The 230686-nt window shown below is 51.2% G+C and carries 188 protein-coding genes and 1 pseudogene (2 of these 189 cut by a window edge); 74 read left to right on the forward strand and 115 right to left on the reverse strand.

The genetic code is table 11. From position 1 onward, the window contains the following. Nucleotides 1–147 carry the start of a tetratricopeptide repeat protein gene (locus MKQ68_RS09345; RefSeq protein ID WP_264283060.1) on the reverse strand. Its footprint begins 1074 nt before the window's first position, so only the first 147 of its 1221 coding nucleotides appear in the window; the start codon lies at nt 145–147; its stop codon lies off the left edge, out of view. A 3-nt stretch (nt 148–150) separates the two neighbouring features. Next, a complete protein-coding gene (locus tag MKQ68_RS09350; RefSeq protein WP_264283061.1) occupies nt 151–1473 on the reverse strand; it encodes an ATP-binding protein in 1323 nt (440 codons plus the stop codon). A 311-nt stretch (nt 1474–1784) separates the two neighbouring features. On the opposite strand from MKQ68_RS09350, the gene MKQ68_RS09355 reads away from it, so the two are divergent. Together MKQ68_RS09355 and MKQ68_RS09360 are read left to right on the forward strand one after the other, a co-directional pair. Then, complete coding sequence (locus MKQ68_RS09355; protein WP_264283062.1) at nt 1785–5546, forward strand: AsmA family protein; 3762 nt, start codon at nt 1785–1787, stop codon at nt 5544–5546. 40 nt (nt 5547–5586) lie between these two features. After that, a complete protein-coding gene (locus MKQ68_RS09360) occupies nt 5587–6486 on the forward strand; it encodes an NAD(P)/FAD-dependent oxidoreductase (RefSeq protein WP_255861645.1) in 900 nt (299 codons plus the stop codon). Here the strand turns inward: MKQ68_RS09360 and MKQ68_RS09365 are convergent. Then, nucleotides 6483–6770, reverse strand: coding sequence for a hypothetical protein (locus MKQ68_RS09365; protein WP_264283063.1), 288 nt, complete (start codon nt 6768–6770; stop codon nt 6483–6485). The genes MKQ68_RS09360 and MKQ68_RS09365 overlap by 4 nt on opposite strands. A 143-nt stretch (nt 6771–6913) precedes the next feature. Continuing rightward, nucleotides 6914–7678, reverse strand: a complete 765-nt coding sequence (gene map, locus MKQ68_RS09370) for a type I methionyl aminopeptidase (RefSeq protein ID WP_264283064.1) — start codon at nt 7676–7678, stop codon at nt 6914–6916. A gap of 88 nt (nt 7679–7766) precedes the next feature. Between map and MKQ68_RS09375 the strand changes: the two genes are divergently transcribed. The 4 genes from MKQ68_RS09375 to MKQ68_RS09390 all read left to right on the forward strand — a co-directional run bounded on the left by MKQ68_RS09375 (nt 7767) and on the right by MKQ68_RS09390 (nt 12654). Then, entirely contained in the window at nt 7767–8996 is a 1230-nt protein-coding gene (locus MKQ68_RS09375) for a voltage-gated chloride channel family protein (RefSeq protein ID WP_264283065.1), read from the forward strand. 56 nt (nt 8997–9052) lie between these two features. Beyond that, nucleotides 9053–9739: an HAD family hydrolase gene (locus tag MKQ68_RS09380; protein WP_264283066.1), complete on the forward strand. Its 687-nt coding sequence runs from the start codon at nt 9053–9055 to the stop codon at nt 9737–9739. Between the two features lie 9 nt (nt 9740–9748). Continuing rightward, nucleotides 9749–10822: a DNA polymerase IV gene (dinB, locus tag MKQ68_RS09385; RefSeq protein ID WP_264283067.1), complete on the forward strand. Its 1074-nt coding sequence runs from the start codon at nt 9749–9751 to the stop codon at nt 10820–10822. Nucleotides 10823–11313: 491 nt separating this feature from the next. After that, nucleotides 11314–12654, forward strand: a complete 1341-nt coding sequence (locus MKQ68_RS09390; RefSeq protein WP_264283068.1) for an O-acetylhomoserine aminocarboxypropyltransferase/cysteine synthase family protein — start codon at nt 11314–11316, stop codon at nt 12652–12654. A 39-nt stretch (nt 12655–12693) separates the two neighbouring features. Here MKQ68_RS09390 and MKQ68_RS09395 read toward each other — a convergent pair whose 3' ends face one another. The 3 genes from MKQ68_RS09395 to MKQ68_RS09405 form a co-directional block, all read right to left on the reverse strand. Further along, nucleotides 12694–13530 (reverse strand): PAS domain-containing protein, encoded by an 837-nt coding sequence (locus tag MKQ68_RS09395; RefSeq protein ID WP_264283069.1) that lies wholly within the window; start codon nt 13528–13530, stop codon nt 12694–12696. Between the two features lie 12 nt (nt 13531–13542). Continuing rightward, nucleotides 13543–14349, reverse strand: a complete 807-nt coding sequence (locus tag MKQ68_RS09400; RefSeq protein ID WP_264283070.1) for an alpha/beta fold hydrolase — start codon at nt 14347–14349, stop codon at nt 13543–13545. A 163-nt stretch (nt 14350–14512) separates the two neighbouring features. Then, nucleotides 14513–14713: a hypothetical protein gene (locus MKQ68_RS09405; RefSeq protein WP_244843635.1), complete on the reverse strand. Its 201-nt coding sequence runs from the start codon at nt 14711–14713 to the stop codon at nt 14513–14515. A gap of 241 nt (nt 14714–14954) precedes the next feature. On the opposite strand from MKQ68_RS09405, the gene MKQ68_RS09410 reads away from it, so the two are divergent. Then, complete coding sequence (locus MKQ68_RS09410; protein ID WP_244843634.1) at nt 14955–15422, forward strand: SRPBCC family protein; 468 nt, start codon at nt 14955–14957, stop codon at nt 15420–15422. Here MKQ68_RS09410 and MKQ68_RS09415 read toward each other — a convergent pair. The 16 genes from MKQ68_RS09415 to rhaT form a co-directional block, all read right to left on the reverse strand. Beyond that, complete coding sequence (locus MKQ68_RS09415) at nt 15414–15887, reverse strand: hypothetical protein (protein WP_264283071.1); 474 nt, start codon at nt 15885–15887, stop codon at nt 15414–15416. The two genes, MKQ68_RS09410 and MKQ68_RS09415, sit on opposite strands and share 9 nt — an antisense overlap. Nucleotides 15888–15896: 9 nt before the next feature. Further along, the gene (locus MKQ68_RS09420) at nt 15897–16277 is read right to left on the reverse strand and encodes an SRPBCC domain-containing protein (RefSeq protein WP_264283072.1); all 381 of its coding nucleotides are present in this window, start codon (nt 16275–16277) and stop codon (nt 15897–15899) included. Nucleotides 16278–16294: 17 nt separating this feature from the next. Beyond that, nucleotides 16295–17473 carry an NRAMP family divalent metal transporter gene (locus MKQ68_RS09425; protein ID WP_264283073.1) on the reverse strand — a complete coding sequence of 393 codons (1179 nt, stop codon included), beginning with the start codon at nt 17471–17473 and terminating at the stop codon, nt 16295–16297. Then, on the reverse strand, nt 17470–18210 hold the full coding sequence (locus tag MKQ68_RS09430; protein WP_264283074.1) for a 5-oxoprolinase subunit PxpA: 741 nt from the start codon (nt 18208–18210) through the stop codon (nt 17470–17472). The genes MKQ68_RS09425 and MKQ68_RS09430 overlap by 4 nt, the downstream gene beginning before the upstream one ends. Further along, nucleotides 18197–19189 carry a 5-oxoprolinase subunit C family protein gene (locus tag MKQ68_RS09435; RefSeq protein WP_264283075.1) on the reverse strand — a complete coding sequence of 331 codons (993 nt, stop codon included), beginning with the start codon at nt 19187–19189 and terminating at the stop codon, nt 18197–18199. The genes MKQ68_RS09430 and MKQ68_RS09435 overlap by 14 nt, the downstream gene beginning before the upstream one ends. Then, nucleotides 19186–19899 (reverse strand): 5-oxoprolinase subunit PxpB, encoded by a 714-nt coding sequence (gene pxpB, locus MKQ68_RS09440; protein WP_264283076.1) that lies wholly within the window; start codon nt 19897–19899, stop codon nt 19186–19188. Before pxpB ends, MKQ68_RS09435 begins: the two co-directional genes overlap by 4 nt. Before the next feature lie 27 nt (nt 19900–19926). After that, nucleotides 19927–20745 carry an N-acetylmuramoyl-L-alanine amidase gene (locus MKQ68_RS09445; protein ID WP_264283077.1) on the reverse strand — a complete coding sequence of 273 codons (819 nt, stop codon included), beginning with the start codon at nt 20743–20745 and terminating at the stop codon, nt 19927–19929. Nucleotides 20746–20790: 45 nt separating this feature from the next. Further along, a complete protein-coding gene (locus MKQ68_RS09450) occupies nt 20791–21357 on the reverse strand; it encodes an HPP family protein (RefSeq protein ID WP_244843626.1) in 567 nt (188 codons plus the stop codon). A gap of 47 nt (nt 21358–21404) precedes the next feature. Beyond that, the gene (locus MKQ68_RS09455) at nt 21405–21860 is read right to left on the reverse strand and encodes a DUF4268 domain-containing protein (protein ID WP_264283078.1); all 456 of its coding nucleotides are present in this window, start codon (nt 21858–21860) and stop codon (nt 21405–21407) included. Between the two features lie 26 nt (nt 21861–21886). Further along, the gene (locus MKQ68_RS09460; protein ID WP_264283079.1) at nt 21887–23584 is read right to left on the reverse strand and encodes an alpha-L-rhamnosidase-related protein; all 1698 of its coding nucleotides are present in this window, start codon (nt 23582–23584) and stop codon (nt 21887–21889) included. A gap of 52 nt (nt 23585–23636) precedes the next feature. Further along, entirely contained in the window at nt 23637–26876 is a 3240-nt protein-coding gene (locus MKQ68_RS09465) for a glycosyl hydrolase (RefSeq protein WP_264283080.1), read from the reverse strand. Nucleotides 26877–27154: 278 nt separating this feature from the next. Next, entirely contained in the window at nt 27155–28528 is a 1374-nt protein-coding gene (locus MKQ68_RS09470) for an FGGY-family carbohydrate kinase (RefSeq protein ID WP_264283081.1), read from the reverse strand. A gap of 22 nt (nt 28529–28550) precedes the next feature. After that, nucleotides 28551–29825, reverse strand: a complete 1275-nt coding sequence (locus tag MKQ68_RS09475) for a sugar isomerase (RefSeq protein WP_264283082.1) — start codon at nt 29823–29825, stop codon at nt 28551–28553. Between the two features lie 10 nt (nt 29826–29835). Beyond that, entirely contained in the window at nt 29836–30150 is a 315-nt protein-coding gene (rhaM, locus tag MKQ68_RS09480; protein ID WP_244843617.1) for an L-rhamnose mutarotase, read from the reverse strand. 17 nt (nt 30151–30167) lie between these two features. Next, complete coding sequence (locus MKQ68_RS09485) at nt 30168–32285, reverse strand: bifunctional aldolase/short-chain dehydrogenase (RefSeq protein ID WP_264283083.1); 2118 nt, start codon at nt 32283–32285, stop codon at nt 30168–30170. 19 nt (nt 32286–32304) lie between these two features. Further along, nucleotides 32305–33393, reverse strand: coding sequence for an L-rhamnose/proton symporter RhaT (rhaT, locus tag MKQ68_RS09490; RefSeq protein WP_264283084.1), 1089 nt, complete (start codon nt 33391–33393; stop codon nt 32305–32307). 150 nt (nt 33394–33543) lie between these two features. On the opposite strand from rhaT, the gene MKQ68_RS09495 reads away from it, so the two are divergent. Next, a complete protein-coding gene (locus MKQ68_RS09495) occupies nt 33544–34578 on the forward strand; it encodes a GntR family transcriptional regulator (protein ID WP_264283085.1) in 1035 nt (344 codons plus the stop codon). 71 nt (nt 34579–34649) lie between these two features. Here the strand turns inward: MKQ68_RS09495 and MKQ68_RS09500 are convergent, their stop codons facing one another. Then, a complete protein-coding gene (locus tag MKQ68_RS09500) occupies nt 34650–36500 on the reverse strand; it encodes a glycoside hydrolase family 2 protein (RefSeq protein ID WP_264283086.1) in 1851 nt (616 codons plus the stop codon). Between the two features lie 240 nt (nt 36501–36740). On the opposite strand from MKQ68_RS09500, the gene MKQ68_RS09505 reads away from it, so the two are divergent. After that, nucleotides 36741–37121: a DoxX family protein gene (locus MKQ68_RS09505; protein WP_264283087.1), complete on the forward strand. Its 381-nt coding sequence runs from the start codon at nt 36741–36743 to the stop codon at nt 37119–37121. Between the two features lie 51 nt (nt 37122–37172). Here the strand turns inward: MKQ68_RS09505 and MKQ68_RS09510 are convergent, their stop codons facing one another. Together MKQ68_RS09510 and MKQ68_RS09515 are read right to left on the reverse strand one after the other, a co-directional pair. Then, nucleotides 37173–38009 (reverse strand): 3-keto-disaccharide hydrolase, encoded by an 837-nt coding sequence (locus MKQ68_RS09510; protein WP_264283088.1) that lies wholly within the window; start codon nt 38007–38009, stop codon nt 37173–37175. 38 nt (nt 38010–38047) lie between these two features. After that, nucleotides 38048–38791: a metallophosphoesterase gene (locus MKQ68_RS09515; RefSeq protein WP_264283089.1), complete on the reverse strand. Its 744-nt coding sequence runs from the start codon at nt 38789–38791 to the stop codon at nt 38048–38050. Between the two features lie 156 nt (nt 38792–38947). Here MKQ68_RS09515 and MKQ68_RS09520 point away from each other — a divergent pair, with 156 nt between their 5' ends. Then, the gene (locus MKQ68_RS09520) at nt 38948–39127 is read left to right on the forward strand and encodes a hypothetical protein (protein WP_264283090.1); all 180 of its coding nucleotides are present in this window, start codon (nt 38948–38950) and stop codon (nt 39125–39127) included. Nucleotides 39128–39228: 101 nt separating this feature from the next. On the opposite strand, the gene MKQ68_RS09525 is transcribed toward MKQ68_RS09520, so the two are convergent. Continuing rightward, a complete protein-coding gene (locus MKQ68_RS09525) occupies nt 39229–39420 on the reverse strand; it encodes a hypothetical protein (protein WP_264283091.1) in 192 nt (63 codons plus the stop codon). 147 nt (nt 39421–39567) lie between these two features. Between MKQ68_RS09525 and MKQ68_RS09530 the strand changes: the two genes are divergently transcribed. Next, nucleotides 39568–40335, forward strand: a complete 768-nt coding sequence (locus MKQ68_RS09530; RefSeq protein WP_244843599.1) for an MBL fold metallo-hydrolase — start codon at nt 39568–39570, stop codon at nt 40333–40335. On the opposite strand, the gene MKQ68_RS09535 is transcribed toward MKQ68_RS09530, so the two are convergent. Both MKQ68_RS09535 and MKQ68_RS09540 read right to left on the reverse strand, forming a co-directional pair. Continuing rightward, nucleotides 40332–40916: an MCP four helix bundle domain-containing protein gene (locus MKQ68_RS09535; RefSeq protein WP_264283092.1), complete on the reverse strand. Its 585-nt coding sequence runs from the start codon at nt 40914–40916 to the stop codon at nt 40332–40334. The genes MKQ68_RS09530 and MKQ68_RS09535 overlap by 4 nt on opposite strands. A 42-nt stretch (nt 40917–40958) precedes the next feature. Then, nucleotides 40959–41423 (reverse strand): DinB family protein, encoded by a 465-nt coding sequence (locus MKQ68_RS09540; RefSeq protein WP_244843597.1) that lies wholly within the window; start codon nt 41421–41423, stop codon nt 40959–40961. Nucleotides 41424–41531: 108 nt separating this feature from the next. Here MKQ68_RS09540 and MKQ68_RS09545 point away from each other — a divergent pair, with 108 nt between their 5' ends. After that, nucleotides 41532–43064, forward strand: coding sequence for a sulfatase family protein (locus MKQ68_RS09545; protein ID WP_264283093.1), 1533 nt, complete (start codon nt 41532–41534; stop codon nt 43062–43064). A 54-nt stretch (nt 43065–43118) separates the two neighbouring features. Here the strand turns inward: MKQ68_RS09545 and MKQ68_RS09550 are convergent, their stop codons facing one another. Next, nucleotides 43119–44063 carry a hypothetical protein gene (locus MKQ68_RS09550; RefSeq protein ID WP_264283094.1) on the reverse strand — a complete coding sequence of 315 codons (945 nt, stop codon included), beginning with the start codon at nt 44061–44063 and terminating at the stop codon, nt 43119–43121. 171 nt (nt 44064–44234) lie between these two features. On the opposite strand from MKQ68_RS09550, the gene MKQ68_RS09555 reads away from it, so the two are divergent. Both MKQ68_RS09555 and MKQ68_RS09560 read left to right on the forward strand, forming a co-directional pair. Next, nucleotides 44235–45122 carry a DnaJ C-terminal domain-containing protein gene (locus MKQ68_RS09555; RefSeq protein WP_264283095.1) on the forward strand — a complete coding sequence of 296 codons (888 nt, stop codon included), beginning with the start codon at nt 44235–44237 and terminating at the stop codon, nt 45120–45122. Nucleotides 45123–45131: 9 nt separating this feature from the next. Beyond that, on the forward strand, nt 45132–45431 hold the full coding sequence (locus tag MKQ68_RS09560; protein ID WP_244843590.1) for a chaperone modulator CbpM: 300 nt from the start codon (nt 45132–45134) through the stop codon (nt 45429–45431). Here the strand turns inward: MKQ68_RS09560 and MKQ68_RS09565 are convergent. Next, entirely contained in the window at nt 45422–46396 is a 975-nt protein-coding gene (locus tag MKQ68_RS09565; protein ID WP_264283096.1) for a 2-hydroxyacid dehydrogenase, read from the reverse strand. The two genes, MKQ68_RS09560 and MKQ68_RS09565, sit on opposite strands and share 10 nt — an antisense overlap. 108 nt (nt 46397–46504) lie before the next feature. Here MKQ68_RS09565 and MKQ68_RS09570 point away from each other — a divergent pair, with 108 nt between their 5' ends. Both MKQ68_RS09570 and MKQ68_RS09575 read left to right on the forward strand, forming a co-directional pair. Beyond that, nucleotides 46505–46888 carry a hypothetical protein gene (locus tag MKQ68_RS09570; RefSeq protein WP_244843589.1) on the forward strand — a complete coding sequence of 128 codons (384 nt, stop codon included), beginning with the start codon at nt 46505–46507 and terminating at the stop codon, nt 46886–46888. 56 nt (nt 46889–46944) lie between these two features. Continuing rightward, complete coding sequence (locus MKQ68_RS09575) at nt 46945–47175, forward strand: hypothetical protein (RefSeq protein WP_244843588.1); 231 nt, start codon at nt 46945–46947, stop codon at nt 47173–47175. Nucleotides 47176–47277: 102 nt separating this feature from the next. On the opposite strand, the gene MKQ68_RS09580 is transcribed toward MKQ68_RS09575, so the two are convergent. Further along, nucleotides 47278–48252: a YciE/YciF ferroxidase family protein gene (locus tag MKQ68_RS09580; protein ID WP_264283097.1), complete on the reverse strand. Its 975-nt coding sequence runs from the start codon at nt 48250–48252 to the stop codon at nt 47278–47280. A 287-nt stretch (nt 48253–48539) separates the two neighbouring features. Here MKQ68_RS09580 and MKQ68_RS09585 point away from each other — a divergent pair, with 287 nt between their 5' ends. From MKQ68_RS09585 to MKQ68_RS09620, 8 genes are all read left to right on the forward strand, one after another. Continuing rightward, complete coding sequence (locus MKQ68_RS09585; protein WP_264283098.1) at nt 48540–48881, forward strand: hypothetical protein; 342 nt, start codon at nt 48540–48542, stop codon at nt 48879–48881. A gap of 39 nt (nt 48882–48920) precedes the next feature. Beyond that, complete coding sequence (locus tag MKQ68_RS09590) at nt 48921–49388, forward strand: DUF3347 domain-containing protein (RefSeq protein ID WP_264283099.1); 468 nt, start codon at nt 48921–48923, stop codon at nt 49386–49388. Beyond that, nucleotides 49385–51511, forward strand: a complete 2127-nt coding sequence (locus tag MKQ68_RS09595; protein WP_264283100.1) for a multicopper oxidase domain-containing protein — start codon at nt 49385–49387, stop codon at nt 51509–51511. Before MKQ68_RS09590 ends, MKQ68_RS09595 begins: the two co-directional genes overlap by 4 nt. Before the next feature lie 119 nt (nt 51512–51630). Further along, the gene (locus MKQ68_RS09600; protein WP_264283101.1) at nt 51631–51843 is read left to right on the forward strand and encodes a hypothetical protein; all 213 of its coding nucleotides are present in this window, start codon (nt 51631–51633) and stop codon (nt 51841–51843) included. A 126-nt stretch (nt 51844–51969) separates the two neighbouring features. Next, nucleotides 51970–52347, forward strand: coding sequence for a hypothetical protein (locus MKQ68_RS09605; RefSeq protein ID WP_264283102.1), 378 nt, complete (start codon nt 51970–51972; stop codon nt 52345–52347). Nucleotides 52348–52430: 83 nt separating this feature from the next. After that, complete coding sequence (locus tag MKQ68_RS09610) at nt 52431–53462, forward strand: Atu2307/SP_0267 family LLM class monooxygenase (RefSeq protein WP_264283103.1); 1032 nt, start codon at nt 52431–52433, stop codon at nt 53460–53462. A gap of 3 nt (nt 53463–53465) precedes the next feature. Beyond that, nucleotides 53466–53864 carry an SRPBCC family protein gene (locus MKQ68_RS09615; RefSeq protein WP_264283104.1) on the forward strand — a complete coding sequence of 133 codons (399 nt, stop codon included), beginning with the start codon at nt 53466–53468 and terminating at the stop codon, nt 53862–53864. A gap of 42 nt (nt 53865–53906) precedes the next feature. Further along, nucleotides 53907–54794 carry a hypothetical protein gene (locus MKQ68_RS09620; RefSeq protein WP_264283105.1) on the forward strand — a complete coding sequence of 296 codons (888 nt, stop codon included), beginning with the start codon at nt 53907–53909 and terminating at the stop codon, nt 54792–54794. A gap of 158 nt (nt 54795–54952) precedes the next feature. Here MKQ68_RS09620 and MKQ68_RS09625 read toward each other — a convergent pair whose 3' ends face one another. After that, a complete protein-coding gene (locus MKQ68_RS09625) occupies nt 54953–55363 on the reverse strand; it encodes a hypothetical protein (protein WP_264283106.1) in 411 nt (136 codons plus the stop codon). Between the two features lie 93 nt (nt 55364–55456). Beyond that, nucleotides 55457–55846 (reverse strand): hypothetical protein, encoded by a 390-nt coding sequence (locus MKQ68_RS09630; protein WP_244839233.1) that lies wholly within the window; start codon nt 55844–55846, stop codon nt 55457–55459. A gap of 158 nt (nt 55847–56004) precedes the next feature. On the opposite strand from MKQ68_RS09630, the gene MKQ68_RS09635 reads away from it, so the two are divergent. From MKQ68_RS09635 to MKQ68_RS09645, 3 genes are all read left to right on the forward strand, one after another. After that, nucleotides 56005–57549 (forward strand): SulP family inorganic anion transporter, encoded by a 1545-nt coding sequence (locus MKQ68_RS09635; RefSeq protein ID WP_264283107.1) that lies wholly within the window; start codon nt 56005–56007, stop codon nt 57547–57549. 233 nt (nt 57550–57782) lie between these two features. Beyond that, on the forward strand, nt 57783–58079 hold the full coding sequence (trxA, locus tag MKQ68_RS09640; protein ID WP_264283108.1) for a thioredoxin: 297 nt from the start codon (nt 57783–57785) through the stop codon (nt 58077–58079). A gap of 507 nt (nt 58080–58586) precedes the next feature. Next, on the forward strand, nt 58587–59324 hold the full coding sequence (locus MKQ68_RS09645; protein WP_264283109.1) for a helix-turn-helix transcriptional regulator: 738 nt from the start codon (nt 58587–58589) through the stop codon (nt 59322–59324). 102 nt (nt 59325–59426) lie between these two features. Here the strand turns inward: MKQ68_RS09645 and MKQ68_RS09650 are convergent, their stop codons facing one another. The 7 genes from MKQ68_RS09650 to MKQ68_RS09680 all read right to left on the reverse strand — a co-directional run bounded on the left by MKQ68_RS09650 (nt 59427) and on the right by MKQ68_RS09680 (nt 66996). Continuing rightward, complete coding sequence (locus MKQ68_RS09650) at nt 59427–60494, reverse strand: P-loop NTPase family protein (RefSeq protein ID WP_264283110.1); 1068 nt, start codon at nt 60492–60494, stop codon at nt 59427–59429. Nucleotides 60495–60700: 206 nt separating this feature from the next. After that, complete coding sequence (scpC, locus tag MKQ68_RS09655; protein ID WP_244839228.1) at nt 60701–62188, reverse strand: succinyl-CoA:acetate CoA-transferase ScpC; 1488 nt, start codon at nt 62186–62188, stop codon at nt 60701–60703. A gap of 230 nt (nt 62189–62418) precedes the next feature. After that, a complete protein-coding gene (locus MKQ68_RS09660; RefSeq protein ID WP_264283111.1) occupies nt 62419–63849 on the reverse strand; it encodes a hypothetical protein in 1431 nt (476 codons plus the stop codon). Between the two features lie 97 nt (nt 63850–63946). Beyond that, nucleotides 63947–64660: a LytR/AlgR family response regulator transcription factor gene (locus tag MKQ68_RS09665; RefSeq protein WP_264283112.1), complete on the reverse strand. Its 714-nt coding sequence runs from the start codon at nt 64658–64660 to the stop codon at nt 63947–63949. Further along, nucleotides 64657–65694 (reverse strand): sensor histidine kinase, encoded by a 1038-nt coding sequence (locus MKQ68_RS09670; RefSeq protein WP_264283113.1) that lies wholly within the window; start codon nt 65692–65694, stop codon nt 64657–64659. The genes MKQ68_RS09665 and MKQ68_RS09670 overlap by 4 nt, the downstream gene beginning before the upstream one ends. A 2-nt stretch (nt 65695–65696) precedes the next feature. Then, nucleotides 65697–66371: a hypothetical protein gene (locus MKQ68_RS09675; RefSeq protein WP_244839221.1), complete on the reverse strand. Its 675-nt coding sequence runs from the start codon at nt 66369–66371 to the stop codon at nt 65697–65699. 7 nt (nt 66372–66378) lie between these two features. After that, nucleotides 66379–66996, reverse strand: a complete 618-nt coding sequence (locus tag MKQ68_RS09680; RefSeq protein ID WP_264283114.1) for a hypothetical protein — start codon at nt 66994–66996, stop codon at nt 66379–66381. Nucleotides 66997–67189: 193 nt separating this feature from the next. Between MKQ68_RS09680 and MKQ68_RS09685 the strand changes: the two genes are divergently transcribed. The 7 genes and pseudogenes from MKQ68_RS09685 to MKQ68_RS09715 all read left to right on the forward strand — a co-directional run bounded on the left by MKQ68_RS09685 (nt 67190) and on the right by MKQ68_RS09715 (nt 76813). Next, on the forward strand, nt 67190–69634 hold the full coding sequence (locus MKQ68_RS09685) for a TonB-dependent receptor (RefSeq protein ID WP_264283115.1): 2445 nt from the start codon (nt 67190–67192) through the stop codon (nt 69632–69634). Further along, nucleotides 69634–70745 (forward strand): annotated as a pseudogene (locus tag MKQ68_RS09690) (PepSY-associated TM helix domain-containing protein). Before MKQ68_RS09685 ends, MKQ68_RS09690 begins: the two are co-directional and overlap by 1 nt. A 382-nt stretch (nt 70746–71127) precedes the next feature. After that, a complete protein-coding gene (gene leuC / locus MKQ68_RS09695) occupies nt 71128–72540 on the forward strand; it encodes a 3-isopropylmalate dehydratase large subunit (protein WP_264283116.1) in 1413 nt (470 codons plus the stop codon). Nucleotides 72541–72575: 35 nt separating this feature from the next. Continuing rightward, entirely contained in the window at nt 72576–73172 is a 597-nt protein-coding gene (gene leuD, locus MKQ68_RS09700) for a 3-isopropylmalate dehydratase small subunit (protein ID WP_264283117.1), read from the forward strand. Between the two features lie 48 nt (nt 73173–73220). Then, nucleotides 73221–74714 (forward strand): hydroxymethylglutaryl-CoA lyase-like TIM-barrel protein, encoded by a 1494-nt coding sequence (locus MKQ68_RS09705; protein ID WP_264283118.1) that lies wholly within the window; start codon nt 73221–73223, stop codon nt 74712–74714. Between the two features lie 18 nt (nt 74715–74732). Continuing rightward, the gene (gene leuB, locus MKQ68_RS09710) at nt 74733–75806 is read left to right on the forward strand and encodes a 3-isopropylmalate dehydrogenase (RefSeq protein ID WP_244839213.1); all 1074 of its coding nucleotides are present in this window, start codon (nt 74733–74735) and stop codon (nt 75804–75806) included. 62 nt (nt 75807–75868) lie between these two features. Beyond that, on the forward strand, nt 75869–76813 hold the full coding sequence (locus tag MKQ68_RS09715) for a carboxylesterase family protein (RefSeq protein WP_264283119.1): 945 nt from the start codon (nt 75869–75871) through the stop codon (nt 76811–76813). A 45-nt stretch (nt 76814–76858) separates the two neighbouring features. Here the strand turns inward: MKQ68_RS09715 and MKQ68_RS09720 are convergent, their stop codons facing one another. The 4 genes from MKQ68_RS09720 to MKQ68_RS09735 all read right to left on the reverse strand — a co-directional run bounded on the left by MKQ68_RS09720 (nt 76859) and on the right by MKQ68_RS09735 (nt 82115). Continuing rightward, nucleotides 76859–78118, reverse strand: a complete 1260-nt coding sequence (locus tag MKQ68_RS09720; RefSeq protein WP_264283120.1) for a collagen binding domain-containing protein — start codon at nt 78116–78118, stop codon at nt 76859–76861. 6 nt (nt 78119–78124) lie between these two features. After that, a complete protein-coding gene (locus tag MKQ68_RS09725; RefSeq protein ID WP_264283121.1) occupies nt 78125–80326 on the reverse strand; it encodes a hypothetical protein in 2202 nt (733 codons plus the stop codon). A 25-nt stretch (nt 80327–80351) separates the two neighbouring features. Then, a complete protein-coding gene (locus MKQ68_RS09730; protein WP_264283122.1) occupies nt 80352–81704 on the reverse strand; it encodes a S1 family peptidase in 1353 nt (450 codons plus the stop codon). 186 nt (nt 81705–81890) lie between these two features. Then, the gene (locus tag MKQ68_RS09735; RefSeq protein WP_264283123.1) at nt 81891–82115 is read right to left on the reverse strand and encodes a hypothetical protein; all 225 of its coding nucleotides are present in this window, start codon (nt 82113–82115) and stop codon (nt 81891–81893) included. Between the two features lie 117 nt (nt 82116–82232). On the opposite strand from MKQ68_RS09735, the gene MKQ68_RS09740 reads away from it, so the two are divergent. Continuing rightward, a complete protein-coding gene (locus MKQ68_RS09740; protein ID WP_244839199.1) occupies nt 82233–82628 on the forward strand; it encodes a hypothetical protein in 396 nt (131 codons plus the stop codon). Here MKQ68_RS09740 and MKQ68_RS09745 read toward each other — a convergent pair. Then, nucleotides 82625–83683: a response regulator gene (locus MKQ68_RS09745; protein WP_264283124.1), complete on the reverse strand. Its 1059-nt coding sequence runs from the start codon at nt 83681–83683 to the stop codon at nt 82625–82627. The genes MKQ68_RS09740 and MKQ68_RS09745 overlap by 4 nt on opposite strands. 25 nt (nt 83684–83708) lie before the next feature. Beyond that, nucleotides 83709–84869: a sensor histidine kinase gene (locus MKQ68_RS09750; RefSeq protein ID WP_264283125.1), complete on the reverse strand. Its 1161-nt coding sequence runs from the start codon at nt 84867–84869 to the stop codon at nt 83709–83711. Nucleotides 84870–85360: 491 nt separating this feature from the next. Here MKQ68_RS09750 and MKQ68_RS09755 point away from each other — a divergent pair, with 491 nt between their 5' ends. Next, entirely contained in the window at nt 85361–85900 is a 540-nt protein-coding gene (locus MKQ68_RS09755) for a CAP domain-containing protein (protein ID WP_244839195.1), read from the forward strand. An 817-nt stretch (nt 85901–86717) separates the two neighbouring features. Here MKQ68_RS09755 and MKQ68_RS09760 read toward each other — a convergent pair. Then, nucleotides 86718–87215 (reverse strand): hypothetical protein, encoded by a 498-nt coding sequence (locus tag MKQ68_RS09760; protein WP_264283126.1) that lies wholly within the window; start codon nt 87213–87215, stop codon nt 86718–86720. 109 nt (nt 87216–87324) lie between these two features. Between MKQ68_RS09760 and MKQ68_RS09765 the strand changes: the two genes are divergently transcribed. After that, nucleotides 87325–88635 carry a hemolysin family protein gene (locus MKQ68_RS09765; RefSeq protein ID WP_264283127.1) on the forward strand — a complete coding sequence of 437 codons (1311 nt, stop codon included), beginning with the start codon at nt 87325–87327 and terminating at the stop codon, nt 88633–88635. A gap of 92 nt (nt 88636–88727) precedes the next feature. Here MKQ68_RS09765 and MKQ68_RS09770 read toward each other — a convergent pair whose 3' ends face one another. Then, nucleotides 88728–89663, reverse strand: coding sequence for an NAD(P)-dependent alcohol dehydrogenase (locus MKQ68_RS09770; RefSeq protein WP_264283128.1), 936 nt, complete (start codon nt 89661–89663; stop codon nt 88728–88730). Between the two features lie 282 nt (nt 89664–89945). Here MKQ68_RS09770 and MKQ68_RS09775 point away from each other — a divergent pair, with 282 nt between their 5' ends. Further along, complete coding sequence (locus MKQ68_RS09775; RefSeq protein WP_264283129.1) at nt 89946–92324, forward strand: ABC transporter permease; 2379 nt, start codon at nt 89946–89948, stop codon at nt 92322–92324. On the opposite strand, the gene MKQ68_RS09780 is transcribed toward MKQ68_RS09775, so the two are convergent. From MKQ68_RS09780 to MKQ68_RS09835, 12 genes are all read right to left on the reverse strand, one after another. Beyond that, nucleotides 92325–92798 (reverse strand): DUF983 domain-containing protein, encoded by a 474-nt coding sequence (locus MKQ68_RS09780; protein WP_264283130.1) that lies wholly within the window; start codon nt 92796–92798, stop codon nt 92325–92327. It abuts the gene before it with no gap. Nucleotides 92799–92810: 12 nt separating this feature from the next. Continuing rightward, a complete protein-coding gene (locus MKQ68_RS09785; RefSeq protein ID WP_264283131.1) occupies nt 92811–93695 on the reverse strand; it encodes an AraC family transcriptional regulator in 885 nt (294 codons plus the stop codon). 237 nt (nt 93696–93932) lie between these two features. Continuing rightward, on the reverse strand, nt 93933–95072 hold the full coding sequence (locus MKQ68_RS09790; RefSeq protein ID WP_244839183.1) for an AhpC/TSA family protein: 1140 nt from the start codon (nt 95070–95072) through the stop codon (nt 93933–93935). Between the two features lie 8 nt (nt 95073–95080). Beyond that, nucleotides 95081–96220 carry a TlpA disulfide reductase family protein gene (locus tag MKQ68_RS09795; RefSeq protein ID WP_264283132.1) on the reverse strand — a complete coding sequence of 380 codons (1140 nt, stop codon included), beginning with the start codon at nt 96218–96220 and terminating at the stop codon, nt 95081–95083. 11 nt (nt 96221–96231) lie between these two features. Next, on the reverse strand, nt 96232–97500 hold the full coding sequence (locus tag MKQ68_RS09800; protein WP_264283133.1) for a hypothetical protein: 1269 nt from the start codon (nt 97498–97500) through the stop codon (nt 96232–96234). Between the two features lie 18 nt (nt 97501–97518). Next, nucleotides 97519–99069 carry a RagB/SusD family nutrient uptake outer membrane protein gene (locus tag MKQ68_RS09805; RefSeq protein ID WP_264283134.1) on the reverse strand — a complete coding sequence of 517 codons (1551 nt, stop codon included), beginning with the start codon at nt 99067–99069 and terminating at the stop codon, nt 97519–97521. 11 nt (nt 99070–99080) lie between these two features. Next, nucleotides 99081–102608: a SusC/RagA family TonB-linked outer membrane protein gene (locus MKQ68_RS09810; protein ID WP_264283135.1), complete on the reverse strand. Its 3528-nt coding sequence runs from the start codon at nt 102606–102608 to the stop codon at nt 99081–99083. A 103-nt stretch (nt 102609–102711) separates the two neighbouring features. After that, entirely contained in the window at nt 102712–103854 is a 1143-nt protein-coding gene (locus MKQ68_RS09815; RefSeq protein WP_264283136.1) for a FecR family protein, read from the reverse strand. A gap of 105 nt (nt 103855–103959) precedes the next feature. Continuing rightward, complete coding sequence (locus MKQ68_RS09820; protein WP_244839170.1) at nt 103960–104538, reverse strand: RNA polymerase sigma factor; 579 nt, start codon at nt 104536–104538, stop codon at nt 103960–103962. A gap of 53 nt (nt 104539–104591) precedes the next feature. Next, complete coding sequence (locus MKQ68_RS09825; RefSeq protein ID WP_264283137.1) at nt 104592–105167, reverse strand: TonB-dependent siderophore receptor; 576 nt, start codon at nt 105165–105167, stop codon at nt 104592–104594. Next, entirely contained in the window at nt 105164–106009 is an 846-nt protein-coding gene (locus MKQ68_RS09830; protein WP_264283138.1) for a TonB-dependent receptor, read from the reverse strand. The genes MKQ68_RS09825 and MKQ68_RS09830 overlap by 4 nt, the downstream gene beginning before the upstream one ends. Before the next feature lie 5 nt (nt 106010–106014). After that, nucleotides 106015–107004 carry a TonB-dependent receptor gene (locus MKQ68_RS09835; RefSeq protein WP_264283139.1) on the reverse strand — a complete coding sequence of 330 codons (990 nt, stop codon included), beginning with the start codon at nt 107002–107004 and terminating at the stop codon, nt 106015–106017. A 209-nt stretch (nt 107005–107213) separates the two neighbouring features. Between MKQ68_RS09835 and MKQ68_RS09840 the strand changes: the two genes are divergently transcribed. Beyond that, on the forward strand, nt 107214–110627 hold the full coding sequence (locus MKQ68_RS09840; protein ID WP_264283140.1) for a HEAT repeat domain-containing protein: 3414 nt from the start codon (nt 107214–107216) through the stop codon (nt 110625–110627). A 539-nt stretch (nt 110628–111166) separates the two neighbouring features. Here MKQ68_RS09840 and MKQ68_RS09845 read toward each other — a convergent pair. The 6 genes from MKQ68_RS09845 to MKQ68_RS09870 all read right to left on the reverse strand — a co-directional run bounded on the left by MKQ68_RS09845 (nt 111167) and on the right by MKQ68_RS09870 (nt 120999). Continuing rightward, nucleotides 111167–112039: a hypothetical protein gene (locus MKQ68_RS09845; protein WP_264283141.1), complete on the reverse strand. Its 873-nt coding sequence runs from the start codon at nt 112037–112039 to the stop codon at nt 111167–111169. Nucleotides 112040–112356: 317 nt separating this feature from the next. Next, a complete protein-coding gene (locus MKQ68_RS09850; protein WP_264283142.1) occupies nt 112357–112725 on the reverse strand; it encodes a hypothetical protein in 369 nt (122 codons plus the stop codon). Between the two features lie 141 nt (nt 112726–112866). Then, nucleotides 112867–118017: an RHS repeat protein gene (locus MKQ68_RS09855; protein ID WP_264283143.1), complete on the reverse strand. Its 5151-nt coding sequence runs from the start codon at nt 118015–118017 to the stop codon at nt 112867–112869. A gap of 268 nt (nt 118018–118285) precedes the next feature. Then, nucleotides 118286–118543, reverse strand: coding sequence for a hypothetical protein (locus MKQ68_RS09860; RefSeq protein ID WP_264283144.1), 258 nt, complete (start codon nt 118541–118543; stop codon nt 118286–118288). Between the two features lie 101 nt (nt 118544–118644). Then, nucleotides 118645–120120 carry an alpha-amylase gene (locus MKQ68_RS09865; protein ID WP_264283145.1) on the reverse strand — a complete coding sequence of 492 codons (1476 nt, stop codon included), beginning with the start codon at nt 120118–120120 and terminating at the stop codon, nt 118645–118647. 102 nt (nt 120121–120222) lie between these two features. After that, nucleotides 120223–120999, reverse strand: coding sequence for a glycoside hydrolase family 16 protein (locus MKQ68_RS09870; protein WP_264283146.1), 777 nt, complete (start codon nt 120997–120999; stop codon nt 120223–120225). Nucleotides 121000–121074: 75 nt separating this feature from the next. Here MKQ68_RS09870 and MKQ68_RS09875 point away from each other — a divergent pair, with 75 nt between their 5' ends. Further along, complete coding sequence (locus MKQ68_RS09875) at nt 121075–121671, forward strand: 5'-methylthioadenosine/S-adenosylhomocysteine nucleosidase family protein (protein ID WP_244839150.1); 597 nt, start codon at nt 121075–121077, stop codon at nt 121669–121671. A gap of 56 nt (nt 121672–121727) precedes the next feature. Here MKQ68_RS09875 and MKQ68_RS09880 read toward each other — a convergent pair whose 3' ends face one another. Beyond that, nucleotides 121728–122249 (reverse strand): hypothetical protein, encoded by a 522-nt coding sequence (locus MKQ68_RS09880; RefSeq protein ID WP_264283147.1) that lies wholly within the window; start codon nt 122247–122249, stop codon nt 121728–121730. A 67-nt stretch (nt 122250–122316) separates the two neighbouring features. Here MKQ68_RS09880 and MKQ68_RS09885 point away from each other — a divergent pair, with 67 nt between their 5' ends. From MKQ68_RS09885 to MKQ68_RS09910, 6 genes are all read left to right on the forward strand, one after another. Then, nucleotides 122317–123087: an alpha/beta hydrolase gene (locus tag MKQ68_RS09885; RefSeq protein ID WP_264283148.1), complete on the forward strand. Its 771-nt coding sequence runs from the start codon at nt 122317–122319 to the stop codon at nt 123085–123087. Between the two features lie 45 nt (nt 123088–123132). Next, complete coding sequence (gene rluF, locus MKQ68_RS09890) at nt 123133–123873, forward strand: 23S rRNA pseudouridine(2604) synthase RluF (RefSeq protein ID WP_244839147.1); 741 nt, start codon at nt 123133–123135, stop codon at nt 123871–123873. 122 nt (nt 123874–123995) lie between these two features. Next, nucleotides 123996–124832, forward strand: a complete 837-nt coding sequence (locus MKQ68_RS09895) for a universal stress protein (protein WP_264283149.1) — start codon at nt 123996–123998, stop codon at nt 124830–124832. 9 nt (nt 124833–124841) lie between these two features. After that, entirely contained in the window at nt 124842–127415 is a 2574-nt protein-coding gene (locus tag MKQ68_RS09900; protein WP_264283150.1) for a cation-translocating P-type ATPase, read from the forward strand. Between the two features lie 40 nt (nt 127416–127455). Further along, a complete protein-coding gene (locus MKQ68_RS09905; protein WP_264283151.1) occupies nt 127456–128664 on the forward strand; it encodes a GNAT family N-acetyltransferase in 1209 nt (402 codons plus the stop codon). A gap of 66 nt (nt 128665–128730) precedes the next feature. Continuing rightward, nucleotides 128731–129711, forward strand: a complete 981-nt coding sequence (locus MKQ68_RS09910; RefSeq protein WP_264283152.1) for a family 43 glycosylhydrolase — start codon at nt 128731–128733, stop codon at nt 129709–129711. Here MKQ68_RS09910 and MKQ68_RS09915 read toward each other — a convergent pair. The 12 genes from MKQ68_RS09915 to MKQ68_RS09970 all read right to left on the reverse strand — a co-directional run bounded on the left by MKQ68_RS09915 (nt 129708) and on the right by MKQ68_RS09970 (nt 145082). Beyond that, nucleotides 129708–130079, reverse strand: a complete 372-nt coding sequence (locus MKQ68_RS09915) for a helix-turn-helix transcriptional regulator (RefSeq protein ID WP_244839136.1) — start codon at nt 130077–130079, stop codon at nt 129708–129710. The genes MKQ68_RS09910 and MKQ68_RS09915 overlap by 4 nt on opposite strands. Nucleotides 130080–130102: 23 nt before the next feature. Beyond that, complete coding sequence (locus tag MKQ68_RS09920; protein ID WP_264283153.1) at nt 130103–130852, reverse strand: peptidase associated/transthyretin-like domain-containing protein; 750 nt, start codon at nt 130850–130852, stop codon at nt 130103–130105. Nucleotides 130853–130915: 63 nt separating this feature from the next. After that, entirely contained in the window at nt 130916–132076 is a 1161-nt protein-coding gene (locus MKQ68_RS09925) for an iron-containing alcohol dehydrogenase (protein ID WP_264283154.1), read from the reverse strand. Between the two features lie 57 nt (nt 132077–132133). Then, complete coding sequence (locus tag MKQ68_RS09930; protein ID WP_264283155.1) at nt 132134–133354, reverse strand: MFS transporter; 1221 nt, start codon at nt 133352–133354, stop codon at nt 132134–132136. Nucleotides 133355–133367: 13 nt separating this feature from the next. Further along, a complete protein-coding gene (locus MKQ68_RS09935; protein WP_264283156.1) occupies nt 133368–134450 on the reverse strand; it encodes a galactose oxidase in 1083 nt (360 codons plus the stop codon). Nucleotides 134451–134452: 2 nt separating this feature from the next. Then, nucleotides 134453–135964, reverse strand: coding sequence for a LamG-like jellyroll fold domain-containing protein (locus tag MKQ68_RS09940; protein ID WP_264283157.1), 1512 nt, complete (start codon nt 135962–135964; stop codon nt 134453–134455). Nucleotides 135965–135974: 10 nt separating this feature from the next. Further along, the gene (locus tag MKQ68_RS09945; protein ID WP_264283158.1) at nt 135975–136922 is read right to left on the reverse strand and encodes a dihydrodipicolinate synthase family protein; all 948 of its coding nucleotides are present in this window, start codon (nt 136920–136922) and stop codon (nt 135975–135977) included. Nucleotides 136923–136928: 6 nt separating this feature from the next. Beyond that, entirely contained in the window at nt 136929–138056 is a 1128-nt protein-coding gene (locus MKQ68_RS09950; RefSeq protein WP_264283159.1) for a sialidase family protein, read from the reverse strand. Between the two features lie 6 nt (nt 138057–138062). Continuing rightward, on the reverse strand, nt 138063–139187 hold the full coding sequence (locus MKQ68_RS09955; RefSeq protein ID WP_264283160.1) for a sialidase family protein: 1125 nt from the start codon (nt 139185–139187) through the stop codon (nt 138063–138065). 16 nt (nt 139188–139203) lie between these two features. Beyond that, nucleotides 139204–140676, reverse strand: a complete 1473-nt coding sequence (locus tag MKQ68_RS09960) for a RagB/SusD family nutrient uptake outer membrane protein (protein WP_264283161.1) — start codon at nt 140674–140676, stop codon at nt 139204–139206. 5 nt (nt 140677–140681) lie between these two features. After that, the gene (locus tag MKQ68_RS09965) at nt 140682–144035 is read right to left on the reverse strand and encodes a SusC/RagA family TonB-linked outer membrane protein (protein WP_264283162.1); all 3354 of its coding nucleotides are present in this window, start codon (nt 144033–144035) and stop codon (nt 140682–140684) included. Nucleotides 144036–144392: 357 nt separating this feature from the next. Continuing rightward, nucleotides 144393–145082, reverse strand: a complete 690-nt coding sequence (locus MKQ68_RS09970; RefSeq protein ID WP_264283163.1) for a FadR/GntR family transcriptional regulator — start codon at nt 145080–145082, stop codon at nt 144393–144395. 85 nt (nt 145083–145167) lie between these two features. Between MKQ68_RS09970 and MKQ68_RS09975 the strand changes: the two genes are divergently transcribed. After that, nucleotides 145168–146331 (forward strand): multiheme c-type cytochrome, encoded by a 1164-nt coding sequence (locus MKQ68_RS09975; RefSeq protein ID WP_264283164.1) that lies wholly within the window; start codon nt 145168–145170, stop codon nt 146329–146331. Here the strand turns inward: MKQ68_RS09975 and MKQ68_RS09980 are convergent. Further along, a complete protein-coding gene (locus tag MKQ68_RS09980) occupies nt 146328–146945 on the reverse strand; it encodes a zinc ribbon domain-containing protein (protein ID WP_264283165.1) in 618 nt (205 codons plus the stop codon). The genes MKQ68_RS09975 and MKQ68_RS09980 overlap by 4 nt on opposite strands. Before the next feature lie 133 nt (nt 146946–147078). Between MKQ68_RS09980 and MKQ68_RS09985 the strand changes: the two genes are divergently transcribed. Beyond that, nucleotides 147079–147315, forward strand: a complete 237-nt coding sequence (locus MKQ68_RS09985; RefSeq protein ID WP_244839117.1) for a YgaP family membrane protein — start codon at nt 147079–147081, stop codon at nt 147313–147315. A 141-nt stretch (nt 147316–147456) separates the two neighbouring features. On the opposite strand, the gene MKQ68_RS09990 is transcribed toward MKQ68_RS09985, so the two are convergent. Further along, entirely contained in the window at nt 147457–148299 is an 843-nt protein-coding gene (locus MKQ68_RS09990) for a VOC family protein (RefSeq protein ID WP_264283166.1), read from the reverse strand. A gap of 136 nt (nt 148300–148435) precedes the next feature. On the opposite strand from MKQ68_RS09990, the gene MKQ68_RS09995 reads away from it, so the two are divergent. Beyond that, nucleotides 148436–150082 (forward strand): FAD-binding dehydrogenase, encoded by a 1647-nt coding sequence (locus tag MKQ68_RS09995; RefSeq protein ID WP_264283167.1) that lies wholly within the window; start codon nt 148436–148438, stop codon nt 150080–150082. Nucleotides 150083–150301: 219 nt separating this feature from the next. Here MKQ68_RS09995 and MKQ68_RS10000 read toward each other — a convergent pair whose 3' ends face one another. Then, nucleotides 150302–150985 carry an alpha/beta fold hydrolase gene (locus tag MKQ68_RS10000; RefSeq protein WP_264283168.1) on the reverse strand — a complete coding sequence of 228 codons (684 nt, stop codon included), beginning with the start codon at nt 150983–150985 and terminating at the stop codon, nt 150302–150304. A 102-nt stretch (nt 150986–151087) separates the two neighbouring features. Here MKQ68_RS10000 and MKQ68_RS10005 point away from each other — a divergent pair, with 102 nt between their 5' ends. The 3 genes from MKQ68_RS10005 to MKQ68_RS10015 all read left to right on the forward strand — a co-directional run bounded on the left by MKQ68_RS10005 (nt 151088) and on the right by MKQ68_RS10015 (nt 156954). Then, nucleotides 151088–151408 (forward strand): DUF6660 family protein, encoded by a 321-nt coding sequence (locus MKQ68_RS10005; RefSeq protein ID WP_244839112.1) that lies wholly within the window; start codon nt 151088–151090, stop codon nt 151406–151408. Nucleotides 151409–151499: 91 nt separating this feature from the next. Next, a complete protein-coding gene (locus MKQ68_RS10010) occupies nt 151500–155792 on the forward strand; it encodes a CusA/CzcA family heavy metal efflux RND transporter (RefSeq protein ID WP_264283169.1) in 4293 nt (1430 codons plus the stop codon). Between the two features lies 1 nt (nt 155793). Then, nucleotides 155794–156954, forward strand: a complete 1161-nt coding sequence (locus MKQ68_RS10015) for an efflux RND transporter periplasmic adaptor subunit (protein ID WP_264283170.1) — start codon at nt 155794–155796, stop codon at nt 156952–156954. A gap of 38 nt (nt 156955–156992) precedes the next feature. Here MKQ68_RS10015 and nudK read toward each other — a convergent pair whose 3' ends face one another. Continuing rightward, nucleotides 156993–157568 (reverse strand): GDP-mannose pyrophosphatase NudK, encoded by a 576-nt coding sequence (gene nudK, locus MKQ68_RS10020; protein ID WP_264283171.1) that lies wholly within the window; start codon nt 157566–157568, stop codon nt 156993–156995. 107 nt (nt 157569–157675) lie between these two features. Further along, the gene (locus MKQ68_RS10025) at nt 157676–158380 is read right to left on the reverse strand and encodes a hypothetical protein (protein WP_244839108.1); all 705 of its coding nucleotides are present in this window, start codon (nt 158378–158380) and stop codon (nt 157676–157678) included. A gap of 244 nt (nt 158381–158624) precedes the next feature. On the opposite strand from MKQ68_RS10025, the gene MKQ68_RS10030 reads away from it, so the two are divergent. The 6 genes from MKQ68_RS10030 (at nt 158625) to MKQ68_RS25885 (ending at nt 164789) form a co-directional block, all read left to right on the forward strand. Next, nucleotides 158625–159380 (forward strand): alpha/beta fold hydrolase, encoded by a 756-nt coding sequence (locus MKQ68_RS10030; protein WP_244839107.1) that lies wholly within the window; start codon nt 158625–158627, stop codon nt 159378–159380. Between the two features lie 68 nt (nt 159381–159448). Continuing rightward, nucleotides 159449–160810 (forward strand): sensor histidine kinase, encoded by a 1362-nt coding sequence (locus tag MKQ68_RS10035; protein WP_264283172.1) that lies wholly within the window; start codon nt 159449–159451, stop codon nt 160808–160810. After that, nucleotides 160807–161496: a response regulator transcription factor gene (locus MKQ68_RS10040; RefSeq protein ID WP_244839105.1), complete on the forward strand. Its 690-nt coding sequence runs from the start codon at nt 160807–160809 to the stop codon at nt 161494–161496. The genes MKQ68_RS10035 and MKQ68_RS10040 overlap by 4 nt, the downstream gene beginning before the upstream one ends. An 87-nt stretch (nt 161497–161583) precedes the next feature. Beyond that, the gene (locus MKQ68_RS10045) at nt 161584–164079 is read left to right on the forward strand and encodes an outer membrane beta-barrel protein (protein WP_264283173.1); all 2496 of its coding nucleotides are present in this window, start codon (nt 161584–161586) and stop codon (nt 164077–164079) included. Nucleotides 164080–164089: 10 nt separating this feature from the next. Then, a complete protein-coding gene (locus tag MKQ68_RS10050) occupies nt 164090–164455 on the forward strand; it encodes a hypothetical protein (RefSeq protein WP_264283174.1) in 366 nt (121 codons plus the stop codon). Then, complete coding sequence (locus MKQ68_RS25885; RefSeq protein ID WP_432803740.1) at nt 164430–164789, forward strand: hypothetical protein; 360 nt, start codon at nt 164430–164432, stop codon at nt 164787–164789. The genes MKQ68_RS10050 and MKQ68_RS25885 overlap by 26 nt, the downstream gene beginning before the upstream one ends. A 29-nt stretch (nt 164790–164818) precedes the next feature. Here MKQ68_RS25885 and MKQ68_RS10060 read toward each other — a convergent pair whose 3' ends face one another. Continuing rightward, nucleotides 164819–165601 (reverse strand): DUF72 domain-containing protein, encoded by a 783-nt coding sequence (locus MKQ68_RS10060; protein ID WP_244839100.1) that lies wholly within the window; start codon nt 165599–165601, stop codon nt 164819–164821. Nucleotides 165602–165777: 176 nt separating this feature from the next. Here MKQ68_RS10060 and MKQ68_RS10065 point away from each other — a divergent pair, with 176 nt between their 5' ends. Both MKQ68_RS10065 and MKQ68_RS10070 read left to right on the forward strand, forming a co-directional pair. Continuing rightward, complete coding sequence (locus tag MKQ68_RS10065) at nt 165778–168609, forward strand: M16 family metallopeptidase (RefSeq protein ID WP_264283176.1); 2832 nt, start codon at nt 165778–165780, stop codon at nt 168607–168609. 199 nt (nt 168610–168808) lie between these two features. Continuing rightward, the gene (locus MKQ68_RS10070; protein WP_264283177.1) at nt 168809–171184 is read left to right on the forward strand and encodes an ABC transporter permease; all 2376 of its coding nucleotides are present in this window, start codon (nt 168809–168811) and stop codon (nt 171182–171184) included. 38 nt (nt 171185–171222) lie between these two features. On the opposite strand, the gene MKQ68_RS10075 is transcribed toward MKQ68_RS10070, so the two are convergent. The 9 genes from MKQ68_RS10075 to MKQ68_RS10115 form a co-directional block, all read right to left on the reverse strand. Continuing rightward, nucleotides 171223–173361 (reverse strand): GH92 family glycosyl hydrolase, encoded by a 2139-nt coding sequence (locus tag MKQ68_RS10075; RefSeq protein WP_264283178.1) that lies wholly within the window; start codon nt 173359–173361, stop codon nt 171223–171225. Between the two features lie 90 nt (nt 173362–173451). After that, nucleotides 173452–174189, reverse strand: coding sequence for a DUF481 domain-containing protein (locus tag MKQ68_RS10080; RefSeq protein ID WP_264283179.1), 738 nt, complete (start codon nt 174187–174189; stop codon nt 173452–173454). A 40-nt stretch (nt 174190–174229) separates the two neighbouring features. Further along, nucleotides 174230–176662 (reverse strand): carboxylesterase family protein, encoded by a 2433-nt coding sequence (locus MKQ68_RS10085; protein WP_264283180.1) that lies wholly within the window; start codon nt 176660–176662, stop codon nt 174230–174232. A gap of 27 nt (nt 176663–176689) precedes the next feature. Next, nucleotides 176690–177790 (reverse strand): ROK family protein, encoded by a 1101-nt coding sequence (locus tag MKQ68_RS10090; RefSeq protein WP_264283181.1) that lies wholly within the window; start codon nt 177788–177790, stop codon nt 176690–176692. A gap of 143 nt (nt 177791–177933) precedes the next feature. Continuing rightward, on the reverse strand, nt 177934–179214 hold the full coding sequence (locus MKQ68_RS10095) for a c-type cytochrome (protein WP_264283182.1): 1281 nt from the start codon (nt 179212–179214) through the stop codon (nt 177934–177936). Between the two features lie 8 nt (nt 179215–179222). After that, nucleotides 179223–179792 carry a redoxin domain-containing protein gene (locus MKQ68_RS10100; RefSeq protein ID WP_264283183.1) on the reverse strand — a complete coding sequence of 190 codons (570 nt, stop codon included), beginning with the start codon at nt 179790–179792 and terminating at the stop codon, nt 179223–179225. Between the two features lie 87 nt (nt 179793–179879). Then, on the reverse strand, nt 179880–181571 hold the full coding sequence (locus MKQ68_RS10105; protein ID WP_264283184.1) for a SusD/RagB family nutrient-binding outer membrane lipoprotein: 1692 nt from the start codon (nt 181569–181571) through the stop codon (nt 179880–179882). A 46-nt stretch (nt 181572–181617) separates the two neighbouring features. Continuing rightward, nucleotides 181618–184977 carry a SusC/RagA family TonB-linked outer membrane protein gene (locus tag MKQ68_RS10110; RefSeq protein WP_264283185.1) on the reverse strand — a complete coding sequence of 1120 codons (3360 nt, stop codon included), beginning with the start codon at nt 184975–184977 and terminating at the stop codon, nt 181618–181620. A 729-nt stretch (nt 184978–185706) separates the two neighbouring features. Beyond that, nucleotides 185707–185907 carry a hypothetical protein gene (locus tag MKQ68_RS10115; protein ID WP_244839074.1) on the reverse strand — a complete coding sequence of 67 codons (201 nt, stop codon included), beginning with the start codon at nt 185905–185907 and terminating at the stop codon, nt 185707–185709. Nucleotides 185908–186038: 131 nt separating this feature from the next. On the opposite strand from MKQ68_RS10115, the gene MKQ68_RS10120 reads away from it, so the two are divergent. From MKQ68_RS10120 to MKQ68_RS10135, 4 genes are all read left to right on the forward strand, one after another. Continuing rightward, complete coding sequence (locus MKQ68_RS10120; protein WP_264283186.1) at nt 186039–187130, forward strand: acyltransferase family protein; 1092 nt, start codon at nt 186039–186041, stop codon at nt 187128–187130. Nucleotides 187131–187142: 12 nt separating this feature from the next. Beyond that, nucleotides 187143–187589 (forward strand): lipocalin-like domain-containing protein, encoded by a 447-nt coding sequence (locus tag MKQ68_RS10125; protein ID WP_244839071.1) that lies wholly within the window; start codon nt 187143–187145, stop codon nt 187587–187589. A 406-nt stretch (nt 187590–187995) separates the two neighbouring features. Next, on the forward strand, nt 187996–192543 hold the full coding sequence (locus MKQ68_RS10130; protein WP_264283187.1) for a T9SS type B sorting domain-containing protein: 4548 nt from the start codon (nt 187996–187998) through the stop codon (nt 192541–192543). A gap of 16 nt (nt 192544–192559) precedes the next feature. Then, nucleotides 192560–193540 carry a PorP/SprF family type IX secretion system membrane protein gene (locus MKQ68_RS10135; RefSeq protein WP_264283188.1) on the forward strand — a complete coding sequence of 327 codons (981 nt, stop codon included), beginning with the start codon at nt 192560–192562 and terminating at the stop codon, nt 193538–193540. 260 nt (nt 193541–193800) lie between these two features. Here the strand turns inward: MKQ68_RS10135 and MKQ68_RS10140 are convergent, their stop codons facing one another. Next, entirely contained in the window at nt 193801–195048 is a 1248-nt protein-coding gene (locus MKQ68_RS10140) for a TlpA family protein disulfide reductase (protein WP_264283189.1), read from the reverse strand. A gap of 230 nt (nt 195049–195278) precedes the next feature. Between MKQ68_RS10140 and MKQ68_RS10145 the strand changes: the two genes are divergently transcribed. From MKQ68_RS10145 to MKQ68_RS10165, 5 genes are all read left to right on the forward strand, one after another. Beyond that, complete coding sequence (locus MKQ68_RS10145; protein ID WP_264283190.1) at nt 195279–196205, forward strand: histidine kinase; 927 nt, start codon at nt 195279–195281, stop codon at nt 196203–196205. Further along, a complete protein-coding gene (locus MKQ68_RS10150) occupies nt 196189–197232 on the forward strand; it encodes a sensor histidine kinase (RefSeq protein WP_264283191.1) in 1044 nt (347 codons plus the stop codon). The genes MKQ68_RS10145 and MKQ68_RS10150 overlap by 17 nt, the downstream gene beginning before the upstream one ends. A gap of 1 nt (nt 197233) precedes the next feature. Further along, nucleotides 197234–197926, forward strand: a complete 693-nt coding sequence (locus MKQ68_RS10155; RefSeq protein WP_244839059.1) for a LytR/AlgR family response regulator transcription factor — start codon at nt 197234–197236, stop codon at nt 197924–197926. Nucleotides 197927–198040: 114 nt separating this feature from the next. Continuing rightward, nucleotides 198041–199648 carry a Na+/H+ antiporter gene (locus MKQ68_RS10160; RefSeq protein ID WP_264283192.1) on the forward strand — a complete coding sequence of 536 codons (1608 nt, stop codon included), beginning with the start codon at nt 198041–198043 and terminating at the stop codon, nt 199646–199648. Nucleotides 199649–199774: 126 nt separating this feature from the next. Further along, nucleotides 199775–201169 (forward strand): Gfo/Idh/MocA family protein, encoded by a 1395-nt coding sequence (locus MKQ68_RS10165; protein ID WP_264283193.1) that lies wholly within the window; start codon nt 199775–199777, stop codon nt 201167–201169. A 39-nt stretch (nt 201170–201208) separates the two neighbouring features. Here MKQ68_RS10165 and MKQ68_RS10170 read toward each other — a convergent pair whose 3' ends face one another. The 4 genes from MKQ68_RS10170 to MKQ68_RS10185 all read right to left on the reverse strand — a co-directional run bounded on the left by MKQ68_RS10170 (nt 201209) and on the right by MKQ68_RS10185 (nt 204842). Continuing rightward, a complete protein-coding gene (locus MKQ68_RS10170) occupies nt 201209–202183 on the reverse strand; it encodes an SPFH domain-containing protein (RefSeq protein WP_264283194.1) in 975 nt (324 codons plus the stop codon). Nucleotide 202184: 1 nt separating this feature from the next. Next, nucleotides 202185–202745, reverse strand: a complete 561-nt coding sequence (locus MKQ68_RS10175) for a DUF6620 family protein (protein ID WP_264283195.1) — start codon at nt 202743–202745, stop codon at nt 202185–202187. 4 nt (nt 202746–202749) lie between these two features. Continuing rightward, nucleotides 202750–203466 carry a hypothetical protein gene (locus MKQ68_RS10180; protein WP_264283196.1) on the reverse strand — a complete coding sequence of 239 codons (717 nt, stop codon included), beginning with the start codon at nt 203464–203466 and terminating at the stop codon, nt 202750–202752. Nucleotides 203467–203756: 290 nt separating this feature from the next. Next, nucleotides 203757–204842, reverse strand: a complete 1086-nt coding sequence (locus MKQ68_RS10185) for a D-TA family PLP-dependent enzyme (RefSeq protein ID WP_264283197.1) — start codon at nt 204840–204842, stop codon at nt 203757–203759. A 72-nt stretch (nt 204843–204914) separates the two neighbouring features. Here MKQ68_RS10185 and MKQ68_RS10190 point away from each other — a divergent pair, with 72 nt between their 5' ends. Beyond that, the gene (locus tag MKQ68_RS10190) at nt 204915–205952 is read left to right on the forward strand and encodes a hypothetical protein (protein ID WP_264283198.1); all 1038 of its coding nucleotides are present in this window, start codon (nt 204915–204917) and stop codon (nt 205950–205952) included. Between the two features lie 83 nt (nt 205953–206035). Here the strand turns inward: MKQ68_RS10190 and MKQ68_RS10195 are convergent, their stop codons facing one another. Next, on the reverse strand, nt 206036–208591 hold the full coding sequence (locus tag MKQ68_RS10195) for a hypothetical protein (protein ID WP_264283199.1): 2556 nt from the start codon (nt 208589–208591) through the stop codon (nt 206036–206038). 96 nt (nt 208592–208687) lie between these two features. Here MKQ68_RS10195 and MKQ68_RS10200 point away from each other — a divergent pair, with 96 nt between their 5' ends. Next, nucleotides 208688–209212 (forward strand): hypothetical protein, encoded by a 525-nt coding sequence (locus MKQ68_RS10200; protein WP_264283200.1) that lies wholly within the window; start codon nt 208688–208690, stop codon nt 209210–209212. A gap of 125 nt (nt 209213–209337) precedes the next feature. Beyond that, nucleotides 209338–209694: a cupin domain-containing protein gene (locus tag MKQ68_RS10205; protein WP_264283201.1), complete on the forward strand. Its 357-nt coding sequence runs from the start codon at nt 209338–209340 to the stop codon at nt 209692–209694. 284 nt (nt 209695–209978) lie between these two features. On the opposite strand, the gene MKQ68_RS10210 is transcribed toward MKQ68_RS10205, so the two are convergent. From MKQ68_RS10210 to MKQ68_RS10220, 3 genes are all read right to left on the reverse strand, one after another. Beyond that, complete coding sequence (locus MKQ68_RS10210; RefSeq protein ID WP_244839042.1) at nt 209979–210866, reverse strand: helix-turn-helix transcriptional regulator; 888 nt, start codon at nt 210864–210866, stop codon at nt 209979–209981. 159 nt (nt 210867–211025) lie between these two features. Continuing rightward, nucleotides 211026–213194 (reverse strand): response regulator, encoded by a 2169-nt coding sequence (locus MKQ68_RS10215; RefSeq protein WP_264283202.1) that lies wholly within the window; start codon nt 213192–213194, stop codon nt 211026–211028. A 173-nt stretch (nt 213195–213367) separates the two neighbouring features. Beyond that, nucleotides 213368–214063, reverse strand: coding sequence for a LytR/AlgR family response regulator transcription factor (locus tag MKQ68_RS10220; protein WP_264283203.1), 696 nt, complete (start codon nt 214061–214063; stop codon nt 213368–213370). A gap of 263 nt (nt 214064–214326) precedes the next feature. Here MKQ68_RS10220 and MKQ68_RS10225 point away from each other — a divergent pair, with 263 nt between their 5' ends. Then, complete coding sequence (locus MKQ68_RS10225) at nt 214327–214704, forward strand: hypothetical protein (protein WP_244839038.1); 378 nt, start codon at nt 214327–214329, stop codon at nt 214702–214704. A gap of 157 nt (nt 214705–214861) precedes the next feature. Here MKQ68_RS10225 and MKQ68_RS10230 read toward each other — a convergent pair whose 3' ends face one another. From MKQ68_RS10230 to MKQ68_RS10245, 4 genes are all read right to left on the reverse strand, one after another. Further along, nucleotides 214862–217453 carry a phosphoenolpyruvate carboxylase gene (locus MKQ68_RS10230; protein ID WP_264283204.1) on the reverse strand — a complete coding sequence of 864 codons (2592 nt, stop codon included), beginning with the start codon at nt 217451–217453 and terminating at the stop codon, nt 214862–214864. A 142-nt stretch (nt 217454–217595) separates the two neighbouring features. Then, nucleotides 217596–218618 carry a pectinesterase family protein gene (locus MKQ68_RS10235; protein ID WP_264283205.1) on the reverse strand — a complete coding sequence of 341 codons (1023 nt, stop codon included), beginning with the start codon at nt 218616–218618 and terminating at the stop codon, nt 217596–217598. A gap of 281 nt (nt 218619–218899) precedes the next feature. Next, the gene (locus MKQ68_RS10240) at nt 218900–220240 is read right to left on the reverse strand and encodes a DUF6055 domain-containing protein (RefSeq protein WP_264283206.1); all 1341 of its coding nucleotides are present in this window, start codon (nt 220238–220240) and stop codon (nt 218900–218902) included. A 76-nt stretch (nt 220241–220316) separates the two neighbouring features. Beyond that, nucleotides 220317–221321 (reverse strand): bestrophin family protein, encoded by a 1005-nt coding sequence (locus tag MKQ68_RS10245; protein WP_264283207.1) that lies wholly within the window; start codon nt 221319–221321, stop codon nt 220317–220319. A gap of 119 nt (nt 221322–221440) precedes the next feature. Here MKQ68_RS10245 and MKQ68_RS10250 point away from each other — a divergent pair, with 119 nt between their 5' ends. Next, complete coding sequence (locus MKQ68_RS10250) at nt 221441–221905, forward strand: hypothetical protein (protein ID WP_244839032.1); 465 nt, start codon at nt 221441–221443, stop codon at nt 221903–221905. Between the two features lie 18 nt (nt 221906–221923). Here the strand turns inward: MKQ68_RS10250 and MKQ68_RS10255 are convergent, their stop codons facing one another. The 7 genes from MKQ68_RS10255 to MKQ68_RS10285 all read right to left on the reverse strand — a co-directional run. Continuing rightward, nucleotides 221924–223951 carry a redoxin domain-containing protein gene (locus MKQ68_RS10255; RefSeq protein ID WP_264283208.1) on the reverse strand — a complete coding sequence of 676 codons (2028 nt, stop codon included), beginning with the start codon at nt 223949–223951 and terminating at the stop codon, nt 221924–221926. Between the two features lie 66 nt (nt 223952–224017). Next, on the reverse strand, nt 224018–225310 hold the full coding sequence (locus tag MKQ68_RS10260; RefSeq protein WP_264283209.1) for a TlpA family protein disulfide reductase: 1293 nt from the start codon (nt 225308–225310) through the stop codon (nt 224018–224020). 10 nt (nt 225311–225320) lie between these two features. Continuing rightward, nucleotides 225321–226151, reverse strand: coding sequence for a hypothetical protein (locus tag MKQ68_RS10265; RefSeq protein WP_244839025.1), 831 nt, complete (start codon nt 226149–226151; stop codon nt 225321–225323). Further along, nucleotides 226121–226831, reverse strand: a complete 711-nt coding sequence (locus tag MKQ68_RS10270; protein ID WP_264283210.1) for a PKD-like family lipoprotein — start codon at nt 226829–226831, stop codon at nt 226121–226123. The genes MKQ68_RS10265 and MKQ68_RS10270 overlap by 31 nt, the downstream gene beginning before the upstream one ends. Nucleotides 226832–226851: 20 nt before the next feature. Further along, on the reverse strand, nt 226852–227574 hold the full coding sequence (locus MKQ68_RS10275) for a DUF4843 domain-containing protein (RefSeq protein ID WP_264283211.1): 723 nt from the start codon (nt 227572–227574) through the stop codon (nt 226852–226854). 43 nt (nt 227575–227617) lie between these two features. After that, nucleotides 227618–229030, reverse strand: a complete 1413-nt coding sequence (locus MKQ68_RS10280; RefSeq protein ID WP_264283212.1) for a RagB/SusD family nutrient uptake outer membrane protein — start codon at nt 229028–229030, stop codon at nt 227618–227620. An 11-nt stretch (nt 229031–229041) separates the two neighbouring features. Beyond that, nucleotides 229042–230686, reverse strand: partial view of a SusC/RagA family TonB-linked outer membrane protein gene (locus MKQ68_RS10285; protein ID WP_264283213.1) — the 3' portion only. 1670 nt of this gene lie beyond the right edge of the window; 1645 of the gene's 3315 nt are visible here — the last part of the coding sequence; its start codon lies off the right edge, out of view; it ends in the stop codon at nt 229042–229044.

Consider the following 230686-nt stretch of genomic DNA (forward strand, 5'->3'; position numbering starts at 1 on the left):
ATCCATCTGCAAATGGCATAATGCCAGCAGATAAAGCGCCTCCGTGTCGGTGGAGTGTTCGTAGAGGTGTTGGTGTAAAGTTTTGATCGCGTCGCTGTACCGGCTTTGCTGCACGAGTATGCCAGCGCGCTCTAATAAAGCTGACATGTCCTATTTCTTGATGTTGAGATACTTTAATACGTCGTCGTATAACCCTGCTTCGTTTGAGTACAGGGCGTAGTTGCGGGCGGCGTTAAACCATTCGCGCGTAGTGGCCTTATGATTCTTTACGGCCTTGGCCAGTTCTTTCTGTGTTACGGGCAGCGGCGTGCCTGTATTCAATGCTTCCATCAGCTTTTCTTCCACGGCTACGTCGATCACACATTTCAGGTCGGCGCCGGAGAAGCCTGCGGAGGCTTTGGCCAGTGCGACAAAATCAATATCTTTTACTGGCTTATCGCGCAGGTGGATCTTTAAAATATCTTCCCTGCCCTGCTGCTCGGGCGGCTCTACGAAAATGATGCGATCAAAACGCCCGGGACGGCGAAACGCCGCATCCAGGTGCCAGGGTGCATTGGTAGCGCCGATGATCAGGACGTTCTCGTTATCGGCGGCTATACCATCCATTTCGGAAAGAAATTGGTTGATGAGGTGACTGGCCCCACTGTTGCGCATCGAGGTACGATTGGCGCCCAGCGCATCCACTTCATCGAAAAACAACACGCAGGGTTTATTCTGACGCGCCATCTCGAAAAGAGAATGCAGGTTCTTCTCGCTATTCCCCACCCACATGTCCAGCACGTCATGAATACCTACATTGATAAATTCGGCGTTGATTTGTCCGGCCGTGGCCTTTGCCAGGTAGGTTTTACCACAACCCGGCGGACCGTATAACAAAATGCCCCCACCGGCTTTTTTGCCGTAAGCTTTGAACAAGTCGGGGAATTGCAGTGGTTTTATGATTTTCAGTTCGATCTCTTTCTTTTCGCGTTCCATGCCACCTACGTCCGAAAAGTTGATTTCCGGTTTTTCGAGCATGAACAACCGTTCTCCCATTTCCTCATCGTCCTCGTCCATTTCCTGCGCGCCGCCTTGTGCAGCGCGAAACAGTCCGTCCAGCGGCTCATCACGAAAACCGGGATTGAGCTGAAGCAGGTGTTGGTATATGTCGCGGGCATCGTTCAGATGATTTTCCTTTACCAGCGTGCGGCAGTGTAGCAGCAACGCGTCGAAGTTGTTGGGGTCCTGGCCTTCAAGTTGTTCCAGCACGATGACAGCGGCTGAATATTTTTGCTGCTGGTAAAAAGTACGGGCCAGCCCCATTTGTGCGTCCCTGTTATCCGGCTGCAGTTCCAGCACTTTCCGGTATTGCTCCTCCGCCTGCGTGTAATCCGCTCCCTGGAACAGCACCTGCGCTACATGCATCCTTAATGGCACATTCTCCGGCGAAAACTGCAGGGCCTCCAATAGCTGTTTGATCATTTCTGTTGACATCACTTATGCTGTTCGGTTAAACTAAATGTAATAATAGGGATTTCGCCGGTAAATGTACGAAATAGCGCTTACCGTAAAAAGGAAGCCCCACCGTAGGGCGGGGCGCCTTGACAACAATGAATGAAGGGCCTGGCGGCTATTTCATAGGTATTGGGGGCTTTGGTGTGCCTTTTGTAGTTAACAATACAAAGGTAGCAGGCCGTCACGCATTGAACATGTGCAGGAAAAAATCCGCTGCTCTTAAACTATTACATGGCCGAAACGTTATTTACAGGTAAATTTATAGCGGCCTTAATACCAGTACTTTATACATGAAGCTCAGCGCGCGTCAGAAAAAATGGATCAAAGTTCTGCTTATCCTCGTGGGCATCCGCCTGGTTGTTGGTTTGCTACTTTATTATGTAATCGAATATCGCTTCAGGGAAGTGATACAGGTACTCGTAGAGCGGGAATCCGGCGGTAAATACCATTTCGATGCGGAAGATGTGGACTTTTCTATCTGGAAAAAGAACATCCGCCTGAAGAATGCCTCCGTGATGGCCACTGACACCGGCGACGCCGTTACCCGCCACCAGGTAAAAATCCCCGAAGTGTACCTGGCCATACAATCCTGGAAAGAACTGATCTTTCACCGGCAGGTGTATGTCGACAGTCTGAGCATACAACTCCCCGACGTCAGTACGATCGCGGCCGCCCGGGCAGCGCGGCGCTCTTCTGTTACGCTGCAGGCCTCGGAAATATTCCGCGTGATGCGTAATACCATGAAACAGCTGCACGTACGGCGGCTCAACCTGCACAATGGTGCATTCAGTTATACCAGCACACCGGGACCGCCCTTCCGCAGCAGCCAGATTAACCTCACGGCGAGCAATGTAGGCAGCGACGATAGTACCGACAACCGTTTCCTTTTTGCCGATGACATTGACCTGAGTATTACCGACCAACACTGGCTCATGGCGGGAGGTGTGAAGGAGATCAAATTCCGGCGCCTGCATTTTTCCAGCAGTAACCAGTTTTTTGAGGCCGATTCCTGTATGGTGACAACCGCTCCCCAAAACGGGCAACCAGGCGTTACGCTCAGCGCCGATAAACTATTTTTCAAAGGGCATGACCTGGCAGCGATCTATGAAAGAGACATGCTGTTGCTGGATACGATCATTTGTTACCACCCGGTGATCACCCTTTCGCCGCGCAATGGTAAAAGAGAGCGCCAGAAGGCAGATACAGGCTCCATCGTACGGCAAACGATAAGTAAGATGTTTAAAGGCATCAACCTGAAATATGTAGATGTGCGCGAAGGCCAGGTTCGGATGAACTATGACTCCACCCAGGAAGCCGGTTATGTGACAGAACGTACCAGCCTGAAGATCTATAACCTCAACGTGCAAAATGAAACAAAACCGCACATCACCACGGATAGTGTGGACTTACGGCTGAAAGGCATCAACTTTTATACGGCCGACAGCCTGTACAAACTTACTATCGATGAATTTTCGCTGAACCGGCAGGATATTGTGTTCCGGCATGCGGAGTTCACGCCTACGGAGAAAAACAACCAGCAAAAAGGATTGTCCTTCACAGCCCCCCATCTGCGTTTGAATAATTTCAGCCTCGAAGACCTGATCATGCGCCGCCTGCATGCAGAAGAAGCAATTCTCGAATCACCAAGGATAAAATTCTATTCCAATAAAAAATCGAAGAAACCCGGCGACAGCACCGTCAACATTTCCGGCGTGTATCAAACCCTGAATGGCGTAAGCGAACTGATTAAAGTAACAAGATTTCGGGTAACAGACGGCCGGGTAGAGTACCAGCCCGGCGTGCGACAGAAGGCCGTAATCGCCAGCATCAATGCCAACATTCTACTTAGCCAGCTATTACAAAGTGATTCGCTGATCAATATTAAACAATCCATTCTTCAATTTGACGTAGACCGCATCAGCGTGAACTTTCCCAAACTTGCGCTGCAGGCTAAAGACATGCGCATCAACGGTGTGGAAGGTACAACTTATATCGGCGCGCTCGATATGGAATTAGGGGCTAATATTCACCTGAATGCCCAGCAGGTGTACTGGCTCAACCTGAACTGGGATGCGTTTCAGCAGGATAATAATATCATCGCCGACTCCATTCACATCCGCAAGGTGGCGGTTGACGTAGGGCGCCGCCCTACCCGCAATGCAAAGAAGGCCATGCCTTTTGTACGTATTCATAAAACAGGTATTGAACAGGTGATTTTCGATGGGGCACTGGCAGAAAACAGCCAGTTAGTATTTAACGTTAACCGCCTATATGTAGACGAGCTATCCTCGGAAGAGCAATACCTGCTGTGGGAACGGGCGCGCGGACAAGTAACCGGCATCCGCTTTAACAGTGAAAATATGCAGGCGAAGGTAGACAGGCTTTCGCTGGATACCCGACGCGAGAGTGTGATGAGCCAGGCGCATGTAACGACACATACGGCCGACATCACATTACCGGAATTACGCTTCCATGGCGATTTACGTTCCACCGGTGCCAGACAGATACGCGTTGCCGACATGCAGGCAAGTGCGCCTGTGGTTAAGTTGAGCAGCGGCCCGGCGAACGCCAAAGCAAGTAGAGACCTGAAAATACCCGTGGATTTATCTGTAGAACGAATGCTCGTCCGCAACGGCCTCCTCTCCTTCCAGGGCAACGATAGCCTGTCGCTGCAAGCCGGCCTGAATGCACGGTTACAGCGACTTGTCACTACTCCCGGGCAACGAAAAGCATTATCCTATGGCTTGCTGGAAGTAGATCTTTCCACCATACAACTGAACGGACAATATATGCAGGGTGGCGCCGGCACGGCGAGTATTCAGCTGAGCAACGGTGTACTTAGTACAGATCACTCCCTGCTTACGACGCTGGGCGCCGACTGGAAGGATGTAGCCTTTCAGCTTGAAAAGCCTGACAGCACCGCGTTGAGCGTGGGGCCGATGACAGGTCAGTTACACTATCCCGGTTTCCGGTACGCTCCTGGTAAACCCATTAACTGGGCCGCCTTTCTCGATAAGGCCAGCTTCGAAACGGGGCCGGTGGACTGGCGTAATAAAGAACGGGCGGCACATGTAAACAACATTCACTGGACGAAGAACGGCGAAGTGCTGCAGATCGATAGTCTCGCAATGGCACCGCATACCAATGAAGAAACGTTCGTGGCCGCACAGGCTTACCAGGTGCCCTATCTTGCTTTACAGACCAGCAAAATTACCATGGCTGGTCTGCACGAACGCGACAGCGCCTGGCAGGTTCGCAAAGTGGCGGTGGACGGCGTACAGTTTACCACGGCGAAGGATAAACGCAAGCCACTGCCGCCTGGACCTGATAAGCCCATGCTCACCCAATTACTGGCACGTGTGGGCGTGCCCTTTCATGCAGATTCGCTGCTGATTAACGATGCGCTGGTCGTAACAAAGGAAACTTCCCCGAAAACAAAAATGACCAGCCACATACCCGTCGAACATATCACGCTGCTGGCGCGCAACGCCGGTAACAGGCAGCCTGCCGGGCAAGACAGCCTCATCCTGGAGGCACAGTTGCAACTGTTCAATAACCAGATACGCCGCCTGTACTACAGTGAATCCTACAGCGATTCGCTCGCCGGATTTACAATGGATGTATCCGTGTCACCCATGCACCTGCCGCACCTCTCGCACATCACCACCCCGCTGGCCGCTATTAGCGTGAGTAAGGGCGAGGCGGACACTTTACATTACCACCTGTATGGTAACAAGTATGCGGCCGAAGGTGTCATGCACTTCGTGTACAAGGATTTGCGGGTACGGTTACTCTCCTTACCTGATACAAGCCGTAACGGCTTATTTACGCGGCTGAAAAACTGGGCCGCCAACTCCATCGTGCTCAACCGCAGGAATAGTAAGGAAGCCTACATCTTCTTTGATCGCGATCCGCAGAAGCTGTTCCTGAACTACTGGATCAAAAGTACTTTGCGCGGACTCTTGGCCAGTGCCGGTATCAAAAAGAACAAAAAGTACTACCGACGTTACGCCAGGCAGCACGAATCGTATAAGCTACCAAAGAAGCAATAGATTTATTTGCAACAACATTGCATTTAACTATATTTGCATCATGCAGCAATATGAAGTAATTATTGCCGGCGGCAGCTACGCCGGTCTCTCAGCCGCCATGGCACTTGGCCGGGCGATCCGTAACGTGTTGGTCATCGACGGTGGCGATCCATGCAACCGGCAAACACCACATTCCCATAATTTCATCACGCAGGACGGTGAAACACCCGCTGCCATTGCACAAAAGGCGCGCGCCCAGGTGGCCGCCTATCCTACCGTGCAATTTCTTACGGACATTGTCACCGACGTGCAGCCTTCCGGTGAGGGTTTTGCAGTTACTACCGCTGCTGGTAAGCAGCTCGAAGCTAAAAAGATACTTTTCGCCACCGGTATGAAAGACGTAATGCCCGACATTGCCGGCTTTGCCGAGTGCTGGGGAATTACGGCGGTGCACTGCCCATACTGCCACGGCTACGAAATACGCGGCTTAAACACCGGCATACTCGCCAACGGCGATATGGCTTTCGAGTTCGGTAAGCTGATCCGCAACTGGACCGACAAACTCACCATCTTCACCAACGGCCCGTCCACATTGCAGCCCGGGCAGGCAACGAAGCTCGCCGCCAAAGGCATCAGCATCAACGAGCAGCCGATAGCCGCCGTGGAGCATGTTGCCGGCGTTATAAAACGCATCGTTTTCAAAGACACGACCACCTTGCCCCTGGAGGCACTCTACGCCAAAATCCCCATGCACCAGAAGTGCCCGATCCCCGAAGCATTGGGCTGCCAGCTGGATGAACATGGGTTTATCGTGGTAGATTTCTTTTCGAAGACGAATGTGCCTGGCGTGTATGCTGCCGGCGATAACACAACGATGATGCGCAGTGTAGCCGCTGCCGTTGCAGGCGGTACGAAGGCGGGGGCGATGATCAATAAGGAGTTGGTAGATGAGGGGTATTAAGCTTCCCTCAGCAACAGGCGCAGCCTGTAGACTTTCTTTTCTTTCAGGGCTTTCATGAGTTGATGCACGTGCAAGAAAGGCGTCCGCGCATCTGCCAGCAGCGTAATATGCTGGTCGGTGATATTGAAAACGCTCACCCAGCTACGGTCTGCCGCTTTCCAGAGGTTGCCATGCTGATCGAGCAACAGGTAAACACTATTGCTGTTTGGGTGCGTATGGCCTGCGGAGGCAGAACAGGTAGCATCATGAAAAGGTACCGGCAACGGCATCCGCGCCTTTGTCATCAAAAAAATAAACCCCGTCAATATCAATAGCAGGTTCGCTGTGGGAACCATAGAGATGTAAGATGACCTTCTTTTAAAAACACTTCGGGGCATACACAGCTTTCACACTATGATGCCCCGAAGTTTATAATCCATAAAAGATATTAATTCCAGATACCGTTCGATTCGGTGAGAATGAGCGGTTTGCCATCTGTCACCACAATGGTGTGTTCGTGTTGGGCGACGAAGCTGCCGTCACGCGCTTTCAGCGTCCAGCCGTCGGCCTGGGTGTAGGCGTAGGCGGCTTTGGTGGAGATGAAGGTTTCGATGGCGACAACGCTGTTCTTCGTAAAGCGCTGGCGATTGAAACGGTCATAGAAGCAGGCAATTTCGTGTGGTTCCTCGTGCAGGGCGCGGCCTACGCCATGTCCGGTAAGATTTTTAATAACACGGTAGCCGGCTTTACGCGCTTCGTTTTCGATCAGCCTCCCGATTTCTGCGATGCGTACACCACCGCGGATGCTGTGGATGGCTTTGTGCAGGATGTATTTTGAAGCTTCCACCAATTTGGTGTGCTGGTGAATGTCTTCTCCCAATATAAACGACCCGCCATTGTCGGCCCAGAAGCCTTCCAGTTCGGCCGATACATCTACATTAATCAGATCGCCTTCCTGTAAAACAGTTTTGTCCGAAGGCATGCCATGGGCAATTTCATTATTTACGCTGATGCAGGTCCAGCCGGGAAAGCCGTAGGTGAGCCTCGGAGCCGATTTCGCGCCGTACTGCTCTAGCAGCATTCCGCCGTATTCGTCAAGTTCTTTGGTGGTCATGCCAGGACGCGCATAAGCTCTCATCTGGCTCAGGGTTTTTCCTACCGCGTCACTGATCTTCTGCATTCCTATTAATTCTTCCTGCGTTGATATGGACATAAGCTGTTGGATTAGGCCTCTAAGATACTAAATACTCCATTAGTGCGTAAATTTGCGACCGGCCCGCGTACGGGTCGTGTTATTTATCATGAAGCAAACCATCGCACTGCTTACTTATTTAGTCAAATGGACGTTGCTGTCCATCCCCGTAGCCGTTCTCGCAGGATCGCTGGTGGCGCTGTTCCTATGGCTGCTGGATGTTGCTACGGCTACGCGCCACGATCAGCCTTGGCTGTTATACCTGCTGCCACTCGCCGGTGTCGGTATCTACTTTTTGTATAAAAAACTTGGCAAAAATGCCGAGGCAGGCAATAATCTCGTACTCGAAGAAATTCATCAACCTGGTGCGGGCGTGCCTTTCCGCATGGCGCCGCTGGTATTGGCCACTACGGTGATCACCCATTTATTCGGCGGCTCTGCCGGTCGCGAAGGCACGGCGGTGCAAATTGGCGGGAGCATGTCGGACTGGTTGAGCCGCCTGTTTAAGCTGAAAGCCGAAGACCGTCGCATGTTGCTGATGTGCGGCATCGCTGCCGGCTTTGGGGCGGTGTTTGGTACGCCACTTACCGGGGCGGTATTTGCGATGGAAGTACTGGCGGTCGGCATGATGCGTTACGACGCCCTGGTACCCTGCCTGGCAGCCAGTGTGTTTGCGGATATTGTTTGTTCCGAATGGGGCATACACCACACGCAGTACCTGGTGACCACACCGTTTGTAAAAGATTTGGGTCTGGCCGGCTTCCTGTTATTGGGAAAAGTGATCCTGATGGGGGCTGGTTCCGGACTGGCGGCCCGTCTTTTCTCCACCCTCATGCACCTGGTGAAGCAACAGGCGGCCCGTTTCATCAAACCGGGCTGGCTCATTCCGGTTGTCGGGGGTACATCAATCATCGTTCTTTGCTGGATAGTCGGCACCCGTGACTACATTGGTTTAGGGATACCCGGCATCACAGCTGCTTTTCATACAGGCGGCGCCGATACGTTCAGCTGGTTGTGGAAGATCGTGTTTACGGTCATCACCCTGGCGATGGGCTTCAAAGGAGGCGAGGTAACGCCATTATTTTTTATCGGTGCCACGTTAGGCAATACACTGGCCGTGATGATGGGCGCCCCGGTCGATCTGTTCGCCGCACTGGGTTTCATTGCGGTGTTTGCAGGAGCAACCAATACGCCGGTTGCCTGTACGCTGATGGGCGCAGAGTTATTCGGCACACAACACATCCTGCATTTTGCCATTGCTTGTTTTACCGCTTATTATTTCAGCGGAAAGTCGGGTATATACTCGGCTCAACGAATGACGCTGCCTAAGAACCGGTGACTGCGGTGCACTCCGCGAAATGTTTTGTATTTTTAACGCCCCCAACAAAAGACCATATGATTAAAGTAATCGCATTTGACGCAGACGATACCCTTTGGGTAAACGAACCTTACTTCCAGGAAACTGAATATAAACTCTGTGCCCTGCTGGAGGATTACCTCCCCCACCACGCCGTAGAGCGGGAACTGCTGAAGTCGGAAATCGCCAACTTGAAACTTTACGGCTACGGCATTAAAGCCTTTATTCTTTCTATGATCGAAACCGCTATCCGCGTATCGGAAGGCCGCGCGCCCATCACGATCGTACAACAGATCATGGATTTTGGAAAAGAAATGCTTCAGAAACCTGTCGAGCTGCTGGAAGGCATCGAAGATACGCTCGAAGCACTGAAAGGCGATTACCGCCTGGTGGTAGCCACCAAGGGCGACCTGCTCGACCAGGAACGCAAACTGAAAAAGTCAGGCCTGGAGCATTATTTCCACCATATCGAGATCATGTCCGACAAACAGGAAGCTGATTATTTAAAACTGATCCGCCACCTGGACATAAAACCCGAAGAGTTCCTGATGATCGGCAATTCGCTGAAGTCGGACGTACTGCCGGTACTCGCTATCGGTGGCCATGGCATTCACATCCCTTATCACATTACCTGGGAAATTGAGCGTGTAGACGTGCAGGTAGAGCATGAGAATTTCAGGCAGTGCGCCACGATCCGCGAGGTGCTGCCGTTTTTTATGCAGTAACTTTGCTTTATGCACCGCAAGATCATCCACATCGACATGGACGCCTTTTATGCGTCTGTGGAGCAGCGCGACAACCCGGAGTACCGTGGCAAACCGATCGTGGTGGGCGGCGGTCCGGAAGGGCGTGGCGGTGTGGTGGCCACTGCGAGTTACGAGGCACGCAAGTTCGGTATCCGCTCGGCCATGCCTTCCAAAAGAGCCTTGCAGTTATGCCCGCACGTGATCTTCGTAAAACCCCGCTTTGCCGCGTACAAAGAGGTGTCACAGCACGTACGCGAGATCTTCCGGCGCTATACAGACCTTATCGAACCGCTGTCGCTCGACGAGGCCTATCTCGATGTCACAAAAGATAAGCGTAACATCGGTTCTGCCATCGGCATTGCCCAGGAGATACGCGCGGCGATTAAAGAAGAATTGCAGCTTACCGCGTCAGCCGGTGTTTCTATCAATAAGTTCGTGGCCAAGATCGCATCGGATATGAACAAGCCGGATGGCCTGACTTTCATCGATCCCGCCCAGGTAGAAACGTTTATGGAGCAGCTGCCGGTAGAGAAATTCTTCGGCGTAGGTAAAGTCACCGCTGAAAAAATGAACCGTATGCAGATCTTCAACGGCGCCGACCTGAAGAAGTTCACCGAGGATGAGCTGTACCGCTATTTCGGCAAGTCCGGCCGCTTTTTCTACCGCATCGTCCGCGGCATCGACGACCGCGAGGTGCAACCCCACCGGGAAACGAAATCCGTAGGCGCCGAAGACACCTTCGCCTTCGACCTGGAACAACTCGACGACATGCATGCCGAGCTGGACAAGATAGCCCGTACCGTACACGACCGTTTAGAGCGCCACCAACTCCGCGGCCGCACCGTCACCCTCAAAGTCAAATACAGCGACTTCCGCCAGATCACCCGCAACCACTCCTTCACGTATTCCGTCGCCGAGCTCGACATTATTGCCGCGACCGCCAAGGAGTTACTGCTGAAAACTGATTTAGAGGGCGCAAAAATACGTTTACTCGGCATCACCGTCTCCAACTTCGGCGACGGCCCCGTTAAGCCCGATAGCGGTCAATTATCCCTTTTTTAGCCCATCTTTCACCTCGCTTCTCCCCCGCCGTTGCGTCGCATACTTCTACCTTTTCTTCCCTTTCAGCCTGTTGATGGTATACCCATCGTATACCCTGGGTATATGCTAAATCGCTGAAAACCTTGCTGGCATATAGGGTGCATATACAATGGATATACCCTGCCCCTGAAAATGGACAGCAGATCGTAAGAGGATCCTAAGAGGATCCTTACTGAATGGTAACTAAAACGCTACTGGATCAGTAACAATTAGCTACAGTTTAGTTACAGTTAGTTACAATCCAGTTAGGATCCTCTTAAGATGACGCCTGCCCTTTGCCGTCATTATAAGCAGCGCGAAGCAAACCTCCGCTCCAGTCTTCCCGGCAGTTGGCGGCGCTTCGCTCGCCATGACGGACTAATCCAGCGCAGGTGCCCTGCCGATGGCCGAAAATAAATTTGGAGAAGGAATATTAGTCTACTAAATTAGTAGAATTATAAATTCCTTTAGATATGTCTACACAACAGCTTCACTTCGACACCCTGCAGGTGCATGCAGGCCAAAGCCCCGACCCGGCCACCAATTCAAGGGCAGTACCCATTTATCAGACCAGTTCTTACGTATTTAACAACTCCGAGCATGCGGCCAATTTGTTTGGGCTGCGGGAGTTTGGGAATATTTATACGCGCATCATGAACCCCACCACCGACGCATTCGAGAAACGGATCGCGGCGCTGGAAGGTGGTGTTGGTGCGGTAGCGGTGGCCTCGGGACAGGCTTCGCAATTCCTGGCGTTGCATAACCTGCTGCTGCCGGGGGATAATTTTGTGACGTCCTCTTACCTGTATGGCGGCTCGTACAACCAGTTCAAGGTGTCGTTTAAGCGCATCGGCGTGGAAGCACGGTTTGTGGACGGCGATGATCCTTCCGCATTTGAAAAGGCGATCGACGAAAACACGAAGGCGCTGTACCTCGAAACGATCGGTAATCCTGGCTTCAGTATCCCGGATTTTGAGAAGATCGCGGCGATCGCGAAGAAACATAACATTCCTTTCGTGGTTGACAATACATTCGGTGCGGGCGGCTATCTTTTCCGGCCGTTCGATCATGGGGCGAACATCGTGGTGGAATCGGCCACCAAATGGATCGGCGGCCATGGTAACAGCATTGGCGGCGTGATCGTAGATGGCGGTAATTTTAACTGGGGTAATGGCAAGTTCCCGCAGTTTACGTCGCCCGACGAGGCCTATCACGGATTGAAGTTCTGGGAAGTATTCGGGTCAGACAGTCCGTTCGGGAACATTGCTTACATCATTCGTTTGCGCGTAACGGGTTTGCGCACCTGGGGACCAGCTTTGAGTCCGTTTAACTCGTTCCTGTTCTTACAGGGGCTAGAAACTTTGTCCCTGCGCGTGCAACGCACGGTCGACAACTCGCTGGCGCTGGCCAAATGGCTGGAGGCGCACCCGGAAGTATCGTACGTGAACTATCCGGGGCTGGAAAGCAGCAAGTACCATACGCTGGCTAAAAAGTACCTGCGTAACGGGTTTGGCGGCGTATTGTCATTTAAGGTAAAAGGCGGCAAGGCGGTAGCGGATGCGCTGGTGAACAATCTTAAGCTGATTAGTCACCTCGCAAATGTGGGCGATGCCAAAACGCTGATCATCCATCCGGCCACGACTACGCACGAGCAGTTGAGTGAGCAGGAACAGGTGTCGGCAGGTGTGGAACCAGGATTACTGCGTATTTCGTTGGGGATCGAACATATCGACGACATCCGGCATGACCTAGAGCAGGCTTTTGAGAAGGCTCTACAATCGGTGCATCAGACGAATGGCGTTGCAGCTGCTTAAAAATACCGAAGCCGGGCCTTTATAGCAACCCGGCTTCTTTTATTTTATGGGCTCAAAGAGCCATATACTTCCTGTTAGTTGCCGGTTATCTACCTGGCGAAAAGAAACACGGTATCGCTGCGATGCCAGTTCCCATATCCATTCTTCCGGTGCGGCTGCGCTGTTCCCAAATACCTGGGCAGCCTGCCTGTTTACCTCGTCGCGGTTCGTTATCCGGTGACGCAGGTTGGCCATGGCGGCCGACAAATCTGCGGGGCTGTACTCCCCTGCTTTTTCCAGTTCCAGTAAAGCGGCTGCTTTCTCGTTTACCCAGCCGGCATGACCGCTGTCGTCGATAAAGACCAGTGCCTGGGGAATTGCTTCCAGGATAGCAGTGAAACGGTCGCAGGAACGGATAAGTGCACTCTGGGAATTGCTTTGCCCCAGGATGCCGTTCATGCGGGACCTTGCCATGGAAATAAACTCGCGGAAAGTGGTGTCGAAGGCCTGGGGGCCACTCCAGCCAAATACCAATAGTCGCTGCGATCCGCCGCATAATACGGGGATAATAATCGCAGAGGACAATGCCAGCAGCAGGTGACCAAATACATTATTGGCCGGAATGTCGCGCCAGAAGATCGGTTCCTGGTGATGTTGCACCAAAAAATCGTCGAGGCGGTCGGCGTTAAAGGCGAGATCGTCCAGGAATGAAGGTGTAGCGTTTTTGATACGGGCGGTGTAACTGTCCTCCAGAACTATCTGTAAGGCCAGGTAAGCATCCGTACTATCCTTCAATAGCTCCAGGGCGAAGGGCACAAATAACTCGCAATCGTTTGAAATATCCCACTTACTGGTATGGTCCATGAATAACACGGCCTTACGCTCCCAATTGCTCACGTTACGGTTTTATCAGATGAAATCGGTAATCGCTTTTACTACAGCATCCGGCGCAGACATGTGCGGGAAGTGACCGTAGGCGTCTACGACGTGCAACTGGCTGTTCTTTATATGTTCGTGTAAATAATCCCCAACCACCAGCGGCACGGCTACGTCTTCTTTGGCATGAATCAGCAAGGTGGGAACGGTTGCCTTTTGCAACTCCGAACGGTAGTCGGATTCGAATATCACTTTTGCCACAAACAGGGCAATGTCCGGGCGAATATCGGCCAGTGTGGCGGCGAACTCGCTCACGAGGTCGGGTCTTTCGGGGGCGGCCATTACCATGGCGGAGAAGCCGGCCGTCCACGCTTTGTAGTTCGAACGCATGGTATCATACAAACCTTCCAGGGCTTCCTGGGTAAAGCCACCCGTATATCCTGCGCTGTCGTCGTTCAGGTAACGCGGACTGGCACCAACGAGTACCAGTTTTTTAAAGAATTCGGGATAACGGATGGAGGTGAGCAGGCTCACCATGCCATTCACGGAATGCCCCACATAAATCACATCCTTCAGTTCCAAGGCACGGAAAATATCGACCAGGTCGAGCACATATCCCTGCAGGGAGCTATACTTGGCATTGTTGAATGCAGCAAGGTCTGATTTACCTCCGCCGGTGTTATCGTACAAAATGATCCTGTAATCTTTCTCGAAATATGGCAGGATGTAGTTGAACGCTTCCTGGCTGGAGCCGAAGCCGTGGCCGAACACGATCGTTTGTGATGCGTCCGGGTTACCCACGATGTTAATGTTGTTTCTCTTGGTTACATTGATGGACATAAGCAGCAGGTATGGTTAAATTGATTGTACGCTAAAGTAAAACAACTTATCCATAGATTAAAACTAAAGACGGTCTTATCCCTGATGTGGAACAAGACCGTCTTTATGTTTACTGTCGCTTCAAGCGCAGTATGTGGGTGTTTCTTTCATCGCGTATCCAATATCAGCTCATAGCGTGCTGCATGGAGTGTTGCGCATTCTTTTCTACCTTACGGTAATGTTTGTTCATTTTACGGAACGCGTTTCTTGCATTGTCTTTTACTTCGCCGATGGCGGAATCAACACGGTCGCGGTTACGCATGTACAGAACTACGCCAGCCGCTGCGGCGCCTAATACTGAGGCAGTGATTAAGATGCTTTTCATGGCTAATAAGTTTGTTTGATGAGTAAAAAACAAGCATCGTACCAAAAACGAAATTGTGGGTATGCCAACTAACGTACAGGAGCCTACCAGGTGCTGCTCTACTGCATTGATTTTAATAGTATTAAGCGTTTTAACAGATCTTTAAACGCGGGTGTGGCAAATGGGGCATTTGGGGTGAAATTGTTGCGGATTTTTGGCAACGATGAGCACTTTTGTGGCCTCGAATCGTTAATTTGCCGCCATGTCACGTACCTACCGTATCAAAGCCACACAGCATTTACCGATCACACTTGCCGAAGCATGGGATTTTTTCAGCCGACCAGAGAATCTCGCGAAGATAACACCTGGCGACATGGCATTTACCGTTACAAGTGAGCCGTCTGCCGCACACATCTACGCAGGACAAGTGATAGAATATACGTTAAAGCCATTATTCGGGATACCGGTGTACTGGATGACGGAGATCACGCACGTGAAAGACGGGGAATATTTTGTGGACGAGCAGCGGTTTGGCCCGTACAGCCTGTGGCATCACCAGCACCATTTCCGCGAAGTGGCAGGCGGCGTGGAAATGACCGACATTGTCCATTACCGCATTCCGTACGGCTTCATTGGCGACATTGCGAACGCGCTGCTTGTAGGCAAGAAAGTAAAAGGTATTTTCGACTACCGGAAAATAGCGGTAGAAAAGTTATTCCCATTACGATAACTTCTCCAGTTCGCGGCGGTAATCATATTGCAGATCTTCATGCTGCGCGTCGATCAGTTTACCAATCTTCTTTAACTGCTGGGCGTACATGCTCATGATGGCTACGCTATCGCGCATACGAATGCCGGAGGTTTTCACTTTACGGCAAAAGTACAGGAGCAATTCTATTTCGGCAGGTTTAGAGCCTGCGTAACGTACATGTTTATTGGTGATGCGGAGGATCTTACGCAGGTTCTTTTTTACGAAATAGAGACCGGCAGTGGAGAGGTTCGCAAACTCTTCGTCCATCAAAGCCTTTACGGAAGCGATGTACTGTTCGGGATCATGCGCTTCGAAGAGCAGGTAAGTGAGCAGCTCTTTATTCTCCTTTTTATACTTGGATAGCCGCACACATAACTCTACGAGCTGGGCATGCGGCACGTCCTGTAATTCCTTTTTAAGTTCGTTAACCGAGGCGGTCTTCATGCGGCGGTGCTAGTCTTGGTAAAAGTCGATCAACGAGCCGAAGTAGGCATCGTTCCAGCCTTCCACAATGTCGTCATATGCTTCATCGGGAATGTTGGAATGTTTCAGTTCGGCGGAAGTGCCTTTTTTATGCGGATGCAGGATAATTGTTACGATAGATGCTTCTTCCTGGTCGCCGAAATACCATTCCTGTACGATCTTACGATCTTCCTCAAACTCGATGTTGCGGCCGGCGATGCTGTCGTCCCAAAGGGAAAATTCAGAGCCTGGTTCGGTGCTCATGATCGCAGGTTCACCGCTCCACAGGCGGATGGTAGCCGGATTGGTGAGCGCTTTATACACATCTTCCGGCGGTGCGGCCAGTACGAAATGCTTTTTATAATCTTTCATGTGGCAAAACTACTAAATCAGGCGGATAACCAATTCTTAATTGTGACAATACACAGCCATCCCATTACCGCTACGACCGTCCACCCCGCCGCCTGCATCCATACCGGGTGACGATAAGCCACTACCAGCGAAGGGCGGGAAGCCGCGATGAGGATCACGGCCAGTGCCACCGGCAATATGAGCCCGTTGAGTGCGCCGGCGGTGACGAGTAACGTAACCGGATTGCCTACCATTACAAATACAATAGTGGAGAAGACGATAAAGCCGGTAATCCACCACTTGTCGTGTTTGGCGATCAGCGGATGAAAGGTTTTGAGGAACGACACCGAGGTGTAGGCTGCGCCTACTACGGATGTGATAGCAGCGCTCCATAACACCACGCCGAAGAAGCGGTAGCCCACCTCCCCTGCTGCCACGCGAAACACATCGGCAGCCGGGTTTTTCGGATCTAAGGTGGTGCCGGCGGTCACAACACCCAAAGCCGCCAGGAACAACAGCGTGCGCATCAACCCGGTAATAAAAATGCCGTTTACAGCAGCCCGGCTCACCACAGGGACCGACTGCGGACCGCTGATGCCTGCATCCAGCAACCTGTGCGCACCGGCAAAGCTGATATACCCGCCAACCGTGCCTCCCACCAGTGTAATGATAGCGTTAGCGTCGATGGCAGACGGCCATACACTCTGCTTCACCGCATCCAGCACGGGAGGGTGTGAGCTAACGGCCACATACAGCGTGAGTAATATCATCAATATGCCCAGCCAGCGGGCGAAGTGGTCCATCATTTTGCCGGCTTCCTTCATCCAGAAGATGACAAGCGCGAGTACGCCGCTGAGGATGGCGCCGTAAGTTACAGGCATGCCTGTTAGCACATTGATGCCCAGGCCACAACCGCCAATGTTGGCGATGTTGAAGGCCAGGCCGCCGATTACCACCAGTCCGGCCAACAAGTAGCCAAGCCCGGGTAATAATCTATTGGAAAGATCCTGCGCGCGTGTATCAGTGACCGTTAGTACCCGCCAGATGTTCAGCTGTGCGCCGATATCGAGCAGTATAGACACCAGTATTACGAACGCGAATGCAGCGGCCAGTTGTTGAGTGAATACGGTGGTTTGGGTAATAAAACCCGGTCCTATGGCAGATGTAGCCATCAGGAAAATAGCGCCGCCCACGGCGGATGCAGTTTGTTTTTTCAAGGGTAGCGGATAATTAACCGGTGATCTCTTAATGATTGGTTGATGCGTTGCGCGAAGGCGGCGGCATGTTCGCCATCGCCATGCAGGCAAATAGTTTCGGCGATGATCGGTACGATGTCGCCGGTGATAGCAGTTACTTTACCGGTGGTGACCATTTGTATTACCTGCTCCACGGCCAGGTCTTCGCTTTTGATGACTGCGCCCGGCATGCTACGGGGCGACAAAGTGCCATCGTCCAGGTAACTGCGGTCGGCAAATACTTCGGATACGGCGGTAAGACCGGCGTTCGTGGCTTCGCTGATAAGCAGGCTGCCACTGAGGCCATAAAGCTTAAGTTCAGGATCTACATCTTTGATGGCGCCGGCAATGATTACCGACATTTCGCGGGACGTGGCCGCCATGTTGTACAGCGCGCCATGCGGTTTTACGTGATGCAGTTTTGCGCCCTGCTCGCGGCAGATGTGATGCAGGGCATACACCTGGCTCGTGATAAGGTCGTACAGTTCATTGCCTTCCAGTTGCTGGTTGGTGCGACCGAAATTTGCTTTGTCGTTAAACCCGGGATGTGCCCCGATGGCCACGTCGTATTGCATGGCCAGGTCGACGGTTGAGCGCATCGTGTGTTCGTCGCCGGCATAGGCGCCACAGGCAATGTTGGAGCTGCTGATAAAAGGCATGATCGCCGCATCGTTACCGATGCCCTCTCCCATATCGCAGTTCAGATCAATATAATGCATAAGCTTGTAGCCACTTTTCAAGTTGTAATGTACACGCATTCCCGAGCAATTGCAAACGTTGCAGCTGATCATGGTGTAGTTGCACAGCGTCGTTTACCGACACCAGGGTAAAGCGCACGGCCTGCATGGGCCTGTGTTGTGCGAGTGAAGGCAGGTCTGCCGCAATCACATGTGCGATACGCGGATAACCACCTGTCGTCTGATGATCTGCCGTAAGGATGATCATTTGTCCGTCGGGCATGAGTTGTATAGCCCCGCGGGTAACGCCGGAGGAAAGCAGCTCGCCAGCCCTATAGTGTTTCAGTGCCAAGCCTTCGAGTCGGTAACCCATACGGTCGCAGTGTTTGGTGCAGCTGAAATCGTGCGTCAACAGCTGCTCCGGGTCGCTGAGCGATGTAAACTCACTGCCCGCGGTGATGCGCAGGTTGGTGGTAGTATACATGTTCTGCGTATAGATCATCCAGGGAAGGATTTTGAAGTCCTTATGATCGAGCAGTTTTGTAAAGTTCGCGCGCTGTCGTAACGGCAGCTGATCATTCTTTTGCAACGCGCGCCCCTGGAAGCCACCGGCGGCTGCCTTCAGGTGCGTGCTATAACTGCCCATCCAGGGCTGAATGTCGAAGCCGCCCCTTACCGCCATGTAACATCGTGCGCCCGATACAGGACCTTTGAAGTACAGGAGCGCCTGTGCTGCCACAAGCACCGGCTTGTTAAGCGGCAACACGCGGCCATCGATCATAGCGGTAAAATCTCCGCCAGAAAGAGCGATGACCGTACCCGATTCAAACAGGAAAGAGGAAGCAGGAAAATGCATCTCCAGCACGCCCTCCTCCGGTTTATTGCCGACCAGTGCGTTGACGGCACGAACGGCGATGCGGTCCATGGCGCCGCCTGGATTGATACCCAGGTGCTGTGAGCCGTAGCGGCCCAGGTCCTGGATAGTGTCCATTAGTCCGGGTTGTAATACGCGTATGCTCACGAGGTGGATTTAAGTTGATGGAACTGTTCAATTGAGATCGGCTCAAACGTTACCTGGTCGCCGGGTTGGCACCAGGCTGCGGGTGTACGTTCCGGGTCGAACATGCGTAATGGTGTTTGGCCGATGATATTCCAGCCGCCGGGCGATGCCAGTGGGTAAACGCCTGTTTGTGCGCCTGCTATGCCGACGCTGCCTGCCGGTACGAGCGGCCTGGGCTTCGATAACCGGGGTGCTATCAGGCGTTCATCTACCGTACCCATATAAGGGAAACCAGGCAGGAAGCCTAACATGTACACCCTATACGTTCGGCCGGTATGTAACGCGATGAGTTGTTCGAGCGATAAGTTCTTTTGTGCAGCCAGCGCTTCCACATCCAGCCCCAGCGAAGGATCATAACATACAGGGATGCTGATATCACGGCCCGCAGTAACCTCCGTGGCAGTGATGTCGTCCAGTAAATCACGCACCTGCAGGCTTACCCAGTCTGCCACATCTTTATTAATCTTAGCATAAATGTAAAGTGCGTCGTACACGACGGTGAGCGAGGCATATGCAGGAATGAGATCACGCACCCAGGGAAGCTGCAACTGTGTGATCCGGCGAAAAGCCGACATCACCTGGTGATTCACGACCGGGTCTATCTGCTGTGACCAGTTCAGTAATAACGCGTTTTCGCCCTGCTGTATAATGTCGAATGAGGATGCCTGCACAAACTAAAAGTACGAAATTCCGGGCGGTTATTGCGATTGCTTCATGAGGCTGTAAAGGATCTTCTGCTCCCCTTCACTCATAGCCGCACCTTTCGTAGAATCGGCCGGATTAAACTTTCGGCGGAAAGCCTCCACGGCGCCGGTGCTGTCCTGCACATTGTAACCTACGATACGTAAGGCCATCTTCGTATCGAAATTGGCAGGCAGGCTTACAGCACTCGTATCAAACCAAAGCCCGAAGCCCTTCTCGGCCAGTTGCTGCCAGGGGAAATACACACTGGGATCTACCTTACGGCGGGGTGCAATATCGCCGTGGCCGATGAAGTTCGCAGCAGGAATATTGTAGCGGTGTTTGAGTGTGTCGAGCAACACGAGCAGACTACGCACCTGCATGGGCGCGAAGGGCTCCGTGCCATTGTTATCTAATTCAATACCGATAGAAGTTGAATTAATGTCCGTCACATTGCCCCACTTGGCCGCGCCGCCATGCCAGGCGCGCAGGTAGTCGTTGAGCATATGATGCACCACACCATCGCGGCAAATGACATAGTGCGCACTTACTTGGGTACGCGTCATCGTAAAGGTCTTAAGCGTTTGCTCGCAGGAGTTTTGGGCCGTATGATGAATGATGACGAAGTTCGGTTTACGGAGATTAAAGTTCACCGTACCTGCCCACCAGGCCGTTGGTTGCACTGAATCAACAGGTAGACCAATGGGCTGGTCCTGCAGTCCGCGGGCGAGGCTTTTCGCCTGTTGGCGGTATACTTTATTGGTGGCTTTATAAGGCTGCGGCGCGCAACTGCAAAGGGCCAGCAGGGCGAGTATGATTCCGTTTCGTGTGCTCATAAGATAAATATAGCATAATGCTGAGCAAATTCACTGCCAAAGCCGTCACCTTCGTCGGAACAGCGGTTTGGTCGGGTAACTGCGATGTTTGGTCGCATTGTTCACCAATAGTGCCACTGCGAGTAGTATCAGCACGCCCGTCAGCACCGGGCAAAGTACGTACAGGAAGCCTAACGATTCAATTCTCGGCGTGCCCATATTTGCGATAAGTGCCGTAGCGCCTCCCGGCGGATGCAGTGTTTTGGTGATCTGCATTGCCACGATCGACAAGGCCACGGCGATAGCGCCGCCCAGCCATAGTTCGGTAGGGAATAATTTATGACAGATAACGCCAATGATCGCACTGATCAGATGACCGCCCACAAGGTTACGCGGTTGCGCAAGCGGACTATTGATCACGCCGTAAATAAGTACTGAAGAAGCCCCAAAGGAGCCTATGAGGAAAAGGTTTTCGTGTGCAATAAGGTATTTGCTGTGTACAAAGCCGATCAGGCCAATGCCGAGGAAGGCGCCGAGAAAGGTGACAATGTGTTCTCTGGTGTCGATAAGCGTTTCGCGATATAGAATGTATTTTACTTTACGGTAACTCCGTTTAATCCGTTTAACAGGCATGTTTTGGTGGCAAATTTGTATCTGGGCGCAAAGTTAACTAATCAAAACTATCGTTCAAACCCCTCCTTCGCCATACTCCAGCACTCATCCAATGCCATGATCCTTGGTTTAAAGAACGAAATGACGACCGGCCACTGCTGCTGATCAAAGATGTTGGCGGGTTTCAGTTCTTTGGATATAATGCTTTGCAGCTGCCCGTACTCATTACTCACCTCCTCCTGCCAATTCCACTGTTCGCCCAGGGTCTCATGCAAGAAGCCCTGCAATTGCACCAACTGCTGGTAATAGCGCTTACGGGTCGCCGCATCCGGATGATCGATGACGATCGCGATGGTGGCCTGTTTGGTGTCGGCCTCCATGGTGAAACGAATATGTTTAATGCCGGTCTTGTAATTGATCCAGTTGATCTTTGCCCCGTCTGCCGACAGGATGGGCGACATGTATTTGCCGAAGGTGGTCCAGAACGCCTGTCTTAACTGCGATGCCTCTTGCCTGGTGTACATAGCCTGCAAAAATAAGTATTCCGTCTTTAATCCACGAGCAGCTTAACGCCGGCCGGGCCCTTCGCCGTGGTTTTAATGCCGCCGTTAGCCAGCCTTTCGTGCCTTACCCGCACGATGCCGTGTGGCGTAGGGAATGTTCCCTCCGCAAAGCTTAAATCGCCTAAATGGGGCTTTATTTTGATGATTTTACAACCGGGGGCGGCTACGGTAATGCCAAGTACATGTTCTGTAAGCCATGGCGCCGGACCGGAAGCCCAGCCATGGCATAAACTGTGGCGAAAACCTTTGTAGCAGTAGGCGCCGTAATCACCGTGAATGTCCTTTTGCCCGGGCAGCACGAACGTATCGATGCGGGAAGCATTGGGCAGCCAGTCCATGTTGAAGTCTTCCCAGAAAGTGGTGGCACCCAGGTCCAGCATGGCACCCCAGTACGTGCGGATGTCGTTCATCGCGCCCTTGTAGTCGCCGGCGAGGGCTTTAGCCTGTAACATGTAGTAACCGTAGAAGGTAGAATAGTTTTTTACGCCGCCAACGCTCAGCACCTCGGTGTTCATCTTTTGTGCGGGGGCGAGTTTAGCCAGGGCGAGCAGCGCTGCGGCCTGTTTGGATTGATGATGATCCGGCGTGTGTTTGCGCAGACGGGCGGCGGCGTCCTGGCATAAACTGGCCAGTGTCGGATCGTTCAATACTGCTGCCAGCTGCGCGCCGGCATCCATACTCATGAGGAGCAGTGATTGTAAACCGGCGTGTACGGCTTGCGGATCTTCGCTGGATGGCCAGTCGAGGAAACGCGTACCGTCGAGCTTTTCCTGGTTGTCGGCACCTATTTTAGTACGCAGGTGTTTCAAGAGTTCTTTTAGATAAGTGTGTTGTTGCTGCAGGTATTGCTTATCACCGCTATACTGGTACCAGTCACGCTGGATGATGATCCACCAAAGGGAATAGGCGCTGATGCCGTTCATGTAACGTGGTAAGGGAGTGATGTCGCGCGTGAGATCGAGACTTAACGGCACTACTTCATGCGCACCAAAAACCGCGTTGATCGTGGCTACTTCCGGGTGCATATCGCCCAGCCATACTAAACGATCGCGTTTGATGCCGTCCCACAGGTATTCCTGCATGTTGAGATGCACGGTGTAGGCGGCAGTCTGCCAGATGCGGTTGAGTTTTTCGTCACTGCACCTGAACGACCCTACATAAGGAATGTCGCGGTATACGGAGATGGCGCGGGCTTCTTTAAGGGGCAGCTGATCTTTTTCATCCACCACATCGATGCGTATAAAACGGAAGCCCGTGTTGCCAACTTCGAGCTTACCGTACGAAGGCACTTCCACGATCATGTCGCGCATGGCGTGGTCGTTGGTGGCGTTCTGTTTCGGTTCGATCTCGCTCATGGCTTCGGATACAGATTCGCCGAAACGCACGCGCAATTTTACAGGGCGGTTCTGCGGAGAAGCGCCGGCGACGAGTTGCAGGCCGCCGTGTATCTCACGACCATAATCCAGCATGATATAAGCACCCGGCTTCATGAAACAAAGCGGGTTGCCGGACAAGTCGGCCTGACCGTTTCCGGGAAGTAATAAACGTTCGGGATTAGTGATGCGGCCTTCCTGTTTTAAAATCTTTACAGGAGCGAGGTAGCTGCGCGTGAGCGGCGACACTTGTTGTGCAGTCAGCGTTGACGTAAAGGCAAACAGGACGAGGACCAGGAAGGTATACTTCATGATACAAAATAGCGCTTCAGCGCGCAGTATGCCGATTTAATTTGATAAACGGCTAATACCGCACCACGTCCAGCTTTACGGGGCCGAGTAAGCCGGCCGATTGTAACTTACTTTCGGGTTGATACGGGTTCGCGTTCAGCCATGTTTTGCGGTCTTTTTCGGGCAGCCGGCTATCGCCGATCAGGCGGTTGACCCAGGTGTTCACGACTTCTACCTCCAGTTTGTTGCTGCCCTTCTTCAACGCGGCCGTTACATCCACGCGATAAGGCGGCGTCCATACGGTGCCTACTTCTACCCCATTCAGTTTCACCTTCGCCATCACCATTACTTTTCCTAAGTCGATGTAGCTGGTACCGAACGGCAGTTCGGCAATGGAGAAGCTGGTCGTATAAACCGCGCTGCCGGCGTAATGCCTGATCAGGCTATCGCTGTGTTGTGACCAGTCGGCCGGCTGTTCCATATCAATCGTTTTGGACGGACCGCGGCGCTCCCTTTCAAACTTCACCTCCCACGGATTACGTAACTCCTGCACTACCTGCGGCGTTGGGAAGTTGCGGGCGCCGGCTTTGGCTGCGGATGCGGGTTTGCGGAACACAACGAAGCCGCTTTCATAGGCTTCGAGTCGTATAGGCACCTGCGTGGTTTTACCGTTAAACGTATATTCCGGCAACACCCGCATGGCGCCACTTACCGCATCCCACCACTCGGGTTGCAGGCCGCTTACACGGAACTCCGGGTAGATGGCGACGTTATTGTCTGTCTGGTTCGTGAGGAAGTATACATCGCCCTCCACTGTGCTGCGGTGTGCGTACAATACATCCTTGTTTTTGAGGGATACATCCGGCTTTAGCTGTATTTCCGCCAGCGCCTGTTCCATCGTCATATTGTTCAACAGCCAGCCGTTGCCGTACTTCCGTTTGGCCAACGTGCGGTCGCTGCCCCACATGGCATAAGCCAGTTTACCGATCTGCTGGTCCGCCACCGGATAGTGTTGCAGACTGGGCGAACGTTTCGGGGCCGGACCAAATACCACGGCTCCCTGCTCTACCAGCTTTGCTATCTTCTGCAATAACTCCGGCCGCATAGTCGTGAGCTCAGGGAGGACGAGCATGCGGTAACTTACGCCCTCCGGCAGTACCAGGCGATTGCCTTTTACGCTGAGGCGATTCAATATTACATCCGCATTAATATAGTCGTACCCGTAGCCTGCCGGCAGCTCGGGCATACGAACGCCCGTCATCTTAGGCGCATCTTCCCCGATAAAATAAGCAATGTCATTCACCGGGCGGCCTTGCTGCAACAGGTAATTACACCTGCGGATATAATCGATGAACGCCTTGCCCTGTGTAAACCAGGTATTGTTCCGATTAAACTCGGTGCCGAACCAGGCATTGATGCCCGGCTTACGATCATCCTCCGGCTGAGATATGAATACGTGTAACAGCGTGTTGTTGATCCCTTCTGTAAATGACCAGTCGCCGCGCTTCTTCAGCAACGCGGGGTACCGTCCGTAAGTGTCGCCGGCCGACGTGAACGACTCTGCGGACACTTTGTTTTTGCCATAAGTATGTGCGGAGGACGACGCCGCCTTACATTCGATATTGCCCAGCTCTCCCTCGTTCCAGAACTCACCCCCGATCTCGTCCGCCAGGCTGCCATACTTCAGGAACTCTGAAGGAAAGCCCCAGTGACCGTAGTTCTCCAGCCATACTTTGAGGCCGTCCTTATTACTTTGCTGACGCAGTCCGCCTACATACTCGGTCGCCACGCGATCAGCCACCAGCCGGCGGAGGTCCCAGAGAAAACGGTTGCTCTGGTCGGCAGAATTGACGATGCGGCCGGTGAGGACGGGCAGCCAGGGCACAGGATCATAGCCGTACTGCAGCTTAAAAGCTTTCGCCATATCATCCGTCCAGTTCTGGGAGCCGGTTTCATAGCTGTCTGCCACCACCCACTTCAGCGCCTTTCGATCGGCTGCCGGTATGCGTTTGCGGATGTCGCCGATAAATGCGTCGTAGTGTTGCTGAACGGGCACGCGATTGATCTTGTCCACTTCAAGGCCTTGTCCCTCGGGTGTGGCCGGTGCATTAGTAACGTTCGTGGGGAGCATGCCGTATCGTACGACGAGCCACTGACCTGCCGGTGCATCCCAGTTTAACTGGCCCTTGTTATCGACATAGGCAGATATGTTTCTTACTTTTCCCGGCGTAATGACCAGCGCGCTGTCTTCCGGCTCGGCCTGTTGTGGCCACTGGTACTCCTTCCACAAAGGCAGCGGCGTCTGGAACATTTTAGACAGCTGCTTGTCCTCGAACCATTCAATACGCGGCGCCGCCAGCAGTTTAAACTCCGCAAACGCCGTGCTGCCCGAGTTCTTCAACACCAGCCGGAACCGTTTACCTGCCACCGCCGGAAAAGCGATGCTCACCGGTGCATACGGCTTAAAGCCCACGTTGCGGGCCGGGTTGGTACGATCGAACGTGAAACTGGTAATGCTATCATACTCCTTGCCGCGCTGCACTTGTAAGATCACTTCTGCCCGGGCCGGACGTCTAGCCGGGTACATCACCAGGCTGCGGGCCGTAAACGCTTTGTCTACATCAATGTCAAAGATGACCGGGTTGTTTGTATACACCACCTCAATATCTACCCCGTCCTCTGTATTGCCATCCATCAAACCCTGTATATTCTTTACGCTGGCATTGGAACTAAGTTTGGCCCCATGTGCCGCTATATCGTCCTGGTCGCCGACCGGCACCGGGAATGCGAGCGTTACGACATCCTGGAAGTGTTCTCCGGGGGCTGGGATCGTTTGGGAAATCTTACCCCCGCCCTTTACCCGCAGCTCGCTGTGCGCCAGGTAACGCATCGATTGCCCGGGTTTTATCCAGGGGCCCCCGCTCTGGCTCCAACCCGGACTGTTAAACAGGCCGATGTCAATGCCCAGGCGGCCGGCGTGTTTGATGGCCGTTTGCGTCACGTTGTACCATTCGTCCGAGAACAATTTGGCCTTACCGTACGGGATTTCTTTTTCACTCATACCGATGTTGCCGATAAAAGCACGCCCGATGCCTACCTCCGCCATCGCGTCCAGGTCCTTTTTAACCCCGGCCGCCGATACATTGTCGTTCATCCAATACCAGTACACGCTGGGCCGCACGCTATCGGGCGGCGTGACGAACGATTGCTGTAATACCGTGGTCGCGGCGAACTTTGGCTGTTGTGCCAGGGCGGTAAGGGGGAAAGAAAGGCAGCTTATGAGGCTAAGCTTTACCATGTGCTGGGCTTTCATCGACACAGTTAAGGTTTATGATATTTTGTAATATTACGACCTTTCTCTGGTAAAACGAACAAAAAAGCCGCCCGCCTGCGAGGCGAACGGCTATGCTTTAAAACCGGATCGGATGGTTCAGTGATGGTTGGGTGATGGTTGGGTGACGGTTCCGTGACGGTCCCGTACCCAGATCGCAGCGTTGTGCGCGAGGGCATCCACCAGCGAACTGCCATTGCCCGAAACCGGATCGGATGGTTCAGTGATGGTTGGGTGACGGTTCCGTGACGGTCCCGTACCTAGATCGCAGCGTTGTGCGCGAGCGCATAATACTTGAGCTCGATGAGGTCGTTGGGCAGTGCCTTCCGGTTCCAGGAGCTGTGAACGGCCAGGGCGGCGCCCATCGCGGTTGCCTGTGCCATGGAGGCGGCGAATACTTCCGTTTCGGGGAACATGGCTGCCAGTAAGTTCATGTAAATCACGTTCTTACTAAAGCCACCGTCCACGAAAATACGTTTCACCCGGGTGCCTTTCAGCACCAACTGGGTGGATTTGTATTGTTCATCGGCGATATCGAGCATCAGCTGGTGATAAGCCTCCACGTCCGTACTAAACGTCGCCAGATCGCGGTTGCCGAAAGCAGTAATGCCTGTGCCTTTAGCTACCGGTTTGCGGTGACGAAGCGTGGCGATGATGCCTGCATCGAAATCGACGGAACGATAGCGCATCGTGTTCTGGTTAAAGTGTTCGGCAATCCGTTTTACCTGCAGCTCGTGCTCATAACCTGCAAACAGCCTGGAGGCCTTTACCGGTTTGCGCTGGAAGGTCATATAACACAGGCAGTCCTGCGCCAGTTCGGCTTCCGTGAGCGGCGTATGGTTAAACGGATTCATACTGATGCACCAGGTACCAGTGGAGATGAGCACGAACGGCTCGTGGAAGTTCACCAGGTAAGGGATGAGTGCTGCCGAGCTGTCGTGCAGCCCCGTGCCGATCGAATAGTTATTGCCCGGGAATACCGCGGGCATCACTTCGTTCGAGGCGACGAGGGGCGCCATTTTATCGAGCAAGCCCTCTTGCTTCACCCAGGGATGGTAATCATTCTGTTGAAAGTCCCACAGGTTGGTATGGCAGCCGATGCTGGTAATGTCCGAGCAGGGCACGCCAGCGAGCAGGTAGCTCATGTACTGTGGCAGGTGCAGCGCGTACTTCACGTCTTTGCAAAGTTCCGGGCGCTCGTGTTTGAGGCGGTACAATTGCATGCCGGAGTTCAGGCTGCCAAGCACGGGCGATGCCGTTTGGGCGGAAAAGGCGGCTTCTCCCCCATACTTTTGATAGAACTGCTGTTTCAGCGGTCCGGGATAGGTTTTGAGATAGTTATACAGCGGTGTGAGCGGGCGGCCGTCTTCATCAATGTACACCAGGCTGGCGCCATAGGTAGAGAAGTTGATCGCCTTCACCTCTATATCTTTTCGTTTAAACACTTCCCTGAGCGAGTCGAACACAGAAAGACGTAAGCTCTCCAGGTTTTCGCAGGGATCGCCGTCTTCGTCCGTGGTTTCGGTAAACCTGGCGGTACGTTCAAACACGATCTTATACTGCTCATCAAACAGAAACAGTTTTTTGTTGGTTTTGCCAACATCAAATATTGCTATAACCGGGTTTCTGGTCATTCCTTACTATCGCTTTGCGCGGCTACAAGCCTGTAGCTACCGTTTTCAAGCCCCTCTCTTTGATGAGGTGTTCTCTCACTTTTTCAGCCCTGTACACGCCGAGCGGATTTAACGCACCGCCTGCACGCAAACGGGCCTCTGCCACCAATGCACGCACATCTGTACGGAAAGCCTGTTGCAGCACTTCCTGGGCGGCGGCTACATCATTGCTCTCCTGGGCTTCCTGGAGTTTTTTACGGTCGACCATCAGGGCCTGCGCATAAGAGATCATGATCGCTTCCACAGACTGCAATAAATCTTCCAACGGATCTTTCACATTGTGAGATGCGTCGATCATCCAGCCTAAACCAGTGGCATGGTCCATACCACGGGCATCCATACCTTCCACGAGTTCGTTGAAGATGAGGAACAACTGGTAAGGTTTAATGGCGCCTACGGTCAGGTCGTCATCACCATACTTGGAATCGTTAAAGTGGAAGCCACCGAGTTTACCTTCCATCAGCAACAGCGACACAATTTGTTCGATGTTCACGTTCGGATGGTGGTGACCGAGGTCTACGAGGGTATACGCTTTAGGACCCAGTTTGCTGGCGTACAGCAAGGACTGGCCCCAATCGCCGACGGTAGTGGAATAAAAGTTCGGTTCAAATGCTTTGTATTCCACGAACATTTTCCAGTCCGATGGCAGGGCGGCATAAATCTCCTGCAGGCCGCTCAGCGTGTGCTGGAAAGCCTGGCGGAAATTCAGTTGTCCCGGAAAGCAGGAGCCGTCCGACAACCAAACGGTGAGTGAATCAGACCCGAGTTCACGGCCATAGTTGATCACTTCAATGTTATGGTCAATCGCTTGCTGGCGTACCTCTTTCTTTACATGCTGCAGGGAGCCGAACTTGTAGCTATGCTGCTGGTCGGGCTGGTCCTGGAACGTATTCGAGTTCATCGCATCGAAGCGGATGCCATGTTGGGCAGCCAGTGCTTTGATGTGAGATGCGTTTTTTGGAATATCCCACGGAATGTGAAGGGAAATAGCGCCGCTGCTCTGGTTCAGTTTGTGCAGCAGGCCGATATCTTCTATCTTTTCTTCGAGACTGCGTGGCTCGCCACCACCGGGGAACCGGCCAAAGCGCGTACCACCGGTACCTAATGCCCAGCTGGGAATCGCCACCTGGAACGCTGCCAGTTTATCTATGATCGCCTGGGCGTTCTTTACCTCGCCGCTGATGTAATCGAAAGCGCGTTTGTGCGCAGCCGAAGCAGCCTGGTTGTGCTCTTCTATCTTATACTTTTCTATTTCCATAACGCAAAATTTACGGGAGATAAAATACTTCTTTTAATGGAATTGATACGGGAGAATTATCCGGGTTAGTGTCCATGATGTCACTCATGTACTTCCACCAGCGTTGCATCACCGCTTCTGCGGGCAGTTTGTCCAGCGCAGCTTTGTTTTCCACCTTTAAGGTAGCAAACAGTATATGGGTTTCCTCGTCGAGGAAGATGGCGTAGTCGCTAATTCCACTGGCTTTGAGCAACCCTTGTAATTCGGGCCAAAGCTCATCGTGGCGTCTTTTATACTCCTCCGCCATCCCCTCTTTGAGTTTCATTTTGTTGGATACGCGTTCCATAACGGGAATGATTAAAATTATCTAACGAAAGCCATCGCTACACCGCCGTCGATGTTCAGTACGTTACCGGTTGCCTTGTTGAGCATACCGCCTACGAATACGAAACATGCGTTGGCAATGTCTTCCGGCAGGATGATCTCATTGAGCAAAGTACGTTTGGCGTAGAATGCAGGCAGCTCTTCCACCTTCACACCATAAGCCTTCGCGCGACCTTCGGCCCAGGCACCTGCCCAGATCTTACTGTCAGAGATAACGGCATCCGGGTTCACCGTGTTCACACGAATGTGATCTTTGCCTAGTTCCGCGGCGTTCAGGCGGCTGAGGTGCAGCTGTGCAGCCTTCGCAGAACCGTAACCGGCGTTGTTCGGACCGGATACCAGTGCGTTCTTGCTCACAATGTTGAGTACGTCGCCACCGGTGCCCTGCTTACGCATTACTTCCACACCACCTTGGGTTACGAGGAACTGGCCTTTTACCAGCACATCATACAGGATGTCCCAATCCTGCTCGGTATGTTCTTCGATAGGTTTAGAAATGGACAGACCCGCGCAGTTCACGACGATATCTACGCCACCAAAAGAGAGAGCAGCTACGTCGAATGCTTTTTTAATTGTTTGGGCAGATGTTACGTCCAGCACTGCTGCGGCATACACGTCTTTCCCGAATGCTTTATCAAAATCTGCTTTGGCAGATTCGAGGCGTTGTGCGTCGTTATCGTTGATCACTACCACGGCGCCTTCTTCTGCAAACTTCTTAGCGATTGCTTTACCGATGCCACCTGCGCTACCCGTCACCAAAGCAATACGTCCCGACAAAGCCTTAGGCTTCGGCATACGTTGCAGCTTGGCTTCTTCGAGCAGCCAGTACTCGATATTAAAAGCTTCCTGGCGAGGCAGCGAGGTGTAAGAAGAAATAGCTTCCGCACCCTTCATTACGTTGATGGCGTTGATATAGAACTCCGCCGCTACACGCGCCGTTTGTTTGTCTTTCGCGAACGTAAACATACCCACACCCGGGTACAGGATCACCACCGGGTTTGCATCACGCACAGCCGGACTGTTCGGGTGTTTGCAAGCGTTGTAGTAATCGGTGTACATGTTGCGATATGCATCGAACAGCGGCGCGATCTTTTCTTTTATCGCAGCCACGTTGCCCAGGTCTTCACCCGCTTCCAGGTTCAGTACCAACGGACTGATTTTCGTACGCAGGAAGTGGTCGGGACAGCTGGTACCCAGTGGTGCCAGGCGGTCGAGATCCTTAGCGTTGATGAACTCCAGTACACGATCGTCGTCTGTAAAGTGACCCACCATCTTCGTTTGGGAAGAACAGTAGCCACGCAGCACCGGTGCCAGCGCCGCAGCCTGTGCGAGCCTTGCTTCTTTAGGGAGCGACTGTATTTTAGCGCCACCAAATACAGGGGCTTTTTTACCGATGTTAGCTTCGAGGTATTCGGCACAACGTTCGATTACTTCGAGCGTGTTCATGTAACTTTCATAAGCCGTATCACCCCAGGTGAACAGGCCGTGAGAGCCGAGCATGATACCACGGATACCAGGATTTTCGTCCAGGCACTGCTTCAGCTTCAGTCCCAGGTCGAAGCCGGGGCGCTGCCATTCCACCCAACCGATGGTGCCGCTGAACAGCTCCTGGGTGATCTTTTTACCGTCTTTTGCGGCGGCAATGGCAATGGCTGCATCCGGGTGCAGGTGGTCGATATGTTTGAAGGGAAGAAATCCGTGCAGGGGCGTGTCGATAGACGGTGCCTTTGAGCTGAGGTCGTAAATGCAATGGTTAAATAGTTCCACCATTTCATCCTCATGCTCTACACCGCGGTATACATTTTTCAAGCTACGCAGGCGGTCAACGTACAGCGCTGCCAGTCCGCTGCGTTTCAGCGTACCCAGGTCGCCGCCGGAGCCTTTTACCCACATTACTTCCGTGCTTTCACCGGTAAGCGGATCTTTAGCAAAGGCTTTGCAGGAAGTGTTACCACCACCATAATTCGTGAGACGAAGATCGGCACCCAGCAGGTTAGAGCGATAGATCAGCAACGCGACCTCGTCGCCTGCCATTGAAGCCGCAGTGGCTTCATCCCACAGATAGCTCACATGTTTGAAAGTTTGTGTAAGAGACATTTTCTACTATTTAAATTCGTTAATGACTAATTGCAGTTGGTTTCAGGTAGTTACCGTAGCCTACGATGAGTACGGAGGCGAGTATTACGAGAATACCAACGATGATGGTGGTTTTAGTTTTCTTACTCACGCCTTTCCATTCGTTGAGCGCCAGGCCCCATGCGTTGGCGATAAGAATGATAAAGGCCATGTGTAATATCCAGGAGCTGGCACCGTTACCCAGCCGGCTTTCGCCCATGCCATAGAAAAAGAATTGCAGGAACCAGGTAGTGCCGGCCAGCGCGGAGAACAGGTAGTTCTTTGCCAGCGGCGTCTTCGTATTCGTATAATCACCGAAGGTTTTATTACGTGCATTCAGGATCATACACCATATAAGGTTGGTTGTAAGCCCACCCCATAGCAGCACGACATAAATCACGTTGTTGCGGTAGAGGAATTCACCTTCACCCGGGTGCTGCGCCTTCCACATATCGTTCGCTACAATACCCATCGGCGAACCCGCCTCGATGCCGAAGCTGAAACAGGCACTCAGCACACCGGAGATGATCGCCACAGTTAAACCCAGGCCGATCTTAAACTCCTGGCTTACTGCCGTTCCCTTTGCCAGGTCCTTATCCTTCATGGCACCTGCTTTACCGCAGATGATGATGCCGATTACACATACCAGTAGTCCGAGCAGTACACACTGGCCCCAGGCATTGCTCACCAGGTGCGTGATCGTATCCTTCCCTTCCGTGGCCACGATATCATAATAAATCGAAGGAATAAGCGCCCCGAATACCGAACACAATCCCAGGATGATGGAACTGCCGAGCGAAACACCTAAGTAGCGTACCCCCAACCCATACGTTAAACCACCAATTCCCCAAAGCACCCCCATGATGTAAGTCCATTTCAGTACGGAAAAGTCGGTAGCGCGGATGATGTCGGCAAAGTTTGGGATTGTTAAGTAGGCAGCCAGTGGCGGTACGATCAGCCAGGAAAACATGCCACCAATGATCCAATAACTTTCCCAGCTCCAGCCTTTTACTTTTTTATAGGGAATATAGAAACTACCGGAGGCGAACCCGCCTATGAAGTGAAATAAAATACCTAAAATGGCTTGCATCAGTCGTGGAAGTTTTGTGGCTAGTGAGTTAGTAATTTTTCTAAAAGTATAAAAACAGTGTTTTTCAACCGTCATGGACTGTCATGCCCCGGGTGGGGGATATTTTACAATTATTTTAGTATCATTGTACTAACGGCTAAGCGACTGAAAATGATGAAGCAACATCCCATATTTAAATATTTATCGATCGACGACTTCTCGGCCACGCCCAAGTACTACCAGCTGGCCAACGCCATTATCAAGGCCATAGCCGACAAAAAGGTGCAGCAGGACGATGTATTACCTTCCATCAACGAAGTGAGTTACGTTTTCGAGATTTCGCGCGATACGGCCGAAAAGGCCTATAAATACCTGAAGGGGCTGGGCATTCTCGGTTCCGTACCGGGCAAGGGATATTATGTGCAGAACGTCAGCCACGGCCAGCAGTATAAGATACTATTGCTGTTCAACAAACTCAGCGAACACAAAAAGATCATTTACGATTCCTTTGCCAGTACACTCGGCGAGCATGCGGGTATCGATTTCTATATTTACAACAGTGACCTGGCCCTTTTTAAGAAACTATTATCGCAGAAGCTGTCTGATTACACCCACGTGGTCATCCTCCCCCACTTCCGCGAGCGTTGGGATAATGTGGACGAGATCATCAACAGCGTACCCAAGGAAAAACTCATCCTGCTCGACAAACGACTGAAAGGCGTGACCGGCGAGTACGGTGGTGTGTACGAAAACTTCCAGGAGGATATTTACGCCGCACTGGAACAAGCGAAGGATAAGTTACAGAAATACCAGACCATCAAGATTATCTTCCCGGAGAACACCTATTACCCGGAGGAGATCCGCCTGGGCTTTTCCCAGTTCTGCCAGAACTACGCGTTCAACTTTAAGATTGTGAGTGAAGTGGAGGACGAACTCATTTCCCGGGGTGATGTATACATTAACCTGAGAGAAAATGACCTGGTGGTACTGATAGAGAAAGTAATCGACCTTAATTTATCGATCGGGAAAGATGTGGGCATTATATCTTACAACGAAACCCCGCTTAAAAAGCTGATCCTGAACGGGCTTACCACGATATCTACTGACTTCAGACTGATGGGCGAGCTGGCGGCGAAGATGGTATTGGAAGGAACTAAGGCGCAGATAGAGGTGCCGTTTTATTTGACGATGCGGCCGTCGTTGTAACTCCGCGATGCGCATCATAAAAAAAGGCCGGCTCTCAAGTAGCCGACCTCTCCTCAACAAAAAAAGAACTTTTACTTAATCACCACCAGCGAAGGATTATACAGCTTACTATGCAGCTGGAATAACTTCGCCTCCGGGTTCTTCATTACTTTACGATCGTAGGTCATCAGGCCGTTCGTCTCCACTTCCACGTCGGTGGTTTGCGTGTATACGGCGGCGGACAAACCATCTTTAATCAGCGACTCCATGCGGGTCATGAACGCTGAGTAACGTTTCAGCAGGTCTTCAGGTGTTTTAAAGCTCTGGTAGCCCCAGTTGTCTTTCTGCTGCCAAACGTGGCCGTCTACAGGCAAACCTAAACCACCAAATTCACCGAGCACGATAGCGCGCGTAGCGCCATAGATGGCCGGATCGGGCATGGCGGGTTCGGGATAGTTGTGCAGGTCGATGATGTGACCGGTGTTGAAGAAGTTGCCGCCGCTCGCGCTGTTCACCAGGCGCGATGGGTCTTTCTTCATGGTCCATTCTGTTATTTCTACAGTTTTGAACTGTCCCCAGGCCTCGTTAAACGGTACCCAGCTTACGATAGACGGGAAGTTGTGCAGGGTATTCATGATGATTTCCCACTCTTTCCGGTAGTAACCTTCCGAAGCGGCATCGCGCTTTTGTTCGGTGCCACGGCCGATAATCGCAGGGCGTGGTTCCCAGCCGTTACCGAGGTCGCCGCTCGGCATATCCTGCCAAACGAGAATGCCGAGTTTATCGCAATGATAGTACCAGCGGGCCGGTTCGACTTTAATGTGTTTGCGGATCATGTTAAAGCCCATTTCTTTGGTCTTTTCCACGTCGTATTTCAGTGCGGCGTCTGTAGGTGCGGTATATAAACCGTCGGGCCACCATCCCTGGTCGAGCGGACCATATTGGAATACGAACTGGTTGTTCAGCAACATACGCTGAATGCCTTTATCATCCTTTCCCAATGAAGATTTACGCATCGCAAAGTAGCTCTGTGCTTCGTCGGCCACTTTGCCGTTACGTACGAGCGCAAATTTCAGGTCGTACAGGAAAGGTGTGGAAGGCGACCAGAGTTTCGGGTTAGCGATCTTCAGTACGGCGGTGCCATTAGCATCCACTTCCTGTTCAGCCACTTTTTCGTTGCCGTTAAAAGCGCTCACCCGCACTTTGTCGCCGGCTTTTGCACCTGTAACGAACGAACTAACGGTCAGTGTTTGTGCGTCGATGTTGGGCGTTTGTTTGCTCGCGCTCAGGTAGGTTTGCGGTACGGCCTCGAGCCATACCGTTTGCCAGATGCCCGTCACCGGTGTATACCAGATCCCGTTGGGCTTCCGTACCTGTTTACCACGTGGCTGCGTACCTTCGTCGGTGGGGTCCCACACTTTAACGGTCACTTCCTGGGCACCGCTTTTTTTCAATAAGGCGGTGATGTCGAAATTAAACGGATCGAAGCCGCCCTCGTGGGTACCGGCCGATTTACCGTTCACAAATACTTCTGTTTGCCAGTCTACGGCGCCAAAATGTAACAGCACGCGTTTGCCTTTCATGGCTGCCGGCACGGTAACAGTAGTACGGTACCACAACAGGCTGTCTTTACCCACGGTACGGCCTACACCCGATAAGGCAGATTCCACAGCATATGGCACGAGGATCTTGCCTTCGTAGCTGGCCGGTGCAGCGTTACTGCGGGCGGTGATAGCGTAATCCCATAAACCATTCAGATTTTTCCAGTTGTTGCGAACGAAATGTGGCCGTGGATACTCCGGCAAAGGGGCAGCGGGATCTACCTGCTCACTAAAAGTAGTCGAAATTTTACCGGGTACGATCTTCCAGGCGGGCTGCTGTGCAAAAGCAACACCGCAATGCATGGCGATCGCTACCAGCGATAACGTGAAAGCTTTGTTCATTACGAGTAGTTTGATGAATATGAGCCCTTAAAATATCCATTATATTCGCTTCTGCACACATTTTTTTGATCAGCGGAGCATGTCCGGAAAAAATTTTCCATTTTCAAATGAAATCCTATCTTAGCGCTATCGTAAGTTTTAACCGCAACAATGAACACATCGGCCTAGCTGCATTCAGTATTGTTTCCCTCTGAGAGCCTTCAATCAAAACAATTCCACCAACAAATCCCTGCACACTGCATGAACACTGCATTATGGATCGTACAAGCAATTTTAGGTATTTCCTTTATCCTGGCGGGCGTACGCAAACTCATCGAACAAAAGATTAAACTGGCCGCGCAAGTTCCCTGGACAGGCAGGTTTCCCGCCGCCGTGGTAAAAGGTATCGGCATTCTCGAAATATTGGCCGGACTCGGTTTTATTCTCCCCCACTTAACGGGCGTACAACCGCACCTCACGCCACTGTCGGCGCTGGCGGTGGCCGGGGCTATGGTATTTGCGGCCATTCATCATTTACGTTACAAAGAAGGTAAAGAGGCGATAGTGAACGTAGTGGTGTTAATACTGGCGGGCTTCGTAGCCCTGGGGCGTAACGAGGAAAACTATTTAGGTCTGCTTTAAATCATTAGTCAGCCGCCGTTGTGTCACTCACTTCGGCGGCTGTACTACTATCTACTTCTTCTTTTTCTTTAACTTCTTCAGCTGTTTTGCCAGCTTCTTCTCATTCCCCATGTAAGACGATAAATCATACACATCCACTTTACGGTATTCCACCGGGTGACTCTCGCTCTGCAAGGCGATGTAACCTTCTGTAAGTGCTTTGCCATCCTGCTTCTGCGCGGGATCGTAATTGCTTACGTTGCCGTCGCCGATCTGTGGTTTCACGTAACTGAGCACGGTGTCACCTTCTACGATATGTTGTATCAGGGAATCGCCGAGTACCAACACTTCGCAGCGTACCCACTGGTCACCGGCGTATGTTTTGGATTTGGAATTGATGCAATGCGAGCGATCGCGTTCGCCCCTCAGTACGATGTTCGTGCCGGGTGTACAAACGTTAGCAGTGGTACGTTCTTCTTTGCCGTTACCGCCCAACAACTGCACCTCTATGGAAATCGGGAAATCCTGGTCTTTGCCCATGGTGTTGGCAGGCTGCGAGTGAATCATCGCGCCGCTGTTGCGCCAGGCCCAACCCGGGCCGGCAGCCACCTGCTCCCCGGTGAAGCGGTACTCCATTACCAGCAGGTAAGCGGAAAACTTCTGTTTGTGGAAGATGTGGCCGTATTGCTCGTCGAACTTCGTATACCCGTCATACGACACTTTCAGCGCCCCGTTTTCTACGCGAAACGTATTGGCAAAGTTGTCGTCCAGGTTGTGGCCGGTAATCTTCACGTTCCAGTCGTTCAGGTCTTTGCCGTTAAAAAGGTGTATAGGTTTCGGCTGTGCCATGGCAACGCTGCCTGTTAATAAACTGCCGCCGAGCAGCAGGTAAGAAAATGCCTTCATCATTATGCTAGTAGTAAGTTGGTGAAATTAAGTAAAATGTCTTACGGATTACGCCCCTTTTCGCCCGGGTACAACTCGTATACGTAATCGCTTTGTATTACTTTTTTAGTTTGCACTTCCAAGGCCGATATTTTGCCTTTAAACGCTGCGCCAGTGTCTACATTCCACACATTGCAGCCTTTCATGGGCATTTCAGAGCCGTAGTTGATCGTGGGCGTATGTCCGATAAATATTTCCTTGTAAAGCAGCAGTCTTTTCGGATACAGGATGGAGGTTTTACGTAACCGCGGGCTCGTCGCCAGCGCCAGTTCCCACAGGGTGCGGTCCCAGCAGAAGTTGGAGGCGGCGCGCTCTGCGTGCGGGCCACGCAGGGAAGTGAAACCGGCATGAACGAACAGGCGGCCGTCTTCATCCTCATAAAAATTACGCATGCGGTTAAAAAAGCCACGGTGTACAGACTTCCGCTCTTCTGATACGTTGGCGTAGCTGTCTAACGTTACATGGCCACCCTGGTATACCCAAATGCTGTCCGGCGTATGGCCGTTCAGCCATTCTTCGCACCAGGCGTCGTGGTTGCCTTTCATGAAAACACAGTCGTATTGCTGGTCCAGCTCCATCAGGTAATCGATTACGGCGGCGGATTGTGACCATCCGTCTACATAATCACCAAGAAAAATCAACCGGTCCTGTGGTAACGGTGCTATCCTGGCTATCAGTTGTTGCAGCGCGATCAGCGCTCCGTGAACATCTCCAATCGCAAAAATCCTGGCTTTTTGTTGCTTCATATCTCGTTGTCGGCTAATAAACGACCCGTAAATCGCGTCCCCAAATGTACAAGATGCCGCGCTTCTTTCACAACGTATTATGCTAACCGGCTACAGCAGAGTGTTCTACGCTCGTGTGGCACGGTTTTGACGACTAATCCATAAAAAAACATACATATGAAAACGAATAATCAACAAAACATCCCGTCCAGCAAAGGGACCGGCAAGCAGCAACGCCCCGAGATAAGGGACAACCTCGACAGCCGCAAGAACGAGGAGCAGAATTTTAAAGGCGACGACCTCACGCACAACAAAAAAGAGCATCGCAGCGAAAAGCCGGGGCGCAAACAGGACTAGTGTGGAACCATTGCCCCGGGCTTACCGGAAAGGCAATAAGAAAGGGCAGATAACTTATCTGCCCTTTCTTCAATTTAACACTTTATCAAACTACCAAATGTTTACTTCTTTGTTCCCGGTTTAGTCGTTTTCTTCTTCGCCTGGTTTTCTTTTTCCTTATTGGGCACCACTATTTTAGAAGTGGTTTTATCCGCCCGCTCGCGACTGATGTCGCGGCTGTAGTCGTTACCAAGATTAGGACCACCCTGCTCCAGGGCACCTTGTCCGCCGATTGATCTGTCTCTGATTGCCATAACACACGTTTTTATAATGAATTAATAAGGTTTCCGCTTATAAATAATCTAAAAACATGCCACGCAAAATCCGTTTCTTTGTAGTGTCGTCGTATGGCTTTATTTGTATCATCATTAAATTCGGGCAGTAACGGTAATTGTTACTATGTGGGGAACAGCAGGGAAGCCGTTCTGGTAGACGCTGGCATCTCCTGCCGCGAGACGGAAAAACGGATGAAACGGCTGGGCTTGTCGATGACGAAAGTAAAAGCGCTGTTCATATCTCACGAACACAGCGACCACATCCGCGGCGTAGCCGTTCTCGCTAAAAAATACCAGCTACCTGTTTACATCACCCCCGATACGTTGCGCCATGGACAACTGGACATTCTGCCCTCCCAGGTACACACGTTTACTGCGGCCGAAGCGGTACAAATCGGCGATATCCGGGTTACGGCTTTTCCTAAATTACATGACGCAGCTGATCCCTATAGTTTTGTGGTAGCCTGCGGTGGCGTAAACATTGGCGTATTTACGGATATTGGCGCGCCCTGTAACGGTCTTACGCATCATTTTACCCAATGCCACGCCGCATTTCTCGAGGCGAATTACGATGAGGAAATGCTGGACAAAGGCCGTTATCCTTACTTCCTGAAGAACCGCATCCGTGGCGGCAAAGGTCACCTGTCTAACCGGCAGGCGTTAGAGGTGTTTTTAGCACACCGTCCGGCGTTTATGACCCACCTCTTCCTCTCCCATCTTTCCAAAGACAACAACAATCCCGAACTGGTGCAGTCGCTGTTCGATCAGCATGCAGGTAATACGCGCATTGTGGTAGCTTCCCGTTACGAAGAAACAGCAGTTTACCACATACAACTCCCCTCCGCAGCGCCAGTCGCGCGGCCGACAGTTACAGTGTTAGAGCTGTTTAATTAAGAACGGGCTTCTGTTCGCTGAAAATCAACGGTTTGTCGGAAATAAGCAGGAGTACGATGGCCAGCAATCCCAGCACAATCAATAACGTTACTTCGAGATGAGAGGTCAAAAAAAGATGAGTTCACGATCGTTTTTGAATAGCGTTGCAGCACCTTACCTTCCGCCACCTGGATGTCGCTCAGGCTGTTCAGCGATTCCAGGCTTTTCAGGAAAGCGGCGTCGGTGCCGTGCTGCTCGTAATCTTTCCAGCGGGCTTTAAAAATGAGCCACTGTTTGCCTTCTTCCGGAGTAAGATGCGTGAGTTCGTACTCCTTCACTAATCCTGCAATAGCACGGTTGTGAGCGGCACGTGAAGTCGCATCGCCCGGCTGTAGCTGGCGTTGCTGGTATAAATGATTGGAAATGCCGTATAAGTAGGTAGCTGGCAGCAGCCGGTCCTGGTATATGGCGGCTACAGAGTGGTCCAGGTTGGAAATGCTTCGTCTTTCCAGCACATTCTGCAACAGCACCAATACCATGATCATGACGAATATCGCGCAAATCTTATAGCGCTTTCCCTTAACCTGGAGTAGCCAGTTCATAACATGGAATGTTTGGTCCTACTTAAGATACGAAATTTCGCCCTATTTATTGCGAATTGTTCGTTTCAGGGCCATAATGTACCCTGTATGCAATCCCTCGTGCATATCGATCATCGTAATTACATCTTCTACCTTTTCTACTGCAATTCCATAGCGGTTCTGGAAGGTGTTATAAGTATGGAACAGACCTTTATTATAGTCCGCCTCTGTCTGATCGATGTGGGTGCTGAGCATCCGGCGCACGTTATCCATCGCTGCAGCGTCCATGAACGCGGCGGGTTTGGTACCGGGTTTGAACTGTTCGATAAATGCATCCTCTACCAGCGCCGGTACGTTGGAGTTGCGATAAATAAGGTTTTGCTGTGTGGCCACGAGGTGCGCGAGGTTCCAGGCGATGTTGTTGTTAAATCCTGCCGGTACTTCGTTCAGCTCTTCTATCGTAAGGTCATTTGTAAAATCAATGAGCCAGGCCCTTAGCTTGCGCATGATCTCGAATTGTTTCTGCATGTTGGTCCGTTTTAAATGGCAGGAAAGATAAAAAATAACGCGCAGCTTTAGGTCGCCAGGCAGTGGAAATGACGTTTTTTACTGTCAGAAGTTTTATAACTTGTATTTATGAGCATCATCACAAAAACCCTCGGCTTCCTGTTACTGCTCTCCGCCCCTGCGATCGCACAACAGAAACGGCCTAACATCATCTTCATTTTCTCGGACGATCACGCCTTTCAGGCCATTAGCGCATACGGCGGTAAACTGGCGCAAACGCCCAATATTGACCGTATTGCCCGCGAGGGAGCGATCTTTCACAATGCAGTTGTGACGAACTCGATCTGCGGTCCGAGCCGGGCGACGCTGCTTACGGGTAAGTACAGCCACATGAACGGCTACAAAGCCAATGAAGGCCGCTTCGACGTAACACAGCTGCTGTTCCCTCGGGTGCTGCAACAAAATAACTATCAAACCGCCTGGATCGGCAAGTGGCACTTAGGCAGCCTTCCCGATGGCTTTGACTACTGGCGTATCCTGCCCGGACAGGGCGCCTACTACAACCCCGACTTCATCGAAAAGGGGAAAGACACCGCCCGCATACCCGGTTATGTATCCGACCTGATCACCAACTTCTCAGTAGATTGGCTGCAGCACCGCGATACGAGCAAGCCGTTTTTCCTCGTGGTGGGACATAAAGCCACGCACCGCGAGTGGTTCCCCGATCTGCAAGACCTCGGAGCATATGATGACGTGGAGTTTCCCCTGCCGGGCAACTTCTACGACGACTATCAAAACCGGGCGGCCGCCCAAAACCAGGACATGACTATCGATAAAACGATGCGCCTGGCAGAGGACCTGAAAGTAAACGTCAACTACGATCGTAAAGTCGGCCTGTTCAGCCGCTTCGACCCGGAGCAAAAGGAAAAATTCAGCGGTTATTACCAGAAGATAAGCCGGCAGTTCGAAGCGCTGGCACTTAAAGGTAAAGCCCTCGTGGAATGGAAGTACCAACGCTACCTCCGCGACTATTTGTCCACCGCCCGCTCTTTAGACCGCAATGTTGGCAGGCTGCTGCAATACCTCGACGAAACGGGTCTGGCCGAAAACACGGTAGTTGTATACGCCTCCGACCAGGGATTTTACATGGGCGAACATGGCTGGTTCGACAAACGTTTCATGTATGAAGAGTCGCTTCGCACTCCATTCGTCGTGCGTTACCCGGGTGTGATCAAACCTGGCACGAAGGTAGATCAGCTGATGTCTAACATCGATTGGGCACCCACCATGCTGGACATAGCCGGTGTTAAACCACCCGCAGAAATCCAGGGAAGGTCGTTTATGCCGCTGGTGAAAACGGGGTCTAAGAACCCGGACTGGCGTAAGGCGGCTTACTATCATTATTACGAATATCCCGAGCCGCACCGGGTGTACCCGCACTTTGGCGTACGAACGGCCCAATATACGCTGGTACACTTCTATGGCCAGACAGACAGCTGGGAATTATATGATCTGAAAAAAGATCCCACGCAGATGAATAACCTGTATGGCGACAAACAATATGCGCAGGTAACGGCAGGATTAAAGCAGCAGTTGCGCGGATTGATCAAAGAATATAAAGACGACGAAGCGCTGAAAATTTTGGATGCTTCAAAGCATTAAAACTGCGGGCTGTATCAAAACCAGGTAGATTACTTTTGATACAGCCCTTCTTATTTACAGCTGTCCCCTCCCCACTCTCCATATCACCAATTCCGGGAAACAGGCGCCTACTTTGGCGTTCTTGTCTTTTTTATCGTAACTGCAGTCGCACCAGAACGTTTTCATCGCATGCAGCGCATATGCATCCAGACCACGGGGCAGTGTTCTAATAGATCCCTTTTCGTTCATCAGCTCCCATCCGTATTGGGTAGTCGCTTTGCCGCCCGCAATCACCGGGTGATTATGCGTTTGATCCGACCAGTAAACGAGCATTTTATCCATATCGCGATGGTCCACCGTAAGGATAGCCGCATGGGTACCCGCACAGAGGCTCACAGTGAAAACACTCCAGCCACTTACATTACCGATCATGCCGCGCAGCGTGAACCACAGGCTGCCGTTCAGCTCATATGGATCGAGGTAACTTTTCAGCGAATCGATCGGGATGATCTTACGACGGTTAAGCCCCGAGAAGCCAAGCACCTGCGTTTTAGATACCAGGCCCGAATCGCGCAACTGCTCCATCAGCACGTCGATGCGATTGGTGCGGGAAAAGGCGTTGAACGCCGCGTGACGGCTGAACAGGCTGTCCGGGATACTGCTCTCACGGTAAAGTAAGTATTCAAGTCCGGCCCGTACGGTGTTGATGCACACCAGGCTGTAGGCTGGCGACCAAAGTTTGTTTTTAGGTTGTGCGCGCTTGGAAGCGTTACTGATCAGGAAGGTTTTCATCCGCTCTATTTCACCGGTGGTGAATACGTCGTCGCGGTAAGGCGGCGGAACTGAGTCAGTCTTAGCGGGTTTTGCTACCAGCTTGATTTTAGGCGCCTCCACTTTGGGCGCAGGTTTTTTCTTCTCTTCTTTCTTTTTTACGGCGGGTTTTTTATCCTGCGAAAAGGCTGGCAGGGTAAAGCTCAGGCACGCCAGTAAAACAATGATGCTCAGGTTTGATCGCTGCATAGGTGTATTCTGGTCTGTTAGTCCGGTTTTTCCGGTGGCAAATCTAATAAAAAAAAGATGTTGCGTGTAACTGCCTCTATGACAGTTTAGCCCAGACAAAACAACCTGATTTCGTAATTTTAGGGAACGGCACCTAATTTGGACAGGCAACCTTGTTTTAAACGACTCATTATGGCATTTATAGATTACTATACCGTGTTGGGGATCGATAAAAAAGCGAGTACAGACGACATCAAAAAGGCATATCGTAAACTGGCCAGGAAGTATCACCCCGACCTTAATCCCGACGACAAAGAAGCGAAACTGAAATTTCAGCAGATCAATGAAGCACACGAAGTGCTGAGCGATGCGGAGAAGCGCAAAAAATATGATGCTTACGGCGAGCATTGGAAAAATGCCGACCAGTTCGAACAGGCACGGCAGCAACAAGGTGCCGGCCAACAATATAGCTATAGTGGCGGCGATGGAGGATTTGATTTCGGGGAAAGCGGTTTCTCTGACTTTTTCGAATCCCTATTCGGCAACACCGGCGGCCGGCGCAGTGCAGGCAAGTTCCGTGGCGGGGACGCGCAGGGGGAAGTACGGCTGACACTACGCGAAGCAGCCGAAACACATCAACGCACGTTCACCATCAACAACCAACAAGTACGCATTACCATACACGCCGGTGTAGCCACCGGACAAAAGATCAAACTGAAAGGTCATGGTTCCGCAGGTGCGAATGGTGGTCCTGCGGGTGATTTATACATCACCTTTATCATAGAGGAAGATCCGGTATTTAAACGCGTGGAAAATGACCTTTACGCCCATGTAGACCTGCCGCTGTACACGGCTGTTCTCGGCGGGGAGGTGACCATCGACACGCTGAACGGTAAGATCAAACTGAAAGTAGTACCCGAAACACAGAATGGTGCAAAGGTGCGTCTCAAAGGAAAAGGCTTTCCCGTTTACCGGCAAGAGGGCCAGTTTGGCGATCTTTACATCACCTGGAACATACAATTACCGAAGAACCTGACGGAGGAGCAGAAGGCGCTTTTCCGCCAATTAGCAGCATCTTAATTTCACATTATGCAAACTGATATGATTACGGTAAAGGAATACTGTGTTCAATACCACACAGAGCCGGGATTTATTGATGCCCTGGAGCAAAATGGGCTCATCTCCCTTGTGATCGTGGAAACGGAGCCCTGCATCCACTACGACGAGCTACACAACCTTGAAACGTATAGCCGCTGGTATTACGACATGAACATCAACGTAGAAGGGATTGACGCACTCATCAATGTATTGAATAAAATGAAACGGCTGCAACGGCAGGTGGACCTGCTGCGCAGCCGTTTAAGCGTATACGAACAGGATCAATTATAAACTTCAGGGTTTACAGCATGCGGCAAACGCTCTCCGCGTAAGCCCGCGATGATGTTACGGGCGGCAATTTCGGCCATCGCGGTGCGCGTTTCTACCGTAGCAGAGCCGATATGCGGTAAAACGGCCACTGTCGGCATTGTTAACAGGGGATTGTCGGGTTGCATGGGCTCCGGGTTGGTCACATCCAGTCCTGCACCCCAGATCAAGCCATTATTTAGCGCGGTGACCAGGTCCTTCTCATTATGAATACCTCCCCGGGCAGCGTTGATGAAAATCGCCTCTTTTTTCATCTTTCGGAATGCATCCGTATTAAACTTTTCTTTTGTTTCGGAGGATAGGCCCGCATGAACAGACAACACATCGCTGCGGGAAAGCAATTCTTCAAAAGAGACGTATTCCGCACCATACGTTTGTTCGGCCTCCTCGTTGCGATGCCGGTTATGATAAATCACCTTCATATCATATACCGCGATGCTTTTACGCGCCATTTCCATCCCGATCTTTCCAAGACCGAAAATACCCAGTGTTTTACCTTGCAGAGAGATGCCCAGGTTGTCCATAGGCGCTGTAAAACCCCATTCTCCATTAAGAATACGGCGATGCATGTAAAATGCTTTGCGTGATACGGCCATCATCAGGAGAAATGCCGTTTCCGCAGTGGCGGCGCTTAATACACCGGGCGTATTGCCGATAGGAATACCATGTTCCGTAGCCGCGGGTACGTCTACGTTATCATATCCGACAGAATGCAGCGCGATGACTTTAAGGTGGTGACATATGCTTAGAAACTGCCTGTCTATCTTACTTTTACCGGCAACCAGCAATGCATGATGATTCATACAGTGGCCGATCAGTTCCTCTGGTTCCAATTCTCTTTGTTCCTGCCATTGGGTTACTTCTATACCAGCGTCTTGCAGCAACTGCAGCGCCTCGGGGGCAATGGCCCTCGTCACAAATAATTTCATGCAAGCGTATTTTCCGTGTGAATAGTGTTACTTAAGTTAGCATTTAATCGGATAGTAGCGGGCAAAAATTGTTCCGCGTAACTTTAATATAATCTTAAATTGCGGACCATGCAGCAGGAAAAGAAAATATCCGCCTACACATTCTGGCCAGTCGTATTGCTGACGCTGGCCGGACTGATATATTTTGGCGGAGCAGCCTATCAGAAATATTTTGGTGCATCTGTGACGGCGGTCGTCACCGCACCCGCCTATAATTGCGATACGCGTCCGCGGCTGCCTGTCCGCATCGGCACCCAACCACAACTTATGCGTTTAGGACGGCGTGCCTGCTATGACCAGCGATATACTGTAGGAAAAGTACTACAGCTAAAGCTGCACCCGTTTACGGGAAGAATTATGGCTGACACCGCTATTCCGGAAGTTTATTTCGTGACGCTATTGGCTGTCGTAGTACTTGCCGGCCGGAAAAGGAAAAGTATCACATCTTTTTAACGCATTTATCATACTGGTGGCACAATGCTTGTTCCTGTAAATTAAAAAGCAGTATTATGTCCCAGTTCACCATCTCGCAACATAACGAAACAATTTCCGTAACCCAGGAAGCGAAAGACTCCTTCATTGTAGAAATGCCGGACAAAACATTGTATCTGATCGTGAGACAGGACAACGAAGGCGCTAATCACTGGTTCGAGGAAGGAAGCGACAATGAGACCGAAGAAACGAAATCCATCGGTATTGCGATAGAAACAGCGCTCGCAGAAAGCGGCGCGACTCACTAAAGCAATTGATTTATAATAGGAAGAGAGGGCTACCATTGATAGTCCTCTCTCTTTTTTTGCCCTAAATCAAAAGGCGCCAGTACTAACCGGCGCCTTCTTACATTATTTTTCTTCTTCGTCCTCGTCATCATCATCATCGTCGTCGTCTTCTTCGTCCTCGTCATCTTCCTCATCTTCATCTTCAACGTCTTCTTCGTCCTCGTCATCATCGTCTTCCTCCTCGTCCTCATCCTCATCGGCGGTATCGCCCTCGCTCTCCTGTTTCGCCTGCCAGTTGATGCTACCTTCAGCGATTTCTGTGAGCAGCTCGTCTGTAGTTTTCTCCTCTTCCAGGATTTCTGCGAGGATCTCTGCGGCTTCGTCCTGACCCATTACTTTCGCCAGGGTAACCAGGCTGCCATAAGTGGCGATTTCATAGTGCTCTACTTTTTGGGCAGCCACGATAATGCCAGCGTCACGTGTGTTTGAGCCTTTCTGCGTTTCTTCTACGATGCTTTGAGCTTCTTTGATCAGTCCTTCCATTGCGTCGCACTTCATTGCCTGAGGCTTTTTGCCCAGCAGTTCAAACACCTGCTCCAGGCGGGTGGCCTGACTTTGCGTTTGAGCAGTATGCTCCTGGATGGCGGTTTTCAATTCCTGGCTGGTGGCTTCTTTCTGCAGTTTAGGCAGTGCTTTCGCCAGGTTTTTCTCCGCCCAATAGATATCTTTCAGCGAGTCGTGGAAGAACTTTTCCAGCTGTTCGCCTTCTGTGCCAAATTTCGCTGCTGCCTTTTTTGGAACTGCTGCTTTTTTAGCGGCGGCCTTTTTAGGAGCTACTGCCTTTCTTGCCGCTGCTTTTTTAGGCGCAGCCGCTTTTTTAGCTGCCGCTTTCTTCGGCGCTACCGCTTTTTTAGCAGCTGCCTTTTTAGGTGCAGCAGCTTTTTTAGCGGCGGCCTTTTTAGGCGCTACTGCTTTTTTAGCAGCCGCTTTTTTGGGTGTTGCTTTTTTCGCTGCAGCTTTTTTAGGCGCTACAGCCTTCTTAGCAGCTGCCTTTTTAGGCGCAGCGCTTTTACCGATTTGTTTTTTAGCTTTTGCCATAACTTATAGAATTTAGGGTAGTGCTGATTTTTTGGGTTATGCAACCATGACACAAAGCATATGCCATTACGTAAATCCGCTGTAGCAGAGGGTTTCAAAATCAACTGCACGTATGTTGTAGAAATACTTGCCGGTATCATCACACTTTCGGCAACAGGAATTATATACATCATTCCCCGAATTGTATAATCAACTGCTCCCTGAAAATGCGGAATTTTGAGGCAAATCAGGCGCAAAAGCCATTATCAAAAGGTTAAGTCACCGTGATCAAACGTTATTACATATTCATGCTTGTGTGCCTAGGGCTGCTGGTTTCCGGCGCACAGGCGGCCGTCGCTTGTAATCACGACGATCCGCCTGTACATCATGTGCTCAACGAATCTTGTTGCAGCAGTACCGACGATGCACCAGCGCCTCCCGCGCATGAATGCAGTAACGATTGTAACCACAACGGCTGCCCCTGTATGCATGCCTGCCATACCAGCCACCAGGGCGTTACCGCCAGCTGGACTTACCAGCCTTTGCTCACCCCGCTCCCCTATGCGTGGTGTTATCCTGGCGGTCAGCTTCCCATGGTACACCTCTCCGATCGCGTACCGCCTAAAATAGGCGACCAGCAACTTGTATAGCCCATCATCCGTCTATTTATCAATCTTAAACTTTACATCATGAAAAGCATTCTCGCTATGACTATAGCTGCAGTACTCCTGTCCGCCTCTTTTTCCGTATCCGCTCAGAGCGGTGCAAATGCGCCGGGAACCGGTGCTGCCCTCCTGGAACAATACCTCGCGATTAAAGACGCCCTTGTGAAGTCGGACGCTACCGCGGCGAAAGCAGCCGCTGGTGCATTACTGAAAGTGATTACCGACAAACAGGCGACACTGCAACCGCCCGCCGCTGCCATCGCCGGTAGCACCGACCTGGCCGTCCAACGCAAACAGTTCGCGCAGCTGGGTAATGCGCTTTATCCGATCGTTAAAACAATGCATCCGGGCAGCCCGGTGTATTATCAGCACTGTCCGATGTTTGCCAATGGTAAAGGCGGCAACTGGCTGAGCCTGGAAAAGGATATCAGGAACCCGTTCTATGGCGCGCAAATGCTCACCTGCGGCAGCATAAAAGATACGGTCCAATGAGCAGGATATTAATAACCGCACTGTGGCTGTTTGCCGTATTGTCGGCGACAGCGCAGCGGACGGTCACCTATCATTTGTACGTGAAGGACACCATGGTGAATTACACCGGCAAAACCCGGATGGCTTACGCCGTGAATGGCCAGATTCCCATGCCGGCACTACACTTTACGGAGGGCGATACGGCGGAAATCTACATTCACAACGAGCTACATACCGAAACCTCCATTCACTGGCATGGGCTGATATTACCCAATAACCAGGACGGCGTGCCATACCTCACCACCGCTCCCATTAAACCACATACGGTTCATACGTACCGCTTCCCTTTGGTGCAAAATGGCACGTACTGGTACCACTCACACACCGCCCTGCAGGAACAATCGGGCATGTATGGGGCGTTCATTATTCATAAGAAGGATGCGCTGCCTGCACCGGAATACACCCTCGTACTGAGCGACTGGACCGACATGCATCCGCACCAGGTGGAGCGCCGCCTGAAGATGGCGACCGACTGGTTCTCCATTAAAAAAGGACAAATAAAAAAGGGCGTAGTGCAGAGCTATGGCGAAGCGATTGCTGCCGGCCACTTCAAGACCAAAGTAGCCAACGAATGGAAACGGATGGAAGCCATGGACGTAAGCGATGTTTACTACGAGCGTTTTCACGCCAATGGTCGCGATGCAGACAGCGCCACGGAGTTCCGCCCCGGGCAAAAGGTGCGGGTGCGGGTGATCAATGGCAGCTCGTCAACCTACTTCTGGTTAACGTACGCTGGCGGCAAGATTAACGTGATCGCCAACGATGGTATGGATGTAGTGCCCGTTCCGGTGGACCGCCTGATCATTGCCACTGCAGAAACGTACGACCTGGAACTTACGCTACCGGCCGATAGCGCTGCCGTTGAACTGCTGGCCACCGCAGAAGACCGTACCCGCAGCACTTCCCTGTGGCTGGGAAAAGGCGTTCGTCAAGCCGCGCAAACACTTCCCCCTCTAAAATATTTTGAGGGTATGAAGATGATGAACAGCATGATGAAAATGAACGGCCACCTGGACGATATGGGCATGAAAATGAGCCTTCAGCAAATGGACATGAACGCCGTGATGTACCGGGAGCCGCTGGCGGACATCAAAACGCTGAATTACGCCATGTTACGCTCACCCGTGAAAACGACGCTGCCCGATGCGCCGGTGAAGGAGCTGAAGTTTACGCTGACGGGCAACATGAACCGCTATGTGTGGAGTATCGACAATCGTACGGTGTCCGAGTCGGATAAGATCATCATTAAAAAAGGAGAAAACGTACGCCTCATCCTGTACAACAACTCCATGATGCGCCACCCGATGCACCTGCACGGGCACTTCTTCCGGGTACTGAACGGCCAGGGCGACTATGCACCACTCAAAAACACCCTGGACATTATGCCCATGGAAACCGACACCCTGGAGTTCGCCGCCACGGACAGCGGTGACTGGTACTTTCATTGTCACATCCTCTATCATATGATGTCGGGGATGGGGCGCATCTTTCAGTATGAAGATTCGCCGGAGAATCCCGCCCAGCAAATGAAAAAGGTGTATGCAGACGATCGTATGTTCCATTTTATGGCGCAAAACGACTTCGCCACTAACGGTAACGATGGTGAGGCGGTGCTGCAGAATACCCGCTGGAGTTTTCAGGCAGAATGGCGGCTCGGCTATCGTGATATGCACGGCTACGAGGTGGAAACCCATTTCGGGCGATACATGGGGCAAATGCAACGGTTGTTGCCCTATGTCGGCATCGACTGGCGGTACCGGAAGATGGAGCCGGGCGAAAAGGAAAAGAACCTGTTTGGCCAGGTGAGTACCAAAAATGAACGACGCGCGCTCTGTGCCGGCTTGCAATATACCTTGCCTATGCTCGCCGTACTGGATGCGCGCATCGATACAGATGGCAAAGCGCGCGTTTCACTGATGCGGGAAGACATCCGCGTGACTTCGCGGCTGCGCCTGGGTTTTATGGTGAATACCGATAAGGAATACATGGCCGGGCTGCGATACGTGCTCACGCCGTTCATGGGCGTTTCGGCGCATTATGACAGCGACATGGGATTGGGGGCCGGCATCACTTTAAACTATTAGTAGCAATACCGCCTGCAGCCTGCGCGCTGCGGGCGGTTATTAAAGTCTGGCAAGACTGTTGCAGCGTTTCTTCGAAAACCAAAGCAATTCTTATGATGATCCAGGCAAAAAAATTTCTGATGACAGACCCAGTTAAAGGCCCTGAAATTAAGCCACCGTCCGAACCCGGCACCCATCCCGGGGCAAGGCCTGAAAATCCAGGCACTACGCAGGAACCGCCTATCCGTGAACCGGAGCCTGCGCATATTCCACAACCTGTTCCGCCGCAAATCCCCGATCTGCCGCAGCGGCCCGAAATACAGCCGCCCGTACCAGGAGCACCACAGCGATAGTGAGTTAACTTATTTATAAAGGTAATGGCACATATACCCGTGTGTGCCATTATCATTCATGCCCCTGATCTCCCTCATTTTTCACGACGCACAACCACTATAAATTGCCTTAAAACCGAACGACCCATGACTATCTACATCAGTGAAGAGGAAAGGATTTGTAACATTCAGCGCACATTCAACCAGCAGTTCCCACACCTGAAGCTGGAGTTTTACACGCAACCGCATGCACACGGCGGGTCGTACTTCGGTGCCTGCTGTCTGCCCCCGGATACGCCTATTGAGGATATTCGCCTGATGCACACCTTCGGCTGGATCGACATTGGCAGCCTGCGTACCGCAGCGGAAGTGGAGCACGATTTCAACCGGCTGCTCGGCCTCTCTATCCAGATCTATCAAAGTAAAGATGGCGACTGGATCGAAACCACGGTGGAAGACGACTGCACCCTCGCGCAACTCAATGCGGAATGTCTCGACGCCGCCCGTAAGGCCTACCGACATTAACGGGCCGCTTTCCTCAAGTATACCGCCTGCATCACTGATAATCCGTCAAACTTCCCGACCTTTGCTTCCTAAATCATAAGATGATGGAACTGGGTATTAGTACATTCGGGGAAATAAAGGCAGATGGTACGGCAGGTAACGCACACAACGCACATCGCCGGGTACAGGAATTGATTGCAGAAGCAAAACTCGCTGACCAGGTAGGTCTTGACGTATACGCATTAGGCGAACACCATCGCTCCGATTTCGTGATCTCTTCGCCCGAGGTAGTGCTGGCCGCTATTGCTGCTGTAACCGAGCGCATTCGCCTGTCCAGCTCAGTAACCGTACTTAGCTCCACCGACCCGGTGCGCACCTTCCAGAACTTTGCCTCACTCGACCTCGTGTCCAACGGCCGTGCGGAAATCATGGCGGGACGTGGTTCATTCATCGAATCGTTTCCTTTGTTCGGTTTCGACCTCAAGGACTATGACGACCTGTACGCTGAGCATCTCGATCTGCTCATGAAAATCAATCAGCAGGAAATCGTATCCTGGAAAGGAAAGCACCGTGCGCCGATCGATAACCTCGGCGTGTACCCAAGACCGTTACAACCGCAGATACCCATCTGGCTTGCAATGGGTGGCACACCGTCGTCCGCAGCGCGCGCCGGTTATCTTAATCTGCCACTTACGCTCGCCATCCTTGGCGGCGATCCCGCGCAATATGCTCCCCTGTTCAACCTCTATCGCGACACGGCCCGCAAAGCGGGGCATGATGTGGACAAATTGCAACTGGCGGTCAACATGCATATGCATATTGCCGACACGGCGGAACAGGCGGCCGATGAGTTTTGGCCTACTTATGAAAAGATGATGAACAAAATCGGTAAGGAAAGAGGCTGGTCGCGCATTACCCGTCCGCAGTTCGAAATGATGCGTGCGCCTAACGGCCCCTTGCTTGTAGGCAGTGTGGAAGAGGTGATCGCGAAGATCATCCGTACCCACGGACTGTTCAAACATACCCGTTACCTGGCACAGATCATTGCCGGCGATATTCCTCATGAGAAGATCCTGCGTTCTATCGAGCTTTTCGGAACGAAAGTTGCACCTGCGATAAGGCAACAATTACCTTAAGCTATGGCAAACGATGCAATTCATGTAAGTATTGGTATTCAACGAAATGTAAACGACGTTTACGACTTTCTTTCCGTTCCGCAGAACTTCCCGAAATGGGCGCCCGGCTTTTGCCTGTCCATCGAAGAAGTGAGTACGGACAACACCTGGAAGATCCAGACCACTAACGGCGAAGCGCATGTAACCTTCGTGGAGAGAAATAAGTTAGGCGTGGTAGATCATTTCGTGACCGTTAACGGCGGCACCATATATGTACCCCTCCGTGTAGTCGCTAATCAGGCGGGCAGCGTAGTAATCTTTACCATTTTGCCCCAGCCCGGTGTATCCGAAGCGGATATTGAGAACGACCGTGCCGCGGTGGAAAAAGACCTGCAGCAACTCAAATCACTGCTGGAAAAATAAACCCTGTTTGCTATCTTTCGCCCGTAAAGAAAGTAAACCCACATGAAGAAATTATACCTGCTGCCCCTGCTGGCCGCTATGGCCAGCCAGGGGTGTCAGCAAACCGCTACCACCACTGCTGCGAAAGACACCACCATCGTTACCCGACCCGATTCCGCCGGCAGGCAGGAGTTTCCCTTACCACCCACTACCGAAGAAATGGTACGCAGGCTCCGCGCAGAAACGGATTCCATCCGAAACTTATTAAAATCCAGCACACCTGAACAGGCCGCCGGTATATACACCCGCTTCAGCGATGATGTGTATGAAAGACTGATCAACGTGATCCAAACGAATGAAAGCAGGTGGATCGAGGATTATATCAACTTTTTTAACGAAGAAAGCGATATCCCGCACCCGGATAAAGCTACACAGAAACGAATCGATCTGCTGGCTACGGCAGGCATTGAACCGAACTATATCGGGGAAGGCTATACGGAGTTACGCCTCAAGCCTGACTTCTACCAGCAATTATTCGGGCCTTACCTGCCCGCGGATTACAAGGCTTACATCGACCTCTCCGCCCGGCACGACTCTACCCTGTTCGATGCCGATGCCGGCGTAATAGTGCCATGGTCCGAAGTGGCGCGACGTACCGAGGAATGGGAGCGTTACCTGGCTGCCTATGATACATCGCCGCTTCGCCAGGCGGCCGGCGATCTGTATACCTACTATATGCGTGTCTTTCTCATGGGCGAGGACAATACGCCCACCGTCGACAACAACACTTTCATGCCCGATGTGCGCGAAGCCATGGTGGCTTACGTGGAACGCAATCCAAACTCGCAGGGCGGTAAACTGGTAGCTGCTTTCCTGGAAAAAGCAGGCCACAAGCCAGACCGGCTGGAACTGGAAAAGTGGGTGGGGGATCATTTGAGTGTTTCGAAGTAATGTAGGCTGCCGGATTCGTCATGGCAATGAAGTGAAGCCATCCTCGTGCATTGTCTTCGCTATAGTGGTTGTCAGCAGCTTTCCTGGCGGCCAGACCGAGCCCGAAGTTGCCTTTACTTCGTTCGTCATGATGGGTATCTGAAGCGCCTGGCTGCTATCTACTTCCCCTGCTCCGTGCGCGCAAACTTCGAGTAGCACCCCTCCACACACATCACAGTTAGCGGTGTTAGCGTCAGCGTATCGTTGATGATGATATAACCGTACTTAAAGCTTTTGCCGGTAAAAGAGTTGCGCAACGTAACAGTGAGGCTGTCGCTGCTGTACCGGTTAAATTCGTTCATTGCATCGTTCGAAACGAACATGCCGTTGCTGAAGCCGATCATTTGGGCGTCTTCGGCAGGTATAGGTTTGTGGATCATGGGGCCGCCGATGCTGTAACCAATTGCCACTTCTTTCCACGCCCCTTCCAGCGAAGCCACGAGTTGCGTCCCGGCCGTCTCCGTATCTTCTTTATCACAGGCGGTGAACGCCAACATGGTCAGGGTGCAAATAGCGAGCAATTGTTTCATAAAGGGGAACTTTACTATTAAAACGACCGGGAGCAAAAAAGGTTACAACAGCTGAGTTAAAAAAGGCCGCGGTGATGTCCGCGGCCTTCTTCCTTATTGGCAGGACTTCGTGAAAGTCACGCTTTGGAATGTTTTGTCTGTGCCAAATTTAGCCAGCGTCTTGTAGCTGCTGGTGGCACCTGCAGAGAGAGACGTGATCGTCACCGGTGCGGTGGTTTCGTACGTTGCTCCGTCAGTGGTAGTCACGATTAGCTTCAGGTTTACTACCGCCGCGCCATTAGCGATTGCATAATCTTTGGTAGAAGTGTTTTTTACATCGAAGTCAAGGAATACCTGTTTGCCGTTTTCGTCGATGTCACGGCTAGTTTCGGTCAATACGAAGCTGTCGGCGAAGCACTCGGACCTGGGTTTGTCATTGTCTTTACTACATGCGGAAAATGCTACCGCAATGGCGGCCAGCGGAGCGAATAACAGTCTTTTCATGTTAATTGATGCTATGGTTTTAAATAGGTGAATGGGTACAAACGCGAAAACAATCACTTATAACGTTGTCGGCTGCACGGTTTCTGTCAAGCCCGCTTTTAACAATAACTATGCCGATTTCGTTATCTTTGCACCTTCACCGACAAACACTGTTAGCATTGAGAGCATATCTGAACCTGTTCGATTTTCGTCAGCCCATCAACTATAAAAATGAAGTGTTGGCCGGCCTTACCGTAGCCATGACCATGATCCCTGAGTCCCTGTCATTCGCCATACTTGCAGGTTTCCCTCCATTGACGGGCCTTTACGCTGCCTTCATCATGGGGCTTGTAACAGCGATCTTCGGCGGGCGGCCCGGACTGGTATCGGGTGGTGCGGGTGCTACGGTGGTGGTGATTATGGCATTGATGCAATCCCACGGATTAGACTACGTATTCGCAGCAGTAGCGCTGGCGGGTATATTCCAGCTATTGGTCGGATTGTTCAGGCTCGGCAAATTCATCGGCCTGGTACCTCAGCCGGTGATGTATGGTTTTGTAAACGGCCTGGCCGTGATCATCTTTATGTCACAGCTGGAGCAGTTTAAAAGTGCAGGCAGCTGGATGACCGGCACGCCATTGATGATCATGGGCGGTCTGACTGCCTTAACGATCCTTATCGTTGTACTCTTCCCGCGTATTACCAAGGCTGTTCCACCTTCGCTGGTGGCAATTATTACGGTGTTCCTGCTGGTATACGTTTTTCATATTGATACGAGAACTGTACGGGACATTGCCGAAGTAAGCGGCGGCTTCCCTCCTTTTCATATTCCCAACATTCCTTTTACCATTGAAACCCTGCAGATCATACTGCCGTATGGATTGATCATGGCAGGCGTTGGTTTAACCGAAGGGCTGCTCACCCTCAACCTGGTGGACGAGATCACCGGCACGCGCGGTAATGGTAACCGGGAGGCCCTGGCGCAAGGTGGTGCTAATATCCTTAACGGCTTTTTCACCGGCATGGGTGGTTGCCCGATGATCGCCCAAACGCTGGTAAATCTCTCAGCGGGCGCGCGAGCCAGGCTGTCGGGCATCGTGGCCGCCTTAACGATCCTGCTTATCATCCTGGCAGGCGCCCCGATCATCGAGCGTGTACCGATGGCGGCGCTCACGGGCGTAATGATCATGGTGGCAATCGGTACTTTTGAATGGAGCAGCTTCCGCATCATTAATAAGATGCCGAGGCAAGACATTTTCGTCGGCATTATTGTGGCACTCATCACGATCGTATTACATAACCTGGCACTCGCCGTGCTGATCGGCGTTATCATCTCCGCCCTGGTATTTGCCTGGGAGAGCGCGAAGCACATTCGTGTGCATGCTTACTGGAATGACCACGGAAGTAAGTACTACGAAATCAACGGCCCCTTGTTTTTTGGCTCCGTCACTACCTTTCATGAACAATTTGATGTTAACGGCGACCCGGAGGAAGTAGTGATCGACTTCAGGAACAGCCGCGTGGCTGACATGTCGGGCATAGATGCGCTCAATAAACTCACTGACAAATATGCAAAAGCCGGTAAAAAGCTACACCTGAAACACCTGAGCCCGGACTGTATCGCACTGCTGAAAAATGCGGGCAGCGAGATTGATGTGAACATCGTGGAAGATCCTTCATACCATGTAGCGATAGAAGGAAAAACAAATAAAGCAGGTAACTAAAGAGGAACCCGCAACTTTTTCCAAAATCTAAATGCTTGCGAGTCCAGCAGAACTCACACCGTCAGAATTTAAAGTGTGATTACACTTCGCGTCTTTTTGATAGTCATGGCTTTGAAAATGCGCCTTCGCGTCAGCCTCTTACTATCAAGTGTGTCGTATTGTCCTATCGGGTGAGCCCAGATCAAAAAAAATATTTCGGGCATTATTCTTGAACCGCATATGGAAAATGAATTATGGGCAACTTTTCCGAAGTAATACATAGCGACAAGCCGGTACTGGTCGATTTCTTCGCAACCTGGTGCGGCCCCTGTAAGGCCATGTCGCCGATCCTGGAGTCGCTGAAGCAGCAGGTGGGCGACGATGCCACGATCATTAAGATAGACGTGGATAAAAATCCCGCCGTTGCACAGGCTTACCAGGTACAGGGGGTGCCTACCCTCATTCTTTTCAAACAGGGACGTGTGCTTTGGCGGCAGTCGGGTGTTATGCAGGCGCACCAGCTAGAACAGGTGATACGGCAACATGCTTAGGCAGATATGTAAATTTACAATAGAGGGCAATCCGGATGGATTGCCCTTGCTCTTTTTTGGGGGTAAATGTCTGATGTACCAGCTGTGAACTGAGAAAGATGCCGGAACCATGCGAACATTGGAGAAAGGCCGTATACATTTCTGCCAACTAAATCAAAAATGCGGAATGCATTGTACTGCTGTCGTCGGGAACGCTGCAGGCGGAACGAGACCGCCCGCAACATCTTCCAAACGTAATTTTTAACACAAAAACAGCAGGTGCTTACCGGTCGTAGGTAAGTAAAGATTTTTTGGGGTTACGCTTAAGCATTGGACTGAGACACATGATAATAAAGCCATCTAGCGGGCTTTCGCCCATTTATAGTTAGTTTCCATTTTACCCGTTTATCAGATCACCCAGGTAACTGGTTGATTGCGAGGGCAAAAATACTGTTTCAATCAACTGCGGTCAACTGCGTTATTACGCAGGTAGAAATATTTTTTATAGTTTTATGCAAAACTCAGCGAATGTTCCCCGACCGTACTTTCGGCAATTACTCCAAATCCTTCATCACCGATTTGCCAGCCGACCTGGAGAGCGAGCAGGCAAGGCACTATCGTGAAACGCTTACCAGGTTCCCCGAGGAAGCAGTGTACATTTATTCCTTCAAGGAGAACCGTATGGTATATGCCGACGGCTGGGACGAGATACTGGGCTATAAGGACGAAGAGGTGAGCATGATGACTATTGTAAACATTACCTCTCCGGAGTACGCACCATTTTCGCATGAGCTGAATGATAAGGCGCTGATGTTTATACAATCCCGCACGGAGGACCTGGAGAAGTACAGCTTCACGATCGAACTGAAGAAGATCCACAAGCATGGTCATGACGTTCCCCTGATCGTTAAAGTAGGCGTGTTCAGCTCCGAAGGCGGAAAAATGACCGCCATCATCGGACGTTCGCAGGTGAATCGCAGCCTGAAGTTAGGCAGCGTCATGCGGTATGATGCCTATGGGCCCGATAAGTCGAAATTCGAGGAGGAGCTGAACAAACAGCTGTTCCGCCACTATGCCATCTCTGGTAAAGAAAAGGAAGCCCTGGCCATGGTAGCCAAAGGCTATTCCCTGAAGGAAATTGCTTACGAGTTCAATGTATCATTGTCGGCTATCGAGAAGCGCATTTTCCCGATGTACAAACGCTTTGACGTGAAGAACCTGAGCCACCTGGTGAGTTTTGCTTACGATAACCACATTCTTCCTTAGCGGAGTGCTGGTGAATTTTGCTTATGACACCCTGGCGGAACGTTGGTGACTGGTATCAGGGGAATAATTGATCCCTCGGACTTACGTCAACCTTCCCGGATATTAGTCAGAGAGGTTGACGGACAGGATATGTGACTTGTCGACCCCGATTTTCTCCAGCATATGTTCCCAACGCTCCTCGTCCTTTTCCTGTGGCACGTTATTTCCCAGCACCCATATCACGTTCCTGGACTTCAACGCCAGGCGATTGGCTTCGTTGTGCGTGAAGGTATCCAGCATACGCAAAAAAGCTTTGGGGCTGATCAGGTCGGGTTCGATCGGGCTGCCGGGATTAATATCATCAATGACCAGCAGCGAGGAATTACGCCAGTTCCAGAGCTCTTCCAGGTTAACGGCAGGCTGGTCGAAGAACAGGCAGTATAACTTCATGGCGGTCAGGTAAGTGGCTGAATGGCGGCGGATCGACATTTCGGTAGCGATACCCACGCTGAGCGTCGTTTTGCCGGAGCCTTTCGCGCCAAATACCAGCAGGTGTTTCCCCTCCCCGTCATGCTCCATGAATTGCTCTACGGCCTTGCGGTTGTTTTCCGAAATGTCCATTTCCCACTGGCTCAGCCTGAACTGGAAAGGATATTGCGGTACCTGCAAATACATCTTCGTCATATACCAATAGCGGCAAGGGTAAATCAATAATGCCAGCAGTACCAGCAGTATGATCAGGCCATTGGTGGTGTAGGCGCAGCAAAGGCTGGCCGCGAAGGCTCCAAAGCTGAAAAAGATAATGTCGGTCGTGGTATCAAAGGCGATGTTGCCCCACTGCGGCGGGAATGTATACCTGCTGCCTTTAGGCAGGAACATCCGTTTATTATTAGACGGCTTCTTCAACAGCAGCGGCCCCAGGAAGTTATACGCCTCAAAAATGATCCATATGGATGCGATGATGCCGGCAGACCACAATGCAGCGGTTTCCTTTTCCATTTTTTTGCTAAGGAAAAGGAACAGCAGGATGGTTGGAATGAAGCCTAAAGACAAGTGCCCAAGCTGATTGGCTAGCCAGGAATAAGTGAGTGTTACACCCCGGTAAGAATCCTTCCCGATAAGGTCGGCTTTCAGTTGTTTGAGCACGGCTTTGCGTGGAATGGTCACGCGGGCAACGGAACTTGTTTCCATTGAACAAAGATGGATTGAGGTTTACGAAATACAGTTACGGCGTCAGTTTGGCCGCGATAAATATAGAAATATTTTCAGACTTCTTACGGAAGGCTATCGCGGTTAACCGGTGTAATGTATTCGTTACCCTTTCGTTCCATGGCAATGAGCGCCGCTTGTCATCGCCCCTTGTTCATCGTTTTACATGACAGCGCTTCAACCGCGATCTACCCTTTCATCGTTCCCCGTTCCCGCAGCCTTACGTGCCAGCTGAACGCCTCCTCGAGCAGGTGCGGTGTTTGGCCGCCCCGTTGTGCGCACGCACGGTCAAAATAATCCTGCAAGGCATCGCGGTAGTAAGGATGCGCACAGTTTGCAATGATCACTTTCGCCCGCTCCCTTGGTGCCAGGCCACGAAGATCGGCCAATCCCACATCGGTCACCAGTATATCTACATCATGCTCATTATGATCCACGTGCGACACCATGGGCAATACGTGAGAGATCGTATCATTCTTAGACGCTGCCTGTGTTACAAAGATGCTCAGGTACGCATTACGGGCAAAGTCACCAGAGCCGCCGATGCCGTTCATAATGTGGGTACCGCCGATATGGGTAGAGTTCACGTTGCCGTACATATCGAACTCTATCGCCGTATTGATGGCGATCACCCCTAAACGACGGATCACACCGGGTGCGTTACTGATGTTCTGCGGGCGCAGCACGATCTTCTCCCGGTAATGATCGAGGTTGTTCACTACGCGATCGTAACACTCGGCAGACACCGTAATAGAAGAGCCCGAGGCGAAGCGCAGTTTACCGGCATCGATCAGGTCAAAGGTGCTGTCCTGCAGCACTTCAGAGTACATCGTGAGATCTGCGAAATGGCCTTTCCGGAAACCATTCAGTACCGCATTAGCAACTTTACCAATGCCTGCCTGTACAGGCAGCAAGGAGTTCGTGAGCCTGCCGGCAGCTACCTCGGCTTCAAAGAACTTGATGAGGTGACCGGCAATCGCCTCGGTTTTAGCATCCGGCGGTACAATGTCGGCCGGACTGTCCTGCACGGCCGTATATACAATGGCTGCTACCTTATCTGGCTGGATCTTGATGGTAGTGGTGCCTACCCGGGCATCCGGCACGTTCACCGGGATGCTGTTACGGTGCGGATAGTCGTCAGGAACGAAGATATCATGTATGCCCTGTATAGACTCCGGCACCACGGTATTGATCTCGATGATCAGCTTTTTTGCCATCAGCGCGAAGGATGCAGAGTTGCCTACAGAAGTTGTCGGTACGATACTCCCATCTTCTGTGATGAGGGCCGCTTCGATCACGGCGATGTCCAGTTGCGGGATATAATGGTTGTGTAACAGCTCTACGGATTCGCTGAGGTGTTGGTCGATAAACAGCACCTCACCGTTGTTGATATGTTTGCGCAGCACGGGGTCTGCCTGAAATGGCATCCGTTTGTGTAAGCCATGAGCATTTGCTAAGCGGGCGTCAGTATCCTGCCCCAGCGATGCGCCGGTAATCAATGTTATTTTAATATCTTCCTTCGCAGCCCGGTCGGCCAGGGCCGCCAGTACAGCTTTACTGTCGCCTGATTTAGTGAAACCGCTCGCTCCTACCACCATTCCGTTCGTAAATAAAGCGGCCGCCTGTGCTGCGTCCATCACCTTATGCGCTAATCCCGTTGCTTTGATCCTGCTCATGGCATTGTGTTTTTAGTCGTAGCAAAATTACGCCTGGCCATGTTCGCGGGAAATGATAAAAGTCAGGCTTTACGCCCCACGTATTCATCGTCCAACATGAGCAGGATCATGCCTGCTCGTCATCGACGAACACCGCGCAGTTCCAACAGCAAACATCCAATTGATTACACGCCGTCAAGCGCCAGCGTGCAGCTTCAACAGCAAATACGAAAGGGAGCACTTCCCGCACATCAATGATGCGTATAACACAACAGCACTCCCGCCATGATGTGCCGAGCCCTGCCTACATCGGCCATGTCGCCCTGCAATAGGTTCTGTTCGGTCGGATTGTCGTAGTTCACCGCCTGCCTGTACTTGTTGTTCATTCCGTAGCTCAACACCACACCCGCCCGGATGTTCGACTTTTTCACCCACCGGTTAGCGCCGAACTGCAGATGGAAGTTATTCCACATCGCGGTATATGGCGGAATGCCCGAATCGTCTTTGAACAGCGCGGCATCATAAAAGGAGAAATCTGTGCGGGCGCTTACATACCCCGTCATCTTAGCCTGTACCGGAAAACTCATGCCCACGGACACATTCGTGACACCTTTGCGGGCATCCTTCAACCGCAGCAGGTCACGGGTAAACAGGTTACTGGTGCCTGTATCCGGACGAATAAAGTACTCATCCCGCGGTGTGATGATGTTATACTCGCGCACCCGGCCGAAGTACTCTGCCGACACATACAGTTGTTTGCCAGACAACTCCACCAGGTACCCCGCCGCTATACTGAACGGGGTTTTCCAGCGAACGGGCAGTTTCTCCTGGCGGGTATTGGCCATGAAGCCTAACGGACTATCGGGTGTAGTCAACACGAGATTCTGCACCAGGTTATCACTCACCAGCGTACCATTTCCGCCCAGGTGGAGCAACGGCAGGTTGACGGTCAGGCCAAGGTGGTGTGCACCGTTGTCGTAGGCCACACCCGGACGAAACTTTAACCCGTAGTGCCGGTAATCCACTACGTAACTGGCATCAGCCGTCACCAGGTCAAAGTTCACCACACCGGGATTTACGAACGCCCTGCCTACATAGTCCTGGCTATAACGTTGTGCATATACGTTGGCTCCCACCGTAAGGCCGGCAGACCAACGTTCGCCCAGCTTGAATCCTGTCGCAAGCTGCGCGCGTGTTTCACTGGCGCGGTTCTCTTCTACGAACTGGCCCACAAAAAACTCCGTACCCGGACTATACTCTTCCTCCAACACCTGGAACTTATCGTCCCGGCGCTGTGAGGCCACATAACGGATACCGGGCGTATGAATTAGCGCCCAGACGATCGACAGTTTCAGCGGTTTAAGGTATCGTCCGCCTGCGAGCATATTAGGCACAGACGCATTGCTCCGGGACTTTAGCCCCAGCCCTTTACCCGCTCCATCTTTAATATGAATTAACTGAGTTTGATAGAGCACGGCGTTTACTGATATCCCACTGATCCGCTCCCCCGCCAGCAGCGCGGGGTTATAGTAATACACTCCACTATCTCCCGTGGCAGCGATCACCGCACCGGGCGTAAGAAAACCTCCGGGACCATACTGACTATTCCAGTAATGCGTATCCTGTGCAAGGGTACAAACACTGTAAAGACTGCAAACAAGGAGTAGATAGATTCTCGCCATTATACACTTTTGGGAACAGTTCAAAAGTAGCGAGTTAATGTGAAGAAGCAAGATTTTTGGGCTGAGAATTTCTTAATTAAAACTAACAGTTTCTCCGTTATACTTTACGTTTAGGCGAAATCAACTGCTGCACCGCTTCGCGGTACGAAGCGCCCACAGGCACGTCCTTATCTCCCAGGCGCATGTAATTGCCTTCGACGAATACGATGCGGTCTTTCGCAATAATATAGCTCTTATGCACCCTCAGAAAGTGGGATGCGGGCAATTGTTCCTGCAAACTTTTCAGCGTATCGTTCACCAGGTACGCCGCCTGTACGGTCACTACCCGTGCATAATCGTCCAGCGCCTCTATGTATAATATATCCTCCAGGTTTACCCGGTACACTTTTTTATCCGCCCTGATAAATATCGCCGGGGGCAACGCATCTGCGGGCTTCACCTGGCGCGTATCGAGCCGCTCTATCGCCTTATTCACCGCTTTCAGGAAGCGCTCGAAGGAGAAGGGCTTCAGCAGGTAGTCGGCGGCATTCAGCTCAAAGCCTTCCACGGCATATTCGGGATACGCGGTCGTGAACACGATGCAGGGCGGCTGCACCAGGCCTTTCAGGAAACTGATGCCCGATAAACGCGGCAGGTTAATGTCGAGAAACACGAGGGGCACAGGATCCAGCAATAGCTGGCGCTGGGCTTCCAGGGCGTCGTTGCAAACGGCTGATAGTTCCAGGCTTGGATGTTCGGCGATGTACTGCTCCAGCACCTGCCTGGCCAGCGGCTCGTCTTCCACGATCATACATTTGTAAACCAGTTTCATAGCGTAATATCGAGTGTAACTACAAAGTTATTGTCTTTTGACGTGATGTGCAGCGCATGCCGCTGCGGGTAGAGTAATTCCAGCCGCCGGCGCACGTTCTGTAAGCCGAGGCCGCGATAGGTTTCGGGTTCTATGTTATCGACCTGGCCTAAGGTGTTGGTTAGTACGAAATGCAGTCGCGCTGGCGCGACATCCAGTACGGCAGAGATTTCCACGCTGCCGGTATTTCCCTTGGCGCCATGCTTGAAGGCGTTCTCTACGAAGGTGATCAGCAGCATTGGGGGCACGACCGATTCATCAATCTCACCGTTCACCGTTGCGTGCACATCCAGGTCCGCACCTGAACGCAATTGTTGTAGCGCAATGTATCCCCGTACCATCTCCCACTCTTTGGCCAATGGTACCAGTTCCTCCCGGGTATCATACAAAAAGTAACGCATCAGGTCAGAAAGCTGCAACACGGTATCGGGCAAACGAGGATCGCTTTGTAGCGACATGGCATAAATACCGTTCAGGGTATTGAACAGGAAATGCGGATTTAACTGTGATTTCAAAGCCTTCAGTTCTACCTGCACTTTTTCCTTTTCTGCCGCAAGCAGCTGATGTTGTAACTCGTTGGCCCGCGACCAGGACTTGGAAAAGCGTAGCAATGTACTAAGGCTGATGTACACGACGAAAAAAAGGACCACCTCCCACAGCGAGAAATAAGAGATAAAAAAGTAATCCGGGAACAAGGTGGCAGACCAATCCTGAAAAAAGCGGTCATTCAGCCAGGCGGAAGCGGCCACCAGGATTACCAGTAGCAACGCATACACCCACCAGCGACGCCGCTCAGTCAACAGGGGCAGCAGCCAGTACAGATGCAGGTATACGGCAGGCGCCAGCGTTAATTGGAACAACGCAGCATAGATGTAATCAATCTTTACGGCGGAATTGCCCGACTTAAAAACCTGTACGAACACGAAGTACGTACAGGTCCAGAAAGCCAGGTGTTGTATCCACCTGAATACAGGATGAGAGAACAGCGCGTGCATAATCAGCTTTTCCGGTTTAAGATAATCGGTTCTTCCTGGTAAATGCGCTTGTCACGGCCATATTTCGCAAGGAACTGCTGTAGTTCGTTACTGGATGCGGTGACAAGGAAAGAGCCATACAAAGCATCGGATTCATGTTTCAGGCGGAGATTACCTGCCGCAAGTTGCGATTTAATATACTCGCCGTTAAAGAACGATACGGCCAGCTCGTTCGGGTTCTTCCATGCGATTTTCGCCATGGTGTGGGTGTTCATATAACCCAGCGACGGCATATAACCATTTGCTTCGTCCTTCGATTTGATGCCCGCCGCGAACAGGTCGCCATAGAGCTCGCCGTTTATTTTGATGAGCCTTAGGAGTGCCAGGTACTCACGTCCCTGTTTTGACCAGGAGAGTACGTAGGAACCATCTGTCAGTAACGAGTCTGAATGCCTGTCATCTTCTTCAGATGGCAGGTCGAGGGTGATGCGGGCAGTCATACCTTGCCCAAGTTCCTGTTGCCCCGGGCTGTTCTTTAACCGTGTGATGGTGAAAGCGCCTTCAGGACTGCTCCAGCGGCCGGCGAGGCGATCGTCGGTGGTAATTTGGTCGGCGGTAACGAGGGGCTGCAGACTGGTAAGGCAAGAAGAGCATGTCAGTGTAAAGCATGCGCATAAAACGCTGATGATTTTTTTCATGGCGGGGTTAGTTTAAACGTTTGTAATGACCGCTTTCTTCGAATGCGTCGGCTACATCGCCATACTTCAGGATGTATTGCTGTAATTCGTTGGTGGACGCCGTAAGCAATATAGCCCCATTGTTCCGCTGCAACTCGTGCGCGATACGCAGTTTGTTCTTTTCGATCAGTTTGGCCAGGAACTCGGCTTTCAGCTGGCTCATGTCCATTTGTGCGCCCGTGATCTTAATCTTAAAAAGAATGTGCGACGGCACGTGGTGTTGCATGAAGAACGGGTCCAGTGTGCTTTGTTGAGCAGTAAGGCGGGGATAGAAGTCCATGTAGGTGTTGTTGCCCAGTTTGAACAGGAATACCAGAAAACGGCTCGTGCCATCGTCGTCCTTAACCGACACGTCATACCCTTTCGCGGAAAGCTTCCGGAGTTCCTCGGGCAGGCCTTCTACCGTAGACGCATTAGCGACGGAGAAGGTCAGTACGTCCTTGTCATCCGGCATCTTCCAGGTGCCGAGCAGGCGCTGATCGAAGAATACGTCGCCGGCTTTAAACGCCGGGTGTAAGCTGGTAAGGCAACCGCTGAAACACACTATCAGCAAGGCCAGGGAACTTAAAACGAGTGTCTTTTTCATACTCAAATATTTATACCCCAAAGCTACCAGGCATGCCGGGCGGCATGAAATATATTCGGTAAACATAGTGTTTTGACCGGTGAAGTGCATGTAGGTTTTTCCGCATTGCGTAAATTTTATTCCGGATGCGCTATGCCTGTTAAGGCAGACTGTGCTTCTTTTGCAGCGTCAATCTATAAACAACCGTTATTATATGCGAATGCTCCTCCTGGCACTCCTGGCCATCTGCATGCAAACCGTGCAGGCACAAACCTCCATTAAAGGAACCGTGAAAGATCCCGAAAACAACCTGGTGCCCGGTGCCAGCGTGGTAATTGGCAAAACCAAAGTAAGCATCACTAACGATAAAGGCGAATACACCTTCACCGATGTACCTGCCGGCAAACATGTGCTCACGATTACTTTCATAGGATATGAAACCACTACCCGCACCGTAACGCTGAAAGAGGGCGAAACGCGCGTGGTGAACGTCGCACTCACGTCTTCCGCAGAACAACTGCAACATGTGGAAATCACGGGCAGAAAGGAATCCGGTTACAAAAACACGAACTCTTTTATCGGCACCAAAACAGCAACGAACCTGAAAGACGTGCCGCAGTCGGTAAGTTATGTAACCAAAGAGATGATACAGGACCAGCAGGCGATGCGCATTGGGGAAATGGTGAAGAACATGAGCGGCATCAACCAGCATACGACTTATGACGACCTCGACATCCGCGGCTTCCGCACCCAGAACAACAGCCAGGTGCAGATGGTAAACGGCCTGCGTACGATCACCGGCTTCTGGAAACAACCGCTCACTAACTACCTGGAGCGCCTGGAGGTGATTAAAGGACCGGCTTCCGCGCTTTTCGGCAACACTTCTCCCGGAGGTGTCATTAACCGCGTAACGAAAAAGCCATTAGCCGAAAGGAGGCAGAGTGTGAGTTTCAGTACCGGTAGTTTCAACGCATTTCGCGGTCTGGCCGACTTTACCGGCCCGATGAACGAATCTAAAACATTACTATATCGTCTCAACCTGGGTTATGAAAACGCCCAGAGCTTCCGGGAGTTACAGTTCGATAAAAACTTCGTGGTAGCACCATCTATCTCCTTCCTTCCTACAGAGAAAACGAGGCTGAACTTCGACGTGGTATACAACCGCAGCAACAGCCGGCTCGATCGAGGCCAGGCAGTGTACGGCAACAACGATATTTATTCCGTACCCATTTCCAAAAGCCTGAACGCCACGAACGACTACCTGAACGAGGATAACCTGATGATCACGACCTCCTTCAACCACCAGCTGACAAAGAAACTCCAGTTCAACCTGGCGTATCTCAAAACCATCTGGGAAGAAGATCTGCTGGAACACCGTACGGCCAATGGCTATGCGAAAGACAGTGCCGGTGCGGCCATCCCTACCCTGGTAGAAATGCAGGTGCTGATCCGTAAGCGTAAGGTGTTTGCAGATAACGTATCTGCCTACTTCACTTACGATGCCAATACTGGCCCTATTGCCCATAAAATTTTAGCAGGATACGATTACGCGCAGAACAAGATGCCATGGGGCGCTGCGCAGTCACAGGCAAATGGTTACAAGAACGCTGCAGGCACCGCTGCCACGGCCTATAACGCCGCCCGTCCGGCCAACTTCCAGTACACCACGGTAAATGGTATTAAAATGCCTGTACCAAACGTACCGCATTTCGACCTGACATCTGTGAGCCCGTACCAGCTGTTCGATATGAGCAAGTACTCGTACGTGAAAACGAACTACGATCCTACCTTCTATAATGCACAGGGCTACTACGTACAGGACCAGCTGACGTTCGGAAAGTTCCAGGCGTTACTGGGACTGCGTTACGACCGTTTCGACGAACGCGTGAACTATGACAAGGCGACCGAGACTAAGATCGTGCAGGATGCATTTATTCCTAGGGTAGGTCTGGTGTACACCATCGACAAACATGTGAACGTGTATGCTACTTATACCGAAGGTTACAACCCGCAAACGACGGCTTCGATGAACAACCCGAATGCAGGCGGTCCGTTCGATCCGTTGATCAGCAACCTGGTGGAAGCCGGTGCAAAGAGCGACTGGTTCAACGAGCGCCTGTCCGTTACGCTGGCAGCCTACCGCATCCAGCTGGAGAACGTACTGTATAATGCAGGCGACGCTACTAACCCTGAGTTACTACGCCCGATCGGCAAGGTTGAATCGAAAGGTATTGAGCTGGACGTGAAAGGACAGATCTCCCCTAACTGGTACCTGACCGCGGCTTACGCCTACAACGATGCACAAATCACCGAAAGCACCGATAAAACAGACCTGGGCCGCCAAAGCCCGGGTGCGCCTAAACACCAGGGAAGCTTCTGGACCAAATACACGATCCCGAACGGCGTATTGAAAGGTCTGGGTATCGGCGGAGGTGCCAACTTCGTTACCGAAAGGAACGTGGACGGTAACAAAGTACAAACGTTGCCCGCGTACGAAGTTTTCAACGGCGCTTTGTATTATAAGATCGACAAGTTCCAGTTGCAGCTGAACATGAACAACCTGCTGGACAAAACCTATTGGATCGGCGGTTACGATTACCTGCGCCTGTTTCCTGGCGCACCCCGTAACTGGATGACGACTGTTTCATACGTATTCTAATGTTGAAGAAGATATTCGGAAAACTACATTTGTGGCTGGGGCTTAGCTCCGGCCTTGTAGTTTTAGTGGTGACGCTTACCGGGGCCATCCTGGTATTTGAGGAAGAACTGGAACTGCTGTTTCACCATGATTTCTATTATGCAAAGAACGTACAACCAGCCAGGCTTTCGATCGATAGCCTGAAACGCCGCGCGGAAAGTATTGCGCCGGTGGTTAATATCGAGATAGATGCCCCGGAGCGGAATGTTATCTTCTCCTGCCTCCACAAGGAAGTATTTCACCTCGTATCGGTAGATCCGTACACAGGGCAGATCGTGGGCCAGATGAAGGAAAAGGGGCGCTTTTTCGACGTGACCGAAGACCTGCATCGTCGCCTGCTGGCCGGCAACGTCGTTAAAGCGATTACGGGCGTCAGCTGCCTCATCTTCCTGTTCCTCGTCATTTCCGGCATCGTGCTTTGGTGGCCCAGGAAATGGAAGGGCTTAAAGCAGCGCCTGAAGGTAAAACCGGCGGCAGCACCAAACGGCTTACCTGGGACCTGCATGCGGTGGGCGGCTTTTACGTACACCTGCTTGTATTCACCATGGCCTTCACCGGTCTTACCTGGAGTTACCGTTGGTTCAACGATGGCATCTTCATCGTATTCGATGGTAAGCCGCCAGCCAGGAAAAGTCCGCCCGACAACCAGGTAATCGTCATGCCCGGCGCACGTTTCTATGAAGACCTGTATGCCGACGTTCAACGCCGCCTGCCCTACCGCGGACAACTGACGATGAACATCCCGCTGAAAGACAGCTTCTGCATTACTGTTTCTAAACTAAACGCTGAGGCGTCGATCGATAACGTGGTCGACTTTCTTTTTTATGAGAAAGGCACCGGAAAGCTGCTGGCCGCCAGGCCGTACATTAACGAAAGCCGTGGTATGAAGGCCCGCCGGTTGGTGAAGCCGATTCATACAGGCAGCATTTACGGCTGGCCAACGAAAATAATCGCCTTTATTGCCTGCCTGTTCGCCGTTTCCCTTCCCATTACCGGGTTCATGATATGGCTGAACCGGAAGAAAAAGATACTCAGGCCGCAGCAACTGAAGCGCGCGGCTGCGACAGTTTAAACATGCCTGAAACATCCTGTTTACAAGGTTTTCCGACGAATACCCCTGCTGAAACACAAGCCTGGTAAGAGCTATGCCCTTTCGAGGCCCTTTCCGTGCCCTTTCCGTAGTTTTTGAGCAAAATTCAACAGCTTTACAATCAATCAATTATAAAAACGACTAGAATCCGGCTATCTTTTGTATAGCAAGCGTGCTCACGCCCGTAACACGCAAATTCCAGACAACACCTCCCCTTCAAACACGACCCTTTGTCATCCATGAGTCACAAATCCATCCCCGCTATTGCAAGTTTATGACACCGAATTAGAAAATCGTTGAAAAATGTTCGATCTTGTGGATCAATATCTAAGGAACTTAAGGTTATAGTATAAAATTATCAAAAATGAGCAGCAGCGTACCCACTACGGTATTTGACAAAGTATGGGATTCCCACGTGGTGAGAAAGATCCAGGACGGACCGGATGTATTCTTTATCGACCGGCATTTTATTCACGAGGTAACAAGCCCGGTAGCCTTTCTCGGACTAGAGAACAGGGGCCTGAAGGTGATGTTTTCTGATAAAACATTCGCTACCGCCGATCATAATACACCTACCATCAACCAGCATCTGCCGGTGGCAGACCCACTGTCGGCCAACCAGCTGAAAGCGCTGGAAACCAATGCCGCCAAGTATGGTATTTCGCATTGGGGATTGGGTAACCCGAAAAACGGGATCGTGCACGTGGTAGGGCCTGAAAACGGGATTACGCTGCCTGGCATGACCATCGTGTGTGGCGACTCGCATACTTCTACCCATGGGGCCTTTGGTGCCATCGCATTTGGCATCGGTACTTCCGAAGTGGAAATGGTACTGAGCAGCCAGTGTATCATGCAGCCCAAGCCAAAAAAGATGCGCCTGAACGTAAACGGCCAACTCGGCAAGGGTGTTACGCCGAAAGACGTGGTGTTATATATTATATCTCAACTCACAGCCGCCGGTGCTACCGGCTACTTCGTTGAGTTTGCGGGCGACGTGTTCCGCAACATGACGATGGAAGGTCGCATGACCGTGTGTAACATGAGCATCGAAATGGGTGCGCGCGGCGGTATCATTGCGCCGGATGAAACGACTTTTGCTTATATCAAAGGTCGCGACAAAGCCCCTAAGGGCGAGGCCTGGGACAAAGCGCTGGCTTACTGGAAAACGCTGAAGACCGACGAAGGTGCTACGTTTGATGCAGAGCATCACTGGAACGCCGCCGACATTGAACCGATGATTACTTATGGTACCAATCCAGGCATGGGCATGGGTATCAGCAAACATATTCCTGCAGCGGCAGAAGTAGGTGGCAGCAAGGCCAGCTACGAAAAATCGCTCGACTACATGGGCTTCCATGAAGAAGAGGCGATGCTGGGAAAGAAAGTAGATTATGTATTTATCGGCAGCTGCACCAATGGTCGTATTGAAGATTTCCGTGCATTTGCCTCTATCATTAAAGGAAGAAAGAAGGCCGACCATGTAACCGCCTGGATCGTTCCGGGTTCGCACATCGTGGAGCAGCAGATCAGGGATGAAGGTATTCTCGACATTCTGACAGAAGCAGGTTTCCAGCTGCGTCAGCCCGGATGTTCTGCCTGCCTGGCGATGAACGACGACAAGATCCCTGCGGGCATGTATGCGGTGAGCACGAGCAACCGTAACTTCGAAGGGCGTCAGGGTCCGGGAGCGCGCACCTTGCTGGCAAGTCCGCTGGTGGCGGCTGCAGCAGCAGTAACCGGCGTTGTGACCGATCCACGTGAATTGCTGGCTGACTAATCTTTCTTTCTTAACTGATTAATGAATTTATAACAATGGCTTACGATAAATTTACCGTACTTACCAGCTCTGCCGTTCCTATGCCGATCGAGAACGTGGACACTGACCAGATTATTCCCGCCCGCTTCCTGAAAGCGACCGAGCGTAAAGGCTTTGGCGATAACCTGTTCCGAGATTGGCGTTATAACGGCGACGATACCCCGAAACAGGATTTTGTGTTGAACAATCCGATCTATTCCGGCAAGATACTGGTAGCCGGTAAAAACTTTGGCAGCGGCAGCAGCCGTGAGCACGCGGCATGGGCGATATACGACTATGGCTTTCGTTGCGTGGTATCGAGCTTCTTCGCCGATATCTTTAAAAACAATTCCCTGAACATCGGCATCCTGCCCGTACAAGTGAGCGCTGCTTTCCTGGATAAAATCTTTACCGCTATTGAGGCCGATCCCAATGCACAACTGGAAGTAAATCTGCCGGAGCAAAAGATCACCATCCTCAGCACAGGCGAAAGTGAAAGCTTCGATATCAACAGCTATAAAAAGCATAACCTGATGAACGGGTTTGACGATATCGATTACCTGCAGGCGATGAAAGACGAGATACAGACTTTCGCCGCAAAAAGCATCTACTAACTAACTGATTACGATAATATGCCAACGGCGCCACGTTATATAGAAATAATGGACACGACCCTGCGCGATGGTGAGCAAACCAGCGGCGTGAGCTTCTCCCCTTCGGAGAAACTGACGATTGCCCAGTTGTTGCTTACCGAGGTAAAGGTCGACCGCATAGAGATCGCCTCTGCGCGGGTGTCCGACGGTGAATTTGCCGCCGTTAAATCCATTACCAAATGGGCAAAGGCCAATGGCTACCTCGATCGCGTGGAAGTGCTCACCTTCGTGGACGGCGACGTGTCTGTACAATGGATGCAAAAGGCCGGCGCGAAGGTGATGAACCTGCTGACGAAAGGTTCGTTAAACCATCTCACGCATCAACTTAAAAAGAAGCCGGAGCAACACTTTGCAGAAGTAGCCGCGGTGATTACACTGGCGCGCAAAAAAGGGCTAGAGGTAAACATCTACCTGGAAGATTGGAGCAACGGTATGCGTCACTCACGGGAATACGTATACGCTTTTCTCGATTTCCTGCAAACGCAGCCATTGAAGAGAATTATGCTCCCCGATACCCTGGGCGTATTGATCCCATCCGAAGTACAGGAATACATTTCCGCTATCGTGGCCCGCTATCCGAAACTGCACTTCGATTTTCACGCGCATAACGATTACGACCTGGGTACGGCGAATGTGCTGGAAGGCATTAAAGCCGGTGCACACGGGCTGCATCTTACCATTAACGGGATGGGCGAACGTGCAGGCAACGCACCATTAGCAAGCGCCATTGCCGTACTGAATGATTTTATGCCTGAGGTGAAAACGGCCGTGGCAGAGAAGTCGCTGTACACGGTAAGTAAGCTGGTGGAAACGTTCTCCGGCTTCCGTATACCGGCAAATAAACCGGTGGTGGGCGAGAATGTATTTACACAAACGGCGGGCATTCATGCCGATGGCGATAAAAAGAACAAGCTTTATTTTTCTGACCTGATGCCCGAACGTTTCGGCCGCCAGCGTAAATATGCACTCGGCAAAACCAGCGGCAAGGCCAATATCGAGAACAACCTCCAGCAGCTGGGCATCCAGTTGTCGGACGCAGACCTGAAGAAAGTAACGCAGCGCATCATCGAACTGGGTGATAAAAAAGAAATGGTGACCCAGGCAGATCTACCATACGTGATCTCGGATATCCTCGACTCCAATACGATCGCGGACAAGGTGAAGATAGAAGACTATGTACTGTCGCATGCTAAAAACCTGAAACCCTCTGCCACCATACGTGTCGTGATAGAAGGCGACGTGTTTGAAGAACATGCGCAGGGCGACGGACAGTACGATGCTTTTATGAATGCACTCAAACGCATCTACAAAAAGAAAAAGCAGGAACTACCCGGACTTACCGACTACGCCGTACGCATCCCGCCTGGCGGTAAAACAGACGCCCTTTGCGAAACCGTTATCACCTGGCGGCACCAGGAGCGCGAGTTTAAGACCCGTGGTCTGGACAGCGACCAAACGGTATCGGCGATCAAGGCGACCCAAAAAATGCTCAACCTCATTTAAACACCACCGCACATAAGCATGGCAAGCAAACACATATTAATCGTTCCCGGCGATGGGATCGGACAAGAAGTAACAGCAGTTGGCAAGAAGGTGCTGGATAAAATAGCCGCCAAATATGGTCACACGTTTACGTACGACGAAGCCCTGATCGGCCACGTGGCCATCGAAGCTACCGGCCAGCCTTTGCCAGATGAATCGCTGGAAAAGATGCGCAATTCCGACGCCGTATTGTTTGGCGCTGTTGGTCATCCGAAATACGACAATGACCCGACCGCGAAAGTACGCCCGGAGCAAGGCTTGCTGAAGATGCGTAAGGAACTCGGCCTTTACGCCAACCTGCGCCCAATCAAATTGTTCGACGAACTGTTAGGCGCCTCCAGCATTAAACCAGAGATATTGAAGGGCGCAGACATCCTTTTCTTCCGCGAACTGACCGGCGATATCTATTTCGGCGAGAAAGGTCGTAAGAACAATGGCGACACCGCTTTTGACATTGCAGAATACAGCCGTTATGAAGTAGAACGTATTGCCCGCAAAGCTTTCGATGCTGCGCGTACCCGTCGCAAGAAACTTTGCTCCGTAGATAAAGCCAACGTGATTGAAACCTCCCGCCTGTGGCGCGAAGTGATCCAGAAGGTGGCGCTGGAGTACCCTGATATTGAAGTGGAACACCAGTTTGTAGATGCTACCGCGATGCTGCTGATCAAAGATCCGCGCCGCTTCGATGTAGTCGTAACGGCCAACCTGTTCGGCGACATCCTCACCGACGAGGCCTCGCAGATCGCAGGTTCTATGGGGATGCTGGCCTCTGCCTCCATCGGCGACGGCACCGGCGTGTACGAACCCATCCACGGCTCCGCCCACGACATTACCGGGAAAGGTGTTGCCAATCCATTAGCCTCTATCCTGTCCGCCGCCCTGCTGCTGGACATCAGCTTCGGAATGAAAGCCGAATCAGATGCGGTGATACAGGCGGTAGATAAAGTATTAAAAGCCGGTTTCCGTACGCGGGATATCGCGGATGCGACTACGCCCGCGGCCAATATTTTCGGCACGGAAGCTATAGGCGAAGAAGTGTTGAAGTATATCTGACACGTTTTGTTTTTGGTCGACGCGCATCCGAAGGGTGCGCGTTTTTTTTGTACATTAGGTTTATGAAAGCACTACTCCCCCTCCTCCTGGCGCTCACCCTTGGCGCCACGAGCCTAAAAGCCCAACAGACTGCCGAAAAGTTCGTTCTCGAAACCAAGTACCTGCTCGCCCTGCCGGAAGGCTACGGGAAAGACACCTCGCAACGCTGGCCACTCGTCATCTTCCTGCATGGCGCCGGAGAAACAGGACTCGATCTGAACAAGGTGAAGATGCATGGTCCGCCAAAGCTGGTGGAGGCAGGCAAAAACTTTCCGTTTATCCTGGTATCGCCGCAAACAGCTTCATTCGGCTGGCAGCCGGATGTGTTGTACCAGCTGCTGCAAAGCCTGAAAAAGCAGTACCGGGTCGACAATGACCGTATCTATCTTACAGGATTAAGTATGGGTGGATTTGGCACCTGGGCGTTGGGGATGAAGCACCCGGAGGAGTTTGCAGCCATTGCACCGATCTGCGGCGGCGGCGATACTGCTAACATCTGGCGGCTACGTTACACGCCCGTGTGGTGTTTTCATGGGGCAAAGGACGAGGTGGTGCCGCTGACGAGCAGCCAGAAAATGGTGAATGCCTTAAAACAATACAACTCAAACGTGCAATTCACCATCTACCCCGAAGCTGCCCACGACAGCTGGACCGCCACCTATGACGACCCCGCTTTTTATACCTGGCTGCTGGCACAACGTAAACACCGCTTCCAGCCCGTAAAGGTGGATGCGAAAACGCTGGCCGGCTACAACGGCCGGTATACCAACCGCAAAAACGATACGCTGACGATTACAAGTAATGGCACCAGCCTGGATGTAAAGGCGCCGGGGCATACCTTGCAGTTGAAAGCTGCTTCGCCGACCGTGTTTTACTGGGAAGCAAGCGCCCCGATCGATGTGGAGTTTACGAAGACGGGCTTCGTGCTAAGGGCGGAAGAGCGGGAGGTTTTCAGGAAGATAAAATAAAAGAAAGAGGCGGCTCAGGTGTGGGCCGCCTCTTTTTATCCTTATTTACTGTATATAGATCGTGTCTTTAAAAGGAGTGCTGGTATAAATCAACCGCACGGAATCGACCCCTTTTAATGCCTGGCCGCCCGTCCCGAACCAGCTGCGGATGAAGTAAAAGCCTTCCGCCTGTTTGTCAAATTTCGCTACCCCGTCTTTCCCCGAATTGACCGTAGCAACGTTGCCTAGCGTAGTATCGGCATTAAATAAAGCCCGGCTGGTAAACAGGTACACGCCCGCGTCGTTTACAGGCGTACCGTACCGATCGAGTACCAGTAACTGGTACGAGTTGTCCGCAGCGACCGGCATTAATTTCAGGCGTACTGTATCGCCAGAGGCTGCAATAGTTTCCTGCTGATTAGCCAGATAGCTGATATTCCCCACCTTTGCAGTAGCATAAAAGCGATAAGCGCCAGGCGGCACGTTGGATAACTCCACCTTGCCATCCTCCTTTGTTTTCCCCTCCAATGTTTTGCCGGTACAATCATTACCGCCGAAGTACAGCGGATTGTTGGTGGCACAGAACTCCAGCATGGGAATTGGCCGCCCCAGCTCGTCTTCTGTAATCACAACTACCTTGTTTTTCACCAGCGGCCGTGCCTCTAATGTCATATCATATCTCTTAATACCTTTTCCATCAAAATCGATCGTCAGCTCGTCGATACTATTGCGCTGACTATCGGACGACGTGGCGCGCAGGAAATACTTACCGCCTTTCAGGTTGTAAAAGATAACCCGGCCGTACAAATCCGTATCGTATTTCACGAGGCTTTGCGTGGTAGTGGAATCTGACTCAAATACCTGAAGGTTATTGAAAATGCCAACAGACGCACCCTCCACAGGATGTGCGGCCGCGTCTTTGACGGTAATAACAATGGCATTTTGCTTCAGCGTATCGTACGTAGCCTTAAGTGATAGTGTATCCTTTGGTGTTGTAGATCTTTCCACGAAGTAAGAAACGCCGCCGATAGTATCAGCGAAGAAAACATAGTACGTCTTGTCGTTCCAAAGACGCTTGAACGTGAAGTTGCCGTATTCGTCTGTCTTGACATGATAAATATAGTTGCCATTATTGTAGGGAGCGTCGCTGATGTAGACATTCCTGGCACTCACCACCCTCTCTTCGCCGCGACCGCCATACTCATTTACATAAGTGAGCACGCCAGACATGATTTCAGTACCGCCCAGGTCATCCTTTTCATTGTATTTTTCGCCGCAGGCGGAAAGTAGCCCGGTAAGCAGCAATATTTGCAGGAGATATTTCATGTATTATTATTTTAGGATACCAAAGGCTTTTAATGCGATAGTCGGGTCGATGGCAACCGACATAAACGGGCCGGCACAGCGAATCTTCGTGTCTTTGTCGACCACCTTGTTGTTGCGAATGTCAAATAAGTCATGTCGATAAAAGTGAGCGCCGCCAATTAATTTAATACCGGGGATCACATCGACACTTAGCCCGGGATATACGTGCTTCGTTATGTTAGGAATATCGAAGCCGAGGTACACCGAGAAGTGAGAAAGGCAATTTTCTTTTGTCCATCGCTCTTCCAGCATGTCTATCCGTGCGAGGTGTACGTGGATGCCGGCAATAACGCTCACGGCTTCGCGATCTGTTTTGATCTCACTCTTGCTTTCGTCGAATGAATTAATGCCGTAGTGAGGTTGCATGATGGTGTAGGCCAATCCTGCAGAAGTGGTAAAGATTTTCAGCTGACTGATCTTAGCTTTAAAAGTGCCAACGACCGAACCTGTATCTGTCTTAGCGGCCGTAAGCGGAAGGGCACGCACTTCATATACATTGGTGACATTCTCGTTCAGCGGCTCCGTTGCGCGCAGCTCTGTATGCAACGGGGCCGGACTTTTAGAAGACGTTAACGAAATACTGGCCGGAGGCAGTGTGCTTTGGAAGGCCATAGCGCTTAATTGCCATAATACGAGGCTATCTGCCTGAAGCCTTTCTCTTACATTTGCCCAAGACTGATATTGCTCCTGGTATTTACTTACGAAGTTTTTCAGAAAATCTTCCAAAGAAGTAAGGTTGCCTCCTGCGACGATAGCCTGCAGTTGTGGCTTGCGGTCATTTGCCAGTCGATCGAACAATGCTTTATTGTATATACTGCTATCTGCCAAACTTTGCTTTACTGCGGCCAGTATTCCGTCGGCGTTGCGAGGGGCCGCGATGGCTTTGGTGCGCGCGTAAGCAATCATGCCAGCAGAGGACTTCAATGCTTGTATATTCGGTATTGCCGTCTTCCATAAATCATTCGGTGCGCCGCTCATAAGGCCAAGCACACCGGTAAGCGTTGAAAAGAAAGAGTCCAGCATGGCGACACTTTCGTTCATACCATTATGCGTAGCGCTGGATGACAATTTCACCTCCACCCGCTCATTCGCGGCCACATTATGTACGGTCAATTGTATATATTCTGTTCCTTTCAGATGTCGCTTCAGGCTCTTTATATCATCGTCTGACACGTCCTGGGTGCGGAAAAACTGAATGTACCGCGCCTCTTTCTTGTCGGCAATGGGCAACAGCACTTTATTAAGCTGCTCGTCTTTAACGGACATTTCCTTTATTTTGGATACATTCTGCACCCCGGAAAGCAGCTTGCTGCCACCGTTAGCCGCAAGTGTATCTGTCCCTCTCACTTCGTATGGATTTATCGTAGGCTCGCCTGCTCGCCACCACACCCAGTTCTTAAAAAAGTCCGATTGAGAGGCTGCGACATAAACCTTGTTATCTTCCATATCATGGGTCACCTGCCGGAAGTCGGCAGAGTCTGCAAGCGTCATATCATTTACCCCTTTTTTCAGATAAGCTGTACTCCTGGCCAGCAAGCTGGAAAGATGCGCCAGCTGAGAAGCTAAGTCGGAGGTCAGCATATCGCCAAAAGCCTTGTCGGAGGTCGTACTCGTATAAAGATCCATATACAATTTGTTAACGAGGTGTTGGCGCGAGAGTTTGATCACGTAAGCATGCTTTGCTTTATCTATATCATCGCCGGTTAAACCCACTTTATCGCCCAATGGCAGGTCGTTAAGCAGATACCAGTTATCTGTCTTTGCTTTCCTGAAACCCGAGAGCGCAGTCCTCAATTTCGTTAACTGCCTGACCGTCGGCTCTACCTCGTTGACCTGATAGTCAGATTTCAGCCATTCACTAATCTTTTTGAGGTCTGCAACAACTTCCAGCCTTATATTACGGTCTATATCTTCCCACAACCTACCATAAAAACCGACGAAGGCCTGGGAGCTGTCCTCCAAGTTAGCGATTGTAGCATCGATGCGCTGTGTAATCAAACGCACCGTTTCTTTGTAAGGCAATTCGGCATTGAGGTCTGCCTCTACTTCGAAAGAGACATTTCCGTTCCGGTTTGGATGTTCGGCGCCTTTCAGACGCCCGTCGACAGTCCAGGAAACCTTTTGCGCCACGACTGCGTGAGCAAAAAGCAGCCCGACGCATAATAACATTGGGATTTTTATCTGCATATAGTAACTATTGGATCAGATTGATAAATTGGCTTACCCTCATCACTTTCTCACCCCGTTCCCGGGTTTCGCAACCGTTCTCGGGGCACCGCACGTTAGCAAAGCAAAAGCGCCTGGTCCTGGGATGCAGTACCTCAGTATAATCACGATTGCCTGCCAGCAAAATGCCTTCAATGTTATGCGTCTGCGTGTTGAACACGGGTCCACCGGAATTACCGTCGAACGTATCACTGCTGATCATAAAAAATGCAGGCTCAGTAGCACTTAATACCTTCGCATTCCTGGCAGACTTTAACGGAATGCCATCCGGGCAGCCGATCACGTGAAACAGACCGGTAGTTACAAACCGGTTTTCCAGTTTCCTGAAACGCGCTGGCGATGCATGTTTGGCTAACTTCACCTGGCAAAAATCCAGGTTGGGATGAAAATAGGCCGTATCTGCTTTATAGATCGAACCTGCCGGAATTTCTCCATCCTTGCGGGTGATGTCGCCATGCAGGTAATCGAACACGAAGAAATAGTCCTGGTAGCGCCGCTCCGGAATACAGTGTCCGGCAGTCAAAAGTTTAAATGAATCAATCACAAATGCAGTCCCCTCCGCGACCGCTGCCTGTTCAATAAAGGTCGGAGTACAATGATCACGTTTCTCGCGCAGGCACTTCCAGTTCTTCCACTTATAGCGCCCACCAGGCAGCGGATCAATATAATTACGGTGTACAATGGCTGCCACACACTTGGCATCGTCCATGTCCGGTGCGCCGGGATTGAGCTTCAACAAATCACGCCAATCGTATTCGACTTCCACGCGGTCGTCTTCACCGATGACGACCCGGCGCGCGAAGAAGTTGCCTTTGCGCCCGTAAGAATACACCGCTGTAGGATCGTCGGTTTGTGAGAGTAATTGCGCAAAATGTGAACGTTTGGAGAGAAAATCCAGGAGTATGCCGCGTGTAATATAGGATTGCAGATCTCGCGGAATAGTATCTGCACTAAATTCGCCCATCCTGTATAGCACCTCCATATACAGTTCCTTGGCCGTAAACGATGCGACTAACTGGTCGGATAACATCTGCTGCGCACCGGTTATTTGCACACCATGTGGCACATACCCTTCCATCATGTTCTTTTCATACACATGATCAAACGCTCCGGGACTTAATGCCAGGCTATCCCACGGAGTATCGGGCGACAGCGCGACGTCTGGCCCGATCGATGCGCTGTCTGCCTGGGGCTTATGCTCCGGCTCAGGCGTTACAGTATGAACGGTGTCTACGGACGTACTCTCCGTTTGCTTCGAACCACTATTACATGCCAAAAATAGCATGCTCGCGCAGACCAGCGCTTTTGAGGTAAGGTTCATAAAATCTGGATTAAAATTAGACTCGGGGGGACCGGGGTAAGTAAAGCCTGACAGACTCGCTCGCAACAAATTCACTACATTATAATTCCGGTTGTCTTAAGTGTTACCGAAAATTACAACATCCTTTTACTTTTCCAAATTACATTTTTGTGTGACCGGGAGAATTGCTTCCCCTGGTCACATCCGTTACATATATTTCATTACACGCTCGCGGTACAATTCAAAATCCGCTTCATTCCTTAAGGTATCGAAAACCTCCTGTTCGCCCGCGGCGTTTATACGGACCAACAGCACGTCGTTACCGCCAATAATAGCCCGCCGCGCTTTGCCCAGCAACTCCTCAATACCCGCTACATCGCCGATCGTCTGCAGCTCCTCTATCTTATTAACAATTATAATATAATCTTCCATAAACTCCTTTTAATCAACTACTAAGATAATCGGTACTAACCACATTCAGTAAAAAAGCTGACGGCCGTCAGTATCCAAGGTGAGCAATACGGGTAAATTGCAATACATCTTAAATCTATGCTGGTGACTAACGAACGGACAATCGATGAACTGATAGCCGAAACGGGCATCTGGAAAGGCATCATTCAACAGTTCGAAAACGACAATATTTACTTTAAAACGCAACTGGCCACGGTGCTGAGTGTCGGTAAAAACGGCATGGCACTCGAGCAGCTGGAGCATTTCCAGAATCGCTTCCTTAAAATGGACGGGCAGATCACGCTCCTGAAGCACGAGGTGCGCGAACAGTGTAAGCAGCTGGAGCATACGGCCACCATGCAGGATTCGCCTGAGCCGCTGTCGGTATTACTGCAACAGCAGCTGGGCAAACGTATTGATGTACTGGAACAGCACTTTGAAACCCTGCTCTACGATTTCAGCGCGTTTCTCGAAGAACATTTTCCCACCCGTTAGTATAACAACCCAGCCAGCTTTTGCTTATTTAAGATCACGATCGATCCTTCCTGAATGTCGATCAGTTTTTCCTCTCTGAAGTCTCCCAACGTTCTGATCAACGATTCTGTAGCCGTACCGGCAATGGTTGCCAGGTTATCGCGGCTGATATCTATACTGAATGGGCCGTCGTTGTCTGCACTATATTTCTTCATCAGGTTCATTAAGGCTTCCGCCACCTTTTTACGGAGGGAATTGTAGGCCAACCCGAGCAATTGCTGCTCTTTCGTGCTCACATTGCCTGCCAGCATGCGCAGGAACTGTACGGCTACGTCGTTATTATTATTGAGCAGGTTCTCGAAGTCTTCGAGCGGGATTACGGCCACCTCGGCTTCCTCGATGGCTTCGGCGGTGTCTTTGTACACGCCACCTTCCAGCAGGGCGATATGTCCAAGGAAATCGCCGGTGTTATAAAGCTCTACCACCAGCTCCTTTCCATCATCATTTCTTTTATAGGTCTTTACTTTGCCTTTTTGTAAGTAATAAAGCCGTTGCGGGCGGTTGCCCTCGCTGTAGATCACCTGTTTCTTTTTATACTTTTCGATGTTACGGCCCTCGCGCAAGTGTTGCAGGGCGTTTTTACCGCCTGCCACGTCTATCAGTTTGGTCAGCCCCTGCATGTCCGGGCTGAATTGTTCCTTCTTCAGCTCCGCTTTGCGCAGTCGGCTTTCTACGGCGTTGAGCAAATCAGTGCCGGTAAAGGGTTTCGTGATGTAGTCATCCGCTCCCAGGTCCATCCCCTTGCGAAAATCACCCCGCTCCGACTTGGCACTGAGGAAGATGAAGGGCGTGCCTTTGAGGTCCTCGTTGCGCTGCATCATATGTAATACGCCATAGCCGTCCAGCACGGGCATCATAATATCGCACACCACGAGGTCCGGGCGGTGCCGTATGGCTACTTCCATCCCCTTTTTACCATCGGGCGCGGTTAAAACCTTGTAGCCGGCCAGTTCCAGTATCTCTTCCGTGTTCTCTCTGATTTCGGCGTTGTCTTCAATCAGCAGGATCTTTTTCATCTTTTGATTCGGTTTATATTGACAATTAAAACTCGCTTATAGGCGGGAATATGATCGTGAAAGTCGTACCAACGTCCAGCTGACTTTCACAACTGATCAGTCCCTTCATTAATTCGGTATACTTAGCCACAATGTGTAGCCCTAGCCCTGTTCCCTGGATGTTGCTCACGTTTGCCCCGCGGAAGAACCGCTCGAACAGGTGGGCCTGGTCTTCGGGCGACATCCCGATGCCATTGTCCCTTACTTTCAGGGTGAGACCGAAGGAATCCGTATGCGTGATCACTTCTATAACGGATTGTTCTTTCGTACTGAATTTAATAGCGTTACCGATGAGGTTCAGCACGATATGGCGGAGCAGCGTCGGGTCGAGCATCACATCCGGCCAACCGTCATGTTTGTACACAATTTCCTGGTGCGCCTTCACAATACCTTGCGCCTCCTGTATCATATTACCCACCTGTTCGCGCACGTCGAACAAGACTGGTTTCACGACCACCTTGCCTTCCTCAATCTTACCGAGGGAAAGGAAATCATTTAAGATGTCTGTTAAAAAGTTAACCGAGGTAACGATGCGCTGCAGGTGTTTGTGACGCTTATCCTGTCCGTCGGGCCCGTCATACTGTTTGGCCAGGTAGGCGGAAGACAGGATCGTGCTGAGTGGCGTACGGAACTCGTGGGAGGCCATGGATACGAAGCGCGACTTCAGCTCTCCCAGGTCCTTTTCCTTACCTAAAGCGGCATTAAGGGCGTCGCGGGAGGACTGCATAGCCTCCAGGGCCGCCTGCAGCTGTGTGGTGCGCTGTTGCACCAGCTGTTCCAGTTCGCTGTTACCGGGATCGGCCAGCGGGGCGGAAAGACGGATCAGTTCATAATCCCTGCCGTCGTGCTGCATGGTGGCATATTCAAAATTGCTGTAAAACAGCTCACCACTGGCGTTTTCCCACTTCCGGAGGCCGGAAGGCAGGATATTGAGTGCTCCTTTACCCGGGATATTGTTCTTTTCCAGCAAGGCTTCCGCGGCTTCAATAGAATCTACGCCCAACATAGCGGCACCTTTTTCGTTCAGAAATACCAGTTTACCACCGACGGCATCGCGCACCGCAGCAAGGGCTGGCAGCTTTTCCATAGCAGCAGTAAAGAACGATAACATAAAACTCTCATCAGGCGCAGTCTTCAAATAATACATACCAGCTTCGTGGGTAAGGTCTTTACGGGTTCAGGATTACAGGTGTTTTTCGGTAAGGAGTCAATACTTATAGGGAAACACCCCTCCTTTCGTAAACTGCCTGCTGGCAACCGTTCCATTTACCGGCCGGCATGCGCTGGGCCTATTGGACAACGGTTACCGTCATTAACATGGTTAAGTTAAGTAATAAAACCGCCTCCGCCAACATCATTTTTGGGTGGATGCGGTAGCAAAATCACTGGTTAAAATCAGTGACTGACCGCCGTCAGTATCGTAAACCCGCCACCATGGCTATTTTCTTCAATTATACCCCTTTCATGTGAGAATGACAAACATCATTTCCGGTGATGGACATCATTATCCAAAGGCCTGGGCTGGTATACCTTTGTTTCAGATTGATGATGCAGCGGGATGAGAGAAAAAGAGAGTAACCGCCAAAGTGCCCGCCGCCATCTATCCTGAAAAACTGAAACACCATATCCAAAGATTTTATGAAAAAGCACTTTACATTTTTGCTACCCGTGATCATCTTCTTCACAGCCTGCTCCAAAGAGCCGCTCACAGAAGTAAAGATCAGCAAACCTGTAACGGCTACTTCAGCACTGGGTCAAGATTCAGCTTTTCAATATACCAATACGATTAACAGGGACGTACTGTTGGCTTTGATCAACGACTTACGCAGCAAGGGCTGCAACTGTGGCGACGCTGCCATGCCGCGTGTACCGGCCCTAAAATGGAGCCAACGTTTAGAGAAAGCGGCCTGGTTGCACAGCAAAGAAATGAACGACAGCAGCTACCTCAGCCATACTGGCAAAAACGGCAGCAGCGCAGGTGACCGCATCAAAGCAATGGGTTACAACTGGAAAGTGTACTGCGAAAACATCGCCCTTGGCTTTTTGACCGAACAGCAGGTGATCGACGAATGGATTAAAAGTCCGAGCCATTGCCGCGGATTGATGAACGCAAGGGTTACCGAGACCGGTATTGGTCGCTACGGCAACTTCTGGACGCAGGAACTGGCCTTACGCTAAGCAACAAGATATTATATGCATAATCTATAAGTGGAGAACAGTGAACAGTGAAACGAGTATTTGCCTATCCTATGAAACCCGGACCTGGAAGTGTTTATGAGAAATGAGAAGGTCCAACAGTGAACGAAGTGAAGCATGAGCAAATCGGAGGAGTTCTATTTATCCTGTACGAATGTGGATGTTCGAGAACATGGTGGTGTACGAATAAACGGGCCGGGAAAGTGATAGTGAGTGATGGAGTGAAATGGCCCGCCCGTTTATTATAAAAACAAGTTATTACCTGGTAAACATAAGTGTCCGTAAGAAGGTGTAAGAAGCAAGCAAATCGAAGTGTAGTTTTTTAATCGTATCCGTGAAGATCCTATTTTCTAAAACACCTGTTGAAACAAATTTTTTTAACTAATTAAAACTTAAAAAGATGAACCGCTACTTTTTTCATGCCTATGATTCAGTATTCAGGATTAAGCCAACTTACGTGTTCTGCAAATTCAGGCCCATGGTTTATCCCGTACCGATGAATTTCAATTGATATCCGTTTCTTTCTATAATCTGTGCCGAGAGTAGCTATTTATCCCTTACCTGTGAATAAGATATTTAATTGGGGTTTTAATGTTTGATGAAAGGTCAACCAAAATCTAAACTGCTTAATGAATGTGTCATATAAAAAAATATTAATTGGGGTTTTAATGTTTGATGTTAGACTGGTTACACCATATCCTTTGAAAAACCACCTATACCTAGAAATTACTTTTTCATAATCTATGCTTTTTTGGTTAATTAGGGGTAACACCGCCTGTTCTCAGGCGGTGTTTTGGTTTTACCAGTAAGGCTTGTAGCGATTAAGTACTGCCGTGTCGAGCGGCATAAACAGGTAATGTGCTTTATAGGAGGATGTGAAATATTTTTCTTTGAACCGCCTCTTCCCTTTGATGGTCTGCCTTACGACTGTGAGGCTATCGGGCGACAGTAACGCGTATGTATAATAGAACTGCCGGCGTGCATTGTTCACTGACTGTATCACCAACTGGCGCCCCTGCACCCGATAATAACCTTCGAAAAGTGTGGGTCGTTGTTGCCGGTGGCGTTCGGCGATTGCCTGCAAATGATTACCGGGTGTAAGTACCAGGTTACTCTGGCCGCCTTTATAGAACACGTAAGCCATACTATCGCTCACATACACACCGTCTTTACGCAACAAGGCCGTATCCGGCAGGGAAAATTTTTGATCGTAAAAGGAGTAATCGCCGGTGCGGTAATACTTAGGCGAACAGGCAGCAAATACGAGGAGAAAACTCAGCAGGCTAACATATCTCATAGCGGCAATATACTAAATACATCAACGTACACATCTGCCCGCCTGAAGTTTTGAGGCGTATGTGGTATTATATTATTATTTTTGGTCGGATCTAAAGAACTAGCTTGAAATGACCTGGGATATATTACTGACCCTGTTTTTGGTATTACTGAATGGATTTTTCGTAGCGGCAGAATTTGCCATCGTGAAAGTGCGTACTTCACAGATTGAAGTAAACACTGGTCGCAGCAAAGCGGTATCCACCGTAGCAAAAAGTATTGTAAACAACCTCGACGGCTACCTTGCCGCCACGCAGCTGGGTATTACCCTCGCCTCCCTCGGCCTTGGCTGGGTGGGTGAAGATGTAATGACCGCCCTTATCATCAACCTTTTCGAGGCGCTCGGACTTAAGATGGAGCCTGCCGTTGCACACCGTGCAGCCTTGCCCGTAGCGTTCATCGTTATCACCATCCTGCACATCGTATTCGGAGAACTGGCGCCTAAGTCGCTGGCGATCCGCAAACCAGTACCTACTACGTTTGCCATTGCGTTACCGCTGAAAGTGTTCTTTGTGATCTTTCGCCCGTTCATCTGGGTGCTTAATGGCTTTGCCAACGTGATCTTAAAAGCTATCGGTATTAAACCAGCAGGCGAACATGGCGATATACATTCGGAGGAAGAATTGCGCGTGATCATCTCCGAAAGTCACCAGGGCGGCGTGATCGAAGAAACTGAGAAAGCCCTCATACAGAACGTATTTAACCTGGCCGACCGCCACGTATCTTCCCTCATGACACCCCGCAACGAGCTGGTGTGGCTGGATGTAAACGACTCGCCGGAGGAGAACAAAAAGAAGGTGATGGAACTGAAACACACCGTATATCCTCTTGCTAAAGACGATATCGATAATACGTTCGCATTCATTTATTCAAAGGACCTGCTCAGCGAGAGCCTGTCGGAGCGACTGGGCAACCTCGAAGCGTTAAGTAAAAAGCTGCTCGTCGTTACCCAATACAATCGTACCTACCAGGTGCTGGAGCTCTTCCAGCGGGAAAAGATTTACCAGGCGATGGTAGTCGACGAATTTGGCACCATTAAAGGATTGGTAACCATCAATGACATTGTGGATGCGCTGGTCGGCAACATATCTTCCGAAACCAATGAATTTGAATATGAAGTAGTACGGAACGATGATGGCAGCATGCTTGTAGATGCACAAATGCCTTTCGTTGAGTTCCTGGAGTTGTTGCATGTAGATGTCGACTCACAGAAAACGAAACTTACACAAAACTACGTCACACTCGGCGGCTTCATTCTCGATAAGCTGGGTAAGATCCCCGACATTGGCGACCATGTAAAACTGGGCGGTCTGCAATTGCAAGTAATGGAGATGGACCAGCTACGGATCGCGAAGGTGCTAGTGTCCGGAAAAATAAAGTAAAAGAAAGAGGCTGTCTCGGTTGAGCAGCCTCTTTTGCTTTGAGTAAGCAGCCGCAATGGGCAGCTGCTTTTCTTATATAGACGCGTATCAAACTAAATCTCAATCACTATTTTGCCCGTAACGCTTTCCGCTTCGAGCATTTTATGCGCAAGGCCCGTATTGGCCAATGGGAACGTTTTCATCACCACGGGGCGTAACTCCCCCGCCTCTACGAGTTGGCGGATCACCTCCAGGTCTTTCGCCACCGGCTCCACCATGAATGCGCGCATACGGGCGCGGAACAAATCTACCGCAGAACTTAACATTTCGCCCAGGTCATCGGAAGGAGGTTTGGTCGTAACCAATACGCCTTCGGGTTTGAGGCTTTTTTCTATATCTGACAACGTGAGTTGGGCTGCCGTATCGAAGATCACGTCGTACCGGCCATCCTGCGGAATGCCTGACTTTTCATAGTCGATCACTTCATCACACCCCAGTTCACCGGCGATGATCATATGGTGAGCGCTGCATGTACCGGTTACGATGGCGCCCAGCTTTTTCGCAATCTGTACCGCCATGCAGCCTACACCGCCCGTGCAGCCGTTGATCAATATTTGTTGCCCGGGCATCACCTTGCCTTCCCGCGTAAGGCCCTGGTAGGCGGTGAGCGCAACCAATGGCAGGGAGGCTGCTTCTGCGAAACTGATATTATAGGGTTTGATAGCCGCGTTGTCTTCGTCTACCACCACATATTCTGCATAAGCGTGACCGGCGACAGCGTTCTTAAAGCCAAACACCTCGTCACCGGGTTTAAAGTGTGCGCTTTTAGAGGCATTTACCACACCTGCAAAGTCGCTGCCAATAATCTGTTCACCGAATAATCCGCTCACGAGCCGGAGCGCGCCTTTACGCACCATGGTATCTACCGGGTTAACAGACGATGCGTAATTGTGCACCAGTATTTGTCCGTCTTTGATTTCAGGCACTTCTACCTCTTTTACCTGGAAATTTTCAGGGGCTCCATAATTTGCCAGTACTGCTGCTTTCATAATCCACGATTTAATAAATATTAGGGTAACGTATTGCTGATAACCAATAACGTGCCAGCACCAAAGCGTCTTTATTGCACGGATTGTCAATCAATTACAGCTGGCTACTCCAATGAGTAGTACAAGCATTTCTACAGTTTTGACGGTCGCCTGCACCTTTCCGGACGATGCACTGTATCAAAACCGGACACATAAACATTTTGAGAATACATAATCAATTCACATATTGAGCTGCGATTTCATGGCATCGTTCTGGACGCCTTACGCGCAACCTCTATCACTATGCTAAAGAACTACCTGAAAATAGCCTGGCGCAACCTGGTAAAAAACAGAACTTACTCCGCCATCAATATCGGCGGCTTTGCAGTCGGTATGGCCGTAGCCATCCTCATCGCCTTCTGGATATGGGATGAACTGTCGTACAATAAACATTTTAAAAATTACGATCGCATCGGGCAGATCATGTTGCGTGGCGACGGAGATGATGAAGTGTTTGTGAACGTAGCTATGCCCGCTACCCTGGCTCCGGAACTTGAAAGCAATTATTCGGCAGACTTCGAGCAGGTAGTGATGAACTGCGAAGGCGTACACACGCTGAATGCCGGCGACAATAAGATATCCGCCAAAGGCGCTTTTATGAGTAAAGGTGCGCCGGACATGTTATCGCTGGACATGATCAGTGGTGGCAGGAACGGCTTGTCCGAGCCGGCCTCTATCCTATTATCCGAATCGCTGGCGAAGGCGTTGTTTCAAGACCAGTCGCCGATGGGTAAAGTTGTAAAAATCGCGAACCGTGTACCCGTTAAGGTGAGCGGTGTATATAAGGACCTTCCGCAGAATACAGACTTCAGCAGTGCAAAGTTCATCATGCCCTGGGAGCTGGCGCTGGCCGAGTGGGATTGGATAAGGTCGAATAAAGACAACTGGAATTTCTTTTCCTTCGGTGCATATGTGATGCTGAAACCTAATTCCACCTTCGCTGCGGCGGAAGCGCGCATTAAAGGTATTCCCTTACAACATTACCCCGAGGCGGTCGACCGTCATCCCGAAATGTTCATTCACCCCATGAGCCGCTGGCGCCTGTATTCGAACTTCGAGAACGGGCACAGTGTAGGCGGCCATATCAAGTTTGTGAAATTGTATGGCGTGATCGGCTTCTTTGTGTTGCTACTGGCCTGCATCAACTTTATGAACCTGAGCACCGCCCGTTCCGAGAAACGTGCAAAAGAAGTAGGCATCCGTAAAGCAATTGGCTCCCTGCGTGTGCAACTGGTGAACCAGTTCTTCGCGGAGTCGGTGTTGGTGGCGATGCTCGCGTTAGTGTTGGCGATATTACTGGTGCAATTACTGCTCCCCTGGTTTAATACGGTAGCTAATAAAGAAATGCATATCCTGTGGAGCAACCCGCTGTTCTGGCTGGCTACACTGGGCTTTGCGCTTTTTGCGGGGATTATCGCCGGCAGTTACCCGGCTGCGTACCTCTCCTCTTTTCAGCCAGTAAAAGTTTTGAAAGGCACTTTTCGTGCGGGGCGTTTTGCGACCACGCCACGTAAGATATTGGTAGTGGTGCAATTCGTGATCTCTGTCATGCTGGTTACCGGTGCCATTACCGTGGGCAGGCAGATCGACTATGCGAAAGACCGGCCAGTGGGTTATAACCGCAATGGCCTGGTGTCGGTACAAATGACAACGCCGCAGATCTATCAAAAATATGAAACCATTCGTTCGGAGCTCCTCCATTCCGGTGCAGCCTTAGCCGTATGCCAATCGCAAGGGCCGTTAACAGATGTTTGGTCTGGCACATCCTCCGTAAGCTGGCCCGGTAAAAATCCTGATACAGAAGCCTCCATCGCTATCGTGGGTGCGAGAGATGACTATGGGAAAACGGTGGGCTGGCGCGTATTAGAGGGCAGTGATTTCGATCCTCACTCCATACCAGATTCAAACAGGGTGTTACTGAACGAAAGCGCCGTCGCGTACATGGGACTCAAAAATCCGGTGGGCACCGTCATTCAATGGGGTGGCGAAGATTTTGAAGTGAAAGGTGTCGTGAAAGACATGATCATGACATCGCCTTATGAAGATGTGAGGCCGAGTATTTTCTACATCCTGCGGGAGTCGGGTAACTTCGTGAACCTGCGTATAGCACCCTCCAAAAGCACGTCGCAAGCCATGGAACAGATCAGCGCCATCTTTAAAAAGTATAATCCTGCAGCGCCGTTCGAGTACACCTTCGTGAGTGAAGATTACAAGAAGAAGTTTGCAGATGAGGAGCGCATTGCGCAACTCACCAATTTCATCACGGCCCTCGCCATCCTCATCAGCTGCCTGGGTCTGTTTGGGCTCGCGTCATTCATGGCGGAGAAACGTACAAAAGAGATTGGCATCCGTAAAATACTCGGCGCGCCCGTTGCGCACTTATGGGGATTACTGTCACGCGAGTTCGTAGTACTCGTGGGTATTTCCTGCATACTGGCGATGCCTATTGCCTGGTATGTGCTAAGTAACTGGCTGCAGCAGTTCACCTATCGCATTAGCATGCAATGGTGGATCTTTGCTGCCGCAGCGATCGGCGCGCTGGCCCTTACCCTGTTTACGGTTAGCACCCAAACGATCAAAGCCGCATTATCTAATCCTGTAAACAGTTTACGCAGGGATTAGTTACCAGGCGTTTTTATAATCATTGTTGACACGCTCTGGTTCGGCAGCCGGCTGCTCGCGCCATTTGGGATTATAGCCTACAAAAAAGCTGATCCAGATGGCGCGGGCCAGCCGCATTAACAGGGGTTGCAGCGCGACGAGCACTACGCCATTTGCGACGAGCCAGTAGATGAAACGATTGTCGTACAAGCCCATCCCTATAGTTAACCACCAGGCCACAAGCGTAGCCGCACTAATGGCGACAGACAATGCATAACTCACATAGCCGGAACCGTAATAAAACCCTACTTCCAGGTCGAACTGCTGCCCGCAAACGGGACAAGTATCATTCATCTTCATGGTGCTCTTCAGGTGATAGGGATTGCTGTCGGCAAACATATTACCCTTTCTGCAACGCGGACATTTGCAGGCAAAAACCTTGAAATAGCTGGGCCGTTTGGGGGCTTTATCAGCCGCCATCAGATTAGTATCCATCTCTGTAAATTTTTATGCTTTTAGAATGTGTTTCCTGAACTCGTCGGGTGTTTGGCCGGTATACTTTTTAAAAAACCGGTTGAAGTAAGAATTGTCCTGGAAGTTGAGGTCGTAGGCTACTTCGGTAACGCTCATGCGCGCATTGGCCAATAAACGACGGGCCTCCAGCAGTACACGGTCGCGGATCAATTCGCCCGCTGTTTTCCCGATCAGGTCCTGGCAAAGCGCATTGAGGTGATTCGGCGTAACGTACAGCAGGTCTGCATACTCTTTGGGCAATCGCAGCGAACGGTAATGCGTATCGATCAGTTTACGAAACCCCCTCAGCAACACTAATTTCTGCTGCGGCACGCCGGCATGCTGCCTGTCAGCCAATGCATCATCGACCACCAGGAACACCTGCAACAGTAATACCCGTACCATATCTGCATGCCTGCGCATGTCGGCAGCATACTGTAACAGTTGTTCGAAGATATGCGTAATCGTTTTTACGACTTCCTGCGGCAGCTGGCATACGCCCTCCTCGCTGATGCCACTGAAAAAGCTGAACCGTTCGAGGTAACCTGTCTGCTGCAGGAACGGTTTAAACAGTGCTTCCGTGAAGTTGACGATGTAACCATTCATGTTGCCTGCAAAGTTCCAGCCGTGCACTTGTCCGGGCGCCATGAAGTAAAACTGGCCCTCCTGCACATCGAACTGAGAAAAGTCGATGGTGTGCGTTCCACGACCTTCGGTAAATAATACCAGGTGATAAAACGCGTGGCGGTGCGGAAAATGCAGGTGGCCGAGGTGTTTGTCGAGGTAATCTGGCAGGCGGTCAACCAGGAAATCGTCATTCCCCTCGTGCTGGTTGCCGAGGCTGCAGATGTCGTAAACTGGTATCTTTTCCTTTGCCATGATAGCACAAAGGTACAGGTAAATGATGCCCGGGGCGTGACATTTTTTGGGGTATTTATGGTACTATTTACTGATTGGCATTTTTCCGTGCTGTCATCATACGTTCGCAGACGAGGTCGAAGTGTAAAAAAGGGCTGACCCAAAAGTATTGGTCAGCCCTGATTTATTCGGGTTTTTCATCGTTTAAGCGATGCTCAAAGTCTTTATTTACTTTGATAAGCCCCCGGACATGATTCGTTAATTATTTCCCTTCCCGAATAACTCTTCCAGCTTCTTCTCCAGCGGACTGTTACCACCGGGATCGAAACCTACTTCTTTCAAAAGGATCTTTCCATTCGGATCTACCAGGAAAGTCGTGGGCACGCCCGTTACCGCAAAACCGCTGGAAGAAATGCCTTTCGTGTCCAGCGTTTGCAGCCAGGGCAGCTGCTGGTCTTTCAGGCCCTGTAGCCACGCGCTTTTGTCTTTATCGATGGAAATGCTGTAGATCTCAAACTTTTCGCCTTTGTACTTCGCGTACACCTCTTTCATGTGCGGGAACGACTGTTTACACGGGCCACACCAGCTGGCCCAGAAGTCGATCACTACATATTTGCCTTTCAGGGATGCGAAGCTGAACGGTTTATCCAGCTCATTGTTCAGGGTGAAATTATCCACCTTGCTGCCAATGGCCGATTTCTTCAGCCCCGTAAGGAAGCCGGCGATGCTTTTGGCTTCTTCTGTTTTGCGCAGGTTAGGAGACAACAGCGCGTACATTTTTTCTACCTCTGCCGGCGGCACACTGCTTTTAATGCCCGTTAACGCATACACGGAAGCATAAGAATCCGGATGTTCTTTGATGAACGTGCCTACCAGCAAGGCCGAGCGGCGTTCGATCTCCTCGCTTTGTGCCTTACGCGCTTCTGCATTCTGCGGACCCTGTTTATACCAATCCGCCCCGTATTTGGCGCTGATGCCGCGGTTCACTTCCGCGTACATTTCATTCTGTCTGCGACGCAGTTCACCATAAGCGGTGGGCGTTTTAAGACCACCCACTTTCATACTGGCGAGTCCTTTGGTGATGTCGCCCTCCGAGAGCGTCACCGTGCCCGGCTCGTCGATCAGCAGCGGGAATGGCTGGTACATACGTTTCACGGCTTTATCATACTCCGTGTAAAACATCGGCATGAACGGCTTTTCATAAGGAAGCGTGAAGGTAAAGTTGCCGTCGGTCATTACAGCCGAGTCCTGCTTGACGCCGGTGCCGTAGATGAACACTTTATTATGGCCGCGGGTATCGCCGTTAAATTTGCCGCTGATAACGACCGTTTTAACGCCCTGTGCCAGCGCGGTACCGCTTATGAGCAGTAGTCCCAGCGCGAATGTTTGTCTTTTCATGGATATTATTATTTCAGTGCTTTAGCGAGTTTTTCTTCCAGGTCTTTGCCACGCATGTTGGCTGCGATGATCTTTCCTTCCGGATCGATGAGCCAGTTTTGCGGCACAGCGCGTACGTTGTACAATTTGGCCACCACATTATCCCAGCCTAACAGATCACTTACGTGCAGCCATGGTAAACCATCATCCTGGATGGCCTTCAGCCAGGCAGCCTTATCTTTATCCAGCGACACGGCCAGTATCTCAAAGTTCTTACCTTTAAATTTATCGTACGCCAGCTTCACGTTCGGGTTTTCTGCCCTGCAGGGGCCACACCAGCTGGCCCAGAAGTCGATCAGCACATACTTACCACGCAGGGAGGCCAGTGAGAAAGGCTTTCCATCCGTGTCGTTCTGCGTAAATGCTGGTGCAACGGCGCCTAATGAAGTCGTGTAAGCTGCCGCCAGCCTTTCTTCAAACTTCTTACCGTCAGGCGAGTTGCGCAAGTGTGCGGACAGCTGTTTATACTGTGCCTCCGTAGTTTTCGGATCGCTGATGATGCTTTTACCCGTAAGTACATTAAAACTTACCCAGCTGTTAGGATGCGATTTAACGAAAGCCGTTTCGATGGGCCCCGTCTCTTTCAGCGTGGCCAGCAGCTTATCGTACAACGCTTTATACTCCGCGCTTTCACGGTCCTTTGCGAAAGGAGCCATTTCTGCGTTGATGGCCGTGAGTTTGTCAACTACAGGCTTCTTCGCCAGGTTCAGGGCTTCAAAATCCTTCTGGGCAGCCGAGCCTTCGATCTTAGCCTCTTTAATTGTCGCACCCCTGAGGCTGATCTTACCTTCATCCAGGTAGAAAGGCGTGCCATCGCGACCGAGGATTTCGCCGCCGTAACCCATTCCCATCGCCATACGGGGATTCGCGCTTGACTTAAGTATCATGACGATCGCCTGTACCGGCTTGTCTATCTTACCCGCGAAGTGAAAAACGCCGGATTGCAGCGCCGTAGTATCCGACACGCGTTTACCGCCTGCGCTGTAGCTCAATATCACCTTCGCTGGTTCGCCGATGTCGTTGATCTTACCGTCGAGCGTAAAACTTTTGTCTTGTGCTGTGGCGGCCAATGGAAGCAGGCCGCCGAGCAGGAATATCATTCTTTTCATGCTGAAATAATTTACTGGTTTTTACTATTCATACGACCCGGGCAACGAGCCATCACCGCTCGGAGGCGTGTCACCTGGTCGGCAGTTAAAGAGGTTAATAATGTTGGATAACGAATATCGTCCATCGCGTTGTCTGTAATATACTTATCGCCGTCTGTACTCACTTTTGTGGCGAAGGAGTAACTGTTACGGGCATCCTGGCCGTCGAACTTACGTGTATCGAAGCAATAATCAGAATACAGCCTGGTGTTGGTATACACCGGCGTGTAAAGGCCATAAAACATCCCGATGAAGCGGAACGCCTCTACCTTCCTTTCAAAACCCGGGAAGAACACCGTACGTGGCAGCGCGGCGCAGGCACTGGCATAGGCAAGCGTAAAATCGTTCGTGCCGGTAGCAATGCCTGCTATACCCAGGATCAGCGACTCACCCTGCGCAGGTGGCAATTGTTTTGCGGGATAAGCGGTACTCAACGCCGAGTTGGGGCCGTAAGGCAACACATGGATGTTGAGATAATTATTCGGGTTCCAGATGTAAGTGGCGGTAGTGGCATTAATCGTAGCGATATAATCGTTCAGTGCAAAACTGGTCGCTAACGGATTCACCTTAATATTATCACTGTAAGTGATCCTGTTATACCCGGGCTGCGCCAATGCAAGTCCGGCCGCATTCTTCGCAGCCAGGCGGAACTCGATGTTCGCAGAAGCCCCGTTCGGACTATGCCCAACTTTATTGTTTACCACCTGGTTGATGTAGTCGATCGTTTCCTGCAGCTTTTCGTAAGGCACCGGCTGGTAAGACGACGGATCATACGTGGTGTGTGCCGTATTCAATTCCCACACATGAAAAATCACATCTACATACACCTTCGGCGGAAGCGCCGGTATAGCGCGCAGTGCAACCGGTTCTGTCGCAGATTTCACACCACCCAGTTCCGCATGAAACTTCACCGTATCGAAAGGGATCGTTGTGGTGGAATAGCGCATGCCCACTTCTGTACCAGAGCGCTCTTCCATGATCTTGAGTGAACCGGATGGCAGTTGACGGTAGTCGATGAACAACATAGAATCCTTACCGCTGTTGAGGCGCACGCGCCGGTAAGCTTCCACGATAAAATCGAGGCGCGCCTGTCCATCGGCGATGAGCATTTTATCGGTGGCAGAGAGGTACACAGAATCTACATCGTCCAGCACCGGTTTGTACATCTGGTAGTTAAAGCCATCTTCTTTACACGAAACGAACGTCACGAAGGCTAAAAGAGATATGATAAGATATTTCATAAAGTTCCTTTTTAAAGATTAGTATTCAATGGGAATCCAGCCATCATTAGGCACCAGCGCCGGGTTTTCCTGCACTTCCGTTTGCGGGATAGGCAACGCGTACTGGTACGCGTCCGGGGCTACCGTGATGTCGTAAGGCTTTTGAAAGAATACCATTTTACGGTTCAGCGTTTTGTTGCGGTAACGTTTCAGGTCGAGCCAGCGTTTATCGCTATCACCAAAAAACTCTTTACGACGTTCGTTGATGATCTCCTGCAGCAGCGCATCTCCCGTAAGACCAGTAGCCGTACCCGCGTTACGGAAGGCTTTGAACTGGTTAAGCGTTGTAACCGCATCCCCCGTTTCATTCAGTCGAAACTGCGCTTCGGCGAGTAACAGGTAACCTTCTTCCGGTTTAAAGATGCAGGAGTTGCCTGGCTTACGCGTACCGTTCGCAGAACCATCTGTAGGCCAGCCCCAGTTGAGCGTTCTGCCTGCAACGCCCACCTTACCACCTGCGCGGCTGGGGTCCATGTTAAAGAATAAGGCAATGCGCACATCGCCCGGTGTAAAGAGCGCTGCAAAGTCCTGTGCCAGTGGAATGTTTTCTGGTCCATAGGTGCCTGGGCTCAGGTATTGGAAGTTTGCACCGTAAATGAAGCTAATACCGCCCTGTGTGTTGTTTTCGCCACAAAGCGCCGGGTAGTTCGGATCTTTACCGGTATAGGCATTGTGAAAACCTGTAACAGTAGTAGGAATGGCTGCGCCCGCACCATCGATGGCCGCAGTAGCGTGTTTCTTTACATTCGCATAATCGCTGCTTTCTTTCGCCGGCGATTCTGCTTTAAACCAATATACCTGGGCCAGCAGGTGATTGAGGTAACGCTTGTTGTAAAATACATTATACCCCACCAGCGGCGCCGAACGATCGATCATCTCCATAGCGGCATGCAGATCGTCAAGGATCGTTTTGTACACTTCTGCATGCGTTTTACGTGGCACGCTGATACCCAGGCTGCTTTTGCCTGTATGCAGGTAAACAGGAATACCCTGCTCTGCTTTGTGATAAGGTGCAAAGTATTGCAGCAGTTTAAAGAAGTAGTAGGCCCTGTGTGCCTTCATTTCACCGAGCAGCTGATCTCGCTGTTGCTGTGTACCATCGGTGATCTCATCCATCTGATCGATGAGTGCATTCATGAAACCGATGATGCTGTAGTTGTTCGTCCACAACGTAGTCGGCACGCTGAAGTTGTTCCAGAGCAACACATCTGCATAACCCTGTTCCAGTTTAAGGTGGTAGTTATTCGGCTGAAGATAGGTTTGCGTGAGCGCCAGTTCGAAGTCGATATTATCAGAATAAGATTCAAACAAGGTGTTAGCAGCGGCGGGGGCAACCGGCATAATGCCGCCGTAAAGGCTGCTCATCCTCAGTTCCGCCACACTACGAAGGTAGTTGGCCAGCAATGACTTTGCATCGCCGATCGTAGAAACGGTGCGTTGGTTCTTGGGCGCCAGGTCCAGGAAGTTTTTACAACCGGGTGTGCTGATCGTTCCGGCGGCTACCAATATTATTGCGAGTAATTTTTTCATGTTGATCCCATTTAGAAGCCAAGAGTCAGAGATAAGGTGTAAGTACGGGTATTCGGGTAACCGAACGGCGTTTGTGTTTCCGCATCGGTACCGCTGTACGGACTCAATGCAAACAGGTTGCCTGCTACCAGTGTCGCCTTGGCAGTTTTAAGCGCCGAACGTGACAACAAGGTGCGTGGTGCGCGCCATGAAAGTGCGAGTTCGTTACACTTCAGGTAACGGCCACTCTCTACGTCGGTCGATATCAGGTACCTGGTATAACTGCTGGCAGTCGTACGGTACAAAGGAATATCCGTAATATCACCCGCCTGCCGCCAGCGGTTCAGGTTATTTTTGAGACGGTTGATGCGGCTGGCCGCCAGGTCGCTGGTACCAATGTTATTCGGCCCTTCCCTCCTGTCCTGGAAACTCATGATCTGGTTGCCACCGGCAAACACGAAGTTGCTCGTCAACTCGATCGACTTCCAGGTTAAACGCGTATTGAATCCGCCGTAAAACTTGGGATCACGCTGGCCAAGGAAATAAGGGCGATAAAGGGTTGTCATATCGGCCACACTCGTACGGCTCAGGTCTACTTCGGCATCTGTATAAGTGCTTTGTATCTTACCATCTACCATAGTATTGTTGATCTTTTGCGCCAGTACGATCATGCTGCCATTCTCCGGGTTGATGTGAGAGAACTTGTAGCCATACCAGCTATTCACCGGGTAGCCCTGGATGTTGGATGTATAGAGGTTGGCCAAAGTAGGCATCGTTTTCTCGAACACATCGTCGAGGTTATTCGCCACACGGGCCACGTTACCACCTACTTCCCACAGCCAGTCTTTGTTTTTGATCACCTCTACGCGCACACTCACTTCCATCCCTTTATTAGATAAGGAACCTACATTCACCGTGGTGGACGGGCGACCTACGGAAGGCGGTATTTTGGTATCATCCAGCAAGTCGATCACCTTCTCGCGGAAGTAACGCCATTCGGTATTGATACGGCCGTTGAATAACGACAGTTCCATTCCCAGGTTGGTTTCTGCTTTCTTTTCCCATTTGATAACCGGGTTGCCATACGAAAAACCCGATGCAACCGGCGTGCTGGCGTATACGAACGTGCCCAGCGTGTAAGTATGGAAAGGTAGTACCCGGCGGTTGATGCTGCCGCGATAACCGTAACCGGCAGACAATACAAGCCTGCTGATGATAGATCCGTGCTCCGCCAGGAACTTTTCATTATGTGCATTCCAGCGCACACCGGCAGACCATAACGGCGAGAACTGGTTATCGGAACCGATAATATCCACCCCATCGTAACGCACATTACCGTTAAATACATAACGGTTGTCGTAAGAATAAGCCAGTGATCCGATGAAAGAAGCACTCCTGTTTTCGCGGTTCACCGTGCCGCCAAATTTCTCCAGCGACAGCTGCATGAAACGCGTATCTGCCACGAGGTCCCAGCTGGGATAACCGGCAATCGCATATTCCTGCAGGTAAATCGGGTTAAAGTGATTGAACTGATCGTTTTTTACACCGCCAAATTCATTGGCAAAAAACGCCTGTACAAAGTGTTTACCACCAAAGGTGTGGCTATAGTCCAGCGTATTACGTACCGTGTAGTCGAACGTACGTCCGGTGCTTTCGCGAAGGAAACCGCGGTTGTATTCCGGCAGTACCGCACCACTGTTCATTGACGCAGTGTTGAGCCAGTTATTTACATAGGAACGATAGGTGCCGCCGAAAGATTCATCCTTATCGTGTACAGACGTGTAAGAAGCGGCCACGTTGCCCGTATATTTAAGCCCCTTGATGATGTCGTACTCCACCGCAAATTGTCCGCGAATGTTACCATAAATGTTCGTAAGGCGATTCTCCTTTAATTCACGGATCATGTTAAAAGTGGAATAGTACATTGTACTAAAGTTGCCGATGTCGTACGGGATGGGACGATAAGTCATGTCCCAGGCGTAGGAGCCGTCGGCGTTGTAAGCCTTTTCATATGGATTGGCAAACACGGCATACTCAAAAGGGTCGATGCTCATCGAGCTCGTGCTGGCCACTGCCTGTCCTTCCACGTTCTTTTTCAGGGTGGTGTATAAGTTTAGTTTGAAGAGCAGTTTATCTGTGGCGAAGCGGCTCAGTTTCATATTCAACCCACCTGTCTGGAAGCGGTTTTCGATCAGGCTGCCTTGCTGATCCTGGTAGTTGAAGCCGGCGTAGTAAGTCGTTTTGGTATTACCGCCGCTTAAGCTGATGTTGTGCGACTGGCTTTGCGCTACGCGATACAGTTCTTTTATCCAGTCCGTATTCGTGTTTTCCAGCTCCGCGATGCGCGCTTCCGCATCTGCATAACTGATGGCGCCTTTATCGGCCAGGCTCAGTAACTGGATAACGCGGCCGCCAGACTCATAAGGCGGATAGAAGTCGTCGCGGATACCCCGTTCGAAGGCTACTTTTTCTTTCGCATTCATGAAATTGAAGGTGTTACGCGGGCGCTCAGTAATGCCGTATTTGCCGGAGTAGTTTACATAATCATTACCCGCCTTACCGTTTTTTGTGGTGATCACGATTACGCCGTTGGCAGCACGGGAACCGTAGATAGAGGCGGCTGTTGCATCTTTCAGGATCGTGATCGTTTCAATATTTTCAGGAGGAATATTTCCGATACCATTGGTGATGAGAGAGTTCATGCTACCACTTACTTCGCCGGGCTGCAATGGCATACCATCCAGTACGTACAGTGGTTCTGCACTACCGGTGAGCGTGTTCACCCCACGAATGATGATTTGTCCGGTTTCGCCCGGGCGGCCAGACACGCTACGTACGTACACACCCGGCATACGTCCGGCCAGCGCCTTGTCTACCGTTGTAATACCGGCATTCTCGATATCTTTTCCTGTTACGGAAGATACCGAGCCTACCATGTTAGAACGACGCCTGTCCTGGTAACCGGTAGACACTACCGATACCGCATCCAGGTTATTGGCAGATGGCGCCAGTTTAATGGCGACGAGGCGCGTTACAGACGCTGCGGACAGGTCACGGGCCTGGTACCCGATGCTCGTCAGGCTCAGCATCGCCGTACTGTCGGCCTTGATGCGGAATTGCCCTTTTGCATCCGTCGACGTACCGCCTGAGCGGCCCAGGATGCGAATCGTTACACCGGGGATGGGCAGTCCGGCTTCATCGGTCACCGTTCCTACAATGTCCTTTTGCGGAACACGCGTAGTGTCTGCCACGGCAGGTGTCAGCGCCCGCTTACGACGGATGGTGATCGTTTTGTTCTCGATCGAATACTCCAGTTTCGGACCGGCGAACAGTTTGTCGAGGAACTCGTTCAGTGGTTCCTGTTTAGCGGAAATGGTCACCGGTGCTGCTTCCTTTACGAGCTGGCTGTTACTCATCACGAGATAACCGGTTTGTTTTTGCACTTCGGTGAGTACATCCTGTAAGGCGACCCTCGTTCCCGAAAAAGTAACGCGCTGGGCTACGGCGGCCGAACCGCATAGCAACGCACATGCACATAGCATGAAGGCAGTTAATCGCATAGTACAAAAATTGACTTTGGTTGGTAAATAATGGTCAATACAAGCCCTCGCGGGCCTTTTTAACGGTCCACAATATGTTTTTCTCTAAAGCAACGATTGCGTATTAACGTAACACGGATAGTTTCCGACCTTGTTCCAGCTTAACTTTTACATCCATTCCATCCAGGATGCTGATCACCTGTTGGAGACTTTGGTTTCTTTTCATCCGGCCCCATATCCTGATATCAGGGGCCCCTTGTTCATAAGTAACGGTCACATCGTACCATTTCGACAGCTGCCGCATGACGTCCGACAGCTTTGTATCGTTGAAGTCGAACTCCCCGTTCTTCCAGGCGATGGCGCGTACCGTATCTGCCTTTTGCACGGCGATTGAGCTCCCCTCCTGGTGCTGAGTAACGCCCTGCTGGCCCGGCTTCAACACCTTTCGCCCTTCGCTTGTTGTAACGGCTACTGCGCCTTGCAACAAAGTAGTGTATATATGTTCCTGGTCTGTATATGCATTTACATTAAATCGCGTGCCCAGCACCTCGATTGCCGTATGGCCGTTCGCCTCTACTAAAAACGGGCGTTGTGCATCGGGCGCAATTTCAAAATACGCTTCTCCGGTCACCTGCACCGTGCGGCTATCGCCCGTAAAGCGGCTCGGGAAGCGGAGCGACGAGGCGGCGTTCAGCCATACCATCGTACCATCTTCCAACATCACCTGGAACTCGCCGCCATTTGGCGTTACCAGCTGGTGATACTCCACGCCTTCGCTCATACCCGGTATATCACTATATACCAGCAATCCCTGGTGGTGCTGCACTTGTACATCGCCACCGCGTGTAAAAGCCGTATCGCTTTGTTTGTCCAGCGACAAGGTTTGACCGTTTGCAAGTACCAGTTTCGCTTTGGAGCTGCCTGGCAGTATTTCCTGTTGTGTCACCGCTACTGGTGCTTTCGGTTGCCTAGGCAGGTTTAGCCAGATGCCGGTGCCTGCCCCCACCACTACCAGTGCTACCGCCGCCACCTTGGCGATCAGGGCTTGTCTGCGACGCGCTTTCACGACCGGCGGCAGGTAAACCTGTTTTTTACGACTGGTGTTGTAGCCGGCAAACTGTTTCCATTCGCCTGCTGCCTGGTTTTCATTTACGAGTGATGCCACTGCTTTACGGTTAGCCTCACTGGCGGCCATCCAGGTTTCCAGCTCCTCCCGCTCATGCGGAGAGAGACTGCCCGAAAGGTAGCCAGGCATCAGTGATGCCATTCTTAAAGCCGTTTGTAATTCCCGATCATTCATAAATGAAATAAGCGTGTCTGTATATATAACAGAACTAAATTCCCTTTTTGGACAAATTTTTCGGATTTATTTTCAGCTGACCTGTAAAACGGCCAGCAGCAAGGTAAACGACCGGTAAGAAAGGTGTTTACGGAGGGATAAGAGCGCGCGCATCTTTTGTTTGTGTACGGTATTGATGGGCATGGATAGTTTCGCCGCGATCTCGTTGACGGTCAGTTCTTCTTTATAGGCCAGTTCCATGATGCGGCGGTACTTTTCCGGCAGCTGATCGATGGCCTGGTAAATTTCCCGCATTGCCTCTGCTTTAAAAATGGCGCTCAGTATCACTTCTTCGGATACCGGGACTACGTTCACCAGGGCTTCCTGTTGTTGCCGCTGGCGCTGCATCTTATCAAGCTGGTTTAAACTGGCATTGCGGGCACTTACGTACAAAAAGGACTTCAATGCGGGAAATGCAGGAAAGTCTGCCCGTTTGTCCCATACCGTCATCATCACCCCTTGTACTACCTCTTCCGCCGCAAACCGGTCTCCGATAAGTTTTTCGGCGAAGTAGCAAAGTGGTGCATAGAACTGGGCAAACAGGAGATTAAAGGCCGTCACATCACCAGCCTTCAGCCTGTTTAAAGGAAATATGTCATCCTTCATTTCCATATCTCGAACTTCGGTAACAAGATATAAAAAATTACGAGGATGACATAGCAGGGTTAAAACTTATACCCTAGGCTCACCGTAAAGTTCCTCGTCTTCTGTGGGTTCACGCTCCAGTAGCCGGTGTAGTAACGTTTGTTCGTAATATTGTTCAGGTTAAAATTCACGCGTACTTTGCTGCCATTGTAAAACAGGCCGCCGTTCAGCAGCGTATACTCCGGCAGGAAGAACTGACCCGTGGCACTATTGTCGATCACCAGGTATTCCCCCGCATAGTTACCGCCGAAGCCGGCGCCGAAATCCTTCAATTTGCCTTCATTAAACTTGTAGCTTAACCACAGGTTGGCCAGGTGTTTAGGACCCTGACCACCATACGCGCGGCCAGGTTCGGAGTAGAAGTCGGTTTTGTTGCCTTCCAGCACCTCTGATTCATTAAAGGCATAACCGGCAATAATATTGAAGCCGGGGGCCGGACTGGCATTGATATCAGCCTCAATACCGCGGCTGCGTACTTTACCGCCCTGCAGACTGTTATTAGGATTGCCTGTTTCCGGCACCACACGGTCACTCACGCGGATGTCGTACAAGGATACGGTGCCGAACAGCTTATCACCCAGTACGTTTACTTTCACACCCCCTCCCATTGATTTGCGTGTTCAGGTTTAAACGTGCGAAATTCGCCGGTAGGGTCGCCATTGTCGTCGTATAAGGCGGAAGGCGCCACGTTAATAAAGGCATTCATATAGCTGGCAAAGATGGAGACCTTGCCCACTACTGGCTGATACACCAGGCCAAACTTGGGCGATAACGCCCATTGATTAAAGTCGTCGGATTCGGCGTTGAAGTAGTCCGCACGAAGGCTCACCATGGCCATCAGGCCGGGGGTGATATTTAATACGTCGGATGCATATGCTGCGTAAGACGTGTTTTTGTTCGTGGCATTGTTTACACCGGAGCCAGCCAGCAGGTTGTCGATTGCTGCCATAGACAGGTCCACCGGTACAAAAGGGTCACCGGAACCTGGATCGGTATCAAGCACTTCGCCGGAAGGTTTTACGAGGCGACCGACTTCCCAGCCGGAGCCATTGTCGATATTAACACGGTGGTAAGCGTCGAGCCCTACCAGCAAACGGTTACGCATCTTACCGATCTTAAAGTCCCCGTTGAAGTTCTGCTGGATATCAGTTGTATTAGTAGTAAAATTCTCGTTATGGAACATCTGCGAGAAGTAATCGACCCCACCCAGGAAATCCCATATATAAGTGTAGATGCCATCCGATTTAATGCTCCCGCGTGACAACACCGTTTGCGACGTCCACTCCGGGGACAGTTTATACACCATTTGCGCCTGGAGGTTAAAACGCGGGTTACGAATCGTGACATCGTTGCTCGTAAACGAAGCTTTGTAGTTCAGTCCTAGTTCATCAATGTTCTTGAACGTGAGTGGCGTGGCGCGGTCGGAATGGAAGAACACCGGTGCTACCGCCTTTCTTCCTGCAGGATTTCCGTAAGTACCTGGAAGCTTAATTTGTCGTTCACCTCGTAATTGAGCGAAGGAGCGAAAAAGAGCGATTTCTTGAAACCCGCGTCCTGCCAGCTGTTTTCGCTGTGATAGGCCGCGTTTACCCGCAGGGCGATCTTTTCTTTTTTACTCAGCATCGTATTTACATCCGCCGTTACCCGGTTGAGGCCGAAGCTACCGGCATTGTAGCCGATTTCGCCACCGTATCCGAAGTAAGCTTTTTTAGTAATCGTGTTGATAATACCGCCATAGCTAAAAAAGCTACCGCCAAACAGCGTACCCGACGGGCCTTTCAGCACCTGTATCTCCTCCACATTGGCCGGATCGAGGTTGCCGGATACGAGACCGGGCAAACCATTGGTCAGGAAGGCCTGCGCATCAAATCCCCTTAAAGCGAAATATGTAGCACCATCACCCGCGCGGCCCGTAGACTCCCAGGTGCGCGTAATGCCCGGTACATTTCGCAAGGCATCATCGTAATTCGTTACGCCCTGCTGCTTCATCAGTTCGGCGGGCACGGAATTATACACCTGCGGATTTTCGAGATTAGTGAGCGGGATCTTCGCCACGATGGCGTTTACCTTATCATGATTGCGGCCCGTTACCGTCACCTCCTGCAATTGCGCGGCGCTGGCGGTAAGTATCAGATTGACCGTGGTCGTTTGTCCGCCCGTTACCGACACCGCCTGTTGCTGGCCGCCGACTTCTACAGAAGTTACTTTTAGCTGGTAGCTGCCCGGCTTTACGCCGCGGATAAGGTATTCTCCCTTTTCGTTGGTGTAGGCGCCCTTGCCCGTTTGCAGGAGTAACACCGTTACGTTCATGGCCGGCTGCCCGTCGCTGGTGGTCACTTGTCCGCGGATAGCACCGTTTTCGTTCCTGTTTTGGGCCAGCATCGCCACTGGTAAAAAGATCATCAAAATTGAAAGACGTACAATTTGTATCATGTTACTGAGGTTAAAATATCCGGTAAAGATGCGGCTTAGCGGCAGAAAGGGCTTACGCGATCCGGAAAAATGGTTACGGGATCAGGAAATTATTTGACCCGGTGTTGCGCAAAGTATTTTTCGCCGCCCGTCACGATTACTTCCATTTAAAAAAGTTTTATTATATCTTGATTGCCCTGTTAAGCTAGTTTGCAGCTAACCTCTTGAACATGAAAAAACTGATGGCATCAACCGCTACAATGAAAAAATTACTTCCCGCCTCCCTGCTCCTCGGCTTTATAGCCTGCCAGGAAGCAGCCGGCCCGACCGACAAACGAATCAGATCGTTCGACACCACGTTTACCGCTAAACTGGCAGATTCTATCCAGAAGGCCGTAAAACCGGTACTGGCAGAAGGTCTGGAGCTGAAACTGTGGGGCATCGACTCCCTGGTGATCTCTCCCATAGCTATTGATATAGATGATATGGGCCGCCTGTATTACACCACCACCAACAGGCAGAAACACTCTGAATTCGACATCCGCGGGCACCGTGACTGGGAAATTCCTTCCATCAGCCTGCAGACCGTGGAAGACCGCCGCTCCTTTTTACGTAAAGAGCTCAGTCCCGAAAACAGCGACAGGAACCGCTGGCTGGAAGACCTGAACGGCGATAGTTCCCACGACTGGCGCGATCTCACCATCGAGAAAGAGAACGTATATCGGCTGGAAGATAAAAACAACGACGGCGTGGCCGATATGGCCCAGCTCGTGGTAGACGACTTTAACGACGAAGTAACCGACGTGGCAGGCGGCGTACTGGCAGATGGAGACGACTTGTACGTAGCCGTGGCCCCCGACCTGTGGCGCATGAAAGATAAAAACCAAGATGGCATTGCCGACGAAAAGACCTCTATTTCCAGCGGTTATGCCGTACACATTGGCTTTAGCGGCCATGGTATGTCGGGCGTGGAAATGGGGCCTGACGGTAAGATCTACTGGCAGATCGGCGATATCGGCTTCAACGGCAAAGGCCCGAACGGCGAGAAGTACGAGCATCCGAACAGCGGTGTGGTGGTACGCTCTAACCCCGACGGCAGCGACTTTGAAGTATTTGCTTACGGTGTGCGCAATGTGCACGAGTTTAGCTTCGATGAATATGGCAACCTGATCAGCGAAGACAACGACGGCGACCACCCGGGCGAAAAAGAACGCCTGGTATACATCGTGAACGGCTCCGACGCCGGCTGGCGCTCCAACTGGCAATACGGCAAGTACCGCGACGAGCGTAACAACACCTATAAAGTATGGATGGACGAGAAAATGTACCTGCCCCGTTGGGACGGACAGGCAGCGTACATCACGCCATGTATTTCCAACTATGTAAGCGGTCCGGCAGGCCTGGTGTACAATCCAGGTACCGGGTTAGGTCCTGAATATAAAAACAACTTCTTTGTAGCCGAGTTCGTGGGAAATCCTTCCGGCTCCGGCGTACATGCTTTTAAGTTAAATCCGAAAGGCGCCAGCTTCGAACTGGGTGAAACCAAAAAGATCCTTGGCGGCGTGCTGCCTACCGGTATGGACTTCGGTCCGGACGGCGCCCTGTACATTGCTGACTGGATCGACGGCTGGGATACCCACAACTACGGCCGCATCTGGAAACTCGACAGCAAAGGCGCTGCAGCTACCGATATTCGCAAGCAAGTGAAATCGATGCTGGCAGAAGACTTTACCAAACGTAAAGAAGCCGAACTGGGCGATCTGCTGAAACACGACGACATGCGTATTCGTATGAAAGCTCAGTTTGAACTCGCGAAAAGAAAGAGCAGCAATACCTTCAAGGCCGCGCTGACCCAACGCACCCACCAACTCGCACGCGTACACGCCATCTGGGGCATTGCACAGCTGGGACGTAAAGACGCAGCACAAGCCGCCGTACTGTTGCCGATACTGAACGACAGCGATCCTGAGATCCGCGCCCAGGCCGCCAAATGGCTCGGTGATATACGTTACAAAGATGCAGGTAGTGCATTGCTTCCGTTACTGCAAGACACCTCAGCCCGCGTACGTTTCTTTGCAGCAGAAGCACTGGGCCGCATCCGGCACAAAGCCGCTGTACAGCCGATCATCGCAATGCTGGAAGCCAATAACGATGAGGATGCGTACTTACGGCATGCAGGCGCTGCTGCGTTGGCGAGCATCCATGACGTGGCACCCGTAGCCGCTTTATCCACTCACCCATCCCGCGCGTTGAGAATTGCCGCTGTAGTAGCATTAAGGAGGATGAGCGATCCTGCGGTAGCGAACTTCCTGTCCGACACTTCCGAGTTCGTCGTAACAGAAGCCGCCAGGGCCATCAACGATGATCTGTCGATCCCCGCTGCCCTGCCAGCACTCGCCAACATCCTGAATACTACACCGTTTAAAAACGAACCTCTCATCCGCCGCGCCATCAGTGCTAACCTGCGCGTGGGCAACGACAGTACCCTCCGTAACCTGGTAACCTACGCCCTGAAGAAAGATAACCCAGCCGCGATGCGCGCCGAAGCGGTGGACGTACTCGGCATTTGGACCAATCCTTCCGTACTGGACCGTGTAGATGGCAGGCTGCGTGGCCATGTGAGACGTGACGCCGAGCCGCTGATCAACACCTCTGGTGCTGCACTCACCGGCCTTTTGACAGACAAAGAGACCTCCGTAAGATTCGCTGCTGCCAAAGCGATCGGTCACATCAACCTGAAAGAATCTGCCCCACAACTACTGGCCGCGGTGAAAACAGATAAAGCTATCAACGTAAAAATTGAAGCCTTAAAATCTATCGTAACATTGAACGCTCCGCAGGCAGAACAAGCCATCAGCGCAGCATTATCCGATAAGGAAAAAGAAGTACGCGTAGCAGGCCTAGATCTGATGGAGAAAATGAGCATCTCCAAAGAAGTAATGGTAAAACTCCTGAACGACGTAATCGCCAACAGGACCACCGAAGAGAAACAGGCCGCCGTTACTGCGCTCGGCAAACTGCCTGTCGCTAACACACTGTCAAGCTTCGAAGCATTACTGGCTAAGATGGCCGCCGGCACCCTCAGTCCCGACATTTACCTCGAGTTAGGAGAAGCCATCGATAGCTCGAAATCCACTACCCTTGCTGCCCGTTACAAAGAGATCAGCAGTAAACTGTCGCCCGACGACCTGATGGCCTCTTACGCCAGCAGCCTGAACGGCGGTGATGCTGGTAAAGGACGACGCATCTTCTTCCAGAACCAGAGTGCGCAGTGTATTCGTTGCCACTCTTACGATGATAAAGGCGGTAACGCTGGTCCTCGTTTGAACGGTATTGCTGGTCGTATTTCGCGTGAGCAGATATTACAGGCGTTGATCAATCCGAGTGCGCGACTGGCACCTGGGTTTGGTATGGTTAGCCTGGAACTGAAGGATGGCAAGAAAGTATTCGGCACCATACAGGCGGAAGCGAAGAATAGCATTACGGTGAAGGAAGGCAACGATCCGGAGAAGACCTATGCTGCCGGGGATATTAAGACGAAGAAGTATGCGTTGTCGAGTATGCCGGATATGAAGACGATATTGTCGAAGAAGGAGATCAGGGATGTGGTGAGTTTCCTGGCGACGTTGAAGGAGGAGAATTAGTGGTTTAGTTTTTTAGATCCTATATCCGATATTGCCTGGCTGAGGTTGGGGGTGTTGGGTATAGGAATTTTTGTTTTGCTGAGTTCCGGTAGTATCGCCGCTAGCTCGGATCCAGGATATCGACCAGCCGGCCGTTCATCATTTGCACGGTGAATGGATCATGTGTTATTTTACAAAGATTCCCGAGGGTATCGAAAAGCTAAGAAATCACCAACTTCGAGGTCACGTACATAATAGTAAGTCCCTCCGTCCAGGTCGACCTCGTATACATCTGTTGCATTTAATACAGCGATATCGTCTTCGTTGATTAAGGACACAACTTTGTCCCATGCTTCATTTGGGCATTACCTGATGGAGAGATCGCCTACCTCACAATTTGCTATATCCGGCATCACTTTCTGGTCCGTCGCGAAATAATATCCTATCAGCACCCCGTACGCTATTTCCACAAAAAAGCGCTTCATACATTCCAGTGGACAGGTTAAATATGCGTACGCCTGACAACTTATAGGCGCATGCATTTTTATCTTCATAACGATTTAGCACCTCCGTTTCGTAGTATACCTTTCGATAGCTGGTATAGATCGGAGTCTGTAAGATTGATCGAAAACGAAATCAGCCCACGTTTCCATCGTCGTAACTTTTACTTTCTTCGTTCCAATACTACCGTTGACTGTTAGCTTATACAAACTTGTATTGGTAGCACCAATGCCTACGTTTCCGGTCTCATCAATTCGCATTCTTTCTGAGCCATTGTTCGTCGCGAACGATATGAAGCCACCCAAAATACTTCCTCCCCTATGAAATCGTATGGCGCTATTCAATGATCCATAGAACCTGTGCTCCAATGCGAAGGATGTTGTGCCTAATACCGTTGTGCTATAATTTTGGACACCTAGAAATGTTCCCGCACCCGAGGCATCACCTTCAGGCAATCTTCCTAAAACACTCGCTATGCTTTCTGAAACAGGTTTCGTCAAATCGAATAACGCCCTTGGTTCACCAGAACCTACACCGACTGAGCCATTGCCCGCGATTTTCATGCGCACTTCTGGCAGTTGGTAATTCGCAGTGGCGAACACTAAATTACCATACGGGTTTCCGTTAATATTTTCGCCTATTTGGGCCGCCATGTAGCCGATGCCTTTATAACCCGGGGCATTGGGAACCATCCAGCTAACGGACCCAACTGAACCGGCCGTGGTACTTCCAGTGCTCAGTATGAGATGACTCTGGCTATTAATTGCCGTTAATGGATTTACAATTTCCAGCACCCTGTTAGTTCCACCATGGAAGTAGGAGGACGGTGCTGATGTGCCTATACCTAGGTTTGTGTTTCCGAGGTTTGGGTCTTGTGCGTTGCAAACAATTGTCCATGACATTGCGAGGACAGGTAGTAATATGTATTTCATGGTACGAGATTGTAAAGCTAAAATACAAAGTAATACTCAAGGTCAACACTCAATACTTTTCAGCAGCAGTATATTCGAAGGCGATGTAATTGCAGCGCCTAATATTCAGTAAGCACCGCTGTATTCCATTGCTTCAAATAATTCAAATACTATGATGCCTTATAAACACCGCTAACCGTTCAATGCTAGGCACAAGTGTCACTTTTGTTCAGAATTGAATCGAGCCCGCCCTTTCCACATTTCTCTTCTACTAGACGTCGAAACTTACGCCTTCGAGTTTTCTAGGGATGTTGACAACCTTCAGAGCACTCTGTTTCCTAAAGGTATTTTGAATTTGGTTTAGTAAGCGGTTCCTTCAAGTGGATTAAGCAAAGCTTTGATATTTCACGAATCTTTTCCCAATTTTCCGAGGTGCACATTTCTAAAGCCTCTAGAGTATCAAAATCGGGATGGGCCAACGCCGAATTAATTAAGTTATTTAATCTTAGCAAATCCGGCATAACATCACAATTTATCCTTTTTGCCTCCAAAATTTGAGGCAATAAAATAAATGCATTTTGAAAACTGTCCAGTATTTCAAATGGCACATCAACGAACTCAGGGAAAAAATCCTTTTGTTCATCGAAGTCCAACGAAAGCAGTTTCAGAGACTCTGTTAAAATCTTGTAATACCTTTCTATCTCCATATCGTCTTTATTGTTTTGCTTCGAAACGTTTGGTCCCGCCATTCCCTGATGACACTTTCCAGTAAGGCCGCCCGTTGAAATGTCTACGTGTGCCCGGATGGTATTGAATGTAAAGGTCTGTGTAGTCAGTTCCCCTGCTGTTTAATTTCCGTAACGTCCAGCCTTTGCCTGCTTTTGTACCGTGTAACAAAGGCACTGCTTGCCATCCCTTTGGTGTACCCAAAATCGTCTGAACTTCAACAAAGCTTTTGAACTCCAAGAGTTGAGGATTAGCCATACGTCATCTACATTCCTGATTATTGGCTTTGGCGTCAGAGGAACTCTCACAGAAGGGGCCGGCGCCCTTCTTACTGCAATTGGAATAAATGGCATATCCGCGGTAGCAATCAGAGCAGCATTCGCACCACTTCTATAAATTCCCAGTAGATTATTTATCGATGTATTAATTTTATCTATCGTGGCATTTTCAATTATTGCTGGGCTCAGACTAGCATTATTTATAACATTCTTATCAAACTCCAAAAATCCAGCATTACTATTCCGCGCGACCTCGAGTAGTCCTTTGTAATACTGATCGACCAAGATTTTAAACTCTGCGAAGCCATTATAAGACATATCTTGTTGATTAATCTCCAAATATTTCGCAGATGCATCTAGAAGCCTTCCACTGACATCATCGGAAGATGCTTTTAGATTGTTTTTCATCACATTTTTCACTTCAGCACTAGCTACTTTGATCGCATCTACAAGCTGGCTCTTTGAAATTGCCTTTGCTGTATCTGCTCCATCTGGATCAGAATAATTGACCGGATTGTTGCCCAAGGAAGCGTATGGACTTTCATAATGTTTTACTACAGGATCAATGTTCCATCGCCTGGCCAGCCGCGAATCATATTCCCAGAACTCCGCCGTATAACTATTCCCCTCTCCCTTTATCTCATCCGACTTCTCCTGTCCATTAAACCCATAACGATACCCACCAACACCAAACACTCCAGCAGCACCACTTCCACTCCCCCCATACCCAGCATCCGCAATCGAAGCCACAAACTCATCCGCCATACCACTCTCAAAACCATCTTCAAATACCACTTCACGCGAAGCCACATACTCTGCCGGCTTACTGGCGTCTCGGCTACGAAGGAGCAATGACTCGGGCACATTATGGCCATTCAGCATCGTGCTGCCAACCGCCTGTCCACCAGCGATCTGACGCATGGTACGACCTGGCATCAGCATTCCGAAAGGATAATAATCCTGGGCATTGGTAATTTCTGGTGCATAACGGCTTACTGTTGACTGGTTATCAGACACACCAACGGGACGGTCGGTTACAACAGCCATTACGTTGCCGAGATGATTGCTTAATTCAAAGAGCTTTTTACCACGGTTAAAAATAGTGTTTTTATTTGATATATTGCCTGCCAGTAAAGGCGGCTCCGGCGCTTCCTCTTCCATGTCTATTGCACTGGTAGCCATGCCCAAACGGCTGCTGCCATATAAATGCGACTCCGTTAAACTGAGATGGCCGTTGTTCACGCTATTATCATGCTGGGTATAAACACTCAACACATTGCCTGTAGCGTCGCGCACATACCAGGTATAAACACCAGCCGTTTCTTTACGGATGCGATTGCCAGCGGCATCGTAAGCGTAATGGATGGTGCCGGTCGGCTTAGTGATACTTTTTATCTTACCATATATATTCCATTCGATATTCGTGATGCCTTCTTTCGAATCCGAGATAAGATTACCAATCTTATCATAGCTGTAGTTACCAGCAGTCTGCTCGTCGATGTCGCTACCATAATTCCCTGCAGGAACGGGATCTGTTACATGTGTTAACTTATTGGTGCCCGGCGTATAATGATAGGTCATATTATCCATCGCCAGCGGCTGGCCGGAGAAGGTGTTATTACCGTTGCGGGAATAGGTTTTGATATTACCATTACCGTCATAGGTAACGGCTTCTTTGAAGTCGTCGACAGCCTGGCCGGTCCAGCTGTTCGTGGTCGTATTGAGAGAACGCAGAGTTTGCATGCCGGATATGCGGTTCAGCACATCGTACTTGTAGGCATACAATAACGGCTCTCCAACTGCAGGTAGGTGAACGCTCATGGCACCGATATTGCCATTATACAGCGGCTTAAAATGAGTACCGGCGCTGAACAGGTCAGCGAAAGGTTTAACGCTGCTCTTAACAGGCGTGTAATCGGCGGCACCGTAGTAATGCAAAGCGTAACCGAATGCATCTTTCGCGATGAAACTGTTGTTGGAGCCGTCTCCACTCATATCGAAGTCAGGGGTGAGAGTGGTGCTGTTTACACCCTTAAGCCATCCCTGCAGGGTGTAGGCATAGTCGATACCCTGCACTTGTTGTTGCCCGAGTATGATACGCGCCAGCGGACCGTGTTTATAGTATTTATAATAAGCTTCATTTTCCCAGTGCAAATCGTCGCGGCTGGTTTCAACATTTACCAGCCTGTTATCGGCATCATATTGATAGCGATGGTAGAATGCATCTTTTAAGCCGGGCTGATACGACACTTTGTTCACTTTACCGCTGATCAGGTCATAGTCATAGTCTGTTGATGTCAACAGATCGTGAACGGCGTCTGCTTTTTTATAGGCTTGCCAAATGGTACCCACATTTCCATGAATGTCATAACTATAGAACGACGCCGCAGTGAACAAATGGGTAGCATCTGCGGCGCTGTTGTACACGGCGGTCCAGGCTACACGGTTGCGAAGGTTCTTCGGAAAAAGTACTGGACCTGAGCCTTCGTAGGGCGTGTCGTAATGGGTCAGGGTTATGTCGCGTCGACTGTTGGCAGCGGTATTCATCCAACCTGAGAGAGCGGCCGGGTCACGACTGAGCAACTGGGTCATGGCAGTACCGCTTGTTAACTCTCCTATTTCGGATATGCGTCCCAGTACGTCGTACTTGGTATAGCTATAATGATTAGCATCCAGTTGTTTATTATTCTGCGATAGTGATAGCCGTCCCAGGCGGTCATACCAAAAGTAGGAAGTTCCTGCGTCTGGCGTGAGCTGGGAAGTCAACGCATTAAGGATATTATAGCGATAGCGGGTCTGGAAGCCGTGGGCTGCCGGCAGCGCAGTACCATTAGCGCGGGCGGCTGCCACCTGCTGCAGCCAGGAGTTGGAACGATCTACCACTACGCCGGAGGGTGGAACGGTTTTCACCAGGTTCCCTGCCTGGTCATAATAGTAGAGCGTATAATGATACTCGCTCATTTCATAACCCACCGTAAAGGTTTCCCTTTCGGCAGCTTTCAGAGACGACTCCAGGTAGTCTGCCTCGAACTTGTTGAGCGCATTTTCCCGATAGGCCTGGTACAAGCGGCTCGCATTGCTGGCGATAAACTGCCCATTATCTGAACAATTATCTATTGGGGTAAGGGAACTTTCAAATACCGGTTTCTTAATTCCGCAAAGCAATGGACCTACGTATTCGGTGCTGCACACGTCCCGGGCGCCGCAACTGAGGCTGCTCCTTGTTACACTAACATTCAGCGGCGTAAAGCTTAGGTAGCGGATGTACAGGTTGTCACCTACCGGACTGTTATCGCCAACGGGGTATACGGCGCGTGCTTCCGGGCCACCTACCGGACGACCGGTGGTATCGCCCTTATAACGATAAGATTCGGATAAAGTAAAGGGCGTCATCAGCGTAGATACGTTCGACATAGTACGTGCAAGCGGTGCGTCGTCGCAGCCGGTAGAACCGGAAGCGCCTGCATGCATCAGGAAGGCGGAGCTCATCTTTGTACCACCAACCGTCAGGTTACCGTCGGGGTTTAACACGAAGTCGTCTACCTTCAAATATCCTCCCAAATCGGCTGCCTTTGTCCATACGAGCTGTCCGGCTGCATTCACTTTCCTCATGTAAAACTTGTTGCTGGCCGTCTGAATAACAGCTATATAGCCACCATCTGCTGTAAGGTGAAATGCGGCGGGCGATGCGGCCAGCGTGCCAGGTAATTCGTCAAACATTTTTGTCGACAGCACAAACCCGGCGCTTGTAATATCCATCATGCCTGCAATACCACAATCGCTATATGGCGGAACAGTCGTCATAAATGACACTTTATAGCCGCCGGGGGTGGGAATTACCTTCCCGAAAACGTGATCGTTATTAGTGCCTACATCAAACTTCTTCGCCTCTACCAGGTAACCATCGAACTTGTTTACTTTAAACACCATGCCCGTGTTTCTCGTGGTAGAAGACAACCTCCCATAACCACTCACTACGAGGTTATCTCCTTCTTCGATCAGGCTTACAGATTGTTCTGCCGTATTATCTGTGCCATACCGCCTGATCCAGCGTAAATCGCCAGAATTATTGAGTGATGCGATCAGGAAGTCCCTTCCTGCTGGATTATTATTAAACAAACCACATATTGCGTACTTGCCGTTATTCATTTGCACCACGTCCCGCACCTTCCTCGCAACCGCCTTCCCCGATATCTCCCCCCTCCACGGCAACGCCCTCAATCGCACTGTCGGCGCTGCCACCACTTGTTCATTATCCACGCCCACCAGCACTAATGCATTAGTGCTTTTACGTGTCAACGGTAGCAAAACGCCGCCTGTCTCTTCTAAGAAATACACGCAAAACACGACGAAGGTAGGTGCAGTCATACCAGCCGGGAGTTGCATCGTCAGCCGGATATCGCCTGTCTGCGACAAATCTACAGGAACGGCTGCATGTTCCGTATAAGCGTTCGCGTAGTTTCCGCTTTCAAAGTCTATGCCTGATGCGCTTCCATGTAACACGAAATGCGTGGCGCCTGGAGGAACGCCCAGTTGTAATTTTGGATCGAAAGAGGATATGGAGATTGTTATGCGTCCAGACTGGCGGTCGACGGTGGTTTGATATGATATTTTGTCTAACGATGTCTTACTGTTGAATTTAAAACCGCGCAACAGGCGAGGGTCGCCGTTACGCACTGTTCTGCTGCCTGTCACGTTGGTTTCGTCTGCTTTTATCACTTTACACATCAAACTAGTCAGCCTGTTATGCATTCCCTTTTCCGACACATGCGCGAGACTTTGACCAAATGAATTTCGCAACAACTTCCCTGCTTTGCTGGCGGATACAAAATCGGCCAGGCTGGCGCGGGATGCTGCAAACCGGGGCGACTTCAGCACCTGGTCTCGTTTGGGGCCTCGTTTCCGGCGGATCTTCAGACCGTCGGCCATCATGATGACGGTAAGGCCACCCAATAGCTCGTCCAGCTGTCTTTGTAGTTTTTTACGCGTCATCATGAGTAATATTGTTATAAATGTAAAGATAGGTGCGCGGTGAGAAGGCAAAAAATCAGATGACGCTTTTGTCGTTTTTGTCGTTTTTTGTCATTAATAAGGTGATAAACAGGTAGAAATTCTACTGTTATTCTACTACAATCCTACTGTAAATCCGTAAATAACTCAGATGTAATAGGGAACAACACCGAGTAATCATGAGAGGATCGCAGGTTCCGGCGCAAAGAAAAGCCAGCCCGTAAAGGCTGGCCTTTTATATAATGGAGATATATCAGTTCCGGTTTGCCTGCATATATGCTTCATAGGCTTCCTTACTCCAGTGCTGGTAATCCTGTAAACTGATACCCAGCTTTTCATCACGCTCCACTTCCTTGTAAGACCTGCAATCCCAATAGCCATTGGCCAACGAACGCACGTTCTCGCTTACAACAACGGGTTCACTTTCGTAATCTGCAGGGTAGCTTTTATAGTTACCGATCGCTAATTGCTGTACTTCTTTTTTTACGGTTTCTTTGGTGAGTCTTGACATGGTTAAATCTTTTGGTTCACAACTAATAGAACAAAAATGATTCCCCTATCTCCTCATCCACAGCACTTTATGATTTCTTTAAGAAAGATGATAAAATTCTGTTAACGCGGCACCCAGGCGCTTACGCCGCCTGCGGGACATAAAAACTCGCCCCAGCCGTTTTCATCGATGGTCACTTCTTCGGAGCGTTCGCCGAGATAATCGGTGAATACGGTGCCGGCGTAACGTTTGCCGACTTCCATGGATTTGTGGCCTTCATCTCCGTTGGAAAGCAGCACGGCGCAACCGGGATGTTCGTCGTCGCCTTCCCGGGTCCAGCCGATGCAGTTTTCATGATCGAAGTAATCGCGTTGAGGACCGTAGGCATTGTAGCGGCGCACTTGCAGCAGTTCCCAGATATGTTTACATTTCTCCAGGAAGATCTCGTGATCGTTGCCGTCGCGGCCTTTGTCTACGTAGTGACCGCCGTATACATCGGGGTAAAATATGCATGGGTAACCGCCTTCGCGCAGGAGGATCAATGCATATGCTAATGGTTTGAACCAGGCTTCCACGGGGGCTTCCAGCGCTTGCAGGGGTTGTGTGTCGTGATTATCGACTACGGTGACTGCCAGTAACGGGTTTACTTGTACGAGGCTGTTATCCAGAATGGTGCGCATATCAAAGCTATTGCCTTGTTGCGATGCGCGGTGAAAGTTATGGTGAAGGGCGGCGTCGAAAAGGGACATGCGACCTTCGGTAGCGTCGATATAACGTTGCAGGAGGTGCAGGTCGCCGGGAGCCCAGTATTCGCCGATGGCGAGCAGGTCAGGTTTATGCTGACGCAGGTAATCGAGCCATTCATTGTAAAACTTCGGGGAGATGTGCTTCACGGCATCGAGGCGTACGCCGTCGATCTTGAAGGTGTCGAGGTACCACTTGCCCCATTTGTTGAGTTCCTCGCGTACGGCGGTGTTGCGGAATTCGATGTCGTCGAACATGAGGTAATCGTAGTTACCCATCTCATCGTCGATCATTTCTTCCCAGTCGTCGCCGTATTCGTTCAAAATGCTGAAGATGCCGTCCTCCTGTAGATCCGCGGCATAGTCAACGCCACTGAAACACATATGGTCCCAGATGAAATCGGAGTATTTTCCGTTACGACCAGGAAAGGTGAATTTCGTGTAGGCTTCTATCTCGAAAGGCTCGCTGGTAAACTCGTTGCGATTATCAGGATTCACGCGGCGGACGGTTACTTTTTCGGTTTCGTCGGCGCCGGCTTTGTGATTGAGTACAATATCGGCATATACCTGTATGTTATGTTGATGGCAGGCGGCGATGGCTTTTTCGTACTGGGCACGGTCGCCGAACTTGGTGCGTACAGTGCCTTTCTGGTCGAACTCACCGAGATCGTAAATATCGTATGCGTCGTAGCCATTACTGTTGGTGCCCTCCTTACCTTTATAGGCAGGTGGAAACCACAAGGCGTTAATGCCGGCAGCAGCCAATGCTTCGGCGTTTTTGGCGATCAGTTCCCATAAATTTTCTTCCGCGGTATTATACCAGTGGAAGTATTGCATCATTGTTCCGTTAATCATTGGGGATGTTTACTCATCCATATAACAAATTAAGGCCCACCCCCTTCCAGCCCTGCAATAGCGGCCGTGATAGTTGCAAAACTTCCACATTCCGGGAAGCTGTTATTCGTAAATACGCACGTAGTCGATGTCGTAAATAAACGGCAGGTCGGCATCCGTCACCGGTCCAGGCCAGCCGCCTTCGCGACCGAGGGCAAGGTTGATGAGCAGGTAGAAACGTTTGTGGAAGATCTCCTGAACGGCCGAACTTTCCGCGCTGATATTAAAGGTGAAGTACACTTTATCGTCGTAAAACACGTCTATCTGCTGTTCGTTCCACTCGATGGCATAAATGTGATAATCCTCCACCGGCTTCACATCTTTAATGCTACCACCCTTCTGAGCATGTTTGCCATTGTCGCCTTTATAGTGCATGGTGCCGTAAACGGTGCCGGAGTCTTTACCGAGAAATTCCATGATATCGATCTCGCCGCAGTCGGGCCACCTTACCGGGCCATGATTGGCACCCAGCATCCAGATGGCCGGCCAGGAACCGCGACCACCGGGTAGCTTGGCGCGCACTTCTACGCGGCCGTATTTGAAGTCCGCCTTGCCTTTGGTGATGATGCTGGCGGCGGTATACTTCGCGCCCTTGTATTCCTCTTTACGGGCTTCTATGCGCAGGTGGCCGTTCTCCACGCGGGCGTTCTCCAGGCGGTTGGCGGTGTAATATTGCGGCTCCTGGTTGCGGATGAAGCCTGTCTCATAACTCCATCTGGTGGAATCGGGCAGACCGGTATAATTAAATTCATCGCTCCAGATCAGTTTCCGGGTATTTTGTTGCGCGTGAACACTGGCTGCCAGGGCGCAAAAGGGCAGAATTAATAGTAAATGTTTCATGACGTGAAATGTAGTAGTCTTAAAAATAACAAAGGAACCCGATACTTTCCTATTTTTGCGCGTCAATTTATGAGCATGATGCAACAGATGATACAGGCGACGGCCATCGAACAGCACCGACCACTCTACGTTTTCGCGTTAGAGTCGGAGGCGGCGGAAGAATTTGCAGGCTACAATACGGTGTTTACCGGCATTGGTAAGGTGCAGGCGGCCTATCAGCTGACGAAAAGTATTTACACGCAGCGGCCCGGACTGATCGTGAACCTGGGTTCGGCGGGCAGCACACACTTCAAACGTGGCGAGGTGGTTTGTTGCAGCAGTTTTGTACAGCGCGACATGGATGTTACGGGCCTTGGTTTCCAGAAATATGTAACGCCCCTTACCGGGCAGGGACCGATCTTACAATACGGCCTTCAGCTGGAAGGTTTGCCCCAGGGCATTTGTGGCACAGGCGATAGTTTCGAGACGGCGCATATTGTAACGGAGTATGATGTATTGGACATGGAAGCCTATCCCCTGGCGCTTATCGCGATGCAGGAACAGATTCCTTTCCTGTGTTTAAAGTATATTTCTGACGGGGCCGATGGCGGGGCCGCCGAGGACTGGACGGTACAGGTACACCATGCTGCGGCGGCGCTAAAGCGGGTGCTGGCAGGAGCGACAACAGTATAACGGGTTGCATATAATTGAAAAGGGCTGACCGCTACTTGCCGGTCAGCCCTCTTTATTTACCTGATCTTCAACATCGATTGTAAGATGCTGCCGGTGGCACTTCCATCGTCCCATCCACTGCGCACCTGGTATTTACCATTGATGCGGCTTTCGAGATACCAGGTGATGCCGTCTTCGGCGGGTGTTTGCTGCGGGATGGTTTCTGTAAGCTGCGCGGGCAGGTCTTTCCAGGCCTTATCCTGCAACACGATGAGCGTATCGCGCACCACTACACCATCGAGGCGCATTTCTTTATAATTGGCATATAATACGTCGTCAAACTTGTTGATGCGGGTTACGCTCAGGTTCGAGAATGTCGGCAGCCATAACAGGCGGATGAAATCACCCTTGCCGGTATAACCGTTAAGTGTAGGCTCCTTCATCACGAACAGGGCATCTGCGGCCCGGGCGGCGGTAGAGTCGTTGGCGAAATAGGCAGCTGCACCAGTGGCAGGCTGCATCCTGTCTTGCACACGCGGGCGGCTTCCGGTACAGGCCGCGAGCAGTAAAACCAATCCTAAAACGGGAAGTTGCTTCATTCCCCAAACTTATAAATATTTCTTCCTTTGAAATAATATATTTGTTACACCACGCATAAACCCAGTTATGAGGTATACCACATTATTACTCGTCACCTTCCTGATCACCGGCCGCCTGCATAGCCAGGAATTTAAAACATACGCTTACAAAGACACGCTCAAACTGGATGTGTTTACGCCTGCCGGCCTGGCCGAAGGCGCGTTGCTCCCGGTGATGGTGCTCTTTCACGGAGGCGGGTGGGTCAAAGGTACCCGACCGGTGATGTACCCGGAGTGTCGCTACTTTGTAAAACGTGGCTTCGTCACCGTTACGGCCAGCTACCGCCTGCTTTCGCCAGGTCAGGAGGATAAATCGATCTGTATCGAAGATGCCGTATCAGCTATCCAATGGGTGAAACAACATGCACGGGAGCTGCATGTGGATACGACGAAATTAGTGCTCGGCGGTAGTTCTGCAGGTGGTCACCTGGCGACGATGGCCGGCCTAACTTTACCTGGTGTGAAGGCGTTATTGCTGCTAAATCCTGCCTACAGGGCGGCCGACCCTCCGGCAGTATTGCCTTTCGATAAGGTTACCGTCACCACCCCGCCGGCCATCCAGTTCTTTGGCACCGGCGACAGCAGCTGGAAGCCGGGGGGCGACAGGTTTCGGGCGGTATTGGATTCGGCAGGTGTCAGGAATGAATATTGGACGGCCGAAGGTGGCGCTCACACTTTTTACCGGGCAGCGGAATGGCAGGCCGAAACGATGTACAGGATGGATGTGTTTCTAGTGTCGCTGGGCATACTGCAAGGGCCGATACCTACGTCCCCCGTGCCGGCCTTGCGAATGAAATGATCCCCACTCCCTGTCCCATTTTTGCCTACCTTTGCACCGATTCCCATGGACAAGAGCATCAATAAATATATCGCGGAGACCGGCTTCTGTAGCAGACGAGAGGCGGATAAGTACATCGAACAGGGGCGTGTAACGATCAATGATAACATTGCATCGAAAGGTAACCGTGTAGAAGCAGGCGACGTTGTTGAGATCGACGGCGAACCGCTGAAGAAGAAAACGGCCCCGGTATACATTGCGCTTAATAAACCAAAGGGCATCACCTGTACTACCGATCTTAAAGACAAAACCAATATCATCGACTATGTAAATTACAAGTCACGGGTGTTCCCTATCGGGCGGTTGGATAAGTTGTCCGAAGGCCTCATCTTCCTCACCAACGATGGCGACATCGTAAATAAGATTTTGCGTGCGGGCAATAAGCATGAAAAGGAATATATGGTATCGGTGGATAAGCCCATCACCGTGGAGTTCCTGAAGAACATGCGCAGCGGCGTGCGTATTCTCAACACCTGGACCAAACCCTGTTTAGTACAGCAGGAAGGTCCGAACAGGTTCCGTATCATTCTTACCCAGGGGTTAAACCGGCAGATCCGCCGTATGTGTGAGGCGCTCGACTATAAGGTAGAGTCGCTGAAGCGTACGCGTATTATGGGTTTTACATTGAAAGGATTACAGCCTGGTCACTGGCGGCACTTTACCAAAGAAGAAGTAGCAGAGATCAATGACCTGGTAGCGAAAAGCAGCAAAACGGCCGACGGCGATCTTGGTGGCATGGATGAATAGCGCGGCTGTGCCTACATTGTTATCCCCCGGGCACAATTTATGATCTGAATCATACCCCATTCTAACCGGGCTCTTACCGGTATCTAACCCGTATTTATTAAATTTGATAAAAGCTCCATATTATGAAGAAAATAGCCGCCATATTCGATGGGTTGAAGTTCTCCGATAGCACCCTGAACTACGCAGTGGGCATAGCGAAAGAACAATCGGCTCACCTGACGGGCATCTTTCCCGACGACTTTATCTATAATAGCTTCAACATCAACAAACTGATTTCCGCCGGGGCTACTGCTGAGAAAATTGCCCAAATGGAGGAGCTGGACAAAAAGAAGCGGGACGACTCGGCCCTGCTCTTCGGCAACGCCTGTACGAACGCAGGATTGCCTTACAGTGTACATCGCGATAAAAGCATCGCCATACAGGAGGTGCTGCATGAAAGTATTTATGCCGACCTGATGGTGATCAATACAACCGAAACCTTTCAGCTGAAGGAACAGGCGCCGCCCACCGACTTTATACGTAGTCTGCTCAGCGAAGTGCAGTGCCCTGTGTTGCTGGTACCGCCAGTGCATACGCCTTTTACGAAGATCGTGTTGTTGTATGATGGTGAACCATCTTCCGTATTCGCCATCAAAATGTGTTGTTATTTGCTGCCAGCATTACGCAACCTGCCGGTACAGGTGATCTCCGTCAATGATCCGGGTGCAGGTTTGCAACTGGATGATAATAAACTGATGCGCGAGTTCCTCACGCTGCACTTCCCGCACGCGGAGTATAAAGTACTTAACGGGCGTGTAGAACAAACCGTGTTGGAAGAGCTGAAAGCCCAGGGTCCCGGCGCTTTGACAGTATTGGGCGCTTACCGTCGCGGTATGGTATCTCGTTGGCTGCGCGAAAGCATGGCTGACTTTTTGATGCGGGAACTTTCTCTCCCCTTGTTTATTGCGCACAACAAATAAAGCATCACTATGAACTGGCACTATTCAGACACCGCCGCCGTTACTAAAGAATTAGCAACCGGCGATAAAGGACTTACGACAGACGAAGCCCGCAAAAGACTGGAACAATACGGATCCAACGCATTGGAAAGTAAAGGGCACAAGACCGCCTGGTCGATACTGATAGCCCAGTTCAAAGACCTGATGATCGTGATCCTTGCCGTAGCGGCTATCATCTCCGCTGTGGCAGGTGATCTTACCGATGCGATCATCATCCTCGTGATCGTGATACTCAATGCCCTGGTGGGTTTTATACAGGAATTCCGGGCAGAGAAAGCCATGGAAGCCCTTCAAAAGATGGCAGCCCCCAAAGCGCAGGTAATGCGTGATGGCAAAGCTACCCAGGTGGAGGCAGAGGAACTCGTGCCCGGGGATGTGGTATTACTTGAAGCCGGCGTAATTGTACCCGCCGACTTACGGCTCACGGAAACGCATGCACTCCGCATCGAAGAAGCGGCCCTCACCGGGGAAGCCGCCCCGGTAGATAAAACAGCCGATACACTTAAAGAAGAAGAGCCGCCATTGGGCGACCGGTTTAACATGGCATACAAAAGCGCTATGGTAACGAAAGGTCGCGGTACGGGCGTTGTAGTAGCTACGGGCATGAAAACCGAAGTAGGCAAGATCGCCGAAATGCTGCAAGGCAAAGAAGGCGAAACACCTTTACAAAAACGTATGGCCGACTTCGGACGAAAGCTGACTTACATTGTAGTGGGCATCTGCGTCGTGTTGTTCGGCCTGGGATTGTTACGGGGCGAATCGGTGGTAACGATGTTGCTGACAGCGACTTCCCTGGCAGTCGCCGCCATCCCCGAAGCGCTGCCTGCCCTTATCACGATCGCACTGGCACGTGGCGCATCCAGGCTCGTTACCAAAAATGCCCTGATCCGTAAACTGCCCGCGGTAGAAACACTGGGCTCTGTCAACTTCATCTGCACCGACAAAACCGGTACCCTCACGCAGAACCGTATGGAAGTGACAGACAGTTTGCCCGCCGACAAAGCCCCCGTACTCGGCAAAGACATTCCGCTCCTGTACGCCGCCATGGCGCTCAACCAGGACGCAAAAAAGAATGATAAGAACGAATGGACCGGGGATCCGACAGAGATCGCGCTGATCCGTTATGTAGTAGATAAGTATCCGGAGGAAGAAGTAAAAGCTATGCTGGACAAGTACCCACGTGTGGCCGAGCTGCCTTTCGATTCGGACCGTAAACGCATGAGTACCATTCACCAGTACGGTGATAAATACCTGCTGATCACGAAAGGTGCGGCAGAATCGCTGGAACCGCTGTTCTCCGACAAACAGGCGGTGGATATCATGAATGAAGCCAGCAACGACATGGCCACCAAGGGCATGCGGGTACTGGCTTACGGCTATCGCGAGCTGGATACGAAACCTGCGGAACAGCCCGACGAAAACGAATTAGAAAAGGACCTTCAATATGCAGGCATCACCGGCATGATCGATCCGCCGCGTGAAGAAGTGAAAGCTGCGATTGCGGAATGTAAAACCGCCGGCATACAACCGGTGATGATTACCGGCGACCACTTGCAAACAGCGGCGGCCATTGGCAGAGACATCGGGCTTTTGAAAGAGGATGATGAAGTAATTGCAGGCACCGACCTCGCCAAACTCAGTGAAGAAGAACTGGACCAGCGTGTAAAAAAGATCAAAGTGTATGCGAGGGTGTCGCCGGAGCAGAAACTGAATATTGTGAAATCGCTGCAACGGACAGGCAACTACGCGGCGATGACGGGCGACGGTGTGAATGACGCTCCTTCCCTGCGCGCTGCGAATATCGGTATTGCGATGGGCATCACCGGTACCGACGTGAGTAAGGAAGCAGCACATATGATCCTGCTGGATGATAACTTCGCGACGATCGTTCGTGCGGTAAGAGAAGGCCGTCGTATTTATGACAACATCCGAAAGTTTGTAAAATACATTATGACCTGTAACGGGGCGGAGATATGGACGTTCATTCTCGCACCGCTGATTGGTTTGCCCATCCCCCTGCAACCTGTACATATTCTTTGGATCAACCTGGTGACAGACGGGCTGCCCGGACTGGCACTGGCTACTGAGAAAGAAGAAAAGAATATCATGAAACGGCCGCCTGCCGATCCCAAAGAAAGCCTTTTTGCGCGCTCCAGCGGCATTCACATTATATGGGTGGGTTTGCTGATGACGGCCGTTACGCTGGGCACGCAGGCCTGGGCCATTCACATTGGCGATACGCACTGGCAAACCATGGTATTTACCGTACTTTCCTTATCGCAATTAGGACACGTAATGGCCATCCGAAGTGATGAGCTGATCATCACCCGCGGCGTATTCTCGAACCTGCCGCTGGTGGGCGCTGTGCTGCTTACATTCGGACTGCAAATGGCGGTGATATACCTGCCTCCCGCACAGGGTATCTTTAAAACGCAGCCGCTTACCTTGACGGAACTCGGCATTTGTATGGGCCTTTCGACGATCGTATTTATCGCGGTAGAGATCGAAAAGCTGATCAAACGTTTGCTGGTACGCAGGAAGTGAGTCGCCTGATTACTTACCTTTGGCCTGTAAATCCATTTGTATGCCCGAACACCTTGAACAACGCATCGCGGAAAACCATTACCAGTTATACTCGCTGCACGCCCTTAGCGCAGGCGGCGAAGTGTTCGAAAAAGAAGGCCTCCGCTGGACGCATGCCGGCACCGGGCACCAGGGCCGTATATTGTTTCCCACCATGGCGAACGACAGGGCCAGCGACCTGCTGAACGAGATGATGGTGAGTTACAGGCAGCAACCGCCTGATGGCATTGGCTGCTGGTCATTACAACCCGCCCCGGAACACCTCGGTGCACGCTTGCTGGCGAGGGGATTTCAGCCGGGCTGGCAGCCTTGCTGGATGTACCTTCCACTAAACGTCGCCTTATCTTCTTTCGACGCAAATCCTTCTCTTACAATTGTCGCCGATAATACGACTGATATTACACCGCTTACGGCACTGCCCTATGCAGATGCAGGTACGATGATATCGCCCCGGTTACTGGCCGCCTATCCCGACCGCGCACAACGTTTCCTGGCGAAGCTGAATGGCGAGATCGTCGGGCAGAGCGCGGTATTTTTCTCTGACGTAGCGGGCATTTACAACGTAGGCGTAATCCCTGCGTACCGCGGACAAGGCATTGGCAAAGCACTTACCATTGCCACTTGCGTGTATGCGCAGGAACAAGGCTACGATTATGCTACGTTGAACGCGTCGGATATGGGGCAGCCTGTGTACGAGCAGTTAGGTTTTAAGAAGCTTGGCGACGGGATGACCTGGTGGATGATCGGCTTTAAAGATGTGCCGCCGGAAGAAGTAGCATTTGCAGAAGCGGTTGCCTGCGGCCAGATCGACCGCCTGGACAGGCTCACACACGGCGACCTGGATAAACCCATTGCAAACGGCATGACGCTGGTAGAACTCGCAGCATACTGCCACCAACCGGATGCCGCAGAATGGCTGGTACGTAACGGCGCTGCCTACACGGTATTAAACGCCTGGGACCTCGGGTGGCTGGAGAAAGCGGCAGCAATGCTATCGGGCAGCCCGCAGGAAGTAAATCGCCTGTATACGGAGTTCCAATACACGCTGATGCACATCGCTGCACAGCGTAATGATGTAGGACTGGCAAAGCTGGTGATCCAGTTCAAACCAGACCTGACGATCGTAGACAGTATCCATTGCAGTAACGCGATGGGATGGGCGCAGTTCTTTAAGCGGAAAGAAATAGCCGGGATCATTGCCCAGGGCTGAAGTGTGCGACGCAACGGCGGCTGACCAGCGATTAGAAGATGACTAAATAATATCGTACATTCCGTTATGAAAAAGTTCCTCGTTTTAGCCGGCCTGCTGTTACATACGCTGATGGCCCTTCCGCAACAACGCACGTCTATTGACCCCGGTGGCGTTTGGCCCGACCAGCACGGCAATCATATTCAGGCCCATGGCGGCGGCATTATCAAGATAGGTAAAAGGTACTACTGGTATGGTGAGCAAAGGCGCCAGGGGCTTGACAGAGCACTGCGTTATGTAAGCTGCTACGAAAGTACGGACCTTACGAACTGGAAGTTTCTCGGCGATGCCTTGCAACAGCAGGATCCCGAAAACCTCGGCCCCAACTGGGTTTTAGAGCGTCCTAAAGTGTTCTATAATAAAAAGACGAAGAACTACGTGATGTACTTTCACCTCGATGATTCCAAGTACAAGTTTGCACGTGTAGGCGTAGCGGTAAGTAAGAAGCCCGAAGGACCGTTTAAGTACGTAAAGAGCTTTCGCCCGCTGGATAAGGAGAGCCGGGATATTGGTCAGTTCATTGATGATGATGGCACCCCCTACCTGGTGTTCGAAAGCCGTCCTACCAAAGGATTTTACATCGCAGGGCTATCAGCCGACTATATGGATGTAGTGAAAGAAGTGAGCTTTATTCAATCGCCGTTGGAAGGTGGCGCGATCGTACATTATAAAGGCCTGTATTACGCAATCGGCTCGGCGCTTACCGGCTGGAAACCTAACCCCAATAAATTCGCTACGGCTACTACCCTCGCGGGCCCCTGGAGTGAGTTCAAAGACATTGCACCGGTGGCTACCAATACTTACAGTTCCCAATCCACTATGCTGATCAAAGTAGAAGGCACGAAAAACACGACTGTCATCTACATGGGCGACCAATGGAAACCGGGCACACAATGGGACTCCCGTTACCTCTGGATGCCTGTAGAGATAGGCGACGGCAAATTATGGCTACCCGAACCTAAACCCTGGCAATTAAATATCAAAACCGGTGAATGGAAAGCGCTTTAAACGAGCGTTTTACGGAACTGTGAAGGCGTAATGCCTTCCTGCGACTTAAAGAATTTAGTGAAGTTGGAAGTGTCGAACGTGAGCTGCCTGGCCACATCGGCAATCGTACGGGACGGATCGGCCAGCATACGGCGGGCCTCGTCCATCACCCGCACTTCCATGTAATGGCAGGCGCTGTTGCCGGTGAACAGGCGGATGGTGTTGCTCAGGTGTACCGGGTGAATGAATAACTGCGCGGCAATGTCCTTCACATGCATCATGTCGTTCACACGGCCCGCCACGATATCATCGATATGCGCATTAACAGCGGCGATGTAGGCTTCGGTAATCTCCTGCTGACGGCTGATGTATTTCTTCGGCAACTTCATGGCCTAAATTTAAGCAAAAAGCATCAGGGCACGATGCGCGATGCCGGCTGTTCCCGCCGCCATATCCTGAGAAACTTCGCAGCTTCGTCTTTAATGTACTTGTAGTATTCATAATCCGAAGGAAAGGACAGTATCTGGTAGTAAGTCGGACGAAAATAGACCATGAACGAATCCAGGTCAGGAGAAGTAAGGCCTGTGATGCGTGACACCAGTCCTTTGTTGAAGCGGTGGCTCACATATTTATCACGCTCTTCCCGCTCGAGGTAGCGGCGGAAAGCCTCCATGCGTTTCATCTTTTTGATACTGAACAACAGGTCGAGATTAACCCCTACTCCATTCGCGCCGTTGGCGCCGCTGAGCCATTGCGGCTCGTATTCGAAGATCTTACGGTATTCGTTGCGGAACTCCATGGAATCCTGGCGATAACCTTTGTGCTGCACTTCTACCGTTTGCAGTACGTGCATGTCGATGTGCAGACTGATATCAAATGCGCGGCGGTGATTGATCTCCTTAACGGCGAACTTAGGTGTGGGTTTACCCTGGTAAGAAAAACTGAGGGAGTCATCGGTGGCCAGGCGAATGGTGTAGCGGCCCAACGAGTCAGTAATGGTACCCGTGCCGGAATTACTGCGCACACTCACACCTGCCACGCCTGCGCGGCCGGTGCGTTCGTACACCGTACCGTTTATCTGCACCTGCGCCACTGCTGCCAGCCTTAACACCGTAAAAAGGGTGAGCAATATCGTTAACCGGATCAAATTGGAAAGCCCCATTTCAGCACAATCTAACACAGGGGGCAAACATAAGCAAGCCGCCCCCAAATATTAACAAATCCTTTAGTAGCTCATTTCCACGATCTTTTGTACATCGGCGGGCGCTAATTTGCGATGCTCGCCCAGTCCCAGCCAGCCTCTTTCGGTAAAGCGGGCGGCGATCTTTTCGGCCGTACCGGCGTAATCTTCCGTGTATTCAGACAAGCGGGTGGCGATCTGTAAGGAGTGAAAGAAGGCTTCTGTTTTTTCAATAGCAGCCAGGGCAATGGCTTCGTCGCTGTCGCCGGTAAGTGCCCATACTCTCCTGCCGTATTGCGCGAGTTTTTCTTTTTTGGCAGAAAGGTTATAACGGTAATGGCTAGGTGCAATTACCGCCAGCGTACGCGCATGATCGATGCCATACAACGCCGTTAACTCATGCCCCATCATGTGTACGGCCCAGTCGCCCGGCACCCCTTTTTGAATGAGGCCGTTCAACGCCATAGTGCAACACCACATAAAGTTACCGGCAGCTTTGTAATCAGCCGGATTAGCCATGATTACCGGCGCTACTTCTACCAATGTTTGCAGGATACTTTCTGCAAAACGATCCTGCAGCAGGAAGCCCACCGGGTACGTCATGTATTGTTCGAGTACGTGCGTATAGGCATCTGTGATACCGTTCGCGATCTGGCGGGGAGGCACAGAGGCTACGACTTCCGGATCAAGAATAGAGAATACCGGGAACAAACCAGGGCCACCCATTGATAACTTTTCTTTGGTTTCCCTTCGGGAGATAACAGAGCCGGAATTCATTTCGGAACCTGTAGCGGGAAGAGTAAGTACCGTACCGAAAGGCAATCCCTTTTCGGTACGCAGCCTGTTGGCGAGAATGTCCCAGGGCTCTGCACCTTCGTACAATGCAGCAGCAGCGAGGAACTTCACCCCGTCGATCACGGAGCCGCCGCCAACGGCGAGCATATAAGTAATGTTTTCTTTTTTGATTACGTCAAGTGCTTCCAGCAGCACTTCATATTCAGGATTGGCCGGAATGCCGCCAAACTCCAGCAGCTCTACGTCTTTCAGCGCCGCCTTCACCTGGTCGTACACCCCGTTCTTTTTGATACTGCCGCCGCCGTATAACATCAACACCTTTGCGCCAGCGGGTATTTCGCCTGGTAATGCTGCAATCTGTCCTTTTCCAAATAAGATCTTCGTCGGGTTCTGAAGGGTAAAGTTTTGCATGGCTGTTATTTTTTATGGTAACAGCAAATGTAGGGGAATTGTTGGAGCCACGACCAATCAGGTAAGGCAATCCGTTGTTTTGGGCCTTAAAAACACCAGCAGCAGGCACACCGCAGCCAGTATCACCACTGACATCAGGGCAAAGTCCCGCCCAAGGTTGCCTGCATCGGTCGACTTGCCCAGCAGGTCGGTAATTAAAGCGCCGGAGAACACGCCGCCCATGTTCATGAGTCCGTAGGCAGTAGCACGGTGCCGCGGCGCCACGAACTGGCAAAGTATGGGCATATTGTTGGCATCGAACATCCCAAACCCAAAGCCGAAGCAAAATGCTGAGGCGACGAGATAACCAGTGGTAGTGCCTATCCCGAGCAGGAAGAGTGCAGGTACAGTTAGTGAGAGCCCGATCGCACTGGTGTATACACGCCCTTTTACGTTACGCTGCACCCAGCGGTCAGAAAGTAATCCGCCGGTGATAACGCCCATGAACGAGGATACCGCGATAGTGATCGTTGCAATCGGCCCCGCCTCTCCCATCGGTACATTCAGGCTGCCGGCAAATAAGGTAGGCAGCCAGTTTTTGATCGCCCAACCGGGAATACTCGGGATGGAGAAACACAGCCAGATGATCCAGAACGGCAGCAACATCACGAGTGCACGGAAACCTTTGAATACGGGCTGCTTTTCCACCTGTACAGGTTGAGCGTTACGCTTTTCGCGCAGGAACACGAGCAATACTGCGGCATACACCACTCCTACAATCCCAAACCAATGGAACGTGGCCTGCCAGGAGTAAGCCGCCGCAATCGTGGCGCCAAAGCCACCCAGCGCCTGCCCCATGTACAAGCCCGTCATATGAATGCCCACTGCGAGCGAGCGGGTATTCGGCGCATGATAATCTGCAATCAGCGACAACGCCGCCGGTATGTACAACGCTTCACTCACGCCCATGATCGCACGTAACCAGTACAACTGACTGAAATCGGTGGCGTAGCCCATCAGCAAGGTAACAGCCGACCAAACGAACAGACTGCCGACGATCAGGTGTTTACGATTGATACGATCAGCGATCATGCCCGAGAGTGGCGACATCAGTCCGTATATCCACAGAAAGATGGCCATCAGCCTGCCGAAGTTTGTAGCGCTTTGCAGCTCCTGTATATCCACCTGTATAGATGGCCGCATGGTCGACAGCATTTGCCGGTCGAGGTAGTTGAGCAGGGCCACGCCCCACAGCATTGCCACCACCAGCCAGGGGTAATATTTTGCGTTCTTCATCATGTTCAAGATACCATTAATGTTGATACGTGGCGGCCAGCACATTCGGCGTGCGGGTGCCGGGGCGTACTTCGCCGCCTGGAAATACGAGCAGCCCGTTCCAGTAAGCAAACGTAGTTGTAACTGGCGCCAATATGCTGTTATTCGGCGCACTTACTGCATCCGCTGCTTTGCGGGTGAATACATCGCCCGCTTTGCGCCAGTCGTTACGCTGCGCATCATATGCTATGATCATTTCCGAAAAGCCCGGATGTCTTTCTTTCAGCACACTGGCACTGTCTGCATCACGGCCGCTGTCACCCCCAAAGATGAATAATTCGCTGCCATTATTCCAGGCAGGCGAAGGGGCGGCAACGGTGGATACGGGCAAATCACTGCAAGACTGCCAGCCGGCACCGGGCCGGTAGCGGTAGGCGTCTTTCAGATAGGTACGTTTGCCTTCATGCAAGTGGGCCCCGCTGAACAGGTAAAAGTCTTTACCGATAGCGCCGGCGACACCCAACATACGCGACGGACCAGGCCAGGTGGGCAGTTGTTGCCAGGCCATAGGATTTCGTAAGTCCAGCATGTAAAAGTCACCCGCACTTTCTGCAGAACCCGGAAGATGTAAGCCACCGGCCACATAGATACAGCTGTCCGCCAACGCACCGCAGGTATTCGCGAGCGGCACGGGCAGTGAAGGCAATGTATCCATCAGTAATTGTCCCTGCTCCCATCGAAGGCGAAATACATCTGCATAATGCCCGTTTTCATTACTGCCGCCAATGCAGATCAGCCCTTCTTTCGTGGCGACTGATACGCCGTAGCCGAGTGCGCGAGGTAACTTCCCGGCTTCTTTCCAGGCGCCGTCTGGTTTCTCCAGCACGAATACCTTATCATACCAGGTCTTTTTACCACCGTTCCAGGGCGTACGGCCATCCGGGAAGTTAGCACCACCTGCCACGAGCAAAACCTCGCCCGCAGCGCCTGCAAAGGAGCCGGCAAAGCCAGTGCTGTCGGGCACGGCGGGCAAGGTATTCCATTCAAACCCGGTTTGAACGCCGGGCGCACAACTATCTGCCATACAAAGAATCAATATTAAATAAAGCAGTTGCTTCATTGCTATAAGTTAAACAAAGCCAGTACCTCCGCGGGCGTCAATGCCCGGCGGTAAATCAACAGGTCGTCGATGTTACCGTTATAGAAGTTGGAATTAGCCGTAGCCCCTTCCTGGAACCCGATCTTAAAGTCCTGGTCGTTCGACACATTCTTTAAACCGTTGGCCGTAGCACCGCCACGCCTGGTTCCATCAATGTAAACGGTAGTCGCCGTACCCTCGCGCACACAAACCACCTGGTGCCATGCCCCGTCAGACAACCTGCCGACGGCGGCAGCCAGGTTCACGAAAGTAGAACCGGTATTGTCTTCCACATCAAAGCGGGTAATGCGGTCGGTAGCGTTGTCGCCAATGCGTATCCAGGTTTGATTATCGTTCGTACCGGTTTTGCCCGACTCCTGCCAGATCATCATACGGGCGGCGGACGAAGTTTTCACCCAACATGCAATCGTAAAATTGCCCGTACCAAAATTCGTCGCCGCATGGTTGGCCGCAATCACGCCGGATGCACCATTGAAGGTAGCAGTATGACCTGCAATGCCCCACCGGTCGGCCTCTCCGAAGCTTACACCGCCGCCAACGGTGCTGGTAGCAATCGCGTCCGGACCAATATCTGCATGGTTACCGTTAAAGGAGAAGAATGCTGCCAGGTCTGCAGCAGGTGCCACGAACAGGAAGTTCTCTTTCTCTTTGACGGAAGAATTGTAAGGGTTTGTCACCTTTAACGATACTTTGTACCGGCCGGGCAGCATAAGTTTCACCACGGGGTGCTGTGCTGTTGAGGTATGTGTTTCCGGACCGGTAATATTCCACTCCCAGGTGTTTACATTACCCACCGACATATCTCTCAAAGCTACTTCTCCGCCCGCGTAGGTAGCCGCCTGCACCGCACCAAAGTCCGCATTGATAGCGGCTGCGTCCAGTATGCGGATAAAGCTGGTCTTCGTCACTTTATCGGAGTACTGGGGATTGGAGGCTGTAAGTGTTACATCATAATAGCCGGTATCTGTAAACACGAGCGATGGATGTTGCAGGTTAGAACGCACGGTAGCACCGCCTTTCACCGGTACAAACTCCCATTCCCAACTGGTGGGTTTACCGGTACTGGTGTCGCGGAAGGAAGCCGTTTCGTTGGTGAAATACACGTCGGCCTTCTTTGAAAAGTCGGCCTTTACGCGATTGTAGTCCACTTTAATGTACTCGGTTTTCGTGAGTGTTTTGCTGGTGAACTTGTTCATCACTTCTAACGTCACTTCATACACGCCGGGCGTATCGTAACGCACCGTAGGGCTGGACAAAACAGAGCTGGACGGCGTACCGCCTTTGAAGGTCCACTTCCATTTATTGACATATCCGGTAGAGAAGTCTTTAAACCTGATACTGTCGCCGGCGCTGATCTCTTCCCGTTCTCCTTCGAACACTACTTCCCTGATAACGGTATCGCCGGACTGTCCTTCTTCTTTATTACAGGCCCAAAAACCAAAGGCGGTGAGGATGAGAAAGCAATATTTTTTCATGGTATTGTGTTTATGACGGCTGTCCGGCCACGACGCCGTTAGCGGGCGACGTTACCGCGTGCAGCACGGACGTGAAATTTATTTCATCAAGGTAGGTGTGAATTTCCTGCACTTCTTTATCGCCCAACGTGGTGAGCGGCAGGCGGCACGGACCGAGGTCGATGCCCATGATTTTCATGATCGCTTTCTGAGCCGGGATAGGTGAATACTTCGGCAGGCACTGGATCATCTTTACGGCCTGGTATTGCAACTGGCGGGCCTCGGTAAGCCGGCCTTCACGGAAGTGTTCCATCACTTTCAAATACAATGGAGCCGCAAAAGTATAAGTGCTGCCGATCGCTCCTTCCGCACCAACGGCCAGTGCAGGCAACAGCAGTTCATCATACCCGAACAGAATGTCGAACTTGCCGTCTTTATAATTCAGGCAGGCCTGGTATTCATGAATCGTGGCAGATGTATACTTAATTCCCGCAAGATTGGGAATACGCTCTTCCGCCATCTGCAGGAAGTCGAGTGGGTCTACTGCCACGCCGGTAATCACCGGGATGTGATAATAGTAAAAAGGCATTGCGGGAGCGGCAGATGCAATTTGCGCCATACAATCCACCAGGTTGCGCGCAGACGATGGCTTAAAGTAGAATGCTGCTACTGCGGAAATAGCATCTGCGCCGATTTGCTGTGCATGTGCCGCCAGCTTCCGTGCTTCCGCTATCGAAGGATGACCAACGTGTACCAGTACGAGGCAACGTTTGTTCACGGCCTTCACATAGGCTTCCGCGATAGTCATGCGCTCTTCTATCGTGAGATTCGGGCCTTCGCCGTTCGTGCCGCAGATAAATACACCGCGAACGCCATCGCCGATCAGTTTGTCTACCAGTGTGGGGATCAATGAAAGGTTTAATGAACCATCTTCGTTGAAAGTGCTGAACGTTGCAGCAACCAATCCTTTTATTCTCATGTTCTTTTATTTACTTAAGCTGGATATGTTGATCTTTTTCAGCACCAGGCTGTAATTGAAGCCCTTGTTGTTATTGGTATTCGTTTCGTACAGGCAGTACACGTCACCATTCTTCCCTACGGCGATATCGCTGTAACCGGCAGCGCTGCTGTCCAGCACATGATTCACCGGCCAGGTTTCACCATTATCGAAAGATAGTTTGGCACTGAGGTTACGACGGGGCGTTTTAGCGATATGACGACTGTCGGGATTGATAAACACCAGCGCCGGGCGTTTACCCACTTTTACCGCAGCGATGGGCGCCATACAGGTTGGATCAAACAGCTCATCCGCAAACCTCGGAGGGCTCCAGTTGCTGATGCCGTCGTTACTGATACTAAAGGCGCGTCGCTTCACCGGAGATGGATTACGAATGCTCATCAGCACACGGCCATCGGGCAGTTCCACAGGCATGCTTTCATTGGGATTTGAGATGCTGGCGGAACTGTCGGCGACAATGGCACCACGCTTCCAGGTTTTACCGAGATCGTCGCTATAGATGGTGGCTACGCAGGATGGTGCATGGCTTCTGCGTGGCGTAACCTTAGCGGAGTTGGCAAGCCATATGGCAGCGAGCAATCTTCCGTTCTTTAGCTGGATGCCGTGGCCCGGACCGGGCGCCAGCACTTTCCAGTTATACTCCGGCTTAAATTCGTTGTATACATTCGTAATGTCCACCGGGGCCGACCAGCTGCGCCCTTCATCTTTGGAGAAGATGTAAAACGCCTGTGCATAGTCCTTTTGGTACAACAGGTGTACGGTACCTTGTGCATCCACGATCGGCACCGGGTTACCCACGGGTGCCTGCTTCATGCTATCCAGTAACTGTACGGGCAGCCAGGTTTTTCCGCCATCCGTGCTGCGGCGCAGTGACAGATGCATATCTGCCCAATCGCTCGCGTTGCCGATGCGCGCTTCACAAAATGCGAGCAACGTGTTACCAGGCGTTATCGCCAGTGCGGGAATACGCATCGATGCATAAATGCCACCCGGCTCAAATACCACTGTGTAAGGGGAAGCCACCGACTGCTGCGACTGGCGGGCAGTATGACAGCCAGCGCAACCGATCATCAGTATCCATAATAATCTTCTCATGCCTCACTATTTAATGTTGGCAATCGCCACTGATTTAAATGCAATACCGTTCGTATACTTCGCCACGCCTGCTTCATACAGCAACCCGATGTGTGTACCCGACAGCTGGACCAGGTCGGAGTAACCGGCCGGACCGTCGAATACTATGTTCTTTTTGTCCCACTTTGCGCCCTCGTCTGTACTCAGTTTGATCGTCATGGTTCTGCGCGTCGTGGCTGCCGGGTTTGAAAAGAACAATTGCAAACTGCCACCGATAGTGGCCGACAGCAAACTGCCCTGGCAAACCGGATCGATGAGTTGCGGCTCATTGTAAGGCGTACTCCAGGTAATACCGCCGTCGGTGCTGGTGCTTGACATGCGCAGGTTCTCGTTGTTCCCAACACGCATGTTCAGCAATAACTTACCCCCGGAAAGCTCGGCCACCGTGCTTTCGTTCGGATTAACACCCTCCACTGTAGGAACGATGCCGCCGAGCTGCCAGGTAACACCTGCATCATCAGAATAAATCACGTGCGAATTACCACGGCGGCCAGCGCCTACTTCAATGTAATCGCAAGGTGCGATCATACGTCCGGCTGCAGTTTGTATGCCATGACAAGGACCAGTTGCATACCAGCCCCAACCAGCTTTCTTCACACTGGAAGTAATTTCTTTCACCGGCTCCCAGCTCACACCATCGTTGGAGGAAGAGGTGAGGTAAACGCGGCGTGTATCTTTACTTGTTCCGGCGTTAATGGTGCCGATAGCGTCGTCGCCACGGTTCCAGGTCATCAGCAGCACTATTTTGCCGGTGTTGCGATCAACAATAGGCACAGGGTTGCCACAGGTATTTTCTGCATCGCTCCATACCACGCTTAACTTGCTCCAGGTCTTACCCGTATCGAGTGATCGTTTTAACACGAGGTCAATATCATCTTCGTCGCCACAGCCATTCTTACGCCCCTCGGCAAAAGCGAGCAGCGTGCCCGATTTGGTCATTACGATGGCGGGAATACGAAAGCAGCTATAGCCGTCGCCGCCCTGTTGAAATACGTAGGACAATACCGAGCCAGGCGGCTCCAGTTTTGGATAGATGCGTTCCGAATTATCATCGTTACACGCCATCATGAATGCGAGTAAGGGAAGCAGCATTTTTATGGATTTGATATTAATAGCCATCTGTCTGATCAATGTTTGGATTGTTAGCGATCACCGTACTGTTCACGGGCCAGAACAGCGGCGTTGTTTTACCTGCCAGGTTAGGCACATACTTGTATACGTCGATCGTGCCGCCTCTATGGAACCGCACCAGGTCGAACCAGCGCTTGTTTTCGAAGAACAGTTCACGACCGCGCTCGTCCAGTATTTCGCGTTCGATAGCGGGTTTCGTGACTGCACCTGCGTAACGGCCGGTGCCTGCGCGCAGCCTTACTGTATCGAGATATTTAACGCTGTTGGTCAGGTCATTCAGTGCGGCATACGCTTCCGCTTTCATCAAGAACACATCGGCGAGTCGGTATACGAGCAGGTCGTTATCGGGAATGCGGTCGTCGCTGTACTTGGTACCGGGGTATTTCGTGATCCAGGATACGCGCTGTGCGGCGCCCTGCATCTCCACTACCCAGGTGTACGGAATGCGTTTATCCGCTGCATTCGTGAACAACGATTTAGATAAAGGACTGATCTGGTAAGCACCCTGCGCGTTGCCGGACGATACTGCATAAGGGAGTTTGTCGAGGTTGGTGGCACCCTGCACGATGGACAGAAATGGCAATGCATTTTTTGCATAGTTGCCTCCCGGTGTTTCGTCACGCTGGTAGTAGGCAGCCATCAGCACTTCTTTATTGGAAGATGCGCGGGTACCCGTTACGGCGGCGAAGTCTTCGTTCAGGCTAAGACCCGTCGTTTCCACTTCATTGATGGCGGTGATAGCCTGTTGCAGGCTGGCATCGCCGCCACCGTTTACTTTCGCACTCCATAGCAACACATCCGCCTTCATCGCCTGTACCGAACCATAAGCGAAACGGTACTTCGACGGATAACTGCTGCGTACGAAGTTGTCCATACTCGTATACTGTTCGAGCGACGCGTCAATATCCGCCAGTATTTGCGTTACCACATCCGCCGCCGGGGAACGGGGCAGTTGCGGTACATTGTCGTTTACCACCGCTTCCAGCATAATCGGCGCATCGCCGATCACACGTACGAGGTGAAAGTAAAAGAACGCCCGCAGTGCGTAAGTCTCTGCCACAATCTTCTTTTTCAGGTCAGGGTTAGCACTGAAAGAGAAGCCCTTTATTTTCTCCAGCAGCAGGTTACAGTGACCGATGCCCCTGTACCATTCAGCATAGTTGAGCGCGCCGGAAGAGGGCGACAGCGTGTGTGACCAGGCCACGGTAAAGCGGGAGTTAGAGGCTGAAATCAGTTCCTCGCCCCTTTCCATTCCATAAGTATTGTTATTTACCAGGCTGCGTAACACGGTATATATACCGACTACATTGGGTTCAAAATCGCTTTCGTTTTTAAAGAATACCTGTTCGGTAATGTTCGACTGCGGCTCTACTTCCAGTATTGCATCGCAACTGGGAAAGCTGAAGGCCATCACGGCCAGGCAGCCTATTTTTATCATCCATCCTTTCATAATAATCAGAATTTCAGGTTAGCACCAAGTGAAAACTGCCGGGGTCTTGGATAACCACCGGGATCGAAACCGCTGTAGATTTCCGGGTTCAGGCCTTTGTATGCGGTGAGGTAGCCAACATTGTACACGCTCGCGAATACACTCAGCCCGGATGAGCGGAAGGTTTTGGTAATATCACGCGGTACGTCGTACGTAAGCGTGATCTCGCGCAGGGCCAGGAAATCGCCTTTTTCGTACATCACCGATACGTCCGAGTTATAGCTGCTGTTGTTACCGAGTGATCCGTTACGCAGATAGTTGCGCTGCCCGAAGTCATAGTCGGAGAAGGAGAAGCGAGCATACTTCCTGCCTGCATCGCCCTGGTTCTTCCACACATCTGCCGCCAATGCCTGTGCAGGCGCGCCTTCGTTAAAGGCCCTGGCCTGTCCCATAGAGCGGGCAAGTGCGCCATTACTGATCAGGTGACCAATGGCATAATCGGCATTCACCCGCAGGGAGAAACCTTTATAGCTGAACGTATTCTGGATACCGCCGATCTTATCGGGGTTACGGTAGCCCATAAACACCTGGTCTTTCGAGTCGATCACCCCGTCGCTGTTCACATCTTCGAAAATGAAGTCGCCGCCACGTTTACCTACAATGATACCCTGTGGGGATGCCATGTTATCCTTCACACGGCTGTTCCACTCGGCAGCTTCTGCATCGGTAGCGAATACGCCCAGTACGTTGTATGCCCAGATGCCGTAAGGACGTTCACCCTCTGCCAGTCCGCCCGCACGTATTTCCTTGCCGGTCTTTTTGTCGAATATGATATCGCCGCCCTGCCTGTTCTTTTCCCGGCCATTGTCGGGTAGTTGAGTTATGACTGTGCGGTTGAACGCAAAAGACAGGTTCATGTCCCAGTTGAAGTGTTTCGTACGCACTACCGATCCACCCAGCGCCACTTCTATACCGCGGTTGCGCAATGCACCATTGTTGTAAGTGATGGAAGTGAACGGCGCCTCCGATGGCAGTGGTTTAGAGGTGAGCCTGTCTTTAGTCAGCTTATTATAAAAGTCTACCGAAAGATTCAACCTGTTTTTGAGAAAACTAGCTTCGATCGCCACGTCTGTCGTATTAGTTGCTTCCCAACGCAGGCGCTGGTTGGCCAGGCCAGAGCGGAGAATGCCAGGGTACATGGCATAACCTACCGCACTATACTCGCCGTAGGTATCCGATAAACTGAGATCGCTGGCACCGGTCCCACCCCAGCTCGCGCGTATCTTAAGGCCGCTCACCGTATTATTGCGTGGCCAGAAGTCTTCATTATCGATATTCCACCCGGCGGATACCGACGGGAAGAACGCGTATTTATAGTCCGGCGCAAAGTTCGAGAACCCATCGTAACGTAAGCTACCGCCCAGCAGGTATTTCATCTTGTAATCGTAACTGAACTGCCCGAACATACTGGCTGTGCGTCTTTCTCCGAGGTTGGTTGCAAAGTCGCCAACGTTGGAAAACACAGAACCATTGATCACCGTGGTAGGCGGCTCATTAATCGTGTAGATGTAGTCATTGGTAGCACGCTGCGAACCCATATCCTTTACGTGGTTCCTGTTCTGCGTGTAGTTAACCCCGGCCAGTGCCATGATGTGATGATCCTGCGCAACCGTCAAGTCATACTGCAGCACGGCGTCGATCATCAGCTGCCTGGAGTTATTTGTATAATCGTCCTTCCAGCGCTGCATGGACGGCTGAATCTCATCTGAAGGCGTAGCCTTGCGCATAAACAATTCCGTATAGTCGTCGATGAGGTACGACACCGCCGGCCTGAAATGTAAGCCCTTCACGATCGTCCAGTCGGCCGCGGCGCGTGTTACCAGGCGCTCCGTCTTCGTACGCATGTCGTCGTACTTAAGCGTGTGGAAGCGGTTACGTACCGTGTACAATTCGCCCGGAGTTGGATTACCATCATCTTTAAAAAGGCGGATGAGCGGCGTGATACGGATCGCTCTCACCAGGTCATTCTGGTAAGCATCCACATAGTTCGGCTGCACGTTCTGGAAGTTCAGCATGAAGTCGAGCCGCAGTTTATCCGACGCCTGGAAACCAAAGTTGCCAAGCGCGTTGAAACGGCGATACTTTGTGCCCACCAGCACCCCCTTCTGGTTGGTGTAACCCATGGAAAAGTTGTAGTCAGCTTTATCAGTACCACCGTTGATGGTGAAATTGTCGGTATTACTCACACCCGTGTTCCAAAGCCGGTCCTGGTACTGGTTGTCGGCATAGAGCAGTTTAGTCCCCGGGTTGATAGGATCATCCATCACCCGCCAGCCGCGGTTCAGCAGGCCGTCTACATACTCCTGCCCTTCTACCTGCAGAATGTTGTCGTACAGGGCCGTCAGGTAAACGCTTTTGCCGTAATCACCCGGTCTTGTGAAGATGCGGGTACCGGCAGAAAAGCCTGCATTGTATAACAGGTTGTTTTTGTCGATAGCGTCTGATGTGTTGGAAACAGTGATACGAGCCAGGCGAAGATATTCTTCGGCAGAAAGGTAATCGTAGTCCCGTGCCTGCGTTTCCCATGTCGTGCGGTGACTGAGTGTGATCGTCGATTTGGTATTGAGGCGACCTTTCTTCGTTCTGATAACGATGGCCCCATTTGCTGCGCGGGCACCGTAAATCGCGGTGGATGCCGCGTCTTTCATCACCTGCAGCGACTCAATGTCGTCTGGGTTTACGTCGTTCATAGAACGCATCACCCCATCTACGATCACCAGTGGCGCACTGCCGTCGGCCGATCCAACAGACGCGCCGTTGTTGTTACCGAGGCCCGAGCCGTACACGTTCGGTTTTGTACCACCGCGTATCACAATGTTGGTAGCGCCAATACCGGGCTGCCCCTGCGTGATGGGAATTGAAACGCCTGCGATCTTACCCTGCAATGCCTGCACCGGGTTCGGATTCGGGTTGTTCTTCAGTTCTGCTACATCCAGTTTGGAAATAGCGGCCGTGTTCTTTTTGCTGGTTTGTTCCGTGTAACCCACGATCAGTATCTCTCCTAATTGAGAAGAGGAGGACGATAATAATATATTATGCGTCGCCTGGTTGCTGACGGCTACTTCCTGCTGGGTGTAGTTCAGCATGCGGAACAGGAGGCTTTCGTTGCCGGAAGTAAGTTTTAAGGTATAGCGACCATCAGGACCGGTGATGGTACCCACAGTGGGTTTGCCTTTTACGGAGACGGTTACCCCGATGAGCACTTCCTGGCTGGAGGAGTCGCGCACAATACCCGATACCGTAAAGCCGGCGTCCTGGCTGTAGGCTTGCTGTACCCCTGACAGGAGTAAAAGAGCGCAGCAAATTCTAAAAAGGATCATTTGTGTCAGTTGATAAGTTATACAATGATGTTTTGCGGATGACCTGTGTTTTGGTACTGCTGTTTAATTTCCATAACAAGCGGCAGTTGCGAAAATAAGCTGCCTGCAACCAATAGTCGCCTATCATGGGACGTGGTATTCATAACGTGATGCATTTAGTAGTTATGTTCTACATAATAAATGTAGACATGTTTCTTAAGAATACAAAACATTCAAGGTTAAAAATTTATGAAGTGTTGGAAGTACGCGATAGGAGTCGCTCACCTCAAAGAGCCGGCCACGCCCCGCCCGCCATGACAAGTAGGGAGATACGTACAATTGATTGATAGCGGAAAAAAAGCTGGCTAAAAAGGGGGACTAACGTTTCTTATTTAGTAACCGGATGCGATCGAAATGCGGTTGTAAATGAGAGCGCATGCCCTCAGTGAAGGCTTCGGGGGTACCTTTACGGAGAATTTTCACCAATCCCTGGTGACTTACTTTACCGGCGACGTACTTCTTATTCTCCAGCTTCAGCACGTAGCCGAAGATCGGCAGCAGCATCGTCTGGAAACGTTTCAGGGTATTGTTACCTGTCATCTCGTACAACTTGCCATGAAACGCAATTTCGGTGCTGATGCGGAAACTGTTGCCCTTTACCTCGCGGGAGGCAATCTCCTCCAGCTCGTCCAGGTCCTCCGCTGTTTTGCGCAGGTACAACAGATCTGCAATGCCCATTTCCAATGCGAGCCGCAGTTCAAACAAGTCCTGCAACGTGGCTTCGTCCATGATTTCGGGCGTGAGTACCTTTTCAAACGTGCCGACGATATCGGGGTTGGAGATCACCATGCCCATCTTCTTTTTGCTTTCGATGATGCCCAGCATTTTGAAGCGGCTCAAGGCTTCACGTACTACGTTTCGGCTAACACCTAAGGCTGCGGCCAGTTCCAGTTCGGTGGGAAGGGGATCGCCCGGCTTGAAGGCTTCTTTGGCAAAGTACTCTCTCAGGCTTTGCTCTACCTGTTCGGCCATAGATTTGGATGAAATGGGCTTTATACTGGTGACCATTATTAAGTTTATTTTGTTCTACAATTAAACAAATATAGGATTTAAATAGATAGCTATTTTGTATATTTAATTACATTCCACCTGCATGAACAAACGACAGCTTGGTATTACGGCCGCCATTATCGCCTGTGCTTTCGCGCTTTCCCGTTGCATCAGCAAGCCCACCCCGCCTGCCGACCCCAGGGGCGAACAATACGCCGCCGCCAACACCTGCGCCAGTTGTCACCAGTCAGTTTACGACGCTTACACTCAAACTGCACATGCACATACATCTGCCTTAGCCACAGCCGGTACAGTGAAAGGTGACTTCAACGCGCCGGGCAATGTATTTCATTTCAGCAATGGTACGGAAGTAGTCCTGGAGAAAAAAGGCGAACGACTGGTACAGCGCACCAACGGCCAGGAGCAACCGTTCGACATTGTGATCGGGTCGGGCAGAAAAGCGCAGACTTCCTTGTATTGGCAAAACGGCCAATATTTTCAGCTTCCCATCTCGTGGTTCGTACCGGCCAACAGCTGGGCCAATAGTCCGGGCTTCCCGGCAGATCATCCGAAGTTCGACCGCGTCATTCCCAGCACTTGTTTTGGTTGCCATAGTTCGATGATCGGGATAGCAGAAGTGAAGCAGGAGAATTTACAATTGAAAGAAACGTTTGAGCATAACAAACTGTTAGCTGGAATTGATTGCCAACGTTGCCACGGCCCCGCGGCGGAACACGTAGATTACCACAATCAACATCCGCAGGAGAAGACGGCTCACGCAATGAAGCATCCCGGCAAACTAAGCCGGCAGCAGCAGCTGGACATGTGTGCCCTTTGCCACTCAGGATTGAAACCGATGCAACGCTCCGCCTTCGACTTCAAACCCGGCGATGCACTGTCCGAGTTCCTGATGCCCACGGCCCCCTTCCCTTCCAAACAGGTAGATGTACATGGCAACCAATATCAATTGCTGACGGCCAGTAAATGTTTTTCCGGCAGCCAGCAAATGACCTGCGGTTCTTGCCACGATCCGCATACGAGCGAGCGGAGTAATATGCAGGTATTTTCGCAGCGTTGTATGAGTTGCCATCAACCCGATAGCCCGCAGTTCTGTAAGCTACGCTCAAAGCCATCGGCCACCCTGCAACAGAATTGTATCGATTGCCATATGCCCGCGCAGCCTTCCACGGCCATTACTTTGCTAACGAACGGGCAGCAGAGTCCGACGGCGGATTCAATAAGGACGCATATGATTGCGGTGTATTAGTGGATGCGGCCAAAGCCTTCGTAATCGTCATAGTAACGCATCACTTCCTTTACTTCCCCGTCATTGTACATCTGTAACAAGTCCTGTTTTGACATCGTCCAGGCGTCATTGCCATCGAAGTAATCGTCTTTTGCAAACTTACTAACGTAGCGGTTGTACCTGAGTTCATTATGAAGAAAAGTAACGCTATCTCCGGCCGCCTTTTCCAGCCGCAGAAAATAGTAGTGCGACCCCATGGACTCGCTCTTTATCAGGTATACATCACCTTCCTGCGGCGCTGCCACGTAAAGCTTTGTGTTTTCCTTATCTTTCGAAATGCTGTAGCCGAGGGCAGCGATGCCGATGGCGAACACGAACAGCAGCGAATACAAATAAACGGGTGTTTTTGCCTGTCGCGCTTGTTCGGCGGTGACTTCATCCGTCCAATGATGACCGCAGACACATTGTGCTACGGCTGTTTTACGGCCCCAGGCCAGCATAGGCGCATAAAAGACGTGAAAGTACTTGCGATAGGTAGACACTTCGGCGCCGAAGCTTTTACAATTGGAACAGGCGGCGCCATTATAGTTCTCCCGCTTAATGCGCGCGGAGCGATTGCCGTAAATAATAAACATAGAGATAAGGATATGAGGACGAAAATACATATTTCCCGGATGATCTTACTTCCACAATCATCTTTTTGCCTGACAACCATCATTACCCACTCTTAATCAGCCCCCTATCTTCGTTCCATCAAACTTCCAATGTATGAAAAACAACCTCGGAATCATCGACCGCAGCATCCGCATCGTACTGGCACTTGCACTGATCGGCATTTACCTGACACATACACGTTTCCAGTTATCGGACCTTTTGTTATTACTGATCGGGCCTATGTTATTGCAAACGGGGTTGAAGGGGATTTGTCCGTTGTACGACATGGCGGGCTTCCGGACGACGCGTCCAGTGGCGCAGCATGCGGTGTCCCGAAGGCAGGAGGATTAACTTTTTACGCTTAAAACGGGCCTGGCATTACCTATGGCCATTTGCGATATTTTTCTTGCTATGATAGATGGGGTGGCCCGCAGGGGCCGCCTTTTTTATGTCGCGCCGCCACGGGTTAAGCCCACGGCGGCGCGGTGAAGTTTAAGCGTTTTCCAGCTCTGCGTAGATCAGTTTCTTCATCTTCAATACCTTGTCCATCACCCGGTGCGCACGGGCTGGATCTTTCATCCACTTGCCCAGATCTTTCGGGATGATTTGCCAGCTGATACCGTATTTATCGCGCAGCCAGCCGCACATTACTTCCTTGCCGCCGTTAGCGGTGAGCGTGTTCCAGTACTTATCGATCTCTGCCTGATCGGCACATTCCACCACTAACGAAACCGCCTCTACGAAGTTGAATTGATGATCGAAGGAGCTGTCCATCGCCATCATCGTATAATCATTGATCGTGAACTGCGCATGTTTCACGTTCGACGTATCATCCCCATCCCCTTCTGCATAGTTCATGATGCCACGAATACTTGAATCCGGGAAGAGGGACGTGAGTTCTTCGATCGCCTGTTTGGCTTTACCGGCGTTTGGGCCGGTGAACATCAGGCTGGGACAAAACTTCTGTGGCACATCGCTTTCGGGGCCTGTCATCAGTTGCCAGCTTACGCCGAATTTATCCTGCAGCCAGCCATACTTCTCGCTCCAGGGATATTTATCCAGCGCCATCAGCACCGTACCTCCTTCCGACAATTTACTCCAGTAACGGTCCGTTTCTTCGGGCGTTCGGCTGGTCACCATAAATGAGATGGCAGGACTGGGCAAGGATTGCGTGCCATCGTTCAGCAACATGATCTTTTGTCCGCTGAGTGCTATTTCGATCACCCAGGGAGATGTGTTGCCGACTTTACCGTCACCGAAGGCGTCGATATAAAAAGGTGCTGCTTCTTCTATTTTTCCTTTGAGGATGAGACATGGATAGATTGCGTTGTTCATACCGTACGTGTTTTGTTGATACAAACATACAACGTACCGAAATCTGAAACGGGGGGCGAATGTGACATTTTGAAGGGGCAAATGCACGCATCTGCCATTTTCTGTTTAAATTCAACAGACCACTAAACATTCCACGATGCCGCACCCCTCCACTACCCTCATTATTGGCGCCGGCCTCTCCGGGTTAACTGCTGCCTGTGAACTGGCAGCCGCAGGTAAACGTGTAACCGTCCTGGAGCAGGAAGGCGAACGAAACCTGGGCGGACAGGCGTTTTGGTCATTCGGCGGATTGTTTCTCGTCAACTCTCCTATGCAACGGCGGATGGGCATTAAGGACAGCCTGGAGCTGGCGATGCAGGATTGGATGGGTACTGCGGCTTTTGATCGGGAAGAAGACTATTGGCCACGTAAGTGGGCGGAGGCGTACGTGACATTTGCGGCCACCGAAAAATACGAATGGTTAAAAGCCCGCGGACTGCGCTACTTCCCCGTTGTGGGGTGGGCGGAACGCGGCGGGTATGGAGCCATTGGTCATGGCAACTCAGTGCCCCGGTTCCATGTAACCTGGGGTACGGGGCCGGGCGTAGTGGCGCCGTTTATACAACTGGCGCAGGAGGCGGTGACCAAGGGGCTGATCGACTTTCGGTTCAGGCATCGGGTGGATGAGCTGGAGATCATTAATGGTGCGGTAAAAGGTGTTAGAGGCAGTATACTGCGTGCTTCGGCTGCAGTACGTGGCGCGCACGAGCCGGCTACCGTTACCGGCGACTTTCATTTCGAAGCGAGCCAGGTGATCATCACCGCTGGCGGCATCGGCGGCAATCATGACCTGGTGAGGGCTAACTGGCCCTCCCGTCTCGGCAAAGCCCCCCAGCACCTGTTAAGCGGCGTACCCCAGCATGTAGACGGCCGGATGTTGGGCATCTCACAACAGGCGGGCGCCCGTATCATCAACCCGGACCGCATGTGGCATTACACCGAAGGTATCCGGAACTGGGCGCCCATCTGGCGGCAACACGGCATCCGCATACTGCCAGGCCCCTCTTCCATCTGGCTCGACGGCGGCGGCAAACGGCTGCCCGCACCCTTGTTTCCCGGCTTCGATACCCTGGGCACCCTCGACTACCTGATGCACAGTGGCTACGAGCATTCCTGGTTCATCCTCGACCAGCCCATTATTAAGAAAGAATTCGCCCTGTCCGGCTCAGAACAAAACCCGGATCTCACGAATAAACAATGGCGCCAGGTGCTTAAACGCGCCGTGGGCAAACGCGCTACCGAGCCCGTAGAGGCTTTTAAGGAAAAAGGCCCGGACTTCATCGTGGCGGGTGGCCTGTCCGAAATGGTGGACCGCATGAACGCCCTGAATAACGGTGTACCCCTCCACTACACCGACATCTTCGCCCAACTGCACGCCCGCGATGCCCAGTTGGACAACAAGTTCTGTAAAGACGCCCAGATCATGGCTATCCGTAACGCCCGCCAGTATCTTGGCGACCGCCTGATCCGCACCGCCCCTCCTCACAAGATATTGTCGCAAACGCCCCTCATCGCAGTAAAACTGCACATACTCACCCGCAAGAGCCTTGGTGGACTGGCCACCAACCTCGACAGCCAGGTGTTGAACGCTGACAACCAGCCCATTGGCGGCCTATTTGCCGCTGGCGAAGCGGCCGGCTTCGGCGGCGGAGGCATGCACGGCTACCGCGCACTCGAAGGCACCTTCCTCGGCGGCTGCCTGTTTTCAGGTCGCGTGGCAGGCCGGGCGGCGGTGAAAGGGTAGTAATTCATTGAGGATCCTTGCTGTCAACAGCCTGTAACAGCAGTAAACCAGCAACTTGACAGCAACCGACATCAAGGATCGTGGGAGGATGCAGGGACATTGGGCGACGCGAAGACCTCAAAACCGGCAGCTTAGCAGCTACTCCTGAGCCGGTTTAAGTACCCAACCGATGGTTCAGTGATGGTTGGGTGACGGTTCCGTGACGGTAGAGTGCCTTTATTAAACCCTCCCGATCATCCCACTCAGCAACTCCACCTCCACCTGCTCGATCGGATGCGGGGTACCGGGGAGCACGGCCATCTGTGCGGCGGGTAGCTGGCGGTATACGGCGGCGGTCTCGTCCAGGGTAACCATCTTATCCCGGTCGCCCAACATGATGAGGGACGGGGATTTGATGTCCTTATAATCATCCAGGGACAAAGGGTTGTGGCGACCCATTTCTTCGAGCATCAGGGCGGTGTTGTGGACTACCTCTTTCCAGTCGTTGGGGGCGTGCAGGGTTGCGAGGGCACTGGCAAAGGCCGGGACTTTGGTTTCGATGGTGCCGGGGTCGAGCATTTTAAGTTCGCGGGCGGCGGTGGGAGCATCCCAGTGGAACTTCGTACCCAGGGTGATGATGTTACCTGGCATGTTCGGGAAATGCCTTGCCAGGTACATGGCCACATATCCACCCATACTATAACCGAAGATAGAGGGCTGCTCCAGGTCGTTAGTGCGAATGTAGCCGGCCAGGGCGTCGGCGAAAAGGGCTATGGAGAAAGACTCGTCGGGCATACGGGTGCCGCCGTGGCCTGGCAGGTTGGGCACGTGCACCTCATAGTAGTCCGACAGTTCCTTCGCGAGTTTTTCAAATTGTGCGGCAGCGCCCAGCGCGCCGTGAAGTAAGATAAGGGGCGTTTTCATACCATGGAATTTTAGCGGAGCAAACATACTTAAAACCGTTATACAACATCGTTGCCTTTTTTGAGGAACGAGTTATAGTCAGATTTCTTTACATTTGACGCGATGAAATTGTTCCCGGTCTTGTTAGCGTTCTTCCTGCTGGTGCTCAGCATCCTTCCCTGCCGGGACGGGATAGATGCCTGCGCGGAAGAAGCGACGCCGACGGCTTTTCATCAACCGGAGCATCAGGAACACGAGCAGCATGCAGATGCCTGCTCCCCTTTCTGCGCCTGCGCCTGTTGCTCCATTCAATCGATGAAAGCACCATTCATAGTAGCCACAGCGGCTCCGTTGTATGCGATCATCGTGTATGCCTCCACGTTCGTTCCTGATGTGAGCGAAATGCCCCTCCCCATCTGGCAGCCGCCCCGGTTAACGGCTTAATCCTCCTTACATTTTTATTACTGATCGCGATTAACTAACCGCGCTAAACATCGTGCATGCTATTATGTGTGCCCGAGCGAAACCCATTACCATGTTAAATAAGATCATTCTCTTTTCTATCAAGAACAAGCTGGTGGTCGGTCTGCTCACCCTGGCGCTTATATCGTGGGGACTGTGGAGCGCCGCCCGTTTACCGGTAGACGCCGTGCCCGACATCACCAATAACCAGGTGCAGATCATTACGGTGGCGCCTACCCTGGCCGCTCAGGAAACGGAGCAACTCGTTACTGCGCCGATTGAACGTAGTCTGGCTAATTTGCCCGACCTGGTGGAGATGCGTTCCATCTCCCGCTTCGGTTTGTCTGTTGTGACCGTAGTGTTCGAAGACCAGACTGACATTTACTTCGCCCGTCAGCTGATCGGCGAACAGTTGAAAGAAGCCGTTGAACAAATTCCGCAAGGCATTGGTCAGCCCGAACTGGCGCCGCTGAGCACCGGTTTGGGAGAGATCTACCAATACGTACTGCATCCGAAAAAGGGCGCGGAGCAAAAGTATTCGGCCATGGACCTGCGCAGTATGCAGGATTGGATCGTAGCGCGACAACTATACGGGACAAAGGGTGTAGCCGAAGTCGTTAGTTTCGGTGGCATGCTGAAGCAGTATGAAGTAGCCGTTGATCCCGGGAAACTGAACGGCATGAACGTAACGATTGCCGAGCTGTTTACCGCACTGGAACGTAACAACGAAAATACCGGCGGGGCTTATATTGACAGGCAGCCCAACGCTTACTTCATCCGTGGCATAGGCCTGGTCAGCAACCTGGACGATATCCGGCATATCGTGATCAAGACAGTGAACGGCATTCCTGTATTGGTGCGCGATGTGGCCGAAGTACGTTTAGGCAGCGCTGTTAGATATGGCTCACTCACCTATAACGGCGAAAAAGAAGTTGCCGGGGGTATCGTGATGATGCGTAAAGGTGCGAACAGTGCTGCTGTCGTGGCTTTGGTGAAGGAACGTATGAAAACCATTCAGCGCTCATTGCCCGAAGACGTGGTAATAGAGCCTTTCCTCGATCGTACCGACCTGGTAGATCGTGCCATCCATACCGTGAAGACCAACCTCATAGAAGGCGCGCTGATCGTGATATTGGTACTGGTACTCTTTCTCGGCAATCTTCGTGCAGGCTTTATTGTTGCCTCCGCCATCCCGCTGGCCATGCTATTTGCTTTGGGCATGATGCATACCTTCGGGGTGAGTGCTAACCTGATGAGCCTTGGTGCGATTGACTTTGGGCTGATCGTGGACGGTGCTGTGATCATTGTAGAAGCGACCTTACATCATTTAGGCGTAAGGCAATCCGTGCATCGGCTCACGCAGGAAGAGATGGATATGGAAGTATTCCGATCTGCCTCGCATACCCGCAAGAGCGCTGCGTTTGGGGAGATCATTATCATGATCGTATACATCCCTATCCTCACGCTGACAGGGATTGAGGGCAAGATGTTCGCCCCTATGGCGCAGACCGTCGTGTTTGCGCTGATCGGCGCGCTGATCTTGTCCATGACTTACATCCCGATGATGAGCGCCCTGTTCCTCCCAAAACAAATGAATACCAAAACGACCTTATCCGACCGGCTGATGGCCGCCTGTCAATGTTGGTACGCGCCGTTACTGGAAAGGGCGATCCGTTTCCGGAAACAAGTGATCGCCTTCACCCTGCTGCTTTTCGGTGTCACCCTCTTTCTCTTTGCAAGGATGGGCGGCGAGTTTATTCCGCAGCTGGAAGAAGGCGATTATGCCTTTCACTGCATATTGCCGCAGGGCACCTCACTCTCGCAAAGCGTAGAAACCTCTATGCAGGCGAGCCGCATCATCCGCTCTTTCCCCGAAGTGAAGCTGGTGGTGGGAAAGACAGGCAGTGCAGAAATACCGACTGACCCCATGCCACCGGAGGCGACCGACCTTGTGATCGTACTGAAACCGAAAAGCGAATGGACGACCACGAAGGACTACCGCGAACTGGGTGAGATGATCGAAGAAAAGCTACAAAGTATACCGGGGGTGTTTTTCGAAGTCAACCAACCAATACAGATGCGCTTCAACGAGCTGATGACCGGCGTACGACAGGATGTAGCGATTAAAGTGTTTGGCGAAAACCTCGACACCCTGGCCGCATTGGCACCAAAAGTCGCATCACTGATCCGCAATATTGAAGGCGTGACGGCACCGGCCGTAGAACAAACCGCCGGTCTGCCGCAGATCACCATTCGTTACGACCGCGCACGTATTGCCGGTTATGGCATGAACATCACCGACATTAACCAGGCCGTGCGTACAGCTTTTGCCGGAGAAGCCGCAGGTGCTGTGTTTGAGAACGAACGCCGGTACGACTTAGTCGTGCGGCTGGACAGTGCGCACCGGGCATCTATCGAAGATGTGGGCAGCCTGTTTATCGCATTGCCCGAGGGCGGGCAAATACCACTTTCACAGGTAGCTACCGTATCCTTCGAGGAAGGGCCGGCACAGATCAGCCGCGAGGAAGGCAAACGGCGTGTAGTCGTCGGATTTAACGTTCGGGGTAGAGATGTGCAAAGCGTGGTAAACGACATACAGGAGCGGCTGACGAAGGCGCACGTATTGCCCACCGGATACTACTTTACGTATGGTGGCGCATTCCAGAACCTGGAGCGGGCGAACAGCCGGTTACAGGTAGCCGTTCCCGTTGCGTTGGCGCTGATACTGTTGTTACTATATTTCACTTTCCATTCAATGAAAGAAGCGTTGCTCATCTTCACCGCCATTCCTATGAGCGCGATTGGTGGCGTATTTGCCTTACTTCTGCGGGACATGCCTTTTAGTATATCGGCGGGTGTCGGCTTTATCGCGTTGTTCGGTGTATCCGTACTCAATGGCATTGTGCTGATCAGCACCTTCCGGCAGTTGGCGAACGAAGGCATGTCTGATCCCATTGAAAGAGTGAAGGCCGGGGCGCGTATTCGGTTACGTCCCGTACTGATGACGGCTACCGTGGCTTCGTTCGGGTTTATCCCGATGGCCTTATCGAATGGCGCCGGTGCGGAAGTGCAGAAACCTTTGGCCACGGTGGTGATAGGTGGACTGCTTTCCGCGACCTTCCTTACATTGATCGTGCTGCCACTGTTATACTTATTATTTCAACGCCCCTGGCGGCTCCGCAAGGGTGCGCTGGTAGCGGTGCTGGTGATATTTGCAATACCAACGCAGGCGCAACATCGCGCAGGCATCAATGAAGTGTTGGATGCCGCGAAGCAAAATATGCAAATAGATATTCAGCGGGATGCCGTGAGCAAGAGCCGGCAGCAGGTACGTACAGCAGGGCTGCTACCTAAGACAGGCGTGTTTGCGGAGAACGAAGACCTGCGACCGAGTGATCAGCAGGGCATTTTAAAGATCGGCTTATCGCAAAGCATTGCCTGGCCTGGTTTGTACAAAGCGCAAAAGACACTTTACAACAGGCAGCTGCGTTACGCCGAGGCGCAGCAGGCTGTGATCAGTGCAGAAGTAACACGACAGGTGCGCGCCGTATACTATGAACTATGGTACCTGCAGGACAAGCAGCGACTGTACCGGCAGTTAGACAGCATCTACCGAGAGTTGCGGGCCGCTGCGGTACTGAAAGTGAAGACAGGCGACAGTCCAGGCCTGGACAGTATAGCGGCCCATGTAAAAATGAAGGAACTGCAGGCGTTGGTGGAACAGGCGGCCAATGATATGCAAATACAGCAACGGGAACTGATGCAGCTGCTGAACACGACAGACAGCTGGCTGCCACCGGATACACAAATGACGAAACTCGCAGTGACGCAAACAGGCGCAGATAGCCTGCATCCCCTGGCGATGGCACAGCAACAGCAGGCAGCGATTGCCAATGCGGGCATCTCCGTTGCGAAGAACGAGAACAGGCCTGAGTTTTCCGGGCGCTTCTTTACGCAACGATTGTATGGCCTGAGTGATCCGTTCACCGGCTTCTCTGTTACTGCTGCCATCCCGCTATTCAGCGCAGGCGCATCCCGCCAGAAAGTAAGGGTCGCGGAGGCAGCGGCAAGTATACAGCAGAAGCAGTACACGTATGACCGGCAGCTGTTCGCCACCGCTAAGACGCAGGCGGAAAAAGAAGTGGAGAAGAACAGTGCGATGCTTCGCTTTTACGAGGAAACGGCTTTACAGCAGGCGGCGGAGATCATCAAAGCATCTGCCATGGCTTATCGCGCGGGCGAGATCGGCTTCCCCGCGCTATCGCAGTACCTGGCGCAGGCCACCGACATCCGTCAGCATTACCTGGAAAGCCTGCATGCGTACAATCAATCCGTTATTCATTACTACTACTTCATCAATCAATAATATGAAAAGGAACTTATTTATCAGCTGCCTCCTGTTGCTACTGGCCGCCTGCGCAGACCCTAAACAGGAAGCGCACGCACATGAAGAACACGAAGAACATGCGGAGCATGAAGAAACTAATACGGCCACACTCACGGCAGAACAGATCGCCAGTGTGGGCATTGAGACCGGATCGATAGAGCAGAAACAACTGACCGCCTCGGTGAAGGCCAACGGCATGTTACAGGTACCGAATCAGAATAAAGCCAGTATCAGTCCACTCTACAGCGGCATGATCAAATCGTTGCTGGTGCAGCCCGGCAGCCCTGTAAACAAAGGACAGCCCATCGCCACGATCGTGAACCCGGAGTTCATCCAGGCACAGGAAGATTACCTGGGAGTGAACGCCAGGGTAGCACTGGCGGAATTAGAGTATTCGCGCCAGAAAGAACTCAACGAAGGTAATGCCGGCGTGTTGAAGAACCTGCAGGCAGCAGATGCGGAACTGAGAGGTTTACGGGCACGTAAAACTTCACTGGAAGCACAACTGCAACTCATGGGACTGAATCCTGCAAAGGTGTCGCAGCAACACCTGGCGAGTGTACTCACGGTGACCAGCCCGATCAAAGGTGTGGTGAGCAGCGTGTTGATGAAGACGGGCAGCTATGTTTCTCCCGGCTCGAGCATTGCAGAAATAGTGGACAACAGCCAGCTGCACCTGGACTTGTACGTCTATGAAAAGGATCTATCAAGATTGCGCGAACAACAAACGATCCACTTCACGCTGACGAACAATCCCGGTAAAGAATATGATGCCACGATCTTCTCCCTGGGCTCCTCCTTTGAAGGCGAAAGCAAAGCAGTGTCTGTACACGCGCGGGTAGAAGGCGATAAAGCCGGACTGATAGATGGCATGAACATCACCGCTATCATCAGCCTGGAGAAAGCCACCGTGCCCGCTGTCCCCACTGCAGCCATCGTACGTCACCAGGGGCAGGACTTCATCTTCCTGGCCAAAGACGACCACTTCGAACGCATACCCGTAGCACGTGGTACTACCGACATCGGTTACACGGAAATTACCCTATTAAAGGAAGTACCGGCCGACGCAAAGATCGTTGTGAAAGGCGCCTTCTTCGTACTGGCAAAGATGACGAACGCCGGGGAAGCGCATGAGCATTGATAAAAAAGGCTGCCGGGTCAATCGGCAGCCTTTTCCTTTTAGGCGAAGATGTGTATCTGTAAGTATTGCAACAGCATGATCGTTTTGCCGTCCTTTATCTCGCCGGTCCTGATCATCTCTATGGCCTTATCAAAAGGAATTTCCAGGACTTCTATATTCTCCTGCTCTTCTTCGATTCCGCCACCGGTGCTTTGTTTGTGTGAGTCGTCATATTCGGCGATAAAAAAATACAATATCTCTGTTACAGAACCTGGCGACATATACGCTTCAAACACCTTTACCGGTGCAGTGATGTGATAACCTGTCTCCTCCTGCGTTTCACGCATAATGCAATCCTCTGGATTGTTCTGGTCCAGCAGCCCGGCGCAGGCTTCGATGAGCATACCCGTTTCGTTACCGTTGATGAAGGTTGGCAGGCGGAACTGGTTGACCAGCACCACCGTCCTCTTCGTTTTATTGTACAATAAGATCGTAGCGCCGTTGCCGCGATCGTAGGCCTCGCGGCTGTGTTTGTCCCAGGTACCGTTCCTGTTGCGGTATTCGTACGTTATCTTCTTCAATACATACCAGTTATCGGACAGTATTTCAGTTCCGATGATCTTAACACTTTGCATAACATTCGGTTGAGGAGCGAAGGTAGGGTTATTTGCGGCGGAACGGGGTACGACAGGCGGATTATTCACGGCCGGCAGGCTGTAACGCCCTGCCGGCTTGGGTTGTATCAACCCGGGTTGAATTGCATCTGCAGGTAGCGAACGATCGTTACTTTAGTAATGCCTCTTTCGGGATAGGCGGCCTGGTATTTAGCGGTAGCGTCCTGCGTAAACTTCATCAGGCGCGGCGTGCCGGCTACTGGCTCAAGTTTGTATACTACCTCCGTATTGTTAGGGTACTTCATGGTAAGCGTAAGATTACTAAAGGCGTAGGTACCTTCTGCATAGATGTTATCGCCGTGAATCTCCCTGAACTTCGGTTCATTGGTGGCATTGAACATAAAAAAGAGCCGTTTGCCGACAGGTTCCGCAAGTTGCGCCTGCATTTCTGCTTCCAGGCCGGTGTTAAAGCCAGTGTTAGTAGACTCTACATAGATTTCCGGCGCCTTTGCTTTATCCGATTCGTCGCGGTACCAGGTACCAGACAGAATGGTAGAATGCACATTGATCACGGCCGTTTGGCTGCCAGTGCCGGTTACCGTTACTTTCGTCTGTCCGACTACGTTGGTCGTGATCACGAGTCGGTTACCCTGTACCGTTACTTTGGCAATAGATTCGTCAGCAGAAGTAGCCGTATAGGCGCCCTGGCCTTTGAGAATTTCGACTTCGGCTGATTGTCCGGCATACACGCCAACATCGCGGGTACTGAGCCGGATCATGTTGTCTTCTTCCTTTTTACAGGCGGGTAACAGGCACGTGGAGGCGATAAGCAAGATTAGTCCGTTTAAAAATCGCATGGTAAAAGTGGGTTAAATGGTCCGGCCGCTAAAATAGCAGGCTGCGTCGAGCTTTGCAAGCCGAATCCGGCTATACTTTCCTTGTTTGTCGTAATCTCCCCTCCTTTTGGCGGGATCGACACCCGTTTCTATGGCGGGAAGCACTTAAGTTTGCTGAAAATCTAACACCATGCTACGCGCTTGTTGTATATTGATCTGCTTACTATTAACACAGCTTTCTATGAACGCACAAAAGGGGCAGTACGCCCAGGTGAACGGCTTAAATATGTATTACGAGATACACGGTGAAGGCTTTCCGCTCGTGCTGATCCACGGCGGCGGCTCTACGATCGGTTCCAACTTCGGTCACATTTTACCTTTGTTGTCGCGCCAACACCGCGTGATAGCTGTAGAAATGCAGGCGCATGGGCATACTGCCGACATCGACCGGGCTTACAGCTTTGAGCAGGATGCGGACGATGTGGCCGAACTGCTGCGACAACTTAAGATCACGAAGGCGAATGTTTTCGGCTTCAGTAATGGCGGTACGACTACATTACAGGTAGCGATCCGCCACCCGCAACTGGTCAACAAACTGGTTGTTGCTTCTGCCAACTATCGCCGCGACGGCATGCCTCCCGGCTTCTTTGAGCAGATGCCGAATGCTACCATCGAGCAACTGCCGAAGGAACTGGCCGACGCCTTCCGCGCCATCAACCCCGATCCGGCAGCATTGTCGGCGATGTTTAACCGGGACAAGGACCGTATGGTGAACTTTAAAGATATTCCTGATTCCGTTATTCAAAGGATCGTAGCTCCTACTCTGATCCTGAACGGCGACCAGGACGTGGTTTCGTCGGAACATGCAGTGGCATTATCGTGCCTGTTGCCAAATGCGCGGCTGGCGATATTGCCGGCGGGCCATGGCGACTATTTGGCGGAGGACAATGCATTGTCGTCGGTAGTCGTGTCCCTGGTCGGCCACTTCCTGCAATAAGCCTACTTTTTTGTTAATGAATGTTAAAATAATACCCGAAGGCCCGCCGCGGCACGTACATTTGCGCCATGAACCTCGTGGAAAAAAGGATCTGGTGGATGGTCGTGCCGACGGTATTGGCCGTGATGGTATTCCAGGGCATCTGGCTGCGATCGGCCTACCGCGACCAGCGGCAAACGTTGTCGGTACAGTTGCAGGACGCCTTACGGGCGGCCTATGACGAAGCGTTTGCGGCCAGGATGGACCGTAAGCCCGAATTACCGGCACCGCCCAAAGACACCGCGTGTAAAAACTGCGCTACCGTGACGACAGGGATCGTGATCAACTCTTCTTCCGAGGGCAGGAATACACTGACTTACGAGCGGCAATGGCCGACGGACACTTTCCATGCCGCCAGCAAGCTTCCTCCATTTCTTTCCGCCGTGCTTTCCTCCTCGCCGGAGTATCGTCCGGATACAGCGGCTTTACGTGGCGCATATACGAAGCAATTATCTAAACGAGACCTGCATTTACCATTTGTGTTGTTGTATGCTGAAGAGCTACTACCGGCCGACAGTGGTGGATTGCACGTGAGCATGCCGTTTTCTGTGATTGCGCCGGACAGTCACCTGTATGCCTACATTACCGGCGAGCGCGGCTACCTGTTGCAGCGGATGGCCGGGGCCTTTGCGGCTTCGCTGTTATTGCTGCTTATTGTAGCAGGCTGCATCTGGGTGTTGTGGCGCATCATCCTTCGCCAGAAGGCGCTGGAAGCCATGCGTGTCAACTTCATCAGCAACATCACCCATGAATTAAAAACACCGGTCGCGATACTTTCTACTATTAACGAGGCGCTGCTCACCTATAACGGCATCAGTGACCGGGAGAAAGCGGAGCGCTACCTGCGTTTGTCGAAAGACGAAATCAATAAACTGGAAGGGCAGATCGACCAGATACTCCAGCTATCGAAATTGGAGAATGGTTTACCTGCAGGTGCACGCGAACAGGTGTCGTTGCAGGAATTGCTGCATGCCGTACAGCAACGCTACAGCCATCTTCCGGGTGTAACGGTTACGACATCGATGGATGTTCATACGCCCGTTATCGTTAGTTCGCATGATGCCTTGCAAACAATACTCAACAATCTGGTAGACAATGCCGTGAAGTATACCGATAAAGCGGAGAAACTTGTGCGGCTGCATATTAAGGAGTTACCTGGCAAGTATGTATTCACCGTGAGTGATAATGGCATTGGTGTACAGGCAGCGCATCTCCCCTACCTGTTCGATAAGTTCTACCGCGTACCGCAGGGCGACATACATGAAGTGAAAGGATATGGATTAGGATTGAGTCATGCGAGGGAACTGGTACAGCAGTCGGGCGGAAACATACGCGTACAAAGCACACCGGGCGTTGGGAGCGAATTTGCATTTGAAATACCTGCATTATGAGTAAGACAAGGCTATTATTGGTAGAAGACGAACAGGTGTTGGCCACCGTGATCCGCGAAACGCTGGAACTGAACGGCTTTAACGTAGCGCTGGCGGGCAATGGCCGCGAAGGCTGGGAATTGTTTCGATCCTTTCAACCGGAGATATGCATCCTGGATGTGATGATGCCGAAGAAAGACGGCGTTAGTCTGCTCGAAGAGATCCGTATGACCAACGAAGCAGTGCCCGTCATTTTCCTTACTGCCAAAACAGGAACAGACGACGTGATCCGCGGCCTGAGCGCCGGGGCGGACGATTATGTGAAGAAACCCTTTAGCATGGAGGAGCTTTTATTGCGCATCAATGCCCTGTTGAAACGTAGCCGGAGCAGGGTGGCGGTGGCGACGGGCGGCGGCATCTACCAGATCGGCGCTTACCGTTTTGACGCCCACCGGCAGGAGCTGCGTTTCGAAGACCAGGTACAACGCCTGTCCGAACGCGAAGCGCACATCCTGAAAATACTCGCCGATCATCTGAACAGTGTTACTGCCCGTAAGGCCATGCTATTGAAGGTCTGGGGCGACGATGGATTCTTCAATGCACGAAACATGGACGTTTACATTACACGCATCCGGAAGTACCTGCAGCAGGACAGCTCGGTGCAGATCGTGAATGTACGTGGCGTTGGATATAAGCTGATCGCCTAAGTTTTAACGTTCATTAACACTGCATACAGGTTCGTTAACCGAGTTTGCGCAGGAGGCTCAATAGCTTTGCGGCATACAATTTATAGTATGCGCTTTCTGCTGATCACACTAGTACTTTTTACCTCTACCTTATATGCTCAACGCCGCTCGTCCGTAGTGGCCGATAGTATCCCGACCCGTGGCCTGGACCTGAAAGAAGTCGTTGTCACAGCAAAGGCACCACCCATCACCTATCGCGGCGACACTACCGAATACAACGCCGGCAGCTTTAAAGTGAAAGCCGGCGGCGTTGTGGAAGATCTGCTAAAGACCTTACCCGGCCTGCGGGTAGATCGTAACGGTATGATCAAGTCCCAGGGCAAACAGGTGCAGCGTGTATTAGTCGACGGCAAGCCCTTCTTCGGCGACGACGCCACGATTGCCACGAAGAACCTGCCGGCAGATATGATCGACAAGGTGCAACTCATCGACCAGAAAAGTGAACTGGCGCAGTTTACAGGCGTGGATGACGGACAAAACAACAAAGTGATCAACCTCATCACCAAGAAAAACCGGAAGAAAGGTGTATTCGGCAATGTCAATGCCGGCGCAGGATTGAACGAGTTGTACGAAGCGGGAGCGAACATCAACAGCTTCAGCGGCGAACGCCAGTTATCAGTATTGGCGAAAAGCAACAACATCAACAAATCGGGATTCAGCAATAATGAACTGATACAGATGGCAGCGCGGGATCCCAATGCATTGAACAACCTGTCTCCATTAATCATGAATGAACTGATGGGCGGCTTTGGCGATTGGGCGGATGGGGTAACGACGACGCACTATGGCGGCGTCAACTTCAACAATGACTGGGGCAGGCGGCTTTCGTGGCATAGCAGCTATTTCTATAACAGTGCAAATACCAGGAACGACTATGCCCGCGAGCGGCAACACTTTCTGGCCGATACTTCCTGGATTGACGAGCAGCGGGGCCATAGTTTACAACGCAACCACGAGCACCACATAGAAACGACGGCGGAGTTCAGGTTCAATGAGCGCACGTCTTTGAAGCTCTCGCCCAGGTTCAGTAAGGCCGTATCGGATGCCAGCGAACAGCGGGCGTTTAGCGCCACAACGTTTAACAAACAGCAACTACTGAATGAAGGCAGGCAGTCTACCCGCTCCCACAACGACACCCGCCGGTTTGATGCAGACCTGCTGTTCCGCCACAAGTTCCGTCGTAAAGGCCATAGCCTGATGGTGACACTAAGTCCGGAAGTGTATGAAAGTGATTACACTTACCTGAATCAATCGCAGGCCCGGTACCTGAACGTACGACAGGCAGACTCCACCAACCAGCTTACCCGATCTGCAGCCAATAACAGCAACATCGATGGCAAGGCCGTATACACCTTTCCTGTGAACCGGCGCATCCATCTGCAACTGAGTGAGCGGCTGCGATACAGCGCGGCAAACACGAACAGGCATGTCAGCAACTTCGATGTGCTAAAACAACAATACACCGATACGGATATACGCTACAGCGACCACTATACTTATCAAACACTGGAGCATCATCCCGATTTACTGCTATCGCTGAAAGACCGTAAGCTGTCGCTGTCGGCAGGACTGGCGTACAAGAAGCAAACTATAGGAGCGCTATCGTACAGCAAACAGTATGAGATAAACAAAGTATATGGTGCACTACTGCCGCACCTGTTCTTAAAATACCAGCATACGAAATGGCGCAAGACCGAGTTTGAGTTCCGGCGTGACAGTTATATGCCCGGCATCGGCCAGCTGCAGCCTTTGGAAGACAATTCATCCGCCATGATCACAAGGCGCGGCAATACTGCGCTGCGGCAAAGCGTCGAGCATCACACCTCCCTGTTCTTCGAAAACAACAGCAAGGACCAAAAACGCTCGCAACACCTGCGCCTGCGTTACAGCGCAAAGCCACAGGCCGTTACAGACCAGTCTATCCTGGATACACTGACGGGCAGGCAATTGATCTATCCCATTAACGTGAAAGGCAACTACGATGCGGCTTTGGAAAGTGGTGTTTCTTTTTCTACAGGAAAGAACGGCACTCACATCGACATCAACGCCGGAACCTCGTATGGACATAGCATTGGCTACGTTACCGGGCGAAGGTACTATTCAGATGAATGGTCAACACAAATAGCCACCAGTAGTGACGTCAACCTCGGCGAATATTTCAGTCTGCACGCAAAAGGCGAAGCTGCCTATCACGACCGCCGGTTTGGTACTGCGAAACAGCTGTCGTGGACGTTCTCGTATGAACTATCACCCGCGCTAAAGCTATCCAGGGGACTTTCAGTTGAAGCCTCTCTGCTAAGCCGCCTCAACACAGGTCTGAGCAATGGGTACAATACGAATGTGCGGCTGCTGCACGGGCGCCTGCATCAAACCATTGGAAAAGCTTTTTCCCTGGAGCTTTCCGGCCGTGACTTACTGAACCAGCACAAAAACATTCGCAGGACAGCCGGTAACGGTTATGTGGAAGACGTTCGGGGCAGCGTACCTGGCAGGTATTTTCTTTTGAGTGTGGCTTACAAACTCAGCGTATTTCCAACTAAATAATCATAAATCCATGCAACACTACCGCAAACTATTAGCCGCGGCCATGCTGATGATGACAGGCAGCAGCATCAACGCGCAAGACAGAACACAGGGCGAGATCACTTACACCATCCGCATTCCGATGGGCGACCGCATGAAGTTCTCACAGCCGGAACTCGCAGGCGTGTTTCCAGAAGTGCTGGAGCGCGAGGCCGTACTCATTTACCGGGATAAACAGGCCCTCATCAACACCGCCACCCAGCAAGAGATCACCAGCGATGATGGCAATGTAAAACTTATGATCTCCAGTGGTGGCGACGAAGCCCAGGCCTACCTGAACATGAACACGAAACGACTCTCCTACCTCGTGAATCTCCAGGGAAAAATATCTATATAAAGGCAAATTTGCGCCAGGCCGGGATACTACCGAGACGAGCGTTTCGAAGGAAACGGGTGAGACGAGGAAAATACTGGGCTACGAATGTCGTAAAGTAGTAGCGACACGCGGCAAGACCGTTGTCACCTATTGGTACACCACCGCAATACCTGCACTGGGCAGCCCGTTCGGCGCGATGAGCGATAAGGGCGTGGTGTTACAGATGGACAGCGAACCGCTTTCATTCAAAGCCGATGAGGTGCGTTTCAGGAAAGTAGCAGCGAGTGAGGTAGCGGAACCGACAGGGTTGCCGGTGATTTATGAGAAGGAGTATGCGGAGTTGAAGGGGCAGTAACCGGCGGATGAGTAGCCTGTTTCACCGGGCTACTCATGCTCCCTCACCAGTCTGTCCAACTCCCCTAAATTCGCCACTGCATCCCCAATGGTATTATTAAAATACACGAACACCTCCTTCCCTTCGCGCAGCCATCCCCGTATGCTTGCGGCATACTCCTCCAATTGCATTGGTGTATATCCGCCACGGTAATCCCCTGCCGGGCCGTGGAACCGCAGGTACACAAAATCGGCACCGGCATTCAGCCGGCTGTTGCGCGACTTGGGAATGTCGTGCAACACCACACTACAACGATATTCATCCGCCAGTTCATACGTTTCGCCAATATACCACGACGGATGCCTGAACTCCAGTGCCACCCGCCAGCCACGGTGGTCACCGATCGTATCGAGCAAAGCTTCGAGCTGCCCGAACGCGTCGACGGTGGTGGAGGGCGGGAACTGGATGAGCAGGCTGCCTTTCTTACTGCCTGCACCATCTATCACGTTCATAAAATGATGCACGGCCGCCGGGTCAAATGCCAGTTGCTTCACATGCGTGATGTCGCGGTGCAGTTTGAAGGTGAAGCGAAAATCGGCTGGTGTTTCGCGGGCCCAGCGATTAATAGTGACTGCCTGGGGTACTTTATAGAACGAGCTGTTGACCTCGATGCTGCTGAACAGCGATGCGTAGTAACAAAGTCGCGATTTGTCCCGGTAGTCGGGAGGGAATGCCTGTTTGTTCGGGACCGGCAAAACCAGGCCGCTGGTGCCGGACCAATAAAATCCTTTCCACATACCGGGAGCATGGCAAAAATCCTTCCAGGCGGCCATGGGAGGCGATCTGTGGTGTAAAATGGAGGGCGGTACATCCTTCAATCCGGCCGCTCATCCTTCCCAACCCTTTTCTGCTAACGGGAGAAGTATTATATTTAGCATCCCGTTTCCCAAAAGGGGTAACAATGAATAAGTTACAGCATCGAAATCAAAACCAAACCATTACTGCTCACATGAGTAAAAAATTCCTTGTGCTGGCCCTGATCGCCGGCGCCAGCTTCCAATCATTTGCACAGACGCAAAAAAAGGCCGCTCCTGTTGCAGCCGCTACAGAAGTAATGCCTGTAGACCCTGCCGTTAAGATCGGCAAACTGCCGAACGGCCTTACTTACTACATCCGCAAAAATGCCGAGCCGAAAAACCGCGCAGTACTCTTCATGGCCGTGAAAGCGGGTTCCCTGATGGAGACCGATGCGCAGCAAGGCCTCGCACACTTTGCCGAACACATGTCTTTTAACGGCACGAAGGACTTCCCTAAAAATGAACTGATCAACTACCTCCAGAAGGCAGGCGTGAAGTTTGGGGCCGACCTGAATGCCTACACCGGCTTTGACCAAACGGTGTACCAGCTGCCGATCCCGACAGACAGCGTAGCGCTGTTCCACAATGGCTTCAAAATCCTGGCTAACTGGGCAGGATATGTAACCATGGACGATTCGGAGATCGACGCGGAAAGAGGTATTATCGTGGAAGAAGAACGTGCCCGTGGTAAAAACGCACAGTCCCGCATGCAGAAAGAACTGCTGCCGGTATTGCTGAAAGGTTCGCGTTACGAAAACCGTCTGCCGATCGGTAAACTGGAAGTGATCCAGTCATTCCCGAAAGAAGAAATGCGCAATTTCTATAAAGACTGGTACCGACCAAACCTGCAGGGTGTAATCGCCGTAGGCGACTTTGATCCTGTAGAAGTGGAAAAGCTGATCAAGGAAAACTTTGGTCCGCTGAAAAACCCGGCCAATCCGAAACCAGCTGTTGCCTACACATTGCCAGACAATCCAACGCCACTGTACAAACTGGTAACAGATGTGGAGTTCCCCTATCATGTAGCGATGGTCATGATGCGTCACAAAGGCGCAACTACCAAAACGGTGGCCGATGCCCGTAAGAACATGGTGGTTAGTATGATCAACAACATGCTGACTGCACGTCTCAACGAGATCAAACAGAAAGGTAATGCACCATTCCTGGAGGCGCAGTTCAGCTCCGGTCCTTACCAGGGTGGTATGATCCCCGGCACCGATGCGACCAGCGTTGTAGCAGTATCGAAAAATGCGGAGGAAATGAGCAGTGCACTGAAAGCTGTAATGGCAGAAGTAGAGCGCATGGCACAATTCGGCTTTACCGCTCCTGAGCTGGAAGTGATGAAGAAAAATATTGAAGCCGGCAACGAGAAAGGTTACCTGGAAAGAGACAAAACACCGTCTGCTTCTTACGTGCAGCAATACCTGAAAAACTTCCTCACCGGCTCCGCGATCACTTCCGCTGATTACCGTTACGAGCTGAATAAAAAGCTGCTGTCGACCATCACCCTGGCCGAAGTAAATGCAGCGGCGAAGGCGCTGACTAAACAGCAGAACGTAGCCATCATCATTCAGGCGCCTGAGAAGGACAAAGCTAAAATGCCAACAGAGGCGCAGGTACTCGCAACGATCAAAGACGCTGCGAAAGGCCTTACGCCTTATGTAGACAATACCGTGAATAAACCTTTGCTGGAAAAGCAACCAGTTGCCGGTAAAATTGTGAGCGAAGAAAAACTCCAGGGCCTGGATGTTACGAAGCTGAAATTTTCTAACGGTGTAACAGTGCTGCTGAAACCTACAACCTTCAGGAATGACCAGATCCAGTTCGCCTCTTTTGGCGCGGGCGGTACATCCCTGGCGGATGACAAACTGGTAGAAGTAGTAGGCTACACCGGCAATATCGGTAGCGATGGTATCGGCGATTTCGACAACACGCAGCTGCGCAAACTGCTGGCGGGCAACACGGCTAACGTAGCGCCTTATATCAGCGACCTTCACCAGGGCTTTAACGGTGGCGCATCACCCAAAGACCTGGAAACAGCACTGCAGCTGGTATACGCTTATGCCACCAATCCAAGAAAAGACCAGGCGGCGTTTAAGCAGAACATGGACGATTTCCGTGTGATGCTGACCAACAAGAACGTTACGCCGGAAGCAGCTTACAAAGACACCATGAACGCGGTATTCACTTCTTACGCAGAACGTGAAAAAACGCCGGAAGTAGCTGACCTGCAGAAGATCTCCCTGGATAAGTCGTTCGAGTTCTATAAAGATCGTTTCTCCGATGCGAGCGGCCAGACCTTCGTATTCGTGGGCAACTTTGACGTAGAGAAAATTAAACCGTTGCTGGCAACTTACCTGGGTGGCCTGCCATCTACCGGCCGCAATGAGCAGTATATCGACCGCGGTATTCGTCCGCTGCCAGGCAAAGTTGAAAAAACCGTACGCAGAGGTATTGAAGATAAAGCTTCTGTACAGCTGACGTTCCACGGCAAATTCGACTACTCTGTAGAAAACAACCTGCAGCTGAATGCCCTGAGCGACATCCTCGAGTTCAAAGTACTGGAGCGCCTGCGCGAAAAAGAGAGCGGTGTTTACACACCAAATGTTGGCTTCTCTGCCAGCAAACTGCCTACGCCTTACTACTCGATCTCCATCTCCTTTAACTGCGCCACTGCCAACGTTGACAAACTTGTCGCTGCTGCATTGGACGAAGTGGAGCTGCTGAAAAAGAACGGCGCTACTGAAACAGACGTAGAAAAGTTCAAAGCCGAAACACAACGCGCACAGGAACTGAACCTGCGTGAAAACGGTTACTGGCTGAGCTACCTTACTTCTAAATACAGGAACGGTGACGATCCGTTAAGCCTGCTTACCTTCAACGAGCGCCTGAAGCTGGTTACGCCTGCTTCTGTGAAAGCGACTGCTGAAAAATACCTCAGCGGCAGCAACTTCGTAAGAGGTGTGTTGGTGCCTGAAAAATAGCGCTGATATCATTTGAATACTCAAGGGCTGGTTTATGGACCAGCCCTTTCTTTTTGCCCGCTCCCGTACAATCACCTGTCCGATTCCGGACGAATCTAAACCCTAACCTGTCAACTGTCAACCACTTAGCGATTGGCATAACCCTTGGGCGAACCTCATATGACGTGTGCGGTTGATCACCCTTTACAAATCGCAAAACATGCTTTACAACTACCTGAAGATCGCCTGGCGCAGCCTGTTGAAAGACCGCCAATTCTCCTTGCTCAACCTTGTGGGCCTTTCAACCGGACTTGCCACTACCCTGCTGATATGGCTGTGGGTAAGCGACGAGCGGCAAGTAGACCGCTTTCACCAGCACAGCGATCGTTTGTACCAGGTGATGCAGCACACGAAAGAGGAAGCCGGTATCAGCACCACTCCCAATACACCGGGCTTGCTGGCGGATGCACTGGCAAGAGAATTACCTGAAGTAGAACGCGCCGTCACCGTGGTTACACCTTCCTGGTTTTCGGCGGATGCGGTTATAGCGCTGGGCGATACCCGCATGAAGGCCGCGGCACAGTTTGCGGGCGGCGATTACCTTAGCATGTTTACGTACAAAGTGCTGCAGGGCGATACTGCGCGATTGCGGAACGACCGTCGCACGATTGCCATCTCCGACCAGCTGGCAGCAAAACTATATCCGGGGGCTCAGGCTCTGGGCCGCACGGCGAAATTCCTGTTCAATGAATTTAGTGGCGACTATGTAATCGCAGCCGTGTTCGAAAAGCCACGGCACACCAGCTCCGACCCGTTTGATGTGTTGTTCAGTTACGATCTCTTTCTCGAGAAAAGAACCTACCTGCGGGAATGGGGCAACAGCGATCCGGCCACCTATGTTTTGTTGCGTGAGGAAGCGGATGCAGGCGTCTTTAAGCGGAAGCTCGCAGGCTTTTATGCTGACAGGAAGCTGAACCCTGGCAGCAGCCTTTCCTCCAGGCTTTACGCCGATAAATACTTGTACGACCAATATACGAATGGTGTAGTGTCCGGCGGCCGCATCACCTATGTAAAACTATTCACACTCATCGCCGCCTTTATCCTTTTTATCGCTTGTATCAACTTCACGAATCTGTCAACCGCCCGTGCGGCCAGGCGGATGAAGGAAACAGGCATCCGTAAAGTAGCAGGTGCAACCCGCGGCCACCTGGTGTTGCAACATTTGGGGGAATCGATGCTGATCAGCATTTGTGCACTGTGCCTCGCAGTAGGATTACTATTCCTGTTGTTGCCGGCATTTAATCAGCTGACGGGCAAAAACCTCTTGTTGCGGCCGGACTTCCGGCTACTGGCAGCACTCGCAGGATTTACGCTGATCACGGGCGTATTGGCAGGGAGCTATCCGGCGCTGTACATATCCGGATTTAAGCCCGCATTGGCGCTGAAAGGCATATTTAAGTCCGGCCCCGGAGAAGCCTGGGTGCGAAAAGGCCTGGTAGTGTTCCAGTTTACGGTATCCGTAATGGCCATTTGCGCGGTGACCGTCATTTACAGGCAGATACATTTTATCCAGTCGAAAAACCTGGGTTATAATCGTGAGCAGATCATTCATTTTGAAATACCACTCGAGATGGACTCCGCCAAACTCGCAGCGGCAGAAAGCTTTGTGGCGGCCGTGAGACAGCTGCCTGGGGTTGTAGCAGCTTCAAGTTATGGACACGATTTGCTGGGGCAACACGGCGCGGTAGGCGATCTGCAATGGCCGGGCAAACCCGCGGACAAAAATGTCAACCTGGCCAACCTCGAAGTAGGTTTCCGGTTTTTACAGACCACCGGCATCCAGCTAAAAGAAGGCAGGTATTTCTCTGAGAACGCGAATGCCTCTCGCGAGCTAATTCTAAACGAATCGGCTATAAAAGCGATGGGACTTACAGATGCAATTGGTAAAACTGTAAAACTCTGGGGCAACGATCGCGAAATCGTCGGCATTGCGAAAGACTTTCATTTTCAATCACTTTACCATCCCGTTACGCCCTGCTTTTTCCAGGCGTACCCGGTCATGCCAAATGTGATCGTAAAAATACGGCCAGACCAGCAACAGGCCGCTATCGCCGCGGTGAAAGCCGAGTATGGCGACTTCTTCCAATCTCTTCCGTTCGATTACCGGTTTATGGATGATGAATACCAGGCGATGTATGCTTCCGAGCAGCGCGTGGCCGTGTTGTCGAAGTACTTCTCCGCACTGGCGGTACTCATCTCCTGCCTGGGTTTATTCGGGCTGGCGGCCTTTACGGCACAGAAGCGCCGGAAAGAGATCGGCATCCGGAAAGTGCTGGGAGCTACGGTGAGCAGTGTGGTGTTATTACTATCGAAAGATTTCCTGCGGCTGTTACTGATCTCCGTGCTGATCGCGTTTCCACTTATCGGTTACATCATGCACGAATGGCTAAACCACTTTGCTTACAGCGTAGGGCTCGGACCGGAAATATTCCTGCTGGCCGCAGCTGCCATGGCGCTGGTTACGTTGGCGACGATCAGCTTCCAGTCGTTGAAAGCGGCGCTAGTCAACCCGGTGAAGTCTTTACAATCTACCTGATAAAAAAAGCCGGCCCTGTAACGGGCCGGCTTATGCTTTTATTTAGTGGAGATGTCAATCGTACCTCCGTTCTTAAACACGTCGTGCGATACAAAGTAGCCTTTCAATGCCTGTCCGTTCACCTTGATGCCTGTAAGCGAGCGACCTTTGCCCGGTTTGCGGATGGTGATCAGTTTGCCGCTGTTCGTACGCCATTTGATCTCGTCAAAGAGTGGCACAGTGACCAGGTACTCCGGATCAGTGGCGGAATAGGTGTACAGTCCGGCCGCGCACAACACGTACCAGGCCGACATTTCACCGGCATCGTCCATACCACATAATGCGAGACCATCATCACCGATGCCATACAGGCTGTTGAGAATCGTGTCGATGATATGCTGCGACTTGGCGGGTTTGTCGATGAAATAATAAGAGAACGGCGCTTCATGGTCTGGCTGGTTGCCATGGCAATACTGGCCGATCATCGTTTCCACGTTACGTGCGATGTGTTTCGGGTTCCATGGAACGGTGAAGAGCGAATCCAGTTTTGATTCGAAACCCGCTGCGCCGCCGTAAAGTGCTACCAGTCCTTTCGGATCATGTGGTGCAAAGAAGGATACCTGCCAGGCATTCGCCTCGCGATACATGTATTCGTAGTAAGGGTATTGCGGATTGAACGGCGTGATCCAGCTGCCATCGGCAAGCCGGCCTCTCATGAAACGCGTGGTCGGGTCGAACATGTTTTTATAGTTGGACGAGCGGCCCATCAGGATGCGATAATTCGCGGTGTCGCCTAACGCTTTCGCCAGCTGTGCCAGCGAGTAATCATCATACGCATATTCCAGCGTTTTAGATACACCGGCGTGCGCCTTCGTTTCTACGTGCGGATTTTTCACATCCGGATCAGAGATAAAGCCCTTTTTGATATACTCTTCGATGTGTGGCCTTGCGCCCGGCACATTCGCGTTCTTCAATAAAATCTGGTAAGTACCTTTTACATCAAACTGATCGATACCGCGGAGATAGGCGCCAACGATCGAAGAAGCGCCATGGTCGCCGTGGAAGAAGGTTGGGATGAAACCTGTTTTGTCACCCACATCTTTCATTGATTTAATCACATCCAGCGCTACTTCCGGCGACAAAAGACCGAGCAGTACATCTTTATTGCGATACGTATCCCAGAGAGAAGGTTCTGTATAATAATTGAAATCAGCCTGCTGCACCTGGCGTTTTGCGTCTGTATACTGACCGTTTACATCACTGCGTAAAGCAGGCCAGAGGAACGAGCGGTACAGGCTGGAATAGAACATACCTTTCTGCTTTTCCGTTCCGCCTTTCACCTGGATGCGCGACAGCAGTTTTTCCCATTGCTGGTTGGCGCTGGTACGTATAGCGGTAAAGGATTTAGCGCCTATCTCCTTCCCGAGGTTCTGCTTTGCATTTTCCATGCTCACGAACGAAAGACCAATTTTCATTTCCACCGGCCTGGTACCATTGGCCAGATGAACGATCGCGTTGCCGTTACGTTTACCCTCTTCTTTTATATTGAGCTTTTCAATATTTGTATTCAGCTGCGCGTAAAAGTAGATGCGTTCACCGGTCTGCTGAAAGCCCTGTAACACATTATTGCCTACCTGCTCTATTTTCCAGTTCGATACCCGGTTGTTAGAGCGGGCGAGGTCGAACAGTATCTGCCGGCCGGAGGCTTGTTTATACGTGTATTGATGGTAGCCGCAACGCAGCGTAGACGTCAGTTTCACGTCTACATCGTAATCATCGAGGTACACCTGGTAATAACCTGGCGCCGCACTTTCCCGTTTGTGCGAAAAGTGAGAGCGCAATGTATCGCCCGGATTAGACATCGGCAGCACCGGGATGTTACATAAGTTCCAGTGGCCTTTGTTGGTGTGCGTGAAGCCGTAAATAATGTTATCCTCATACTCGTAACCAGCACCCGAGCCATATTCGGTCATCGGGCTCAACTGCACCATAGCATTAGGTAACGAGCTGCCTGGGAACGTGAGTCCGGCCCAGGAGCGCCAGCCATCGGGCAATTCGTAGCCGAGTATCTTTGGATCGGTGAGTGGCGCGGTGCCAATAAATGTGTTCACATAACGGGTGTACTGGGCCTTAACCGACGTGGAGGCAAGTAGCGACAATAGTACGCAACGGGAAAGTAGTCTGATCTGTTTCTTCATTAGCTTGCAAAAGTTTCCTATGCCGCCAAATGTAATGCGTTATGCCTCCTGTGTTCAAAAAATTACATAAGTGGTTAAAATAGTACCAAGCTAGAAGTACTTCTCCATGGTGATCCCATAGTTGACCAGCAAGTTCTCGCGACCGGTCCGGTTGAGGCGGTTGTAATTCAAGGCGGCTGTAATGGCAAGCCAGGAGCGCAGTTTCACCGATACAGAATTGACGCTTTTCAGGATGTAATCATTTTGTTTCGTGAACGACTGCTGCCAGAACTGCGAGCCTTCGAGCACGATGATACTTTTGATCGTCCATTTATAATACACGCGCAGTGAGTTACGCACGGTCTGGTACTTGTCCGGGATCGTATCTTCCAATATCAGATCGCTATGCTCGAATAACGGGCCGTCGCTTATATTCAGCACTGCCGTAGGTGTTCTGATCACATCATATGCCACCCCTGCACCTCCCTGGAAGCGGTTATTGATCTTTAACGAGTAACTGCGGTCGTAGGTAGCAAGGCCCCAGTAGAAGAATCGTCGATTGCCGGCATACAAATTAAAGTTGAGGGATGCGGTAACGTCGTTATTCGTTTGTTCACTGTTTTGTGCACCGTACACGTAACCGGCATCGGCATTCAGCACGATCTTCTTTTTACTGATCTTAAAAGCGGCGACATTATTCAGGAGATAAGAGCGGCCGTCATTTGTCTGGTTGATCGACCCTGTGGAGGAATACTTCGCGTAATAATGCACAGAATCGGAGAACTGTGCGGCCACATTAAGGCTACACAGCACTCCGATCCATAAAAAGAGACATATCCGGATAATCATGCCGCCCAGCGCACAATTAACGTGCCTGAATCGGCTCAAATTAGTCTGCGGCTACCATTTCGGCGGGGTCCAGCTTCCATGCATAATCATAGAACCCAGCCAGTTTAACGCCGCTGGCACCTTGCTCCAGCATGCTGGCGGAATATACCATGAAGTCGGCAAAACCGCTTGCACCGGCAAAATATTGGTTGGCATAGGCTGCTTTCATTCCTTCCAGCCCGGAACCCGTTACTACGGCTACGGAAGCGACATCGGAGCCTTTTAACGGCCACACAAAACTTGCGCTCAGGCCGGCACCGTTCCAGGTTTTACCGGCGGCAGTTACTTTATTGCGCGACACCTGTATCGGACAATCCGCCAACAGGACGCTCCACGCTTTATTAGTGCTACTGTTGCCGTAAACAATTACGCCACGGTCTTTGTAGCGGGCAGCGGAATAATCCTTGTCTGCGATAATATCCACCGCGCCATTGCCGCGATAGTACCACGTTTCAGCATCATATCTTGCTTTGTTGAGGCTCCACTCGTTTTCTGCTGCGTTTCCACCGGTGCTGTACACAAACACCATACGATGATTAAATCCATCCTTTAACGTACCGTAACGATGTGGGCCTTTTTCTGTCAGCGGCGCTTTGGACGCTGTTTTGCCGTTAAGCAGGTATACCTGCTGTCCGGCCGTATGGGAACTTTCCACACCATCGATCGTTACTTTTACAGTAGCGCCAGGTGTAAACTCAGACAGGTCGAGGCGCAACAGGCGTACGTTTTCGGTAGTGCCGCTGATCGTGTTGGCCGTTTTATTCCTGTTTAGCCTGATGCGGCTGTATTGTAGCGGGTGCAACTGCTGCTGGATGGACGCCCAGCGGTAGGCATCCGAAATACCGGGACTTGCGGTCATGAAATCGATATTGTTTACGGCAGAATCTACCGGACGGAGATGCCACTTGAAGAACTCGAAGATCGGCTTCCAGTCTACACTGATATCACCGAACCAGTGTTCGCCGCCTGGGTATTCATTGTAGCTGAAGTCTGCATGAAACTTACCCAACAATTCACGCATCTGCCTGGCATAATTTACAGATACCGTACGATCCGCATCACCATGAAATACATATACCCCCAGCGGTTTATAGTTCGATACCAGTTTGATCACATCACTCTGGTTGCCTGCACGCAGCAACATCTGCTCCATCGGCACACTGCTGCTATCCGGGATAAGTCCATCGGCCGAGCCATAACCTTTCAACGTTGGATAACCGGCACTGGGCGCAATAGCAGCCCACTTGTCGGGGTACGTAGCCCCCAGGAACCAGGTGCCATGGCCGCCCATAGAGTGCCCCGTGAGGTAAACATGTTGCGGATCGGGCTGAAACTTTGCACGGGCAATGCCGAGCACTTCCAGCGCATCAAGCCGGCCCCAGTCTTCCCAGTTAAACCCGCGCGGACGGCGGTTCGTAGCAGCTACGAGCGTTCCCCAGTCTTTAGGTTGATACGCCCTCGCCTGCCCTATTGCTTCTACGCCGGCGCCATGCACCGAGAGAAACAAGGCCGCACCGGGTCGCGGACCGTTTACCTGTGGCGTTACCGCGTAGTATTGCAGGCTGCCATCGATCTGGCTGATGAAAGTACCACTGTATTGTTTGCCTTCCGCCACCGCTTCTACTTCTACGGCGGATTGGTCCAGCACACGGCCTTTCTCCACCAGGGCTACCTCGCACGACGTTTTACCCACGGCGTTCACTGCACCTGCATCAAAATAAAAAGGAACTTTACGTGTAGACATAGCCGGTATAACCGGAACATCAGACACCATCGACTTGCCTTGCAGCGTCGCCCGAAGTTGCAGGCCTTTCAGTTCTTTGGCGGAACTGTTGATCACCACGATCGCGCCCTGCAAAGTATCCTGCGCATGGTTGGCTCTGATGGAAGGCATCGTCGGATCTTCCGTATTCAGCTGCACCATTTTTTCCGGCAAACTGAGACTGGCGGTAATCGCTACGCCACGAACGTATATTTCGTTTAATCCTTTTTTAAGTTGTACCGGGATGTACAGCCAGCCCGAGCTATATGGATCGCCGGCATGCGGCACCCCGTTGAAATACAGGCCACTGTTGCCTTTGACATTCAACACGGCCGTACGCGCTACCGGTGATTCGTACGTGAGATAAAAGTACGCACCACGGCCAAAGTTGCCACCACCGCGGCCCATACCGCGACGAAACAAACGATTGGCACTGTCAGCCGTTACCAATTGCCATGACTGTCCTGCCTCAAACGCAGCACCATCCACAGGTTGCTTCAACGTATTCGTGTAAAGCCGGTAAGCCAGCAGGTCGGAGTAAATCGCCTCACGACCGTAGCGTTGCGGACTTGTCACCTGCAATCCTGTTTTAAACTGATGCAGCGTTTGTGCGTCTGATTGTGCTATTGGCGCGGTGGCCAGCAGCAGCAATGCCCATCTGATTTTTTTCATACCCTTCATAAAGCTTAATGGACGCGCCTAAGAGAACGCCCGGATCTTTTTATGATTCAACTTATATTCCTTTACCTTATTTTCCATCACCAATGCTACCGCTCCTATCAACTCCGCCTGGTAACCCAGCGTTGATATGGCCAGTTGCGTATTGGCTGCCAGCCGCGGAATGCTGTGCTCATTGAGCGCCTGCTGTACGGGCGCTTCCCACACCTTGCCGGCCGCCGTTCCGCGACCGCTCAAAACTACCGACTGCGGATTCATCAAATGAATAAGGATCGCGACAGCCTTGCCGATATCGTAACCGGTCTTCGAAAGCAATTCCACTACGAAACGATCTCCCCGGTGTGCTGCTTTTACGATCGACTCCCAGTCTTCCTGTGCATGACCGGCGGGGAAGCCGTCGCCGAGGGCGGACAGCCTGCCGGAGCGCAGACCATTGGCGGCCTTTTCTATGACGACTTGCAGGGAGGCTTCGGTTTCCAGGCAGCCGCTTTTGCCGCAGCTGCATAATTTGTTGTTGTTAAAAATCGGGATGTGACTAAACTCGCCCGCAAAACCGTCATGGCCGCGAAATAGTTCGCCATTCAGGATCATGCCCAAACCAATGCCCCAGCCGATATTGATGACCGTCACATTTTTCTTATCGCGGGCGGCACCAAAGCGGAACTCCGCCAGTGCAATCAGGCTGGAGTCGTTATCGATATAAACGGGTAAGCCCAGGGCATCCGTCAGGTATTCTGTAATAGTTTGATTGCCGTTAAAAGAGATCGAATAATTGATGCCATTTTCAAAGTCCACGAAGCCGGGCATCCCGATACCTACGCCTACAATCTTTTCACTGGGAACGTCGGCGGCGATGATCACTTCCCGTATGCGTTCCATCAATTGAGCGATGGCGCCCGGGTTATGATTCAGCGGAAGCTCAAATTCCGTTACTGGTGTTACAGGGCGGTTTTCCATATCGAGCAGCGCAATGCGCGTAAATACCTGGTCCATTGCTACAGACACGACGAACATAGCATCCGGCCGCATCGCGTAAATAACAGGCCGCCTGCCACCACTGGAGGGTGCATAGCCCGATTCTACGATAGAGCCTTCGTCCAGCAAATCCTCTATCACTTTCATGACATGCGGTATGCTTTTGCCCATTCGCTCGCTCAGGTCAGTTGATGACAACTTACCTGAAAAATAAAATTCCCTCAGGGCTAAGGCCCGGTAAAAATGTTTATTGACCATATGCTCCCGGTGCTATTCTTTTTACAAAAACGTCACTCTAATACCATCTGCTCGTCGCCGGGCTGGTATTGAGCGTAAATCAGTAACAGCGTAAACATTTCATCATCCGATTTCATGTTTCCACTTGAAAAAACATACTTCGGCGGTTTATTGGGGTTCACCGGATTTGCCGCTGTATTATCGTAGGTGCCTTTCATATGAATAATGGATCCTTGCGGTATCTTCACCGGCTTTTTAAACCGGTATAACTCCTGCCAGCGAAAGTCCCATTCAGGGATGTGCACCAGCCGTATCGTATCTTTTGCAGGTGTAACCACAAAAGCTTCGAACGATTTCCCCAACAGGTGCATGTGCGGCCATACATACAACAGTGACTGTTCCTCCGGCGTACGCATCTTCAGTTCATAACTGCTTACCGTATTAGGCCTGATCACCAGCGCCGGCGTAATATCCCGCTCTCCCACTCCGCCGGAACCCACACTGATAATTCGTACCGGGCGTTTTACCGGTCCATCTTTAAAGTAGACATTGACGCCCACTACCGACTCTTCATCCGCCGCTATGGCAGCGTAGTGCGCCGTAAAGATCACCACGCCGCGGGCAGGCAGTGCCCATCCGAAATCGCCGGGATAATACTCTGTCGATGATCCTGGTATCCAGCCGGTGTAGTACACCATTTCCTTTTTAAAAGGCTGAAATGCCAGCACATTCGCCTCACGGTCCATCGTATTGATCGTGCTTACCCCTGCGTTTATATCGATTGCTTTATCGGCCACGCGATAAAAACCGTAGTTGATATGATGAATGATTTTACGATTGTTTGTTACCAGCTCTACGGCCTCCACCGTTTTATCGGCAGGCAATTCGAACGGTACTTTAAACTCCACGAACCTTTCGAGGTTATCGCCCTTCACGAGGAATTTGGTTTTCGTTTGCAGCACCAGGTCTGGCTTACGATTCGTCGCAGCAGCAGTAGCCTCCACGTCCACCGGTTTACCTTTTGGGCCTTTTGCTTTGATCCAGGCCAGTATTTTCGTGCGCTCTTCAGTCGTTAGTCCGCGCTCGTTCGCGAAGTGCCGGTACGCCGTGTCGGCGCGCCACGGTGGCATGTAGCCGCTGGTAATTACCTCTTCTATAAATGAAAGGCGTTTGGCGTAGTCTTCGTACTTCAATAATGGAAAAGGGCCTGCATCGCCCGGGCGGTGGCAACTACCACATTTCCGGACCAAAATAGGCGCTACGTCTGAAAAAGTTTGCGCTTGTGAAGCAGAAAAAGAAAACAGGAATAATAAGATGAGTAAACGCTTGGGCATACCGTTAATTATTGGCTGATAAAACAACCCACCGCTGACGTAGCTGCCGGGCTGATTGCTTTATGCTGTAAAAAATGATCGATCGCGTCGCGAAGATAATGATGTTCGGCCTTTATCTTCTTTTTGCCCAGGCTGATAGCCCAGTCGTCGATTGCGCCCTTGTAGCGTAATACGCCCTGATCGTCGTAGAGAAAAACTTCCGGAGTGATGGAGGCGCCGCTGAAATTTACCAGCGTTAATTTTTTATCCTGCACCAGGTCAAAATCTATTTTGTATTTATCTCTGAAAGCTTTGATCTCTTCTTCATTGTTACTGTTGCCTGGAAACACTCCTACCACCTGCAGGTCATTTTTCCAGGATTGTTGAATTTCTTTCAGGACAATGGAGTAGTTGCGGCTAAGCGGGCAGTCCGGGGAAAGAAATACAATAGCAGTAAGCTTTTTGGCAAAGCCGGGTAAGGTCAGGGGTTTTCCTTCCAATGTTTTTAGCCTGATGCTTTCGTTAGATTTAGATTTTGGCTGCTGTGCACTTGCTGATAAAAAAAAGAGGCAGCCTGCGATCAAAATGATTAGTCTCATACGGCGGTGCTCATTTTTTTGATACAGGTAAATTCAAACCGGCCTTTCACCGGTCTGAATTTACTGTAAATATTGCTTAACGGAGTACTATTTCTTATCCCACCAAACGCGGCCTGTGATGTCGGTAAGATCGCCCAGTTCGGGATCTTTCTGCATTTCTTCGATCGCCGCCTTGCGGTTTTCGTAGTTCAGGTCGGTGATCGGCGGCATGAACAGTGACCAGCGGCGCGGCATTACCTGCTCAACGCCGTTGTTCATGATACGTTCTGCCTGGAACACAACGCCGGTCGGGCTTGGGTAACCAGTTCTCCTGATATTTGCCCACAATTCGCTTGGGTTTTTCCAGTGGTGAAAGAACTGCTGGATGGCGATTTGTTCAACACCTTTTGCTGGATTGTACACGATATCCGGGTGATTTTTATAGGCGGTTACTTCCGCTGTACTCAGCGCTACGTATTCAGCTACGTTCGCGTCCTTACCCCACTGGTCATAATCTGCGCAGGAAGCATCAATACCTTTGTAATACCATTCAGCCGCATTTTCAGCAGTAATACCTCTTGCTGCCAGTTCTGCACGCATGAAGCATACCTCAGCGTAGGTGATTACAGGATAGTTGAGGAAACCAAGGCCGACGGCGCGGTTAAACAGTGCCTGTTGCATGTAAGATACGTAGGCAGTAGTACCGGTGATGTAGTTGAAATAGAACCTTGTAGCCGGGTTGTTCTGAGCATCCGGGCTGGTCGGACGACCACGGTAGGTTTGATAAACCTCTGAAGCGGCGATCGTACCGTTTGCTTTAAATGTGTTGAATTGCGCTTCGGTAAGTGCCACTTTCTGGTACATGATACGCATACGCGGATCGGTAGTTTTGTACTGGAAGTCGATAGACGCTTTCTGACCGGAAAGTGCCGCGGCCAGGTTATAGTTACCACCATTACCTACGTTCTCGCCACCTTTAAATACCCAGTTGGAAGCCCTGCTGTTGATAGGACCCACGGCATCTGTCAGCACGCTGTTGATGATCGCTGCGGCTGCCTGTGGTTTTCTTTTCAACATACGCATAGCGATACGCAACCTCAGCGAGTTAGCCGCCTGCGCCCAGTTGAGCGACTCGTTACCTGTACCACGGAAGTACAGATCATACGTACCGAGCTTTTTCTGTTCCACAGATGGTGGTGCGCTTAAAACTGCCACGGCAGCCTTCAGCTCGTTTTCCAGTGTATCATAGAGCGCTTCCTGTGTATCAAATTTAGGCTTTAGCAGCGGGGGATCGGTGTAGCGGGCACGCATACCTTGTGTATAAGCAACACTTCCTATCGCATCAGAGAGGTTGAACGCGCCATACGCCATTGGAACGTAGGAAATCGCACGCATGTGTAAGTGCTTCGCTCTCTCACCTGCCGGCATTTTATCAATTACCTCACGCAGCCCCAACATTGCACCACCCGCACCTGTTGTTTCGCGGAAGTACAAGTTATCGTAGCGATACGGATAGCTGGAAGCTGTAGTAGGTGTTCTGAAACGGGTAATAATACCGCTGTTACCGCCCAATGGCACCCATGCACCTATCCAATATTCGATGTTACGGTTAAAATCGTAGTACGCTTCAAAGTCGTTCGTATGCAATGCAAGCGGCGCATTCGGGAACAACATTTCGGGCAGTACAACAGTCACGCCCACCTGCGATGGGTCTGTGTTCAACTCTGCATACCTGTCGCGGCTACATCCCATAGCCAGCAAAACTGCCGCAAAGCTTACATTTATGAATATTTTCTTCATGTTATTTTCGATTATCCTGGTTGTTAAAATTTAGTTCAAACACTTCTTAGAACGTAGCATTCAGCGAGAAACCGAACTGCCTGAAGTAAGGCGTACCACCTCTTTCCATGAAAGCACCACTGCTCGTAGAGCTCAGGTTATCAGGGTTTACGTCATCCGGAGCGCTGTTGTACAGGAAGCCAAGGTTACGGCCGATGATGGTAGCCCTTAAACCGTTCAGTTTAAGTTTGTTCACCAGATCCAGTGGCATGTCGTAGCTGAGTGACACTTCACGCAAGGACACCCAGGAAGATTCGAACATAGATGCCTGGCGGATACCGTTACCCCAACCGTAAGTCAGGTTGTAGTAGTCAGCAGCAGGTGTTGGTTTCAGGTAACCAGCATCGTAAGCCTGCTGAGCAGTCATACCGCTAAGATCGTGTGCCTGGCCATCTGCGCTGGCGCTTGCAGGCAGGTTGGTACCAGGACCGAATACCCCATTAGGAATGATACCGTCATTACGTTGACCAGGCTGTCCCGCAGAGGTGCTCGTATAAGGCAAGCCACCCAGTTCGGCGTTACGACCATACAACGTGTGGGCGATTACACCATATTGGGAGCCATAACCATAAGTGTTTGAATATACATCACCGCCAATCTTAGCGTCCAGGAAGGCGCTCAGCGAGAAACGTTTGTAGTTGAAGGTATTACGCAAGCTACCCAGGAACTTAGGCAGTGTAGAGCCCATCACCGGATCGCTTTCTTTGCCAACGGTAGGATTGTAGCTTTGTGCACGGCGATAGAATACTACAGGATCGCCGAAGTAAGTACCGGAACCGTTGGTAGAGAGGCTCAGCAAAGGCAGGCCATTCAGGTTGCTCTTTACAGGATTACCGCTGCCATCAGTCGCCTGGTAGTAAGCATAACCGTAACCACCTCGGATAGCGCCATAATCACCACCCGCTTCTGCTACAGAGTAAATACCGTCACCACCGTCGAGCATCTGGTACTTAGCACCCAACGCGAGGCTCATGATCTTGTTGCGGTTGCGGGTATAGTTCACGAGCACGTCCCATGAGAAATCTTTCGTTTTCACCGGTGTACCGAACAATTGCAGTTCAATACCCACGTTCCTTACTTTACCACCGTTGGTCAGTGCAGACCTCACACCGGAAGTAGGCTCTACGTTGAAGTCCTGGATCTGGTTTTTAGAGTCCTGGGTATAGAAGGTGAAGTCACCGCCTAACCTGTTGCGGAGCAATTTGAACTCCAGACCAGTCTCGAATTTAGCGTTACGAACCGGGATCAGGTTAGCGTTGCCGAGGGCAGAACCCAGGTAGCCATAACGAATGATCAATGCGCCGGTGTTATCGCGGTAAGAATCATATGCTGTAAATGCACCAGTGCTTGTGTTGTACGGGAATGTACCACCACCAGCTTCTACGTAAGAAGCACGCAGTTTCACGAAGTCGAGACCAGTTACCGGTACGAGATCGGAAATTACGAAGGCTAAGTCAGCACCAGGATAGAAGTAAGAATAATCACCGTGTCCGTCAGGATATACCAGTGTGCTGTTCCAGTCATTACGACCGTACAGGTTCAACGTCAGGTAGTTTTTGTAAGCGATGCTACCCTGGAAGAACAGAGAGCCTGTTTCACTCCTGTTAGGTTTACCCTCGTTGATTTCTACTGTACCCGCAGAGTTAGAGATACGGTAGAAGTCGGGGATCACCAAGCCACGGGTTTTCATGTAAACGTTCACTCCATTTGACTGGTTCATCTCAGCACCACCCTGGAAGAGGATGTCGAAATCATTCACCTTTTTGATCACACTCAGGCTACCGCGATAGCGATACTGTCTGATGCCAGAGTTGCGAACAGCATAGTTACCACCGGCGAAACCAACGCCTGTACCGCGCTCTTTACCTGTATAATTAGTCTGCAGGTCATTGATGGATGCAGTACCGTCGAAACGCAGCCACTCTGTAAGATCTGCACGCATGTTTAAACCAGCGCGGAAGTTAGCTTCGCGTTGCTCATACCTGTTTTCGAAGACCTTCCAGAATTGTTCTGTCGCGTTAGTGGGATCCAGCGGATTAACACCACCACGAGCAGTATCTATGTAATTTTTCAGCCAGTAATTCAGGTCATAGTTTCTAGGTACAGAATAGCTGGTCGCATACATAATCGCACTTTCACCCTGGAAAGCAGGGTTCAGCGATTTGCTTTGGGTGTAAGACGTGTTCACATCTAACAAAACAGCTTTAGACGGGCGGTGCGTTGCGCGGAAGGCGAAGCTGTTCCTGTCCATGTTGTTGTTAGGTGTAGCAGACTGAGACCCCATGTTGGAATAAGAAAAACGGAAAGTCGTTTTATCGTTACCGCCATTGATACCGATGTTCGTATTACGGGTCATACCAGTACGGTACAGGTCCAGCGGGTTGTTTACACCAGGATTGTTAGCGCGGTAAACACCGTTATAGTCACGGAACATCTGGCCTTTCATTTCCGGGCCGAAGTTGGTGTAGTAATCATCGCTGATCACCAGGGTATCATTTACATTGCCCCAATCTTCCGTATTTACGCCAGCACCGAAACGGTTCTGTTGTTTAACAGTTTTATAGGCCTGCTCCCACATCATGGTATGTGACAGCGTTACACCCAAACCTTTCTGAGAGAAACCTTTTTTGGTTTTGATCACGATCACACCGTTGGATGCGCGGCTGCCGTACAGCGCCGTTACCGCACCACCTTTCAGGATGTTTACGGACTCGATATCATCCGGGTTAATGTCTTTCAACACGTTACCGAAGTCCTGGTCACCACCACGGTTGTGGATTACTACCTGGTCGTCCATGACGATATCGTCCACTACGATGAGTGGCTGGTTACCATAAGGATCAAGGCTCGCGGAACCGCGAATCTGGAAACGCACAGATGCCTGGGGGCCACCTGCGTTGGGCGACACCTGTAAGCCTGGCACCATGCCTTGCAGCGCGGAGATCGGGTTTACAGCAGCAGTTCTGCGGATGTCGTCACCAGAAACAGTAGTAGTAGCGAAACCTGTGCTTCTTTTAGTACGGTCGCCATAACCTGTAGATACTACCACTTCTTTCAGTGCGCGTTGGTCTTCTGCTAAAGTAACGTTAACGGTCGTATTGCCCGTCAGCTTTACTTCTTTGCTTACATAACCTACGTAAGATACTACCAGCGTGGCATTGGGAGAAACCGAGATGCGATAGTGCCCGGTTTCATCAGTGAGAACGCCGTTTCTCGTACCCTTCTCCACTACAGTAGCTCCTAAAACCACTGCAGCTTTACTGTCCGAGACGATCCCGCTCACTGTTACCTTTTCCTGAGCCAGGAGTGGCGTTATACTGCCGAATAGCAGCACCGCCAGCATGAGAAATGCATAAAATTTTCGCATTGCGATGTGATTTTGGTTAGAATTGTAGTTATTGAATAAGCCGATGTTTGTTCGTGGAAAAAGCAAGCCCAGGCCCCGTTTACGGAGCATTCAACATGCCTGATAAAATATTTGATGACGTTATTCCGGATTCACTGTTCGTCCCGATTTTTTCAATACGGTAAAGGATACTCTCTTGCGGCTTATGGCCGATGCACTGTTTCTAAACGTCGTTGGAAAATGAAAATAGATGTGGAAGTACGATCGCCTAAGTTGTGCGACCATTTCCTTTTCACGTGTAATTTGCGTTGCTTTAAAAAATAACCACTAGTGCAGTTCTATTGCAGTAGTTTTTTGTTCCTGTCCTGATTTGTTAAAAAACTCAATCCCAAAGTCTCAGATTGATTTCTTCTCTCTAGTTCGATTTCGCGTTGATACAGATTTGATTGTATTAATGATTGCTCCAAAATTCACTGATAAAACAAAGTCAATTCGCAATTCCAAGTTCACTGGTATGGATAATTGTAGCTAGATGTTCACTAACAATTACGAAAGTAGTAAAATCTTTTTTAAAAAAATAAAAAGCTTTAACCTTTTTTTATGATCTCGATAAGGTTTTGATAACATTGAAATGTTATAGGCTCGATTTGCAGGGCGTTTCAGGGAGCAAATTTTCCCAAAAAAAGCAGCCGCAACGATCCGGGGAGAATTTCCACCGGTTCGCCACAGCTGCGCATCGATTATCGGAAACTAGGAATGTTTTACTTCCTCATCGTTCTCACGGTCCTCTTTATCCTCCTCATCCCCTGCTTCCGCAATGTTTTTTACAATGGAGGAGATCGGGCCTTCCATGTTTTCCTGCGGATCAGGACCCAGCGTTTCCGGATCTGGTTGTACCGGTGAATCTTCCGCTTCGTCCTTGGTTTCTTTGTTATGTTTCTTATCTGTCATGGTGTATAGTTTATATAGATACCCTACAAAACCGTGCCATCCGGTTGGGTTCGCCGATGCCGGATTTGCAAATTCGTTATCCGACACTTATCTTGAGCCTTTCAAGAGAATTTCAAGAGCACGTACACGTCATGGAACAGGGAGCGATTCGCGCCACTAACGCGCCGGCAGATTTATTAAAAACAAAACCGCATTTTGAGATATTGGACGGACTACGAGGCATTGCGGCCATTGTAGTGGTCATCTTTCACTTCATGGAGGTGGTTTATATTCCGACTGAAAACTTTACGGGACACGGCTTCCTCGCGGTGGACTTTTTCTTTTGCCTTTCCGGTTTCGTGATCGCCTACGCTTACGATGGCCGGATGGATAAAATGGGGATCGGCACTTTCTTTCGCTTGAGGTTGATACGCCTGCATCCTTTAGTAATACTTGGTTCTGTTTTGGGCTTACTCACTTTTCTTTTCGATCCGTTTGGCGCTATTCCGGACGGGTATGGATTTGTAAAGATAGGTTTACTGTTTATCACCTCGCTGCTGCTCATCCCTTACCCGGTGATGCCGGAGCGTTACTTCAATTTGTTCAGTTTTAATGCCCCGGCCTGGACGTTGTTCTGGGAATATATAGCCAACATTGCATACGGGCTTTTCCTCTGGAAGGCCAGCCGGCGCATACTTGCCGGGCTTGCGATCGTTGCGGCTATCGGTCTTGGCTATACCGCTTACATAGCAGGAAACGTAATGGGCGGCTGGGGTAAAGACACCTTCTGGCATGCATTGCCGCGCCTCGCCTACTCGTTTACGGCAGGCATGCTTGTGTTCCGTTACCAATGGATCATCCGTAACCGCCTGGGATTTTTGGGGGTAACAGCTTTGCTGCTGGTGGGGTTACTAATGCCGTATTTCCAATATAACTGGTTAATAGAATTAATCGTCGTACTAGTATACTTTCCCTTCCTGGTGGCGCTGGGAGCGGGTGCGCGCCTGCATGAAAGTGTGCGGAGTATTTGTGTCTTTTCCGGCAAAATCTCTTATCCGCTCTATATGACGCATTACGCGGTGATATGGTCGTTCGCTAATTATTACGCAACTTATAAACCGGACGCCGGGCAGCTGGCGGTTATCATTGCCATAGCCGTACCGATATTACTCGGAGTGGCCTGGCTCGCCATGATATTGTACGACGAGCCGGTGCGCAGATGGTTACGAAAAAAAGAACAATAAACACGTCCACATATGAAAAAACTGTTCCCCTTTGCAGCAGGTCTGATATGGATGGCAAGCTGCGCACCATCACAGCCCGCGGTTTCCATTGAAGGTACCTGGAAACTTATATCGGGCACCGTTACCGACAAAAACGGCACGGTGCATACTGATTATACGGATGGCAAATCGTTTGTAAAGATCATTAACGGCAGCCACTTTGCTTTTACCGGTCATGATCTGGCAAATGGAGAAGATAGTGCGAATGCTTTCTTTTCCGCTGGTGCAGGCACCTATACGCTAAAGGATAGCGCATACACGGAAAACCTGGAGTATTGTACGGACAGGCAGTGGGAAGGCAACAGTTTTCATTTCACCGTTAAACTGAACGGCGACACACTCGTGCAGCAAGGAGTAGAAAAGGTCGCAGGAACAAACATTGACCGCATCAACATAGAAAAATACGTTCGCTTGAAATAAGACAATGGCAGAGGCGGAACATCTCCTCAAAAAGCCCGTCTCTGCCATTAAACAGCCTATATCCACCGTCACTATTTGTACTGACCACCGTCATTGTTTTTGCCCTTTTAACTGACGCTAACTAACTGTAAATGTGACAGATGTAAGACAGAATATAACACGAAAGTTGTGCTTATTGAACTGTAACTTTCGTAAATTTGCATCACCATAGGACGAAAGAGCGAACTTGATTATGAGAAAATATCCTTCGAGAGACCGTAACCATATTACCAGGCGATTTTAGGATAACCGAAGAAAACACCGATTTACACCAAATATAGTTTCCGCTTCAATTCGTGAAAACCTTTCCGTTATTTTTTCGGCCCTGCCGGAAACGGGAGCTTCGTGCCTGTGCATTCACCAGACTATGAACCTATATTTCATAAAACTCTTACTGTTAGCCAGCTTTGGATTACTGCCGCTTATCAGCCGGGCGCAAATGCCGGTTAGTCCGTGCGGCCCCAGTGGTGGTAAACGAGCGGACGTAACGGGCGTCGAAATGAAGTACAGCAGCCCCGGCGGACCCGCGCCGTCATTTACTATTCCGGAGGGCGTAAAGTCTGTTTCCATTTATATTTCTTCCGAGACCGGTATCACCAACAACGTAAGCGACTATGCAAAGGGAGATGAGGATTTTATTACGGTGAGCGCTATTATCGACCTGGCGTCGAATACTTCTTCCGGCGTCGTGAACTACGCGAAGAACACGAACAGAGATGGATCCGGCACGAACGTTTATGGATGGAGTAATGTACCGGTTGGGGCTTACGTGCCGCAGGCTGCTAAAATGGGCGACGCCACTCCTGACCTGAACAATGTTAAGTTTACTGTGCAGGGCAATGTACTTACTGTACAGCAAAGCGCTGCCGGCCTGCACTCGTCGTATTATGTGCAATACCTCTCCCCTTTTACCAACTCCCTGAACCTGCTGGGACCACAGGTAAAAACCTTGCTACATGGCAATACGAGCGCCCACACTGACCTCGTTGTTCCGGTACCTGCAGGCGCTAATGTGGTGTTCATTTCCGGCAAGGGAACTAACGCCAGCTATGCAGACCTTAATACCGCTGATGGCACCGAGGAAGGTTACGCCAACCTGCGTTTTACGATCGACCTGGACAAGCAGCTGACCAACGGGTTCATTACACTGGCTAATGGCGGCTCTGTAAACCGCCGCTCTACGTACATCGTAAGTGACATGCCCGCTTCTTACAACGGCGACCTTTTAAGTTCTGGCCATGCAGCGGGCGACTTCAGCAATAAGCTTACTACTAATGGCGCTGTCGGCGTATATAACCCGAAGATATACGTTGCCAACGGACAACTTATCATCAAACGCGATGCGGCCTATGCGCGGGACTTCGATGATGCTTATGTGGTTGAATTTTACACGCGGACAGGCAAAGGGATGAGTGCCGAGTTCGTGAATTCAGATATCAAAAGCGTACCGAAAGGCCAGAGCGCTACTTCCGGCGTGAGCCGCACGTTTACGATCCCTCCTGGCACGAATGCGATCTATCTTTCTGAAACAGGTAACGCGGTTAATACCGACCGCGAGAGCAATGAGAACTCACTCGAAGCCTACGCTTACATCGATCTGGCCAACGAAACCGCTACCGGCTATTTTTACCAGCAGGTAGGGCTTTCGCTGATGGAACGCCGCGATGACAACTTCGCCTTTAAGGGCGTGCCGCTCAATAACAGCAGCGCCCGATCTCACCGCAACACAGTTGGTTTTAAAGGTCCGTACAACTACGACATCAGTTTTTCCCTTTCGGCCGATAAAAGTCAGTTAACGGTGACGACCAGGACTGGTTTGGCTAACCCTGACTACCAATTGCTGCTGTCCGCAGATTACTATGGTTCGAAACCCGACATCGCATTCAAAGCAGGCGGCGTTAGCTTTAGCAAGATTAGCGGAAGTATGGTAAAGGCCGAAGTAAACGTATGCAACCCAGGTTCCGGCAATAGCAACGGAGGTATGCCGGTAGCTATTTACGCCGGTAATCCCACGCTGGATACCGCTGCGGTGCTCCTGTTTACTGGCAACTTCCCGGACGAGATCAGGGCTGGGGATTGCAAAACGTTCGACTTCACACTCGACCTGAGCCGCTTTTCCAACCTGAATATCGCCCTGACGATCGTCGCCAACGACGATGGCAGCTACGTAGCAGGTGGCATTGGGCATGCAATCGGACGAATCTTCTCACTCGACACCCTCGGCAATCAGCATACTACTTACCAAGAATGTTTTTATGGCAACAACCTGATCACGGTGCCTACAGGCGTAAATAATGCCCCGGTTATTGATCCTGATCCTGATAAGAGCAGCGGCCTGGACGGCGCTTTTGTTTACCTTGACCGTTTTGTAGCGGGCAGCACCATGGCCACCGATATTGCAGACGACGACCTGTCGATTATCGACCCTGATGCTTCAGCGATCGTAAAAGCTATCATCACCTTAACCGAGGTACCAGACGGGCGTGCTGAAAGAATCGTATTGAAAGGCAGCTTGCCTGCAGGCATCAGCATTTCAGGTGATAGCACGAAAGTGGTAGTACTGTCGGGCCCGGCATCGCAGGCTGATTATATTACCGCTTTGAAGCAATTGGGTTACATCAACCTGAACCACTCGCCCGACACCAACCGCCGGGAAGTAACCATTACTATCAATGATGGCATCGAAACCAGCGCTCCTTCAAGGACCTTTATAGACGTTATCACTAATCCGCGTATATCCGTAACCGGTAATACATTCTTTATCGATGATAACCGTACCACTGTAAGCGCAGCAGACGGTACCTCTTTCGGCACAACCGCCGATAGCATCATCACCCACACCTTTTACGCGCACAATACCGGTACTGGTCATCTAAGGCTCGATAACATTACCGTAGATGGCGCTGCATTCAGCATCGCAGCGGCAGCTAGTACTTACAGGCTGCGCAGCGGTGATAGCACATTTTTCGCTGTACGATTCAACCCTTCGGGGCTCGCAGACAGCACTTACAAAGCGACTGTACGCATCATCAATAACGACGCGGATACTGATCGGGCTGATTATACATTTTCCGTAGAGGCGCAGGTGGTCCATCCACAGGTGGATACTGTACCGCCTGTTCAGGTGCCTGTTGACACTGTGGTTACGGTGCCGCCCGTTCAAGTGCCGATAGATACTGTGGTTACGGTGCTGCCTCCTGTGCAAGTGCCGGTAGATACTGTGATTACGGTGCCGCCTGTTCAAGTGCCCGTTGATACTGTGGTTACGGTGCCGCCGGTTCAAGTGCCGGTAGATACTGTGGTTACGGTGCCACCGGTTCACGTGCCGATAGATACTGTGGTTACGGTGCCGCCGGTTCAAGTGCCGATAGATACTGGGGTTTCGGTGCCGCCTGTTCAAGTACCGGTAGATACTGTGATTACGGTGCCGCCTGTTCAGGTGCCGATTGATACTGTGGTTACGGTGCCGCCTGTTCAAGTGCCCGTTGATACTGTGGTTACGGTGCCGCCGGTCCAAGTACCGGTAGATACTGTGGTTACGGTGCCGCCTGTTCAAGTACCGGTAGATACTGTGATTACGGTGCCGCCTGTTCAGGTGCCCGTTGATACTGTGGTTACGGTGCCGCCTGTTCAAGTACCGGTAGATACTGTGATTACGGTGCCGCCTGTTCAGGTGCCGGTTGATACTGTGGTTACGGTGCCACCGGTTCAAGTGCCGGTTGACACTGTAATTACGGTTCCGCCGGTACAATTGCCAGTGGATACTGTGGTCACAGTGCCGCCTGTTCAGGCGCCGGCAGACACTGTGGTCACCGTCCCACCAGTTCAGATACCTGTAGATACTGTGGTTACAGTGCCGCCTGTTCAAGTACCTGTTGTAACAGTTCCACCAGTTCAGGTGCCCGTAGATACGGTGATCACAGCGCCACCAGTTCAAGTTCCCGTTGATACTGTGGTTACGGTACCACCGGTTATCACCGTACCTCCTGTCAAACAGGAAGAACCTGTAATCATCGTGCAACCTCGCATACACCTCGTTAAAACAGCGGTACTCAACGCTGATAATAACCGAATCACCTACAACTTCACTGTTACCAACAGCGGCAACGTTACCCTGCACAGCGTTACCATCATTGACAAGATGCTGAACATGCAGCGTACGTTGCCCGCTAACCTGGAGCCCAACGGATCGGCTTCGCTGCGCGCCATTTACAACATTACCGCGCAGGACAGGGCCAATGGTCAGATAACGAATACGGCGGTGGTAACAGGTCTCACGCCTGACAACAATACCGTATCTGACACATCGGGCACCAGCACAAATGATAATCTTCCGACGATCACGAATGTACCCGGCCTGCCGATCGCGGTAAACGACCAGGCGGAAACACGTGTTGCCATTCCGGTAACAGTACCTGTACTGGATAACGACGACGCGAGGATGTCCCGCTTCAACAAACGTACAGTGAGTGTGATTGCGCGCGCGGCCCACGGCAGCCTGCTCACCAACAATGACGGTACTGTGCAATATACGCCTGACAGAGATTACAGTGGCGAAGACCAATTCACTTACCAGGTGCAGGACGAGCAAGGCTTCCCGACCAACATCGCAACCGTGCGGATCAACATTGTAGCGGTGGATGTACAGATCCCTACCCTGTTCACGCCGAATGGCGATGGCCGTAACGATGCATTCGAAATCCGGGGACTGAATCAATATGCAGAAAATGAACTGATCATGATGAACCGCTGGGGTAACGAGGTTTACCGTCAGAAGAACTACCAGCAGAACTGGCGCGGTAATGGCCTGAGCGAAGGCACTTACTACTACCTGCTACGCGTGAAAAAGAATAATTCATCTGCCTGGCAGGTGCTTACAGGATACACTACTTTGATGAGAAAACTTCAACAATAATCCGATGAAACCTATTATGAGAAAGATTTTCGTATTCGCGTTACTGTTATTATCCGCCGCCGGCAAACTTGCTGCACAACAAGATGCACAATATAGCCAGTACATGTTTAACGGCATGTACATCAACCCTGCCTATGCCGGTTATAAAGAGGTATTAAATCTTCACAGTTACTATCGTGCGCAGTGGACAGGCATCGAGGGTGCTCCGAGAAGCTTTTCTGTAGCGGCAGACGGCGTTGTGAATGACGGCAACGTCGGCCTTGGCCTGCAAATTTCGAGCGACAAACTGGGTGCACAAAGCACACAATCTGCCTATGCCAGCTATGCCTACCGTATTCGCATGAATGAAGAAGGCACCTCTCGTCTTTCACTGGGCCTTGGTGTTGGTGTGGCACAATTAGGTATCGACGGTTCTTTAATGCACACGCTCGACCCGGAAATGGAAGCCCCTGTCGGCAAGCAACAAACCATTGTTCCGGATGCAAGGGCGGGTATTTATTATGCTGATGAACGTTTCTTCCTGGGTTTTTCAGCCGATAATCTCGTTGCATCCCGCATGAGCAAAGGACGCTTCACCTATATTCCGCAGCCACGCCCGCACTTCTATTTAACCGGAGGTATGCTGATGTCTCTGGGAGAAAATATCCATCTTAAACCATCTTTCCTGTTCAAAGACGATACCGGCGGCCCCACCAGCCTCGACCTGAATGCATTCGTGCTGTTCGGCGAAAAGTTGTGGCTCGGCGGCTCGTACCGCACCGGCGTTAAGTTGTATGAAAAAGCAAACCTGCAAAAAGACCTTAAAAACCGTAATGCCGCGGTAGCAGCTATCGAGGTGTTCCCCACGGCAGATCTTCGCATCGGTTACGCATACGACTTTGCAGTAGGCGCTTTACAAACTTACACGAATGGCTCGCATGAAATCTCTATTGCCTTCTCGCTGTCTCGCGCAGCGTCTAAAGCGAAAGGACTCGTAGCTTGTCCTAAGTTCTTCTAATGCAGGCGGCGGCCCCGATGAACGACAGGCCATAACGTAAATGCAAACTGCCCCTCCTATGAAAGACAGGCCATAACGTAAATGCAAACTGCCCCTCCTATGAAAGACAGGCCATAACGTAAATGCAAACTGCCCTCCTATGAAAGACAGGTCATAGCGCATAAATGCTCGCGGGCTATCCGATACAGAGGCCCCATCAAACGAAGCGGCCTGCCCCGCAAAGGACAGGCCACTAAAAAAGCGCTATATGTGCAATAAATTTACATCGACGTCATCGGAACAGACTTCCTTTCCACCGCAGGTTTCGCCGCGCCGCCTTTTTCTATGAAGCTGCGGATGCCGGCTTCAGCTTCGGGACTATAACCGGTGTATTTCGTCACGATCTTACCTTCGCGATCTATCAGATAAAGCGTCGGAATGCCGCTGAACTGGAACTCCTGCATCGTTTTCTCTTTGTTATCGCTCAGCAATTGTTCCCAAGGCATCTTCTCCTCGCCCATCGCTTTTTCCCAGGCTTTCTTATTATCGTCGATAGACACACTCACCACCTCGAGGCCTTTCGCTTTATACTGCGTATATAACTCCTTCACCTTCGGGATCGCCTGGCGGCAAGGGCCACACCAGCTTGCCCAAAAATCAACCAGTACGTATTTTCCCTGGTACTTTTCCAGTCCCTGCAACTTGCCATCCGCATCAGGATAAGCGACTTTTGGCGCGGGCTGACCTGGCTTCAGCTTCATCGCTTGTAAACGATTGTTGGTGATGGTCGTCTTCATGTTTTTAGCCTCTGTCATCCAGGGATAAAGCGTCAGCAGCCTGTCCAACTGGCGCATCGTGCCGTTGAACAGGGCCGTGTCGTCCGGGTTTCCGCCCGGGCGCAAGGTATAGATCAGCACCGGGCGATCTTTATACATCTTTTGTAATGCATCGCGGCGCATCCTGGCGTCTTCATTGGGCGTATTGTAACGCGGGCGCGTGTCGAGATAAGTGATCCACGCACTGTCGCCGGTTTTCTGGCGATGTTGTTTAGCGTAATATTCCTGGTTGTATTCTTCAATACTACGCAGGTAACTGTTGGTACTGTTCAGTTCTGTCAGGTTAATGAAATTATTGTCCGATGAGCCTTCCACGAAATAAAAATGCGGGATCTTCATTTTGTAACGCGAAGTGTCGTAGCCACGGGATGTAACCGTTACATCGCCATCACTCCAGAACGGGATACGGTCCCAATGCAGTACGTCGAGGCGATATACGCCGGGGTGGTCCTGCTTGATCTTAAACGTGTAAGTAAGGTCCTGGCCTAATTCAACAGAGTCAACCAGGTCGGGTTTGCCCAACCCGTTCTCGCGGCTGAGCCATACCTTACGCGGCATGCCTGCCGGCACATCGAACATTACCTTTCCTTTAACCGTCACCAGTTTAGGCATCGGTGTTTTTTGAGCAATAACCGTGGCCGGGATAAGCGCCAGGGCCAGCAGCGCTGGTTTCAACATACCTATTGTATTCATATGTGGTTTTTGATGTTACGATCGGGCCTTCAGCAGCCCAACCTGGATACCAAAATAGCCGGTGCCGCGCATACTTTTGGAAAAAATTGTACGTACAGGCCATAAAAGGGTACGACCCGGCATTACACAGGGACGAAAAAAAACACGCCAAAAGCCCTGTTATAGCGTATCTTAGCCCGATCTTGCAAACCCGGTTTACATATCGTTACCTGCTTCACCTGGCCATTTGGATGGGCCTCATACTGCTGTACGTTTTCCCGGTATTACAGGGCAACTGGGGCAGTTGGCCCGGCATGCGTTATACCATCATCCGGTACCTGCTGTATGGCTTCATCAACTTTCAACTCTGGTATGTACTGTCTTTTGTAGTGCTGCCGTTGCACGATAGGCGCAAACACTGGCTGGCAGCTGGCTGGGCTACCGGCGTAGTGTTCTGTTTCTGCCTGATCAAATATGCTGTGGCGCGACTATTCCCGGACGACATCCTGCAGGGCGCCATCGCCATGATAGGCATGCCTAAACGCTACTTCTCATTTCCCACTTACTTTCGCTTTACACTGGGCACGGGCATTGCCGTCACTATGGGGGCTTACGCTTACTATATCTTTCTAAGGTGGCGCGCCGGCGATGCAGGAAGCAGGCGGCTTGAGGCCGAAACGGCGCTTGCCAGACGACAATATGCGCAAATGCATTTTTCTTCCCAGCTACTATTACGCAAACTGAAAGCGATCGAACAAATGCTGGCCAACGAGCGGCAACCGGAGGGCGAAAGTGCAGAAGCCATCCTGCAACTATCGCAGCTGTTGCGCTACATGTTATACGACAAGGCGGTACGGCTCGATAAAGCGCCGCTGGAAAAGGAATTGCAGTTCTTCCACCTTTACCTCGACCTTCACAACCGCCTGTTTCCGCAGCAACAAGTGAGCCTGGTGGTAGAGGGCGATGCCACTGGCAGATACATCGCGCCGCTTCAATTACAGCATGCAGCCGAGCGTTTGCTGGACGAACATACAGGTCTGACCGTCGTAACGATGCGGCTGCATATCGGCACGCAAACCCTCGGCCTGTCGTCCGGCACAGCCACCAACTGGCTGCAGGCGCTCCGGAACAGGTATTCGCATCACCTCAAAATCCCTGTCTATGCGACGCAAGGTTAGTACTTTCCTGGTGTTGCTGACGGTCTGGATGCTGTTACAATACACCATGGGCTTGTTAAATATGAACCTGCCCATCACGCAGTTGAAATTGTTACACCTGCACATTCAGCAGGGCCTCTTCGGATTACTTCACTTTTTCATCTTTTACACGGCGATCCAATGGCCATTCCGGCGCTACCTGCAAAACCGCCATCTGCCTGGGCTGGCGCTGCGACTGCTCCTTCTTCATATCGCGGCTACGCTTATCAAATACGGTTTGTCTGTCACCTTTTTGAATGAAGAAGTGATGCGTATGGGCTTCCGCAATGGCCTGCCCGTTTACCGTACCTTCAGTAATTACGCTATTTCCTGTACCTGGACGCACGCCTGGATATTCTGCGCCGCCCTGGCTTACGTGCTGTTTCGCAGCTGGCTGGATGCGGACAAACGACGACTACAACTATTGCATCAAAAGGAAGAAGCGGAAATGGGCTTACTAAAAACGCAGCTGAACGTGCACTTCCTGATGAACAGTTTAAACAGCCTCTACTCCCTGGCGCTGGTACGCTCACCGCAGGCCGTCACCGCCACCCGCACGCTGTCGCACCTGTTACAGTATATGACCGATCAGCCACCGGCCGCCGCTTACCGTGGCAAATTGGAAGACGAGCTGCAATACCTCCGGGATTTTATCGCTATGCATCGCCTGCGAACGGGCTGCGACAGCTGCGTGCAACTAGATGTAACGGGTGATGTATCCAGCTTTCACATCGCCCCTTTGCTACTCGTTCCGTTCGTAGAAAACGCTTTTAAACACGGCGTAACCAATCAGCCCGAAAAACCGATCCGTATTACCATTACCTGCCAGGATACGCTTTTTACGTTTTCAGTGCATAACTTCAACATGCCTAAACGGAAAGATAAAACCGGCGGTATTGGGTTAGAAAATGTGCGGCGACGACTGGAACTGGTGTACCCCGGCCAATATCAACTGGACATTGCAGCTTCGGAACAGGCCTATCAAGTGACTTTACAAATTAACTGGTGACATGGCATTACAATGTATAATCGTAGATGACGAGCCGCTGGCCGTACAGGTGATTGAGCAATTCGTGCGTAAAATGCCGGAGCTGGAGCTGGCCGGCACTTTCAACAACCCGGTGGAAGCACTTTCATTTCTTGCGAAGTCGCCGCAGGTAAAGCTGGTGTTTCTCGATATACAAATGCCCGAACTAACCGGCGTAGAATTTATGCAGTTGCGTCAAACGAATGTAGACGTGATCATTGTATCCGCCTACGACGAATATGCGCTTGAAGGCTTTAAGTACGATGCCGTGGACTACCTGCTGAAGCCAGTTCCGTTCGGCATGTTCGTGAAAGCTGTACAGAAAGTACTGCATCGCCTGCCTATGCAACAGGCGCCGCCACAGCCGGATTTCATTTTTATTCGAACCGATAAACGCATCATCCGCCTTAACCTGCACGAAATCCTTTTCGTGGAAGCCCTGCGCAATTACGTGGCGATTCAAACCACGTCGCAAAAAATACTTACGTTACAGAATCTGCGAAGCTTTGAGGAGGCGCTGCCCTCCCAACAATTTATAAGGGTACACAAATCTTTTATCGTTTCTATCAGCAAAGTTGACAGTGTCGAGAAGCAACGCATCTTCATGGGCGCGCACCTCGTGCCGGTTGGCGATACGTACGTCAAGCAATTTTATGAAGCCATGAAATTAAGCTGATCTTAAGCAAATCTTAAGTAATCAAACATCAAAACGAGCCATGATGGCTCATCTTCATTAGTCTTTCTAACCTAAAATCGTTATCTTCGCCGTTCACCAAAAAAACGACGAGTATTGATACATCATCACCTGCTCCTGATTTTATCGCTCTTCTTCGCGATGGCCTTATTATTTATGCTGAGCCAGCGATTGAAAATTTCCTATCCGATCTTCCTGGTAATTGGCGGTCTTGCCATTAGTTTTATTCCTGGCATGCCGCAACTGAATGTGGATCCCGAACTGGTGTTCCTCATCTTTTTGCCCCCGCTCCTTTTTGAGGCGGCCTGGCATTCGTCGTGGAACCAGTTATGGAAGTGGAAACGGTCGATTTTAAGTTTGGGCTTCGGACTGGTGTTGGTTACTTCGTTAGCGATCGCTTATTTCTCTGTAAATATTATTCCCGGCTTTACATTGGCACTAGGCTTCTTACTGGGCGGCATCATTTCTCCGCCAGACGCCGTGGCCGCCACATCCGTACTAAAAGGAATGGCCGTGCCGAAACGCGGTCTCACGATCCTGGAAGGCGAAAGCCTGGTGAACGACGCGGCGTCCCTGACAGTCTTTCGCTTCGCGGTAGCCGCTATTCTTACCAACGAATTTGTGATACAGAAAGCTGCGGTAGACTTCCTCGAATCCGCTGTAATGGGCGTATTTGTAGGGTTGATGATTGCCCACCTGCTTTACTGGATCTTACGTTATTGGGTACACGCTTCCAGTATTACGACGCCCATTACACTGATCGCGCCGTACCTGATGTATATCGTCGCGGAAGAATTTCACTGGTCGGGCGTACTGGCGGTGGTGAGCGGTGGATTATTCCTCTCCTTCCGCTCCAGCGACTTTTTAAATTATCATACACGCCTGCAAACGCAGGAGGTATGGACGACAGTAGGTTTCCTGCTGAATGGTTTCGTATTTATATTGATAGGTCTCGAGCTGCCGGTAATTATTGCCGGCCTGGAAGGTTATTCCATGTCGGACGCGATCAAATATGCGCTGATCATCACCGGACTGGTGATTATTATCCGCATCGTACTGGTATACGCATCTACCTTCATTCCGCGTATTGTCAGCAAACGTATCCGTGAGTCAGAGAAAAGTCCCGGCCTCAAATTACCGTTCATCATTGGATGGGCCGGTATGCGGGGCGTAGTATCGCTGGCATCTGCACTCGCCATTCCTTTAACCCTGGATGATAAGCTGACCGCCTTCCCGCATCGTAACCTCATTTTGTTCATTACTTTCGTTGTCATCCTTGTTACGCTTGTTTTCCAGGGACTTACCCTCCCGTTCTTCATCAAATGGCTGAAGGTCGAGGAAGTGGATGAATACATCCCGGAAGAAGAACAGGTGGAAGAGATCCGGGTAGAGTTGGGCAAATGTGCCATCGATTATCTCGACACCAATTACGCGGTGGAAATGCAGCAATATGAAACGATCCATCGGATCAAAGAGCAGATAGAACGCAGCGTGAACGCCTCTACGGCGACTTTGGGCGAAGAGGACAAGAAGCAGGCCCTTAGCACCATCCGCGGCCTGAACCGAAAAATCCTGCTGGAACTGATTTCCCTGCGGCGCGACGTACTGGCCAAAATGCGCCGGGAATCGAGCTTTGATGATAGTGTACTCCGGTTGATAGAATCGAGCCTCGACCTCGAAGAGGCCCGTCTCCGGAAAGGATAAAATTAACCGCGGCCGCCGTTGATCACGGCGGCCTTTTTTTTGCCCCGAACTTTAGTATATTGGCTGCGGAGCAGTCCACGGAAACCCTTGCCTGCCCAACATTCACCACGTCAAAACACAGATAACATGTCTGAAAAAGACTCCCGTAGAAGATTTCTAAGGCAGATAGGCGCCACAGGTATGCTTGCTGCCCTCACACCTTTCAGCAGCCTGGCCGCACAGGAAAAAGCGGAAGAGCGCATCCTGCACTATGACCGGAAATTTAATGCCGCCGACAAAATTCGTGTAGGCGTAATCGGCTTTGGCGTACAGGGCCACTTCGACCTGGCTACTGCCCTGAAAGTGCCTGGCGTTGAGCTGGCTGGCATCTGCGACCTGTATACTGGTCGCCTCGAGAACGCCAGGGAACTGTATGGCAAAGATCTATACACCACCCGCGACTACCGCGAACTGCTGGCCCGTAAAGATATTGATGCGGTGATTATCGCCACGATGGACTGCTGGCACGCCCGCATGACGATCGACGCACTGGCCGCCGGCAAAGCGGTGTATATCGAAAAACCGATGGTCTATAAGATCAGCGAAGGCCAGGGCATCATAGCCGCGCAGAAAAGGTATGGCAAAGTATTACAGGTAGGCAGTCAGCGCGTGAGCAGCCTCGGACTGGCGAAAGCTAAGGAGCTGCTGGCCGCAGGCGAAATCGGTAAACTGAATATGGTAAACGCCGCCTATGACCGTCAAAGCTCGATCGGCGCCTGGCAGTACACCATTCCGAAAGATGCGAGCGCCGAAACACTCGACTGGGACCGCTTTATTGCCGCAACGCCAAAGATGGCTTTCGATCCAAAGAAGTTTTTCTGGTGGCGCGCCTTTAAAGAAATTGGTACCGGTGTAGCCGGTGACTTGTTCGTACACTTGTTGAGCGGCACACACTTCATCACTAATTCCAAAGGCCCGGAAACGATTTACGGCACCGGCCAGTTCAGCTATTGGAAAGATGGTCGTAACATGCCCGACGTAATGGCCGGCGTAATGCAATACCCCGATTCGCCCGAGCATCCGGCGTTTCAGCTTACCTTACAGGTGAATTTCATCAGCGGCACAGGCGGTCAGCAAATCATCCGCCTGGTTGGCTCGGAGGGTGTGATCGAAGTAAACGGCAACGACCTGAAGATCACGCACAGCATTATGCCCGAAGCGCCTGGTTTTGGCGGGTACGACTCGCTCTTCACATTCCCGAAAGCGATGCAGGAGGAAATGACGAAGGAGTTTAATGCCAAGTGGACGGCCGACCAACGCAAATCGAAAAAGAAAGAAGACATCATTTTCCGCGCGCCGAAAGGTTATAGCGATCACCTGGACCACTTCGCCAACTTCTTCGAATCGGTAAGAGCTGGCAAACCGGTGGTGGAAGATGCCACTTTCGGCTTCAGGGCCGCAGCGCCTTCCCTGGCCTGCAACGACAGCTATTTTTCGAAAAAGATCATACGCTGGGACCCGGAAAAAATGAAACTAGTATAATAGCAAAAAGCGCCGGTCATACATGCCGGCGCTTTTTATTTATAGCTCTTTCATGAGTTCCTGCTTTTTGAGTTTATACTCTTCCTCATCCAGCAAGCCGTCATCAAACAGCTCCTTCAGTGTTTTCAGGCGATCCCTTACAGACGGCCCCGCCGCTGCCGGCGCCGGTTGCGGATGAATGTTATATGCAGTGATCATTTGTGCGGCCGTACCATTTTCGTTACGGGCAGCGTCGCGTAGTGCCAGCATTTTTTGCAGCGTTTCGAACGAAACATCTGCCAGCCTTGCTGCCTGTACATCCGCCTGTATATCCGAAATGCCTGCAATGCGTTTATTCGTTTCCTCATCAAAAGAAGAGCCTTCGATGCGAAAATCCAGTAGCTCAAAACCAAAGACGAGAAACTCCGGGGCTGTTTTCTGCGCAGCATCCGCAGCAATCGTTTCGAGATGACTGTCCACCCCGGCATACGAGAACTTCGCGTTTGCCAGGTAATGGCTGATGGGTTGCCCGATGCGGGAACACAACAGCTCCTGCAATTCATGTGCATAGTAAGCCGGCTTCCCCGCCACGATCTTCGTAAAGAAATCCGCCACCTGTGCGATGCGAATAGAGAAGTTTCCATAAGCCCGAAGGTTCACCGGAAAACTGTATACCGGGTCGTTGTACGTAACCGGCACACGCGTACCCCAGCGGATGTTCACGATATCGGCCGTACGATAAAACCAGAGCCCTGTTTTATGTTCGCTTTCAAAACCGGTCATAAACTTGCGAAGCGTCGTAACAAATGGCTTGTTGTCTGTTTCCAGGTTGTACATTCCCGGCTCAGCAAACACGCCTTCTATCTTGCCTTCATACGTAAAAATGCAACCCTGACCGGGCTGAACGATCAGCGTAGAGGCGTTCTTCAGCTCATCGTGGGGTCGGGTGTATCGCCTGAAGATTTCCCATTCCTCTGGGTCTTCCCAGGTGATGACCGACCGTAACTGACCTTTAGCGGCGTCCAGTATTCCCATATCAGAAGTTTATATCGTCACCGAGATCCACCTTTTTATCCTGGTAGTATGCCTCGAAATGATTTCTCCATTTGTCCTGCACGTCCGTAAACTCCTGGAAACGCTGTGCGTAATCCGGTTGTGTATGGTCGAGCAGTTTGTGTTGCTCCGCGCTGTAATGCATGCCGATCGTGCCCCATTTACCGAGGTCCAGGCCGTAGCCTTCGATCACACCTGCCGGGTCTACACCGTAACCGGCGGCGATGGATTGATGCCAGAAAATTTTCTGATAAGTGTCAAAGTCCGGCACCAAAGCCAGGATATCATCCGCGGTTTGCGCAGTGGATTGTCCGGCGAAGCGGCCGGCGCTGGGGTTGGCAAACAGTTCGCCGAACTTGGTGGCGTAGTTCATGTCTTCCGTCATCAGTTCACCCAGCCTTACGCCCCATGCGTTCATGGTTTCGTCCCAAACTGGTTTTTCGAGGCCGAGGATCTGTAACAATTTTTCTTCGGGCATGCCTTGTGCAAGGTTTCCGCTGGCTGCTGCGTATTCTTCAAATGATACGCCGTTGATTTTTTCCATGGTGTCAGATTGTACGTTTAAGTTTTCTGTCTATATCCTGTTCCCGGGTTTCAGCAGTGTGGGGCAACAGTTTGATGCGTTCATCGATGTATTTTTCTACGTAAGCCCTCGCCGCATTCGCATAGGCTTCTCTATTATCCTGCGGGATGTTGCGCATCGCCAGGTAGGCCGGCATTGCATACAGCTCCGACATACTGTCTACAACATTCCAACCAATTGTCGCATATTTTGTTTCCGGCTCAAATGTGTTCACCGCACCACAATACCTGCACGACACGTACTGCGACATGAAAAAATCCTTCTTCACCTGCAGCGGCGAGTTACATTGTGTACAGCGAAAATCGCGGTTGATCAGCCCGATGGCGTGCGTATAATACTTTTCAGAAAGTTTACCTTCGGCCACCATCATCCAAAGATGGAGCCGGTCATGTAATGCATCCTGCAAAGCGTACCCCTTGCGCGCTTCGTCGCCCCACGACATACCTTCCGCCTGCATAGCCGGGTACACCTGGTACTGCCAGGTTTCATCGATCTTGCGGATCAACGATTCGTCGATTTGCGTACGGATGGCCGTGAGCGTGCGGAGTGACACATAATAGTCGTAATCCGATTCATCGAGACTATCCAGCGCCGCCTGTTCGCCCAGTTCCAGCGATTCGGCAAAACGGGTCTCTATCTTCTGAAGGAAAGTATCCCAGCGGGTTATCAGAGCTGCACTCATATCAGGGCTTTTCCGGTTTGATCTCTATTTTAACGTCCATGAATTTGTGCCCGCAATAGGCACAATTTGAAATGTTGGTGCCGACTGGCCGGGGCGCACCGCAATGCGGGCAGGTAACGGTATCCAGGGAAGGCGTATGTTTCGTGCTCTCCCATGTCTTCGCGGTTTCCTTCGATATGGCTGTTATCTTCTTAAATGGATTACTCATAAGCCGTTTCCGATGACGGTTATCTATTATAAACAGCAGTTAAGTTACGGAAATTTGTTAACGTAAACGGGACTACGAAATGTTAAATATTGATGCGCCTGTTGCGGGCGATTACCGCCCATTCTTTCGTGGCCCGCCCATCTTCCACCACCACCGCCCGTTCGTACAGGGCTACGGTAGGGCATATATGGACAGGCGCGCCGTAAAACACATCTCCCACGCTGTACTTTGAAGCATCCGGCACCTTCAGCACCAAATGCTCCTCGCTCTGGCGGATGGGTGTAGCTTCCGGAGCATTCAGGAAAAACACTCGCGGGAACGGATTTTCGGCTGCCACCGACTTATGCCCCAGGTCCGTACAAATTGTATGTTCATCAATAATGGAAACTACACGGCTGATGACCAGTGCCGCGTAATCAAATGGCAGGTCGGGTAAGGTGGTTTTATAGCTATGGTCCCAGAACACGAATGTACCCGGACTGCATTGTACACCCGTCCGGCGCCTATGCGTCGGCAGCGAGGGCGAGCCGCCCACCACGATGACCGGATCCGTACCGATGGCCCCGGCCAGCTTTTCTACCGTCTCAAAACCAGCATTGCTGCGCTGCTGCCTCGTCGCTATATCTGTATCGCTCACATGCCCATCGTAAGCATGAAGGCCCACCATGGTAATGCCGGGCAATTGCAGTCCCCTATTCCAGAGATCCAAAGCCCCCTCGCCCGGACGAATGCCCGACCGGTCCATCCCCGTATTAAGGTCGATAAATACCCTCATGTCTCCCGTTGACAATTCGCTGAGCGCCTCCAGCGAACCTGCATTATCGACCAGGCAAGAGAATACAGTAGCCGGGTAGCTTTTCATCAGCTGCAGGAAACGGATCGCTTTCGGCCCGATGGGCTGGTAGGCCAGCAATACGTCCGGGGCACCGATTAAGGCGAGCATTTCTGCTTCGGCAATGGTAGCGCACTTGAACTGGGTAATACCTTCGTCGAGCATCAGCTGGCACACTTCGGCGATCTTGTTCGTTTTTACATGCGGGCGGATGTTTGCCGGGTCGCCAACGAGTTGTTTGAGCAGGCGTATGTTATGGAGGGCCCTGTCGGGGTAAACGACGAGCGCGGGCGAATCGATAGTGGCGATGTTGGAGAGGTGATACCAGGTGTTCATATTGTTAATGATCGGATATTTCAGGGAAAATACCAAATGCACGCAGACTTCAGCGCCCTTCAATAATCAAGTATGGAAAATATTGCCGACCTGAATATCGCCACCCTTTCGCGCACTTACCGCGAAGCCGGCCCGGCGCACAAAGGCCACAGGACGATCGTTCGCCTGCAAGACAGCAAAGAGAAAGGTCTCGGCTGGTTGTTGCGCCATCATAATGAGGCCACAGTGTATAGCCGCGAGCTTACACAACGATTTGAAATAGATGCGTTACTCCAATACTATGCGCTGCTGCAGGTGGCCATCACAGCCGGTTACATTCCGCGGCAGCTCAACGAAACACTGAAATCAGAGATCATCGGGGTACTGACTAACCCCGACGTACAAACGTATTGTTCAAAAAACTATCCCTTCCAGCTCCCCTCACTCCTGTTGTATACCGTGCGTGACGGTATCGACTTCCTGGCAAACGATACGGGAACGAGCAAGCGCCTGTTCAATGAGTTTTTGCTCACCAACCGCCTGATCGAAGAAGACGCGGAGGTAACTTGTTTCCTGCGGATGCTGGATTATGTTAGTTATAACAACGAAGACATTGACTCGGTGATCGAACTACTGGCCAATCGTACCAAACTCGCCAAAGTGCTTAGTAAACCAGCGGAAACCGAGGGTAAAGAAATGGCGGTTTGGGGTTTCATTAAATATGCAGACTTTCTCGTAAAACTAAAAACGGTCATTCAGACTGCGGATGCAGAACCAAAACTACAAAGCGTCATGTGGGAATACCATTCCTATTGGTTCCGGATCATGGCAGCAGAGATGAGAGGCTTTTTTGACCAGGCGTTTGCGAATCTTGCGGATGCCGTACAAAAGACGAAAACGCCTGCCATCTTTGAACAGGAGGATGAGGAGTCAAAACTACTATATGCTGCGTACCAGCAACAATTAGCAGCTAATATCGAGATCTCCCGGCAGGCAGTGCATTTCCTGCTGGAGCATGACTACTCGGTATTGATCACGCAACACCTGGTGGCCATTCCGTTCACGCGGGGATTAGAGAAGCCTGTTAAGGCCCTTCCGAAACTAAAGATCAGGCCACGTAAGAAGGACTAAGGGCCGGACAGTCGCCCATCCGGCCCTCACTCACGGGTATATTGGAACCACACTGCCTTTCTCCGAAGCAGCGCAGAGATTCCCTATTTCTTTGCTACGGTCTTCGCTTTCGGCGTTATCCATGGCGATAATGCCAGGAAGGGAGCCGTTGACACCGGCCGCACACCGTCCATCTTATTCACAATACCAAGCAGGGTGGTCATCGCTGTGTTTTGTTGCTGGTCCAGCACCGCGCTTACCCGCATCCGGCGGATCACAGAGCGCGACAACCAACGGGCCAGCGGGAAGTTCAGGGTAGAATCGCGTTTGGTCGTATCAAGATCATTTCGCAGGTCGCGAAGGATCTGCCTGTCCATAAGCGCGGCCTTAGGATCGCGATTGGCGGGCGCCGTTTCGTCTACAATGAAACGATTGTTTAACGCCACCTGTATGTAAGTGACAGCCGGATCTTTGCCGCCAATGTAACGCGCACGCTCTTCAAAGTAGGAAGCGCTACCCTCAAAAGGCTGTGCCGATAACGCTTTCAGCGGCAGCAATAAGGGCAGTTCTGATTGCAAAGGTTTATACAGATCTTTCTCTGAAGATCCATTTTTGAGATACACAATATACATCATGTACTTGCCGGACAGCGAATCACGCACTAATAAATCACGTAACTTCTGATAGATGTCTAATGTCGTTTTTAAACCGGTATTTTCATGATAGCCGCCGTCCACAAAACTGCCAAGGGTTTCGATATAAGCCGGCGCACTGAACAGCGGGAACAGTTCACTCGTATTGCAAACCTGTCCAAGGGAAACGGTTTTATTTATATTTTTCTCGCAGATGCGTTTACCGGCATGATCGCAAATTGACGTATCGTACAGGTAGCCGTTAATATCAATGGCATCATTAAAATAGTCGTTCCCCAGCTTTACAGGCGAGAAGATGCCCCGGCGCCCATCATTACTGCGACAGGTATTTACAAAAGCCAGCGGCCTGTCCGTACGAAGCACCACCTTACCACTGTCCCCGGTTTTGTAAAAAAAGCTCATATAATCCCGCAGCAAGTCCTGTTCCGCCAGGGGAATTGCTGCATGATTATCCACCGCTCCTTCCGACAATACTTCCTGTATAGCCCGTTCTGTATGATAAGCTTCCTCTTCCTGCAAGGCAGTGTTCCTGTCGCGGGTACTACGATCCAGGAAGAACGGCATTGATTTCCAGAAATCGGTAACCAACAGTCCACTGATAGAGCTGCCGACGAAATTGTTTTTATACACTTCTCCAGGCAGCTGTAGCCACCGCGCGTCGATGCTATCGCCATTCATCGGTTGCTCCCAGAAGGCGAACAGTGTGCCCAGTCCCACGGAGCTGCCCGAAACAGTCGACAATGAGAAAATATAGTTGCGGAACTTTCCGCGCGTGAGGTAATCGAAGTTGATCAGGTTTTCGCTGAACCACATGCCAGCCCGTGACCCTCCGCCTTCTCCGGCAACGAGTATAATCGGATACGGGACGCCAGACTGATTATCCTCGATCGCCTGTTTCAACAGATCATAGCGGTCTTCGAGCCGCAAACGCTCTTTCCCCTCCAGGATCGAAACATCTTTGATACCGTCCATTGTATAATGATGTACGGTGAAGTTGACACGCGGACTGTAATAGATCACCGCTATGAAAATCACGATCAACACAGTAGCCACAAACTTACGCTGGCTGGTAACGTTGATGAAATAAACGAATAAGTCGATGATAAATACATACAACGCAAATATGTACAGCAGCGTGGATTCCGGCGCCAGTTCAAATCTGCCTGAGGCATTAAAAAGGGCGATCACGATCCCCACATGCAACAAAAACAATACTACGTAGGCGATCGTATTGCCCAGGTAACGGCGATAAGAACTGTAAGCCGACACCCGTCCGCCACGATGTTTCGCGAGCAAAGCTTTATCGGCCTCAAAGTAGATCAGGTTCGCCAGGCTGGCCAGCAGGTAAAGGACTACCACCAGCGCCACTTTCGCACCGTTATATTGGTTACCATGTACAGCCGCAAACCAGATGATCGCCGCCAGCAGCATCACAGCCAATCCAAGTACACACCACTTGCGGGCGGGCCCTTTTACTTCCACATGAAACAGCGACAGCAGGAACAATTGCAACACCGACAAACCCGCAAATAGCCATCCCATCAGCGGACCATTAAACAATACATAGGCCAACAACCAGAAAGGCGCCAGCGGTAGCGCACGATGCACGAAAAACAAGTGCTGCCGGAAAATGGAAATGTATCGTCGTTTTCCCTGGTGCGCGTTATCCCGCTGTTGGAAAAGGAATGCCGGGATGATCCACATCGACACGGAGAACAGGATGGCGCTGCCGACGGTAAAAGCAATGCGATCCAGCCCGTAAATACTGTCCGGTTCGAACAGGCTCACGATGAGATCGCGCCCCTGCCCCATTTTTGTGACGATAGCCCAAAACACAACGAGGAAAAGGATTTCGATACCTGCATCTTCCAGTATAAGCCCGGCGAGCCTTACCAGCGTTTGAAATCCACGAAGAAAGGAGGCCCATACAGACCGGCCGGCGATGGTGGTTTGGCGGTACAGCAGCCGCCAATACGACTGCAAGCCCTTGTTGTAATAAGTGGTCATATTATTTGGAGTTTAACACCGAAAAGAATTAAATTGAGTAAGCATCTCTTCACCATGAAACAATCCCCTTTCTCCCCAAAACTCCTGATCCTCCTTGTGCTATTTTTCACATGGACGCAATTGTTCGAATGGATCAAATCCACCAACTTTTTTACGCCAAACGGCCGTGTTACGCATATCATCGATACACACCTGATGCCCGACACGAGCATCCATTCATGGCCTGAATATACCGATCGTTTCTTCGATGGCCCGTATGTTCGCGAAGCCGCGGCACATTACAGTCCGGATCAGTACTTGCGGAGCTTTTACCTTGTGGATTTCATTTTCCCGATCATCTATCTGAGTTTATTACTTACGCTTACAGGATATTGGAAAGGGACTGTTTTTTACCGCTTATTCCGTGCTGCTATGATCGCCTGTGCGCTGTTCGACCTTTTGGAGAATACCAGTTTCGCTTATTACTTATTTCACCAGGATGGGAATTTGTATCATTACGTGGCCATTTTCACTACCCTAAAATCGGTGCTGTTTGGTCCCGGCATGCTAACAGCCGTGATTGCCTTTGGGGCGGCATGTGTTCACTGGTTCAGCCATAAGCGCACTGTTCACCCAAATTAAAAGAAATAGTTGGAATTTCAAAATCGCCCATGCCCCATGGCGCCTGCTGCGGGCCGATTTCCGAACGTTGCCGGCTCTACGAAACTACGGCCTAAATTGTTATCTTCGTTGCTTTACAGGCAACCATGAAAGCATACAGACTATACACCACCGCCGACGGAGGCAGCGCGTTTGAAGAGGGCAACATTACCAGGCAGCAACACATCACCTCCGCCTACTTTTTCCTGGCAGAGGATGCACCCGAAAGGATGGAGTACGACTGGCACCCTGCGCCGCACCGTCAATACGTGCTTACGTTAAGAGGCGTACTTGAATTTACCGTCACCGATGGCAGCACCTTCCAACTGCACCCCGGCGATATCCTGGTGGCTGCCGATACCATCGGCACTGGCCATAAATGGAGCAGGCTGAGTAACGAAAGCTGGATGCGTACTTACATCGTGCTCGAAGAGGGCGCAGAGGATGGGTTTACACCGCTATAAAGGCACCTCTCCTTATCAACTGTAAAACACCATATTACCGCATCACCGGAAAATGTCTGCTGGCGCGGCATCCTTGCTACATCCTTCCTGCATCCTTGCTAGATCCCTGCTAAAACACTGGTGTTTCAGCTACTTTTTAGCAACAACTTAGCAAGGATGCAGGAAGGATCTAAGAAGGATCCAGCGGGAACGCTCAACTCATCCCGCTAAAAATCAGCCTTCGCCCCATGAAAAACCAGGGTTCACCCCAGCACCGTTTTTTGCACGTTACGGATGATCTACTTTTACGCCATCGCCATATGACTCTTTTTGAAGTCGGAAAAGTTGGTCCCGCTGGCGTTTTTGAAATATTTTGAGAAGTGGCCGATGTCGGAAAAGCCCAGCGCCCAGGCAATTTCCTTCATGCTGCAATCCTGGCTGGCGGCTTTGCACTGTGCTTCCTGGATGATGCGTTCGCGGATATGATGACGGGCAGAGAAGCCTGTAGATTTCTTCACCGTCCAGCTGAGATAGTTAGGCGTCACGAACAACATCGCTGCGTATTCGGCCACCGTTTTGGTGGTAGCATAGTGTTTGTCGAGAAGGCTGATGAACTTATCCGCCAAACGATTATTGATCGCATAGGTTTCTGTGGTATGATTGCCTGCCTGCTCCCGCGCGATATGTACAAAGAAAATTTTCAGGTAACGGCGCATCATTTCTGCGCGGTAAGGTTTGTCGCTGTTATGTTCTGCTGATAATTTGCTGATCAGGTCTTCCAGTTCGGCGGCTGTTTCCTCTTCCAGCTTATAGTCACTGGCCTTTTGCAGCAACTGGTAAAAATCAGAGCGGTAACCGATGCCTGGTTCCACATCGCCGGTGTAAAGGAAAGCTTCGTTAAACCGGAGGATCTTGCCTGCTGCATCATCAGAGAGGGACAGCTGGTGTAATTGCCCGGGCGCAACACCGTACAGTCGGGCCGGTGTAAGTTCGTAAGCATGCAGATTTACGATGAGTTGTCCGCCGCCATTGGTGAGCCATAACACCTCTACAAAATCGTGGCGATGCGTTTGGCCGGCATCTGTAAGTAACTGTTCCTGCAGCTCGCCGAGTGTGAAGATAGAAAAGAATGGGGTGCGTACGATAACGTCAGGCTGGTGATTCGCAGTGTTAAGGGTAGTGTGGTTGTACATACAATTCTTTTAGATGTTTGAAAGGCGTGTAATTGTTTATACCGTGAAATTATGTTTACGCCTCCCCTTTCCCTGGTGCTACTCGTTAAACGGGCAATTTAGCTCGGTGAATATCAGCGCAAAAAAAACGGGACGCTATGCATCCCGTGTACGGTCCTTTTAAAGTCTGGCGTGAAAGTGCCGCGCTTCTTCCAGTGCGCCTTCGCATATGTTGCGTAGCTCCATGAACGCCGTACTGGCCTCATCCTTACCGGTAGTATATTCCAGCAGGTCGAGCAGGCGTTGCAAACGTTCAGTAAGCCCCATAATTGATACGCTTGTTTTCATGCTGTGCGCTGTGCGATGGAGTGCTGGCACATCATGCTGACCGATCGCCTGCTGCATGAGTTGCAGTTCTTCCGGAATCATTTCGATGAACTGGCAGGTGGCCTTCTTTTCGTAGTTGCGATTGCCTTTACTCACCGATTGCAGGTACCCCAGGTTAATGTACTGGTATTGCTGCGTGGCAGATGCGGGCTGTTCGCGGCCGCCGGTGAATTGTATGATAAGATCGTGCAATATGCGCTCGTTCACCGGTTTGGAAATGTAATCGTTCATGCCGTAGCTGAGACATTTCTCCCGTTCCCCGGCCATTGCGTGAGCCGTCATCGCGATAATGGGCACGTTGAGATGTAACTGCTGCCGGATACTTTGTGCGGCGGTATAGCCATCCATACCGGGCATTTGTATGTCCATTAAAACGAGATCGTAGTGCTTTTCCTGCAACATGTTAAGTGCCGTCATCCCATCTCCCGCAATGTCAAAGTTCAGTTGCCATTGTGCCAGCAAATGACGCATCAGCTCCTGGTTCATGCGGTTATCGTCCACCACCAGTAAATGTACGGGCGCACTACCTTCACGTTTGTACGGGGTCACATCCTGCACAAGTTTCAGCGTAAATTGTTCTGTAGAAATGCGGTATGGGATAGAGACGCGGAAGCTCGTACCTTTGCCAGGCGTGCTTTCCACCGATACCTCTCCCCGTTGTAATTCGACCAGCTTTTTAACGATGGATAATCCCAGGCCGGTGCCACCATAACGGCGGGTGATCGAATCCTCTGCCTGTAAAAAACGTTCAAAAATGGCAGCTAGTTTCTTAGGGTCGATGCCAATACCGGTATCCTGTACCAGGAAGCCAAGGGTGATCTTGGAGCCATCGGTTTCCTTATTTTCCACGCGGATATTTACAGCGCCTTTATCTGTAAACTTGATCGCGTTCTCGATCAGGTTCACGAGTATCTGCGTTAGTCGCACTGGATCGCCGATCAGTGTATCCGGAATACCTTTATCGATATCTACAGCGAACCTGAGTTCTTTTTCCCGCACCTTTTCGCTGAACAGTGTTTCTACAGAGTGTAACAGGCCACGCACACTGAAAGTGCTCGTTTCGATACGCATCATGCCGGCTTCTATTTTAGAGAGATCCAGGATATCGTTCACGATGGTCATCAGGTTTTCTCCGGCGCTTTGAATGGCACCTACGAACTGTTGCGACTGTCCGTCGAGCTGCCGTACTTTTAACAGGTTGGTGAACCCTAACATGGCGTTTAAAGGCGTGCGTATTTCATGGCTCATATTGGCCAGGAAATTCTCCTTGATCTGCGCGGTTTCACGAACTTTCTTCTCAGAAGCGTCCAGCCGGACGATCAGCGCACTTTGCTGGCTATAGCGATCGATGATGAACCAGAAAACAGCACCAGCGGCCAATACAACGATCACGATGAGGATGATATTCCATTGCAAGGCCTTTTTGCCATCGGCCTCGATTGACGTACTTAATACGGTAAGATAAGACTGGCGGCTATCGAAGATCGCGCGGGTCACCTGGCTGATCTCATTGGAGATCTCACGCGCACGCGGGTTGGCGATCAGGCTTGTATCGTCCATATGGCCGGATCGGAAAAACTCGTGCATCAGTTTATTCTTAGCCGTTAGTTTTTCCCGCGCCAGGAAGCCAAGCCGTTCGATATGTTTGACCGCTGCGGGATCTACGTTAGCGTCTTCGATGGTGTCGAGCAGACTTTCCACTTCCGCGATCTTCAGGTTTACGCCTTCGATGTGGGAAGTGTCGTCGGTAGCAATCGCCGCACGGATGCGGCTTTCGACCCAGATAATATCACGCTCCACTTCACCCAGACAATTACCGAGTCTCAGTTCGCGCAATAACTTGGCGTTACCGTCGACCAGGTTATTAATATTGCGGGATGAGTTATAATGGATGTATAACATGAGCGTCGTGCCGGTGATAAAGGCAGCGATAATCAGGTAGATGAATCTCTTTTGCGTCATGAATGCAGATTTGCGGCAGAAAGCTAAAAAGCCGGGGCAATGCTGTTACCCCGGCTGACAATTACTATCTGTTGGTCCCTTTTTCCGGGATAAAGATCGATTGTTACCTCCTGGCTTCATTTATCTACTGGCCCCCGGGGGATTTTCACTCGCCGGAAAGGGCTTTTCGCCCGTTAGAGGATGCGGAGGCGCTGCGTAAGGGCTTTGCGGTAGGCGTCGGCCACCGGCAGGGAATGTTCTGCTACCATCAGCACACCACCCTGCAGCGTATCGATCTTGTTAACCGCCACGAGGTACGACCGGTGAACCCGCTGGAACAAAGCGGCCGGCAATCGTTCTTCCACGGCCTTTAATGATGTATAGATCGCGTAAAACTTCTTAGCGGTATGCAGCTTCACATAGTCGCCCATTGCTTCTGCATAAAGAATATCATCCAGCTTTAGCCTGCGCACCACATGCGAATCACGAATAAAAATAAATTCTTCTTCGGTGGATTCGATCGCTACCTTTTTACTCTCTATGATTTCGCGGGCCTTTTCCATGGCGAGGAGAAAACGCGCGGGCGTAACCGGTTTCACGATATAATCTACGACGTTGAGTTCGAAAGCTTCCGCCGCATATTCCTTTTTTGAAGTAGTGAAGATAATGGCGGGTCGGGCGCTGCCAAGGTTTTGCGTAAGTTCCAGGCCGCTCATGCCCGGCATTTCAATGTCCAGCAACAGTAAATCCACCGGCTGGCGCTTCAAAAAGTTATAGGCTTCCATCGCGGTGCTGCATTCCCCGGCGACGGTAATGCCATCTACCTGCGAAGCCAGTTCCTGCAATATAGAACGCGCTATCTTATTGTCATCAATAATTAGACTGGTCATTTAGGTTGGTGTTACTCGTAGTGTAATTTGATTAGCAGTCGACGGCGCTAAAATAAGAAAAAAGTAGTGGAAGAGATGGCTGCTTTACCCAAATTGTGTACAAGTCCACACAACAACTACTCGTTTGAGTGGCACGCTATAAAATCTTTTACACAACCCGAAAACGCATCAAAATCAAACACTTATACCAGGTGCCGTAGTAACAGGTACGCCGTTTGCATTTCAGCTATCAGAAATTAATCGTTCACCAAACTGAAAATTTTATGAAATCCTTCCTGAGCATGATTGCAGCATTGCTGTTAACCGTTGTGATCTTTTCCTCCTGCAGCAAAGACAAAGACCCGGCAGACACCGACGTATTCGCAGGTACCTTCAGAGGCACTATCAGCTACTCTGATGATACTAAGACCATTAACCCGGTTGAAGGCAGCGTATTCGTTACGAAAGTCGGTTCCCGTTATGACTTCCGTTTCGACAATGGCATTCCTGACCTTACCGGTGTTCAGTTCGAAGAACGTGATGCGAACACCATGGTAAGTATAGGCGACGCGGGTACCGGTGCTATTACCATTAACAAAGACAAACTGCAGATCTTATTCTCCAGGAACAGCCGTAACTGGTCGGCCGATTGTACAAGATAATCAGCTGCATTACGTCTACGCACGTACGCAGTTAACACCGAATCACACCAAAACGACGCAAGAAAAGCAGCCGGGGGCACACGCTCCCGGCTTTCTTATGTCACTAAAAAAAGCCGTCCCTGTTATGGAACGGCTTTCTGCTTATGTGGTAATTATATTATACTAAATTCCTGCCGGCGTTCACAATGCCATACACCGTGCGGATCACCAGTTTATGATAGCTGCTCTTAAGCGCTTCATCCTCTGTTTCTTTCGCACGTTTCAGTGCATAGTGTTGAATTACGACGAGCGGCAGCATAATACGTTCGCGCATTGCGATCGACGTTTTTTCAACCGGGTATTCGCACATCAGTTCCTGGTTGCCGGTCAGCTCGCGGAACATTTCTATCGTGAGGTCGTATTCTTTTTTAAGTAATGTCCAGAAAGCGCCAAACTGCTCGTCCTTCTGCAAATGCGCCGTAATACGGAAATCGGATTTGGACATAGACATGATACAGTTGTCGATCATAGTCTTGAAGAAACCGGATGATTTGTACAGGCGTTTCGCATCTTCCCAGCTGCCGTTATCACTGATGTTCTGCAATGCGGAACCCATGCCGTAAAACGCGGGCACACTTTGTTTCAGCTGACTCCAGGCCGTTACGAAACTGATCGCCCGTAAGTCTTCGAGCTTCAATGGCGCGCCGGCATTACGTTTCGTCGGACGGCTGCTGATGTTGATGTTAGACAACAGTTTCAGCGGGCTCATTTCCTCCAGGTACTTGGTAAACAGGGGATGCTCCCGCAGTTTCACGAATTTGTCGAAACTCACTTCGGCCATACCGGTGATCAGTGCTTTTTCTTTCACGCCCAGCTGATCCTGCAGACTAGGATGCAATACAGCACTTAAACCTGCATTGACGAGTTGTTCAATATTAAACTTCGCCGTTTCCACGGAGCCGTAGAGTGAGCTGACTGTTTGTCCCTGTATGGTGAGCTGTATCTGGTCGTTCGCAATTTCTTTACCCATAGCGGCATAGAAACGATGTGTTTTACCACCGCCACGGGATGGGGGACCTCCACGGCCATCAAAGAACACCAGGTCGATGTCGTATTTGCGCGTAATGGCTGTCAGTTCGGCTTTCGCCTGGTAAATAGACCAGTTGGCCATCAGGTAGCCACCATCCTTGGTGCTATCGGAAAAGCCGAGCATGATCATCTGCTGGTTGCCGCGACGCTCCAGGTGTGCTTTGTAAACAGGATGTGTATATAATTTTTCCATCACGCCCGCTGCTTCCTTCAGGTCGTTGATCGTTTCGAACAACGGCAGGAAGTCTACGGTAAGGCCTTCTTTCGTCCACCCGCTCCATAAAAACAGGTTCATGAGCTGAAGGATATCGGAAGCCTGCTGGCAGTTACTGATAATGAAACGGTGACAGGCCTTCTCCCCGTTCTGCTGCTGAATTTCGCGCATCAGGCGGATTGTACAGAGCGTGTCGTTGATCGCAGCGTTTGGATCGTCGGCCGCTGTTTCCAGGCAAGGGTAATCAGCTTCGTCGAACGGTATTGCTTTCAGCTTTTCGTTTTCCGCAAGCGCCTGGTAGGCGTCGGCTTGCAAACCATTGCCCAGTTTCGCTTCGGTCAGACCGTAACGGAACACGCTGCGCAACACCCGGCTGTCCTGGCGAATATCGAGGCTGGCAAAGTAGCAGCCGAACAGATTTACTTTGAGTATGAGCTCGTCCACCAGATTGATGAACAGGCTGTGGTGATCATTTACCAGCGTATGTTTGATTTGTGAGAGCAAACGTACCATTTCGTCCTGCAGGTTGCCGGCGGCGGGTTGCGGATTAAATGCGTTCTGGTAAAAGATCTTCTCCAGCGCGGCCATGGGCGCCTCCACACCACGGAACGTGATGCGGCGTTTCAGATCACGGAAGTCGCGGTAATAACAACGGAAAATCGTTTGACGAAGCGAAGCTGCCACCGTACGGGTACTGGAGGTGACCACATTTGGGTTACCGTCACGGTCGCCGCCGGGCCAGAAGCCCATCTCCAGCAAACCGGCGCCGGTAGCGCTAAAGCCAAATATTTCGTTGAGTTTAGATTGTATTTCATATTGGGCATGATAAAACACATGCTCCAGGAACCATATCAGGCTGATGGCCTCGTCTACAGGCGTAGGCGAAGTTTTATTAAAAAAAGGCGTTTTACCCAGCTGCTGCAGTAACAGGTTGATGCTGTTGATGTCGTTGGCACGTATCGCCTCGATGAGGTCAGTCATGATCGTGAGTACCGTGCCGGGGTAAAACTGTGTTGGGTGCGCGGTCAACACCAATCGCAGCGAAAAGCTTTCGAGGCGTTTACGGATGCCTTCTGTGAGGCTTTCGTCTTCGGATATCTGCTGTAACAGGCCTTGCAGCGTGCCGCTGCCGTCGGTGCGACTGAGTTTACCGAACGAGGAATCTTCGATCGCATCAAAAAGTACGACCTGCCTTTCTATATATTGAATAAACCGGAACAGGCGGTTGATCTGCTCCTGCTCATCGATGCTAGGCACACGTTCCTTAAAGAACGAACGGATGATTTGTTCCGGCGACTGTAATTGCGCCACGCCCTTTTCACAATGAGAGGTAAAAAACGGCAGTAAAATGCCCGTATCCTTCACCTGGTAAAACGGCAGGGTCAGGAACAAACTGTTGTAAAGTTCAAACCGGGTGATGACTTCGCGCTTGTAAATCTCTTTCTGGTTACCAGACTGTATCAGCATCGTTCGTTCATTTGGATGAACAAAACTATAAATTATTATGCAGAAGCCATATCTTTTTTAAAAAATAGCGTTTTTTATTAGCTGGGGATATGTTCTCGCTAACTTTTATTGATTTTTTTCTAATATATGAGGATTGTTAATACTATTCCGGACCCCAACCGGAGAAGATCGCCTTGAGTGTATAAGCTGCCGCCTGCTTTTTGGCAAGCACCCGTGCCCAGGCGGCCCGTTTATCCGTAGCGGCGCCGGCACCGGTGTTGCCGTACTCGGCATACAGCACCGTACGTTCATTTTCCGCCTTTCCCCAATTATGCCAGCCTACCGGCAGGATGTGGGCGCCCAGATCGCAACGGAGAAAAACCGTTTGCGCATCCGGCCGCCAGGGACGGCCCAGGTAACATTTGGTGACGTCGTGGGCAGCAATGAGGGAACAGTCCATAAATACATAACCGTATCGGCTGCCCGCCCGGGTAGCGGCGGCCGTTACGTAGGAGTTTGACAGGCTTTTGATCGTACAACGGCGGAATACACAGGTGGCCTCGCCGAAGATGAAGTCCGTAGTACCCTCGATGTAGCAGTCGGTATAAAACTGGCGGCTGCCTTCCGTGGCCGTGTACACCGTATCCTGGTTGCCTAGCAACCGGCAGTTCCGGATCACAGCGCGGTCGCCTTCAACGTGCAGCGCCACTGCCTGTCCCACCCTGCCCGCTGTATTTTCGATGGTGAGGTTTTCGGCGGAAAAGTCGTTGCCCTGCACCAGCACAGTGTAAGAAGTATAAGTGCTGTACTTGGCCCGGCCCAGGTAATCCTTTCCTTCGGGATGCGCTTTGCCGGAGAAATCGGCATTACTGATAATGGTGTTGGCGCTGCTCTCCCCCACCAGCCTTACATTCGTTTTCCAGGACGGGATTACCAGCTTCTCCCGGTAAGTGCCGGCTTTGATGTGTATCGTTACCTGCGCCTGCGACAGATCCCTTACCGCGTGTACCGCTTCCTGTATGGTGCGGTAGTCCCCGCTGCCGTCCTGGGCTACGGTTAGTTCCGATGGGTATGGGGGCACGGTTTGACCGGCGACACGGTATTTTTCCTTCCAGGCGGTATCGGTGCTGGTTTGCTGGGCGTACGTGGTAACGGAGATCAGCAGGCAGATCAGGAATAGCTTCATGGTTTGAAAGCTAGTAAAAATTTGTAGGTTGATGGGAGGATAGTGCGCAAACGTTGCCGGACGAGGGTGGCTTCATTTCATCCGACACGATGATTGCGGGCGTCAAAGGCTCATACGGCCACTGCTTCGCAAGGATGATTGCGTACGTCAAACGCTGGAAAGGCGTCCGCTCCAGCCTTACTTCGTCGCCACCGTCGCCCCGTCCGGCTTGAACTCATACGGCCACTGCTTCGCCAGGATGATTGCGGACGTCAAACGCCGGGAAGGCGTCCGCTCCATCCTTACTTCGTGGCCACCGTCGCCCCGTCCAGCTTGAACTCATACGGCCACTGCTCGTCCGTTTCATCCTTTCCGTCCGTAATATGTTCCCAATGCCCGGTCGGTGCGCCGCTTACAACCAGCCAAAGATGTTCGGTGTTAGCAGGGACCGTGAACTGGGCCGAGCCTATAGTGGAACGGTTCACGTTTCCGTATACACGTTTCCCGTCGGTCAGCATGGCGACGAAACCGTAGCGCCAGCCGGCTTTGTCGGGCTGCAAATTGCGATAACCGGCAACACCTGTCAGACCTTTAAATTGAAGTTTTACTTTGGTTCCGGATGCCGGCACGTTGAGACGGATGGCGTTGTAGCCATAGTTTTGCGGGCAATTAGCTGCGCTGATGCGGTGCCAGCCGTCGGTTACTGTAGTGGACGGAGAGATATGCTGGTTTGCGTACGGCGCAGCCACGTCGCGAATGCGATCGATATCCCAGGTGACGAACCGGCGGCAGGCGTCGAACAATTCGTCGTTCAAGGTAGATTGATCTATTTTGTTCAGGCGTTTGTATGTTGTTACCGGATCTTCGCCAGGCGTAGCATTGCGCCACATGCGACCAATGAAGTCTTTGCCGTGTTTGCCCGACCAATACTCGAGCACATAGGGCGAACAATACTGGTTCTTTTCATGCAGAAAGGCATAGTGCGTTTGTTTCATGAACGACTGCAGGTGATAATTTTCGAACGTCATCCATAAGGGATATACCTGCCAGAGCATGTACTGGGAAGTCATTTCAAAGATCGCCTGTCCACGGCTGCCTTTCGGGGAAGAGGAATATCCCCAGTGGCCGTCCAGCTTCACATAATACTGAAACACATGGCCTAACTCGTGCGCCATGGCACCAAAGGGCTGTTTGTTGATGCGACCCGGCGTTACCCATAACACGCCTACCTTATCACCCGCACCCCCACCGTAGGCGGTAGCATCCTTTGAATTAGTCACGTAGACCAGGGTTTTATAAGCGTCAGACACCGACCGGCCTTTCTCCACGAATTGTAACGTATCTACATAATACTGGTAAAACCGTTCGCATTCTTTTAAAATGCCCGGCATGTCAAAATACTTTTCCGGCGTATCTCCAAAATCCTTCGCCCAGAAAGCTGCGAAGGCAGGCGATTCCAGCTTGCGATGATAGCTGTATAAGCTCGTATCGCTATCATAATTATTGTGATCCGGCACCTGCCAAACCTGTTCGGGTACAAGCAGTTTACGGGCAGATGGAATGCTGCTTTGGGCCATAGCCGATGCGGCCAGCAAACAAACTGGCACGGCCAGGCAATACAAACGGGAGATGAATGTTTTCATGCGATGTACAAGGTAGCACGCCGCCTTTGGGCTCACTTTATTGGATTTAACCAAACCCGTACGTTTTTTAACCAGTTTACAGTACGATATCGTTCATCGGTTGGATAGCGGGCGGCAGCTCGGTTTCGCCCAGCATTTCGCGCATGTCGATCTCGATATTACGACTGATTTGTGTGATGGGCACATCGTTCGCGCTGCCTTCAAACGGGTTTTCGGTACACTCCCCTACCTGCTCCAGTACCAGGAATACCCAGCCAGACAACACCGCAAACGGTACCGTAAGCCAAATTGCTTCGCTGCCATACTTATCAACCAGTTTAGAGAACTCCCCTATAAAACCGAGCGGTAACAGGAAACAAAGCGTATTGGTAAAAAACAGGTTGATGCTGGAATACTGCCTGGGATACGGAAAGTTCTTGATCCGTTCGGCCTTTCCCTGGTGATCGAACAAGTCTTTCAATTGCGCCTCCAGGCTTACGTAGGCAAACTCGGTGATCAACCCTTTTTCGTTCAAGGCCTTTAACGCAGCTGATTGCGCTGCCAGCAACTGCGTCGCACGGTTTTTAGTCGCGAGCACACGGTGCAGCTCCTCCTCTGATATAAAAGGTTGCAGCGCTTCTTCCAGTTTGCCATCCCACTCCGCAACATTATAAAAGTGCAGGTACTCGCGGTTGTAGGGTTTCGTCTTCACGTTTTCCCAGGGCTTGCTCTCCCTCAATTGGTAACGCATGGTAGTGAGCCAGGCAAAATGCCGGTAGAAAAGGTCCCGGTGTACAGCGCTGTCGGGTGTTCTGATGAAATCGCGGAGCATAATACCGAGGCTTCGGCTGCTGTTTACAATAGCGCCATATATCTGCCTGGCTTCCCAGGTACGGTTATACGTTTGTGTGTTCCGGAAGCCGGAGATGAAGGCCGTTGCGGTACCGAGCAGCGCCACCGGCACCCAGGGAATTCCCAGCCAGAAACACCCCGCGAAATAGTATAGGGCTGTGGGTATGATGCTTAACAGCAACATCTTATAGATAAGTCTCCTCGTCCACGGAATGAAGTGTTTGAGTTTGTAGTGACTGGATATGTTCATATAACGGCTTTACAGTAGGTAGACAAAGATATAAATCATTGATTAAAAGCCCGTCGCACATTCCGGCTCTAAATTGCAATAATTCTCTCTATCTTACATCGGCGCAAAGCCACTCCCCTATGAACGCGACTAAGATATTCCTGTACCTGTTTACCTTCCTTTGGCTGTGTGTCGGCACGGCGGCCACCTACAATTACATCCAGTTCCGCAAAACGATCGCCACTACGGAGCCTGTACAATACAGTGTTCAGGAACGTAAAACGCATATCGGCCGGGGGCGTAGCTACGATCTGCTGGTTAACTTCAATAACCGAATTTATTATGTCGCCTCTAATTCTGCGATCCATTACGGTATAGACGATGGCATCTATCCAAAACTATATTATGTACCTGCGAGGGACAAGGTAATTTCCAGCTGGAGCGTGGAGTTTAACAAACGGATCGCGTTAATCGGTTTCGGGTTTTCGATTGTATTGCCATTGTTGTTCCGCCAACAGATGGGTCTTACGAGGCGCGGTAAACTAAATGCAAGGGCCGGTTACCGCAATAAAAAAGCCGGCCAGATCAGATCTGACCGGCATTGATTCGGGTTAACCAATCTATCAACCTTTTTCTTTCTTCAACAATTCAATCACATAACTCACTTCATCTGCCAGCGCAATGTGGTTGGCAGAGCCGCCCGTACTGGACCAGCGCACTTTCCCTTCCTGGTCGATGATCACTTTTAAAGGAATACCGCTCGCTTTCAACGCAGGCGCAAAGCCGGCGTACACTGCATCCAGTTTGCCGGTAGCAGGATTTTTATCATCGTACAGCACGTTAAATGAATACTGCTTCTCTTTGATAAAATCCGTGATCATCTTTTTATAGTCCGGATGTTGCTCCATCGTAGCGATGAAATAGAACGCGACGTTTTTATCCTGCTGGTACTTATCTACCGCCATCTGCATGCCCGGCATAGCCAATTTGCAATAGTAACACCAGGTAGCCCAGAAGTCAATCACCACGATCTTCCCTTTTTGTTGTGCCAGTGCTACCTGCTGACCTTTGGTGTTGAGCAACGTAAAGTCGGTCGCCGGCAGGTTCACCATCGATTTGCGGATTTCTTCATGTTGTCTTTCCAGGTACTCTTTGGAAATAAGTGACGTGACGTAGTCAGCAAAATCCTTGTCCGACTTATGCTCTTTTACATATTGCTTGCGCAGGATATCGAGCATTTCGGGCGTGTAGGAACCGGTGTAAATCGCCGCGCGAATGACCTGCAAAGCATCCTTTTCGCGACCAGTTTTGGCCAGCGACAGTGCATAGGCATGATTAAACTCGATCTTGCTGCTGCCCATATATGGACGTACGATTTCAGCGTAACGCAGTGCATCTTTATAACGGCCTAGTTTGGCCAGTAACACGGCCTGGTAAGCAAACACGCTCTTGTTCATCCTGATGTTCAATACCGCCCATTCGCTCTCGGCATACAAACCGCGACCAGCACGGTAGCTGTCCGCTGACTTACTGCGCACCAGCATGGTATCGATGATGGTTTGTCCGAGTACGGCCAGTTCCTTTTCAGTGTGAGGCGGCTCGTCCAACCGTAAAGCGTAATCGATGAAATGCGTGTAGCTGTCTTCCAGCATCAGGTACGGACAAGTGCTGAACAAATTGCTCAGCGCCTTCCAGTTCTTTTGGCGGTAGTAGATGTTGGACATGTTGCGCAGCACACCTGTGAAGAAGTGCGCATCGCCATAGTGCTCGTCGAGGTAATCGGTATAGGGATAAGCAGCTGCCGGCCATTGGCGGGCGAATTGATCCCAGCCGGCCACCCTTGCTGAATCGGTGCGGGCCAGGTACAGGTTGAAGATTTCGTTAAGCCTTACAGCCAGGCCGTTGGGGTATTTAGCGCGTGCGATCGCTTTGATGGAGTCGGCTCCTTTGCGATTTTCAAACACGCCATCGTATACGTTTGCGAGCGTTAACAAGTCCTTCTCAGTCACATCCGGCAATGCTGCTATCTCCGCAGCACCGGCGCGTAATACACTATCCACACGGTTTCCATACGCCTCGCGCAAATTCAGTGCTACTTCCGGAAAGCGGTGGCGGCGCACCGACAGGTCGAGCCACTCTTTAGGCAGGTAGATCGTCATTACGCGTGGCTCGATCAGCGACTCTTCCCTTACGAGCGGTGAAATGCGGCCACGGCGGTCGCGGCGGCGAATGAGCGCGTACTCGGTATATGCACCGGAAGCCATCTGCCTGGTTTTACCATCATGCACTACGGCGAAGTTGGGAAAACGGCGGCCATTATCGATGCTGTCGCCCACCCAGAAACGCCATGCCAATGCAGCTGTACCTTCAGGTATTACAAATGGGCCAACGTAACCCGTATCGGTTTTCGTTAGAGGGAAGTCGTACCCTTTCCACTCAAAATTCCTGTACACATACACATAGCCTTTTACCGGCAAGCTGTCGCCGTACCCTGCCACCACCGGGTCATATACCACACCAATCGTATCGCCCGTGTAAATCACAGCCGGCACGGTGCGCCATGATGGTTTATACTGCGCCAATGCAGACTGACAGGCAAAACAGAGCAACAAGCAGCTTAATAAAAGGCTGCAGCCAAATCTTCTTTTCATTTTATTTGTGGGTTATTATTTGCGTAAGAAAGGCCGGGTGCCTTGGAAACACCCGGCCTGGCACCATTATTCCCTTGTCATGTTAACCATCATAACAATTTCATCTGCCAGCCTGGAGGGACTGCCCATGTAGCTGATGACACTAAAGCGCAGTTTACCTTCTTTATCCAATATCATCTTGTGCGGAATGGCTGTTACATTTAACTGCTTTGCTGCTTCATCGCTCGACTTTGCATCGTCGAAGCCATCGAACAGCACGGTGAACGGATAGTTATTGTCTTTGATAAATTTATTGATGTCGTCTTTATATCCCTTCTTGTGCTCATGCACCACAATGAAGTAAAACGCCACGTCTTTCTGCTCGGAGAGACGGTCCTGCGCCATTTTCATGCCCGGGAAAGCCGCTTTACACGGCGCACACCAGGAGGCCCAGAAGTCCAGCACGACGATCTTTCCTTTCCAATCGGCGGAGCTTACTTTGTTGCCGTTCACATCGTAAAGGGTAAAGGCAGGCAGGTCTTTTTTGATGAATTCTTTCTTCAGTTCCTCCTTCATGGCTGCTTCCACATCTTCGTCACGCAGCGTTTCGCGATACTTATCAAAACCCTCTTCTGTCTTGTACTTAGCTACGTAATTCGCTTTCAGCATGTCGAGCATGGCTGGTGTAGCCTGGTTGTTACGCACACTGTTTTCCAGCACCGTATGCGCTTCGCGCTTCTTCTTCAGCGCCAGCAGTATGTCGATATGCTCCTGGTTCAACGACGCGTTTTTGTATTTGAAAAAAGCATTCAGTTCCTCCGCAAAAGGCAGTGCTTCTGCGTTGCGGCCTACAGCATGCAGCAGGCTTGTATGCGTAAAGATCATATCCCGGTAAGCCCTTTCGTACTTGAGGTCCCACTCCGCTTTGCTCAGGTTGGCGTATTCACGGGGAGCAGTTTTGAAAGCAGGCATTCGTTTAATAATGATCTCCGATCTTTCCAGCAGAGATGCCGGTGCTTCTATCTTATGCAGCAGGTACAGGGAAATGCTATGGTAGTAAAAATCGACCAGGCTTAAGAACGGCAGCTCGTTGATGTACGTGGCCACGTTTTTGTTCATCTCCTTCGCGGGGATGGTCAGTAACTTCTGGTAGATGCGATAGTACTGCACATTGGCCTTCGCGTCCGCCTCTACATCGGTTTTATCCATCGGGTAATCTTTCAGGAACTGTTTTGCCAGCACAATTGCTTTGGCGGAATCCTGCTCGCCATATGCTTTGTAATAAGCTGTTCGCTTCGTCGCTATCGCGTTATCCTGCGCCTGTGCCTTAACAGCCATCATGGCCAGCACCATTGCCGCGCACCATACAATTTTCTTCATGTCTTTATGTTTAAATGCCCGTTCCACGGAACTTAAATGTCATATCCATCACCCTACCGAAACCATCGTACACTTTAACCGGTGTGGGGTCGATGTTGCCGCTGGTGATGTTCATCTTCAGCTCATACACGCGGCCTTGTGTGCCATCCCAGGTGGATACGAATACCACGGTATTGTTGGTAGCGTTGAAGTCCAGTGTGGTTTGGTTCGCGTTCATGCTCGACTTAAAGATTTTCATACCTGTAATTGTTTCCCCCGCACCAAAACCGCTGAAAGTCGCGGTAGCCTGACCGCTGCCGGCATAATCGTAACGGTAGATCGTACGGTCGGTGGCATACAACGCCACGCTGCCCAGCGTACCTACGGCATAGTACTTCGCATTGGCGATATCTGTAAGAGCAGACATATTATACGCTGCCACCGCCGTTTGCGCGCTTTCCGGTGCAGATACGTTCAGCAGGTACAGCCAGCGGCCGTTGCCGGTTACGTCTTTGAAAAAGGCATGTGTATTACCATTCCAGCCACGGTCCATGAACAGGAGATCTTTGCCTACGTTGCCCGGACTAAATGCCCCTGTCATCGAAAACTGGCTAAAGCTCAGGTTCCAGTACTGGGCGCTCGTATACATAAAACGACGGTTCTTCTGATCATATACTACGATGCCCATCGGTGAATAATCGCTGTAAGCGAAATACGGGGCCAGGTAATAGTCGCCATGAAAATCGCCGGAGTAAAAGGCGTCGGCAGGATTGTTCCACTGCGCGGGATGCAGGCGGCCATTGTTGATGAGCATTTCGTGGTCGGAGTTGTTCATCTGCGCCTGCGGATTAAGTGTTGCCACCCCCTCCTGAACAGCTTCTGATCACGCGCCAGCTCTGTCAGTGAAAAGCCATTCACGCGGCGTAATTCCTGGTCAGTGCCAATGGTGATCCAGTTATAGTCCGAGTTGCTGCGACGACTGTATCCTAAAGCCTGCCCGTTACCTTTCAGCTTTGCGCCGGTGTTGGTGAGGAACAGGTTACGCAAACGCTTTTCAGGAGCGGACGGCAGTATGCTTTTGGTGGCAATGTAATCCAGGTCGGTTTCATTGTTGGCCGAGTGCATCACCAGCCAGCCGCTTTCCATATAAGCCAGGATGTTCAGCAGAAAACGGGCGCTGCTCACCATGTTATTAGATTTGTCTGTGGCTACCAATTCCAAATAGTAGTTACCGGGAGCGAGCGTCATTTGTCCGTCCAGCACTCTTTTTGTCGCCACCTGTTTTGGCGGACCAATCACATAAGAGCTGGTCGATTTCTGGTACACCAGCCATTGGTAACTGAGGTTGCCGGTATCACCTTCGTAGGATACTTTAGGCGCTACGTACAGGTTGCCCAGCTGCTCGATATTATAAGTGCCCTGCATACCCGTGGTATCGATCACTGGCGTATCGGCACGGTGGTAGCTGTAGTTCCCCTCGTCCTTTTTACAGGCCGCAGCTGCTACCACTACAATGAGTAAATATTTTATGATGCTTTTCATGATACTTTAAGTTGAGTGAATTAAGGAAGGATCACCAGCTGTCCATTTTCATCCGTAAGTGCCGGCGTGTGCGAGGCGTTATAGGCCTGCAATGCTACCCGGACCTGGTCTTTCAGGTCCATCATCGCGGCATTAGTTAACATTCCTGGTGTAAACACGTTGGAGGTTTGCAGCGGAAACTCGCTTCTGCCTAACACATCGATAATGAAGCGATACTTTACGGTGGAATACGCGCCGAAGTAAGTCACCAGGCCGGGACGGGTATCCCAGTTGGCGGGCTTGATGAGGTTATCGTTCCAAAGCAACTGCATCCTGATTTCCTCGGTAGCTCCGGCTTTAAAGTCGCCGCCATCCACGATCTTCAGGTTCAGTTTTTTGATGACTGTTTTCAGCTCCTCCCTGCGGTACAGTACCACGGGCAGGTAACCTGTAAGACTATCGGCCTTGATCACACCCGGCAGGATCTTATAGTCCGTCGTAGGTGTAGCGGTAGAGCCGGTGTCGGCAGCCGCTGCAAAACTACGGTCCGTCTTGGCAGCCGCTCCCATAATTTTCGCTGCCACCAGCAGGGTATCTTCTGTTACAGTCGCCGGCATCAACACAAAAGTGAAAGACTTGCCCGATACCTTTACCGGGATCGCACTATTCGTACGCTCGAAAAAGTAAACACGCGGATCGTTGGAATAGCTGTCCACATCTTTATTACAGGCGCTCACTGCCAGTACAGCCGGCAGCATTGCCATATATATTGATTTGAAGTATTTCATCTGTAGCAATTTTGAAACGTTATTTAGTATTACCGTACACCACTTCGTCATCCGGCCAGGGCAGTACATAAACGGCTGCGCTGCCCGGCGTGCTGGTAAATTCTATCCTGCTAAGATTTAATCGTTTGTAGTAAAAGAACAGCTGTCCCTCCTGCAGGAATTCTTTCTGGTATTCCTTAAAGATTTCGGTCTGGATCTGCGCAGGCGTTAAGTTGGCGAGACCAGTAAGCAGATTACGGTTCCTGCGCGCGGTGTTCAGGTAACCCAATGCGGCGTTGGCATCTGTGTCTTTAAGCGCTTCTGCGGCTATATAATACACCTCCGACAAACGGATCATCGGCATCCTGTTTAATGCACCGGCATTGTAAGCAGGGTTCAGCTTCTCGTAGTTACGGTAGTACCCGCCATTCAGCGAAGTTTGGTATACATACCGCCAATCACCCGAACCAATGGACGAAGTTTCGAAGATCGTACTCCACTCTGTGGGACTTTTAGTCATACCTACCGGGAAGCCACGATACGCGAAGTAATCCGTTTGCACTTGTTGCAGGTTGCTCATGAACAGGTGAAAAATCACTTCACTCGAAAAAATGCGGTTATTGGTAGATGCAGTAGCGGCCGTAGCTGCGGGAAACACCTGTGCGTCGATCACTTCTTTCGCATTCTCCAATGCCTTGGTCGTGTTGCCCATGTAGAGATATACCCGCGCCATCAATGCCTTAACAGCGTAATAGTTGAACTTGAACTGCCTGTCACGCAAATACCCCGTGGTAGTAGCAGGCACCGTGCTGCCCTTCACGATCGGATCGGCAGCTTTCAGCAGCGTGGCCGCGGCTTCCAGGTCGGCGAGAATAGCGGTGAGGTCCTGCGCTACGGTGAATTGCTTCACGTTGCCGGTGGTGATCTTATCGCGATACGGAATACCTTTCTGGTCTGTGCCCGTTACAGGTGCCGGTGCAAATACACGCATCAGGTCAAAATGATGGAACGCACGCAGTGCCAGCGCTTCACCCTTGATGACATCGTAATTTGGTGACGTAAACATGCCTTTGTCGGCCTTTTCCAGGGCTTCCAGCAGGTTGTTGATGTTGGCGATAGAGAAATACATACCGATCCACATTTTGGATATGCGGTTCAGGTTAGCCGGTGTCGTATAGGTGTATTCATTGGGATTGATGTAACTGCTGCTCGGCAGGTACGTCGAATACTGTTTGCCGATCACATCGATCAGTCCCCAGGTCATTTCCTGGCCGTAAATGTCGGCGGTGGACATGTTAAGGTACACACCGGCCAGGGCGGCCTTAAACCCTGCTTCGCTCTCAAAGTTATCGCCCGACTCGATCTGCGTGTTCGGACGAACGTCGAGCCATTTGTTGCAGGAGCTGAAACCTGCGAGTAGTGAGAGTAATAAGATGCTATATACTTTCTTCATAAAGATCATTATTAAAAGTTAGCCTGAAGTGAGAAAGACATCGTTCTGGCAAATGGATAGTCGAGCCCGCGCTCTGTTTGTACGCGACTAAGGCGCGCCAGTTCGTTCATGGTCACTGTAGCCGCCAGGCGGTTCATCTTCAGCGATCTCACAAAACGCATCTGGCTGAAATCATATCCAAAATTGATAGACGATAAGATCAGCTCATGCTGGTCCTGCACGAACCGGGAGGTAGGACGGGTGGCGCTCAGGTCTGCAATGTTTTTATACAATGCCTGCTGACCCGGCGTTCTCCAGCGACCTTCGAGTAAACGAACGTCCACATTGTAGTTGATGTCTGCATTCTCGACCTTGTCTACCAGCGTCTGGTTGTAAATCTGTCCGCCCAAACGGTAGCTGAACGCCAGGTTGAGCGTAAGGCCTCTCAACTGTGAGTTGATGCCGAAGCTGCCATTGTATTTCGGCAGGTTGTCGCCCACTACTACCTGGTCGTCGGCAGACCATACATAAGTGAGTTCGCCATTACGTTTTACATAGATCTCTGAACCGTTCGCCGGATCGATGCCCCGTGAAGGCACGGCCCATATGGCCGACGTAGACTGACCTTCCGCGAAACGTGTTACCGGCCTGTTGCTGCCAAGACCACCGCTTTGCAGCGTGCTATCCTGGCCTTTGTTGATCTGCGCCAGTGCGTTTGATACTTTGCGGATCTTATTGGTATTGTGTGCGATGTTCGCGAAGGCGGTGATGTAAGCACGACGTTTCACATCCTGGAATATTCTGCCGGACACTGTTACCTGGAAGCCCTGGTTACGCTGCTCACCCACGTTCTCTTTGTACGAATTGAAACCGGTTGAAGGCGCAATGGTCTGATCGGATAATAGGTCTTTGGTATCGGTTATGTAAAAATCAGCACGAAGTCCTAGTACCTTAAACAGATTCATGTCCACACCAACGTTCTTATCCTGCGCCTGTTGCCACTTGAGGTTAGGGTTCGCAGCTGCCAGCAGTTTAACACCCAGTTCGCCGTTGTAAACGCGGTCGGTGATGTAGCCGTAAGTGGCGATAGACTGGTAAGAACTGAAGTTTTGCGTACCCGTTGTACCGATCGAGCCCCTGATTTTCATCTGGTCGATGAACTTCAGGTTTTCCATGAACTTTTCGTAGTGTACGTTCCAGCCCAAACCTACCGACCAGAAGTTACCCCAGCGGTTATTGGAGCCGAACTGCGAGCTACCGTTCGCGCGGTAAGACAGGTCGGCCAGGAAACGGTTATCGTACGAATAGTTGAGCGCCGTTGTAACGCCCACGTTCCGTGTTTTGCTGGAACCACCTACCGCCTTGCTGCCAATCTGGTATTGGCTGCCGAACGTGATGTCATCCATCTTATCGTCCGGGAAGCCGATCATCGTCATACCGCGCGTGCTTTGCGATTGCTGTTGCAGGCTATAGAATACATTGGTGAACACCTGGTTCTTGCCGAACATGAAAGAGTAGTTCAAACCAAGGTCGGTGCTGAATGTATTCGCTTTACCATTTGACGCGGTGTATTCACCACGCAGCAGGTACATTGGGTCCGAAGGTTGGATCGTGAGGTAACGGCTGTGCGAAGCAGGAATGAAATAATCGGAGCTGTTTTCGGTCAGGTTCAATCCT

Origin of the sequence: Chitinophaga horti (genome assembly GCF_022867795.2) — a bacterium.
Lineage (GTDB): Bacteria > Bacteroidota > Bacteroidia > Chitinophagales > Chitinophagaceae > Chitinophaga > Chitinophaga horti.

What these genes read in the sequence shown, in the direction of transcription:
- MKQ68_RS09350 (WP_264283061.1), bottom strand. Translation starts at nt 1,473, where the DNA reads ATGTCAACAGAAATGATCAAACAGCTATTGGAGGCCCTGCAGTTTTCG.
- MKQ68_RS09355 (WP_264283062.1), top strand. Translation starts at nt 1,785, where the DNA reads ATGAAGCTCAGCGCGCGTCAGAAAAAATGGATCAAAGTTCTGCTTATC.
- MKQ68_RS09360 (WP_255861645.1), top strand. Translation starts at nt 5,587, where the DNA reads ATGCAGCAATATGAAGTAATTATTGCCGGCGGCAGCTACGCCGGTCTC.
- MKQ68_RS09365 (WP_264283063.1), bottom strand. Translation starts at nt 6,770, where the DNA reads ATGACAAAGGCGCGGATGCCGTTGCCGGTACCTTTTCATGATGCTACC.
- map (WP_264283064.1), bottom strand. Translation starts at nt 7,678, where the DNA reads ATGTCCATATCAACGCAGGAAGAATTAATAGGAATGCAGAAGATCAGT.
- MKQ68_RS09375 (WP_264283065.1), top strand. Translation starts at nt 7,767, where the DNA reads ATGAAGCAAACCATCGCACTGCTTACTTATTTAGTCAAATGGACGTTG.
- MKQ68_RS09380 (WP_264283066.1), top strand. Translation starts at nt 9,053, where the DNA reads ATGATTAAAGTAATCGCATTTGACGCAGACGATACCCTTTGGGTAAAC.
- dinB (WP_264283067.1), top strand. Translation starts at nt 9,749, where the DNA reads ATGCACCGCAAGATCATCCACATCGACATGGACGCCTTTTATGCGTCT.
- MKQ68_RS09390 (WP_264283068.1), top strand. Translation starts at nt 11,314, where the DNA reads ATGTCTACACAACAGCTTCACTTCGACACCCTGCAGGTGCATGCAGGC.
- MKQ68_RS09400 (WP_264283070.1), bottom strand. Translation starts at nt 14,349, where the DNA reads ATGTCCATCAATGTAACCAAGAGAAACAACATTAACATCGTGGGTAAC.
- MKQ68_RS09405 (WP_244843635.1), bottom strand. Translation starts at nt 14,713, where the DNA reads ATGAAAAGCATCTTAATCACTGCCTCAGTATTAGGCGCCGCAGCGGCT.
- MKQ68_RS09410 (WP_244843634.1), top strand. Translation starts at nt 14,955, where the DNA reads ATGTCACGTACCTACCGTATCAAAGCCACACAGCATTTACCGATCACA.
- MKQ68_RS09415 (WP_264283071.1), bottom strand. Translation starts at nt 15,887, where the DNA reads ATGAAGACCGCCTCGGTTAACGAACTTAAAAAGGAATTACAGGACGTG.
- MKQ68_RS09420 (WP_264283072.1), bottom strand. Translation starts at nt 16,277, where the DNA reads ATGAAAGATTATAAAAAGCATTTCGTACTGGCCGCACCGCCGGAAGAT.
- MKQ68_RS09430 (WP_264283074.1), bottom strand. Translation starts at nt 18,210, where the DNA reads ATGCATTATATTGATCTGAACTGCGATATGGGAGAGGGCATCGGTAAC.
- MKQ68_RS09445 (WP_264283077.1), bottom strand. Translation starts at nt 20,745, where the DNA reads ATGAGCACACGAAACGGAATCATACTCGCCCTGCTGGCCCTTTGCAGT.
- MKQ68_RS09450 (WP_244843626.1), bottom strand. Translation starts at nt 21,357, where the DNA reads ATGCCTGTTAAACGGATTAAACGGAGTTACCGTAAAGTAAAATACATT.
- MKQ68_RS09455 (WP_264283078.1), bottom strand. Translation starts at nt 21,860, where the DNA reads ATGTACACCAGGCAAGAGGCATCGCAGTTAAGACAGGCGTTCTGGACC.
- MKQ68_RS09460 (WP_264283079.1), bottom strand. Translation starts at nt 23,584, where the DNA reads ATGAAGTATACCTTCCTGGTCCTCGTCCTGTTTGCCTTTACGTCAACG.
- MKQ68_RS09465 (WP_264283080.1), bottom strand. Translation starts at nt 26,876, where the DNA reads ATGAAAGCCCAGCACATGGTAAAGCTTAGCCTCATAAGCTGCCTTTCT.
- MKQ68_RS09470 (WP_264283081.1), bottom strand. Translation starts at nt 28,528, where the DNA reads ATGACCAGAAACCCGGTTATAGCAATATTTGATGTTGGCAAAACCAAC.
- MKQ68_RS09475 (WP_264283082.1), bottom strand. Translation starts at nt 29,825, where the DNA reads ATGGAAATAGAAAAGTATAAGATAGAAGAGCACAACCAGGCTGCTTCG.
- rhaM (WP_244843617.1), bottom strand. Translation starts at nt 30,150, where the DNA reads ATGGAACGCGTATCCAACAAAATGAAACTCAAAGAGGGGATGGCGGAG.
- MKQ68_RS09485 (WP_264283083.1), bottom strand. Translation starts at nt 32,285, where the DNA reads ATGTCTCTTACACAAACTTTCAAACATGTGAGCTATCTGTGGGATGAA.
- rhaT (WP_264283084.1), bottom strand. Translation starts at nt 33,393, where the DNA reads ATGCAAGCCATTTTAGGTATTTTATTTCACTTCATAGGCGGGTTCGCC.
- MKQ68_RS09495 (WP_264283085.1), top strand. Translation starts at nt 33,544, where the DNA reads ATGATGAAGCAACATCCCATATTTAAATATTTATCGATCGACGACTTC.
- MKQ68_RS09500 (WP_264283086.1), bottom strand. Translation starts at nt 36,500, where the DNA reads ATGAACAAAGCTTTCACGTTATCGCTGGTAGCGATCGCCATGCATTGC.
- MKQ68_RS09505 (WP_264283087.1), top strand. Translation starts at nt 36,741, where the DNA reads ATGAACACTGCATTATGGATCGTACAAGCAATTTTAGGTATTTCCTTT.
- MKQ68_RS09510 (WP_264283088.1), bottom strand. Translation starts at nt 38,009, where the DNA reads ATGATGAAGGCATTTTCTTACCTGCTGCTCGGCGGCAGTTTATTAACA.
- MKQ68_RS09515 (WP_264283089.1), bottom strand. Translation starts at nt 38,791, where the DNA reads ATGAAGCAACAAAAAGCCAGGATTTTTGCGATTGGAGATGTTCACGGA.
- MKQ68_RS09520 (WP_264283090.1), top strand. Translation starts at nt 38,948, where the DNA reads ATGAAAACGAATAATCAACAAAACATCCCGTCCAGCAAAGGGACCGGC.
- MKQ68_RS09525 (WP_264283091.1), bottom strand. Translation starts at nt 39,420, where the DNA reads ATGGCAATCAGAGACAGATCAATCGGCGGACAAGGTGCCCTGGAGCAG.
- MKQ68_RS09535 (WP_264283092.1), bottom strand. Translation starts at nt 40,916, where the DNA reads ATGAACTGGCTACTCCAGGTTAAGGGAAAGCGCTATAAGATTTGCGCG.
- MKQ68_RS09540 (WP_244843597.1), bottom strand. Translation starts at nt 41,423, where the DNA reads ATGCAGAAACAATTCGAGATCATGCGCAAGCTAAGGGCCTGGCTCATT.
- MKQ68_RS09545 (WP_264283093.1), top strand. Translation starts at nt 41,532, where the DNA reads ATGAGCATCATCACAAAAACCCTCGGCTTCCTGTTACTGCTCTCCGCC.
- MKQ68_RS09550 (WP_264283094.1), bottom strand. Translation starts at nt 44,063, where the DNA reads ATGCAGCGATCAAACCTGAGCATCATTGTTTTACTGGCGTGCCTGAGC.
- MKQ68_RS09555 (WP_264283095.1), top strand. Translation starts at nt 44,235, where the DNA reads ATGGCATTTATAGATTACTATACCGTGTTGGGGATCGATAAAAAAGCG.
- MKQ68_RS09560 (WP_244843590.1), top strand. Translation starts at nt 45,132, where the DNA reads ATGCAAACTGATATGATTACGGTAAAGGAATACTGTGTTCAATACCAC.
- MKQ68_RS09565 (WP_264283096.1), bottom strand. Translation starts at nt 46,396, where the DNA reads ATGAAATTATTTGTGACGAGGGCCATTGCCCCCGAGGCGCTGCAGTTG.
- MKQ68_RS09570 (WP_244843589.1), top strand. Translation starts at nt 46,505, where the DNA reads ATGCAGCAGGAAAAGAAAATATCCGCCTACACATTCTGGCCAGTCGTA.
- MKQ68_RS09575 (WP_244843588.1), top strand. Translation starts at nt 46,945, where the DNA reads ATGTCCCAGTTCACCATCTCGCAACATAACGAAACAATTTCCGTAACC.
- MKQ68_RS09580 (WP_264283097.1), bottom strand. Translation starts at nt 48,252, where the DNA reads ATGGCAAAAGCTAAAAAACAAATCGGTAAAAGCGCTGCGCCTAAAAAG.
- MKQ68_RS09585 (WP_264283098.1), top strand. Translation starts at nt 48,540, where the DNA reads ATGCTTGTGTGCCTAGGGCTGCTGGTTTCCGGCGCACAGGCGGCCGTC.
- MKQ68_RS09590 (WP_264283099.1), top strand. Translation starts at nt 48,921, where the DNA reads ATGAAAAGCATTCTCGCTATGACTATAGCTGCAGTACTCCTGTCCGCC.
- MKQ68_RS09595 (WP_264283100.1), top strand. Translation starts at nt 49,385, where the DNA reads ATGAGCAGGATATTAATAACCGCACTGTGGCTGTTTGCCGTATTGTCG.
- MKQ68_RS09600 (WP_264283101.1), top strand. Translation starts at nt 51,631, where the DNA reads ATGACAGACCCAGTTAAAGGCCCTGAAATTAAGCCACCGTCCGAACCC.
- MKQ68_RS09605 (WP_264283102.1), top strand. Translation starts at nt 51,970, where the DNA reads ATGACTATCTACATCAGTGAAGAGGAAAGGATTTGTAACATTCAGCGC.
- MKQ68_RS09610 (WP_264283103.1), top strand. Translation starts at nt 52,431, where the DNA reads ATGGAACTGGGTATTAGTACATTCGGGGAAATAAAGGCAGATGGTACG.
- MKQ68_RS09615 (WP_264283104.1), top strand. Translation starts at nt 53,466, where the DNA reads ATGGCAAACGATGCAATTCATGTAAGTATTGGTATTCAACGAAATGTA.
- MKQ68_RS09620 (WP_264283105.1), top strand. Translation starts at nt 53,907, where the DNA reads ATGAAGAAATTATACCTGCTGCCCCTGCTGGCCGCTATGGCCAGCCAG.
- MKQ68_RS09625 (WP_264283106.1), bottom strand. Translation starts at nt 55,363, where the DNA reads ATGAAACAATTGCTCGCTATTTGCACCCTGACCATGTTGGCGTTCACC.
- MKQ68_RS09630 (WP_244839233.1), bottom strand. Translation starts at nt 55,846, where the DNA reads ATGAAAAGACTGTTATTCGCTCCGCTGGCCGCCATTGCGGTAGCATTT.
- trxA (WP_264283108.1), top strand. Translation starts at nt 57,783, where the DNA reads ATGGGCAACTTTTCCGAAGTAATACATAGCGACAAGCCGGTACTGGTC.
- MKQ68_RS09645 (WP_264283109.1), top strand. Translation starts at nt 58,587, where the DNA reads ATGTTCCCCGACCGTACTTTCGGCAATTACTCCAAATCCTTCATCACC.
- MKQ68_RS09650 (WP_264283110.1), bottom strand. Translation starts at nt 60,494, where the DNA reads ATGGAAACAAGTTCCGTTGCCCGCGTGACCATTCCACGCAAAGCCGTG.
- scpC (WP_244839228.1), bottom strand. Translation starts at nt 62,188, where the DNA reads ATGAGCAGGATCAAAGCAACGGGATTAGCGCATAAGGTGATGGACGCA.
- MKQ68_RS09660 (WP_264283111.1), bottom strand. Translation starts at nt 63,849, where the DNA reads ATGGCGAGAATCTATCTACTCCTTGTTTGCAGTCTTTACAGTGTTTGT.
- MKQ68_RS09665 (WP_264283112.1), bottom strand. Translation starts at nt 64,660, where the DNA reads ATGAAACTGGTTTACAAATGTATGATCGTGGAAGACGAGCCGCTGGCC.
- MKQ68_RS09670 (WP_264283113.1), bottom strand. Translation starts at nt 65,694, where the DNA reads ATGCACGCGCTGTTCTCTCATCCTGTATTCAGGTGGATACAACACCTG.
- MKQ68_RS09675 (WP_244839221.1), bottom strand. Translation starts at nt 66,371, where the DNA reads ATGAAAAAAATCATCAGCGTTTTATGCGCATGCTTTACACTGACATGC.
- MKQ68_RS09680 (WP_264283114.1), bottom strand. Translation starts at nt 66,996, where the DNA reads ATGAAAAAGACACTCGTTTTAAGTTCCCTGGCCTTGCTGATAGTGTGT.
- MKQ68_RS09685 (WP_264283115.1), top strand. Translation starts at nt 67,190, where the DNA reads ATGCGAATGCTCCTCCTGGCACTCCTGGCCATCTGCATGCAAACCGTG.
- leuC (WP_264283116.1), top strand. Translation starts at nt 71,128, where the DNA reads ATGAGCAGCAGCGTACCCACTACGGTATTTGACAAAGTATGGGATTCC.
- leuD (WP_264283117.1), top strand. Translation starts at nt 72,576, where the DNA reads ATGGCTTACGATAAATTTACCGTACTTACCAGCTCTGCCGTTCCTATG.
- MKQ68_RS09705 (WP_264283118.1), top strand. Translation starts at nt 73,221, where the DNA reads ATGGACACGACCCTGCGCGATGGTGAGCAAACCAGCGGCGTGAGCTTC.
- leuB (WP_244839213.1), top strand. Translation starts at nt 74,733, where the DNA reads ATGGCAAGCAAACACATATTAATCGTTCCCGGCGATGGGATCGGACAA.
- MKQ68_RS09715 (WP_264283119.1), top strand. Translation starts at nt 75,869, where the DNA reads ATGAAAGCACTACTCCCCCTCCTCCTGGCGCTCACCCTTGGCGCCACG.
- MKQ68_RS09720 (WP_264283120.1), bottom strand. Translation starts at nt 78,118, where the DNA reads ATGAAATATCTCCTGCAAATATTGCTGCTTACCGGGCTACTTTCCGCC.
- MKQ68_RS09725 (WP_264283121.1), bottom strand. Translation starts at nt 80,326, where the DNA reads ATGTTATTATGCGTCGGGCTGCTTTTTGCTCACGCAGTCGTGGCGCAA.
- MKQ68_RS09730 (WP_264283122.1), bottom strand. Translation starts at nt 81,704, where the DNA reads ATGAACCTTACCTCAAAAGCGCTGGTCTGCGCGAGCATGCTATTTTTG.
- MKQ68_RS09735 (WP_264283123.1), bottom strand. Translation starts at nt 82,115, where the DNA reads ATGGAAGATTATATTATAATTGTTAATAAGATAGAGGAGCTGCAGACG.
- MKQ68_RS09740 (WP_244839199.1), top strand. Translation starts at nt 82,233, where the DNA reads ATGCTGGTGACTAACGAACGGACAATCGATGAACTGATAGCCGAAACG.
- MKQ68_RS09745 (WP_264283124.1), bottom strand. Translation starts at nt 83,683, where the DNA reads ATGAAAAAGATCCTGCTGATTGAAGACAACGCCGAAATCAGAGAGAAC.
- MKQ68_RS09750 (WP_264283125.1), bottom strand. Translation starts at nt 84,869, where the DNA reads ATGTATTATTTGAAGACTGCGCCTGATGAGAGTTTTATGTTATCGTTC.
- MKQ68_RS09755 (WP_244839195.1), top strand. Translation starts at nt 85,361, where the DNA reads ATGAAAAAGCACTTTACATTTTTGCTACCCGTGATCATCTTCTTCACA.
- MKQ68_RS09760 (WP_264283126.1), bottom strand. Translation starts at nt 87,215, where the DNA reads ATGAGATATGTTAGCCTGCTGAGTTTTCTCCTCGTATTTGCTGCCTGT.
- MKQ68_RS09765 (WP_264283127.1), top strand. Translation starts at nt 87,325, where the DNA reads ATGACCTGGGATATATTACTGACCCTGTTTTTGGTATTACTGAATGGA.
- MKQ68_RS09770 (WP_264283128.1), bottom strand. Translation starts at nt 89,663, where the DNA reads ATGAAAGCAGCAGTACTGGCAAATTATGGAGCCCCTGAAAATTTCCAG.
- MKQ68_RS09775 (WP_264283129.1), top strand. Translation starts at nt 89,946, where the DNA reads ATGCTAAAGAACTACCTGAAAATAGCCTGGCGCAACCTGGTAAAAAAC.
- MKQ68_RS09780 (WP_264283130.1), bottom strand. Translation starts at nt 92,798, where the DNA reads ATGGATACTAATCTGATGGCGGCTGATAAAGCCCCCAAACGGCCCAGC.
- MKQ68_RS09785 (WP_264283131.1), bottom strand. Translation starts at nt 93,695, where the DNA reads ATGGCAAAGGAAAAGATACCAGTTTACGACATCTGCAGCCTCGGCAAC.
- MKQ68_RS09790 (WP_244839183.1), bottom strand. Translation starts at nt 95,072, where the DNA reads ATGAAAAGACAAACATTCGCGCTGGGACTACTGCTCATAAGCGGTACC.
- MKQ68_RS09795 (WP_264283132.1), bottom strand. Translation starts at nt 96,220, where the DNA reads ATGAAAAGAATGATATTCCTGCTCGGCGGCCTGCTTCCATTGGCCGCC.
- MKQ68_RS09800 (WP_264283133.1), bottom strand. Translation starts at nt 97,500, where the DNA reads ATGAAATATCTTATCATATCTCTTTTAGCCTTCGTGACGTTCGTTTCG.
- MKQ68_RS09805 (WP_264283134.1), bottom strand. Translation starts at nt 99,069, where the DNA reads ATGAAAAAATTACTCGCAATAATATTGGTAGCCGCCGGAACGATCAGC.
- MKQ68_RS09810 (WP_264283135.1), bottom strand. Translation starts at nt 102,608, where the DNA reads ATGCGATTAACTGCCTTCATGCTATGTGCATGTGCGTTGCTATGCGGT.
- MKQ68_RS09815 (WP_264283136.1), bottom strand. Translation starts at nt 103,854, where the DNA reads ATGGCATCACTGATGCCTGGCTACCTTTCGGGCAGTCTCTCTCCGCAT.
- MKQ68_RS09820 (WP_244839170.1), bottom strand. Translation starts at nt 104,538, where the DNA reads ATGGAAATGAAGGATGACATATTTCCTTTAAACAGGCTGAAGGCTGGT.
- MKQ68_RS09835 (WP_264283139.1), bottom strand. Translation starts at nt 107,004, where the DNA reads ATGATACAAATTGTACGTCTTTCAATTTTGATGATCTTTTTACCAGTG.
- MKQ68_RS09840 (WP_264283140.1), top strand. Translation starts at nt 107,214, where the DNA reads ATGAAAAAACTGATGGCATCAACCGCTACAATGAAAAAATTACTTCCC.
- MKQ68_RS09845 (WP_264283141.1), bottom strand. Translation starts at nt 112,039, where the DNA reads ATGAAATACATATTACTACCTGTCCTCGCAATGTCATGGACAATTGTT.
- MKQ68_RS09850 (WP_264283142.1), bottom strand. Translation starts at nt 112,725, where the DNA reads ATGGAGATAGAAAGGTATTACAAGATTTTAACAGAGTCTCTGAAACTG.
- MKQ68_RS09855 (WP_264283143.1), bottom strand. Translation starts at nt 118,017, where the DNA reads ATGATGACGCGTAAAAAACTACAAAGACAGCTGGACGAGCTATTGGGT.
- MKQ68_RS09860 (WP_264283144.1), bottom strand. Translation starts at nt 118,543, where the DNA reads ATGTCAAGACTCACCAAAGAAACCGTAAAAAAAGAAGTACAGCAATTA.
- MKQ68_RS09865 (WP_264283145.1), bottom strand. Translation starts at nt 120,120, where the DNA reads ATGATTAACGGAACAATGATGCAATACTTCCACTGGTATAATACCGCG.
- MKQ68_RS09870 (WP_264283146.1), bottom strand. Translation starts at nt 120,999, where the DNA reads ATGAAACATTTACTATTAATTCTGCCCTTTTGCGCCCTGGCAGCCAGT.
- MKQ68_RS09875 (WP_244839150.1), top strand. Translation starts at nt 121,075, where the DNA reads ATGATGCAACAGATGATACAGGCGACGGCCATCGAACAGCACCGACCA.
- MKQ68_RS09880 (WP_264283147.1), bottom strand. Translation starts at nt 122,249, where the DNA reads ATGAAGCAACTTCCCGTTTTAGGATTGGTTTTACTGCTCGCGGCCTGT.
- MKQ68_RS09885 (WP_264283148.1), top strand. Translation starts at nt 122,317, where the DNA reads ATGAGGTATACCACATTATTACTCGTCACCTTCCTGATCACCGGCCGC.
- rluF (WP_244839147.1), top strand. Translation starts at nt 123,133, where the DNA reads ATGGACAAGAGCATCAATAAATATATCGCGGAGACCGGCTTCTGTAGC.
- MKQ68_RS09895 (WP_264283149.1), top strand. Translation starts at nt 123,996, where the DNA reads ATGAAGAAAATAGCCGCCATATTCGATGGGTTGAAGTTCTCCGATAGC.
- MKQ68_RS09900 (WP_264283150.1), top strand. Translation starts at nt 124,842, where the DNA reads ATGAACTGGCACTATTCAGACACCGCCGCCGTTACTAAAGAATTAGCA.
- MKQ68_RS09905 (WP_264283151.1), top strand. Translation starts at nt 127,456, where the DNA reads ATGCCCGAACACCTTGAACAACGCATCGCGGAAAACCATTACCAGTTA.
- MKQ68_RS09910 (WP_264283152.1), top strand. Translation starts at nt 128,731, where the DNA reads ATGAAAAAGTTCCTCGTTTTAGCCGGCCTGCTGTTACATACGCTGATG.
- MKQ68_RS09915 (WP_244839136.1), bottom strand. Translation starts at nt 130,079, where the DNA reads ATGAAGTTGCCGAAGAAATACATCAGCCGTCAGCAGGAGATTACCGAA.
- MKQ68_RS09920 (WP_264283153.1), bottom strand. Translation starts at nt 130,852, where the DNA reads ATGGGGCTTTCCAATTTGATCCGGTTAACGATATTGCTCACCCTTTTT.
- MKQ68_RS09925 (WP_264283154.1), bottom strand. Translation starts at nt 132,076, where the DNA reads ATGCAAAACTTTACCCTTCAGAACCCGACGAAGATCTTATTTGGAAAA.
- MKQ68_RS09930 (WP_264283155.1), bottom strand. Translation starts at nt 133,354, where the DNA reads ATGATGAAGAACGCAAAATATTACCCCTGGCTGGTGGTGGCAATGCTG.
- MKQ68_RS09935 (WP_264283156.1), bottom strand. Translation starts at nt 134,450, where the DNA reads ATGAAGCAACTGCTTTATTTAATATTGATTCTTTGTATGGCAGATAGT.
- MKQ68_RS09940 (WP_264283157.1), bottom strand. Translation starts at nt 135,964, where the DNA reads ATGAAAAAATATTGCTTTCTCATCCTCACCGCCTTTGGTTTTTGGGCC.
- MKQ68_RS09945 (WP_264283158.1), bottom strand. Translation starts at nt 136,922, where the DNA reads ATGAGAATAAAAGGATTGGTTGCTGCAACGTTCAGCACTTTCAACGAA.
- MKQ68_RS09950 (WP_264283159.1), bottom strand. Translation starts at nt 138,056, where the DNA reads ATGAGAAGATTATTATGGATACTGATGATCGGTTGCGCTGGCTGTCAT.
- MKQ68_RS09955 (WP_264283160.1), bottom strand. Translation starts at nt 139,187, where the DNA reads ATGCTGCTTCCCTTACTCGCATTCATGATGGCGTGTAACGATGATAAT.
- MKQ68_RS09960 (WP_264283161.1), bottom strand. Translation starts at nt 140,676, where the DNA reads ATGAAAGGATGGATGATAAAAATAGGCTGCCTGGCCGTGATGGCCTTC.
- MKQ68_RS09965 (WP_264283162.1), bottom strand. Translation starts at nt 144,035, where the DNA reads ATGATCCTTTTTAGAATTTGCTGCGCTCTTTTACTCCTGTCAGGGGTA.
- MKQ68_RS09970 (WP_264283163.1), bottom strand. Translation starts at nt 145,082, where the DNA reads ATGGTCACCAGTATAAAGCCCATTTCATCCAAATCTATGGCCGAACAG.
- MKQ68_RS09975 (WP_264283164.1), top strand. Translation starts at nt 145,168, where the DNA reads ATGAACAAACGACAGCTTGGTATTACGGCCGCCATTATCGCCTGTGCT.
- MKQ68_RS09980 (WP_264283165.1), bottom strand. Translation starts at nt 146,945, where the DNA reads ATGTTTATTATTTACGGCAATCGCTCCGCGCGCATTAAGCGGGAGAAC.
- MKQ68_RS09985 (WP_244839117.1), top strand. Translation starts at nt 147,079, where the DNA reads ATGAAAAACAACCTCGGAATCATCGACCGCAGCATCCGCATCGTACTG.
- MKQ68_RS09990 (WP_264283166.1), bottom strand. Translation starts at nt 148,299, where the DNA reads ATGAACAACGCAATCTATCCATGTCTCATCCTCAAAGGAAAAATAGAA.
- MKQ68_RS09995 (WP_264283167.1), top strand. Translation starts at nt 148,436, where the DNA reads ATGCCGCACCCCTCCACTACCCTCATTATTGGCGCCGGCCTCTCCGGG.
- MKQ68_RS10000 (WP_264283168.1), bottom strand. Translation starts at nt 150,985, where the DNA reads ATGAAAACGCCCCTTATCTTACTTCACGGCGCGCTGGGCGCTGCCGCA.
- MKQ68_RS10005 (WP_244839112.1), top strand. Translation starts at nt 151,088, where the DNA reads ATGAAATTGTTCCCGGTCTTGTTAGCGTTCTTCCTGCTGGTGCTCAGC.
- MKQ68_RS10010 (WP_264283169.1), top strand. Translation starts at nt 151,500, where the DNA reads ATGTTAAATAAGATCATTCTCTTTTCTATCAAGAACAAGCTGGTGGTC.
- MKQ68_RS10015 (WP_264283170.1), top strand. Translation starts at nt 155,794, where the DNA reads ATGAAAAGGAACTTATTTATCAGCTGCCTCCTGTTGCTACTGGCCGCC.
- nudK (WP_264283171.1), bottom strand. Translation starts at nt 157,568, where the DNA reads ATGCAAAGTGTTAAGATCATCGGAACTGAAATACTGTCCGATAACTGG.
- MKQ68_RS10030 (WP_244839107.1), top strand. Translation starts at nt 158,625, where the DNA reads ATGAACGCACAAAAGGGGCAGTACGCCCAGGTGAACGGCTTAAATATG.
- MKQ68_RS10035 (WP_264283172.1), top strand. Translation starts at nt 159,449, where the DNA reads ATGAACCTCGTGGAAAAAAGGATCTGGTGGATGGTCGTGCCGACGGTA.
- MKQ68_RS10040 (WP_244839105.1), top strand. Translation starts at nt 160,807, where the DNA reads ATGAGTAAGACAAGGCTATTATTGGTAGAAGACGAACAGGTGTTGGCC.
- MKQ68_RS10045 (WP_264283173.1), top strand. Translation starts at nt 161,584, where the DNA reads ATGCGCTTTCTGCTGATCACACTAGTACTTTTTACCTCTACCTTATAT.
- MKQ68_RS10050 (WP_264283174.1), top strand. Translation starts at nt 164,090, where the DNA reads ATGCAACACTACCGCAAACTATTAGCCGCGGCCATGCTGATGATGACA.
- MKQ68_RS10060 (WP_244839100.1), bottom strand. Translation starts at nt 165,601, where the DNA reads ATGGCCGCCTGGAAGGATTTTTGCCATGCTCCCGGTATGTGGAAAGGA.
- MKQ68_RS10065 (WP_264283176.1), top strand. Translation starts at nt 165,778, where the DNA reads ATGAGTAAAAAATTCCTTGTGCTGGCCCTGATCGCCGGCGCCAGCTTC.
- MKQ68_RS10070 (WP_264283177.1), top strand. Translation starts at nt 168,809, where the DNA reads ATGCTTTACAACTACCTGAAGATCGCCTGGCGCAGCCTGTTGAAAGAC.
- MKQ68_RS10075 (WP_264283178.1), bottom strand. Translation starts at nt 173,361, where the DNA reads ATGAAGAAACAGATCAGACTACTTTCCCGTTGCGTACTATTGTCGCTA.
- MKQ68_RS10080 (WP_264283179.1), bottom strand. Translation starts at nt 174,189, where the DNA reads ATGATTATCCGGATATGTCTCTTTTTATGGATCGGAGTGCTGTGTAGC.
- MKQ68_RS10085 (WP_264283180.1), bottom strand. Translation starts at nt 176,662, where the DNA reads ATGAAAAAAATCAGATGGGCATTGCTGCTGCTGGCCACCGCGCCAATA.
- MKQ68_RS10090 (WP_264283181.1), bottom strand. Translation starts at nt 177,790, where the DNA reads ATGAAAGTGATAGAGGATTTGCTGGACGAAGGCTCTATCGTAGAATCG.
- MKQ68_RS10095 (WP_264283182.1), bottom strand. Translation starts at nt 179,214, where the DNA reads ATGCCCAAGCGTTTACTCATCTTATTATTCCTGTTTTCTTTTTCTGCT.
- MKQ68_RS10100 (WP_264283183.1), bottom strand. Translation starts at nt 179,792, where the DNA reads ATGAGACTAATCATTTTGATCGCAGGCTGCCTCTTTTTTTTATCAGCA.
- MKQ68_RS10105 (WP_264283184.1), bottom strand. Translation starts at nt 181,571, where the DNA reads ATGAAGAAAATATTCATAAATGTAAGCTTTGCGGCAGTTTTGCTGGCT.
- MKQ68_RS10110 (WP_264283185.1), bottom strand. Translation starts at nt 184,977, where the DNA reads ATGCGAAAATTTTATGCATTTCTCATGCTGGCGGTGCTGCTATTCGGC.
- MKQ68_RS10115 (WP_244839074.1), bottom strand. Translation starts at nt 185,907, where the DNA reads ATGACAGATAAGAAACATAACAAAGAAACCAAGGACGAAGCGGAAGAT.
- MKQ68_RS10120 (WP_264283186.1), top strand. Translation starts at nt 186,039, where the DNA reads ATGGAACAGGGAGCGATTCGCGCCACTAACGCGCCGGCAGATTTATTA.
- MKQ68_RS10125 (WP_244839071.1), top strand. Translation starts at nt 187,143, where the DNA reads ATGAAAAAACTGTTCCCCTTTGCAGCAGGTCTGATATGGATGGCAAGC.
- MKQ68_RS10130 (WP_264283187.1), top strand. Translation starts at nt 187,996, where the DNA reads ATGAACCTATATTTCATAAAACTCTTACTGTTAGCCAGCTTTGGATTA.
- MKQ68_RS10135 (WP_264283188.1), top strand. Translation starts at nt 192,560, where the DNA reads ATGAGAAAGATTTTCGTATTCGCGTTACTGTTATTATCCGCCGCCGGC.
- MKQ68_RS10140 (WP_264283189.1), bottom strand. Translation starts at nt 195,048, where the DNA reads ATGAATACAATAGGTATGTTGAAACCAGCGCTGCTGGCCCTGGCGCTT.
- MKQ68_RS10145 (WP_264283190.1), top strand. Translation starts at nt 195,279, where the DNA reads ATGGGCCTCATACTGCTGTACGTTTTCCCGGTATTACAGGGCAACTGG.
- MKQ68_RS10150 (WP_264283191.1), top strand. Translation starts at nt 196,189, where the DNA reads ATGCGACGCAAGGTTAGTACTTTCCTGGTGTTGCTGACGGTCTGGATG.
- MKQ68_RS10155 (WP_244839059.1), top strand. Translation starts at nt 197,234, where the DNA reads ATGGCATTACAATGTATAATCGTAGATGACGAGCCGCTGGCCGTACAG.
- MKQ68_RS10165 (WP_264283193.1), top strand. Translation starts at nt 199,775, where the DNA reads ATGTCTGAAAAAGACTCCCGTAGAAGATTTCTAAGGCAGATAGGCGCC.
- MKQ68_RS10170 (WP_264283194.1), bottom strand. Translation starts at nt 202,183, where the DNA reads ATGGGAATACTGGACGCCGCTAAAGGTCAGTTACGGTCGGTCATCACC.
- MKQ68_RS10175 (WP_264283195.1), bottom strand. Translation starts at nt 202,745, where the DNA reads ATGGAAAAAATCAACGGCGTATCATTTGAAGAATACGCAGCAGCCAGC.
- MKQ68_RS10180 (WP_264283196.1), bottom strand. Translation starts at nt 203,466, where the DNA reads ATGAGTGCAGCTCTGATAACCCGCTGGGATACTTTCCTTCAGAAGATA.
- MKQ68_RS10185 (WP_264283197.1), bottom strand. Translation starts at nt 204,842, where the DNA reads ATGAACACCTGGTATCACCTCTCCAACATCGCCACTATCGATTCGCCC.
- MKQ68_RS10190 (WP_264283198.1), top strand. Translation starts at nt 204,915, where the DNA reads ATGGAAAATATTGCCGACCTGAATATCGCCACCCTTTCGCGCACTTAC.
- MKQ68_RS10195 (WP_264283199.1), bottom strand. Translation starts at nt 208,591, where the DNA reads ATGACCACTTATTACAACAAGGGCTTGCAGTCGTATTGGCGGCTGCTG.
- MKQ68_RS10205 (WP_264283201.1), top strand. Translation starts at nt 209,338, where the DNA reads ATGAAAGCATACAGACTATACACCACCGCCGACGGAGGCAGCGCGTTT.
- MKQ68_RS10210 (WP_244839042.1), bottom strand. Translation starts at nt 210,866, where the DNA reads ATGTACAACCACACTACCCTTAACACTGCGAATCACCAGCCTGACGTT.
- MKQ68_RS10215 (WP_264283202.1), bottom strand. Translation starts at nt 213,194, where the DNA reads ATGACGCAAAAGAGATTCATCTACCTGATTATCGCTGCCTTTATCACC.
- MKQ68_RS10220 (WP_264283203.1), bottom strand. Translation starts at nt 214,063, where the DNA reads ATGACCAGTCTAATTATTGATGACAATAAGATAGCGCGTTCTATATTG.
- MKQ68_RS10225 (WP_244839038.1), top strand. Translation starts at nt 214,327, where the DNA reads ATGAAATCCTTCCTGAGCATGATTGCAGCATTGCTGTTAACCGTTGTG.
- MKQ68_RS10230 (WP_264283204.1), bottom strand. Translation starts at nt 217,453, where the DNA reads ATGCTGATACAGTCTGGTAACCAGAAAGAGATTTACAAGCGCGAAGTC.
- MKQ68_RS10235 (WP_264283205.1), bottom strand. Translation starts at nt 218,618, where the DNA reads ATGAAGCTATTCCTGATCTGCCTGCTGATCTCCGTTACCACGTACGCC.
- MKQ68_RS10240 (WP_264283206.1), bottom strand. Translation starts at nt 220,240, where the DNA reads ATGAAAACATTCATCTCCCGTTTGTATTGCCTGGCCGTGCCAGTTTGT.
- MKQ68_RS10245 (WP_264283207.1), bottom strand. Translation starts at nt 221,321, where the DNA reads ATGAACATATCCAGTCACTACAAACTCAAACACTTCATTCCGTGGACG.
- MKQ68_RS10250 (WP_244839032.1), top strand. Translation starts at nt 221,441, where the DNA reads ATGAACGCGACTAAGATATTCCTGTACCTGTTTACCTTCCTTTGGCTG.
- MKQ68_RS10255 (WP_264283208.1), bottom strand. Translation starts at nt 223,951, where the DNA reads ATGAAAAGAAGATTTGGCTGCAGCCTTTTATTAAGCTGCTTGTTGCTC.
- MKQ68_RS10260 (WP_264283209.1), bottom strand. Translation starts at nt 225,310, where the DNA reads ATGAAGAAAATTGTATGGTGCGCGGCAATGGTGCTGGCCATGATGGCT.
- MKQ68_RS10270 (WP_264283210.1), bottom strand. Translation starts at nt 226,831, where the DNA reads ATGAAAAGCATCATAAAATATTTACTCATTGTAGTGGTAGCAGCTGCG.
- MKQ68_RS10275 (WP_264283211.1), bottom strand. Translation starts at nt 227,574, where the DNA reads ATGGCAATGCTGCCGGCTGTACTGGCAGTGAGCGCCTGTAATAAAGAT.
- MKQ68_RS10280 (WP_264283212.1), bottom strand. Translation starts at nt 229,030, where the DNA reads ATGAAGAAAGTATATAGCATCTTATTACTCTCACTACTCGCAGGTTTC.